This window comes from Wolinella succinogenes DSM 1740 (genome assembly GCF_000196135.1).
In the GTDB taxonomy this organism is placed as follows: Bacteria; Campylobacterota; Campylobacteria; order Campylobacterales; family Helicobacteraceae; genus Wolinella; species Wolinella succinogenes.
Map to the genome: position 1 here is coordinate 514,987 of NC_005090.1, position 226,306 is coordinate 741,292.

Here is a 226,306-nt window from a genome sequence, read left to right on the forward strand (position 1 = left end):
CCTATTTGCAAATGCAGATGGAGCTTCTGCTCTCTGATTCAAGCCTAGAGGAGTGATCGTGGATAGCGGTTTTAATTGGGACGAAACGCCCGATCTAAACATCACGCCGCTGGTGGATATTATGCTGGTGCTTTTGGCCATTTTGATGGTCACGGCACCCGTGATTGTTTATGAGGAGGAGATATCTCTTCCAAAGGGATCCAAATCTTCCAAGGCGGTGGAAGATGCCAAGATAGAGATTCGTGTGGACACTCAAAGGGTGATCTATATCAAAGAGAACACCTATAACTTTGGCAACTTCTCTGATAACTTCGTGCTCTTTTCTAACGGGTATGACAAAAAGACGCAAGTCTATATCCGCGCGGATAAAAATCTCCGATACGATGATGTGATTTTTATCCTCAAGAGCGTCAAAGAAGCGGGATTCCAGAGGGTCTCTCTGGTGACTGATGGATAAGTTCGCCCTCCATCTCTCCAGCGGGGTGATCGCCGTCTCGGCCTACCTTCTGCTCCTGATTTTTCTCGTCTTTAAATTCTCCTCTGAGAACTCCAATCCGACTCGCTACTCTTTTGCCAAAGAGACGACCTTTGAAGTCTCCTTGATGGAGGTGAAGCCTGAGATCAAGCCTGAAGTGCAGAAGCTTCCTCCCAAAGAGGAGAAGAAAGTTGAGGAGATTCCTGTGACCGAAGAGAGTGCCTCAAGGACTCCCCATGTGGGGCTTGGGGTTAATAAGCTCTTTGCTCAGGTGGATGCCAAAGTGCCCGTTAAAGAGATCAAGCCCGCGGATGTGCATGATCCCATTGCCAAAAAGAAGAAGTCTGACAAGCCCACACAAAAAGACACAATTGATGAGAGTTTGCAGAAGATTCTTTCGGATGTGAATGTTAAAAACACCATGAGTTTCAACGTTCCAGCGGGTCAGTATGATGAATTTTACGCTAAGGTTAACGAGATATTATATACCCATTGGAATCCCTTAGGCTTTAGCTACAAAGAGGAATCCAAGGTGATTATCACCATCACTGCGGCCGGAAAATTCAACTACAAAATCTCCAGAAAATCGGGCAATAGTGCTTTTGATTCGGCATTAGAAGAGTTTTTGGAGAAGATGAAAACCGTGGATTTCCCTCCTTTTCCTAGGGGGGATAAAACCAATATCGAAGTTACATTCAAGACAGAGGGACAAGTATGAGAATCCTAGTATTCCTGTGGTTAGGGCTAAGTTCGCTTTTTGCGGTGGATGCGACATTGGAGGTGGTGAAGAAGTTTGCCAATATGCCTTCAATCATCGTGGAAGATTCCTCAACAAGAGAGGTGGAGCGCGGCTTGACGTTGCGCGTCTATAAAATGCTCGTTGGAGACTTGAAGGTGAGCAGTCACTTTAATGTCCAAGAGGGTGGAGCTTCCTCTTTTGATATGGTGATGGATTATGGAGCCTATCGACAAAAAAAGGTTGATCTAGTCGCTAAAGTCAAAGCGGGGCGAGAGGGTAGCGGAATCTTGGCTGAGCTCCGACTCTATGATGTCAACAGTGGCGATTCGGTCTTTGCCAAGTCTTACACTGTCGCCAGAGAAGATCGTTATCCCTTTGTAGCGCATAAGATGGCTATTGATATCAACAACTACATCAAGGCGCCTTCGATTGACTGGATGAATCGATTCGTGGTTCTATCCAAATACACCGCCCCTTCGGAGAGCCAGATTGTGGTGGCGGACTACACTTTGACATTTCAAAATGTGATCATTAAAGATGGTCGTCTAAACATCTTCCCTAAGTGGGCTAATGAGCAACAAGACGCTATTTACTACACCAAGTATCTCACCAAGCCCACGCTCTTTAGATACAACCTCTACACAGGAGAGAGTCGAAAAATTACCGAGAGCGAGGGGATGCTAGTTGCTTCAGATGTGAGTGCGGATGGGAAAAAGCTCCTCTTGACAATGGCGCCTCACACTCAGTCTGACATTTTCCTTTTTGACACCCAAACAGGAACGAGAAAGCAGCTAACCCGCTATCCAGGAATCGATGTGAGCGCTCACTTTATCGAGGATGAGAGACGAATCATGTTTATTTCTGACCGTTTAGGGTATCCCAATGTGTTCGCTACGGGTCTTGATGGAAGCGAAACAGTAGAGCAGATGGTTTTTCATGGTCGAAATAATAATGCCGCCTCGGCTTTTGGGCAGTATATCGTCTATTCAAGTCGTGAGAGCAGCAATGAGTTTGACACCAATACATTCAACCTCTATCTAGTCTCCACCAAGAGTGATTATATTCGCCGACTCACTGCCAATGGAGTGAACCAGATGCCTCGTTTCTCTCAAGATGGAGAGACGGTCATGTATCTTAAGCATAATGGCGCCCAAAGCGCTCTTGGCGTGATTCGACTCAATTATAATAAGAGCTATCTCTTTCCTTTGCCCAGTGGGAAAATTCAATCCATGGATTGGTAGGGGAAAATTTTCATAAATATATACGATTTTTAAGGAATTTTAGCTAGTATTGCAAGACCATTTTTTAGCAAAAGGGGAGTTTAAATGAAAAAGTTTTTAGTTATCGGGTCACTAGCAGCCGTAATGCTAATGACAGGTTGTAGTCAAAAAGGTTCAGCAGTTTCTGATTCTGCTGACTCTAAAGTAAGTGGTATGACAAGCGGAAAAGACAACTTCTCCGATATGGATGCCAAGTCTGCTCTTATCCGAGAGCTTGAGTCTCAACTCAAATCTGTCTACTTTGATTTTGACAAGTTCAATATCAGAGCTGATATGCAACCCGTTGTAGATGGTGATGCCAAGGTTTTGACTTCTGCAAAAGCAAAGGGTTTGACTGTTAAAATCGAAGGTAACACCGATGAGTGGGGAACTGATGAGTATAACTATGCGCTTGGTCTTAAGCGAGCGGTAGCCGTCAGAGATGCTCTTGTAGCTAAAGGTGTAGATCAAAGCAAAACCATGCTTATTAGCTATGGTGAGAGCAAACCTGTTTGCCAAGAGAAGAGCAAAGAGTGCTGGGCTAAAAACCGACGAGTAGATTTTAAACTCCTACCCTAAGTTCCAGAACGACTTTAAAAAAGAGAGATTCAAGAGTTGAGTTTTAGAAAGAGTAGAGTTGTAGCGGTCGCGTTTCTAGCGACTCTTCCCCTGTTTGCCCAAGAGCCTTCCGCTTTTGGGGCGCCAGTCCAAGAGCAGGAGATGCGATTTGACTCGGCTCCCTCTTTCTCTTCTCAACCCCTCTCAACCCCTTCAACAAGCGTCTCCGCTCCGCGCCCTTCGGCACCTAAAAACACTGCTGAGGAGATCGCTGATATCAAAGAGAAGCTTTTTAATATTAATAGCTCTCTTAAGACTCTTCAAGAGTCACAAGAGGGATTAAAAAGCGTCTTCGAAGGCCAAACAAAGCGTATGCAAAGCCTCTCTTCGACGGGAGCCAGTGCAAACTTCGCCACCAAAGATGATTTAAACTCTTCCTTGGGTGAGATCACCAAGACCCTGAATGCTAACTTCTCTGTTTATGATGAGAACTTTAAAACCATCAAGGAGAGTATCAAGGCTCTAGGAGAGCTGATTGATAAGCTCAATAAATCCACTAAAGCCGATATTGATTCTCTCCGTACCGAGATGGATGAGGTTCGAAAAGCCGCTGGTCTGAAGCCAAAGCCAAGAGATAAAGAGGTGACCGCAGCCTCTACGGCTAGCGCGACCGCTGCTTTGGATGCCAACAAAAAGACCCCATCATCCGCCACGGCACCCCAATCCGCCCAAAGCGCTCCTGTGGCAAGTAACTTTTCCAAGCAGGACAATTTCACCGTCTATAAAGAGGCAACGGAGTTTTTGGAGCAGGGCAAATTGCCTGACGCCAAGGCACGCCTCGAATGGACGGCGAAGAATCAATACAAGCCCGCCTCTAGCAACTATCTCTTGGGGGAGATTGCCTTTAGAGAAAAGCGATACAAAGATGCTATTTATTACTACAAAGAGAGTGCGACCATGTATGACAAGGCAGATTATATGCCTCGGTTGCTTCTCAATAGCGCCAAATCTTTCACTCAAACGGGAGACAAAGAGAATTCTAAGCGATTCTTGGAATCAATCGTCTCTCTCTACCCTGATTCTTCGGAAGCCAAAGAGGCTAAAAAGCTCCTTGGCAAATAGCCTCTCGCCCCTCTTCTAAAGAATTTCGACACCTTTTCTCGTTATAATGCCCCATAGAAAAAACAAAGGAGAAACCTTGACACTTGCCAATAACCATGTGGTATCCATTGAGTATGAAGTAAGAGAGAACGGCTCGGCCGATATTATTGATAGTAACGTAGGCGGAAAGCCTCTAGAGTTTTTGCTCGGAGCGGGGCAGGTCATTCAAGGGCTAGAGAATGCTCTTTTGGGTGCTCAAGTGGGTGAAAAAAAGAGTGTGGTTGTTGCCCCTGAGGAGGCCTATGGCGTTCGTTACCCTGATTATGTTCAAGAGGTTCCTCGTGAGCAGTTTGAGGGTATTGAGCTTGTGCAGGGCATGACTCTTTTTGGGCAAGGTGAAGATGGACAAACGGTTCAGGTTATTGTTCAAGAGTTCAATGATCAAGTGGTCATCGTGGACTACAATCATCCCCTAGCAGGCAAAGCGCTTCAGTTTGAAGTGACCGTGCTAGAGGCCAGAGAGGCAACAGAAAAGGAGATTCTGCAAGGTTCTGCATGCGGCAATCATGAGCATGACCATGAATGTTGCGGCGGTAGCGGTTCTCATGGATGCGGGTGCCACTAAATTCCTAGCCCATTCTCCCTCCTCAAGAGAGTTGCTTAAATCCGCCACTCTCTTGGGTTCTCTTCAGGTGAATGTCCTCATTGAAGGAGAAGAGGGGGTGGGTAAAACCACGCTAGCCAAGGAGATTTTGCAAGACTTCGAGATTCTTGACCTCTCTAGGGTGCAAAAAAAGGAACACCAAAATCTCCATAGCAAGCCTATTCTTCTGAAAGAATTTGAATCTCTGCAGCATGATGAGACCTTTTTGTCATGGCTCAAGCGCTATGATGGTCGAATTGTGGCCACTTCCAAAACCCCTATTCATTCGGCTTTGATGGATGATATTTTTGGCGTGGTGCTTTTTGTTGCCCCTTTGCGGGAGCGAGAAGAAGATGTGGAGGTGCTCAAAGGACTTTTCATCCAGCAGGCGAAAGATTTTTTTGGACTGGATGAGAATCTCAAGGTTGACATCAAAAAAAGCCGAATTGATTTAAACAAAAATGCTAAATCTCTCAAAAAATCGATTTTTCTCCATCTTTTTCAACAACAGCTCTCCCCGCAAGAGTTTTTAAATGTTGTGGAGAATTTCCTTCTAGGGCAGCTTAGTGGCGAAGATGATTATAAAAAACTACTCTATCTTTTTGATGCCCCCATTATTAAAGCCGCGATGCACAAACAAAAAAGCCAGCTTAAAGCGGCCAAAATGTTGGGAATCAATCGAAACACCTTAAGAAAAAAAATCCATGAAGTGAAGAGGTATCTGTGAAAAAATGCGCACTGATTTTTCCCGGACAGGGGAGCCAAGCCCTTGGCATGGGACGGCTATTTTACGAAGAAAGCCTAGGCAAAGAGATGATGGAAAGAGCCAGCGAAGCCTTGGGCTTTGACATGGCTAAGCTCGTGCTTGAAGAGGCTGAGAGGCTTGACCAGACGGCCTACACACAGCCCGCGATTCTTTTAGTGAGCGCGATGGCGGAGCAGTGGGTGAAGTCCAAGCTCTCCCTGGATGTCTCTTGGGCGATGGGGCACTCTTTGGGCGAGTTTTCGGCTCTATTCTCCTCGGGAGCATTGAGCCTAGAAGATGCACTCCTTTTGGTGCACGCACGAGGAAAGTTGATGCAGCGCACCTGCGAGGGAATCGACGCAGGCATGATGGTGGTTTTGGGCTTGGAGGATGCACTCTTAGAGGGATTCTGCGAAGAGAAACGATCTAAGGGGTTTAAGGTTTGGACGGCCAACTATAATGGCGAAGGACAAATTGTCCTAGCAGGTAAGCGCTCTGATTTGGCTGAATTGGAAGCGCCATTGAAGGCTTTGGGGGCAAAACGAGCGCTTCTGCTCTCCATGTCGGTGGCTAGCCATTGTCCCCTGTTAGAGGGGATGAGGGAAGAGTTTTTGACCCACTTAGAATCAAAACTTCAAGATTCTTTTGCCTACCCTATCATCTCTAATGTGAGTGCGATGCCCTATTCTAACAAGGCTGAAGCGATTCCACTCCTTGCCTCCCAGCTCATCTCTCCTGTGCTCTACAAACAGGCAATCAAGAGGCACGAGGAAGGGGTCGATTTCTATGTGGAGTGTGGACATGGAAGCGTACTCAAAGGGCTCAATCGCCGTCTGAGTCAAAAGCCTACTTTTAGTATCGAAAATCCTGCGGGAATCAAAGAGCTAGAGCTAGCTCTTAGCAAGGAAGAAGCATGAAAATAGCGATTTTGGGAGCCATGGTCGAAGAGATCACTCCTCTCCTCTCCTTTTTTGGAAACCACCACAAGGTCTCCTACGCGGGTAACGACTACTATGAAGCGCACTACAAGGGAATAGATCTGGTGATCGCTTATAGCAAAATCGGCAAGGTCAATGCGGCGCTCACCGCGTCGGCTCTCTTGATGCATTTTGGATGCGAGAAGCTCATCTTTAGCGGGGTAGCGGGCGCGGTTTCGCCTGAGCTAAAAATTGGAGACCTTGTGATTGCCTCTTCGCTCTGCCAGCATGATGTGGATATCACGGCATTTGGGCATCCTTTTGGTTTTATTCCTGAGAGTAAACATTTTATCCCTAGTGATGAGAGGCTTAATGGGGTGGCTAAAGGGGTGGCTCAAAGCAAGGGAATCGCCCTCAAAGAGGGAATCATTGCCACGGGAGATCAATTCATTGCCGATTCGCTGAAAAAGGAGTGGATTCGTAAAACCTTCAACGCCGATGCCCTAGAGATGGAAGGGGCGAGTGTGGCGGTCGTGTGCGATACGCTTGGAGTGCCCTTTTGCGTGCTCCGCGCCATCAGCGATGCGGCGGACATGGAGGCGGGATTTAGCTTTGATGAGTTTTTGGTGAGCTCGGCCAAGGTGAGCGCTGAATTTGTGATCGGGATGCTCGATCGTTTAGCCTAAGCACAAAGGAGATGGGGATGGAGCGAATCGTTTTAGTTCGTCATGCCAAAGCGATGGACAGAGAAGCGTGGAAGCTGGATGATCTCTCTAGGCCTCTTCTCCCTAAGGGGCACAAGAAGGCCGAGGGGCTTGCAGAGCTTCTTGTTAAACGCTACCCCTCTATTGATGTGATATTCGCTTCGCCTGCAACACGCACCAAGGAGACCGCCCAAAGTATCGCGCGTGCCTTCCCTGCAGCTCCTCTTGTCTTGGCGGAGGAGATTTTGCCCGATTCGGGAATTGTTGGCTACTCTAAGCTTTTAGAGCAAGCCTCAATTAAGGGGCATAAAGAGATTGTTGTGGTTGGACATGAGCCTGATTTGAGTGAGACCGTCTCAATGCTTTGTAGTAACGGACGAATTCATCTTCATTGGAAAAAAGCAGCTTTTGTCGAGTTGGTCATGGATGGTGAAGGGATTTGGAGGATTGAGGCGATGATTCCCGCCTCATTTTTTTAGACCAATAATCATCTCCTCCTCTTTTCCCTCTTTTTTGAAGAAATCGTTGGAGAGCTTGAGTTTGAGATCTGAAGGTACGGATGCATGGCTCAATGCTACCTCCTCCTCAACGACCCCTTGAGTCACAAAGTCAAAGAGTGCCTGATCAAAGGTTTGTGTTCCATAGATACTTCTTCCTTCGGCTAAAGCCGCTGGAATCTCCGAATCTCTCCCCTCTTTAATGAGCGCTTCCACGCGAGGAGTTTTAAAAAGCATCTCCACAGCGGCGACCCTTCCGCCATTTTTGGAGCGTACCAATCTTTGAGCAACAATCGAGCTAATGACGCTGGAGAGAATCAAGCGGATTCGATGTTGTTCGTGGGGAGGAAAGACGGAGATGATGCGATTGATTGTCTCTTTGGCGTCCATCGTGTGGAGCGTGGAGAGGACGAGATGTCCCGTCTCAGCCGCATGAAGCGCCATCTCAATAGTCTCTGTGTCTCGCATCTCCCCCACAAGAATGATATCAGGGTCCTCTCGCAAAGCCCCCCTGAGGGCATCTCTGAAGCTATTGGTGTCCTGCCCCACGCTTCGTTGATTGATGATGCATTGAATATCTTTGTGCATGAATTCAATGGGGTCCTCAATGGTGATGATGTGTTTGTTTTTGGAGGAGTTGATCTCATGAATAAGACTGGCAAGCGTGGTTGATTTTCCACTTCCTGTGACGCCCGTGACTAGGACTAGGCCTCGATCCATTCCGATGATTTTGCGCAGTCCTTCGGGCAAGCCCATCTCTTTGAGTGTCTTTTGAGCACTAGGAATCGCCCGAAAGACGGCCGAAACTCCATCCATCTGAAAAAAGATATTGACCCTAAAGCGCAGGGATTCATCATAGATATAGACTAAATCCATCTCTTTTTTTTCGACAAACTCACTAAAGCGAGTCCGCAAAAGCTCTTTAGCAAAGGTGATGCCATCGCTTTTGCTAAAGATTTCATCTCCAAAAGAGACGATTTCTCCATTGATTCTAGCCCTCATGGTGGAGTTTGATTTGATATGAAGATCGCTTCCTCCAAGCTCAATGAGGCGTTTAAGCTCACGCCTCACCTTGTCTATGGTCTCAAAAGTGAGTTCGCTTACATTGACGGCGTGTTGATCCTTGGCGGCCATAAAGAATCCTTTAACGAGGGCTTTGAATAGAGAGATTATTACAAGGTAATCCTAAAAATCCGAAACATCCAACAGAACGATCCATTGGTTTGCTTATTCAGAATCGGTTCTTTGGGTGAGAGCGAGGCAGAGCTTGTTGGTGAGATCGGCACAATCAAAGCTAGTGGAAGTTAAGGTGAAGAGAGCGTTTTGGGTGCCCACAAAAGCGGTGAAGTTTTCTCCCTCTTGATTCCAGCCGCAGGTGGTGGCTTGAGTGGAGAGAGAGAGGAGTTTGGCTAGTTTGGCTTGAGGAAGAAGAGTGGGAGCATTCCCTAAGAGAAACTCTTTGGATTGCTCTAGGTTGATCGTAGATCGCACCGCGGAGATTTCTCCCCGAAGCTTGGTGATGCAGGCATCGCTCCTCCCAAGGGCAAGCTTGGGCATGGCGATGGCAGCGAGTATCCCAAGAATCACAATGACAAAGACAATCTCTATCATGGTGAAAGCGCTTGAGTGTTTCATCGATTAGTTAAACTTGATTCCGCTACTAGCTAGGTTGATTCTCTGGACAAAGTTCCCAGAGGCGGTTCCGCCAAACATACCTCGAAGAACACTGCAGCTGCCCGTAGGGATGACGGTCACTCGAACGATAGTGTCTCCTGCTGTGATCGTCGAATCGGCGGTCGCATCAGCGGCTATGGCTGTGGTGTATTCTACAGTGGCGCATGCGGTTCCTCCAGAAGTGGCGCTTGCCAGTACGCTAGTGACAGTCAGTCCTGTAGCTCCGCTCCATCGGCTGGTGTCAAGATTGACCGCTTGACCAATGCTTGTGAGGCTTCCTTGGCTCATATACATCGCAGGGATGGCTTGAGTCATGGTGCCGATATCAGATTTGATCGCAACCGCGACGGCATCATCTCGGCTCGCTGCCATTTTGGGTACGGCAATTGCCGCGAGGATTCCCAGGATAACGATAATAAAGACCAACTCGATCATCGTGAAACCGCTTCTTTTCATGATTCCTTGCTCCTTGTGTATGATTTCTCTTTTTGGTTAGAAGATGGGCTAACTAAGCAAAGATTATACCTCGTAAAACTTTAATTATTTTGTTTCTTCCTCTATATTTATAAAATTTTTATTTTTAACTCTTCGGGGCGGAAGCAGTACCTGAAAGCATCCTCTTTGGTGATAAGACGCTCTTTGTAGAGCCGCTCAATCACTTGGGTTTGGGTCTGCATTCCTGTGTTTCCTTGGCCGATCATCATCTGGGAGTGGATTTGGTGAATCTTGTTCTCTCGGATAAGGTTGCCCACTGCAGGCGAGCCAATGAGAATCTCTGGCACGCAAACTCGCCCCCCTCCAATCTTGGGAATGAGCACTTGAGAGATGACTCCCTCCAGGGTGACGGAGAGCTGGGAGCGGATTTGGGCCTGTTTCTCTCCATCAAAGACGCTGACGATTCGGTTGATGGTTTGGGGGGCGGAGTTGGTGTGGAGTGTCCCAAAGACAAGGTGCCCCGTCTCCGCTGCATTGATGGCGGCGCTAATGGTCTCAGGGTCTCGCATCTCGCCCACATAGATCACATCGGGATCTTCGCGCAAAGAGGCTTTGAGCGCGTTGGCAAAACTCTTGGTGTCCTCGCCTACGGTACGATAGGAGAAGAGCGATTGAGCGTTTTGGTGGACAAACTCCACGGGATCTTCGATGCAGAGGATGTGCTTGGCGATGGTGTGATTGATCTCGTGAAGCATTGAAGCCACCGTGGTGGTTTTGCCGCTTCCCGTGGGGCCAGTGACTAGAATAAGCCCCTTTTCACGCTTGATAAGCTCTCTGTAGATGGGGGGAGAGGAGAGGTCATCAAGGCTTGGAATCTTGGTGGGGATCACCCTGAAAGCAGCGCTAATGTTACCCAGTGAGACATAATAGTTGACACGAAATCGTCCAAATTCGGGGATAGTCACCGCAAAGTCGAGCTCTTTCTCCTCTTCAAAAACGCGTTTTTGCTCCTCCGTGAGGATGCTATAGCAGATATCTTCAGCGCTTTTTTGCGTCACGGGGGGAAGGTCGAGTTTCACTAGATGCCCATCGATTCGGATCTGAGGCTCGCTCCCCACCACGAGGTGCAGATCGGAGGCTTTGTGGGCGAGGGTGGTTTTGAGAAGGATTTTGACATCTAGATGATCCATGAGACTCCTTTGTTTGGGTTAGGGTTTAACAATGCGCCTAGAGGTGAGGGTGAGGGGGTGGCCATCCCCCAAGGGGAGAGTCACCTCGCCTTTGATATCCAGCAGGTAGATTTTCTTTTCGGCGTTGATTGCGAGAGTGGAGACTTGAAAATTATAGCCACCAGGGAGCGTCCATGATGGCCACGGATCGGGGGGTGTACCCGCTTTTTGAAGCTCGAGGATGGCCATCTCCGCGACACTCTTTTCATAGAGCTTGAGTTGAATTTGGGCGTGTTCATCCAGAGAGACGCGGGAGCTCTCGCTGGAGAATCGAAGCGAGAAGGCTAGGAGTGTGCCAATGAGCACCATCACAATGATCGCATAGATAAGACCAAATCCCCCTCTCATCGCATCACCACACTCTCTTTGCAAAATCCCTCCGCACAAAAACCTCTCCCCGCACCGCTTCCTTGGCAATTCAAGATGAGGCTCAACTGCTCGTCATTCATGCAGACCCTTAAACGCAAAAGGCTCCCTTGCCCCTCCCTCCAAAGGATGAGTGAGCGGACATGTTCGGCCATGAGGTATTCATCGTCTCCAATTTTTAGGTTGAGTTTCTGATTATCAGCAGCGCCAACGAGCTCCAAAGAGTAGGTTTCAGGTTCAATCACATAGGCTGCATCGCTGATCTCTAGGAGAATGGAATCAAGCTCTAGGTGGGTGGAGTTGGTGATGGTTTGGATAGTGGCGTGAGTGTTGGCTCGGAGAAAATAGAGCTTTTTACCCACCAGGGTCTCATTGAGCTTGGAGAGAGGGGTGGTGATGGTGGTGCCGCTAGAGTTTTCAAGATCGACATAGCCGCTAAAGAGGGGTTCATTAACCCCGCTAGTCTCATCCCCAACATATGTTCCCCAGATTGCCTCCATGGTTTTGGCGTGCCATGAGGGGAGAGTGGTGGCGGAATCAAGCTCAATCGTATCCCAAATGGCATACTCTAGGTGTCGCGCCACCTGTTCGACCACGCGGCGACTCTCTAGCTCTAAGCGGTTGAAGGCTCTTTGTAGGGCGTAGTTTTCATAGACCCTAAGGATCGCTTGACTCCCCGCGACCCCCACGATTCCAAGAATCACAATGACAAAAACCGCTTCGATGAGGGTGAAAGAGCGTCTTACCATCAGTCTATAAGCCTCTTGGTGATGGGCGTGTCGGTGCCGATATTGGTGGCGTAGTAGTGATAGTGGGCTATATCCTCTCCATTTTTGCCCATAGTGACTTGGAGGTGTTTGGTGTTGGTGGTGATATTGACGCCTGCGACAGGTGCAAGCGTTATCGAATCGACATATTCCACCTGGATACTCAAATCATACTTTTCTTCGACGGTTTCGCTGTAGGATGCAAAATTGAGGCTAGTGAGCGAGTCACCGGCGATTGCTGCGGCGCTTTGAGGGGTGGGAGCGCAGAGTCGTCGCTCTTTGTGAGAGGTAGCCACCATTCCTGGACGCTTTCTGAAGCCATCTCTATCATCATCGTTGCACTCATAGCCAGCCTCTGTCGTGTCTAGAACATAGTAGAGATTGGATGCTTCAAAGTCGTTTATGTTGGCGCTATCCCAAGGCTTGATTCGGGCGATTTGCATGAGGGCGAGGGCATGATAGTAGCCCTTGGAATCGTCTGTCCTTTGAAGGTGGGCGTGGGTTTGTTCGATGAAGAGGGGGATGGTGAGGATGGTGATTCCGATGATGACGATGGCAAAGACAAGCTCAATCATCGAAAACCCTCGACGCTTTAAAAGCCTCACTCTAAAGTCCTTTTTTATAATTTTAGCAAGTTTGGTTCGATTAGATTAATTCTCAATGTTATTGAATTATATTAAAGTTTGTTATAAACTTGTCTTTATATTTAGCGCGAGTTTTAAAAGAGGTCATGCTACAATCCTCTGCACAAGATGACTTCGACACAAAATCTACACATTACCAATACGATTCGGGGGTGGCGGTGTTCTCCAAGAAAAAAGCGACAGAGATTCTATTTTTTGATTCTAGGGGGTTGGAGTTTCTGGATCTCTCCAACCAAGCGATTCCTCAAGAGAGGGTCTCCTCTAGCACTCGCCTAGTCAGCGCCATCCCCTCCTTGTCGCTTTTGCGTGCCGTGGTGGAGCTTCCTAAGAGTACGGCCCCTGACCTCATCGAGGAATCATTGCTTGAAGCCGCCTATGAGCAGCTCGGCTTGGATGTCGAGGAGGAGTATGCGATGCAGTATCAAAGGCGTGGAATGCCTTATGATGCGGCACGATATGAGTATGATGTCTTCTTGTTGCCCCATGCGGTGATCCATGAACGCTTCGAGGGGCTAGTGGAGAGTCACTCCTACATCGACTGCCTCATCCCCTATATTTTCATCCCGCAAGTACTCTACAAACGGGGATATTTGAGTCCCAAAGGAAGCCAAGTCTTTATTCATATTGGGGATGATGATGCCTTTTTCTTGTTATTTGATGAGGGGGAGGTGATCTACTCCAAGAGCCTGGAGACGAAGATCGGGAATCTCCGTGAGCTCTTCATGGATCGCACGGGGTTGGATTTGGGACGGGAGGAGTTTGCCAAATATCTCACAGGAAGAGCTCCTGATAGCGAGAGCTATGAGGGGGCTTTGAGTTATCTCTATCAGACGCTTTTTAGTGAAATTGAAGAGACTCTTTCGTTTGCGAGACGCCTTCATCCCAATGTGCGCCCTGAGATCATCTACCTAAACACCGCGGCAAAGTTCAAGGAAGAGCTCTACTCCTATCTTGGTGAGATGCTTATGGTGCCCTGCGCACGCGCCTCTTCGATTCCTCTTGGGATGGACTACTCTAGGGATAGCATCATGGCGACGCTGGCGATTCTCTATGCTAGAACTGTTTTAGAGGGCGAGGATCTACCCAATTTCACTATTTATCGGCGTCCTGATCCTTTCTTAAAGAGAGACGGGGGAAGGGTGGTCACTCTTTTGGGAATCTCTTTGATTCTCTCTCTTGCCTATCCTTTTTACGAGGGGATAAGATGGTGGAGCCTAGATCAAGAGGTGGATTTTTCGGTGAGCCAAAGCGCGATTTTTGAGGCCAAAGCCAAAGGATATCAAGGGGAGCTCGCACGACTCAAAGAGGAGAAAGAGCGCTTAGAGAAGGCGATTAGCGAAAAGGAGGAGTCTTATAGGCTCTTTGAAACATCGCTCAAAGAGATTCACGCTTGGCAGCAAAAATATGTGGATAAGAGTCGGGTGCTGAATGACTTTTTAAAGACGAGCTTTCAAAGCGGCGTCTCTTTGGAGAATCTCCTTATTGAAGAGGATAATGGCAGCGTGCGCCTAGAGGTAAATGCGAGCGCCCAAGGACAGAGAGCCTTTTCAGGATTTTTGCGAGAGCTTGGGGAGAGCGGACGCTATTTTGAAGTGGGAACCGAAGAGATTGTGAAAGAGGAGGGGCGTCACCACTCCCTCATCAAGGCGGTGATTCGATGAAGATTTCTCTTAATCTTCAACCTCTAATGAGGCGATTTGAAGTGATTTTGAGTGCGATTGATGACTATTTTGAGCCTAAAGAGGAGAGTGAGAAGCGACTTCTTTATGTCATGCCCGCGCTCTTGCTTTTTTTGCTCTCCTATCTCTTTTTGTTCCCTGCGGCGGAATCGTGGGTGAGCGAGAAGCAATCAGAGCTGGGAAGGGTTAAGGAGTCTTTGGAAAAGAATCGACTCTTTGTGCAGGCATTGGAGCGCTCAGGAGGAGTAGAGCCTAGGCGGGCAGAGCTAGAGAAGACAAGAGAGCGCCTAGAGACTAGCGAGCTTTTGAGCAAGAGGGCGGAGGCAACTCTGGGCGAGGTCTATGCCATGAGTCAGGCGTGGTATTTTACGCTTGATTTTGCGACCAAGGAGGCCTCAGAGCTTGGGCTTGAGGTCATCGATTCCTCTTTTGGGAGTTTTGAAGGCCTTGGGGCGGGCGGGCTTGAGAAGTCATGGATGAAACTTAAAGGCAGGGGGAGCAAGAGAGCGCTCCTAGAGTATCTCTATCGATTGGAACGACAGGGGAAGTTTGTCTCTTTGGAGAGAATCCACCTAGAGCCTAAAGGGGAGAGGTTAGAATTTGAAGTGACGATTGGGAATCAAAAGGGGAGCTTATGAGGATTTTTTTTCTCCTTGGCGTTGCTTTGGCGCTCTCCTTTGGCGCTCAGCCAGACACCTTGGATCGACTTTATGGTAAAATTGTCTCTTTTGAGCGCCAAGGAATCACCCTTGAGGAGATGAGGCGTGCTCCTGACCCCTTTGCCTATAGATTTTCCCAAGAGGTGATGGAGGAGGGTGAGAGGGTAGAGACACCCAGGGTGGCGGCGATTTTTGGAGGAAAGGCTAAGATTGGCGAGAGGTGGTTGCGCCAAGGTGAATCTTATGGGGGCTGGAAGGTGCTCTTGATTGAGCGAGATCGCGTGAGATTGGAATCTCCACTGGGAGAGCGACGATACTACCCTCTTTATGAGAGCAAAGATTTGAAAGTGGAGAAGCGATGAGAAAGGGATGGATATTTTTTTGGGTTTGGATGGGCTTAGCGCTCTCGTTGCAGGCAGCTTCTTGCAAGGATCGAGTTTTCAATCTCTCCACTCAAGATAGTGGTGTGAGCGTGGAAGAGGTGGTGAAACAGCTCGCTTCAGAGTGCGCCTATAGCATCCTTTTAAAGGATGAGGAGGCGCGCGCTAGGCTCAAAGCGGATATGCCCGCTCTCAATATCCGCCAAGCCCCTTTAGAGCGTGTTTTTGACTTGGTGCTCAAAGAGAATGGACTCTATTACGAGTTTGATGGAAGCGTGCTAAAGATCAGCTACCTTGTCACCAAAACTTTCAAAATCAACTATGTAGGAATGGATCGAAGCGGAGTGAGCAATACGGAGGTTTCTATTAGTCGAGATGATGGAATCAACAGCTCTTCAAGTAGTTCATCAGCCTTAGGCTCATCTCAGGGAAGCTCAGGATCGAGTTTTCAGCGGAGCTCGGTGAGTGGAAGCAAATCAGGAATCAATATCAAGGCCGAAGATGGATTTCGATTTTGGGAGGGGATTCAGGCGGAGATTTTGGCGATTCTTAATCGTCCTGGCGATTCTTATACCCTCCCCCAAGCCAATAGCATCCTTTTAAAGGATGAGGAGGCGCGCGCTAGGCTCAAAGCGGATATGCCCGCTCTCAATATCCGCCAAGCCCCTTTAGAGCGTGTTTTTGACTTGGTGCTCAAAGAGAATGGACTCTATTACGAGTTTGATGGAAGCGTGCTAAAGATCAGCTACCTTGTCACCAAAACTTTCAAAATCAACTATGTAGGAATGGATCGAAGCGGAGTGAGCAATACGGAGGTTTCTATTAGTCGAGATGATGGAATCAACAGCTCTTCAAGTAGTTCATCAGCCTTAGGCTCATCTCAGGGAAGCTCAGGATCGAGTTTTCAGCGGAGCTCGGTGAGTGGAAGCAAATCAGGAATCAATATCAAGGCCGAAGATGGATTTCGATTTTGGGAGGGGATTCAGGCGGAGATTTTGGCGATTCTTAATCGTCCTGGCGATTCTTATACCCTCCCCCAAGCCAATAGTGAAAATAGAGAAAGTGAAATTCTCGGCGGCTCTTTGGAGAGCTCTCAAGCCCAACAGGCCCGCACCACTAAATCCGAATCGGGTGCGGTGATCGTGAATCGAGGCGCTGGATTGGTGACGGTCACAGGGACGAGTCCTCAGGTGGATCGAGTCGCTCAATATATCGAGGAGCTTCACGCCCGACTTCAAAGTCAAGTGATGATTGATGTGAGCATTTTAACCGTGCGCCATAGCAAAGGACAGACCACGGGAGTGGATTGGAATCAGCTCTACAATCTCCAAAATATCGCCATCCACACCAAGAGCACCACCACGAGCAATAGTAGTGGTAGTGGTAGCACGAGCGACACCACTAGCATCACCACAGGCCCTAGCGGGACGAGCATTCAGCAAGGGACGGCCAGCGGGGCATCTGTTTTGGGAGTGGGGAGTCATTCACAGGTGGGATATGCGGTGAATATCTTCTCCCAAGGGGTCTCTTTGACACGCGTGATTGAATTTCTCCAGAGTTATGGAGATGTCACTTCAGTCTCCAATCCTAAAGTGCTCACGCTCAACAATCAGCCTGCCATGATTAGCGTGGGCAATATCATTCGCTATCGCAAAAGCACCGTTTTTCAAACCAGCGGAAGCAACACGGGCACGAACACCAACACCGACACGGAGTATCCTTCGGTCTTTGCGGGGGTGCTTCTTGATATCACTCCTTCGGTCTTTAATGATGAAATCATGCTCAAAATCAACCCCTCCATCACGCAAACCAAAAGCACTGATGTCGAAAATGCCTCCACGGCGCTTGAGACCCCTCCCAATCTCTCCACCAACCAACTCTCTTCACTCGTGAGAATCAAAGATGGCGAAAAAATCGTCCTAGGGGGGCTAATTAGCAAGAGCAATCAAAAAAAAGAGAACAAGGTTCCTCTGCTTGGTGATGTGCCTGTGCTTGGCTACCTTTTCTCCTATAATGCGGATGTAGAGAGCACGGATGAGATGGTGATTGTTATTACTCCCCATATTATCAAAGGCTCCCAAGGCCCTTCCTTGCAAGAGCTTGGCTATAGACTTATGGGTGAGAAAGATTTTTCAGGCGAGAAAATCCCCGCCAAAGAGAAGAATCTTGAATAGATTTGAGACCCTTGAAATTCGCTGGAGGCGCTACAAAAAGCGTCTTTGGGCAAAGCGTATATTGGCCATCTCTCTAGGAGTGGCGTCTCTTTTGGCGGTGGGATATGGACTTCTCGGGCCATCCCTCACAAAGGAGGCTTCCATAGAGACCCCCTCCTCTGAAGCTTTGGTTTCCGCGCCCAAAGAGGGCGAATCGGCTGCTATAGAGGTGGCCAATGGAGCGTTTGATTCTCAAAGTTCTACGATTCTAGGGGAGAGCAACCTTAAGCCTCTCCAAGAGGAGCGTTGTTTTGTGGTGAAGGCCTCCTTGCTCAACATTCGCGAAGAGCCTAGCCTGAAGTCCAAGATTTTGAGTCGATATGTCCGTGGTGATGAGGTTTGTGCAAGACTTGTGGAGGGGAATTGGATATTTAGCGGAATTGGCTGGGTCTATAATGGCGGCGGGACACTTGTTCTGGCGGGAGAAGAGATGGAAGGCTCAGAAATCAAAGAGGAGAAGCTTTGGGATAAGCCTTCTGAAGAGGGGGCGGGACGAGGTTCTAGCCAAGGCGCCCCTGTTCGCCCTAAGCCCTTCTCGCTTCAGATCAGCTCCGCTCCCTCCACCTCCAAAGAGCGTCAAGCGTTCTACAGGGAGCGATACGAAAAAGAGCCCTCCTATGCCGCCGCCATCGAGCTAGCTCAGAGCTATTTTGAAGAGAAGGATTATGCAAGGGCATATGAGTGGGCGCTTTTGGCGAACAATCATCAAAAAAACTCCGTGCAGTCGTGGTCAATTTTTGCCAAAAGTCTCTATTTTTCAGGAAAAAAAGGTGAGGCGATGGAGGTTTTGGAGCGCTATTTGAGTTTTGATCATTCAGGAGCGCTTGGAAAGTTGCTTGAAGAGATGAAAGCGGGAAGATTGAGGGAGGAGCCATGATCAAACAGAGAATCGGCGATCGACTCATTGATGCAGGACTCATCACCAAGGAGCAATTAGAGGGCGCCCTAAAAGAGCAACAAAAACAGCAAAAGCGCAAAAAAATCGTGCGTGTGCTGGTCGATCTTGGGTTTTTAGATGAGGGGAATTTGCTGGACTTTTTTGTCGAGCAGTGCAAGATGGGGCACCTAGAGCTAGAATCAATCATCGAGGATTTTCCTGCGAGTGAAGAGGAGATTTTGCAGCAGGTCGCCAAAAAGCTAGAGATGGAGTTTGTCGATCTTGATCAGGTGGCAATCGACCCTTTGGTGGTGGAATACACCCCGTTTGCTCAGATCAAGCGTCTCTATGCCTTTCCTTTTAAAGAGAGTGAGCGAGAGATTACGGTGGTGCTCATTAACCCCTTTGATCTTAATGTCAAGGAGACCTTTCAGCGACTCATCCGCAAAAAACCCCTCAACTACGCCATCGCTCGCAAAGAGCAATTCATCGCTGCCCTCTCTCGTCTAGAGCTTAATGATGGCATCAAGGATCTCGTGGCTCGTATCAGGCGAGAGATTAAAAGCGGCGCTGGAGACACAGGGGATGATTCTTCAAGCATCACCAAGCTTATCGAGGTGGTTTTCAGCTATGCTATCTCTCAGCGCGCCAGCGATGTTCACATTGAGGCCAATGAGCTTAGTTGCGTGGTGAGAATCCGAATCGATGGAATCATGACGGAGAGCTTCCGCTTTGATAAAGACCTCTTTGCCCCCCTCGCCTCTAGGATCAAGCTCCTCTCCAACCTTGACATCGCCGAGAAGCGCAAGCCTCAAGATGGTCGATTCTCTTCGGTGTTTGAGGGGAGGGAGTATGACTTTAGGGTCTCGACCCTGCCTATCATCACAGGAGAGTCGATTGTCGCGAGGATCTTGGACAAAAGCAAGGTGCTAGTGGAGCTAGAGCAGCTTGGAATCTCGCCTCTTAATTATGAGCGCTTCAAAAAGACCATCAAAGCCCCCTATGGAATCGTCTTTGTCACTGGACCTACGGGCAGCGGGAAGACCACCACGCTCTACGCGGCGATTAACGCCATTAAAAGCGTGGCACAGAAGATCATCACGGTTGAAGACCCTGTGGAGTATCAAATGGGGCTTATTCAGCAGGTGATGGTGAATGAAAAGGCGGGCTTGACCTTTGCGGGCGCGCTAAGAAGCATCCTTAGACAGGACCCTGATATTATCATGGTGGGGGAGATACGCGACAAAGAGACACTCCAAATCGCTATCCAAGCCGCCCTCACGGGGCATCTTGTCCTCTCCACCCTCCACACCAACGATGCCATCAGCGGAATCACGCGACTGCTTGACATGGGGATTGAGAACTTCTTCATCGGCTCAGCCATTAGTGGTATTCAGGCTCAGCGCCTCGTGCGTAAGCTCTGCCCTCATTGCCGCTATGAGGTGGAGATTCCTCAAGGGTTGGTGGAGGAGCTCAAGCCCTATCTTCCTGAAGATTATCGATTTTACAAGTCACATGGGTGCAAAAAGTGCAACATGGCAGGCTACATGGGGCGCGAAGTGATCTCGGAGGTGGTGATGGCCAATGAAGAGATTAAACGCCTCATCGTCAATGGTGCCTCCAAAGATGAGCTTCTCAAAGAGGCCAAACGAGATGGCTTTGTCTCAATGTTTGAGGATGGATTGCAAAAGGCTTTGGCGGGCGTGACGAGCCTTGATGAAGTCTATCGAGTCGCTAAACTCTCATGAAGTATTTCAAAGTTACCACTCTTGCCAAGGGAAAGCGGCGTCAGGTGATCGTCTCTGCCTCATCCAAAGAGGAGGCACTAAGAAAAATGCGCGAGGAGAAGCGCGGAAAAGTCCTCACAGCCAAAGAGGTGAGCGCCCCTTTGGAGATGAAGATCAAAGAATCGGTGCTCTATTTTTGGGACTCGATTCGGGGGAAGAATCGGGTGAAGCTAGAGGATATGATTCCTGCATTTCGCCAAATGTCACTCATGCTTAACGCGGGAATCTCTATCCATGCGACCATCGAAGATTTGATCGTATTCTCAGCCAACGAGCGGCTGAAGCTCATTTTTCGCGATGTTTTATCTGGAATCAATAGCGGAAAAAGTCTGAGCGAGGCCTTTGGGGCATACCAAGAAGATCTTGGAAGCCTAAGTCTCTCGCTCATTTCGCTAGGTGAGCAGACGGGAAGTCTCTCTCATGCGCTCGCCATGCTTGCCGAGACGCTCGAAGAGATTCGAAGCAATATGGCTAAGTTCAAAAAGGCACTCCGCTATCCCACGATGGTGATTGGAGCGATGGCAATCGCCTTTGTATTGTTGATTGTGATGGTGATCCCGAAGTTTAAAGCGATTTTTGACAGCTTTAACGCCGAGCTTCCTTTGCCCACGCGATTCCTTCTTCAGACGGAGCATATCCTCTCTAATTATGGATGGATGATTTTGGCAGGGCTTATCACGGGAGTGTGGTGGATTAAACGACGCTATCGCTCTTCAGCAGCCTTCAAAAAGCGACTGGATACTTGGAGCCTAAAGATTAAATTGCTGGGCGATATTATCTTTTTGCATGCGATGAATCAATACGTCTCCACCCTCTCTCTACTGCTTAAGGCGGGAATCTCCTTGGAAGAGGCACTTGAATCAGGAAGCGGAATGACGGGCAATGAGCATTTGAGGGAGAAGTTTGAAGGGGTGAGTGATGCGATTAGGCGTGGAGTGGGTTTGACGGAAGCCTTCAGGGAGACCCATCTTTTTGAGCCAACCACTCTTCAGATGATCAATACGGGTGAGCAGAGTGGAGACTTGGATCAGATGCTAGGAGTGGCGGCCAACTACTACAAGATGCGCTATGACAATATCATTGACAATCTTTCCGCCTATATTGAGCCTATTTTAACCGCTTTTATTGCGGGCATGGTTCTGCTTTTAGCGCTTGGAATCTTCATGCCAATGTGGGATTTAGCAGGGGCAGCTAGAGGAGGGTGAGGGGAAGAGGCTTTGATCAAAAAACAAAGCCTCCAAAGAAGAGGGTCGCTATTTAGCTTGGCACTCTGGACAGAGGCCAATCATGGCCAAAGAAGCCTCTCTGATTTGATAGCCACTCTCTTTGATACAATTTTGCATAAGCTCATCGTAGGAGATGTGGAGGTCTTCGATCTTCCCGCACTTCTCACAGACAAGATGGACGTGAGGATGACGACATAGCTCATATTTTTGTTTTTGGTTAGGAACTTTGAGCTCCCGAACGATATTGGCCTCTTGCATAGAGGTGAGATTTTTATAGATCGTTGCTAGAGACATAGAGGGGTAGAGTGTTTTGATATTTTCGTAAATATCCTCAATATTAATGTGACCCGCCTTATGAATCTCCTGCAAAATCGCCATACGCTGAGGCGTGACCTTGAGATGATTCTCTTTGAGTAGTTCTTCAAAATTCATGGCTTGTTCCTTTGGAGCGATTAAGAGGAGCAAAATGCATCCATAGATTATAATCACTCGGCTCTTTTTTCGCAAGGTTAGCAGAAAAAGAAAAGATTGTCAATAATAAAAATTATCAACAAATATTGGTAGAGAAAAAATTCATGGCTTTCATTTAAGCTTTTATAGAGTTTTAAAGCTCTTTTTAGATACAATCGCAGACTTTTTAGGAATTCTTCGTGCGTTTGGCGCTATTTTTGACTATTTTTTAAGGAAGGAGTCGCTTTTTGTTTGACACGCTGACCGAATCGTTTCGAGGGGCTATCAATAAGATTCGTTTTCACGATGATGAAAAGTCTCTAAAAAAGGCTCTAGAGGAGCTTAAAAAAGCTCTACTCAAGGCCGATGTCCACTATAAAGCGGTCAAAGACCTCCTTAAAACCGTTGAAAATGAAACCAAAGCCAAAGGGATTGGTAAAGAGAGTTTTTTGAGTGCTCTGCGCCAAGGACTTTTGGAGATTCTTCAAACCAGTGGCTCCCAAGGATTTGTGTTTGCCTCAAAGCCTCCGACTGTTGTTTTGATGGCGGGACTTCAGGGAAGCGGTAAGACTACCACGACGGCCAAGCTCGCCTCTTTTTTAAAGACCAAAGGCAAAAAAGTACTGATGGCGGCTTGCGACCTCCAGCGACTAGCGGCGGTGGAGCAGCTCAAACAGTTGAGCGCTCAGATCGAGGTTGACCTCTATCATGAAGAGGAGAGTGCCAATCCCGTGCAGATCGCTAAAAACGCCCTTCATCGAGCCAATGAAGGGCTTTATGATGTTCTTTTGGTGGACACCGCGGGACGATTGGCGATTGATGAAGCGCTCATGCAAGAGCTAAAGAGCGTCAAAGAGGCAATTCATCCCCACGAGGTCTTCTATGTGGCCGATAGCTTGAGCGGACAGGATGGAGTGCGAAGTGCAGAGCGATTCCACCAAGAGATGGCGCTAAGTGGTGTGATTTTGAGTAAGTTTGATGGCGATAGTAAAGGGGGCGTGGCGCTCTCGATTGCTTATCAGATCGGGATTCCTCTGCGCTTCATCGGAAGTGGAGAGAAGATTCCTGATTTGGATCCTTTCTTGCCTGACCGAATCGTCAATCGCCTTATGGGGGCGGGTGATATCGAATCTCTTGCAGAGAAGACCTCAGCGGTGATCAGCGAGAAAGAGGCCAAAAACCTCACCAAAAAGATTAAAAAGGGTGAATTTAACTTTAATGACTTTTTGGCGCAGATGGACAATATGAAAAAGCTCGGCTCCATGCAGTCGATTCTCTCGATGTTGCCTGGTATGGGAAGCATGGCGAGCGCGCTCAAGGATGTCGATTTAGATAATTCGCGTGAAATTAAGCAGATACGGGCAATGGTAGCCTCTATGACCCCCAAAGAGAGAGAAGACCCTTCGCTTCTTAATGGAAGTCGGCGCAAAAGAATCGCTCTTGGCTCAGGGATGGAGGTGGCGGATGTGAATCGCGTCATCAAGCAGTTTGATGGAGCGGCTAAGATGGCGAAGAAGTTCTCGGGCAAGCGGGGTATGCAAGACCTCATGGGCCTTATGAATCAATCCAAAATGGGGCGCTTGGGCTAGTTTAAGCCTTAGCCTAGAGCATTGAGGTGTTTTAGGCTAAGATTTAAGCGATTAAATCTAAAAAAATTTTTAACACAACTCAATATCAGGGAGAAACAATATGGCAACCGTTATAAGATTGACAAGACTTGGACGAAAGAAGAAACCTTTTTACCGAATGGTCGTGACTGACAGCCGCAAGAGAAGAGATGGGGGCTGGGTTGAGGCGATTGGATACTATAATCCTCTAGCAGAGACTCCTGTCGTGAAGTTTGATGCAGAGCGACTCAAGTATTGGGTGAGCGTAGGCGCTAAGATGAGTGATCGCGTTGCGACGCTCACGGCTTCTAAGTAAGTTTTGATACAGGGGATCAGGGTTGGTTGAGACTTTCATCGAGGAGTACGCCAAGAAGATCGCACTAGATGCCGATAAGATTAGGGTAGTGAGAGAGGAGATGGAAGAGCATTTTTCTCAAATCACCATCTTTGCTTCCAGCCAAGATGCAGGAAGATTGATCGGCAAGGATGGGCGAATGATTGGCGCGCTTAAAACCTTGGTCTCTGGCTGTAAAGCCAAGGATGGATTCTCCTATAAAATCATCGTCAAGGCGATTGATTAATTTTGGAGAGAATCGAGGTGGCTCGTTTCGGTCGAGCCGTGGGACTTAAAGGAGAGGTCAAGCTCCATCTCTTGACTGACTTTCCCGAGACACTCAAAGGGGGCAAATCCTTCCTTTGGGAGAAGGGAACTTTGACGCTTCGGTCATTCAATCCTCACTCCAATCAGGCGCGCTTTGATGAGATTAATAGTCGCGAAGAGGCCGCTTTGCTCACCAATCATCTGCTTTACACCACCATGGAAAAAACTCTGCAGGAGTGCACCCTGGAAGAGGGCGAGCATTTTTGGTTTGAGATCGTAGGGTGTGAGGTGATGGAAGAGGGCGAGCGGCTTGGTAAGGTGGAGGGAATCGAGCGGCTTGGTGCGGTGGACTACCTCATCATTCAAACCGATCCTCTCCTTCAGAAAGCGCTTGGAATCAAGCGCTTTCTGGTGCCCTATATCGATCGATTCGTGCTTTTGGCGGATGTGAAGAATCGTCTTGTTGAGTGCAGCGGAGCCAAGGGAATCTTGGAGGCGAGCTAGTGAAATTCAGCTTTTTCACGCTCTTTCCTTCGCTTATTTCGGGTTATTTTGAGGATTCGATTCTTAAAAGAGCTAGAGATGAGGGAAGAATCGAGATTGAGTGGGTCAACTTTCGAGAGTTTAGCCAAGACCGCTTCAAAAAGGTGGATGAATATCAAATCGGCGGAGGGGCGGGTTTGGTGATTGAGCCTAGGGTCGTCACCCAAGCCATTTCGGAGCTTAAAGCAAAGAATCAAGACGCCAAAATCCTCTTCTTGCTCCCTGCTGGCAAGCCTTTCACCCATCAAGACGCGTGCCGACTGGCTCAAAAAGAGAGCCATTTAGTGCTTGTGTGCGGGCGCTATGAGGGGATTGATGAGAGGGCGATAGAGGCAAATGCTGATGAAGTTTTCTGCATGGGGGACTATATCCTAACGGGCGGAGAGATTGCAGCTTTGGCTCTGTGCGATGCGGTTTCAAGACAAATTCCCGGAGTGCTTGGAAATGAAGAATCGCTTCAAGGGGAGAGCTTTGACTCTTTTTTGCTTGAAGCGCCCGTCTTTGCAAGGAGCAAAACCCCCGAGGGTCTAAGCGCTCCTTCAGAGTATTCAAAGGGTAATCACGCTAAAATCTGCGCCTTAAAAAGACGGCTATCTTTGGCGAAAACCCAATACTATAGACCGGATCTCTACAAAAAATATAAAATTCAAGAAAGCGACAAGGGCAAAAAATGAGAAATCGATATATAGAGAGCTTTGAAAAAGCGCAAATCGCCGACAAAAACATTCCTCAGTTCAAAGCGGGTGACACTTTGCGTGTAGGCGTAAAGATCCAAGAGGGCGATAAGACAAGGGTTCAAAATTTTGAAGGTATCTGCATCTCTGTTCGTGGAACGGGCACAGGCAAGACTTTCACTATCCGAAAGATGGGCGCCAACAATGTAGGCGTAGAGAGAATCTTCCCCCTTTATAGCGATAGCCTTGAGAGCGTGACTCTTCTTCGTGTGGGTCGAGTTCGAAGAGCCAAGCTCTACTATCTACGCGATCGAAGCGGTAAATCCGCGAGAATTAAGGAGCTCAGGAAGTAACTCTTCCTTCTCCCTCTCCTCTTCTTCTAGCTTCTTAAACTCTTCACAAACGATTCGTAAATTTTCTCTAACTCTTCGCCTCGACTGTCCAACTCTTTGTGATCGCTTTTGAGTGCATGCTCCAAAAGAGCGACTCGCTTGAGCAGGTATTCAAAGAGTTGTTTGTCAATATCAGGTAGTTTGCCCATGTCGCTTGGGTCTTTGCTCCGGCCTTTATCAATCACTCTAGCGGGAATGCCCACAGCGGTTGAATCGGCGGGAACACTCCGAATCACAACGGAGTTGGCACCAATTTTGGAATGGGCTCCAATGGTAATATTGCCGAGGATTTTCGCTCCCGCACCAATCACCACTCCCTCTTCGATGGTGGGATGGCGCTTGGTGCGCTCTAGGCTCACTCCTCCTAGGCTCACCCCTTGATAAATGGTAACATCATCTCCTACGATAGCTGTCTCGCCGATGACCACGCCAATTCCATGATCGATAAAGACACGGCGCCCAATAGTGGCTCCGGGATGAATATCAATATTGGTCACAAACTGGTTGAAAGCCATAAGAATCCGCGCCACTACTCTAAAGCCTCGGCGGTGAAGAGCGTGGGCGAATCGATGGTGGACAATGGCGATGAGGCCTGGATAGTTGAAAAAGAGCTCGACTCTAGAGCGAATCGCGGGATCTTTTTCAAAAACAACGGCGAAGTCCTCTTTGATGATCGAAAAGAACTCTCTAAGGCGACTCACTTGCGCTCTCCGTTGGTGATGGTGCGGAGGTAGCCATTTTCGCTCAGCATCACATAGAGCTGACCCAGCACCTCTTTGCGCGTCTCATCATCAATAAGCTCCGAATCCTCAATTCTCTGCTTGAGGCGGCGCTCAATCTCCTTGGTGTCATAGTCTAGGTCATCAAGTACATCTAGAATCGTCTGCGCCTCCAAGAGGTTGGTGACGGAGTGAGTGCCGTCCTCTTCAAATTCTACGCTTAGCTCGGTGGGGTGAGTGAAGAGGTTGTGACGCATCCCAAGCACCTCTTGGTAGGCTCCCACGAGAAAGAATCCAAGAAAATACTCTTCTGTGGTCACATCCACATCATGCAAAAAGAGCGGCTTGTTAAGGTCAAAGCCGATCTCCCCATCGCTATCGCAGGTGATATCCCAAAGACTCGCTGAGCGTGTGGGGCGTTTGTTAAGGCGATCTAGTGGCATCACGGGGAAGCTCTGTTCCAAGCCCCAATAATCCGGGAGACTTTGGAAAAAGGAGCAATTGAGCAAGTAGCGCTCTTGGACCTGCTCTTGGATACGAATGATGTCGCTGTGATTCTTGTGTTTGAGAATCTTAATCACCTTTTTGATGATGAGGTGAACCAAAATCTCCGTGTTGCTCCGATCTTGAAGGTCGATATAGCCAAGATCAAAAAGAGTGAGGAGCGATTCCATGTGATCAAGACTATCATGCAGATATTCAATCGCATATTTCTCGTTCACTGTGTTGTAGAGCTCGTTGAGTTCTTCGATGAGCTGGGGATTCTTGTCCTTGAGGTGGAGCGCTTTCTCATCGTATTCTTGGGAGAAGAGCTCTAGCACAGGAGCCACAAGAAGTGCATGGCTAGCGGCGATGTAGCGCCCTGATTCGATATAAATGTCAGGTTCGGGCTCTTTTTTGTTTTTGGCAATCTCTTTGAGCGAGAAGACCACATCTCCTGCGAATTCATCCAATGTGTAGTTTCGGTTAGGCGAGCCTTCATGCTGGGTGTATTCGACAGCCAATCCTCCGCCAATATTGACGCTTTTGAGATTCTTTGCTCCCATCTTGCGAAGCTCAGCATAGATGTTGCCCGCCTCTCTCATCGCTTTTTTGAGCGGGGAGATATCGCTAATTTGCGAACCAATGTGAAAGTGAATCATGGTGAATTTTTCGATGAGCTTGTGCTTCTCTAGGAGGCGGATTCCCTCCAAGAGCTCCGTGGAGGTGAGGCCAAACTTGGAGTTGATTCCACCGCTTTTTGCCCAAATACCAATCCCGCTACTGTGAAGTCGGATACGCAGACCAATATTGGGGCAGGGTTTTCCCATCTCTTCGGCCACCTCAATGATTGTCTCTAGCTCATTGAGCCCCTCGATTGTCAAGGTGATCTCGTGCCCCATATTGGCGGCGATGAAACCAAGTGAGATCATCTCCTTGTCTTTAAAGCCATTGACAGTGATGGGTGAGCCTTTGTTGGTGTAGGCCATCGCGATGATGAGCTCCGCCTTGCTGCCCGCCTCAAGACCATAGCAACGATTCTGTGAAAGCTCCACAAGGGGGAGGACAAAATTGGGAAACTGATTGACCTTCAAAGGAAATACCGCTTTGAACTGCCCTTTGTAGTGGTATTGCTTGATGGAGGTTTCAAAGTGGGTGAAAATCTTATCGACCTGCTTTTTGATTAGATGGGGAAATCGGAGCAGCAGAGGCCCTCGATAGCCCTCTTCCCGAACCTTTTTGACAATATCAATGATGGCGGGCTTGGTTTTGTAGTTGATTTTGACCTGTCCGTCTTCAATAATAAAGTCATTGTCCGACCAGAAGTTTATTCCATAATCGACCATGCGTGTCCTTGAGGGGAGATGGAGTCTTAAAAAGTGCGAATTATAGCACTTTTATGTTAGCATTTATTGTATCAAATCGCCAAAAAGAGAGTGCCTAAAAGATGATCGATTTTGACAACCAAACCGACACCAATCTAGACATCACGCTTTTGGAATCCATCGCCACTTTTTTGTCTCCAAGAGAGGTGGAGTTGATTCTGCTTGATGATGAAGCGATGCGTAAGATCAACCAAGAGCATCGGGGGATAGATAAGAGCACCGATGTGCTCTCTTTCCCCCTAGAGGGGGGTGATTTTCTTCCCTTGGGTTCGATACTCCTCTCTATTGATCGAGTGAGGGCGGAAGCAGAGCTGCGGGGTCACTCGATCGAGGCGGAAGCGGCGCTCCTTTTTATTCATGGGATGCTTCATCTCTTGGGGTATGACCATGAGTATGATCAGGGCGAACAGCGTTTCAAAGAGGAGGAGCTCATCACGCGCTTTGGGTTGCCTTCTAGCTTGATTGTGAGGACAGAGGAATTGTAAAGCGATTCCACGCCTTTTGCACGATTGAATCATTACCATGGGGGAAATTTATCGCTAAGGATGGAACCCATGTTAAGAATCGGACTTCTCGCGCTCACTCTTGCGGGCGGACTCTATGCTCAAACTCCTCTTCATATGTACAAAAGCCCCTCTTGTGGTTGTTGTGGACTATGGGGAGGACACATGGAGAAAAATGGCTTCACCCTCAAAGAGACCAAGACCAACAACCTCTATGAGGTGAAAATCAAAGCCAAAGTGCCCTTGGAGCTGGCGAGTTGCCATACGGCTTTTGTGGAGGGGTATATCATCGAAGGGCATGTTCCTGCGGAGGCCGTGAAAGAACTGCTCGCCAAAAGGCCTGAGGGGATTATCGGGATTGCGGTGCCGGGGATGCCTCTAGGAAGTCCTGGAATGGAGCAGGGCGATGTGAAAGATGACTATGATGTGATCGCTTTTGATGCCAAAGGAAATCAGACTCTTTTTAAAAGTTATCGTTTTAGTCGCTAAGGCTCATTCAGGAAGACGCCAGAGAATCTCGCGCTCTCCCTGAACTTTTAAAATCTCATTGGTCTTAGAGAAGTGCCCATTCCCAAAGTATCGATTCCCTGCTAGGGGCGAGGGGTGGGCTGATTCTAAAATCGTGTGTTTTGTAGAGTCAATCAGAACCCTCTTTTCTCTAGCGAAATTCCCCCAAAGCAGAAAAACCACCCCCTTTTTCTTTCTAGAGAGAGCAGAGATGGCGGCATCGGTGAAGGTTTGCCAGCCAAACTTTTGGTGCGATCCTGCTTTGCCCTGTTCCACGCTTAGAATGGCATTGAGCATGAAGACGCCCTGTTTAGCCCAAGAGGTGAGATCGCCATGCTTGGCTGGAGGAATCCCAAGGTCTCGCTCTAACTCTTTATAGACATTGCGGAGCGAGGCGGGGAGGGCAACTCCTTTAGGCACGGAGAAGCAGAGCCCCATGGCTTGATGGGGAGCGTGATAGGGATCTTGGCCCAAGATGACCGCTTTGACCTGATCAAAAGGGGTGAGGTTAAAGGCGTTGAAAAGGAGCGGAGCGGGTGGATAGAGGATCGCCCCGCTGCTCTTGGCTTGAAGGTATGATTCTCGGATGGAATCAAAATAGGGTTTGGTAAATTCCTCTTTCAAGACCTCTTTCCATGAGGGCTCAATCTTGATTCGCTCCAAATCCGCCATAATCAAAAGGGCTATTCAATGATTTTAGGAACGATAAAGTAGTTCTCAGCGCTTTGAGGAGCGTGCTTGAGAATGAGGGCGGGAATCTCTTCGTCATTCATAGGGGTATCTTCTCTCATGGGTGTTTTCCCCTCTAGGGTCGTGAAGGTCGCCTCTAGACCCTCAACCTCTAGCGAGTTGAGGTTCTCGACGAAGTTCACGATCTCTCCAAGCTCAGCCTTGATGGATTCCTTTTTCTCTTCGGGCACCTCAATCATCGCGAGGCTCTCTAGGCGCGCTAGAAGCTTATCATCGATTTGCATCCTCTCTCCTTTATAGTTTTCTTGGGTCGGTGATTTTGCCCTTTAGGGCGCTAGCCGCAGCTACGGCGGAGTTGGCGAGATAGACCTCGGAGCTTCTAGCACCCATTCGGCCGACAAAGTTTCGGTTGGTGGTGGAGACACATCGTTCGTTGTCTCCAAGGATTCCCATGTAGCCGCCAAGGCAAGCGCCACAGGTGGGGTTGCTAATAAGCGCACCCGCTTCTAGGAGGGTGTCGATGAGTCCCTCTTGGTGGGCGTCTTTGTAAATTTGTTGGGTTCCTGGGGTGATGATGAGGCGCACATCGGGATGGACGCGCTTGCCTTTGAGGATTTGAGCGGCGATTCGAAGGTCGCTTAGGCGGCCGTTGGTGCAGCTTCCGATGAAGGCTTGATCGATTTTGAGGTCATCTTTGACCGCTTGGGAGATGCTTTTGCCATTGCTAGGGAGAAAGGGATAGGCGATCACGGGCTCTAGTTTCTCTACATCAATCTCAATCGTCTGCTCATAGAGGGCATCCGCATCCGCCTGATAGTATTTAGGTTCAGCTCGGAGGGATTTTCTTGAGGCAAGGAACTCTTTGGTGATGGAATCAGCAGCGATAATGCCATTTTTGGCTCCCGCTTCAATCGCCATATTGCAAAGAGAGAATCGATCATCCATGCTGAGCTGCTCGATGGTGTCACCTTGGAATTCTAAAGCCTTGTAGAGGGCTCCATCCACGCCGATTTGGCGGATGATCTCCAGGATGAGATCTTTGCCATAGACATGCTCTTGGAGCTTGCCTTTAAAGACCACGCGGATGCTTGGGGGTACCTTGAACCAGTTTTTTCCCGTGATCATGGCGTAGGCAAGATCGGTGCTTCCCATACCCGTGGCAAAGGCGCCAAGAGCACCGTGTGTACAGGTGTGAGAATCGGCCCCAATAATCACATCGCCAGGGAGTACCAACCCTTTTTCGGGGAGGATGGCGTGTTCGATTCCCATATCGCGCTCATCAAAATAGTGTTTTAGCTGATGCTTTTTGGCAAAATCTCGGCTGATTCGCGCTTGATTGGCGCTAGCGATATCCTTGGCGGGGATGAAGTGATCCATGACAATGCAAAATCCATCAGGATTAGCGAGCTTTGTTGCGCCGCTCTCCTCAAAAGCGCGAATAGAGAGGGGCGTGGTGATGTCGTTTCCTATGACCATATCAATAGGCGATTCGATGATTTCGCCCGCGCTCACCTGCTTATTGGTGTGCGCAGAAAAAATTTTCTCGGTGAGAGTCTGTCCCATGAGCGTCCTTGTTAGAGCCAAAATATGGCGCCAATGTTACAGAGTTCTTCGTTAAAAGTTGATAATAATCAAGAATGAGGTAAGCTAAACGCATCCAAAACCAAGCTTTTTTACAAGGAAACTATGATCATGAAGAAAATCGAAGCAGTCATCAAACCCTTCAAACTTGAAGAGGTCAAAAGCGCTCTAGTGGAGCGAGGAATTAGCGGGATGACGGTGAGCGAAGTGAAAGGTTATGGTCGCCAAAAAGGGCATACAGAGCTCTATAGAGGCGCTGAATATGTGGTGGATTTCATCCCCAAGATCAAGCTGGAGATCGTCGTGAGGGATGAGGAGGTCGAAGGAATCATCGAGGCGATTATCAAGAGCGCCAAAACGGGAAAAATTGGCGATGGAAAGATTTTTGTCACGCCCGTAGAGCGCGCGATTCGTATCCGCACCCAAGAGAGCGATGAAGAGGCGATTTGAGGCGAGGAGGATCTCCTCACCTCTAAACTCCCCCCAAGTTAGACTAAAGTAGAATCCCCCAAATCATATTCCATATCCACAACCCACACCAATAAGAGAGAATTTCACGATGAATGCACTCCTTCAAGAGCAAGACCTGCCTGTTTTAGAGTTGATGGCCAAGACCGTCCGATTCCTCGCTGCCGATATGGTTCAAGCTGCCAATAGCGGGCATCCCGGAGCCCCCATGGGATTGGCCGATGTGGTGAGCGTCCTCTCCTTTCACCTGCGCCACTCTCCTAAAAATCCCCAGTGGCTCAATCGCGATCGTCTCGTCTTTAGCGGGGGTCATGCAAGTGCGATGATCTATTCGCTCCTCCATCTTTGGGGCTATGATCTGCCCCTAGAGGAGCTCAAGCGATTTCGCCAAAAAGATTCCAAGACGCCCGGTCACCCTGAGTTTGGACATACAGCGGGTGTAGAGATCACCACGGGACCTCTAGGGCAGGGCGTGGCCAATGCAGTGGGCTTTGCAATGGCGTCTAAATATGCCGCTCACCTGCTCAATAGCGAAGAAACAACGCTCATTGATCATAAGGTCTATTGTCTTTGTGGTGATGGAGATTTGGAGGAGGGAATCAGCTATGAGGCCTGCTCTCTAGCGGGACACCACCAATTGGACAATTTGATTCTCATTTATGATTCTAACAATATCACCATTGAGGGCGAGCTCTCTTTGGCCTTTAGCGAAGATGTGAAGGGGCGATTTGAGGCGCAAGGATGGGAGGTCTTTGAGGTGTGCGGTCATGACGTTTTGGCGATTCATAAAGTGTTTAGCGAGGCCAAGCGAGCGGATAAACCTGTGCTCATCATCGCCAAGACTACGATTGCTAAAGGGTGCAAGACAATGGAGGGGTATGCTAAAACGCATGGAGCACCCCTAGGCGAGGAGGAGATTCGTGCCTCTAAGGAGAAAAACGGCTTTGACCCAAGCGAGAAGTTCTATATCCCTGAGGCGGCTCTTTTGCGTTTTAGGAATGCTCTTGAGATGGGGGAGACGATGGAGAATCTCTGGAATGAGAAACTCCAAAAGGCCCCAAAAGAGAAGAAACAACTCCTTGAGCAGCTCCTCTCCCCTGATTTCTCGGCGGTCGATTTCCCCGTTTTTGAAGAGGGCAAAAAGATCGCCACGCGAAGTAGCAATGGAGAGATTCTCAATCGCCTCTCTAGTGCTCTTCCGGGCTTTATCGGGGGGAGTGCTGATCTAGCCCCCTCTAACAACACCGACCTTAAAGGGGCGGGCAACTTCCCTATGGGGAAAAATTTCCACTTTGGAATCAGGGAGCACTCTATGGCGGCGATCACTAATGCGATTGCCAATTATGGGCTCTTTATGCCTTTTTGCGCGACCTTTTTTGTCTTTAGCGACTACATGGCGCCCTCAGTGAGGGTCGCCTCCATCATGGGTGCGAAAAATTACTTCATTTGGACGCACGATAGCATCGGCGTAGGCGAAGATGGAGCGACTCACCAGCCTATTGAGCAGCTCACCCACTTCCGTGCCATGCCTGGACTCTATCTCTTTAGACCCGCTGATGCCAATGAAAATGTCGCCTGCTGGCAGGTCGCCCTCCGCCTCAAAGCCCCTTGCGCCTTCGTCCTCTCCAGGCAGAATCTCCCCGTGCTTCCAAGGGTTGAGAGTGAGAAAGTGGCCAAGGGAGCCTACACGATTAGGGCGTGTGAAAATCCAGCGATCGTGCTTCTAGCCACGGGTAGCGAGGTCTCTCTTGCTCTGGAGACGGCGGAAGTTTTGGCCAAAGAGGGGGTGAGTGTTAATGTGGTGAGCGCCCCTTGCTTTGATCTTTTGGTCGCACAGGATAAGCGCTATCTCCGCTCCCTCTTTCCTGAAGGAGCCAAGGTGATCGCCATCGAGGCCTCTAGGGGATTGGAGTGGTATCGTTTTGCGGATGAGGTGATAGGAATGGATAGCTTTGGCGCTTCAGCCCCTGGGGATGAGCTTTTTGCACACTTTGGATTCACAGTGGAGAATCTTCTCTCCAAAGCCAAAGAGCTTTTGGGACGCTAAAAGCGTGCTAGAGAGGCCGACTCTTTATCTCTTCTCCACGGGGAGGGCGCTAGAGGGATTTTATCGAGCGCAGGATGAGGGCTTTTTGCCCTATGCGATGACCTTTGAAGGGTTTCTCTCTACGATTAGACTTTTTCCTCAAAAAAAGCGCCTCCCCTCCTCTTTGCGCCCTCTTTTTCTCTCCATTGCCGCCTCCAAGGTCGAGGTGGAACGCCTCGGATTTGAATCAAACTTCCTCTCTTTTTTGGAGAACTCCCCCTTTTTCCTCTCCTTTTTTGATGAGCTCGCCTCCGTGGGAGTCTCTTTGCCCTCGCTCGCCTCCTTTGATGTTTATGATGAGTATGGAGATCACCTTGGGGTTTTAGAGCGTCTTTTGGAGGCCTACAAGAGCGAGCTTGAAGGGTTTGGCTACATTGATGAAGCACTCTTTGAGGCAGAATTTTACGAGGAGTTTGTGCGGGGGTATGGAGAGATTCGATTCCTGGTGGAGGGTTTTTTGAGTCTCAAAGAGATGGAGCTCTTAAACCAAGTCGCCTCAATCACCCCTTTGGTGGTCACCTTGGAGATTGATGGCTACAACCTTGACTACTATCGCCGTTTGGGGATGACCAAAGAGGAGCTGGAGCGAAATTATCGCTATGAGATAGAGTGGGGGAGCCAGATGATTCTCTCTAAAAAAGCCCTCCCGCCTCTTGGAAGTGTGAATGCTTATGCTTTTGGGTCGCGGCTGGATCAAGTGGCGCTCGTGCTAGAGAGAATCCATACTTGGGTGAATGAAGGAATCGAGCCTGAGAGAATCGCCATCATCCTGCCTGATGAGCGATTCGCCGACTATCTTCGACTCTTTGATAAAGAGCGCAACTTCAACTACGCGATGGGAGAGCGTTTCAGCGATTCTTCTCTCTTTCTCTCTCTCCAAAAAGAGATCGAGCGCCTCGAATCTCTCCCGCCTCCCGCCTCTCTTTTGGAGCTCTCCCCTTTGGGATTGGAGGCGCTTAGAGCGTTTACGCTTGAGCTTGAGAGCCAAGGAGAGATCGAAGCCTCTAGATTGCTACAAGAGGGAATCACTCTTTTAGCCCCCTTGGAGAGAATCCTAGAGAATCGCCCTCCTTCAGAGATACTCCGCCTTCTGCTCAAAGAGTTTGCCACAAGAAGAATCGATGATGTGGGCGGGGGAAGAATCCGTGTCATGGGGATTTTGGAGACGAGAGGATTGAATTTTGATCGCGTGGTGGTGGTCGATTTTAATGAGGGGCTCATTCCAAAGCCCAGCGACAAAGACCTCTTTCTAAACTCCTCCATCCGCGCCAAGTGCCATCTTCCCACCCGCTTAGAACGGGAAAATCTCCAAAAGCACTACTACCTCTCCCTTCTGCGCCGCGCCAAAGAGAGCGTGTTGGCTTTTGTGAGCAACGAACAAAATGAGCCCTCTAGGATGCTTTTAGAGCTTCAAACCCCGATTTTTTCAGGCAAAGAGCTTTATGAGCGCACGCTCTTTGGGGCTCCCAGAGAACATAAGGGTTTTGTGGAGGAGATCATCGATTCGATTCCGTGGGAGAGGGAGCGCTTCTCTCACTCTAGGCTTCAGAGCTTTCTTTTGTGCAAGCGCCAATACTACTATCGCTACATCCGAGGCTACAGCCAAAGAGAAGAGGAGAATGAAAGTGCTTGGCTAGGAAAGACGGTGCATCGGTGGCTCAAAGAGAGCTTTGATCCATCCATTTCCCAAAAAAAGAGGCGTGAACATTTTCTCTCACTCCTTCAAAAGGAGCGATTCCCCAGTGCGAAACTCGCTTTTGAGGCGAGAGCCACCGCTAAAAAGATGGAGCGATTCTTTGAACGCGAAAAGGAGCGTGCTAAAGAGGGGGCCCAACCCCTTTGGCTAGAGGAGCGCGTGGAGTTTGAGGTGGAGGGGATAGATTTTGTGGGTTTTATCGATCGAGTGGATCGAGTGGGTGAGGAGTATTGGATATTAGACTACAAGCTCAAAAAAGCTCTCAAGGTTGACAAAGAGCGCGACTTAGAGAAGACGAGCGACTTTCAGTTTGCCCTCTACGCCCAAGCCCTCCGCCAAAGAGTTGGAGGGGCGGTGGCGATTCGCGCCTTTTATTATGATCTATTTAAAGGCACGCTTGAAGAGGAGGAGTATCTAGAGGAGAAGATCGCTCTGCTCCCCTTGCGCCTAGCTAGGCTAAAGGAGAAGAATCTCTCCTTTGAGCTTTGCGAAGATGCAAGAGTGTGTCGCTATTGCGCCTATGCCGCTATTTGCGACCGAGAAGATTAAGGATTCGAGAGAAAAAGAGGAGCGAGAGGGTGAGGAGCAGGAGCTTGAAGACCCACTCTGATTGAATATGCATGGAAGCAAAAGCCGAGCTCCCTGTCGCCTCTTCGCCTAATTTTTGAGCCTCAATGATATAGGGGGTGTAGTAGAGCGTGAAGAGGAAAATGCCTATTACACTAAGACCGCCAAAGAGAAGGAATGGAGGGCGTGAGGCTCCAAGTTTGAAGGCGAGAATCTCATAGGTGATAATGAAAAAAGCGGTGAAGTTGAGCAGGTAGCCAAATTTCACAAAGATTTGGGTCATAAGAATCCCTGAGTGAAACTTGGTGAGGGGAAGATCAGGGAGGTAGAACCACGCTTTAAAGATGACGGGAGCGCCAAAAACCCCTAGAGCGATAATCGCCCCGATGGTGACTCCGAGTACCCAAAGATAGAGGGTTTTAGCTAGGGGAAGGAGGAGTTTGCCTTGAAACATCTTTTTCCTTTAGGATAAACTTTCTCCCATTCTAGCCCAAAAACCATTGGAGGTAACTTTGAAAATCTTGCTCGCCCCTAGCGAATCAAAAATTTTCCCCACCCACCAAGCCTCTAGAGCGCTTGAGTTTATTTTTCAAGGAGGAGGAGCGCGAGGGCGTACTTTGGAGGCGTATGAGGAGTGGATGAGGCAGGGTAGCGAGGCGGAGATTTTGCGTCTTTGGGGGCAGAAACGCCTAGAGCTAGAGGCACTTGGTTTTTGCCAGAATCTTGCGCACTCCCCAAGGGAGAAGGCGATTAGACTCTATAATGGCGTAGCCTTTAAGGCGCTTGAGTATGAGACGCTTCCTTTGGAGGCGCAAGAGTGGGTGGATCATTCGACATTAATCTTCTCCAATCTCTTTGGAATCATCCTTGCCAAAGAAGAGATTCCCTACTATCGGCTTAAACAGGGGAGTAGCTGGGAGGGATTTGAGACTCGACGCTATCATCAGGCGTTTGAAGCGGAGCTTTTGGAGTGGCTAGGGGATGAGGTCATTGTCGATCTTCGTGCTGAGTTTTATCATGCCAGCTTTACCCCTTTAAGCCCCACCTATCGCCCCCTCTTCTACCAAAGAGGCAAAAAGGTGAGCCACTACGCCAAGCATTATCGTGGGCGCTTTTTGCGTCAGCTAGCCCTCAGGGGCGAAGAGGCGCTCTATGGGCGGAATATCCTAGAAGAAGAAGGGGTGTTACTCAAAGGAATCTCAGTGAAGCAAAACCTCCATTTGATGGAGTTTGAGCTACTTCATTGAGTTGGGTCTAAAGTTTCTTAAGATACAATCAAGCCGCAGTTTTCCAAACGCAATTCTATTTCCCTCACCAAATGGAGCGAACTCATGGTAAAAATCACTGAAAACAGCTTGCGGGACGGTCATCAATCCCTTCTAGCGACAAGAATGCGCACAGAGGATATGGTCGAAGCCGCCAAGCTTTTGGAGCAAGTTGGATTCCACAGCGTTGAGGCTTGGGGTGGGGCGACCTACGACACCTGTCTGCGCTACCTCAAAGAGGACCCTTTTGAGCGCCTTGCGACCTTCAAAGCGATCTTTCAAAAGACCCCTATTCAGATGCTCCTTCGAGGTCAAAATCTCATCGGTTATCGTCACTATGCCGATGACACCGTGAGAGAGTTCATCCGACTCTCCGCCCTTCATGGCGTGGATATCTTCCGAATCTTTGACGCGCTCAATGATATTCGTAACCTTGAGGTCTCCATTGAGGAGGTGAAAAAGCAGGGCAAACACGCTCAAGGGGCGATTAGCTACACTGTCTCCCCTGTGCACACCACAGCAGGGTTTGTTGAGTATGCCAAGGAGCTGGTGAAGCGAGGATGCGACAGCGTCTGCATTAAAGACATGGCAGGGCTCATCACGCCTATGGCGGCGTTTGAGTTGGTGAAGGCGCTCAAAGAGAGCCTCTCTGTGCCCGTGCAGTTTCACTCTCACTCGACCGCAGGTTTTGCGTTTGGTTCTCACCTCAAAGCCGTCGAGGCAGGAGCGGATATTCTTGATCTTAGCAACTCTGCCCTAGCGGAGGGGACGAGCCACCCTTGCGCCCAGTCCATGGTGGCGGCACTTGCGGGGACTCCTTATGACACCAAGCTCAATCTAGAGCCCATGGAGCAGGCGGCGGAGATTTTGAAGCGCCATCGAAGAAAATATAAGAAGTTCGAATCTGAATACAATCAGATTGACACGCGAGTTTTGGTGAGCCAGATTCCTGGAGGGATGATCTCCAATATGGCCAATCAGCTCAAAGAGCAAAACGCCCTCAACCGCATGGATGAGGTGTTGCGTGAGATTCCTAAGGTGCGAGAAGATTTTGGTTTCCCTCCTTTGGTGACCCCCTCTAGCCAGATCGTGGGCACTCAAGCGGTGCTCAATGTCCTTATGGGAGAGCGATATAAGACGATCACCACCGAGACGAGAAATCTTGTTCGTGGCCTTTATGGCAAGAGCCCCGCGCCCATTAGCGAAGCGCTCAAGGCAAAGATTCTAAGTGAGGGCGAGACACTCATTGAGACACGCCCTGCGGATAGTTTAGAGCCTGAGATGGAGAGGGCAAAAGCGGAGAGTGTGGAGTTTGCTAAAAACGAAACGGATGTGATCTCCTATGCCATTTTTGGTGCGATGGCCAAGAGCTTCCTCGTAGAGCGTAACGAGGGCAAGCTTGCGCCTGAGCCTTTGACACTCTTTGAAGATTATGGGCATGAGCCTTTGGCTAAGGAGTTCACTGTGACCGTGCATGGTGAACAGTATCAGGTTAAGATCGAAGGCAGCGGCACCAAAGAGGAGGGGCTTCGACCCTTCTTTGTGCGCGTGGATGGCGAACTCAAAGAGGTTTTTGTCGAATCCAACGAGGGTGCAGGTGGAGCGAGTGCTTCTTCTGCGAGCACTAAAAAAAGCGGTGGTCTTCCCCACGCCACTAAACAGGGGCACATCATCTCTCCGATGCCGGGCACTCTAGCCAAGATTAAAGTGAAAGTCGGAGATTTGGTGAAGGCGGGCGATACGCTAGCGGTCGTGGAGGCGATGAAAATGGAAAACGAGGTGCTCTCCACTATAGATGGCACCGTGAAGGAGATTTATGCCGAGGAGGGGACGAGCGTCTCCAATAATGTAGCGATCATGCTTATCGGCTAATTCCATGGAAGGGGTGCTTAGCGTCAGCGAGCTAAATATCCAAGTCAAATCATTGCTGGAGGCGACTTTTCTTCAAGTCGCCGTGAGGGGTGAGGTGAGCAATCTCACCTACCACACCAGCGGCCACATCTATCTCACTCTCAAAGATTCCTCCTCTTCTATCCGTGCCGTGCTTTTTAAAGGCAATGCCTCACGCCTCAAATTTCGTCTCGAAAATGGAATGGATGTGACGCTTTATGGGGGGCTTGGGGTCTATACGCCTAGGGGTGAATATCAGATCATCGCCCAAAATGCTGAGCCAACAGGCGTGGGAAGCTTGGCTTTGGCCTTTGAACAGCTCAAAAAGGAGCTTGCCGCACTTGGCTATTTTGACCCCGCGCACAAAAAACCCCTCCCCCCCTTTCCCTCCACGATCGCCCTCCTCACCTCCGCCACAGGAGCCGCCTTGCAAGATATGCTCCGTGTGGCGACTAAGCGATGGCCTTTGGTCAAAATCATAGGGTTGAACACCTTGGTGCAGGGAGAGGGAGCCAAAGAATCGATTGCTAAAAATATCGCCTACGCCGATTCTCTTGGAGTGGATGTGATTGTGGTGGGGCGCGGAGGCGGAAGCTTGGAGGATTTGTGGGCGTTTAACGAGCGAATTGTGGCCGAGGCGATCTATCACGCCAAGACCCCGATCGTCTCGGCGGTGGGGCATGAGGTGGATGTCGTCATTAGCGACTTTGTCGCTGATTTGCGCGCACCCACTCCCTCAAGTGCTATGGAGCTTATCCTCCCTGATTGCTCCGAATGGCTCATACGACTGGATGGATTCTTGGATGAGTTTCGCCGTGCCTTCAATCGAATCCTCCAAAAGAGGGAATCGGAGCTCAAATCCCTCCAAGATTCTCTAGATCGCCTCTCTTTGGCGGCGCGTCTTAAAGAGAGAGAATCAAGAATCAAAGAGCTCTGGAGTAGCCTCAATCAGGCGATGCGCCATCAACTTCGCCGCCAAGAATCACAGCTAGAGCCATGGCGTGGAAGGTTTGAGGGGGCTTGGGAGATGCTATGGCGTTTTAAAACGCAGGAGGTGGCGGGCTATATAGAGCGCTACAAGGAAGCTGATCCTCTCAAATGGTGTCACAAAGGCTACGCGCAGGTGGTTTCCCATAAAGAGGTGAAGACGCTAGAGGCGCTAGAGAGGGATGAGGTTTTTGAGCTTCTAGATGGGAAGTGGAGAGTGCAGGCTAAAGTGTTAGAGAAAGAGAAGATGGGGATTAGGGATGTTTAAAGGAGTGATGAGGATGAAGGGATTTTCGTGGGGCGTGTTGTGGCTTTTTCTTTGTGCGGGAGGCTTGGAGTTTGCGTTTGCATCGACTTTTAGCGACAAAGGGTTTTCGCTGAGCGGTGAGGTTAAATATAAAGAGTTGAAGTATTTTGACTATGTCAATCCTGAAGCACCCAAAGGAGGAGCGATCAAGCGCTATGAGATTGGAGGTTTTGACACGCTCAACGCCTTTGCGCTCAAAGGGACGCCAGCGGATGGCTTGGAGCTTCTTTATGACACGCTCACGGTGCATTCCGAGGATGAGCCTTTTAGTGAATACGGGTTGGTCGCGGAGCGAATTCAGCGCGCCAAAGACAATAGCTTTGTGATCTTTCATCTCAATAAAAACGCTCGATTCCATGATGGCAACCCTATCACTGCTTTTGATGTGGAGTTTAGCTTCAACACCCTTATAGGAACGGGAAACCCCGCCATTAAGCGCTACTATGAGGATGTCAAAGAGGTGGTGGTGGTTGATAAATACACCGTCAAATTCAACTTCTCCAACAAAGAGAATCGAGAGCTTCCTCTTATTCTTGGACAGCTAAGAATCCTCCCTAAGCACTTCTATGAGAATCGTCCCTTTGGCGAGAATCCTCTGGAGATTCCCCTAGGAAGCGGACCGTATAGGATTCTCTCTTTTGAGACGGGTAAAGAGATCGTCTATGAGCGAGTCAAAGATTATTGGGCCCAAAAGCACCCCACGCGCCTTGGCTATTTCAATTTTGATCGTGTGGCTTATGAATATTATAAGGATGAGACGGTGGCCTTGGAGGCGTTTAAGGCGGGAGCCTATGATTTTCGCCAAGAGAGCGCTGCGAAGACATGGGCGCTAGGGTATGAGGGCGAGCCGCTCAAAAAAAAGCAGATCATCAAAGAGGAGATCGCCCACTCTCTGCCTAGCGGAATGCAGGGCTATTTTTTCAACACACGCCGTGATCTCTTCAAGGATATTCGCGTTAGGGAGGCGCTCTCTTACGCGTTTGATTTTGAGTGGAGCAACAAGAATCTCTTCTTTGGGCAATACACCCGCACCAAGAGTTTTTTTGACAACTCTGAGCTGGCCTCTTTTGGCACCCCTTCACCCCAAGAGCGCGAATGGCTTACCCCTTTTAAAGAGCAGCTTCCCGAGGGAATCTTTGATCAGCCTTTCACCCTGCCCACCACCAAAGGTGATGGAAATATCCGTCCCCAGCTAAAAAGAGCTCAGCAGCTCCTCAAAGAGGCGGGCTATGAGATTAAAAATAAGAAATTGATTCACACCACCACAGGTCAACCCTTTGTCTTTGAGCTTTTGCTGCTCTCTCCAGCGATGGAGCGAGTCGCTCTCCCCTTCAAGCGAAATCTCGCCACACTGGGAATCGAGATGAAGATTCGCACCATCGACCTCACTCAATACATCAATCGACTTCGAGAGTTTGACTATGACATGATCGTGGGCGTCATCGGGCAGTCCCTCTCGCCTGGGAATGAGCAGCGCTACTACTGGCACTCCAGCTCCAAAGATGAGCGAGGAAGCAAAAACTATGCAGGAATTGACCATCCCGCTGTGGATCGCCTTGTGGAGATGGTGGTCAATGCCAAGGATCGAAGAGAACTAGTGGATTACACGCGCGCTTTGGATCGGGTCTTGCTCTGGAATCATTATGTCATTCCTCACTTTCACAATCGCACCTTCCGCGTTGCCCACTGGAATCGCTTCTCTCGTCCCAACATCTCCCCTCTGTATGGATTGGGATTTTGGACTTGGTGGGTCGATCCGCAAAAAGAGGAAGAGCTACTCAAAGCGCGTCCTGCGCTAAAGAGGCGGTGAGAGCTTGGGCGCTTATATCTTCAAGCGACTTTTGCTCATTCTCCCTACGCTCTTTGGCATCATCACACTCAACTTTTTTATCATTCAAGCAGCACCTGGAGGACCCGTGGAGCAGATGCTAGCCAAGCTAGAGCATATCCAAGGGGGAGCACAAGAGCGAATCTCCTCTAGCTCTAGCGAGGTGAGCCTGAGTGTTTCGGGGCAATATCGCGGCTCCAAGGGCTTGGATGAGAGGTTGATCAAAGAGATTGAGAAGCTCTATGGCTTTGATAAACCCCTCCATGAGCGCTATTTTCTGATGCTTAAAAACTACCTTGTCTTTGATTTGGGGGAGAGCTTCTATCGCCAAAAAAGAGTGGTGGAGCTGGTGGTGGAGCGCCTCCCTGTCTCTATTTCTCTCGGGGTTTGGAGCACGATTCTTATCTATCTCATCTCCATCCCCTTAGGAATCAAGAAAGCCGTGAGACATGGGAGCTCTTTTGATGTGGGAAGTAGCTTCATCATTGTCCTTGGGAGCGCGATTCCCGTCTTTCTCTTTGCCATCGTGCTGATTATCTTCTTGGCAGGCGGAAGCTATTTGCAGCTCTTTCCGCTTCGAGGATTGGTGAGCGAAGGGTTTGAGGGGTTGAGTCTGGGGGGTAAGATTTTGGATTATCTTTGGCATATCACTCTGCCTGTCGCCTCTTTGACGATTGGAGGGTTTGCCTCACTCACCCTCCTAACCAAAAACTCTTTTCTCGAAGAGATCAATAAGCAGTATGTCTTCACGGCGCGCGCCAAGGGGGCGAGTGAGCGAAAAATTCTTTATGGTCATGTCTTTAGAAATGCGATGCTTATCGTTGTTTCAGGTTTTCCCGCTGCTTTCATTGGGATGTTTTTTGCAGGCTCTCTTTTGGTGGAGATCGTTTTTTCACTCGATGGGTTGGGCCTTTTGGGGTATGAATCCACGCTCAATCGAGACTACCCTGTGATGTTTGGCACGCTCTATATTTTCACCCTCATTGGGCTCATCACCACGCTTATTAGTGACCTTGTCTATACGCTCATTGACCCAAGAATCGACTTTGAGAGGCGCGCATGAGAGAGATGACTAGACGCCGTTTGGAGGTTTTCAAAAGCAACAGGCGCGCCTACTATTCGGCCTATCTTCTGCTTTTCTTGGTGCTCCTCTCGCTTTTAGCGCCCCTGATTGCCAATGATAAGCCGCTTTTGGTTCGCTATGAGGGGCGATTTTACTTCCCGATTCTCAAGGCCTACAGTGAGACCACCTTTGGAGGGGATTTTGAGACACCAGCCAACTACAAAGACCCCTATGTGGAGGAGCTTATCCTTGCCAAAGAGGGGAGGGTGGTGTGGCCTTTGGTGCGCTACCGCTATGACACCATCAACTATGATCTCAAAGCCCCCGCCCCCACGCCTCCTGATGATCATAACTGGCTGGGAACGGATGATCAGGGGAGGGATGTGCTGGCGCGCCTCATCTATGGCTATAGTGTATCTTTGGCATTTGGTTTTTTGCTCACGATCCTAAGCTCTCTGGTGGGGGTCGCCGTGGGCGCGATGCAAGGCTACTACGGGGGTAAGGTTGATCTTTTGGGGCAGCGATTCATCGAGATATGGTCGGGGATGCCGATGCTCTTTTTGCTCATCATCCTCTCTAGCTTCGTGGAGGCGAGCTTCTTTTGGCTTCTTGGAATCATGCTTCTCTTCTCTTGGATGAGCTTGGTGGGAGTGGTGAGGGCAGAGTTTTTACGTGGAAGGAATCTCGAATATGTCCGCTCTGCTAAGGCGCTTGGGGTGAGTCATGGGGTGATTATGCGCCGCCATATCCTGCCCAATGCGATGGTGGCGACTCTCACCTTTTTGCCCTTTGTGATGAGCGGCTCCATTGCCACGCTCACCTCGCTTGATTTTCTAGGGTTTGGGCTCCCTAGCGGAGCCCCCTCGCTGGGTGAGCTTTTAGCGCAGGGCAAACAGAATCTCCATGCTCCTCATTTGGGGCTTTGTGCCTTTTTCTCTATCGCCTTTTTGCTCTCGATTCTTGTTTTTGTGGGCGAGGGGTTGAGGGATGCGTTTGACCCGAGGCTCTCTTTATGAATCTATTGGAAGTTAAATCACTAAAAGCCCGTTTCAAGCGGGGAGGATTTGCCCTTGAATCGGTCAATTTGACGCTCAAAAAAGGCGAGTGTGTCTCGATTGTGGGAGAGAGCGGGAGCGGGAAGTCATTCCTTGCACAGCTCATCGTGCGCCTCTTCCCCCAGGGGAGCGTGGAGGTGGAAGAGGGGGAGATTCTTTTTTTGGGGGAGAATCTCTTGGACTTTTCCCAAGAGCGCCTAGAGGGGGTTAGAGGGAGTGAAATCGGCTTTGTTTTTCAAGAGCCGCTCATCTCGCTCAACCCTCTCCATACCATTGAAAAACAGCTGGCCGAGGCGATTTTGCTTCACCGCTCGCTCTCTAGAGAGGAGCTTAAGAGAGAGATTGGCGCGCTCTATGCTTCTGTTGGGCTAGAGGCGCTAAAAGGGCGTGCGAAAATCTATCCCCATGAGCTAAGCGGCGGCCAGCGTCAGCGCGTGATGATCGCCATGGCACTAGCCAACTCTCCCAAGCTTTTGATTGCGGATGAGCCGACCACAGCGTTGGATGTGAGCGTGCAGAAGCAGATACTCGACCTCCTCTTTAGGCTCAAAGAGGAGCGGGGAGTCTCGCTCCTTCTTATTAGCCACGACCTAGGGGTGGTGCGCCACTATGCCGATAAAGTCTATGTGATGAAGGGGGGCAAAGTGGTCGAATCGGCTTCCAAAGAGGAGCTCTTCGCCCATCCCAAGCACCCCTACACCCAAGCCCTCCTCTCTTCTCTCCATCTCCCTCTTAAAGAATCCCCTCCCTCTAGGGGTGAGATTCTCTTGGAGGCGGAGAATCTGGATCTCTCTTTTGTGCTAAAGAAGGATTGGCTAGGTCGTCCCAAGGAGTATTTGAGGGCGCTCTCCTCCATCTCTTTGAGGCTTCGCGAAGGAGAGAATCTAGGAATCGTTGGAGAGAGCGGGAGCGGGAAGAGCACGCTTGCGCTTGCGCTTTGCAAGCTCCTCTCTTTTGAAGGTCGATTGAGGATGGGTCATGAAGAGATGGCCAAGATGGAAGAATCGCGCTTTCGCCCTTTTCGCTCCATGATTCAGATCGTATTCCAAGACCCTTATGGCTCTTTGAGTCCGCGCTTAAGTATAGAGGAGATTTTACGCGAGGGATTAGAGGTGCACTTTCCCGCCCAAAAGGAGAGTTTTGAGAGGCGAATCATTGAGGCGCTGGAGGGAGTAGGGCTAGAGAGCTCCTATCGCTATCGCTATCCCAATGAGCTAAGCGGCGGTCAGCGCCAGCGGGTCGCCATTGCTCGTGCTCTTATTTTGAGACCTAAAATATTGATTTTGGATGAGCCAACCAGTGCGCTGGATCGAAGCATTGAGCATCAAGTGGTCGCGCTTTTGCTTGAGCTCCAAAAACGCTACAACCTCACCTATCTCTGCATCAGCCATGATCTAAGGGTGATTGGGGCCTTGAGCGATAGGGTGGCGGTGATGAAAGGCGGTAGGCTTATCGAGGAGGGTGAAACCTCTTTGATTCTTCAATCCCCCACCCACCCCTATACTCAAGAGCTCATCGGCTCTCTCCTCTTATGAAGCGCTGGCTTTTCGCGCTACTCTTGGCGCTTGGCGGATTGAAGGCGTATGAGGCGCCACTCTCGCTATCAGCCATCCTCAAAGAGGTGCACCAAGCCGCGCTCTTCACCCTCTATGCCCCCTCTTATGGCTATCTCTACTGCTCGCTCTATGGGGCGGTTGCTCCTTTGTACACTGATAGCGATTCTCCTTGTCAGATCGATCCCAAAAAGGCAAGGGAGATGCGCTACCATGCGAGGAATTTCACCCTGAGGCAGCTTTATATGGAGCAGCAGTATCGCTTAGGTTATGTGCAGGGATTTTGCCTTCTCCAAGCGGGCGCCCATCTCTTTAATGCGACTCTTATCAAGGAGGGCTACGCGGTGGCGCAAAACAGTGAAACTAGCGGTGAGAGCGAACTTTTGCGCGGAGAGCTCTTTAGGCTCGAAGAGATCGCAAGACGCGAGCAAAAAGGATTGTGGAAAGAGTGGAAAGAGGAGATGGAGTGCCTTTCGTTGATTGCCAATTCGAGGCGGTAGGGAGTGTAGATAGTGAATTGGCTGGCTTTTTCTTGTATGGGGCGTAAGAGTAGGAAAGAGCTCTTTTGAGATGAGGAAAACCATTATTATCATCCATGAAATTTATGGAATCACTGAGAATCTTAAAAAACTATCCAAAGAGCTAGAAGCAAAAGGGTATAGAGTTGTTTTACCATCATTGTTCTTGGATAACTATAGTGGAGATAATGAAGAGTATTCCTATAAGAAATATTTTGCTGAAGTTGGATTTGATAATTCTATAGGCAAAATAGATAAAATAATTGAAAAGAATGGCGCTGATAGCATTGTCTTGATTGGGTTTAGTATTGGTGCGACACTCGCTTGGATGAAATCTAATGATCTTAGAATCAAAGGTGTTATTGGTTTCTATGGATCAAGAATTAGGAATAATCTGCTGATAAATCCTCTGATTCCTACGAAATTATACTTTTGCAATGAAGCAACTTTTGAGGTTGATACTCTTATAGAGAAATTAAGAATAAAGAATAATCTTGAGCTCACTAAAATAAAAGGTGATCATGGTTTTTATTCAAAATTATTATTTAATCACAATATGATTCAGGAAACAAATAAAATAATATTTAATGATTTGGATAAAATTTATATTAACATATAGAATTAAGACGCTTAACGCAAGATACAATCTCACAAACTATTTGAAGCGTTTGTGAAAACCTTTGACCAAGGATTACTAATGTTTTTAAACCAAATACGCCTATTGATTGCGCTTATTCTTTCTGCTAGTAATTTTCTGCTTTTTCTCTTTCCTGGTCTAATGATTGCAGAGTTTGTAGTGCAGTTTATTGAGAATCGATCGCTCTTGTTAGAGCATGGTGGGTGGGTGGTTTTTATTGCAATGATGATGATGTTGCTTTATTTGCTTCGAGATATGCTCTTTGGCACAACAGTTAAAGGTTTTACGCAAACTGCACACAAGATTGAAGCAGGTGGAGAGTTGGATTGGATTTACCAGCTTTTTGATCCAGTAAGAAGGCGGTTTGGTTTGCAGGTGAGTCTTTATTTGGAGCAAGGAGAGGAAATTAATGCTTTTGCAGTTCGTACTCTTTTTCACAAGGCTGTAGTGATATCTGAGGGGCTTCTTCGTCATCTGCAAGATAATATAGAAGAGGCTGGGCAGGCCTCTGCGCTACAAGCAATAATTGCTCATGAGCTCTCCCATCTAAAACATTGGGATTTTTTGCCTGGTCTTATTATTTATGCCAATGAGCAAGCTGCTGGTAAGCTTGAAGCAATTTTGCACATCGGTGTTGAGCTTGTCACTCGAATGGTTTTAATGATTCCTTTTTTTGGTGCTTTTATTGGAATAGGTCTTGCAGTGCTCTACCGTATTAGTCGCTTGGCGACAGGTTTTTTTGCTTCTATGGTTGTGCGACCACTTTTTACGCTCAGCGAGAATGCTATTGGTCGAAGCATTGAATATCGTTGTGACAGGGATGCCGCCAAAACAATAGGCTCAGAAGCAACAGCAAAAGCACTAAGTGTTCTTGGTGGTGAAAGCTATACTTCTATCTTTTCGACTCACCCACCAGCGTTACTGCGTGCGACCCGTGCTTACGGCGTAAAGCACAAGGGGGATAGCTGTATTGGAGGCGGCTTTATACCCGTGGTATTTGGGACTTTCTGGCTAGTATTTTTGGGCTTTTTAACTTTTGCTTCTTGGGTCTACATAAGTGATTTGACTACTTTTCAGAGCGTATCAAATACTGTTTTGTTGCAGCTTATTCCAGTATGGCAATTTTCGATTAAGCCTATAATGGTGCAGGCTATGCCATTGTTAAATTTTGCATCGTCTTTTTGGGATTTCATTTTAATAATCCATGAACAGTTGGGTGTTTGGGCGAAAAATGGAGTTTTGTGGGCGCTAGATTATAGTCGGCAATTAAATATAAGGGTTTTTCATGAGTGGCAACACTATCTGAGAATTTTTCTTTGGAGTGTATTGTGGATACTTTTAATTCATGTAATCTGGCGTATTGTTGATGGGGCAATTTTGCAGATCAAAATCCTAATGATTCGCCCAAAAATCAATAGAGTCCAGTCCACTCCTATTGATTGGGCGCTCTTTCAAGCGATTGAGCACAAAAATCCTAAAGCAGCCTACGAAGCCATTAAGGCTGGTGCTAATCTTTGTGCTACACTTTCTGATGGAAGAGATCTTGTCACCTTTGCGCAAGAGAGTAAATGCAGAAAAATGGTTCGTTTTTACAAGAGGGTTGGATTAAAACCTAAAATTTAATGCAAGCCTTCTCTCTTAATGCTACAGGAATGCTTATTCTAACGAATATAGTGTGAAACAAACTTCGCGTAGTTATCCAGTATCTCCCCTCCGCGCCTAAAGCCCAGCGCACAAGCCTCATAAGCATAAAAGACATTGGGTTGGTAAAAGAGTCCTTGGTGAAGATTGGGCTCGACAAACTCCTGATAGAGCGGAGGAAAATTCCCATACGCTCCCGCTTTTTCGCTGAGAATCTCCCCTTGCTCACTCCATATCTGCACGCTCTCGCCCTCACGACCAAAGGCGTGCTTCTTGACCTGCTTCTTGCCCTTGAGGGGCTCAAAGGAGCTCTCTAGAAGCAGAGAGTGGTTAGGGAAGAGGTCCCAAAGGATTTTGAGCATCCGCTTGGATTGAAAGAGGAGGGTGTAGGCGGGATTGAGGAAGATGGTGTTTTTATTCCGTATCATTCCCTCTATAAGTAGCGCCATCTCAGGCTCATCAATGGCGATATTTTCCCATGGAATGAGCTTGAACCAAAATTCATAATTCTGGTCGTTGAAAAAGAGCCCCGATTCTTCATCGAGCTTTGCCTCATGCACATAACTAAAGGCCGTCTCAAAGCCGCTCTCCCTAGCGATCTGCTCCAAAAGTCGCATGGTCATCTCTTCTTCAAGACTCCCCTCTATGCTGGAGAAGAGAATCTTCCATCCCTCATAGACTTCATCAAAGCGTGCGGGATCATCCCCTAGGGTGATCATTCGTTTGAAGTTCTCGCCGATGGCTTGATAGAGATTATTGAATTGGAGATGATTCTCCATGCCATTGGCCTTGAGGAGCGCCCATTGGATGATCGCCGTCTCATAGACCATCGTTGGAGTGTCGGCGTTGAATTCCAAAAGCTTAATGGGTCGCCCCTCCAGCCCTCCTGCAAAGTCAAAGCGCCCATAGATGTGCCAATGCACCTCATTTTCCCAGCTCATCTTGATGCTCTCGATGAGGTTGAAGGGAATTCCAAGCTCAAAGAAGAGGTTGTTGTCAATCACGTATTGTCCCGCTTCGACAAACATATCATAGAGCTCATTGGCGGCGCTATAGAATCCTTCCGCTTCCGCTTCGCTTAGCACGACCGCCTCGTTGGCGACATAGGAGGTTTGGTTGGGATCGGTGTGCCAAGCAAATCCGATGCTCTCTAAAAACTCATTGGAGAGCGGTTTAAGGGTCTTGATCTCCATGGTTTTAACCTCCATAGCTAGGTGAAGAGCTAGAAGAGGAAGAGGAGGAGGGAGCGGAGCTAGGCGAAGAAGAGGAGCCAAAATACCCCCCTTTGGCGCTACTTGGCGTGCTGCTTGCTCCTGTAGAGGTGCCTCTAGGGGCGGTGGCGCTACTAGAGGATTTAAAAGAGTTTTGGCTGCGCTCATAGGCTTGAGGGGATTTGTAGGTGGCGCGTTGCTGGGCTTGGTAGTTGGGGTTATTAAAGAGTTTGCTTCCAATCCAGCTTCCAAGCATCGCTCCCGCCATTGAAGCAAGAATCGTCTCTCCTAGCGAGAGGCCCATGCCTCCGGGGTTAGTGAGCTGAGAGGTGCCTTGCTCAATTTTGGCAGCCTCCTCCTTGAGGAGCTTATCCACCTCTTCTTGGGTGAGCATTCGCTCTTTGCCTGAGGGGTCTTTGAGGACGATTCGAGTGGTCTCACTGGGGTATTCTTCCAGAATCTTGTAGCCTCCTTGGGGCTGCTCTTCGATAATGACGAGCGCTCCCTGCTTCTCTTTGATCTGTGAGAGAGGCTCGCTCTTAGAAGAGGAGTTGTTATCGCACCCTTGCAGTCCTACCGCGATTAGAGCGCCCAAGCTACCGATGATGGCATAGTCAGAAATCTTTCGTAAATGTCTCATGAGTCTCCTTTTGCGAATAGGGGATTATATCCAAGGAGTCTTTTGGCTTTTTGAAAAGAGCTTTATTGATATTTCAACTATAAAATATTATTATTACTTAAAATAATTTGAAATGCAAAGGAGACCCCTATGGAAAACCTAAGCCGGCGGCGATTCTTTAAAAAAGTCGCTCTCGCTTCGACCCTCTCCCTTGCACCCCTATCTGTGCAAGCCAAAGAGGAGAAAACGAATCAAAAGAGAATCGCCTCTATCATTGATTTGACCTTGTGTGATGGGTGCGAGGGGGAGGCGATGCCTCTTTGCGTGAAGGCGTGTAGAGAGAAGAATAGATCCAGCTTCCCTGAGCCTCAAAAACCGATTATGGACTATTGGCCGCAAAAGTTTCATGAAGATTGGTCGGATAAACGCGAGCTCACTTCGCGCCTCACGCCTTACAATTGGACTTTTGTGGAGAAGCTAGAGGTCGAGGGGCAAAAAGTTTTTGTTCCTAGGCGCTGTATGCACTGTGATGATGCGCCCTGTCAAAAGCTCTGCCCCTTTGGGGTGATCGGCAAGAGCGAGCAGGGGGCAGTGAGCATCGACCCTGATTTTTGCATGGGAGGTGCAAAGTGCCGCGATGCCTGTCCATGGGGAATTCCTCAGCGTCAAGCGGGAGTAGGACTCTATATGAAGCTTGCGCCCAAGCTTGGCGGAGGCGGAGTGATGTATAAGTGCGATATGTGCAAAGATCTTCTAGCCAAAGGAGAGAAGCCCGCTTGTGAGGTGAAATGTCCCAAAGGAGCGATCATTTTTGGGGAAAAAGAGGCGATGAGAGCGGAGGCTAGGAGGCGCGCTGAGCGCATTGGAGGCCATCTCTATGGGATGGATGAAAATGGGGGAACGGCGACTTTTTATATCTCCAAAGTGCCTTTTGAGAAGATTCACGCCGCCATCCAAAGCGAGAAGGAGCTCAAAGGGGATAAGAAGCCAGGGCGACCCCATATGAAGGTCGGGCTTAAAAACCCAATGGAAAAGGGCGAAAATCTCGCACTGGCTACGCTTATGGCACCCGTGGCGGGAATCTTTGCTGCTGGAGTGGCCGTCTATAAAGGTAGAAAAGAGAGGGGAGAAGAGCAATGAAGGTGAATCGACAGAGTCTATCCAATCGTGTAGTTCATTGGCTTACCGCCCTCTCGATCTTTTGGCTGATTGTGACGGGAGTGGGGCAGATGCCCGTCTATAAGCGCTATTTTGTGACGGAGATTCCGGGATTTAGCTTTTTAGGAAACTATTTCACGACACTCAATCAGCACTACATCGCTGGAGCGATTTTGATTGCGGTGGGCTTTTATCACCTTTTCTATCATGTGATGCGAAGAGAATTTGATATTTTGCCTAGGCGAGGGGATGTGCGTGCGAGCATTGCGGTGATCAAAGCGATGCTAAAGGGTGAGCCTGAGCCCCCAAGCGAAAAGTATCTCCCTGAGCAGAGGCTGGCCTATGCGTTTATCGCCCTGACGATTCTTCTTATGGGGGTGAGTGGAATCATGAAGTCATGGAAGAATCTCACGGGCAATGAGCTGAGTGATTTTTGGCTCTATTGGGCGGCGACCCTGCACAATGCGGGGATGATGCTCTTGATCTTTGGAATCATCGCTCACCTTGCCGCCTTTTGGCTTAAGCCCAATCGCAAGCTTTTGGGGGGCATGGTGCATGGAAAGGTCGAGGCGCACTATGTGCTGGAGCGGCATGGAAAATGGAAAGAGGGAATCAAACGCGCCCAAAAGGCGCTAGAGCGAGAGGCTTAAGCGCTCTCCTCTATTTTCAGCGTGGGGGCGGAGCCTTCGATGAGGTAGCGGAGCACAGCCATGCGCACAGCCACTCCATTGGTGACCTGTTCTAGAACCTTGCACCTTGGGTCTTTGAGCATCTCATCGTCAATATCGACATTGCGATGCACAGGACCGGGGTGAAGCAGAGCGATTTTTCGATCTCCTAAGAGCTCCTTGGTGATGCAAAAATCACTCGCGTAATCTTTGAGGCTAGCATAGATGGGGTGCTCGTGGCGCTCTGTTTGTGTGCGCAGGCTCATGATCGCATCCACCTCGCCGATTACCTCTTGGAGGCGGTCATGTTGTCGCAGGTTGGTCTTGGGCATGAAGTGGGGCGGAGCGATGAGAATCACCTCCATGCCAAATCGCCCCAGAAGCTCAATGTTGCTATTGGCCACGCGTGAGTTACGAATATCGCCTACAATAGCGATCTTTTTGCCCTCCACTCTCCCTAGGCTTCGCTTTAGCGTGAGGAGGTCAAGGAGCGCTTGGGTGGGATGAGCGTGGGCTCCATCCCCTCCATTGACGATAGAGCAGCTGGTGTGTTTAGCCAAAAGATTGGGCACACCCGCGTTTTTGTGACGCACCACGATGGCACTAGGAGACATGGCGTTGAGGTTGGCGGCGGTGTCAAAAATCGTCTCTCCCTTGGTGGTAGAGCTTCTAGAGACATCCAGTCTAACCACCTCTCCTCCTAGGCGTTTCACCGCGATCTCGAAACTGCTCAATGTGCGTGTGGAGTTTTCAAAAAAGATCGTAATGACCAATCGCCCTTTGAGGTGGTTTCGATGCTTGGTGTCTAGATAACCCTCCGCCTCATCCAGCAGGCCTATCACCTCCTCTTGGCTCAAATCCCTCGTATTAATTAAATGCCGTATCAAAATCACCCCCTTGTTTTTGACTGGTTTTTACAGATCAAGCGTGGCTAGAATCTCTTCGTTGATTCTATCGAAACTCTCGACTATTTTGCCCCCATGATCTTTGATGAAGTTTTGGGCACTCTTCTTGGTCTCAAAAGGAATCAGTTCATTTCCCATGGGGCCATAGACATCGCTATGAATCACATAGATCGCTTTTTTGCCATCGAGCTTCTTTTGGGCGTAGTAATCGGTCACCTCGATGGAGAGAATCGTCTCGTTGAAATCCTTGATATAGTGGGTGGGGTGAAGAATGAACTTCATCATATCTTTCACGCCATCAAAGTAGTGGGCGTGACCCGATTCGGTGGTGATTTTGGCTGCCCATCGCGGATATTTGGCGACAAACATCCCGCAAACGGGACATTTAGCTTTGTGGGGAACTTCGATTCTCTCGTTGGCGCCAAAGCTGGCACTTTTTTGAATCTTTACATCCCAAAGATAGTAAAAGAGCGCTTCGCTCTCTCGTTGACCCAGTTTGCCACAAGCACCCCCTTTAAGAATCGCCTCTTGAAGCTTTTTGGAATCGGAGTGACTTTGCCAAGGAAACTCAGGGCAGTTTTGGAGAAAGATCTTTTCTCCCATGGGGTAGAGGCGCTTTTGTTTCACTTCATCGCTAGGAGTGGCACCTAGAAGCATAAGCGGAAGCAGGGAGAGGAGGCCAAGACGAATCGCCAAAGACATGAAAAAACTCCTTTTAGGGTAAGATATTGTGAGTGCGCTTCTCTAATCCTAGGCGATCGCTCTCTCCATAGAGAACGTCGGTGATCACTCCTTGGGGATTGATGAAAAAGGTAGTAGGAATCGCCACCACTCCATAGCGTTTGGTGATGATTCGCGCCTCATCCTCAATAATGGAGTAGGAGTAGGGGTGCGCTTCAAGAAAGCCAAGCAGGTACGATTTGGGTTCTCCTACATTGATCGCAATCACTTCAAGATTGCCCTGATGCTTTTTGTAGAGTTCTTCTAGAAGAGGCATCTCTTTGAGGCAGGAGAGGCAGGTGCTTTGCCAAAAGCGAATGATAACTCCCTTTCCCTGAAGTTTTTGGAGGTCCATGGGAGCACCTTGGAGATTGTGGGTGCTGAGGGGAGGGGGAGGGGTGCCTGGTTTGATAATGGAGTTAACATCGCAACCTGCAAGAGTCAAGAGGAGTGAAAATAGAGCGCCAGAGAGCCAAATGCGCATGGATTTCCTTAATGTTATCTTTAATTAAAATTGTACCTTGCAAGTGTTAATATGCGATTAAAACGCCCTTGTTTGGAGGGATTGAAGTTTTCTTGTGTTAGAATCCCCTACAAAAAATAGACCATCAGACCAAAGGGTGAAAAGTCATGAATATCGCGGTGATTGGCACGGGGTATGTGGGATTGGTGAGCGGGACATGTTTTGCCGAGATGGGCAATAGTGTCATCTGCGTGGATGTAGACCATCAAAAGATCGAAAAACTCAAGCAGGGAATCATCCCCATCTATGAACCAGGTTTAGAGGAGATGGTGCTAGAGAATCACAAAAAAGGCGACCTCCTTTTCACTACCTCCCTTAAAGAGGCGCTAAAGAGCGCTGAAGTTGCTTTTATTGCGGTGGGGACTCCTATGGGCGAGGATGGAAGTGCGGATTTACAGTATGTTTTGGCAGTCGCCAGAGAGATTGGCGAGGGGATGGATCGCTATTTGGTGGTGGTCGATAAATCCACCGTTCCTGTGGGGACAGCCGACTTAGTCAAAGAGACCATTTTAGCAGCACAAAAGGCGCGAGGGGTGGAGATTCCTTTTGATGTGGTGAGCAATCCAGAGTTTCTCAAAGAGGGAGATGCCATCAATGACTTCATGAAGCCTGATCGTGTGGTCGTGGGAGCGGAGAGCGCGCGGGCGATGGAGAAGATGCGAGAGCTCTACGCCCCTTTTACAAGGAGCCATGATCGATTCATTGCGATGGGGGTTAGAAGCGCTGAAATGACTAAATACGCCGCCAATGCGATGCTGGCCACCAAGATTAGTTTCATGAATGAGATCTCTAATATCTGCGAGGCAACAGGGGCGGATGTGAATGATGTGCGCGTAGGGATCGGAAGCGATAAGAGAATCGGCTATAGCTTTATCTACCCGGGGTGCGGGTATGGCGGGAGTTGTTTTCCCAAAGATGTCAAAGCCCTAGAGAAGATTGCCTTAGAACACGGAATCACCCCTCGCGTCATTGGCGCGGTCGAAGAGGTGAATCGAGAGCAAAAAAAGGTGTTGGTGCGCAAGATCACGGCACGATTTGGCGAGAATCTTCAAGGGAAGAGCTTTGGAATCTGGGGGCTTAGCTTTAAGCCAGAGACGGATGATATGCGAGAGGCAAGCTCAATCGTGCTCATCAAAGAGCTACTCGCCAGAGGCGCCACCATCAAAGCGTATGATCCCAAGGCGATGGAAGAGGCGAGGCACTTCTACCTCAAGGAGCACCCCGAGATTCTCTACACTTCCAACAAATACGATGCCCTCAATGGAGCGAGCGCGATGGTCTTGGTGACGGAGTGGAAGGAGTTTAGGAGCCCTGATTTTTATGAGATCAAGAATCGACTCCTAGAGCCCGTGATTTTTGATGGACGGAATCAATACAAAAAAGAGCGCCTAGGGGAGATGGGGATTGAGTATCACCAAATCGGCGTGGCGATTCACAGAACTTAACACAAGCAAGGAGCGGAGGGTGAAGAAATTGATCAAAGGGGCAATGGCAGGAGCAGTCGTGATGATGTTGGCGGGTTGCCAGCTCTACAATGAAGCCCTCAAGCCCGATCGTCAAGAGGAGCGCTACATCCAAGCCACGCGCAAGGGAGAGATTTTAAATGGACTCAAAACCGAGGCAGTGATTGTGGCTACACGCCTTAATGAGTTTGATCCCGAGCAATTCAAGAGCAGTGAGGGGGAGTATTTTTTCATCGACATCTATATTAGTGATGATGCTAGAGAGCCCAAAGATCGAGGCCTTAACAATCCGCTCTATAGCCTTAGGCTCTCTAATGGTAGCGAGCCCATCGAGATTAAGCGGGTGGAGCGCGAGGAGTTGCTCAAACGAAATATCACTTTTGCTAGCCGTTGGGGAGAATATTTTTTGGTGAAGTTTGAACCCCAAGAGCGCCGATATTTGGATCGAATCAAGCTAGAGCTTATGCATAAAAACCTTGGCGTCACCGTGCTTGATTATGGGTTTAGGAATATCAAAGCAGAGTAGATGAGGCTGGATGCATACCTAGCCAAAGAGTCTCTTGTTCCTAGTCGAGAGAAGGCAAGAGCGCTCATTTTGGAAGGGCAGATTCTCGTGGATGGCAAGGCGGCCTCCAAGCCTTCGATGGAGGTGATGGAGGGGGTGAGCATCGAGCTTTTGAGCCCCTCGCGTTATGTGGGAAGGGCGGCGCTGAAGCTTCAGGGTTTTTTAGAATCGCACCCTGAAATCTCCCTCAAGGGGGAGAGGGTGCTAGATATTGGTTCAAGCACAGGGGGATTTGCTCAGGTGGCGCTTCAAGCGGGTGCTTTGAGTGTCACTTGTGTGGATGTGGGACGCGATCAGTTGGCTAAAGAGCTAAGAGAGGATTCAAGAATCGCACTCTTTGAGGGAATGGATATTAGAGATTTTCAAGATGAGCCCTTTAATTGGGTGCTTTGTGATGTCTCTTTCATTTCGCTCTCCAAGGTTTTGCCCGATATTCATCGACTCTGCGCCCAAGGAGCGATCCTGCTTTTTAAGCCTCAGTTTGAAGTGGGGCGCGAGGCAAAGCGCAATCGCAAAGGGGTCGTGGTGGAGGCTGATCGTATCCATGTGCGACTTAAGGAGTTTGGCGCAGAGTGCGAGCGGTTTGGCTTTAAAGTCGATGCGTGCGAGCCTTCAAAAACCAAAGGAAAAGAGGGGAATGAAGAGTTTTTTCTCTATATTCGGCGATCCTAGCGTCACTTCAGTGGCAATAGGGAAGTTTGATGGGATGCATCTAGCCCACCAGCGACTTTTTTCTTATTTGGATGAGGGTGGGGCGATTCTCACGGTGGATGCACAGCGTGGAAATCTCACGCCTGGCGAATACAAAAGAGAGTTCACCCCCTTTCCTCTCTACTCGATTCCTTTGGGGAAGATCAAACACCTAAGCGGCGAGCGCTTTATCTATATGCTCAAAAAAGCCTTCCCCAATCTCACCAAAGTGGTGGTGGGTTATGACTTTCGCTTTGGCAAGAATCGCGCCTTTGGCGTAGAGGAGCTGAGGGGCTACTTCGCAGGCGAGGTGGTGGTCGTTCCTGAGGTGTTTCATCGCGGGCATTCAGTCCACTCTGAGGCGATTAGGGAGCTCATCGCCCAAGGCGAGATGAATCTAGCGGGCGAGCTTTTGGGGAGAGACTACTTTATTGAGGGGCGCGTGGTGCGGGGCAATGGGCTTGGCTCTAGTGCGCTTTTTGCGACGATCAACCTAGAGGTGGAGAGCTTTTTGATTCCGCTTGAGGGAGTTTATGCCACCAAAACCAAGGTCGGAGAGAGGTGCTTTGGGTCGGTCTCTTTTGTCGGGAAGCGCTTAAGCGTGGATAATCTATTCTCTATCGAGACCCATCTTTTGGGCGTCTCGCCCCATGCGATTCCTAAGACGGAGGTGGCTAGAATCTACTTCTTGGAGAGATTGCGTGAGAATCGCCGATTTGCGGAACTCTCTAGTTTGAAGGCTCAAATTAGTGAGGATATTGGTCGTGCCGAGCAGATTCACGCCAAGACGTTTATGGAGTGCATGAATCTACAGGGGGGCAGAGATGAGGGATGAGCTATTCACCGAGGAGCTCAAAAAGCAGTTTGAATTTGATGAGCGGGTGGCAGGGGTCTTTGATGATATGCTCTCTCGCTCGATTCCCTATTATGCGTTAGCGCTGGAGCTCTCAGCGGATTTTGCGCTGGCCAATCTCCCCAAGGAGGGCGGATGGGTCTATGATCTAGGCTGCTCCACGGGGAGCTTGCTTTTAGAGATCGAGCGGCGCGCGGGAGCGAAGAATCCTAGACTCATTGGAATTGATAACTCTGAAGCGATGCTATCACGCGCTAGAGCCAAGGCGCTTGGCTATGGCTCTAGGGTGGATTTTATTCAAGGTGATATTTTGGATTTTGAGTATCAAAAAAGTGAGGTGATTCTTTGCCACTACACGCTTCAATTTATCCGTCCTATCCACCGCGCCTACCTTGTTCAAAAGCTCTACGATTCTCTAAAGCCCGAAGGAATCCTGATCTTTAGTGAGAAGGTGGTGAGCGAAGATCGAGTGCTGGATCATCAGATGATTGAGCGCTACTACGCCTACAAACGAGAGCAGGGGTATAGCGAGGTGGAGATTGTCAAAAAGCGCGAGGCGCTTGAGAATGTTCTTATTCCCTACACCGCCAAAGAGAATGAGAAGATGCTCTTAGAAGCGGGTTTTGCTCATGTTGAGACCCTCTTTCGATGGGTTAATTTCGCTACTTTTATTGCCAAAAAAGGAGAAGCATGAAACCTTCTGTTATTGAGATTCTCCAAAAGCTCCTCACCTACCCCTCCATCACTCCCAAAGAGTGCGGAATCTTTGATTATGTGCGCTCGCTCCTAGAGGGCTTTGAGGCGATTGAGGTCGAACATGAGGGGGTGAAGAATCTCCTCCTCTATCGCTGTTTTGGCGAGGGGGAGCACTGGTGTTTGGCGGGGCATATTGATGTGGTGCCTCCGGGCGAGGGGTGGAGCGTGGATCCTTTTGGAGCGGAGCTTAAAGAGGGGTATCTCTATGGGCGGGGCGCTCAGGATATGAAAAGCGGCGTGGCGGCGATGATTAGCGCCCTAGCTAAAATCGACCATTTCCCCGGAACGCTCTCCTTGCTTCTCACTAGCGATGAGGAGGGAGAGGCAAAGTGGGGAACGCAATTGATGCTAGAGCACCTCAAAGAGAGAGGATTCTTACCCAAGGTGGCTATCGTTACAGAGCCCACGAGCGAAGAGCGTTTTGGTGACACCATTAAGGTGGGGCGGAGAGGGTCTATCAATGGAAAGCTGATCATCCATGGGAAGCAGGGTCATGTGGCCTATCCAAGCAAGTGTCTCAACCCCGTGGAGCTCATCGCCCCAAGGTTAGCGCAAATCGCTGGATACAATCTTGATGCTGGGGATGAGTTTTTTGAGCCAAGTAAGCTCGTCATTACCGATATTCGTGGAGGAATCGAGGCGGTGAATGTCACGCCTAGCGATCTTAAAATCCTCTTTAATGTGCGCCATTCGACTCAAACCTCGGCCAAAGAGATAGAGGACTACCTGCATCAACTCCTCCAAGGAATCCCCTATACGCTTGAGATCAAGCCAAGCTCCAAGCCTTTTTTGACCTCAAGAGAGAGTGTCGTGGTGAAGCGTGTGAGCGAGGCGGTCAAAAGGGTGATGGGAGTCGCTCCCAAGCTCTCCACGGGGGGCGGGACGAGCGATGCGCGATATTTTGCACAATTTGGAGTCGAAGTGGTGGAGTGCGGGGTGGTCAATGATCGAATCCATGCCTTGGATGAGCGTGTGGCCCTCTTGGAGGTTGAGGCGCTAGAGAGGGTGCTTTTGGAGGCGCTCGGGTAGGCCTCTCTGGCGCTTTTTGTTGATTCTTTCTTCTTTAAATCTTCTGCTTTAAGATAAAATCGTAATAATCATTATTATAATTCTCTATCCAAAGCCAGAGAGAATCCCAGCGATGACGAATTACTACGAAGAGCTGCTTTTATATGTAAGGGGTAAGGTCTCTAGCAAAGATCACGCCCAAGACATTGTCCAAGAATCCTACACGCGTGCGATTGCCATGCAGGCAAAGCAGGAGATCAATAATCAAAGAGCACTCCTTTATAAAATCGCCAAAAATCTGATCATCGACAAGTTACGAAGCAGTCGCGTGGTTTCGGAAGTGGCCTATGAAGAGACTCTTTTGGCCCCCTCAGCGCTTGAGCCTGAAGAGGCGGCTATGGAGCAAAGCCGAGAGGCTATCCTCAAGCGTGAACTCAAAAAAATGCCTCCCAAACGCCAAGAGGTATTTGTTTTGCATATTTTGGAGGGCTACAGTCGTCAAGAGGTGGCGAGGATGCTCGGAATCTCCTCGGATGCAGTGGACAAACATCTCTCTCGTGCCATTATGGAGCTCAAAGAAAAGCTCAACCCCAAGAAGGATCGCTCATGAGAATCAGAGAGAAGATTGATGAGCAGGTGACTTTTTGGGCAAGCTTGGAGCGTGAGGGGCATGATCTTGGTCGACACAAGGGGTTTGCAAGATGGCTTAGCGAGGATGAGGGTCACCAGCAAGCCTTTTTGGAAGAGAAGCGTCTTGTTGAAGAGGTGAAAGCGCTTCCTCGGGAGTTTCTTCTAGAAATCAAAAACGAGGTGAGGGGTCGGCGCGAACAGATCAAGCGTCAAAGAATCCTCATCAAGCGCTTGATTCCTTTGAGCGCCTGTATGCTTTTGGTGGGATATTTGGCTTTCTTCATGGAGATTGCTAGTTTTAAACAGCTCTATGTGGCAACCCATAAAGTCCAAAGCGATATTGCTTTGCCTGATGATTCTAGAATCTCTTTGGATGCCAAAACAAGCGCTGAAGTGCGCTATTACAAAAGCAAGAGGCTCGTGCAACTTTCAGAAGGGAAGGCGGTTTTTGATGTGCGACCCAACCCCAAGGCCCCCTTTATTATTGAGACAGAGAGGGGCGAGATTTGGGTGGTTGGCACAAAGTTTGAGGTGATCAATCACGATTCTTTTCTTCGCGTGAGCGTCTCAGAGGGAATTGTGGAAGTGAGGAGCCCCAAAGATAGGGCGACTGTTCTTAGGGTGGGGAGAGGCGAGAGTCTCTCTTTGGATGCCAAGCATCAAACATCAGAGATTCAAAAAATTGACCCCGATAAGGTGGCGTCATGGCAATATGGGCGCTATCTCTTTCATCAGGCGAGCTTGCAAGAGGTGCTAGAGGAGTTTGGCAAACATATCGATTTGAGGGTCAATATTGAAGGCTCCAAAATCGCCTCTTTGCCTATTAGCGGGAGTTTTGATGTGAATCGTTTGGATGATTTTTTGAAAGTTTTGCCTCTGGTGCATCCTGTCAGAATCATCCAAAGTGCGGGAATTATTACAATCAAGCCAAGAAGTTGATCATTTTTTGTCAGAAATTTGGTCTTTTTTCGTCTTCTTTTATAGAGAGTTATTCTCAAAATCATTCTTTAAGAAGAAGGGGAAATCAATGGGTCTGGTGAAAAAATCTTGGATTGCGCCTGGTTTGGCGATGCTTTTATCAAGCGCTCTTTATGCAGCGGGAGCCTATACGGTCACGACCTCTTCGCTAAGCGAGGCGATTGAGCAAATTTCGGAAATTTCCAAAAAGCCCTACATTGTGGACGCGCGAATTTTGGAGGGCAAAAAGGCCAATCCCATCACGGGTATAGAGAATTTGGAGAAGGCGCTTGAGCTGCTTCTTGAAGGAAGTGGGCTTGAGGCGGTCATCCAGAGTGACACGATTGTCATTCGCTCCAAAGGAGGAGAGCCTGCAATGCTCAACACTATCTCTATCGCCGAGCCACTTTTGAGTGAGAACACGGAAGAGACTCACTCCTACACCGCACCTCGAATGCGCACCGCAACCAAGCTTGGGCTCTCCATCCGAGAGACACCCCAATCAGTGACGGTTCTAACCCAGCAGAGATTAGAGGATATGGGGGTGACCTCCTATCAGGATATGCTAGGCAGTGTCGCAGGAATCTCCCTCAATCGATGGGATGAGAGGATTTATCCGACCGCTAGAGGTTTTGAGGTGGACTACTATCTAATTGATGGGATGCCCACCTACAACATCTCCGATTCGACCGCGGGTGATGTTGATCTCTCCATCTATGATCGCATAGAGGTGGTCAAAGGGGCTAATGGCTTGATGACGGGGGCGGGGAATCCAGGTGTAGGACTCAACTTCATTCGCAAGCACGCCAACTCTAAAACCTTCAAAGGGGATGTAGAGGTCTCCGCAGGCTCTTGGGATGCCTATGGCTATCTTGCTGATGTTTCGGCGCCACTTAATAAAGAGGGGACGATTCGGGGTAGGTTGATTGCCAAACATGAGGATAAAAATTCTTTCATGGATGGATACCAAAAGAGCAATGATGTAGTCTATGGCGTTGTGGATATGGATTTGACGGAGACGACCTACCTCTCCTTGGCGGGAGAGTACCAAAGGTTAGAACGAGATGGAATCCGATGGGGAGGCCTGCCCGCCTTTTATAGCGATGGCACAAGAACCAACTTTGATCGATCCAAGACCGTGAGCGAGGATTGGACCTATTGGAATAGCGAGACGAGAGCTTTTTATGCCGACTTTAAGCAATATCTCTATGAAGATATCTCGCTCAACCTCTCTTTTGTGGATCGAAAACTCTACAGCGAGACCTCTCTTCTCTATTTTGGAGGGACTGTGGATAGGGACACGGGCAATGGTCAAGGCTATGTCTATCAATATGTCAATGACGCGCTCTATCATGAACAAAACATGGATGCCTATCTCTCTATCCCCTTGGAATTATCGAGACTAGAGCATGAGATTGTGATGGGATTCACCCAGACGAGCTCCAAGCTCAAGCATAATGACTGGAGCATGAGTGTTCTTGCGTCCACTTTGGCGAGCCCAAAAATCAATCTCTACAATATCAATGTTGCCAACCCCAATCTCACCAAAAACACCTCCGCCGATCCCCATAAAACCACACAAACAGGCTTTTATCTAGCAGGAAAGTTCTCCTTGGCGGAGGATTGGAAGCTTATTGGCGGGGCGCGAGTCTCTGATTGGAAATATAAAAGTGACACAGGCGTGGGGAATCGAGAATTCACCCATGAAGTCACCCCTTATGCGGGACTCATCTATGACCTCAATGAGAATCACTCCGTCTATGTAAGCTACACGGATATCTTCAAGCCACAAGATAAGAGGGGCGCAAGCGGAGAGTATCTCGACCCCATCGTGGGCAAAAACTATGAGACGGGAATCAAGGGAGAGTATTTTGATAAGCGTCTCAATGCCTCCCTTTCGCTCTTTAAAATCGAGCAAGACAATGTAGCGGAGGAGGTTCCGGGGGTCTTTGCCCCAGGGACGACCGAAAAGGCCTATAAGGCTGCATCAGGAGTGAATAGCAAAGGAATCGAACTAGAAATTAATGGAGAAATCACCGATGATTGGAGTCTAGGATTCTCGCTGGCCAACTTTGAAGCTAAAGACGCAGAAGACAAAAAGGTCACCACCACCTCCTCTCGAACCATGGCGAATCTTTTCACCAAATACACGATAGACAAGCTTAGCCTAGGAGGCGGAGTCACCTACAGAAGCAAAATTTACGCAGGAAGCGGTGTGACTGAAGTGATCCAAGATGCCTATATGTTGGCTAATTTGATGGTCGCTTACAAATTCGACCAAAGCATGAAGCTACAGCTCAATGTCAACAACCTCTTTGATAAGAAATATTATGAAGGAATCGGCTCTGATTCGATGGTCTATGGAGCACCAAGGAATGCGACCTTGAGTTTTAGGTATAGCTTTTAAGGGAGGTGAATTTGATTGATGGAATAAAGAGATGGTTAGAGAGTGAACCCAAGGGGAACAAAATCGGGCTCTTTCGAGCACTCATGGCGATCTTTGGAGGGCTCTTGCTCGCCTATTTGGGTATGACGCTGGGGGTCTTTCTGATTCCCGGGAGTGCAGGGGAATCGATCATCGTTCCACTGCTGTTTAACACTCTGGCGTGGGCGGTGGCTTCGCTGTGGATTGTGCTAGCACCGACTCGGCTTGGGGTGTTGTGGCGCGCTTTAGGGAGCACGCTCTTTGTCTCCATCGCTCTTTTAATTCTCTTTTTTGGAGGCTTGGGATGACACAAGAGAAACGCGAGGGGCTTTTGAGGCAGAGACTCCAGCGAGTCCATGTCACGACAGGGATAGCGGTTTCACTCTTTATGTATGTGGCAGTTTTCTTTGGAATCTGGGCGATTTGGCTCCCCTATGTGCAGACATGGGAGCGACCCTCTCGCCATTTTGCAATGCCCTCGATTGAGACGATCGACTATTCAATGATGATTGATTCGGTCTTGAGCGATCCTGATTATCCCACGATTAATGGTGTGCATATTCTCTTTTCCGGACACATGAACGATCCAGCCCTGCGAATCTCCGCCCAGTTTGCCGAGACTATCGTCTTTAATCCAAGCACGGGACAACGGGTCAAAGATGAGGGCGACCAATCGCAACTCGCCTTTTTTTTGAACTCCATGCACTATGGGCGACCTTTTAAAATTTTAGGTTATTTGGTGTTTGGATTTGTAGCGGTAGCGGTGATGTTTTTGATTGTGGGAGGGTTAATGTTGGTCTATAAGGTGCGATACAAAAACCACCTCCAGAGCCTCCAGAGTCGATTCTCTAAATGGCATAGACGCCTCTTTTTGTGGCTCTTTGCTCCTTTTGTCATTGTCACTATGACGGGAGCACTCATGAATATCGGCTATCTTAGCTCGCCTCCAATGGCCTACATCGCCTCTAAAGGGGAGACACACGACATATGGCGGCTCACTATGCCCATCCTCTTTCCCTCTGAACCCATCCGTGAGCGACAAAATGATGAGGTGCCCATGCTCTCTGTGAATGATCTCATCCTTAAAACCAAGGCTGTTGCACCTGAGATAGATCTCCAGCAGATCACACTTTATAACTGGGGCGATTCAAGCGCGAGGGCAAAAATTGAAGGGTATGACCCCTACAAACCTTTTCTCAATGGAATCTCCAATAAGCCAAGCGTGACGCTAAGCGGAGTGGATGGGAATCTCATCGCCCAGCACAAAGTGATGGACAAGCACTGGTCGGGACTTTTTGTGGATAGTGTCTATTTTCTCCATTTTCTTTTCGGGGTGAATGGGCTTGCGCGCACTCTTATTGCCTCTATCATGGCGATTTCGGCGATGGCGATAGGGGCGGGAGTCTTGCTCTATTTAGAAAAGCAGGCCAAGAAATTCCCTAAAGGGGTCGCCCCCTACCACTGGATGGGCAGGGTCTCTTTGGCGGTGATGGTGGGGGTTTTCCCTGCGGTGGGGCTTTTGTTTGTTTTGCAGTGGATTCTTCCTTTTGAGATGGAGGAGCGATTTTTATGGCAAAAGGGAGCGTTCGCTCTGCTTTGGCTGGGGACGCTCACTTGGTCTTTTTATCGCCTCAATGCCTACGAGGCGGCTAAAGAGCTTTTGAAGCTAGGGGGAATCCTCTTCATGCTCGCTCCCTTTGTCCATTTTTATGGAAGCGGCTTTAGCCCTGCGGAGCTGTGGCGCTATGGGATGGGAAATATTTTGAGCGTGGATGTTGCGCTCTTTGGGCTTGGGGCGATTCTCTGGTATATAGGAGGAAAACTTCCTTTGGACAGAGAGGGTTTTCAAGCCTTTGGGGTCAAAATTTTATAAAAACAAAGGAATGGATGTGAGAAGATTAAAAATCCTAGGAGTTCTCTCTTTGCTAGTCTCTTTTTTGGAGGCGCACACCCTGATGATGAATATCGCGAACAACGGAGATGGCACGATCACAGTGGTGGGAGAGTTTAGCACGGGAGAGCTTGCGGCTGGAGCGATGGTGAGGCTTGAATCGCTCGTGAGCGGCTCAACCCTCTTTAAACAGCGCCTTGGTGTCGAAGGAGAGCTAGCGATTCCTATCCCCAAGGAGCCCTACCAAGTGGTGCTTGATGGAGGGCCGGGGCATGTCATCGTCAAAGAGGGAATCGCCCCCGCGGAGGGATTTTCGATTCAAGTGAGTGAAGCGGGCAAAAGCACAAAAAAGCTCTCCGAGGCTCAAAGCTCAACAGGAGAGTGGAGTTTGTCCACGATGATTCTCTTCTCGCTGGCGCTAATGGGCTTGACGCTCTATTTTAGTGCGAGAAATACAAAAAAGCTTTTGGAATTTAAAGGGTAAGGGGCTCCCCGCCAAAAGGCGGGAAGGGATTAGGCGAGTTGTTGGATTTTTTGGACGATAGCGGGGTCTTCGAGGGTGGAGGTGTCCTGCGTGATCTCTTCGCCTCTGGCGATAGAGCGGAGGATACGCCGCATGATCTTTCCGCTTCTAGTTTTTGGAAGTCCGGGGACAAAGAGCATCGTGTCGGCTTTAGCCAAGGGCCCGATCTCTCTTGTGATGACGGCATTAATCTCTTTGAGGAGTTGTAGCTCTTCAGCGACATTATCCTCATAGCCGGGTTTGAGCACGATGAAGGCATAAACCGATTCGCCTTTGATCTCATCCAAGCGGCTAACCACGGCTGTCTCGGCGACTCCGGGGTGCTTGGCGATAGCCGATTCGATCTCGGCGGTTCCGAGGCGGTGGCCAGAGACATTGATGACATCATCCATTCGCCCTGTGATGGTGATGTAGCCTCTCTCATCACGAATCGCCCCATCTCCAGCAAAATAGACGGGTTTGCCGTTTTTCTTACAAGTGCTAAAGTAGCTCGATTCGTAGCGCTTGGGGTCGCCCCAAATATTGCGAATCATAGAGGGCCAAGGCTTGGTGATGCAGAGGTAGCCCTGCTCACCCGCAGGCTTTGGATTCCCCTCTTCGTCAATCACCTCTGCAAAGATTCCTGGCAAAGGCAAAGTCGCACATCCGGGTTTTATAGGGGTCGCGCCGGGAAGAGGGGAGATCATATGACCCCCTGTCTCGGTCTGCCACCATGTATCTACAATGGGGCATTGCCCCCCGCCAATCTCGTTGTAGTACCAATTCCATGCATCAGGGTTGATGGGTTCGCCCACCGTGCCAAGCACTTTGAGGTTGGAGAGATTGTATTTTTTGGGCTCCTCTTTGCCCTCTTTGTGAAGGAGTCGAATCGCCGTGGGAGCAGTGTAGAACTGATTGACTCGGTAGTGTTCGATCATCTTCCACCATCGACCTGTGTCAGGGTAGATGGGCACGCCCTCATACATGACGGTGGTAGCGCCCATGGCTAGAGGGCCATAGACGATATAGGTATGACCCGTGATCCAGCCCACATCCGCGGTGCACCAATAGGTGTCATTCTCCTTCACATCAAAGACCCACTCCATGGTGGTCTGTGCCCAAAGGATGTAGCCTGCTTGGTTGTGCTGGACGCCCTTGGGCTTGCCTGTGGAGCCTGAGGTGTAGAGCAAGAAGAGAGGGTCTTCGGCGTCCATAGGCTCAGGGGGGCAGTGGGCTGATTCTAGCCCGATCATCTCGTTGTAGATGTAGTCGCGTCCAGGGACATAGTTGATCTCTTCTTTGTTGCGAATCACGATGAGCACCTTCTCGATGCTTGGGCAGGCGCCTTCGGCGAGTGCATCATCGACTACGGGCTTTAGCATATAGGGCTTGCCTCTTCTGTAGGCTCCATCAGCGGTGATGACGAGTTTTGCCTCGGCGTCAATAATTCGATCGCGCAACGCCTCAGCCGAGAATCCTCCAAAGACGACGGAGTGGATCGCTCCGATTCTCGCACAAGCAAGCATCATGAAGGCCGCTTCGGGAATCATGGGCATATAGATGACAACACGGTCGCCTTTTTTGACATTGAACTTGTTTTTGAGGAGGTTGGCGGTGCGCTTGACCTCGTAAAAGAGCTCTCGATAGGTGATGATACGAGAATCACCAAGCTCTCCTTCAAAGATGATGGCGGCTTTGTTTTTGCGAGTGTCAAGATGGCGATCGAGGCACTGAGCGCAGACATTGAGTTTGCCTCCGACAAACCATTTGTAAAAGGGAGCCTCGCTCTCGTCTAGTACCTTGGAAAAGGGCTCCATCCAGTCAATTTTCTCTTTGGCCAATTTCCCCCAGAAACCTTCAAAGTCCTCTTCCGCATCTAAGCGCAGGTCTTCATATTCACAGAGATTCTTGATACGGGCGGTCTTGGCAAACGCACGATTGGGTTTGAACAACTCCGTAGAATGGGTTTGGGTCATAGGGAGGCTCCTTTGGTATAGATTAAATTTTTTGGTTTTGGGTGAGCTTTAGATAGATGAGCGCGCTAGTGATGGCATCTCCTAGGGCGTCATGCTGGGTCAGCTCAGGAAGTTTCAAATCCCTTAAGATGGAGCGCAGACGCAAGTCTACATGCCCTTCGGGAATCAATCCTATCTTTTTGTCGTAATAGATCGCCGACACCTCGATCATCTTTTGTGGCAAAGTGATGCCAAGCAGTGGATGAATGATGCGGTTGATCAGGGCTACATCGAACTCCAAATAGTATCCGACTAGGGGACGATTTCCGAGAAAGTCTAAGAAACGGAGAGCCGCCTCCTCAGAAGTGATACCATTTGACACATCGCAAGCCCTGATATGATGGATTTTAATACTATCTATATTAATTTCGCCTTTTGGCTTTACGAATAGTTGCAGTTTTTCACTGGTGAGGATTTTGTTGTCACGAATTTTCACGGCAGCTAGGGAAATGATCTCATCTTTTTTAGGGTCAAGGCCTGTAGTCTCACAGTCAAATGCGACCAATTCGTTACTAAAATACTCATCAAAGAGGAAGCGGTAACGCTCATCCTTTAAATTTCTAAGTTGAATCCATTTTTTAAGTTTGGAGAACATCTAGCTCACCATATTGAGCTTGAAATGGTGGGTGATGAACTTCTTGAATCGTTCGGTGATCTTGAATACATCGCGCAGAAGATCACGCTCGAACTTGCCAAGCTTGCTTGGGTTGATGTAGTTGTCAGCGGGTAGATTTTTCTCATGTTTTTCGATTTGAATCTGCATTTTGATCTGAAGCAAGAACTCAAATGCCTCTCTCAGCTCAATGGCAAACTCAGCACTCAGCACCCCGCGCTCCTCCAGCTCTCTGATTCGCTCCAAAGTATTGGTGGAGGGGCAGGAGTTTTGGAGGGCTAGAGAGCGAATCCCATGAACAAGGGGGAAGATGGCCCCTTTTTTAATGTCTAGCTCTCCCTCGTGCTCCTTGCTCTCGGTGACGAAGTTAGAGAAGAAGGAGAGAGGGGTTTCAAAAAGGGTGGTCGCAAGGGCAAATCGGGCGAAAAAGACCCCTTGACCTAAGGTTTTTTGGAAGATTTTTTGACGCAAGGTGTCCAAAAGTCTGGCATCGCCCCCCACGCAAGAGGCATCAAAGAGAATCGAAAAACGCATCACGCGTTCTCCGCTTGGCTCAAAAATCCACTCCTCCAACTCCTCTAGATATTGACTCAAAGAGCGTCTCCATGGGGATTGGCTTAGCATGATTCCTCCTGGGCAAGGAGGAAATCCAAGAAAGAGCAGGGCGTCAGTGAATCGTTGCGTGAGCGATTCGAGATGATCCATTTCAAAGCCATCGCGCAGAATCAAGGCATTGTCTTGGTCGGTTCTTAGGGTCTGCTCGCCCCTTCCTTCGCTTCCAAGCACGATGAGGGCGGAGTTTTCGATCAACTCCTTGGGCATGAGAATCTCAAAGAGCCGCTTGTAGAGCTTGGCGTTTAGCTCATAAAGAAGCCTTGTGATTTCTCGAGTGCGCACTCCTTGGGCTTGGAGGGTCTTGATGAGCGTGAGGGTCTCTTTGGCCGCCCCCTCTAGCTCCTCTACGGTTTGGGCTTTTTGGATTTGGAAGTTGATGAGGTGCCCCTTGGAAGCGATGGAGCTAAGCAGATCAATTTGATCCAAGATTCCCACGATCTGCTTCTCTTTGCCTCTGGTGATGGCTAGGCGCTGGATGTTGTGTTCGATGAGGCTTAAGAGCGCCCCAAAGAGAAACTCCTCTTCATCCATCGTGATGAGTCTTGGGGTGGCGATCTTGTGGGCGGGTTCGCTAGAGGGGAGCCCTTGGAGAATCACCTTTTCACGCAAGGTGGTGTTGGTGATGATTCCATGTCCCTTCTCAAATTTCACGATGAGCGCATCGGCTTTGTGCTCGCTCATGATTTGGGCACACTCTAGGATGGAGGTCTCTGCCTCCACAATGAGAGCCTTTTGGAGTGGACACTCTTTGATTTTGGTTGCCATGAAGATGGAGATATCTTTGTCTGAACGCCGCTTTAAGAGAGCATCCATTTTCTGGGCGATATCATCGAGGTAGTAGCACTCAAAGGTGGCGTGCGTGCGGAGGAGCTGGAGAAAGGCCTCTTTTTTGATTCCAAAAAGGAGACTCTCTTCAGCGGCAATGAAGTCTAGGGCGTAGCTCCCCTCTAGAAGCGCACGCGCCTCAAAGCTATCCTTGGGGCCAAGGAGTGAGAGCCGCTCCCCCTCTTGGCTGGTTTTGACAAAGCCCTTGGCGAGAATGAAGTAGCGTTCTGGAGTTTCGCCTTTTTTGGCGATCTTCTCTCCCTCTTTGAAGTAGAAGATATCCGTTGATTGGGCAATCTCTTCTAGCTCGGACTTCTCCAAAAAAGAGAAGGGCTCAATCTGGGCTAAGAATCGTGGCGCATGTAGGGTCTCTAGCATGACTCTCCCCCAAAGGGAGAGATTTTAGTGAGAGATGGCACCTTCGGCTCCGATTCCAGTTTGTGAGCGGATAAACTGAGCCTTGTAGGCCTCCTTCTCCTCTTTGGCACTTTCGCTCTTATCGGTGATAGAGAAGAACCAAATCATAAAGAACGCCAAAGGCACGGTGAAGAAGGCGGGATAATCATAGGGGAAAATGGCCTCGGCGTGTCCCATCACTTTGACCCAAATAGAGGGGCTAAAGAGCACCATAAGAAGTGCGCTCACCAGACCGATGGAGCCGCCAATGACTGCTCCTCTTGTGGTGAGATTGCTCCAAAACATCGACATAAAGAGGACGGGGAAGTTTGCACTCGCTGCGATGGCAAACGCGAGACCGACCATGAAGGCGATATTCTGATTCTCAAAGGCGATTCCTAAGATGATGGATAGAATCCCCATCACCACGGTGGTGATCTTGGAAACTCTAATCTCGCTCTCTTCATCGGCCTTGCCCTTTTTGATGACATTAGAGTAGATGTCATGGGAGACCGCCGAGGCTCCTGCGAGCGTGAGACCTGATACGACCGCTAGGATGGTCGCAAATGCCACGGCGGAGATGAAGCCTAGGAAAAGATTCCCGCCCACAGCGTGCGAGAGGTGGATGGCGGCCATGTTGCTTCCGCCGACAATCATCCCTGCGGCATCAAGATATTCGGGATTTTTGGAGATGAGGACAATCGCTCCAAAGCCGATGATAAAGGTGAGGATATAGAAATATCCGATGAAACCAGTCGCATAAAAGACCGATTTTCTCGCCTCTTTGGCGTCTGAGACGGTGAAGAATCGCATGAGAATGTGGGGTAAACCCGCTGTTCCAAACATGAGCGCCATGCCAAGGGAGATCGCTGAGATAGGGTCGCTCACGAGTCCTCCGGGGCTCATGATTTTGAGTCCATCTTTGTGAACCTCGACGGCTTGAGAGAAGAGTCCTTCAAAGCTAAAGCCCGTGAGATAGAGCACGGAGAGTGACATGAAGGTGGCGCCTGAGAGGAGTAAAATCGCCTTGATGATCTGCACCCATGTGGTGGCGAGCATTCCGCCGAAGGTGACATAGATGATCATGAGGATTCCCACTAAAACAACAGCGAGCTCATAGGAGAGACCAAAGAGGAGCTGGATGAGTTTGCCCGCCCCAACCATCTGTGCGATGAGGTAGAAAATGACCACACTGAGCGAGCCAATCGCTGAGAGTGTGCGGATGGGGAGCTGCTTGAGTCGATAGGAGGCCACATCAGCGAAAGTGAATTTGCCTAGATTGCGGAGCTGTTCGGCGATGAGGAAGAGGATGATAGGCCACCCCACAAGGAATCCAATGGAGTAGATGAGTCCATCAAAGCCCTTCATATAGACTAGCCCTGAGATTCCAAGGAAACTTGCCGCTGACATATAATCGCCCGCAATGGCAAGACCATTTTGAAAGCCTGTGATTCCTCCGCCAGCGGTATAGAAATCTTTGGCGCTTTTGGTGCGTTTAGCCGACCAGTAGGTGATGCCAAGCGTGGCGGCCACAAAGAGGAGAAACATCAGAATCGCGGAGTAGTTGATCGCGCTCTTTTGCACCTCGCCCTCAATCGTTCCTGCAGCGCTAAGAAAGGAGAGTGAACCTAGGAAAATAATCAGAGACAAAGCTCTCCTCATGCATGACTCCTTGCGTCTTCTTTGATGGCTTTGGTGAGATCGTCAAATTCGGTGTTGGCTCTTTTGACATAGATGCCTGTCACGATGAAGGCAAAGAAGATGATTCCAAGCCCCACAGGAATCCCAAGCGTCATCACGCCCTCTCCAAGAGGCATCCCCAAAAAGGCGGGCGCGAAAGCGATGAGCAAAATAAAGCCATAATAGACGATGAGAGTGAGCATGGAGAGTCGCCATGCCAAAGCAGAACGCCTAGAGACCAAATCCTTAAAATGAGGATTGGAGAGAATCTTCTCTTGGAGGTTGTGTTCCATCGGTTTCTCCTTGTGTGCTTAATATCCTAAAGCGTAACCCCTTTAGTCTTGTTAAGTGTAAGGTAGAAACATAGCAAAAGCGTAGCAAAATGAGAATCGGAAGTTTTTCGAGCGCACTCGCTCAAAAGTGTTTCAATTAGTAGCGCCCCTCCTCCCTTTTAGGGGAGGCGCAGGCGGGGGTTAGCGGGGGATTCTGACTCTCTCCACGAGCTCTTGAATCTCTTTGGAGGGTTCAGGGGTGATTTTGGCAACCAACATGGCCACAGCGACATTGATGAGAGCCCCGATGGTTCCAAACCCTTGGGGGGAGATTCCAAAGATCCACCCTTGGGGAGTGTCGGGCAAAAGGTTGGTTCCGGGAATAAAGAAGAAACCTTTATAGACAAAGATATATAAAATGGTGATGAGCAATCCTGCGAGCATTCCAGCGATCGCTCCTTGTTTGTTCATCTTTTTGTAGAAGATTCCCATCATAAGCACAGGAAAGAGGCTAGATGCGGCCAAGCCAAAGGCAAGTGCGACCGTCTGGGCGGCAAATCCCGGAGGATTTAATCCCAAGTAGCCCGCTAGCAAGATGGCAAAGCTCATCGCGATTCGACCCGCAAGAAGCTCGTTTTTCTCGCTGATATTTTTCGCGATGATTCCCTTAAGGAGATCATGGGAGATGGAAGAGGAGATCACCAAAAGAAGTCCTGCGGCGGTGGAGAGAGCCGCAGCGATGCCTCCAGCAGCGACAAGGGCAATCACCCAATTAGGGAGCTTGGCGATCTCAGGATTGGCCAAAACCATGATATCGTTATTGACGGTGAGCTCATTTCCTTTCCATCCATAACCCTCGGCTGTGGGGGTGAAGGCTTTGTTTTTGTCATTATAAAATTGAATCTTTCCATCGCCATTTTTGTCGTTAAACTTTAAAAGCCCCGTGCTCTCCCAGTTTTTCATCCACTGAGGGCGGCTCTCGTGTTCGAGCGTCTGATTCTCTTTGATCTCTTTTCCTGTGTGGACGGTCTTGACTAGGTTATACATCGCCATCGCTCCAACGGCGGGGGCGGTGGTGTAGAGAATCGCGATAAAGATGAGCGCCCAGCCTGCGGATCGTCTAGCGTCTTTGACTCTTGGCACAGTGAAGAATCGCACGATGACATGGGGCAATCCCGCGGTGCCTATCATGAGTGCCATGGTGAGCAAAAAGATGTTTAGGGTTCCAAAGCTAGCATTGGTGGTGTATTCGGCGAACCCTAGATCAACCACAAGCTCGTTAAGCTTGGTTAGCATATAGGTTCCACTGCCATCACTCAAAGTCGCCCCCAAGCCAATCTGAGGAAAAAACCAGCCCGTGAGCTGTAAGGAGATGAAGATGGCTGGAACGGTGTAGGCGAAGATGAGCACCACATATTGGGCAATTTGGGTGTAGGTGATCCCCTTCATGCCGCCTAGAACGGTGTAGCTAAAGACCACCGTCATTCCCACGACCATTCCCCAAAAGAGGTCAAGTTCTAGGAATCGAGAGAAGGCCACCGCCACGCCTGTCATCTGTCCGACAATATAGGTGAGCGAGATCACCAAAAGAGAGATGACTGCGACAATTCTTGCAGCGGGAGAGTAGAATCGATCCCCGATAAAATCAGGAACGGTGAATTTGCCAAACTTCCTCAAATAGGGCGCCAAAAGAAGCGCTAGAAGGACATATCCGCCCGTCCAGCCCATAAGATAGGCCGATCCGCCATAGCCCATGAAGGCAATCAGACCCGCCATAGAGATGAAGGAGGCTGCGCTCATCCAATCTGCAGCCGTGGCCATCCCGTTGGCGATAGGGTGGATTCCCTTGCCCGCTACATAAAACTCACTCGCGCTCCCTGCCTTAGACCATATCGCAATAGCGAAATAGAGGGCAAAAGAGGCTCCGACCACGAACCATATCGTTGTTTGTAGTTCCATTCTCTCCTCCTCTATCTTTCGTGAACATCAAATTCAATGTCGATTCGATTCATCTTCCATGTGTAAAAGAAGATGATGGCAATAAAGGCGTAGATCGAGCCTTGTTGGGCAAACCAGAATCCAAGCGGATATCCCCCTAAATGGAGATGGTTTAAAAGATCGACCAGTAAAATCCCAAAGCCAAAAGAGACAACAAACCAAATCACAAGGCAAGTGATAAGGAGTCTGATGTTGGCTTGCCAATAGGCTTTCATTTTCTCACTTGGCTCCATGGCCACTCCTTGCAGTTAGATTCTGTAACAGCCTCATGGTATAAAGGAAGCGTAGCAGTATCGTAGCGATGAGAAAAAAATAGAGGACAAGGGAGATTTCCGACTCTATTAGTTACTTTTAGTAACAAAATTATGGAATCTATAGAGTTTGAAGTTTTATATTGAGATGGATTGGCTGATTATAGGGAGACTATCGTGTAGAAAAGTATCAAATAGAGAGCGAGAGAAGCTCCTCTTTGTAGCGTTGTTGCATCTCCTCTCTCATCTCCTCATACCATGAAGGGGAGGAGAGGGGTGATCTAGTGGGCAGAGCGATAAAGCGTGCCTTGCCACCTCCCACACTAAGCTTGGCTAGGTCAAAGATAGAGCGCGTTCCCACCACCACGATGGGCTGGATGGGAAGATGGAACTTTTCAGCGAGCACCTTAGCACCACTTTTAAAAGGTAAAAAACGCTCGCCCCCTTTGCTTCTTGTCCCCTCGGGGAAGATCGCAAGGACTCGATTCTTCTCTAGGCGCTCTTTAGTCTCTTTGAGAAGAAAAAGTAGTCCCTTTTTGTCCTCTCTATTGATGAGAATCATCCGCGGGGCTTTGAGGGCATGACCATAAAGCGGGGTTTTCCCAAGCTCTTTTTTGGCGATCCAACAGAGGTCTTTGGGGTGAATCGCCTCCATGAAAATCACATCAAGGAAGCTTTGGTGGTTGAGCATGATCATTTTAGCGCTTGGGTCAAGCTCTCCTACGAGATCCACCCTAAGCCCAAGGAATCGGACAAAGAGCTTGGCGCAAGCTTGACGTATGGCGCGCCCCTTGGCGGGACGGAGGTAGAGGAGAGCAATCATAAAGGGAATCACCAAAAGGATGAAGGCAAATGCGAGCAACCCTCTAATTTTTTTCAACCTCTTCCTTTCTCACCCAACCGATCTTCTCATCTTCAGAGATGATTTTAAAGTAGCCGTTGTGTTCACTGAGGATTTCGATTTTGAGTCGAGACTCAGGACGCAAAATCACCGTGGAGTTGTAAGTGGGAAGAATCCTTACTTCGGCTTCGGGCTTGAGGTAGCCCTCGTCTTTAGCGGAGAGGGAGTAGATCCCATAGCCTAGCAGGGCAAAGGCGATGAGCAAGAAGAGAATATGGCGACGATAGAGGTAGAGCCCCGCAAAAAGAAGAATCCCCATACCCAAAAGGGAGAGCTCAAAAATGCGCAGATTGTTTTTAGGCTTGATGTCGCTTTGGGTGCTCACCTTCTCATCCACAGCAATGTTGGGAAGGGAGAGGCGGCGGTATTGATAGTCGCTAGAGGCAAAATAGTCAAATTCAATGCTCTCCTCGCTCTTGGGCAAAATCACATAATAGATCATGGAGGAGAGTTGGGGGGAGAAGCTGGAGCTCTCCACTCCCTGTTTTTTGTAATAAGGAAGTGAGAAGTCCTCTAAATTGGAGTTTTCAGCTTCAATTCGAAAGACGGCGAGGTTGTTTTCGTTGTCATAGCTAGTGATTTTATAGTCGGTGATTCTCAGCTCTTTGGCGATGACTTTGGAGAAGAGGGCGTTACGGTCAAGCACGATAGCCTTGCCGCTCCGACCTTCGGATTCGTCGCTATCAGTGTAGCCATTCACCTCGGCACTCACCCGAATTTTAGGGATAGTGAAGCTCTGGGCTTGGATTTTGAAATAGAAGGTGTTGCTAAAAGAACCATCCGCCTCTTTTTTCCAAGGAGAGTTGGGGTTGAGCACGCCCACGCTCCCGTCTCCACCAAGGAAGTCCGTTTTGAGGGATTGGAGGTTTGCAAGCACCAAAAGGCGGTAGGTGGCATGGACAATCTCACGCTGGTAGAGGGTGCGCGTGGGGAAGTCCATCATATTAAGATAGACGCTTTTGGGGCGTTGAAACACCAAGGGAGGTTCGCTGGGCTCAACTTCTTCGCTTTTGGGCGTAGAGGGACTCTCACTAGGGGAGAGTGCTGAGGGGGATTGAGTGGGAAAAAGCATGGGCTCTTCCGCCCATCCTATCACTCCCACAAGGAGTGATAGGGCAAAAAAGAGTGGTTTTAGCAAGCCAAGCCTCGAAGCATCCTAGCTCCATCCACGCTTCCAAGGAGGGGCTCCATGGCGCGCTCAGGATGAGGCATGAGTCCAAAGACGCTTTTCTCTTTGTTGCAAACTCCTGCAATGGATTCGATGGAGCCATTGGGGTTTTCGCCTTGGTAGGTGAGGAGAATCTGATCATTCTCTTTGAGCTCTTCTAATCCCTTCGCATCAATAAAGTAATTTCCATCGGCGTGCGCGATAGGGATATTGAGCGTCTCACTCACTGCGTATTCTCGAAGGAAGGGGTTGTTGTTCGAGACTACGGCAAGTTTTTGGAATTTGGAGACAAAGTGAAGATTTTCATTTCGTCTAAGAGCGCCGGGCAAGAGACCTGATTCCACAAGAATTTGGAAGCCATTGCAGATTCCAAGCACCTTGCCTCCCTCTTTGGCGTAGCGAATGACGGCTTGCATGATGGGAGAGAATCGAGCGATTGCCCCGCTTCTTAGGTAATCCCCATAGCTAAAGCCACCAGGAATCACCACGAGGTGCGTCCCTTTGGGGAGCTCCTTTTCTTGGTGCCAGACTAGGTGAGATTCCACGCCAAGGAGCTTGAAGCTGTGAAGCATATCAAATTCGCAGTTGGTTCCAGGGAATCGAAGAACGGCGATGCTCATGGAAGAAGCTCGATTTGGTAGTTTTCAATGACGGTGTTGGCTAGGAGTGTCTCGCACATTTGCGTGACCGACTCTTTGGCTTTAATCGCGTCACTCTCAGCGAGTTTGAGGGTGATGATTTTGCCTACAACGGTCTCTTGAATACCCTCAAAGCCAAGCACCTCAAGGGCGTGGCCGATGGCTTTGGCTTGGGGGTCGAGGACTCCGGGTTTGAGCGAAACGGTGATTTTGGCAGTCATGGGATTCCTTGGGGGATTAGTTTAGGATTCGTCTTAGGACTTCTTCATACGCCATCTTGACATTTCCAAGATCTTGCCTGAAGCGGTCTTTATCTAGCTTTTCATTGGTCTTTTTGTCCCAAAATCGGCAGCTATCAGGGCTGATCTCATCGGCTAGCAAGATGTTGCCTTCGATATCTTTTCCAAATTCGAGTTTGAAATCGACGAGGTTAAGTCCCTTGCTATCAAAAAAGGAGCGAAGAATCTCGTTGATCTCTCTAGCGGTCTCTTTGAGGAATTCAAGCTCCTCTTGGCTGTTGACGCACTTGAGCAAAATTGCGTGTTCATCGTTCATGATAGGGTCACCAAGGGCGTCATCTTTATAGTAGAACTCCACGAGGCTAAAAGGGAGGACGCTTCCTTCTTTGATTCCAAGGCGTTTACTGAGAGAGCCCGTAGCAATATTTCGAGTCACCACCTCAATAGGGATGATGCTGACACGCTTGCATAGCATATTTTTTTCATCAAGCTGTTTGATGAAATGTGTTTTGATTCCCTCAGCCTCTAGCAGCTTGAAGATCTCGGTGCTAATTTGGCAGTTGAGTGCCCCCTTTCCTGCTTCGTTTCCTTTTTTCTCGGCGTTAAAGGCGGTGAGGTCATCTTTGAACTCAGCGACCACCTGATCAGGGTGAGAGGTATTGTAGAGTTTCTTGCCTTTTCCTTCGTAAATCATTGACGCTTTTTCCATGTTCGTTTTGGCTCCTTGTGAGGGGGTTATTTTTTGGCGGGATTGATGATGCTCCATGTTTTGAGGGCATCCATGGCGCTTTTGAGCTGAATATCATTCCAGAGATTCTCTTCGCTGATGACACTTTTGTTGTCCTCATCGCTTTTGACCTCTTTCTTGACCTCTTTCTTGTCGCCAATCTTTTCTAGTTCATTCTCCAGGTGTTGTTTGAGCTCTGATTCTTTGATACTGAAATCATCCTTTTTCTCTCGAGGGGCGACACCTGGGTGGACGATGAGATCAGGGGTGATTCCAAGGGCTTGGATCGTGCGTCCACTGGGGAGGTAGTATCGAGCGATGGTGAGCCGCAACCCTTCGTTTTTATCCAAGGGGAGCACCACCTGAACGCTTCCTTTTCCAAAGGTGTTTTCGCCGACTAGAATCGCTCGCTTATGATCTTGCAGGGCGCCCGCGACAATCTCGCTTGCACTTGCACTTCCATTGTTGATGAGCACGGCTAGGGGAATCTGCGCAAAGGGGCTATTTTTGCTTGCCTTAAACTCTGCGTCTTCGCTAGAGATTCGACCTTTTTGGGAGACGATCACCCCTTCGTTGATGAAAAGGTCGGTGAGCTCAACCGCTTGGTTAAGAAGCCCGCCGGGGTTGTTTCTGAGGTCAAGCACCACGCCCTTAGCCCAAGAGGCTTTCTTGAGCTCCTCGGCGACTCGCTTGCCTACTTTTTTGTCAAAAGAGGTGACGCGAACATAGAGCATTTCGCTATTCTCGATTCGCTTAGCATAGACAGATTCCACTTTGATCACATCTCGGATGATATCCACAACAAAGGGTTTGGGCTCATTTTTGCGCACAATGGTGAGCTTCACCTTCGTCTTGGGTTTGCCCCGCATGAGATTGATGGCGTCATCAATGGTCATGTTGAGGGTGCTCTTGTCGTCAATCTTTAGGATAATATCCCCGCTTTTAAGACCTGCCTTATCTCCTGGCGTGTCCTCGATGGGGGAGATGATGGTGAGCGCCCCATCCTTCATGCTAATAGTGATTCCAACACCGCCAAATTCTCCATCGGTCTGGACTTTGAGCTCCTCATATTTCTTCTCGTTTAGATAGGAGGAGTGAGCGTCTAGATTGGAGAGAAGGCCATCGATTGCCTTGTTGATGATCTCATTGATGGTCACCTCATCGACATAATAGTTTTCAACGGTTCCAATCACCTTGCGGAGCTTGTTGTAAGCCTCAAGCCTCGATTGGCTCTCGCTGGGGCTTTGGGCGAAGCTAGAAGAGAAGAGAAGGGAGAGGGATAAAACGGTGGCGCCAAATCCGGTCAATGCGTATTTAGTCTTGCTCATTTCCTGCCTATGTTTTTGAATTTTTTGAAGCGTTTGGGCATCGCTTGAAAGGACGAAAATTTTGGGTGTAATGCTACCTAGTTTTGACTGAAACGGGGATAATAGGAAGCCTTTTAACCATTAGCCATAGAGCATGACTAAACTTGACAATGATTGACTAAAGATATATAATGCCGATAGTTACAAATTTGAACCCAAGGAGAGCTTTATGAATGCGTTTGAAAAAATGACTCATCAACTCCGAGAGACCTTAGAGCAGGCGCTCTCGCTCGCTCTGCACGCTAAAAATCCTGAGGTGGACTTGCCCCATATGGCGTGGGCATTGCTCATCAACTCCACCTCGATTCTTAATCAGGCCCTCAACAAGATGGGAGTGGACAAAAGCGCCCTAGAGCTGGAGGCTAAATCGCTAGTGGATCGACTCCCTCAGAGCTCTTCGCTCACCAAGGAGAACATCAAAATTTCCAAGCGGCTCGCCGATTCTTTGACTCAAGCCGAGGCGCTTGGAGTGAAGGGGGGCGATAAGTTTATTGCGGTGGACACTTGGCTTTTGGCTAACCTCAAAGAAGAGCCGCTTAAATCACTATTCTCCAAATATTTGGATGTGAATGAGCTCAAAAAGAATCTAGAATCGATTCGCGGAGGAGCCAAAATTGAGAGCGCAACGGATGATGAGAATCTAGAGAGCCTCGCAAAGTATGGAATCGACCTCACCCAAAAAGCACTAGAAAACAAGCTTGATCCCGTGATTGGGCGAGATGAAGAGATTTCGCGCATGATGCAAATCCTCATCCGAAAGACCAAAAACAATCCCATTCTCCTAGGAGAGCCAGGCGTTGGAAAGACCGCCGTGGTGGAAGGATTGGCGCAGAGAATCATAGCCAAAGAGGTTCCCCTCTCTCTTCAAAACAAGCGCGTCGTGGCTTTGGATATGAGTGCGCTCATCGCGGGAGCGAAGTATCGTGGCGAATTTGAGGATCGACTCAAAAAAGTGGTGGAAGAGGTCAAAAAGGCGGGAAATGTGATTCTCTTTATTGATGAGATTCACACCATCGTGGGAGCGGGAGCGAGCGAAGGGAGTATGGACGCGGCCAACATTTTAAAGCCTGCCCTAGCTAGAGGCGAGCTTCACACCATCGGGGCGACAACGCTCAAGGAGTATCGCAAATATTTTGAGAAGGATGCCGCACTCCAGCGCCGATTCCAGCCTATTTTTTTAAATGAGCCAACCATCAACGAGGCGCTTCAGATTTTGCGCGGAATCAAAGAGCGCCTTGAGGCTCACCATAATGTCACCATCTATGATAGCGCTCTTGTGGCCGCCGCCAAGCTCTCTAGCCGATACATCACCGATCGCTATCTTCCCGATAAAGCGATTGACCTCATTGATGAAGCCGCGGCGGAGCTGAAGATGCAAATCGAATCAGAGCCCACGGAGCTTAGCCTCATCAAGCGCCAAATCCAGCGCCTTGAGGTGGAGAAAGAGGCGCTTCTCATGGAGAAAGAGAGCACCCATAGCGAGGCAAGAATCAAGGAGATTCAAGCCGAGTTGGAGAATGCTAAAGAGCGTCAGCGCACGCTGTTGGCTCAATTTGAAAACGAAAAAGCGGTTTTTAACGAGATCGCTTCCATCAAGGCGAAAGCCGATGAGCTAAGGCGAGAATCAGAGCTTGCCAAGCGCTCAGGGGACTACAACAAAGCCGCCGAGATTGATTATGGCAAAATCCCTGAATTGGAGAATCGAGAAAAAGAGCTCAACACCCAATGGAATCGAATGCAAGAGAGCGGAACCCTGCTCAAAAATGCCGTAAGCGAAGAGAGTATCGCAGGGATTGTGAGTCGATGGACACAAATTCCTGTGAAAAAGATGCTCCAAGGCGAGAAAGAGAAGGTCTTGGGCGTGGAAGAGGAGCTTCGCAAGGATGTTGTAGGGCAGGACGAGGCACTCCATGCGATTGCTAGGGCGATCAAGCGCAACAAAGCGGGGCTATCTGAGAATAACCGACCCATCGGGAGCTTTCTCTTTCTAGGTCCCACGGGCGTGGGCAAGACGCAGAGTGCGAAAACCTTGGCCAAATTCCTCTTTGATTCGGATAAGAATCTGGTGAGAATCGATATGAGTGAGTATATGGAGAAGCACGCCGCAAGCCGACTTGTTGGAGCACCGCCTGGATATGTGGGTTATGAAGAGGGCGGGCAGCTCACCGAGGCGATTCGCCGTAAGCCCTATAGCGTGGTGCTCTTTGATGAGATCGAAAAAGCACATCCCGATGTCTTTAATATTCTTCTTCAGGTGCTTGATGATGGGCGCTTGACAGACAACAAAGGGGTGACGGTCGATTTTAGGAACACCATTATCATCCTCACCTCCAATATCGCTAGCGATAAGATCATGGAAAATAGCGACAAAGAGAGGCGTGAAAGCGCGGTGAAGGCAGAGCTCAAGCGCTACTTTAAGCCAGAGTTTCTCAATCGCCTTGATGATATTATCATCTTCAATCCTTTAGGGCTGGCGCAGATTGTTGAGATTGTAGAGATCATGTTTGAAGGAATCAGAGAGAAACTCAAAGAGCGACAGATCACGCTAGAGCTCACCCAAAGTGCTAAAGAGCAGATTGCCGAAGTCGGCTTTGATCCTGTTTATGGGGCTAGACCCCTAAAGCGAGCGCTCTATGAGGAGGTGGAGGATCGGCTTGCGGAGCTGATTTTAGAGGATAAAATCTCTGAGGGAAGCCATGTGGTTTTTGATGCGCAAGGGGGCAAAATCATAGCGCGCATTTGACGCGCTTCCCGCCTTTGGCTAGAATCCTCTTTGAAATTTTTGATGAAAAAGGAGGAGCGTGGATGTTTGGAATACGAATGATACTCCTCTCTCTTCTTGCTCTTCCTCTCTTGGGTGATTCTTTAAAGCTTGAATCGCGCTACTCCTTCAAACAATCCACCCTCTACTCTCACGACTTCTTTCCTAGCGTGCCGACCTTTCCTGTGCTTGAAATTTCGCGTGATTTGAGTCTTTATAAAGTGCGAAGCAGTGAGATTGTCAAAGAGTTTGAAAAGCATGGAATCAAGGTCGAGGCCAAAACCCCCATTATTGAATTTGTGAAAAGCTCCAGTGGAAACTTTAGTGAGCTAGAAGAGCGCGTGGGAGAGCTTTTTGTCAAGGAACACTCCAAGAATCAGATTCTTGTGAGGGGCGTGCAGGTCTCCCCAACCACCTCCGTGGAGTTAGGGGGATGGCGGCTTTTAGAGATTGATTTTGATTCTAAGCTGCTCAAGCGCAGCACAGGAACTTTTAGCGCCTATTTTAGCGATGCGGCAGGGAATAAAAGAAAAAGCTTCTTTCGTTATGAAATTGATGCGACCCTAGAGGCCATTTTCACCAAAGAGACCCTTAAAGGAGGCGATGTTCTTGATAGCGGAAGCGTGGAGATCAAGCGCATTCCTTTTGAACGAATCACTTCAGAATGGATGCGCAAAGATCAAGTGGGAAAAGTTTCGGTAAAATCCTACACTTCTCCCGAGACACTTTTAACTCAAGATCGAATCATCCCCAAGATTGTGGTGCGAAGGGGCGATGTGATTCGCGTTCGCATCCAAGAGGGTGCGGTGAGTTTGGAGTTTTCTGCCACAGCTCAGCAAGAGGGCGCGGTGGGCAGTAAGATTCGGGTGCGGAATGAAAAAAATAAAAAGAGTTATGACGTGAAGATTATCGACCCTATGACGGCCATCATTGAATGAAAAAGCTTACGGTTGCCCTAAGCGGTGCAAGTGGAATCGAGCTGGGCTGGAAGCTCATCGAGGCCATCCCTAAAGAGATTGAGCTCTTTGTGGTGGCCACAGAGGGGGCTTTTGTAGTGGCCCAAAGAGAAGGGGTGAGGCGCGACTTTAGGGCGCTAGAGGATAGCGACATTGGGGCGTGTATTGCCTCAGGTTCCTTTGGATGCGATGCGATGGCGATTGTGCCTTGTAGTCTGAACACACTCGCCAAGATTGCCCATGGAATCGCCGACAATCTCACTACAAGAGCGGCAAGCGTGATGCTCAAAGAGCAAAAGCGCCTGCTCCTTGCCCCCAGAGAGATGCCCTTTGGCGCGATCATGCTGGAAAATATGCTCAAGCTCTCGCGCCTTGGCGTGATGATCTCTCCGCCTGTGGCAGGCTATTATGCAGGGATTGAGACGCTAGAGATGATGGAAGATTTTTGGGTGGGCAAGTGGCTTGATGGCCTAGGAATCGCCCACGAACTCTACCAAAGGTGGAAATAATGCACAAAACCGCAATTTATCCCGGCACATTCGACCCTCTCACTAATGGACACATGGATATTATCCGCCGAGCGAGCATGATTTTTGATACGCTTATTGTGGCCGTGGCCAAGTCTGCCACGAAAGAGCCGATGTTCCCCTTGAGTGAGCGTGAAGAGATGCTGAGGCTTGCAACCAGGGAGTGCCCTAGTGTGCGCGTGGAATCGTTTGACACGCTACTGGCTGATTTTGCCCAAGAGCGTGGAGCGTGCATCCTTGTGCGGGGACTTAGAGCGGTGAGCGACTTTGAGTATGAGCTTCAGATGGGATACGCCAACGCCTCGCTCAATCCAGCCCTAGAGACGATCTATCTCATGCCAAGCCTCCAAAATGCCTTCATCAGCTCCTCGGTGATTCGCTCCATTCTTCTCCATAAAGGGAAAATCTCCCATCTGGTGCCCCCTGTGGTGTGTGAATATATTCAAAAGAGGCGCTCATGTATGTAGCCATTGAGGGAGTGGATACCTGCGGTAAAAGCACTCAAATCGCCCTATTAAAGAGGCGATTCCCTGGGGCGATTTTCACCAAGGAGCCTGGAGGCACTGCCCTTGGAATGAAACTTCGAGAGCTTTTGCTAGGAGGAGAGGCAAAAAGCGCCAAAGCGGAGCTCCTCCTCTTTTTGGCGGATCGGGCTGAGCATATGGAGCTTGTCATCAAACCCGCTTTAGATAAGCTCCTCTTCTCTGACCGCAGTCTCATCTCTGGGATGGCCTATGCGAAGGGGTGGGATGAACTTTGGCTTAAAAGCCTCAATCTCTTTGCGACCGAGGGAATCGTGCCCGATAAAGTGGTGATTTTGGAGCTCACCGCCAAGGAGCTCTCCTATCGCCTCTCCCAAAAGAGCCACGATTCCATCGAATCAAGGGGGGTGGAGTATCTTTTAGAGCTTCAAGAGCGAATTAAACAGATGACCGCTCTTTTAGGTATTCCCTCCCTCACGCTCTCTGCCTCCCTTTCGCCTGAGGAGATTCATGGGAGGATTGTCTCTGGATTTGTCCTAAAGGGATAGGGAGATGAAGTGCCTTCTGTGCGGAAAATGGTCATGGAAGGTGCTCTGCCCTTCTTGCCTAGAGTGGCTCAAGATCACCCCGCAAAAGCGTGACTTGGGCGGATTGGTCGTCTATAGCTTTTATGATTTTGATGAGGTGCGAGAGTGCCTCCATAGCAAATACGCACCCATAGGCAGCAAGGTGATGGCTCTTTTGGCTCAAAAAGCGGCACTCTATTTGGCTAGCCATAGAGAACTTAAGGGGCTTGGGCTCTCTGGGGTGGCGCTTGATGATGAGCCCAAAGAGGGCTACTCGCATACCGCTATTATTGCTCGCGCTTTCAAAATGGCAGGAATTGTGCCCGTCATCGGCGCACTTAGGGCGACCCACTCGGTGAAATACGCAGGGAAGAGTCTGGAGTTTCGCCATCAAAACCCTAGGGGATTTTGTTTTGATGGCTCGAAGAAGATAGAATCAGCGGTGCTGATTGATGATTTGGTGACAACAGGAAGCACCATGCTGGAGGCCAAAAAGGTCTTGGAGAGAGAGGGCGTTGAGGTGGCTTTTGGGCTGAGTCTTAGCGATGCGCGCGGCTTGGTGGAGAGTTAGAAAATCATTGATAGACAGAGGGAGAGAGCGATGTTGTGCGTGTTTGATTGTGAGACGATTCCTGATGTGGAGCTCCTTCGACTCCAGATGGGCTTAGAAGGAAGTGATTTAGAGGTTTGCGAGAAGGCGTTTAAGATCCAAGAGGAGAAGAGCGGAAGCTCCTTTTTGCCCTATCCCTTCCATAAAATCGTGAGCATCGCTGCGGTGATTGCGGATGATTACGGGCGTTTTATCAAGGTCGGAGGCTTTGCCCAAGAGGGAAGCGAAAAAGAGATTCTGGGAGCCTTTTTGGATTATCTTAACGCCAAACAGCCCAAACTCGTGAGTTTTAATGGACGAGGATTCGATCTGCCGATGCTTCTTCTGCGAGCGATGAAATACAATCTTAGTGCTTATGCCTATTTTGAGAGCGATAATCCTGCGCTCAACAAAAACAAATGGGAGAACTATCGTCAGCGCTACAGCGAGCGATTCCATGTGGATCTCTACGACACGCTTGGGCATTATGGGGCGGGGCGCTCCATGCGACTGGATTTAGTCTGTGCGATGAGCGGTTTGCCAGGGAAGTTTGATGTGCATGGAGATGAGGTTTATCGCCTCTATTTTGAGGGAAAGCGCGGGGAGATTGATGAGTATTGCCAAAGCGATGTGCTCAACACCTATTGGCTCTATTTGAAGTATGAGCTTTTAGCAGGGAATCTTACGCTAGAAGATTATTATGCGACCTTGGCGGAGTTTATGCATAAGATTCCCCAAGGGAGAAGTTACAGCGAAATTTTTCTACAATACGCCCAAAAAGAGATTGACGCCAAAGAATCGTGAAGGAGTCTTATGCTTTCTAAAGAGATTATGCAGTTTAACGACCTTCGTTACGAGATACGGGCGTACGCCTGCTATCTTTTTAATCGCAACATCAAAAACCAGCTCCCCCATATTGAGCTTAGCAAGGTGATCGAGGGGCTGCACAAGATTCAAGGAGAGATCGGGGTCACTGATGCGCTCTATGTGCTCAATGCCAATGGAGAGCAGGTGATTGACGCCATCTCCAACGATCCTGATATCCATGGAGGCAAAGGCTCCAACCTCAATGATCGCGCCTACTTTTATCGCGCGGTCAAGGAGAAAAAATGCATCCTTACCGACCCCTATCCAACCCAAAACTCAGGTGAGCTAGTCGTCACTGCCGCCTATCCGCTCTACAACCAAGAGGGTGAGCTCTGTTATGTCGTCTGTATGGATATGAGAATCGAGCAAGCCCTTCTTTTATCGCGCCCTACGCCGCTCTCTAGAATGTTTGGGGGTTTTAGCCAGAGCGTCTATTTTTTGCTCTCGGTGATGCTAATGGCGGTGGCCTTTTTGCTCTTTATCAAGGGAATCTTGAGTATGTATCACGCGGTGCTTCACTTCAACAACCTTGATATTAAAGAGGTCTTTGAGGCGACGATTCTTCTCACGCTCGCTTTAGCCATCTTTGATCTGGTTAAGGCGATTTTTGAAGAGGAGGTTTTGGGGCGCAGCAAAGGAGATGCCTCCAAGGCCGTGCACCATACAATGATTCGATTCCTTGGCTCCATCATCATTGCGATCTCGATTGAGGCGCTGATGCTGGTCTTTAAGTTCACCATTATTGAGCCCGATAAGATCATCTACGCCGTTTATCTCATCGGAGGGGTGACGATGCTTTTAGTGGGACTTTCGGTCTATATTCGTTTCGCCTACGCCGCGGGAGAAAAATAGAAATGGTCGGAATTGTCAATTACAACATTGGGAATCTTGCCAGTGTTTTAAACGCTCTTGTGAAAGTGGGAGCCAAGGCGCAGATCGAAAAAGAACCTTCGCGCCTCTTGGAGTATGATCGGCTGATTTTGCCGGGTGTGGGGGCATTTGGCGATGCGATGGAGCATCTTGTTCAAAGCGGTATGAAAGAGGCAGTGCTGGAGTTTGCCAAGAGCGGTAAACCCCTCCTTGGAATCTGCCTTGGAATGCAACTCCTTTTTGAGAAGAGCTATGAGTTTGGCGAGCACGCGGGACTAGGGCTTTTAGAGGGAGAGATTATCCCTTTTGATAAAACGCGTATGGGAGAGGGGTATAAAATCCCTCAAATGGGATGGAATCGCTTCTATGCTAAAAAGAAAAGTCCGCTTTTAAAGGGCTTGGAGGAGGGGTTTTATCTCTACTATGTGCATAGTTTTCATGCGGTGGCCAAGAGGGAGGAGGATGTGCTGGGAGAGAGCGTTTATGGCTATCCTTTTGTGAGCGCCATAGAGCGCGATAATGTGGCAGGCTTCCAGCCTCACCCCGAAAAGAGCCATGATGTGGGGCTTAGGATATTGAAGAATTTTTGTGAAATTGGGTAAGAAGGAGAGAGATTGGAGATTATTCCCGCGATTGATTTAAAAGAGGGGCAGGCGGTGCGGCTCACCAAAGGCTTGATGGAGAGTGCGAAGATTTATAGCGATGAGCCTTGGCGCTTGGCGAAAAGTTTTGAAGAACTAGGGGCGAAGTGGCTACATATTGTAGATCTAAACGGAGCGTTTGCGGGTGAACCAAAAAATCTGGAATCAATTCGTAAGATTCGAGAATCTTGCAATCTGAAAATCGAATTAGGCGGGGGGATTCGCGATGAAGCGACGATTAAGAGATATGTGGAGCTGGGGGTGGATCGAATCATCCTTGGTTCGGTGGCGATGAAAAACCCCGAGTTTGTCAAAGAGATGGCGAGTCGCTACAAAATTGCCGTGGGAATCGATGCCAAAGAGGGATATGTTGCAGCCGAAGGATGGGCGGAGACGGGCAAAGTTAAAGCCACGGAGTTAGCCGCTCTTTTTCGTGAAGTTCCCTTGGATGCGATTATCTGCACCGATATCTCCAAAGATGGCACTTTGGAGGGAATCAATAGGGAGTTCACGCAAGCCATCGCCGAGGCGTCAGGTCACTACACGATCGCAAGCGGCGGACTTGCATCAGAAGAGGAGATTCCTCTTTTGGCACAAGCCAAAGGGGTGGATGGTGTCATTGTAGGTAAAGCCTTTTATGAAGGAAGGATTGACTTAGGTACGCTTTATAAGAGACTCTCGGGGTGTCTGAATTAATGAAAATTTTGATAAAATGGCAAATCCACGCGTGCGCGCTGGAATTTTGTGTTATGATTTGACCAAGGAACGACAAACGGGCTAGGCCCCTTGAAAGACAAGGAACCATTTCAAAAGGAGCGCAATTGAAACTGCTGGTAGTTGATGACAGCTCTACTATGAGAAGAATTATAAAGAACACACTATCACGCCTCGGTTATAACGATGTTTTAGAGGGCGAAAATGGCGTGGAGGGATGGGATCAGATGGACGCTAACGCGGATATCAAAGTCCTCATCACCGACTGGAATATGCCAGAGATGAACGGTCTAGAGCTTGTTAAAAAAGTTCGAGCCGATAAGCGTTTCGTCGATATTCCCATTATTATGGTCACGACTGAAGGGGGCAAAGCCGAAGTCATCACTGCTCTTAAAGCGGGCGTGAACAACTATATTGTTAAGCCTTTCACTCCCCAGGTCCTCAAGGATAAGCTTGAGGCAGTTTTAGGAATCAACGAGGCCTGATGGGGGAGTTCTACCACGAATTAACACTCTCTCCCAGCTCCTATTTAGAGCTCTTCTCCGACTTTCTCCTTGAGGCTACAGGAGAGGGAATCGAAGAGGAGGGAAATTCAATCATTGTTCGAAGCGATCAAGACCTCTCTTGGTTGATTGAAGCTTTGCAAGAGTTTTGCCAAACCCTCTCAGCGCGTGTGTCAGAGGAGGTGAATTTCTCCCACTCATTGACTTGGAAGCGCAATGAGGATTGGATTGAACGCTATCGACAATCCATCCAGCCCATTGAGTGCGCCCCCTTTTATGTTCGTCCCTCGTGGCATCCTCCTAAGCCCGACTTGATTGATCTTCTGATTGATCCAGCGTTGGCATTTGGCTCGGGACATCATGGCACCACAAACGGTTGCCTTGCGTGTTTGGGAGCACTTGAGCTGGAGGGTAAAAGAGTGCTAGATGTGGGTTGTGGGAGCGGAATCTTGGCCATTGCTAGCGCTAAAAAAGGGGCAATCGTGGAGATGTGCGACACCGACGAGCTCGCCGTAGGCGAAGCGCTCAAAAACGCCTCCCTCAATCAAGTTATCGCCTCTAAAGTATGGATCGGCTCTGTTGGTGATGCAGAAGGTGAATATGATCTCATTATCGCCAATATTTTAGCCGCGATCCTCATTATGCTTTCGCCTTGGCTCAAAGAGAGGCTTAAACCTGGGGCGCGATTGATTCTCTCAGGGATTCTTGGGCCTTATAAAGAGGATGTTTTACGGAAATTTGGTGGTTTCACCCTTGAAAAAGAGCTCCTTTGTGAGGAGTGGGTGACGCTTCAACTACGCAAGAACTAATTTGACCAAGGAACTTTTCTATGGCCTCCAATCAACCTAATAATAATAAAAATCAACCCGACAAGAACCCGAACTTCTTTAATCAAAATCCTTTGATGCTTTTTGCCATCTTCTCTATCGTGGCGATTCTCCTCTTTAAATCCCTCTCTCCTGAGGGAGAGGGAGGCGAGGGGCTTGGAGGGAAGCTCGGTGGAAGCACCATCAATAAAAGTGTGAACTACTTTGAACTCAAGAAATTGATCGAAAATAAAGAGGTCAATTTTGTCGCCATTGGACAGGGAGTGATCAAGGCGGTTTCGGATAAAAATGGCGTTAAGACTATCTACAATGTGAAACGCGTCACACCCGATGACACTTTGATTCCTTTATTAGATAAGCATGAGGTCGAGTATAGCGGCTACACGGAGGGCAATTGGTTCACTGATATGCTCTTTGGCTGGATTCTCCCTGTCTTTATATTCTTCGCCCTATGGATGTTCCTCGCCTCTAGGATGCAGAAAAACATGGGTGGAGGAATCCTTGGCATGGGCAGTTCCAAAAAACTTGTGAACTCCGAGAAGCCCAAGGTGAAATTTGATGACATGGCGGGTAATGATGAAGCCAAGGATGAGGTGGTGGAGATCGTGGATTTTCTCAAAAATCCCGACCGATATCTCAACCTTGGAGCCAAAATTCCCAAAGGAGTGCTTTTGGTGGGCCCTCCTGGAACCGGAAAGACGCTTTTGGCTAAGGCCGTTGCAGGCGAGGCGAGCGTGCCTTTCTTCTCAGTGAGCGGAAGCAGCTTTATTGAGATGTTTGTGGGCGTAGGAGCCAGTCGAGTGAGAGATCTTTTTGAGACTGCCAAAAAAGAGTCTCCCTCTATCATTTTTATTGATGAGATTGATGCGATCGGTAAGAGCCGTGCTGCGGGTGGAATGATCAGCGGGAATGACGAGAGAGAGCAGACGCTTAATCAGCTTCTGGCTGAAATGGATGGTTTTAGCTCTGATTCTTCGCCTGTGATTGTATTGGCTGCGACCAACCGACCTGAAGTGCTTGATCCTGCGCTGCTTCGACCTGGACGATTTGATCGACAGGTTTTGGTCGATAAGCCCGATTACAATGGGCGAGTAGAGATTTTGAAAGTGCATATTCAGAGCATCAAAATTGCTCGAGACGTGGATCTCTATGAGATTGCGCGCCTCACAGCGGGGCTAGCGGGGGCGGATTTGGCCAATATCGTCAATGAAGCGGCGCTCTTGGCGGGGCGAGCCAACAAAAAAGAGGTTCAGCAGAGTGACTTCAGAGAGGCGGTTGAGCGAGGAATCGCAGGACTAGAGAAGAAGTCCCGCCGAATCTCCCCCAAAGAGAAAAGAATTGTTGCCTATCATGAGAGTGGACACGCTCTCCTAGCAGAGATTACCAAAGGGGCGAAACGCGTCAGCAAGGTCTCCATCATCCCTCGCGGGCTAGCAGCCCTTGGCTATACGCTCAATACGCCTGAAGAGAATAAATACCTCATGCAAAAGCATGAGCTCATCGCTGAAGTGGATGTGCTTCTTGGTGGAAGGGCGGCTGAAGAGGTCTTTATTGGAGAGATATCTACAGGCGCAAGCAACGACCTAGAGCGAGCCACGGATATCATCAAGGCAATGGTGAGCTATTATGGGATGACGGATGTGGTTGGACTGATGGTGCTAGAGAAGCAGAAAAATGTCTTTCTTGGCGGTGGCATGGGCTCCTCTAGAGAGTTTAGCGACAAGACCGCTCAAGAGGTGGATGCGTTTGTGAAGGCCTCTTTGAGTGAGCGCTATGAAGCGGTCAAAAAGAGCTTGGAGTCCTACAAAGGGGCGATCGAGACAACGGTCAAGGAGCTTTTTGACAAAGAGACGATTGATGGAGTGAGGGTGAGAGAGATCATCCGAAGCTTCGAAGAGGAAAACGGTATGGAGACGCGACTGGTTCCTCTAGAGAGCGAGCTTGATTAAATCCAACATAAAAAGGAGGCTTCCATGAAGCAGACCACGACACAGATCATCGCCAAAGAGGGATGGATTTGGCTGGGGGTGTTTGGATTCTTGACCCTCTTTTTCTTGGCCTTGGAATGGAACTTTGCGGCGTTTCTCTTTTTGGTGCTTTTAGGTTCAAGCCTGCTTAGCTACTATAATCCCGAGCGAATCCCTGATGAAACAGGAGAGAATCTGCTGCTAGCCCCTGTGGATGGGGTGGTGAAGAAGATTGAGAAGCGCGATGATGCTTGCGTGGTGACGATTCATTCGCCTCTTTGCATGGTGGGAATTCTTCGTATGCCCTTAGAGGGGCTCATCACGCTTAATGAGACGAGAGAGGGATTGCGACCTCTAAGGATCGAGAAGAGTGTTCGCGAAGGAATTTATGCTCGCGGAGAGCTAGGGGTGCAGTCGCGATGGGGCGCTCTGTTGATGCGATTTTCCCCCGTGCTTTTTGAGGAGAATCTCTATCTCTACCCCAAGCCCGATTCTAAAATAACTCAAGGCGCACGCGTGGGCTTTTTCAAGCATGGGCACTTAGAGATGGTTTTGCCCTCTAGTGTGAGCCTTAAGGTGTGTGAGGGCGATACGATCAAGGGAGGCGAGACGCTTCTAGGAAGCTTTCCTTTATGAAAATCAACCCCCTCTATATCTTGCCCAATCTCTTTACGGGTGCGAGCGTTTATCTAGGAATTCTGAGCATGGCCTATGCCTTTAAAGGGCGTTTTGAGTTGGCATGTTGGCTAATTATGTTGGCGATGATTTTTGATGGATTGGATGGGAGGGTGGCAAGACTCACGGGCACCACCAGCAAATTTGGAATCGAGTTTGATTCTTTGGCGGATGTGGTGGCCTTTGGAGTGGCTCCAGCGATGGTTCTCTACTTTTATTTGGGGCAATATTTTGGCAAATTTGGAATCATGGTCTCAGGACTTTATGTGGTCTTTGGCGCCATCCGCTTAGCGCGTTTTAATGTCTCCACTTCCAATGCTGAACCCAATGTTTTTATCGGGCTTCCGATTCCATCGGCTGCGGTTTTTGTGGTTTCGTGGATTTTGATGCAGATCAACTACTCTATGTTTGATCGCTTTGGCTATGTGATTTTGGCGATGACCCTTGGCGTAGCGATTTTGATGGTGAGCAATGTCCGATATCCGAGTTTTAAAAAGATGGACAAAAGCGAGGTCAATTTCAAGAAAGCGATCGTGCTTTTAATGATGCTTTTGGCACTTGTCTATCTCTATCCCATGGAAGGAATCACGATTCTCATCACCTCTTATATCCTTTTTGGATTGGGACGGGCGCTCTATTTTTTCTTTAAATTCAAAATTCGCCATCATGGGGATGGCACTGCTTCATAGACGATTAAGTTTTGTGAAAGTATCATGAGGGGCTTGATTTATCAAAATTTAAAGGAGCAGCCATGACCTCTGTAGTCTCGTCTTGTGACAACCCTGCCTATATCGATAACACTTTTAATATCAAAATCGAACTTTCCCTGCTCCCCCTGCTGCTGCTTAGCCTCTAATTTTTACCCTTTTTTATAACTTTTTTCTAATCCAAAAAACCCAACCAAAGGAATAACCATGTCCGCTGAAATGATTAAAATATTTGACACTACCCTAAGAGATGGGGAGCAGAGCCCCGGAGCTTCGATGAACACCGAGGAGAAGATTCGAATCGCCAAGCAGTTGGAGCGCCTAGGCGTGGATGTGATTGAAGCAGGTTTTGCTGCGGCAAGCCCTGGGGATTTTGATGCAATCTCCAAAATCGCCTCAGCCGTGAGCGAAAGCACCATCTGCTCGTTGGCTAGAGCCGTTGAAAAGGATATCAAAGCCGCCGCTGATTCTTTGGCGCCTGCTAAGCTTAAGCGAATCCATACCTTCATCGCGACAAGTCCCATTCATATGGAATATAAGCTTCGTATGACTCCAAGCGAAGTGATCAAAAGGGCAGTGGAGGCGATTGCCTATGCCAAAAGTTTCATGGAGGATGTAGAGTTTAGCTGCGAAGATGCAGGGCGAAGTGATGTAGGATTTTTGAAGGAGATTCTAGCGGCAGTCATTGAGGCAGGAGCAGGAACGCTCAATATTCCCGATACAGTAGGGTATCGACTTCCTCATGAGATGGGGGCTATCATCAAAGAGTTGCATGAATTTGTGGGGAATCGAGCGATTCTCTCCGTGCATTGCCACAATGACTTGGGTCTAGCGGTGGCCAACTCTCTCTATTGCATTCAAAGTGGAGCTAGGCAAGTGGAGTGCACGGTCAATGGTTTGGGTGAGCGAGCAGGAAATGCGGCGCTAGAGGAGATCGTCATGGCGATTAAGACTCGCAGAGATATCTTTGGGGGGCTTGATACAAGAATCAACACCAAAGAGATATACGCAAGCAGTCAATTGGTCGCCAATATCACGGGAATCAGACCCCAGCCCAACAAGGCCATTGTGGGCAAAAATGCTTTTGCACACGAGAGCGGAATCCATCAAGATGGCGTGCTCAAGCACAAAGAGACCTATGAGATCATGCACGCTAGCGATATTGGGCTAGGCGAGCAAGAGAGTATTGTGCTTGGGAAACACTCAGGACGTCACGCCTTTAAAGACAAGATCAAGGCGCTTGGTTTTGAGGTGAGCTATGAAGAACTTAACGCCGCTTTTGATCGGTTTAAGGCGCTCTGCGATCAAAAAAAAGAGATTTATGATGAGGACATTCGAGCGATTCTTGCGGAAGAGACCTCGCATATTCCCAAGGTTTATGAGCTTGTGGGAATCCAGCTTAGCGATTGCTCGATGGGCCGACCCTATGCAGCCATCACTCTTAAAAAAGAAGGGAGTGAAGAGATTGTGGACGCCGCGATTGGAAATGGTAGTGTGGATGCCCTCTTTAAGACCATCGATCGAATCAGTCAGATCAAAGGAGAGCTCAAGGATTACAAAGTGGAAGCGGTCACGCAAGGAAAAGATGCCTTGGCGAAGGTGGTGGTGAAGGTCGAGTTTGAGGAGAATAAACCTGCTATTATTGGTCATGGTCTTCATATTGACACGATGCTAGCGACAGCGAAGGCCTACGTGGGCGCGCTCAATAGCTACTTGTCGATGAGGGAGCTTATGGGTAAGAAGAAGTGCGAAGAGGAGAGAATCTAATAGACGGGAAAACTCCCGTCTATTTTAAAGAGGAGGGCAAGGGGATTATTCGCCCTTGCAAGCACCACCCTCGCATTTGATGGTCGCGTCTAGATAGAAGACTTTATCTTTTAGTAGACCTGCGCCTGAAATCTCAAGCCAAGCCTCAAGTGATCGTGTTCCTGTGGCGCATGTGAGGATGATGTACTGGTCTTTGGGAAGCAGAGCGACAAACTCTTGAGCGCTTTTGCCTTTTTTCTCAATATTGATAGAGCCAGCAAATTTTCCTTTGGCGTGATCAGCAGGCCCTCGGATATCTACAATCGTGACATTCTCAGGCTTTTTGCCAAGAATGGAGTTAAACCACGCTGTATCAACCGTTCCCTCATCCTCTCCAAGGACGATGGGACCCATGTTTTTGGGAGCTTCTTTGGCAGCCGCTGGTTTAGGGGCAGGAGCTGCAGCAGCGCCTCCAGTCATGGGATAGCCTGCTTTTTTCCACTCAGGAGTTCCGCCAGAGTAGGTCATGAAATTTTTATAGCCCATGGCAACCATGTGACCCGCTACAGAGTGGGAAAGCTCGCACTCATAACCACCGCAGAATACGACCACCTTGGTATTGGGATCCATAGGGAGTCGTCCCCATAGCTCTTTGAATTTACCATCAGAGACACCAATGGAACCGGGAATGGTTGATTCTCGGAATTTTCCTAGGGGTCTTGCATCAATGAAGAGGGCCTCATCTTTATCAAAGAGAGCTTTGGCCGTTTTGGCGCCGATATCTGTGTAGAAGTGTTTTTTCCACTCAGGGATACCTTGGGTGTAGACTTTGACATTCTTATATCCCATGCCAATGAGTTCAACGGCTAGGTCAGGGCTCTTTTCGCATGCTACACCGCTGCAATAAGTGATAATCTCTACATCTTTAGGCTTATCTTTCAAGACTTTAAGATACTCATCCTTCATATTGGCAGGAATAGGATGGGGCATAGGGTAAGAGGAGGGGATTCGTCCCTCTTGGTAGCGAACCTCAGGTCTAGCATCAAGGATGATAGCTTTACCAGAACCGATGCGGCCATCGCCGATTCTTTTAAGCACATAATCGTAATCCACCACTTGCAACTTGTTTTGCTTAATGATCTTTTCAACTTCACCAGCCCCCGCGCCACTTGAAGCAAGAAGCGAAGAAGAGACAAACCCCGCTACACTGAGCGATAAAAGAACTTTTTTCAGCATTGAACCCTCCAGTAGTTTAGTATGGAAATAGATTATATAAGATAAAAAAAAGTAATGGCTTAAATTATGAGTGTTACCTGTTTTTATTAAATTTGAAATAAGTCATAACGATATATTATACCTTTCTTTCGAAAAAGAAATAGAAAGCAAGGAGAGTACATTTTGAAAAGTAGTCGAACAAAAGTGTCGCTAATTTTAGCCTCACTGTTGACGTCTGGGGTGGTGTATGCAGCCGATGCACAAGTCGATCTAGCCAAAGAGATTGAAGCATTAAAAGCCGAGTTAAACGAGCTTAAGGCGACGGTCAAAAACTCTAATTTTGATGGAATGCAGAGGGAGCTGAGCGCGATTAAGAAGGCAACCTATGGGGACAATTTGAAGTTTAGTGCTGACTATCGATATACGATTGATAGCATTGAATACAAGCACATCAGTGGAAAGAAATCCAAGAATGACGACTTCATGAGCAATCGCTTGATTCTGGGGATGAAGTATGCGCCCACGGACGATCTATCCTTCATTGGTGAGCTCTCTTATAATAAAGCTTTTGGCGACACAGACAACCACGCCCAAAGCAACACTCAGCCTGGCTATGCAAATTTTGACTGGGTGACCAATGAAAACGCGACGGACAACACGGTCAAAGTCAAGCAAGCCTATTTCCTCTACAAAAACGATAATGATACGATTCCCTACACAGCGAGCGTGGGTCGAAGGCCTTCAGTCAACGGATATCCTTTGAATTTACGAGAAAATGACCAGGCCGCTTCTCCTAATAGCCATTTGATCAATGTGGAGTTTGATGGGGCGAGCTTCAAGTTTGACCTTGATAAGATCACTGACATTTCGGGAATGTATTTCAAAATCTGTCTAGGGCGAGGGCTCACCAACGCCAAGCAACGATTCTCGATGGACGGAACCGACTACGCCCAAAACAATCGAGAGGATAGCAAACATGTCGATATGTATGGCTTTGTCTTTGTTCCCTATGATGATGGTCAGTACCATGTGCTCACCAACTTTGCTTGGGCGAAGGATATGATTGGGTATGACCAAGCGGGAATGAATGCCTACCAAGGGGCTTATATGGCATGGATGATGGCTCCAACCAGCAGCAATTACTATGACATGATCTACAAAACTCCTCAATTCAAATCCGTAGGGGACTGGAATGGAGGAGCGATCACGCTAGGAGCGGATGGAATCGGCGAGGATTGGGGCGATTTCATGGATGAGACCAAGGCTTTTGTGAGCTGGGCTTTCACCAAAACCAAACCCCAAAATGGCTACACCATGCTAGGTTCGACTGAGAGTCAAACGGGTCATTCCTGGTATGCGGGTATTCAAGTCCCTGCACTGGTCACAGAAAAGGGAAGAATCGGAGTGGAGTGGAACAAGGGTAGCAAATATTGGAGACCTGTCACCTATGGCGAAGATACGGTGATTGGCTCTAAGCTAGCCGCTAGAGGAACCGCATGGGAGGTCTATTACATTCAGCCACTTATTGGCAAAGACACTCTGACTATGGATCTTCGATTCACTCAGATCAAATATGATTACACGGGAAGTAACGCATTTTTTGGATATGAAGGAATGCCTCTCTCTATAGATGAAGCTAAAGCCGCCTATGCTGCGGGTATGGGATCAGACGTGGTCGAGAAAGCCTCTGATATTCGAGTCGCCTTCCGCTATCGATATTAAAGATTTTTTGTGTTGGGTAAACCTAGAGACGCCTTTTTAGGCGCTCTGGGTGAAGCTACCATAACTCATAAGGCGATCAAATCGCTTCTGCAGATAGTGCTCCTCTCCTCTGATCTCTTCAAGACTCTTAAGGAAGTAGTTCACAAGGCTCTTGGCCGCCCCCTCTTTATCTCGATGGGCTCCAATCTCTGGCTCTTCAATGATATCATCGATGAGATTGGCTTTTTTGAGCTCATCAGGAGTGATCTTCATCGCTTTGGTTGCACTTTCAATCTTGCTTGGATCATTCCATAGAATCGCTGCGCAACCCTCAGGCGAGATGACACTAAAGACAGAGTAGCGCATCATCGCCAAGCGATCCGCCACGCCAATGGCAAGCGCCCCTCCGCTTCCCCCCTCGCCAATCACCACGGAGACTGTGGGGATTTTTAGCTGACTAAACTCTTGAAGATTCTTTGCAATCGCCTCGCTTTGACCTCGCTCCTCTGCGCCAATTCCCGGATAGGCTCCAGGAGTGTCAATGAGCATTAAGAGGGGAATCTCAAATCGTTCAGCGAGCTTGGCGATTCGCAGGGCTTTGCGATAGCCTTCGGGATTGGGCATCCCAAAGTTTCGAGCCAGTTTGTTTTTGGTGCCACGACCCTTCTCCTCGCCAATCACGATCACCTTCTCGCCTTCAATGTATCCTAGAAAGGCAACAATGGCACCATCATCGCTAAAGTGGCGATCCCCGTGAATCTCATAAGCGTCTTTGAGGATAAGCTTGATGTAGTCCATCGCATAGGGGCGATCAGGGTGGCGTGCAAGCTGAAGCTTTTGGTAGTCCGAGAGGTTGGAGTAGACCCGCTCCACCTCTTTTTTTAACTCTCTCTCCAAGATCTCCTTGGCGTGGCTATCGCCTTTAACGATAGAGGACTCAATCTCATCCTGAATATTCTTGATTTTTTGTTCGAAATCTAGATACGTTGCCAAAATAGACCTTCTTTACAAGATTAGAGTTTTTTAAAGATAACGACTCCGTTGGTTCCACCAAAGCCAAAGGAGTTGCTCATGACCGTGGTGGGTTTGGCCTCTCTAGCGGTGTTGGGGATGTAATCTAGATCGCAATCAGGATCGGGGGTCTCGTAGTTGATAGTGGGGGGCAAAATTCCCTCTTGCATAGACATAAGGGAGATGACTGCCTCAATCGCGCCCGCTGCACCAAGGCAGTGACCCGTTTGACCTTTGGTAGAGCTCACGGGGGGAACGGCCTCTTTGGAACCAAAAGCACTTTTGAGAGCCATTGTCTCATACATATCGTTGTATTTGGTGCTGGTGCCATGAGCGTTGACATAATCAATGGAGGTGTTTGCCATCCTGAGGGCGGCCCTCATCGCTCTTAGCGCGCCTTCACCCTCGGGAGCGGGGGTGGTGATGTGGTTGGCATCGCCGCTTTCACCAAATCCGATGAGCTCGCCATAGATAGTGGCTCCACGCTTTTTGGCCGCTTCATACTCTTCGAGCACTAAGGAGGCGGCTCCTTCGCCCATGACAAAACCATTGCGATTTGCATCAAAAGGCCTAGAGGCTTTAAGCGGCTCATCGTTGAGGTCGCTTAGCGCTTTCATAGCGGCAAAGCCACCGATCCCTACAGCACAAATAGCCGCTTCGGAGGCAACCACGAGCATTCGATCGGCACCATCAAGCATGATGGTTTTGGCCGCTTCGATGATGGCGTGAGTTCCTGCGGCGCAAGCTGTGACGCTTGAGAGGTTGGGGCCTTTGACGCCATAATCAATCGAGACAAACCCCCCTAGCATATTCACCAAGGAAGAGGGAATGAAGAAAGGAGAGATTCTCTTGGGGCCGCGTTCGGCGTTGATGACAGAGTTTTTTTCGATGTTTTGAAGCCCACCGATTCCTGAAGCAGAGCTAATCCCAAATCGATCGCCATCAATCTCAGGGAGAAGGCGGTGATCACTCCCTAAAAGACCCGAATCGTGCATTGCTTCATTGGCAGCTTTGATGCCAAGTTGAATGAATCGATCGGCTTTTTTGACCTCCTTGGGATCCATGACAAGACTGGGGTCAAAATCGGTGATTTCCGCGGCGATTTTCACGGGAAAATCTTCCACGTCAAAGCAAGAGATTCTTTTAATTCCGCACTTTCCTTCAACGATAGCCTTAAAAGAATCTCCTCTGTTGTTGCCTAGTGCATTGATCATTCCGATGCCTGTCACGACGACTCTACGCACATAATCTCCTTGGTTTTGTTTGGCTTTGAAGTTTTCAGAGCAGAGATGATTCTGCCCTGAAGGATAGAATGGGAGCAGGGGTTACTTGTTGGTTTCGATGTATCGAACCACATCGCCCACGGTAGCGATTTTTTCGGCTTCCTCATCAGGAATCTCGATATTAAACTTCTCTTCGAGAGCCATGACAAGCTCAACCACATCCAAAGAGTCAGCCCCCAAATCTTCAACAAACTTGGATTCTTCCTTCACCTCTTCGGGGTTGACATTGAGCTGTTCGACCACGACTTCTTTAATATCATCAAAAATAGCCATAATTATTTCTCCTTTGAATTCATTGAGCAATTGCGCCATTGTAACCAAAAATTTCTTAAAACGTATTCACCAAAGAGGCAAAAAAGCTACATATAAAGACCGCCATTAACCTTGAGAATCTCGCCAGTGATGTAGCTGGAGTAGTCGCTCAAAAGATAGGCAACGGCATGAGCGATCTCTTTAGAATCGCCAAAACGCCCTAGAGGAATATTTTTGATGTAGGCCTCTTTGACCTCCTCTTTGAGCCCATGCGTCATATCCGTTTGGATGAATCCTGGGGTGACGCAGTTGAATCGGACATTTCTAGGAGCGCCCTCAAAGGCAAAGGATTTGGTCATGGCGATCATGCCTCCTTTGCTGGCTGAGTAGTTGGTCTGCCCTGCATTTCCCCTCTCTCCAACGATAGAGGAGATATTAACCACGCTTCCAAAGCGTTGCTTGCTCATGCTCTTAAGGGCTTCGCGGCTTCCGATAAAAGCCGAAGTGAGGTTGGCCTCAATCACGGAGCGAAACTCTTCGGTCTTCATTCGAATGGCGAGTTTGTCGTTGGTGATTCCTGCGTTGTTGACGAGGTAAGCGAGCTCTCCATCAGCATCAATGATGGTCTTAATTCCACTGATGAAAGCCTCTTCATCGGTGGCATCAAAAGAGATAACTGCCGCTTGCCCCCCCTTGGCCTCAATCTCTGCTTTGAGCTCATCGGCTAGGGAGCTTTGGCTTCGGTAATTGATCCAGACTTTGAGGCCCATTTCGGCCAAAACTCGTGCAATATCGGCTCCGATTCCTCGGCTAGAGCCCGTGATGAGGACATTTTTTCCGCTGAATTTCATAAAACAGAATCCTTATTTATAAATTTTAAGGTGAGGTCTCATCTTGAAACAGAGAGAAGTTGAAGGGTAAATTTTATCTTAAAGGAGCTTTTGGAAGATTAAGGAGAGGAGTGATCCTCGACCCATCTAGGGCTTGAGGATCACATCTGTATTTATAGTCTGGATTCGTATCGGCGTAGCATATAAAGTCTTTTGAGCATCTTTTTGCGCGCGTTGATCTTCTGCTTTTTTCGCTTCTCGGTCATCGGCTCGAAAAATCTTCTAGCGCGGCACTCCGTCACGATCAGGTTTCGGTCGGCCTGCTTTTTGAATTTTCGATAAGCTTCTTCAAAAGACTCTTGCTCTCTAGCTTTGACTCCTGGCATCTATAAATCACCACCTTTTCTTTTTTGAATATATTTTTGGAGAAGCGCGGATTATATCCAAGAATCACTAAACTCCAACTGAGACAAAAAGTAAAAGAATATTTTAACGAACAAATGAAGAAATGTTTGATTTTTTTCGTCAAAAGTAGTATAGTTTCCGCCAACTTTCCTTAAATAATTTTTCTTATCCAATAAATTCAACTATAAGTGTGGATTTTGATGCCAAAAAGCGACTTCAAGAAGAGAGTCTTCGTCCTCTATCGCACCGCCTCCTTCTATGAGCCCCTCAGCGTGCAAGAATCAGAAAACACTCGATACGCCAAGGAGGGGGGATATTTCATCGATTCGATATTCACCTGCTTTTCCACTCCCTCCAAAACCCTCTCCCATCGCGCCTCTTTACTTGAATATATTGAAAAGCTTCCGCTTAAAAGCCCTGTGATTGCCTATGACCTCTGGGTGCTGAGCGAGCGAGTGGGTGAGGTGATTCATCTTTTAAAGTGCCTCTTTGCTAGGGAGGCGCGACTCTATCTGACGCGCCCCAAGCTTTGGCTCTCCAAAGAGAGCGAGGCAAGCGTGGTGATTGAGCTGCTCAATTCCATGCGAGAGACCAATATCGCCGCAGATAAAAAAGGACGCTGCGGGAGACCTCAGGGGAGTGTCTCGCTCTCTAAGTATGATCCATTAAGAATCGAGATCATTCGTTTGCTGCAATCCAAGGTGACGCTGAGTGAGATCGCTAGGAAGCTAGGAATCAGCCGAAGCTCACTAGGGGATTATGTCAAATCTCGCAAACTCAAAGAGATTGCCATTTCTCTAGAGCCCAACCAACCAATCTAAAAGGAGAGAATATGAGTCAAAGTTCATGTGAAGAAACCTCTTGCAGTGGGACTCCCTACTACAAGAAGCGCTATTGGGTTTTCGCCCTCATCACGCTCGTAGCGATGGGATTGCCCTTTATACAAATCGATGGGAATCAGCTCTTTTTGCTCTCATTTGATAAAAAGCAGCTGCACCTGCTTGGAGTCGCTTTTGATATGCAAGAGCTCTACTTGATGCCCTTTTTGTTGATGCTGCTTTTCCTTGGAATCTTTTTTGTTACCACCTTGGCAGGACGCGTATGGTGTGGTTGGGGCTGTCCTCAAACCATCTTTCGAGTGATCTATCGAGATGTTATTGAGACGAAACTTCTAGGGCTTCGCAAGAGAATCGACAATAAACAGCAAGAGCCTGATATGAGTTTGCCCATTAATAAACTCAAAAAAGGGGCGGCGCTTCTCATCTGGATCGGAATCTCTGTGGTTGCGGCCTCCAACTTCTTGTGGTATTTTATCCCCCCTGCGGACTTTTTTACTTATCTCTCTAATCCCGCTGAACACACGATTTTGATCACTTTTTTGGCGGTATTGGTGGCGGTCATGGTCTTTGACATCATCTTTATTAAAGAGAATTTCTGTGTCTATATGTGCCCCTATAGCCGTGTGCAGTCGGTGCTCTACGATAATGACACCATCATGACGGTTTATGACTATGAGCGTGGCGGAAAAGTGTTTGACCCCAAGGGAATCAAACTTTGGAAGAAGCCCGAAACTCCTAACGCGGAGTGCACAGGGTGCGAGCTTTGCGTGAAGGTCTGCCCCACGCACATTGATATTCGTAAAGGGATGCAGCTAGAGTGCATCAACTGTTTGGAGTGTGCAGATGCTTGCACCAAAGTGATGGGCAAACTTGGCAAAGAGAGCCTCATTGGCTGGACCTCGCCTCAGGCAGTAGAGACGCGAGAGAAGGTGCGCTATTTCCGATTCCGAACCATTGCCTACATGGTCGCTCTTGTCATCGTGATGGGCGCTTTGGTGGTGATGAGCGGCAAGAAAGAACATATGCTGCTTAACATTAACCGAACAACTGAACTGTATAGTATTAAAGAACAGGGGATGGTCGAAAACTCTTATGTTTTCCTCTTCCAAAACACTGACAAAGTGGCGCATGACTACTATTTTGAGATTTTGGATAATCCTAAAATCAAAATCAAACGCCCTGAAGAGCCCTTTACCCTAGAACCCGGTAAAAAGGTGAAGAAAGTGGTAGTGCTTTATACCGAAGAGCGACTCTCTGAGGATGGGCGCAAAGACACGCCCGTGCCGATCAAAATCCATGCCTATGCGCTGGATAAAAAAGAGGAGATCAGCGTCTTTAGAGATAGCGTGTTTGTCTATCCTCGAATCGATCTCATCCATTAAGGGAATTTATGGACCACACTTCTGTTCAGTCTGAGAGTCGAATCGCCCATTTCCCCATCATGTTCTTTGCAGTCGTGATGGGCTTTGGGGGGATTTCTGTCGCCTATTTTAAAGCACATGAGATTTTGGGGATTCCTCTTTTGGTTTTTGAGGGACTAAGAGCGCTCACTTCGCTCCTGTTTTTGGTAGTTTTCTCTCTATATGCCATGAAGTTTTTAACCCATCGGGCGGGAGCAAAAAAAGAGTTTTCTCACCCCATCCGTATCAATTTTTTTGCCGCCTTCTCCATCGCGCTATTGCTTTTAGCGATTCTTTGGAGGGGCGTTCCTTCTCTTGGGGGTTCCCTTTTTTGGTTAGGGGCGGGGGTGCATACCTTTTTGACCTTTTACACGGTGAGCTTTTGGATCAACAACAACTTTGAGATCACGCACAGCAATCCCGCGTGGTTTATCCCTATTGTGGGGAATCTCATTGTGCCCGTGGCGGGGGATGGGATGGCGAGCGCTACCTTTTTGGGCTACTATTTTGCCATTGGGATCTTTTTTTGGGTGGTGCTTTTCACGGTGGTCTTTTATCGTATTATCTTCCACAACCAGCTTCCTCAAAAATTCATGCCCACCCTTTTTATCTTTATTGCACCCCCTGCGGTTGGGTTTTTGGCTTATCTTAAAGTGGGAGGGGGCTTTGATCTTTTTGCGCAGTTTCTGCTCAACCTTGCTCTCTTTTTTGCCTTTTTGCTGCTTTTTATGTATAAGAACTTTATGAAACTTCAGTTTTTTATCTCTTGGTGGGCGTTCACCTTTCCCATGGCCGCGCTCACCATCGCCCTTTTGGTTGCTTATGAGAAAAGCCATGAGGCGGTCTATTTGCACCTTGGCGAGCTCTTTTTACTCTTTGCCACCCTCTTGGTGGCGGGAGTGAGCGTGAAGACGCTCCGTCATATTTACAAGAGAGAGATTTGTGTCATTGAGGAGTAGGAGGGATTGGCGTGTGGGTTAGGAGAGAGTGGCGAATCTTGCTTCGTGTTTTGGGGCTGCTTGGCTTTTTGGTGCTTTTAGCCTCTCTTCACGCCTTTGTCACCCAAGATTCTTTAGCAGGAGAATCGCGGCTCAAAGGGGGGGTAGGTTCTGAGCTGTTTCCCAAAGGGAGCGCCTTTGCTTCAGACGCGCTTCACACACGATTTTTTCCCTATGCCGACAGGATGGGCGGGCATGCCACCTATCCTGCCTCGCTCGACCCTTTTTTTAGCTCCTTTGTCTACTCCCCTTTTGCCCTTCCTAATCCCGCTTCTAAGGTCTATCCGTGAGTTTTAATCCTTCGCTTATCGCCCTCTCTATCGCCTCTTTGAGGCGGAGGGCGCTTAAGAATCTTTCGCTTTTAATCGCCCTGGTGATCGTGATTTTCACGGCCTCTTCGATTCTTTTCACCGCCGATTCTATCCAAAGAGTCAACAAGGAGCAGATTGGACGACTGCCTGATATCACGATGCAACGCATGGTGGGCGGGAGGCTAGAGACGATAGAAGAGGGTCGCGTGGATGAGCTTTTGGAGATTGAGGGAGTGGAATGGGCGATTGGGCGCATTTGGGGTTACTACTTTTTTCCTCACGCAGGACTTCAAAATGGAGGGGCGAATTTCACTCTTCTTGGAATCGATCCTTATTATGGAAGCGAGGAGAATCACCGCTTGCCCGAAGAGTTTTTAGAGATTTTGCCCCAAGAATCAGGGGTGATGCATGTGGGACTTGGGGTGAAGCGTGCGATGGAGAAGAGCTTCTCGCCCTCTAGTCTCGCCTTTGTTTCTCCGGGGGGAGAGCTTTGGCGCCTCAAGCTTGGCCTTGTTTTGGAGGAGGTGGGGCTTTATGATTTTATCCTTCTTCCCAAAGAGGAGGCGCGTGCTATTTTGGGTATGGAGGAGGGAAGGGTCACTGATATTGTGCTAAAAGTCTCCAATCCTAAAGAGGTCGCTACGATTGCCAGCAAATTGATAGAACGCTACCCCGATAGTAAGATTCTCACCAAAGAGCAGATCACACTTGCCTATGAGTCGCTCATTGGCTATAAAAGTGGGCTCTTTTTGGCGCTTTTTATCACGGTTTTTTTGGCGATAGGTATTGTGATTTATGAGAAGGCGAGCGGAATAAGTGAGGAGGAGAGGAGAGAGATTTCACTCCAAAAGGCGATTGGCTGGAGCGTGGGAGAGGTGATGACGCTGAAATTTTTAGAGCATGGATGGCTGATTCTCCTGGCGCTCTTTTTAGGGCTTTTAGGAGCCTACTTTTTTGTCTATGGGCTGGGTTCTCCCTATCTCAGTCAGATATTTATCAGCTCTTCTGATTTAGCGCTCCCTTTCTCCCCAAGGCTTGGCGCGGGATTTTTTGAGATTCTCACCTATGGGCTTTTTGGGGCATTTCTCTATCTAAGCGCTGTGATGATTCCCGTTTGGCGTAGTGCTATGAGCGATGCGGGTGAGGTGATACGATGATTCTTCTAGATAGGGTGAGCAAGCGATTCTTGGATCGGAGTGGAGAGCGCGGGATTTTTGAGCTCTCCTTGGAGATCAAAGAGGGAGAGAGCTGCTTGCTTAGAGGGCCAAGCGGCAGCGGAAAAAGCACGCTTTTATCGCTCATCAGCGGAATTGCCCGTCCTAGTAATGGCGAGGTAAGCATCCAAGGTAAGCACCTCTCGCTCATGAGTGATCATTTTGCCACGCGATTTCGGTTGCTCCATATTGGGTTTATTTTCCAGAAATTTCACCTGATTCCCGATATGAGCGCCTTTGAGAATGTGGCTTTGGCTCTTGTGCCCCTTAATCTCTCTTCTAGAGAGCTTGATCGCAGGGTCTTTGGAATCTTGGAGCGATTCTTAATGAAAGAGAAGGCCTTTAGCCTCGCTAAAGATCTCTCTGGGGGTGAGCAGCAACGCGTGGCGATTGCTAGGGCGCTGGTGAATGAGCCCATGATTCTTTTAGCGGATGAGCCCACTGCCAATTTGGATCCAAGCCTTAAAAAAGAGTTTTTGAGATTGCTTGGAGAGCTCAAGGGAGAGGGGAGGACACTCCTGGTGGCCTCGCATGATAGGGAGCTTTTAGAGGGGGGCTTTTTTGATCGTCAGATTGAGCTTTTAGAGGGGAGGCTGGTTTGATTCTAAGTGGTGGCTCAATCGCCTATTTGGCGGTGGAGAGCGTGAGTATGGGGCTGGCTCTTTTGGCGGGCTATGGGGCTTGGAAGATTACTAGGGGGTATGAGGCTTATCGCTTTGATGCAAAACAATATCGACTCTTTGCCCTAGGAGAGCTCTCCTCTTCGATTATTCGCTTTATCTTGGGGGTGAAGTGGATACTCTTTTTCTACTATGCTTATCTGCTTGATTCTTTTGCGCCTCAGCTTATTGGAGCCATGTGTGCTACGGGGGTGGTCAATGCCCTTTGGGAGGGATGGTGGCTCTATGGATGGAAGCTTTTGACTCTCCTTTTGGCCACTTTGTGGTTGGTGATGCATCAAGATGATCGCCAAAGAGAGGATCAGCCCTACTTTAGGCTTAAATTCCTCTTCTATCTCGCGGTGCTAGGGGCTTTGGCGGTGGAGTATCTATGGAGCGTGGTGGCTCTTTGGGGGTTGGAGCCTCAGCGTATGGTGAGCTGCTGCTCTAGCACTTTTAGCGCGGGGAGCGCGGGGGCTTTGGGCGAAGGGATGATGAGTGAGCGGAGCCTTTATGCTTTTTTGGGGCTTTTTGGAGTGATGGGTGGGGCTTATGGGGTGGGTTGGGTCAGGCTCTTGGTTTGGCCAATCTTCTTTTTTTTGCCTAGCGCCCTTTGGGCGATCATCTACTTTTTTTCTCCCTATATCTATGCAATTCCTACGCACACTTGCCCTTTTTGTTTAATCCAGTTCGAGTATTACGGAATAGGCTATCTGCTCTATCTTCTCCTTTTTGCGGGGAGCTTTTTGGGTGTGGCTTCAGCCTTTAGGAGTCTCTATGCCAAAGAGATGGATCCAAAACCTCTCATGAGAATCTCCATGGGGCTTCAACTTCTCCTCTTGATGGTGCTTTGGGGGTATGTTCTGGGTTATTTTTGGATTAATGGGGCGTGGCTGAAGTAGCAAATCACCTTAAGACCCCCTTTGTGACCCTCTTGCAAAAAAATAGTAGCTTGATGGAGATCGAGGATACGCTTCACGATCGCTAGCCCCAAACCGCTTCCCTCATTCGAATGGCTTTGGACACGATAGAAACGTTTAAAAACCTTAGGATACTCCTTTGTAGGGATTCCTTTACCCTCATCTTCAATCTCTAGACAAATTTGTTGGGGTAGATTTTGTAATGAGATTCGAATGGAAGCGTTGAAAGGGGAGTGAATGATGGCATTTTCAATGAGATTTTTGATGGCAATTTGAAGTAAAAAAAGGTTGCCATAGAGAGTAATGGGGGTGATTTGCTCAGTCTTAAGAGAGATTGACTTTTCTTGAAGGCGATTTTTAAGGAGCAAAAGACTCTCGAATATGATCTCGTCAAGGTAGATATCTTGAGATTCCATGACAAAGTCGCTCCGATCTGTTTGAGAGAGGAGTAGAAGATTTTCAATGATTTTTTGAATAAGATCGATGCGTTTTAGATTTCTCTCCCAGAAGGCTTCTTTTTGAGGGGAGGGATTTTTGGAGTGAGCCGCCATTTCTAGCTCGATTCTTAGAGAGCTTAGGGGAGTTTTGATCTCATGTGAGACGTCAGAGCTAAACTCAGAAAGTCTGTTAAAGGCCTCCTGTAGTCTCTCTAAAAGGGCATTGAAAGCATTGGTTAGCTCCTCGACCTCAAGACTGTTGTGTTGCTGAGGGCGAAGACGCCAAGAGGGTCGTTTGGGGTCTAGTGTGCTTATCTCCTCAAGCAGGGAGTGTAAAGGAGAGAATGATCGATCGATGAGCCAGCCGCTTGCAAGGATGAGCAAAAAGAGAGTGGCGGGAAGCAAAAGAGCTAACCCATAGTAGAGGCTTTCTAAAAGCGTGCCACCTTGTTGTTTGGTGGTGCTCACTTGAACCACTATTAAGAAATCTTCTTTTTCCTCAAGGAGCAAAAAGGCATGAAAAAACTTCTCATCTTCTCCAAAAACAACTCCTCCTTGAAAGAACGTTTCAAATCTCTCCAAGGGGGGCAAATAAGAAGGAGTGATCTCCCCGCTCTGTTTAAGAATCTCTTTTTCGAGCCCTTTTTTATTAATTTTGAGAATTTGGATATAAAGAGGAGGGAAGTCAAACTCCTCCTCCTCATCCAAAGAGAGACGCGAATAGTCTGAGTGGAGCTTGTGATAATCCTCTTTGATCTCCAAGACCACCACCTTAAGAAAGGCCTCGGTTTCATTTCTAAAATTCTCTTTGACAAGCAGGTAGAGTCCTGCCCCAAGAAGAATTAACATGAGAAGATGAATAAGGGAGTGGGCAATCCAGAGTTTGGATTTAAGGCTAAAGAGCTTGGGCATCAAAGGTATCCAAATCGATAACCGATTCCTCGAAGAGTGTGAATTAACTTAACGGAATGATCTTTGTCGATTTTGTTCCTAAGGCGGTAAATATAGACGCTTATAACATTGCTCAGGGTTTGTTCTTCAAAATCTAGTAAAGCCTCTTTGATAATCTCTTCGGAGAGAGTCGCGTCTTGATTAAGAGCAAGAAATTCCAAGAGGCGATACTCTTTGGGGGTCAAGAGAATGAGCTTGCCTCCGCGGGTTACCTTTTTAGTGCGTTGGTCTATTTCTAAATCGGCAATCTTTAATGCCAGAGGATTTTCTGGAGTTATTGGATTGCGTAGCCTGGCTCGAATTCTTGCCATGAGTTCAGCCAGTGAGAAGGGCTTGGCCAAATAGTCATCTGCGCCACTATCCAAGCCAAAGACACGATCCATAATCGTGTCTTTGGCTGTGAGTATAATCAGAGGGATTCCCTCTCCACGTGCTCGGAGTTTTTGGCAAAAGGTGATCCCATTGCCATCGGGAAGCATTAAGTCAAGAAGAATAAGATCGTAGCGAAAATGGGTTAAGAGATGAGAAGCATCCGCTAGACATGGGGCAATATCAATGGTGTAGAGTTCTTTTTGTAGAGCTTTTTTGAGAACCAAGGAGAGGTCCAAATCGTCTTCAACGAGCAAAATCTTCACCCTAAATGCCTCCATAGAATGGACGCCCAAATCCCTAGGGTTAAAACGATAGTCAATAGGACAATAGCGCTTCCCACGTCTTTGGCGATTCCTGCTTGGGGGTGATATTGGGGTGAGATCATATCAACCACCCTCTCAATGGAACTGTTAATTGCTTCAGCAATGAGAATTTGCCAAAGGGATCCAGCTAGAATTAAACGGCTCCAAAAATCTAACTCTAGATAACCAAGAAGTGCTATTCCAAAGCAGACCACTCCCGCTTCTATTCGAAAAGAGACTTCGCTTTTCCATAAATTTAAAAGCCCTTTTAAGGCGTATCCCGAATTTTTAAAAAGATGATAAGAGGGCTTCACGTTCTAATCCTTTGGCAGGAAAAAGTCAAGATCAGGATTATAGACAGTTGTGGCGACATTGGCAAGGTGAAGTAGGCTTGAGAAGAGGTAGTCGTGACTTAATTGATCGTTTTGTCGACTTTTGAGTGCCTGTTTATAAGAGTCTAGATCTTTTCCTATCCACGCCAGCGCCCCTACGCGTTTCTGCTCATCAGGAGCTATAGTATAAGGGAGTCCATGGAGATAAATCCCATTCTCTCCAAGCGATTCTCCATGGTCAGAGACATAGATGAGCGCCACTTGATAACGATCTTGATAATTCTTGAGCCACTCAATGGAGCGAGAGAGAAGAAAGTCTGTATAGAGGATCGTATTATCGTAAACATTAATCAATTCTTCTTGAGAACATTTTTGGAGTTCACTTGTATTGCAGGCAGGAGTGAAGTGAGCAAAAGCGGAGGGATAGCGCTTATAATAAGTGGGGCCATGACTTCCTTCTTGGTGGAGGACGATGAAGGTATCTTGGTATTTTTTTTCAAGCTTTTGGTCAAGCCCTTCTAGAAGTTTCTCATCAAATACTTCTCCGCTATAGTTGAGCGTGTCAGCAATTCGATTGCAAACCCCTTTGCAAAAACCTGAGTTATTGCCATGCCAAATAATTCGTACACCCGCTCGCTGCAACACATCTAAGAGATTTTCTCGATAGCGACTCTTTTTATCGGAGTATTGACTTTGGGTGAGATCAGAAAAGAGACAGGGAAGCGAGATGGCAGTGGCAGTTCCACAAGAGTAGAACTGCGGGAGAAAAAGCACTTCTTGTTTAGCTAGGAGGGGATTGGTTTCTCTCAGGTAACCCCCCAATGAAAAATTTGCTGCTCTAGCCGTTTCGCCAACTATAAAGAGAACCAGTCGTTTTTTCTCTTCGTGGCTAGCCATATGAGCATCCATGCCTATGGCTTGTATGGTCTGAGGGGTTGGGAGCTGGTGCTGTAGGGCGAAATACTTGAGTGTGGAGTAAAGAGGATAGGTGGGATTGGTGTAGAGACGAAAATCACTATGATTTCGAAAAAAAGAGAAGTAGCTTTTGCCCAATGTTGTGATGACAAGAAGTAGAAAGAAAATAATTCCTATAAGCCACTTAAGGCGAAAAAACAAGGCTTCGCTCCAACTCTCTTTTTTGAGACGAATCGACCAAAGTAGCGCCAAGGGGAATACTACCCAAACGAAGAGATGTAGAAGAAGGTCAGTATTGATAAGTTCTAGAGCTTCACCTCGATCGGTTTGCATTACATTTTGAACCATTTCATGGCTAATGACAGTTCCATAGCGATTCATGAAATAAGAGCTCAATGCGGCTATTCCAATGGCAATACTCAAGAAAGGTTTGAGGGTGAATCTAGAAGAGAAGGGGAGCAAGATCAAAAAAAGAAGAGAGGCGTGTACTAGGGGGAGGGAAGTAAAAAAAAGAGGATTCATGCCCTCCTTTGCAAAAGCAAAGAGGTGTGAATAGAGGCGAGTGTTGGCTAAAGCGACAAATAAGAGAGTGGAGAGAATGAGCAGTTTTCCTGAGCTAAGCGAGGGGCGAAGGAGCATGAAAAAATCCTTTTGGACATAGTTTGGGGAGATTTTAGAAAAGAGAAATGTTAGAGTGATGAATGAAAAATGAACATTTGTTCATCTTGATTTAGTGGAGTTTGTTTAAGATTTTTAAAGGATTCTTCGTATAGAATTCCGCCTCTGACGCACTTAAGGGCTCATTGGAACTATTACATTGTCTTTTAAGGTTTCAGTCGGTACAATCACACTTCTTTTTCATGCGGGAATGGCGAAATTGGCAGACGCACCAGACTTAGGATCTGGCGCCTCACGGCGTGGAGGTTCAAGTCCTCTTTCCCGCACCACCGAGCTTCTTAGCCTTCTATATTGAAAATATCCAAACGCTTTCTATCCGCTAAATCTATACCACCAAACCATTCACTTCTCTTGATTTTTTATCCTATTTCTCTAGGTCTATTGCTTTATCTCACCCTTTAGAATCGGGACAGATTCAAAAAGAATCATGCTTTTAGTGCTGCTTATCAGCGTTTGGAAGGTCGGCTCAAGAAGTTGAAGCGCCAGATGGGCTGGCCAGCACAAAGAAATCAAGAAGTAGAGTCGTTTCACTTTTTCACTTTTTAATCTATTCTTTGATTATCTTTTTAGAATCGACTCTTATTTTTATACTAGGCATGTTAATCTTTTTTTAGAATCTAAACACCCTAGGAAACCCTATGAAGCTGACGATATCTCGCAAGATCACTCTTGCTACGGCACTCTTTGTTTTGATCTCAACTCTATTTTATGTCTTCTTTATCTACCACACACAAAAAGAGACTTTTCTTGAGGAGACACGATTTAAGTTGCGTCTTGGCGCTGAGGCGGCGAATGCGATTTTGCAGCAAGATTTTGTCGATCGCTACACGAAAGAGAATCCTCCTAGTGAATTAGAGCATGAGGCATGGGTGAGGCGACTCAGCCAGTATGCCAATGAGAGCGGATTCTCCTATGTTTATCTTATGGTCAAAGAGGGGGAGGAGATTCGCACTCAAATCTCTAGCGCGACCCCTGAAGAGCTTGAGCAAAAAGAGTGGGATGAGTTCTATAAACTCTATGAGGCGAGCGACAAAGTACGGGCTGGATTCAAAGAAGAAGGAAGTTTTTATGAGGAAACAGAGGATTCTTATGGGAATTTTCTCTCTTATCTAGTGGTCAAAAAGAGCCCCCAGGGAAAACGCTACATGGTGGGATGTGATATTCAGGTGGATATGGTTGAAGCGGCTTTGCGTTCGATTCTTTTCAAAGCGCTTGGGATGGGGGTGATGATCGTAGCGGTTGCGATGATCGCAGCGATGCTGGCGGGGAAGATGATCGCGAAAAACTTTGAGCGAATCAGCCAGTTCATCAATGAGATCACTCGAGAAAAGAATCTCGCCTCTTCAATCAAGATCGATTCCACGGATGAGGCAAATCAGATTGCCCAAGACATCAATCACCTGCTTCTCTCCATGACAGAGACTTTGAGGCAGAGCCAAGAGTTTCTCTCTCGAAGTAGCGAAAAGGCCACCCATCTCAATCAGGCTTCGGGCGAGATTGTGGTTTATGCCAAAGAGGAGCTCGAATCGGCCACTGCCTCTTCTTTGGCCATGAAGTATGTGGATGGATTGGCGCAAAGGTCGATTCGCTCCATGGAGGGGGTCGTGGGAGAGTTCACGATGGCCAACGAGAAACTATCCCAAAGCGAAGATTCCATCGCGAGTCTTGCTGAGCAGAGTGCCCAAGGGGCGGAGAGAGAACGCGAGCTGGCTAAAAGCCTTGATCAGCTCTCTAGCGAAATTTCACGAACGGTGGGGTTGCTCTCAGCCATCGGAGATATTGCTGATCAGACCAATCTTCTAGCGCTCAATGCCGCGATTGAGGCGGCTAGGGCAGGCGAACATGGGAGAGGCTTTGCAGTCGTAGCGGATGAGGTGAGAAAGCTCGCCGAACACACACAAAAAACACTAGGCGAGATCAATAGCACCATCCAAAGTGTCACAGGTGCAATCACTCACCAAAGTGCCTTGACGACCAAAAGCGCTCAAGAGATTCTCAGGCTTTCGCAAGCGGCGAGTGAGGTGAGGCGGGTCGTCTCCGAATCGTCTGAGGCGATGAGAGGAGCGGGTAGGCAGATGGAGGCCTACAAAGGAGAATCGCAACAGATCACACTAAGCATGGCGGAGGCTTTGGAGCATTCGACTCAAATCTCTCAAAAGGCTCAAGAGACCACCACTCACGCACAGAGAATCGCCTCAGGGCTTGAAGAACTGACGCAGATTAATCACCAAACGATCGAGAGCTTTAGGCGATTTAAGATTTGACTTTGGCTTTTATCCTGCCACAAGGAAAGTATTACTAACATACTATTCATCACACAAATAAGAACAAGGAGATGGGGTATGAATTGGAAAGCCAAGGTAGCGGTATGGGCGATGCTCGGGAGTGTTCCTCTTTGGGCGCATTTTCAAATGGTGATTCCCTCTAGTGACATTCTTGAGGAGGGCAAGGGCAAACTTGGAGTGGAGGTGATGTTTGCTCATCCCTTTGAACAGAGCTACATGGAGATGAAAAAGCCTCAGGCTTTTGGCTATGTTCTAGAGGGCAAAAAGCACTCCCTATTAGAGAAACTCGCTCCTAAGAGCTTCGAAGGCAAAGGGGGCTTTAGTACAGAGCTTGAGATCAAAGAGGCAGGAACCTACCGATTCTACGTGGAGCCTATGCCCTATTTTGAGCCTGCGGAAAAGAAGTTTATCAAGCACCTCACGCAGGTCACCGTGGATGCCTTTGGGGCGGATGAGGGATGGGATAAACCTCTTGGGATGAAGGCAGAGATTGTTCCTTTGGCTCGCCCCTATGGTCTTTATGCGGGAAATCTGTTCCAAGGGCAGGTGCTCTTTAAAGGCAAACCTGTGGCAGGAGCCGAGGTCGAGGTGGAGCTCTATAACACCAAAGGCTACAAAGCCCCTAGCGAATCACACATCACTCAAGTGGTCAAGGCAGACAAAAACGGAATCTTCACCTATGCGATGCCTGTAGCGGGATGGTGGGGATTTAGTGCGCTTTTAGAAGATGATGTCAAGCTTAAGCATAGCGACGGCAAAGAGTATCCCGTGGAGCTTGGAGCGGTTATCTGGGTGAAAGCCTACGAGCTAAAATAGTGCATATCTCCGAAGGTGTCCTCAGCGCCCCCTTACTAGTGGGGGGCTGGGCGCTTAGCGCCCCTTTTGTGGTTTACGCTCTCAAAACGCTTGAAGCCCAAAAGATTCCTCTAGTGGCTTCTATGTCGGCCCTCTTTTTTGTCGGCTCCTTTATTCATATCCCCTTTGGCGTGACCAATATTCATCTGGTGCTCAGCGGAATCATTGGTGCAATGATTGGACTAGAGGCTTTTTTGGCGCTTTTGGTGGCGCTCTTTTTGCAGGCGATTCTCTTTGGCTATGGAGGCTTGGGGGTTCTTGGGGTGAATCTCTCCATTATGGCGCTTCCCGCTCTTTTGGCTAGAACTATTTTTCTCTACACTAGGCTCTATACAAGGCGAAGCTTGGGCTATTTTTTAGTTGGGTTTACTTCGATTCTCCTCTCTTCGATTCTTCTCTCCTTGGTGCTTTATATCGAGGGTGAAGGGTTTAAAAGTGCGGCTTTGGCAGTGTTTGCTCTCAATATTCCTTTAATGGGCATAGAGGGGTTCATCACCTACTTGGCCCTCTCCTTTTTGGAGCGCTACCGCCCCACACTTTTAGAGAGGATGGCGCGATGAGGGTTGCCCTTTGGTTTTTGCTTTTGGGCGTCTCTTTGGCGTGGGGGCATCGGCTCAATGTGCTGGTGGAAGAGGAGGGCGCGGAGCTGGTGGTTTGGGCCTATTTCAAAAAAGATTCGCCTTGTATGGAGTGTCAAGTGGTGCTCAAGAATGCCCAAGGCATGATTGAGCGTGAGCTTCTCACGGACGCTTTGGGCTATGCGCGGCTCACTCCTCTCTCTAGCGGAGCGCTAGAGTTGATCGTCAATGGAGGGGCGGGACATCAAAAGAGCGTCACCTTTAGCTATGCTCCCCCTCCCCAAGAAGCCCAAGAGCGCGAAGGGGTTTTGGGCGCGCCTTTGGTGCTAGTGCGACCCGAGGCGGAGGTCTCTTTGGGGGGAATCGCCCAGGGGATGGCTCTTTTGCTTCTCTTTTTTGGGGCGCTTTGGTGGGTTTATCGGGGGAGGCGGTGAACTCCTCTTCCCTGCGACTTCTCGCTCTTTTTTTCTACGCCCTTTCTTTGGCGCCTAGGGAGAGTTTTTATCTTTGGGATGGGTTGCCTTTGGTGTTAGCCCTAGCGGGGATGAGGTCTGGATGGTGGAGGCTTGGAGTGCGCTGGCTCAAGCTCAATCTCTTTTTGGCGCTTTTGGCACTCTCGCTCTTTTTGGCCAATGAGGGGATGGAGAAAATTCTTGTCATGCTCTTTCGTAGTAATCTTATTCTCCTCTTCACGCTTGCTCTTTTTGGAGAGAGGGATCGCTTTGAGGCGGTGCGGGCGATGGCGGAGTTGAGATTCCCTGCTAAGCTGGTCTCTCTTACCTTCTTCTGTGTGCGCTTTGTGGAGAGCTTCATTGTGGAGATTGCAGGGTGGAGAGAGAGGCTTAGGGCGCGAGGGGTGAGACTAGGGAGCAATCAAGCGACCTATAAAGGGTTTGGCTATCTGCTAGGAAGCCTGCTCTCTAAAGCGTTTGAGGAGAGTGACAACCTCGTGCTCACGCTGCGTGCACGGGGCTATCAAGGGGAAATTTTGCTCTCTTCCTCCTCCTTGGCCTCCTTTTTGGATAAGATTCTACTCCTATCTTCGATGGTGATTTGGATGGCGGGGTGGACTCTTTTATGTTGGTCTCTTTAGAACGGATTGCTTTTTCTCTTCCTGATTCTCCTCCTCTTTTTCAAAACCTCTCCCTAGGAATCGCCCCCAAGGATCGCTTGGCGATTCTAGGGAATAATGGGAGTGGTAAAAGCACCCTATTAAAAATCCTTGCAGGATTACTAGAGCCTACAGCAGGGCAAAGAGGCTCCAAAGAGGGGCTAAAAATCGGCTATCTTTTTCAAGATTCCAAAGATCAATTCATCGCCCCCACGGTGCTAGAGGATGTCGCTTTTTCGCTTTTTGCCCAAGGGGAGAGTCGTAATGGGGCGCTAGAGAGAGCCAAAGTGGAGCTAGAGAGGCTAGGGATTGGCTCTTTAGCGGAGCGTTCGCTCTACCACCTCTCGGGTGGAGAGAGGCGATTGGTCGCGCTAGCAGGAGTGTTGGCGGGGGATTATGATTTGTGGCTTTTGGATGAGCCGACCAATGAGATGGATGAAGTGCATCAAGCGAGAGTCGAAGAGATTCTTGCGACAAGCCTCGCGCCTTGGGTCATCATCACTCATGACTTATCACTCCCTCGCTCTCTTGGCGCCTCTATCTATCGCTTAGAGGGTGGAATCTTGCACAAGGAGGAATCGTGAGTGAATTTTGGCAAGGATGGTGGCTCATCGGGGCGATTCACCTCCTTGCAGCCGCTTCGCCAGGCCCCGATTTTCTCTTTGCCACGCGCCACACGTTGCGCTATGGGAGAGGGAGTGGCCTATGGTGTTCGTTTGGAATCACGCTGGGACTCTCTGTCCATCTTCTCTACTCCCTCTTGGGATTGGCCGCGTTGATTGCGGCTTCAGAAGGAATCATGAGCGCGATTCGCTATTTAGGGGGCGGCTATTTGATCTATTTGGGAATCAAAGGCGTGAGGGCGCGCTCGGTGAACTTTGAGCATGGCGTGGCGGAGAGTGCAAGCAAGCCCAAGCCGTGGAAGAGTGTCGCGCTTGGCTTTGGCTGCAACCTCTTTAACCCCAAAGCCCCTCTCTACTTCCTTTCGCTCTTTACCGTGGTGCTTTCTCCTTGCATGCCTCTTTCGTGGTGGCTAGGGTATGGAGTCTGGATCATGGGGCTACAAATGGGATGGTTTTCGCTTCTTGTTTATGGAATTTCGCACACGAAAGTGCGGAGGATGCTGGGACGCTTTGGGGGTTGGATCGAGCGACTTCTAGGGGGAGCGATGATTTTTTTGGGTCTAAAATTATGGGTAAGCCGTTGAAACTTTTTTAGGAGTATAATGCCCTTTTAGAGAAGTAGTTTCAAAAAGAAAGAGAGCATTAGAGATGAGAAGTTTTTGGGGCGAATTTGTGCCCAAGAGTTGGATTGTATGGAAAGAGGGCTACCCTAGAGCCCATTTTATGCCTGACCTCTTTGCAGGTCTCACAGTGGCGATTGTGGCACTCCCTTTGGCGATGGCTTTTGCGATTGCCAGTGGTGTAGAGCCTCAGCGAGGACTCTACACGGCGATTGTGGCGGGGATTCTTGTCTCGCTTTTTGGCGGGAGTCGAGTGCAAATTGGAGGACCCACAGGAGCCTTTGTCGTCATCATCTATGATATTGTGATGAGGCATGGCTATGAAGGGTTGGCGCTAGCAACGCTCATGGCGGGATTTTTTTTGATTCTTATGGGCTTTTTTCGCTTTGGGGCGATCATCAAATATATTCCCTATCCCGTCATCACTGGGTTCACTTCAGGGATTGCGCTCATCATCTTCACTTCGCAAATCAAGGATTTTTTGGGATTGCCCCTAGGGGTGTTGCCGAGTGATTTCTTGCAGAAATGGGCGCTTTATGCCAAAGAGATAGGCAATGTGAGCCTAGAGAGTTTGGCTGTAGGAGGGGTCTCTATCCTTCTTATCATCGGATGCAAGCGTTTTGCTCCGAAGATTCCAGGACCTATCGTGGCGGTGATTTTTGGGGCAGTGGCGGTGCAAATGCTCCATCTTCCTATCGAGACCATCGAATCGCGCTTTGGGATGATTCCCTCGACCTTGCCCACGCCAAGCCTCCCTGCATGGAGTTTTGAGCAGGCCAAGGCGCTTGTGCCTGATGCACTCACCATCGCGCTTCTTGCGGCTATTGAATCGCTTCTTTGTGCGGTGGTGGCGGATGGAATGACGGGCTATCGCCACCGCTCTAACACCGAGCTGATTGGTCAAGGAATCGCCAATCTCGGCTCGGTCTTTTTTGGCGGGATTCCCGCTACAGGGGCGATCGCTAGGACGGCCACAAGCATTAAATCAGGAGCGAAGAGCCCGCTAGCGGGAATTTTGCATGGAATCTTTGTCTGGCTTTTTATGTTTTTCTTAGCGAGCTTGATTGTGAAGATTCCTCTAGCGACTCTAGCGGGGATTTTGATCGTGGTGGCGTGGAATATGAGCGAGATAGAGCACTTTAGAGGATTGCTAAAGGCTCCTAGAAGTGATGTGGCGGTGCTTTTGTCCACCTTTTTATTGACGGTGCTCGTGGATTTGACGGTGGCGGTGCAGGTGGGCGTGGTGCTGGCGGCAATTCTTTTCATCAAGCGAATCTCTGAGGTCACCGAAATTAAAGAGCGCCGCTTGGATGAGGAGTGGAGCGGAGATGGATTAGAGGGGATGGATGACCCTGATGCCACCTCCAAAAAGGTCGTTCCTTTGGGCGTGGAGATCTATGAGATTAATGGCCCTTTCTTTTTTGGGGTCGCCGATAGGCTCAAAGGAGTGCTGGATGTGATTGAGGAGACGCCCAAGGTTTTTATCCTGCGGATGCGCCGTGTGCCCGTGATTGACGCAACAGGAATGCACGCTCTTTGGGAGTTTCAAGAGAGCTGTGAAAAGCGCGGGACGATCCTTCTTCTCTCAGGCGTGAGCGATAGGCTCTATGGGGCACTCAATCGCTTTGGCTTTATTGAGGCGCTGGGTGAAGAACGAGTCTTTGACCATATCGACAAGGCGCTAGCCTATGCGAAGCTTCTAGTAGAGACGGCGGAGGAGCGAGGGAGAGAATCCTAGGGCAAATTTTATATTGAATTTTAAAGTGAAGAAAGGAAGCCTGTGAAGAAGCTGGAGATAAAATCTAAAAATATAGAAAAAGGAAAAGAAGGTGAGGAAAGTTTTAAAGAATGGCTTGAATCTTGCAAGTTAAGTTACCTGTATGTTAATCAAAACAAAGAGACTTTTGCATCAATGTTTGGTCGCGGAGAAGATCAGGCGGTAAAAAGACCAGACTTTTTAGTTCTTTTTGAGGGGACTGGGTTGATTGCGGTTGATGTGAAAAATTATTCTGATTTTGATCACAATAACAAAAAAGGTTATTTAATTGATAACAACAGAGAGACCAAACTGGTTTTGTGTTTTGAAAGGCTTTTTCGAATACCAGTTTGGTATGTATATTTGGATAATAAAAATGACAGTCAAACATGGTTATGGATAAGTGCACTAAAGGTTATAGAAGCAGGAGAGCCCATCAAGAAGAAAGGCATAGAAGATAAGTCATTTATAAGCGAGAGCTGCTTTTCAAAAGTTTCAAAAGGCGATGATCTCGGTAAGTTATGGACTGAAAGATTTAGCGCTTATAGGGCAATAAAAGATGCAGAATATTGATTTTTTTTGAAGCAGCAAAGCTTGGCTTTTTGTCAAATTTCTAGTAGAGACGGCGGAGGAGCGAGGGAGAGAATCCTAGGGTAAAGAGGAGCATGATGAGGCGATTTTGGAGCGCTTGGCGGAGGATTCCGCGCTCCTCGTAGCGCCTAGGGCTAGTCAAAACTCTCTCCTTGAGAATCGCGATTTTTCCTCTAGCTCTTAGTTTTTGCACCAAAAGCACATCCTCTAAAAATCCTTCCAAAGGGAATCCCCCGACACTCCAAAAATCTTCTTGGCGCACAAAAAGTCCCTGATCTCCATAGGGGATGCCAGAAAAACGGGTGCGAAGGTTGGCCAGGGAGGCTAGAATCGCCAAAGTAAGCCTTGGCGAATCAAATCCCAAGGAGAAGCTGCCCGCGATATAGCCCCTCTGAAGGGTCTCTTGGATGAGATGGGGAGTGGCTTTAGGAAGAAGGGTGTCGGCGTGGAGAAAGAGGAGAAACTCTCCTTGGGCTATCCTAGCACCCGCATTCATCTGGGAGGCGCGACCCTGGGGGGCGCTTAGGGTTTTGAGGGGAAGCGTGGAATCAAGCAAGGGCAGAGTGGCCTCTCTGGGGGAATCGACAAGGATGATCTCTAGCCTATCTCCGACCCAAGGGGCGTAGGCTCGGAGATGATCGTTGATGGAGGCCGATTCTTGATGGGTAGGAATGATGAGCGAAATCATAGTGAGCGTATGATAGACTCACTTTCCTTTTAAAAGAGCACACCAAAGGAGCGGGATGAGAGAAGAATCGATAGGGCGGATCGCCAAAGATTTCCTAGGGCATGAAGGCTTCCAACTCACGGAGTGGGGCGGGGGAAATCTCAACTACCTCTATAGGGTGGATAGCACCAAGGAGAGCTATATCCTTAAATACGCTCCCCCCTATATTCGATGCTTAGGAGAGGGCTACCCGCTCTCTAGTGAGCGCCTTAGATATGAAATTTTGGGGCTTAAGGCGGCTAATGAGACGATTCCAGAGTTTGCACCCAAGCTTTTTTATGTGGCCAAAGAGGGGGTTGTGATGGAGTATCTGGAGGGATTTAAGCTTTTGCGACAAGCCTTCATCCAAGGAGAGAAGATTCCCCATTTAGCGGAGCATTTAGCGGAGATGCTAGCGCGATTTTTGGTGAAAAACTCCTTTTGGGCGCTTAATGAAGGAGAGCGAAAGAAGCTTTTAGAACAAAGTGAAAATTCCCTCATGAGGCGCTTGAGCGAGGATTATATCTTCACCTTTCCTTTCATGGAGCACCCCACCAACCAAAAAAACCCCACCAGCGCCCCAAGCGTGCGTGAAATCCATCAAGATAAGGAGTGGCTAGGCGCGATTCTTTGGCTGAAGAGTCGTTTTAGCACAGCCAAAGAGGGGCTTTTGCATGGAGATTTGCACACAGGCTCGCTGATGATTAAGGGGGAGCAGATCAAAATGATCGATTTTGAGTTCTCTTTTGTCGGGCCTTTGAGCTTTGATTTGGGGGCGATTCTGGCCAATTGGCTTATTGCCTACAGGACGCACAAGGAGAGAGGCGAGGTTGGGGGCTATAGTCAATGGCTAAGAGAAGAGATGGAGGAGTTTATCGAGCGCTTCAAGGAGCAATTTGAATTTTGGGCGGGCGAGCATGGAGCGCCACAAATAGGCATCAAAGGCTATCTAGAGGCATTGCTTATAGAGGCATGGGGTATGGCAGGAGTGAAGATTGCAAGAAGAATCTTAGGGGCCGCAGGAGTAGAGGATATCACCTCTTTGGAATCTCCGCTCAAAGAGGAGGTGGAGCGGCGGCTTTTGGTGCTCTCTAGGGAGATGACTCTTCGGGCAGCTTTGGGTATAATCCCCATACAAAAGGGTGGGCGCGAGGCCTACTCGTGGCTATTTTAATCCAAGGAGCCAAGAGAGATGGTGGTCAATCGAGGAAAGATAGAGAGTATGCTCATCCCCAAAATCCAAGAGGAGTTTTTGAAGGGGTTTGAGGCATTGCATGAGCTGGGAGCCTGCGTGGCCATGTTTGGTGGGGCACGCTTTGGCGAAGGAAGCCCCTACTATGAGCAAGCCAGAGAGATGGGACGAAGATTTGCCCAGATGGGCTATGGTGTGATCACGGGCGGGGGTCCGGGAATCATGGAAGCGGCCAATCGAGGAGCCAAAGAGGCGGGAGGTGTTTCGGTGGGGCTCAATATCAAGCTTCCCCACGAGCAGCACCCCAATCCCTATATCGATGTGAGCCTAGAGTTTAACTACTTTTTTGTGCGCAAATTGATGTTCGTGAAATATTCCCATGCTTTTCTTATCTTTCCTGGGGGCTTTGGGACGCTAGATGAGATGTTTGAGGTGCTCACTTTGGTGCAGACGGGCAAAAGCACTCCCCTTCCTCTTGTCCTCTATGGGAGTGATTACTGGCGAGGATTGGAGAGCTGGCTCAAAGAGACGCTTCTTGCCCAAGGGGCAATCGCTCCAAACGATTGCGACTTTTGGGCGATGGTCGATTCGATGGAAGAGGTGTGTGAAGTCTTTAAGCGTTTTGATCTCTTTCCAAAGACGGATGAGATCAAGCAGATTTGTGGCTGTCTAGACCTTTAAAATCGCTTGGCCCGATCGCCCAGTCCATAGCCGACATTGGTGATCATGGTGATGGAATCTTCGGGCAGCTTTTTGCGTAGCCTCTTGATGAGGGCGCGGATGTTGTTAAGATTCGATTCTTTCCCTTCCCAGACATACTCCTCCAACTCTTCATAGCTGACGATTCGCTTCAAATCTCTAGCAAAGAGCTTCAAAAAAGCCACCTCTTTAGGGGTAAGAGGAATCTCCTCCTGCTCTTTAAAGAGGCGTGAACAATCAAAGTAGAATCGATGCGATTCTCCAAAGTCGATTCCTTGACTCTGCACGAGACAGAATCGTTTCACTTTTTGGACGAGCTCATAGATATAAAAGGGCTTTTTGAGATAGTCATCACACCCCAAGCGATAGGCGCTTTGAATCTTCTCTAGGTCGTGATTGGCGCTGATGATGAGCGTGGGGATTTGGCGATGATGGAGGCGGATGCACTCAAGAACGCTAAGGCCATCCAGTGAGGGGACATTGATATCTAGGATAAAGCAGTCATAACCCTGATGAAGCACCTCTAGGCATGCCTCGCCATCGCTGTAGAGATCCACTTTATAGCCCTCATCGCGCAGGGCTTCAGCCATGAGATTGCTCAGCCGTTCGTTGTCTTCAAGAATGAGTATTTTCATCATGCAGTTCTATCCTGAAACAGGCTCCTTCCTCAGTGTTAGAGACATTGATCTTGCCTCCCATTTTATCCTCAATGATCACTTTGGCCATATAGAGGCCAATTCCATGACCGCCGCTTTTAGTGGTGAAGTATATATCAAAAATGTGATTGATCGCCTCAAGGCTCACCCCACCCGCATTGTCGCTCACACTGATCTCTAGACGACCATTGAGGCGTTTGATGGAGAGAGTGATTTTCCCTTTTTTGATTCTCTTTCTGGCTTTGGCTTCTAAAATCGCATCTTTGGCGTTATTGATGAGGTTAAGCAGGGTCTGCATGAACTCATTGGGATAGCCTGTGGCGATGAAAGGGCGAGGAGAATCTTGAATATCTAGCTTCAGGTCAATGTAGTTGTATCGAATGTTGTGGCGGCAGAGCTCTAGGAGCTTTTGAGACACACTGACTACATTAAAAGAGCATTTTTGTTTGGAGGGGCGAACAAACTCTTGAAAATCGTTGAGCGTGTCACTCATGTAGGTCACTTGGGTCATGGTCTCTTTGGTGTACTCCTCAAGAATCGCAGGAGCGAGAGAGCCTTTGCGGCTTTTATAAACAAGCTCTTGGACAATGGTGGATATTTCGACCAGAGGGCTTTTCCATTGGTGGGCGATAGAGGAGAATATTTCACCAATTTCAGCCAGCTTGCTCTGCTGTATCTGAAACTGCCTTTGGCGCTCTAGCTCCTCTTTGATACGCCGCTCTTTGGTCATATCAAAGAGGATGGTCACTACACCCGCCACTTTTTCGCTTTTGTCGTGATATTCGGAGGCTTGAACCAAGAAGCTGAGCGTCTCGCCTTCGTGGTTTTTAAAGTCAATATCATATTGCTCGCCTTCCCCTTGGAGTACTTTAGTGAGAAGACCCTCGAGCACGGGTGTATGTAAATCCCCGCAGATATCATAGACGCTCCTTCCTACTAGGCGATCTTTAGAGATTCCCAAAAGGCGGGTGAATTGAGCATTGCAATCGATTAAGAATCCTCTAGAATCACGCCAAAAGATGGGATTTTCGACGGAGCGCAGCAGAAGGTCGTTGAACTCGATCTTCTCATGCAAAAGCTCTTCGGCATTCATTCGCTTGATGAGATTCCAAAAGAGCATAAAGGCAAAAACAAGTACAAAGGGAAAAAATACAAAGACGTAATTAATGAGATCTCGATGTCGATCAAAAAAGTCCAAAGGGCGGTTAATTACTTCAAAACGAGAGAAAAACTCTGTTGTTTTCATAGGGGAGAGATCAATCTCCTTAAGCCTTGGATAAGAGAGTTGATAGAGATATTCATCGAAGGTCTTAAAATAGGGCGCACTCACTTCGTTGGAGAGAATTTTGAGTGCCAAGTCTCCTGTGGCTTCACCAAGGCGCTCGATGGGAACGAGCTTCCCCCCTAAAGCTCCTTTGTCGATAAAAAGAGTATCGGTCACAAAGACAGGAGTTTTTAGCTGGCCAATCATTTCAGCGATCTCTTTGTTTTGATAGAGTCTTCCAAGTTTGTCTTGATAAAAGCGGACAAAGAGGATGGCGCGAGAAGGGTTGTAATGAGAGAAAGTTTCTAAAATCTCCTCTCTCGTGGAGGAGCGAATATAGTTGATCTCTAGATGGGGGCTGAACTCCGCGATCGCCTCACGAATAAAACCCTCGCTATCGTCACCATTTTTGCTGATGTCATTGATGATATAGAGCTCTTTGAGGTTGGGAAAGAGCTTGGTGGCAATTTGGATATTTTCAGGGATAGCGCGCCGCTCTAAAAGGCCAAAAACCTTATCCGAAAGCCCCAATCTCTCTAGTCTGGCTGCATCAAAACGTTCCAATCCCGTAAAGAGCACCAGCTCATCTTTGAACATATCCTCGTAATGCTCTGTGACAAACTCAAAAGCAAAGTTGTCCACAGCAATGATAAGATCATACTTTCGCCCTTTAAACTGAAGGCGGTAGAGCTGACTTAAGCTTTCAAAATATTCATTAGAGTGGATTCGCTTGGAATCCATGTAGAGCACGCTGGTTTCGATTTTGCTTTTATCAGCAAAGCTTTTCTCAATTCCTTTGATGACATCACCGCTCCATTGGAATCCGCGATGATAAGAGTTGATGACAAGAATCTGAAGCTTGGATTCGCCAAAAAGGGGAAGAAGGAAGAGGAGAAGTCCCAGCCAAATTTTCACGACCAACCTTTGAGTGAGTTTGTCGGAGTATTTTAGCCAAAAAAGAGCGGATGGTGGCTGCTAAAACCATCCGCTCTTGAACTTATAAGAAAGGGGAAAATGGAAAATTCTCTCAAAAATAGAACGCCTCAAAGAGTCACCGACTTCAAGGGCTTTAGAGAGGGAATCTTGTTCTGCGGCAGCCCTAGGATTGAAAGAGACGGAGTGAAGATCCTAAGCAGTGCCGCAGAAAGAGAATCCCTGTGAAGAGATTCCCTTTCTTGGATTAATAGGTGGAGAAGATCTTTTGGATCGCCTCTCTATCACTAGTTTTGGTGAGGGCTAACATAAGAAGCACTCTGGCTTTTTGAGGGTTGAGACTCTCTGTAGCCACAAAACCAAGTTTCTTATCATCCACTTCAGCCTCTTGGGTGGTGGAACCACTGCCCACTCTAGAGCTTCGAGCGACGACTACGCCTGATTTGGCTGCTTTTTCAAGAGCATTTTGAGTCAAAGGGAAAGGGTTCCCATTGCCCATGCCTGCATGGATGATTCCTTTGGCTCCTGCCTGAAGGGCTGCATTGACTAAAACATCAGTATCATCGGGGTGAGCGTAAAGAATATCGACTCTGGGGAGTTCTTCGATTTTGCTAATATCAAACTCACTTGCAAGGGTGTGAGGTCGAACGGATTGAGTGAAATACTCGACTTTGCCATAATAGACTGTGCCGATTTTACCTGTGTTGGGCGAAGCAAATGCATTGACTGCGGTGGTGTTGAGCTTGGTCGCTTCTCTGGCGGCGTGAATCTCATCGTTCATCACAATCACCACTCCTTTGTTAGTAGAGGCTTTGTTGATCGCTACATTCACGGCGTTATAGAGATTCATGGGGCCATCAGCACTCATGGAAGAGCCTGAGCGCATGGCGCCTACAAGGACGACAGGTTTTTGGCTTTTCACCGTGAGGTTGAGGAAGAAAGCGGTCTCTTCCATGGTGTCAGTTCCATGGGTGATGATCACGGCTTCGGTCTCTTTTTGGGCGAGGAGCTCATTGACACGCTTGGCTAGTTTAAGCCACACCTTACCCGTCATCTCTTGGGAGCCAATGCTTGAGATCTGTTCACCCTTGATGGTGGCTAGGTCGTTGATGGCAGGGACGGCTGCAAGAAGCTTATCAACGGTGACTGCTCCAGCAGAGTAGCTACTCTTGACGCTAGATTCCCCCGAACCAGCGATGGTGCCTCCTGTGGCTAGGATAGTCACTTGGGGTTTAGCCATCAAAACAGAGGCGCTCATGAGTGCCAAAACAGCGGTTTTTTTCCATGCATTCATTCTAATCTCCTTGTGTCAAGTTAAAATCACAACAGCCCAAGGAGAGTCTTGGGCTGCAACAGCGAATTAGAGTAAGATGGGAGCGACGATGAAGCCAAGGGCTACAGAGATGCCAATGGCAAGGACGCCAGGAACAATGAAGGGGTGGTTGAAAACAAATTTCCCGATTCGAGTTGAACCTGTATCATCCATCTGAACCGCCGCTAGAAGTGTAGGATAAGTAGGAAGAACAAAAAGGGCGCTAACGGCAGCAAATGAGGCGATGAGCGTCACTGGATCCACGCTAAGAGCGATGGCTGCGGGGATGAGCGCCTTGGCAGTTGCAGCTTGAGAGTAGAGCAGCATGCTGGCGAAAAAGAGTGTGATGGCTAGCATCCAAGGGTGACCCTCAAGAATTCCGCCTGCAAAGCCTTTGATGTCATTAATGTGGTTGCTCACGAAAGTATCGCCCAGCCAAGCCACCCCAAGAACGCAGATGCACGCTGTCATACCCGACTTGAAAGTCGAGGCGTTGAGCACGGCATCGGTGTCGATCTTGGCAAACATCGCGATAAGAGTGGCGGTGGTGAGCATGAACATCATGATCGCCGAATCTCTACCCACGATAGGGTTTTGAATGAGGCCAACGTTTTTGCTGATAGCCGTAGCATAGAAGACCACCGCGAGGATTCCAACAAGGAATATAAGCACGGAGAGTTTAGCGCCAGGCTTAGCAACGTATTGGGTTTGACCTCGAAGTTTGACCATTCCTTTGGCGACACGCTCTTGATAGACAGGGTCTTTAGAGAGGTCGGTGTTAAAGAGGTTGCAGATAAAGGCGGTGATCATGCACCCAATAAAAGTGGTAGGGATACAAATCGCCAAGAGTTGCAAATAACCTACACCAAGAGGCTCAAGCGCTCCACTCATGAAGACCACGGCCGCGGAGACAGGAGAGGCGGTGATGGCAATTTGAGAGGCGACCACGGCAATACTCAAGGGCACAGAGGGTTTCACGCCCTGTTCTTTAGCCACCTTGGCAATCACGGGAAGGGTTGAGAAGGCGGTGTGTCCCGTTCCTGCAAGGAGTGTCATAAAGTAGGTGACCACGGGAGCCAAGAAGGTGATATGCTTGGGCTGGCTTCTTAGAAGCTTTTCGGCCAAATGGACGAGATAGTCCAAGCCTCCAGCCACTTGCATGGCGGCAATGGCAGCAATAACGGACATGATGATAAGGATAACATCAATGGGGATGCTCCCAGGCTTGAGTCCAAGCCCAAGGCACAAAACGATCATTCCTAATCCGCCTGCATAACCAATGGCAATGCCACCAAGGCGGACGCCAAGGAAAATGGCGGCCAAAACAACGAGAATCTCGAAGACTAACATACTCTATCCTTCTTATTTTTTTGTTAGAGTGACGACTTTGGGCTTGATCATGTTTTCGGGTCGAATAATCTCTTCTAGCTCTTCTTTGCTAAGAAGTTTGCGCTCTAGGACGATATCGTGGACGGACTTGCCTGACTCTAGCGCCTCTTTGGCCACTGAAGTGGAGTTCTCATATCCGATGTAGGGGTTGAGCGCTGTGACGAGTCCGATGCTCTTAAGGACATAGTCGCGGCAGTTGTCAGCGTTGGCGGTGATTCCATTCACGCATTTTTCAGCCAAAGTTTCAAAAGCTCTTCTCATCATGTTGATAGAGCTAAAGAGGCTAAAGGCGATGACGGGCTCAAAAACGTTGAGCTGAAGCTGACCCCCTTCAGAGGCAATAGTTACAGTCATGTCGGCGCCAATAACGTGGTAGCAGACCTGATTGACCACTTCGGGAATCACAGGATTAACCTTTCCAGGCATAATGGAGCTACCAGGCTGCATAGGGGGAAGATTGATCTCGCTAAGTCCCGCTCTTGGGCCTGAGCTAAGGAGTCTTAGATCGTTGCAGATTTTGGAGACTTTGGTGGAGACACGCTTAAGAACACCAGAGATTTGGACATAAGCCCCTGTGTCTTGAGTCGCCTCAACAAGATCGCTGGCGGTGATAAAGGGTCGGCCTGTGACCTCTTGAAGTTTTTTCTCTACAAGCGTAGCGTAGTCAGGGTGAGAGTTGATTCCTGTTCCAATCGCGGTTGCCCCAAGGTTCATCTCTCGAACAAGGTTTCTAGCCTCTAGCACGCGATCGATATCTTCGGTCATCATGACGGCGTAGGTTTTAAACTCTTGACCTAGGGTCATGGGCACAGCGTCTTGGAGCTGGGTTCGACCCATCTTGATGATATCTTTGAATTCCTCGGCCTTTTTGGCAAAAGAGTCTCTTAGGATTCCCATGGAGACGGTGAGCTCGATGAGTTTTTCATACAGGGCAACGCGGAATGCCGTAGGATAGGCATCATTAGTAGATTGTGAGAGGTTGACGTGGTTGTTGGGGTGGCAATGTTTATATTCACCCTTTTTATGTCCCATGAGCTCAAGTGCGACGTTGGCGATCACTTCATTGGCGTTCATGTTGGTGGAAGTTCCAGCGCCTCCTTGGATGGCATCCACGACGAATTGGTCGTGATATTTTCCAGCGATGATGAGATCGCACGCTTCGCAGATGGCGTTTTTGATCTTCTCATCCAAGAGCCCAAGCTCAAAGTTGGCGAGTGCAGCGGCTTTTTTGACTTTAGCGAGTGAAGCAATGAAAGTGGGCATGCTTGAGAGTAGGACGCCTGAGATGTGGAAGTTCTCTTTCGCTCTAGCAGTTTGAACTCCATAATAGCAGTCGTTACTTAGCTCTAAGTCCCCAATAAGATCGTGTTCTATTCGTGTAGATGCCATAACATCCCCCTCTGAAAGTATTTTAGGTTTAGGCGAGGAGGGGCTAAACCCTTTCGCCTAATCGAGGAGGAGTATAGGGGGCGGTTATGACAAAAAAATGACTTTTAGCGTCGTTTGAAGGAGAGAAGCTCTGATTTGATTTTGTGATACATATACTCTTTAGAGTGAAGATCAAGAGATAGAATTTCGCCTAGGATCTCTTTGAAATCATTTTCTCCAATTACACGCTCTTTAGCGCACTCTTGGGTGGTGTCTAGGAAGACCTCGCCAATCCCATTGCTGAGGTAGTTAAGGTTGATTCCCTCTTGGTTGGCAATCTCAATCATCGACTTGGTGAGATTATCATCTCTTTTGAACTTAATCACCGCTTGTTCGGACATGCCGTACTTTTGAGCGATCACCTTGTTTTCAAACTTTCCATACTTTTTCTCGATCGCTGTTTTAAAGCGCTGACCGATAGTCTCTTTCATGTTTCTTCCTTTCTAGATGTGATAATTTATTTGTGTGTGGCAACCTGTGACATTAATGCAATTATATAACAAAAATAGCTTTTAAAAAAGTAAATTTTGAAAAATAATTGTAAATATTTTTTGAATAGGGGGAGTTTTTGAGAGAAGGTATCGTAGAATCTCTCCTGTTTTCCGATGTTTAAAGGAGATGATCAATGTTTGAAATTTCTCACGCCACCCCTGGCGATTCCAAAGAGGCGGTAGGGCTACTCAGGGAAGCCATGGGGGAGATTGCCATGACTTTGACTCAAGAGAGCGATGAGGAGAGGATTTTGTCAGCTTTAGAGGAGTATTTCAAAAATCCCAGCACCCGAATAGGTTATCCTAGGGTGTGGCTCTATAGAGAGAAAGATGAGATTTTGGGCGCGATCAATCTCTATCTTGGAGACGAGGCAAAGAGGCTGGATGAGGCGATTTTAGAATCGATTCGGAATCGAGGTAAACATCTTGAAGCCCTAGAGGTTGAATGCGAGGAGGGGGATTTATATATCGATTCTATCGCAGTTTCACCCAAAGCTAGGGGCCGAGGGATTGCCAAAAAATTGATCGAACACGCCTATGGTGAAGCTAGGCGCCTAGGGGCAAGTCAACTCTCTTTGGTGGTGGATTGTGATAAAATCGAGGTCAAAGAATACTACGCGAGGCTTGGCTTTGTCACAGAGGGTGAGAAGTGGTTAGGCGGACACCTCTACTATCGTATGAAAAAGCCGCTTGTTTGAGGGCAAAGGAGAGAAGATTGCACTTTTTGATTCAAGGAATCCTCTATCTAGGGATAGGAATCTCTCTAGCGGGATGCCTCTATCCCAACAAATGTGGGGTTTCGACCTATCTTTATGATGACAAAGAGGCCTACTATGACTCCCAAGGAACCTATAGAGAGAAGTGTCCTCCCAATAATGTCATGAATTATCGTGATTTGGGGGTCAAAGGTGCAGAGTGAAATCGTCGCTTCGCTCATTTTGGAGCGTGAAGAGGCGTGGCTTTCTCGTCGAGATATTGCCCCTTTAAGGGAACGATTGAAACACCTCCCTCAATTAGAGGGCGTGAGCGTGGGGCTAGAGGGTGAGGCGGTGAGCCTTTTTTGGGGTGAGATTAAAGAGGAGGAGAGGCAAGAGATCTATGAGTGCGCTAAAGCTCTGGTGCCTTGGCGCAAAGGACCTTTTTGGGTGGGAGACTTTTTGATTGATAGCGAGTGGGTCAGCGCCAAAAAATATGCCCTCCTGGAGCCTCATTTTGATCTTTGCAACAAGGATGTAGCCGATATTGGGTGCAATAATGGCTACTATATGTTCAGGATGTGGGGGCAAAAGCCCAAAAGCCTCACGGGCTTTGATCCCTCACCCCTTTGTCGCACGCAGTTTGATTTCATCAATCACTTCATCCAAGCACCCATTCGCTTTGAGCTTTTGGGGGTGGAACATTTAGAAGGGTATGGCAAGCTCTTTGATGTGATTTTTTGTTTGGGCGTGCTTTATCATCGAAGCGATCCCATTCAGACGCTCAAAAGTCTCTACAAAGGGCTAGCCAAAGGGGGAGAGCTCCTCTTGGATACGCTCATGATCGAAGGAGAGGAGGAGGTGGCGCTCACGCCCAAGGATCGCTACGCCAAGATGTCCAATGTCTATTTTATCCCCACTTTTAAGGCGCTTAGCCATTGGCTCCATCGCGCGGGATTTGAGAGAGTGGAGAAGCTAGAGATTGCCAAGACGGGATTGGATGAGCAGAGGAAAACAGAGTGGATCAACTCTCAAAGTCTCGAAGACTTTCTTGATCCTTGCTCGCATGATCGCACCATTGAGGGCTATCCAGCCCCTAGACGAATCTACGTCAAAGCCTACAAAGGAGCCTAAAATTCATGGACACACTCAATAGCCCTGAAGAGATTGATCTCCCAAAAACTCAAGAGGAGTTTGTTCCCCAGCGAGTCTACACAGATGCTGACCCTGCCTTTGGAGAGCTCAAGGAGCTTGGCAAGGGGGTGGCAAAAGTGTGGCTTGTAACAACCAAGGCTATGGCTTCAGATAGTATGGGGCTGGTGCACGCGGGCTTTATCTTCTCCTCGGCCAACTTCAGCGCCATGTGCGCCATCAATGACCCTAATGCGATTCTTATTGGGGCTGATTCGAAATTTCTTGCACCCATTGAGGTGGGAAATGAGATTGAGTTTCGTGCTAGGGCACTCCAAAATGACACAAAGAAGCGGGAAGTGAAGGTGGAGGGGTATGTGCTTGATATTAAGGTCTTTGATGCGATGTTTTATGTGGCGATGTTTGATCACCACATCTTTAAACTTCGCATCACAGAGAGGAAAAAGCCCTCTTAAAGAGAGCGGTTCTTCTCTTTTTTAAGGCCAGCAAGGAACTCTTCGAGGTTGAATTTCTTTCGATGATTCTCTGTGAAGAGGTGAATCATAATATCTCCCAAATCCGTTACAATCCAGTTGTCGCTCTCTTCGGTGGCATAAAAGGTCTCACCTTTAGGCTTGAGCTCGGTTTTGAGGGTGTCTAGCAGTGAGGCGGCGTGTTTGTCCGCTAGTGCGGTGGCAATCACCACATAATCGACCAAATAGTCGCTGCCGCTTAGGTCGAAAAGCTCGATGTTCTCGGCCTTTTTACTATCTAGAATCTCGACGATCTCTTGGGCTCTCTCTTTTCTCAATAAACTCTCCTTGTGATTTTTCATGAATGACAAAACCTCCCCTTTGATCGATTCGGGTATCGAATCTTCCTCATCTTTTGTCCGAATCTTGGTGGAGCTAGAGGGGTTGTTGAGCTCGATGACGCGGAAATTTGGGGGGATGGCTCTCTCTTCTCTTGTAATTATAACGAACTCTACCTGCTTTTTCAGCTCCTCAATTGAGTGCCACTTTGGAAGGTCGGGCAGTTGGTCGCTTCCTATAATGAGGTAGAGGTTTTGGGGGGTGTAGTGCTCTTTGAGGTGGCGAATCGTTTCAATAGTTGGCGTAGGACAACCCTTTTGGATCTCAAAATCAATCACCGCCACCTCGGGGTGATGCTTGGTGAGGCGCCGCATCCATTCAAGACGCAAAGAGGCGGGAAAGAGCGTTCCTTTTTTAAAAGGATTGATAAAGGCGGGCACCACAAAGAGGCGCTCGATTGGGAGCTCTTTGAGGGCTTTTTCAATGATGGCGAGGTGACCTACATGGGGAGGGTCAAACGACCCTCCAAAAACAGCAATATTCAAAGGATGGGCTTAGAAGCTGGAGGCTCGAGTGAGTTTGGAGAATTTGACCCCTTTGAGTCCACCGATGGATAGGGCGATCTCCTCGATCTCTTTGGGGATTCCTTTGAGGATGATGGTCTCTAGGCAGTTGTGGTGATTGATGTGGACATGGGTGTTGCAGAGGATATGGATATGGCTGTTGTGCTGAATATCGATCATCTTTTGGTTGAGCTCTCGCTGGTGGTGGTCATAGACGATTGTGAGCACCCCTACGGCCTCCTCATCTCCCCCCCTCCCACTTCTCTTCGACCATCTTCTCTCGGATGAGGTCTCTTACAAGCTCAGAGCGAGAAGAGTACCCTTGGCTCACGATTTTGTTATCAAGCTCGGCGAGAAGGTTTTCAGGGAGCGAGACGGAGAATCGAATGATATTGTCCATGGATGGTATCCTTTGTGGAGGAATTTGGGTTTTTGTTCTAGGGTGATTCTATCCAAAAGAGGAGGAGAGGTGTCAAGGGGAGGGGTGAAAGTTAATCACCTCCTTAGAAAGGCTCGTGTAGAATCTAAACCTTTATCCAAAAAGGAGAGCAATGGGCGTAGAGTGGGCGGTGGCGTGGATAGCGGGGCTTCTATTTGGCTCTTTTTTAAATGTGGCGATTGTCCGCATCCCCGAGGATAGAAGTGTCTGCTTTCCCGCCTCGCACTGTCCGCACTGCCAAAAGCCCTTGCGATTTTGGCACAACATCCCCCTTCTTTCCTACCTCTTTTTGGGGGGGCGTTGTGCCTTTTGTCAAGCCAAAATCTCCCCTCTCTATCCTCTTGTTGAGCTTCTTTCGGCGTTTTTGGGATTGGCGGTAGTGATGAGGGAGGGCTTTGTTTGGCCGGCGCTGGCTTTAGGGGTGAGCTTTGGCCTTCTTTTGGCTCTCTCAGTGATTGACATCAAGACTCAAAAAGTCCCCGATTCTCTCAATTTCATCGCTCTTTTGGCCGCGCTTGCTTATGGGGCTTCTCTTGAGAGCTTAGAGGCGGCATTCATCATCGCAGGAGCGCTCACGCTCCTGCGCTTTGGGCTCTCTTGGATTCTCCATCAAGAAGCCATGGGCGAGGGGGATATTATCTTGGCTGCGACTATGGGGGCGATTTTGGGGGTGAAGCTCGCCTTGGTGGCGGTATTTGTGGCGGCGCTACTGGCATTGCCTGTGATGCTTCTTCTCTCCAAAAAAGATTCTAAAATCGCCTTTATTCCCTTTCTCTCCTTGGGGCTTTGGATCGTCTATGGGGGGCAGGATTGGATTTTGAGCTATTTGGAGTCGTGGTATGGGTAATCTCAAAAAATATCTCTTTGGGAGCTTTGCTCAGCTCTTTTTTCCTATTTTTGCAGTGCTCTTTTTTATCTCTTCGGTGATTCTTTTCATCAAGATTGCGGGGGTGACTTTCGTAGTGAAGATGAGTTTTGGAGAGCTTTTTGAGCTCTATCTCTACTCTTTGCCCACCATGATCTTCTTCACGATCCCTGTCACCTTCTTTAGCGCCTCCGTGATTTCACTAGCTAAGCTCTCTCAAGAGTATGAGCTTCCTGTGCTCTTTTCGCTAGGGATTGATCCGCTTAGATTCTCTAGACTCTTTTTTCCTCTCTCGCTTTTGGTCTCACTCTTCTTGTTGCTTGTCTCTTTGGCGCTGGTACCTCTCTCCAATGAGGCCTATGATCGATTCTTGGATCATAAAAAAAGTAGCGTCAATATCAACCTAAAACCCGCTGAATTTGGACAAAAGCTCGGAAATTGGCTCGTCTATGTGGGGGATATGGATGAGGGGGAGAAACGCTACAAAGAGGTGGTGATGTTCTCCTCGAATGATCTTGGACGAGAGAGCTTTATTTTGGCCAAAGAGGCGTTGGTGGAGAGCATGGAGGGAAATTTGGAACTCAAGCTCTTTAGGGGGAGTGCCTATTTTAAAGAAGAGCTTCACATCAAAAGGGTTGATTACGCCCAGATGCTCATCCGCGATTCGGCATTTAAAGAAGGAGGGGCTAGTCTAGGGATTATGGGCTACTGGAAGCAGGCCTTAGGCGGGGAGAAGGGGAGCGACAAGGTGCGCCGCAAGCTCTCCTCCTCCATCCTCATTTCGCTTTTTCCGCTTGCGAGCCTCTTTTTCATCCCTCTTTTGGGGATCATGCATCCTCGATTCCAGAAAAACTACTCCTATTTTTATGTCATTATCGCCACGGGAATCTTCTATGGTCTTGTCCATATTGCCTCTAACCATCTCCCTCTAGCGGGTATTTTTTTGATTCCGCTGATTTGGCTGGGGGTGGGCTATGGGCTCTATAGACGCTTCATCGCGCCCTATTTTTAGCCCTATGCCCACGCTGCTTGCGTTCTTGGAATATGACGGGAGTGCTTTTTTTGGCTCTCAAATACAAAAAGAGGAACCTAGCGTGGCGTTAGCCTTGCAGAGGGGTCTAAAGAGCATGGGAATCGCCTCTAAAGTGCGTTTTAGCGGTCGAACCGACAGGGGGGTGCACGCCACTAGGCAGGCGGTGAGCTTTGAGGTGCCCTATAAGAAGAGCGATTGGGGTTACTTCAAAGAGGAGCTCAACAAGAAGCTCTTCCCTTATTTGCGAGTGCGCCGACTCTATCCTATAAGAGAGGGGCTTGACCCTAGATTCGAGGCAAAGAGTCGAGCCTATCGATACCTTCTCTCTGAGGAGCCTTTGAGTGCTTTTGCTTCTCGATATGTCACCCACGCGCACCTAGGCGATGAGCGTAAGATTCAAGAGGCGATGAAGCTTTTGGTGGGGTGGCACGATTTTGCGCTTTTTAAAAAGAGCGGCAGCCAAGAGAAGAGCACCCTAAGAGAGATGAGGCGTTGCTGGCTCTATCGCTATCGATCCTACTGGGTTTTCTATTTTGAGGCCAATGGATTTTTGAGGCTTCAGATTCGTCTTTTGGTGGGCGCGCTTTTAAAGGTGGGAAGAGGAGAGATGAGTCTAGAGGAGTTTAAAGAACAGCTAGAGGCCAAGAGACGCTTCTTTTGCGAGGGGGCTCCACCCTATGGACTCTATCTTTGCAAAGTGAGCTTTGAATCATCGATTTGGGAGGTGAGAGATCGAAACCATTGATTTTTATACGATTTTAACGATCGCTTTTTTGGGTAGTTTTGGGCATTGTGTGGGGATGTGCGGAGGAATCGTGCTCGCCTACTCGAGTGCCAAACTTGACCCTCTGACTCCTTGGCTCAAACAGGGATTCTCTCACGCCCTCTATGGAGCAGGAAGGGTCACCTCCTATATGCTTATCGGAGCTTTTTCGGGAGCTTTGGGGGCGGTGGTGGCCGCCACTCCTTTGCAAAGAGGGATTCTTTTTGTGCTCACGGGGATTTTGATGACGCTCTTTGGACTCTCCATTGCGGGTCGTCCTAATTGGCTTGCTTCGATTGAATACTCCGTCTCGGGCACGAAATGGTTCAAAGAGCTTTTTGGAAGGCTCATTCGCAGCTCCTCTCTTGGAAGCTTCTATCTTCTTGGGGTGCTTAATGGATTTCTTCCGTGCGGGTTTGTCTACTTTTTTGCGATCACGGCTGCCTCCACTGCTTCGCTCTTTTATGGGGCGGTGGTGATGGGGATTTTTGGGCTCGCCACCATTCCGGCCCTCTTTTTGGTTGGCTCTTTGGTGGGGCTTATTAAGAGTAGCTCATGGCGCACGCTATTCATGAAATTTTCAGCTTTGCTTGTTTTTCTCTTTGGAATCTACACTGCGATCAAGGGTTACTATCTCATTGTCGATCCTAGCGGGATTAATACTCCTGCGCTTTTTGGGTGTACCGTATGCTAAAAAAAGCCCTTTTTTTGGATCGTGATGGAGTGCTCAATATCGACACGGGTTATCTTTATGAGCCCAAGGATTGGCGTTTTATGCCGGGAATCTTTGAAGTTCTGCGATGGTTTAAAGAGCGCGATTTTTTACTTCTTTTGGTGACTAATCAATCAGGAATCCATCGAGGCTACTACACGATGAGCGACTTTATTGAGGTTTCGCTTTTTATGCAGAGAGAGCTAAAGAGGGAGCTTGGCTTTGGGCTAGATCAAATCTATTTTTGTCCACACACTCCCAAGGAGGAGTGCTCTTGTCGCAAGCCTCTCTCAGGGATGATTTTGCAGGGAATCAAAGAGTTTGATTTGAGCGCTTCTGATTCTTGGCTTTTGGGCGACAAGTCTAGCGATATTAAAGCAGCCAAAGGCGCTGGTATCGGGCATAGCGTGCTTTTAAGCGCTCTAGAAGAGGAAGGAGAAAAGCCCACTTTTAGGGTCGATTCGTTATCTTGCCTGAGCCAAATTCTCCAAAACCATTCGTAGGTTATTTCTAAAAATCCATCCAAGCAAGGAGCCAAGATGCAATACATTGATGATAGCTTAGAGAATAAAACCATTTTAATCACAGGCGGTGCAGGCTTTGTCGGGAGCAATCTCGCCTTCTATTTCCAAAAACACCACCCTAAAGCTAGGGTGATCGTCTTTGATAGCTTTCGGAGTGGCGAGATGTTCCCTGAGGGGAATCTTAAAAGTTTAGGACACTTCAAGAATCTCCTAGGATTCACGGGTGAGGTGATCGCGGGTGACATCAATTCACCGCAAGACCTCAAGCGCCTTGAGGCCTATCCTCTGGACTATGTTTTTCATGAGGCAGCGATCTCAGACACCACCGTGATGAATCAGGAGCTCATGATTCGGAGCAACACCAACGCCTTTAAAGACCTCCTCGATCTTTGCGTCAAGAAGGGAGCAAGCCTCATCTACGCCTCTAGCGCAGGGACTTATGGCAACACCAAAGCCCCTAATAGCGTGGGGGCCAATGAGGTTCCTGAGAATGTCTATGGGTTTAGCAAGCTCATGATGGATAATCTCGCCTACACCTACATGAGAGAGTATCCAAACCTACAAATCGTAGGACTTCGATACTTCAATGTCTATGGCGAGCGGGAGTTTCACAAGGGTAAGACCGCCTCAATGATTCTTCAATTAGGACTTCAGGCGCTAGAGCACCAAAGGGTGCGACTCTTTAAATTTGGTGAGCAGAAGCGGGATTTTGTCTATATCAAAGATGTAGTGCAGGCCAATGTTAAAGCCATGAAGAGCCAAAAGAGCGGAGTTTATAATGTGGGCTATGGCAAGGCGCGCACCTATAATGATATCGTTGAGGCATTGCGTGTGGAACTTGGAGCGTTTGAGGTGGAGTATATCGACAACCCCTATCGATTCTTCCAAAATCACACCGAGGCCAACATCGCCCCCACCAAGCAATTCCTTGGCTATGAGCCGCGATTCTCTTTGGAGGCGGGCGTGAAGAGCTACGTGGACGAGATCAAAAGAATCCACGAGGAGAATAAGAAGTGATTCTCTCCTCCTCTTTGAGACCGACGATCTTGGTGGTCGGCGATTTGATGATTGATCACTACATTTGGGGCGAGTGCGAGCGTATCTCGCCCGAGGCGCCAGTGCAGGTGATTGATGTGAAGCGCGAAACCAAAACCTTGGGGGGCGCTTGCAATGTGATGAGTAACCTCATCGCCCTAGAGGCTTCCGTGCTCTCTTGCGGAGTGGTGGGCGAGGATTTGGCGGGCAGAGAGCTGCTTGGCTTCTTGCAAGAGCTTGGAATGGAGAGCAAGGGAATCATCACGCAAAAGGGGAGACCCACCACCCAAAAGAGCCGAATCATTGCCTCGAATCAACAAGTGGTGAGGGTCGATTGGGAGAATAAAAGCCCCATTAGCGAAGAGTCAGAAGAGGCGATGATCGCCTACATTCGCTCTAAGCTCTCTTTGTGCGATGCGGTGATTCTCTCTGATTATGGTAAAGGCGTGCTCACTCCTAGAGTTTGTCAAACCATTATCCAGATGGCCAAGACGCTCCAAAAGCGCGTGCTTGTTGACCCCAAGGGGCGAGACTACTCCAAGTACCGTGGCGCCTCACTCCTCACCCCCAACAAAAAAGAGGCCAAAGAGGCTACAGGGATTGAGATCAACGATGAAGCAAGCCTCAAAAAGGCGCTTGAGTGCCTTAAGAAAGAGTGTGAGCTTGAGTTCTCCGTCATCACGCTGAGTGAAGATGGGATTGGAATCTTTGATCAAGCCCTAGAGCGCATCCCCACCATCGCCCAAGAGGTCTATGATGTCACAGGAGCGGGTGATACGGTGATCGCCTCTTTGGCGTATGGCTTGAGCTTGGGATACCCCCTTAGGGAGTGTGCCCTCTTTGCCAATGCGGCGGCGGCGGTAGTGGTCGGGAAGATTGGAAGTGCTACGGCGACTCATGGAGAGATCGCTGAATACCTCCACTCAAGCCACCAAGGAGAGAGCCAAGAGCGAATCTTAAGTCGTGATTCCATTCAGAAAATAGCCAAGCAGTGGCGCTCTCGTGGGCGCAAAATCGTCTTCACCAATGGCTGCTTTGATATTCTCCATGCGGGTCATGTTCAATATCTCCAAAAGGCCAAAGCGTGCGGAGATTGCCTCATTGTGGGACTCAATAGCGATGCCTCGGTCAGACGCCTCAAAGGAGAGTTAAGACCCATCAATTCCCAAGAGGATCGGGCTTTGGTCCTCTCTGGGCTTGAGGCGGTGGACTATGTGGTTGTTTTTGATGAAGAGACCCCCTATGAGCTTATCCGTGCCATAGAGCCTGATGTTTTAGTGAAGGGGGGCGATTACGAAGGGAAAGAGGTCGTGGGAAGCGATCTGGTCAAAGAGGTGAAGCTCATCGAGTTTTTAGAGGGCCGAAGCACCAGCGCGGTCGTGAAAAAAATCCAAGGATCCTAGTCATGCAAGATTTCATCCAAAAAGAGCTTGAAGCGCATATTCTAACCACCCAAGAGACGATGAAGCGACTCGCTCCGCTAGTGGAAGAGGTGGCTTCTTTGATGGTGGATTGCCTAAAATCAGGCCACAAGATTCTTCTCTTTGGAAACGGAGGGAGCGCGGCGGATGCTCAACACATCGCCGCTGAGCTCACGGGACGATATAAAAAAGAGCGGCGCGGACTTCCTGCTATAGCGCTCACCACGGATACTTCAGCGCTCACGGCCATAGGCAATGATTATGGCTATGATCGGGTCTTTTCACGCCAAGTGGAAGCTCTAGCGCATAAAGGCGATCTTTTGGTGGGAATCTCCACCAGCGGCAACTCACCCAATGTTCTGCTTGCCCTAGAGGAGGGGAGGCGAATCGGTTGCGTGTGCGTGGGACTAAGCGGACGCGAGGGGGGAAGGATGAATGAACTTTGTGATATCAACCTTGTGATTCCAAGTCACGATACCCCACGAATTCAAGAGATGCATATCACTTTGGCGCACATTCTTTGCCATCTTGTTGAGGAGAGGGCGATCGCCTAGGGGATGTTTTTCCAGCAGAGTCTTAGAGAGCTTCGCGAAGAGAGGGAGGAGAATCTCACCGATTCGCTTTTGGAGCGATTGCAAAAAGGGGGGATTGAGCTCTCATGGCTAGATTGGTTGCTTGGAGAGCGATCGATTTTCATCTGGCTCCCCAAAGGAGAGCTTTGGAGCGTTTTGGTGCATGAAGCGATATTAAACGACTCAACTTTTCACCGCCAAGGGGCTCCCTGTTATCACTTCACCCCTTGCGAAGAGATCAAAAGAGTGGCCAGTGATATAGAGCTCTCTAGGCGCTACTTAGCCAGCCTCCCTGGCGAGAATCGATTCGATTTTAAAACCATCTCCGGACGCTCGGAATTGCGCTTTTTTCGGGATAAACCCCTTGAGCCTTGCCCACTCTGTCTTGAAGCTTATAGAGGAGGAGGGGGAGGGCAAAAGCCATTGGATTTTAATGAAGTTCATGGTAAAAATCTAAGGAAATTCTATGGAAAAGAGCGAGAGAGGGAGTGGAATCGCCTCGCCTCAGAGTTAATCAAAATCCGCCACCACACTTGCGATATTTGCCAAAAAAGTCACCCCAAAGAATCTCTACACGTTCATTGGCGAGAAGATGGAAGAGTTGAGATAGTGTGTAAAAACTGCGAAAGAAGGATATAAATGGTCGAGCATATTTTCAAGCGAGATGGGCATGCTGAGAAGTTTCAGCCCTACAAGATCGAAGATGCTATCAAGAAGGCGTTTGAGAGTGTCAATGTCCGATATGATGATCGAATCTACACCAATGTGATTTTGGCGATTGAGAGCGAGAATCTCAATAGCGTTGAGTGCATTCAAGATCGCATTGAGCTAGAGTTTTTCAAGGCGGGCTATTTTGCCGTCATGAAGTCCTTCATGAACTATCGATTCCTCCATAAGATGCAACGAGAACACATCTATGGGCTCAGCGAGGATACCACTTATGTCAATTCGACCCAAAGCGTGGAGGAGTATATCAACAAAGAGGATTGGCGAATCAATGCCAACGCTAACACAGGCTACTCCAATGCGGGATTGGTGAATAACCTCGCGGGCAAACTCATCGCCAACTATTGGCTTGATAAGGTCTATAGTAAAGAGGAGGGGTATGCGCACCGAAATGGCGATGTACATATCCACGATCTTGACTGCCTTACGGGTTATTGCGCGGGATGGAGTCTGCGCTCGCTCTTAAACGAAGGATTTAATGGGGTGAGGGGGCGAGTCGAATCGCGTGCGCCAAAGCACCTCAGAGAAGCACTCGGACAGATGGCCAACTTCCTTGGAATCTTGCAGAGTGAGTGGGCGGGGGCGCAGGCGTTTAGCTCCTTTGACACCTATTTGGCTCCCTATGTTTTCCGTGATCAATTGGAATTTAAAGAGATCAAAAAGGCGATCAAGAGCTTCGTCTATAATCTCAATGTTCCTGCTCGATGGGGGCAATCGCCTTTTACCAATGTCACTATCGACTGGACGGTTCCAGCGGATTTGAAGGATCAGATTCCCACTCGTAATGATCGTCATCTCTTTGAGGATATTCAAGAGGACGCTCTTTTGGTGCAAGAGGCACAAAAGCGAGGGGCAAGCTCACTCCTCTCTATGACCTACAAATATTTTCAAGCCGAGATGAATCTGATCAATAGAGCCTTCTATGAGGTGATGACCGAGGGGGATAAGACAGGTCAACCCTTCACCTTCCCTATCCCTACGGTCAATATCACTGAAGATTTTGATTGGCATGGGGAGAACACCGACCTTCTCTTTGAAAACACTGCCAAGATTGGGAGTAGCTATTTTCAAAACTTTATTGGCAGTCAATACATTCGCAATGAGAAAGGGGAGCTAGTCGAGAATCCCGAGGCCTACAAGCCCAATGCAGTGAGAAGTATGTGCTGCCGCTTGCAACTAGACCTAAGAGAGCTTCTTAAAAGGGGCGGGGGTCTCTTTGGAAGTGCAGAGATGACGGGAAGTATCGGCGTGGTCACCCTCAATATGGCGCGTCTTGGATATCGATTCAGAGGGGACAGGGAGGGGCTGATGGCGGAGCTCACTAAGCTGATGGATCTTTCTAAAAGCACGCTAGAGAAGAAGCGCCAAGCGGTTACTGAGCTTTTCCATCGAGGACTCTACCCCTATACTAAGCGTTATCTGCCCGGATTCAACAATCACTTCTCCACCATCGGTGTGAATGGAATCAACGAGATGATTCGAAACTTCACCAACGATCAAGACAATATTTCCAGCCCTAGTGGCATGGCTTTTGCTACGGAGATATTGGAGTTTATGAGGGAGAGAATCCGAAGTTACCAAGAGGAGACGGGGAATCTCTATAACCTCGAGGCCACTCCAGCGGAGGGCACTACCTATCGTTTTGCCAAGGAAGACAAGAAGCGCTATCCTCAAATCATTCAAGCGGGGATGGAGGAGAATGTCTATTACACCAATAGCTCTCAGCTCCCTGCCAACTTTACGGATGATCCTTTTGAAGCGCTCACCTTGCAGGATGAGCTGCAGTGCAAGTACACGGGCGGAACCGTGCTTCACCTCTACATGAGGGAGAAGATCTCTTCGGCTGAAGCGTGCAGGAAGCTGGTCAAGACGGTGATCACCAGCTATAAACTGCCCTATATTACCATCACCCCCGTCTTTAGCGTCTGCCCTAAGCATGGCTATTTGAGGGGCGAGCATGAGTATTGCCCCCTATGTGATGAGGAGGCTTTGCTAGAGATTGAGCAGAGCCAGTGTTGCTAAGAGAAGTTTCAAGCCATTTAGACTAATATCCACCAAAGACCAAGAAAGGATCAAGAGATGACCGTTACCATGAACAGAAGTAAGTCCGAAGTGATTATCCCCGAAGAGAAGCGCACCAAGTGCATGGTTTACACCCGTGTAATGGGCTATCACCGACCTGTTGAGAGTTTCAATACAGGTAAAAAGGGGGAGCACAAAGAGCGACTCTTCTTTGAAGAATCCAAATGCCCTCTCCGCTCTTAACCTTGGCTGAATGACCCCCACCCCTCTTCACTCTATCACTCCCTTTAGCATGCTGGATTTTCCCAGCATGCTCTCATGTATCCTCTGGTTTAGCGGATGCAATCTTGCCTGCTCCTACTGCTACAACCCCGAATTCTTAAAAGAATCGGGCAAAATTGACCTAGAAGGTTTGCTAAGCTTTTTGCGCTCTAGAGTCGGGCTTTTAGAGGGGGTGGTCTTCTCTGGAGGGGAGGCAACTCTCTTTGCGGGGCTTCCTTTGTGGATGGAGGAGGTGAGGTCGTTAGGCTTTAAGATCAAGCTTGACACCAATGGCACCAACCCTGCCATGCTCAAAGAGCTTCTCCAAAAAGGCTATTTGGACTATGTGGCGATGGATTTTAAGGGCAAGGAAGAGCGCTTTGGGATGATCACGGGAAGGGAGTTTTATGGGAGATTTTTGGAGAGTCTAGAGATTCTTCTCTCTAGCTCGATTCCTTTTGAGATTCGCACCACGGTGCACTCTTACTTGCTCCAAGAGGAAGATATTGCGGAGATGGCCGCTCTGCTTAAAGAGCGAGGCTATAAGGGAGCCTTTTACCTGCAGCACTTTGTGGGGGAAAAAGAGACGCTCAAACCCCTGCCTGAATCAAGAAGATTGAAATTAGATGAAGAGGCGATAGAAACTAAAATTATTTGGAGGTGAAAAATGGCAATTGTTGGAAGCTTGGATCGATTTGAGGGTTTGTGCAAAAAGACGCAAGCGTTACAGTGCGTGTGGGATTACATGAAAAGTGCCATGCAAGAAGGAAATGAAGCGCGAGAGCGTATCACAAAACTTCCGCTCAAATCTCCGCAAAAGCTTGATCTAGGGAATGGGATTTTTGTGATTGAGCAGGCATACATGACCAAGCCTTATGAAGAAGCTTTTTTTGAGAGCCATCAGAAGTATATAGATTTTCAATTGGTTTTAGCGGGGAAAGAGATATTTGCTACGGGTGAAAAGGGTGATTTCGCCCTAGTTGAACCCTATAATGAGGCAAAAGATCTGATCGTCTATTCTCCGCTTGAAAAAGAGTGCTCCTCGCTGGTGCTGCACCAAGGATTTTTGGCGATTCTCTTTCCTTATGATGTCCATGCGGGCTCTTTGAAAGTTGGAAAAGAGAGCGAAAGAGTCAGCAAAAGTGTCATTAAGGTTCCCGTGGAGCTTGTGAAACACTCGCTGTGATGCATTGGCAAGAGCGGCTCAATCTCTATGGAAAAGAGGGGATTCCCTGCTTTTTCCTTATTGATTACGCCAAGCACTCTCCTTGCGTCTATCCCCTAGAATCGTTACCTTCAGAGATTCGATTCGCCTTTGGAACGCCTTTGGTTTCACTCCATCAAAGCGCGCGCCCTCTCCCTTTGGAGTGGAAAAAGGAGGCGATTCCTTTTGAGGTGTATCACTCCAAGGTGAGAGCGCTTCAAGAGGAGATTGCTCAAGGGAATTGCTATCTAGCCAACCTCACCCAACCCACGCGCTTTTTGACCCAAGCCTCTTTGGGCGAGATTTACGAGGCAGCCTCCGCTCCTTTTAAACTACTCTATGAGGGAAAGTTTGTCTGTTTTTCGCCCGAGCCTTTTTTGGAGATCCAAGGAGAGAGGGCGCGCACTTTTCCGATGAAAGGCACGATCTTGAATGCTCCTGGAGCCAAAGAGTCTCTTCTTGGCAACCCAAAGGAGTTGGCCGAGCATGTGATGGTGGTCGATCTCTTAAGGAATGATATGGGAAGTTGGGCGCAGGAGGTGAGAGTCGATTCCTTTCGGGAGTTTTCGCTCATTCGCACTTTGCGCGGAGAGATATGGCAGACGAGCTCTATTGTGAGCGCTAGAGCCCCTAGATGGAGAGAGAGGCTGGGCGATATTTTGGATAGGATGACACCCGCAGGCTCAATCACAGGCACGCCAAAACGCCGCTGCTGTGAGATACTAGAACATCTTGAGGAGTATGAGAGAGGCTGTTTCACGGGAGTGGCGGGAGTCTTTGATGGGGAATCGCTTCGGAGCTTTGTCCTTATTCGCTATATCGAATCAAGCCCCACGGGAGAGCTCTTCTATAAAAGCGGCGGAGGAATCACGATCGATAGCGATCCTTTCAAAGAGTATGAAGAGATGCTGGAGAAGGTCTATGTTCCGATTTTTTGAGACACTTTGCCTTTGGGAGGGCGAGGTGAGATATCTAGAGTATCACTCTCAAAGGATCCAAAGAACCCTAGGGGGAAAAGAGTCGTTCAGGGGATTGGAACTCCATCTCCAAGCGATGAATCTACCCAAGACGGGTTGGTGGAAGATCAAGCTTCTCTATGATGGGTGCGGCTTTGGTGAGGCGATTCTCACCCCTTATGAGCCTAGGATGATTCAGAGTTTTAGGCTGGTGAGAAGCGATATTGACTACTCCTCTAAATTCACCGATCGCTCCGCCCTTGAGGCACTTTTGGCGCAAAGGGGCGAGGCAGATGAGGTCATCATCCTCAAAGGAGAGGAGATCACGGATACGAGCTTCTCTAATCTCGCCCTCTGGGATGGAGAGGTTTGGCTCACGCCTCAAAATCCGCTTCTAGCAGGGACGGCGAGGGCAAGGCTCATCGATGAGGGGGTGATTAAGGAGGCGAGGTTGGGGGAGCGAGAGCTAAGAGAAGCCCGCGCTCTAGCGCTCTTAAACGCTATGATGGGGATGAGAATCTTGGAGAAGTTTGAGATTCTCTAGATAAAGTACATATTCCCTCGCTGAATCATCTCCTCATAACGCAAGAGGTCTTTGAGGCTGAGTGAGAAAATTTGGCGCACCTTGCTTCCTGCATCTTCCCAAAAGAGTTTTAGCGCTTCAATATCCGTGCGACACTCAATCGCGCACAATCCTCCCTCCAGTGCCTCCAAAATGTCATAAACGATGATCTGTTCAGGAGGCATGGCTAGGGCATAGCCCCCTTTGGGGCCGCGAATGCTTTTGAGGAATCCTGCTTTTTTCAAATTAGCAAGAATCTGCTCCAGGTAGTTTTGCGGGATGTTGGTGTTTTGCGAAATTTCGCTGATCTGGATGGAGGGCTTGTGGAGGTTGAGCGTGAGATAGTAGAGCGCCCCTAATCCGTAGATTCCCTTAGTAGATATTCCGGTCATGTCGTCCTCGTTTGGTCAAAGGTTTCATCCAAAAATAGTGTATGATTATAACTATTTATAATTAATTTATCTCCTCTATTTTGCCAAAGAAAGGGTTTTATATGGCTTGGGCGTTGAGAGTAGGGTGTGTTGGGATTCTTCTAGCGGGAGCTCTTTGGGGAAAAGAGGGCTTGGAGCGTCTAGTTTATATGGTGGATAGGAGCGATTCCCTCTCTCTGCTTCAAGAGCGCATCGATTCCATAGAGGTGGTGGCCCCTCAAGTATTCTCCTTTACGCTTGAGGGGACAGTGTATGGAGAGGTTGATCCTCGAATCATTGCTTTGGCCAAAGAGCGGGGTAAAAAGCTCATGCCCTTGGTGATGAATGAAAACTTTGAAAAAGAGAAGATCAAAGCCTTTCTAGCCAACCCCAAAGCCCAAGAGCGACTCATTGGTTCGCTGATTAAAATCGCCCTCAAAGAGGGGTTTGGTGGCTGGCAATTGGATTTTGAACATCTAGGAATCACTAGCAAAGAGGCTTACACGCAGTTGGTGCGGCAACTTTACGCTAGGCTCAAAGAGCACCATCTCTCCCTCTCTATTGCCGTGGTGCCCCCTAGGGGTGAAGAGCCAAAAAACGCCTATGGGGCAAAAGTTTTTGAGGATTGGGTCTCCCCCTATGACCTCAAAGCCTTGGCCGAACATAGTGACTTTTTGACGCTCATGGCCTATGATCAGCACACGGGCGGGAGCACACCCGGCCCTATCGCCTCTAGGGCATGGGTGGAGGGAATCATCCAAGAAGCTCTCATTTGGGTGCCCAAAGAGAAGCTCTCCCTTGGAATCCCCCTCTACTCAAGGCTTTGGCATGCAGGAATCAAAGAGGAGAAGATGCGAGGGGTCGCCAAGTCGCTCACTTTTGCAGGGGCGATGGATTGGCTGGAGCGCCAAGGGGCAGAGACCCTATGGTTGGAGCGTGATGGCGTGAAGTGGGCTATGGGAGAGAGGGGAGGAGTGAAAGAGTATCTCTTTATGGAGGAGGCGCGCTCTTTGGCGCTCAAAGTAGAACTTGCCAAACGCTATGGCTTAAGGGGGATTTCGCTTTGGCGATTGGGTCAAGAGGATCCTCGTATTTGGGATGAACTCTAAGAGGATTTTTGGATGAAAAAGAGCCTCACCTTTCCTCTCTCGCTGCTTTTGGTTGAAGATGAGAAGATGAGTCAAGAGATGCTGGCTCGGCTTTTGGAGCCAAGGGTTTCGAGGCTTTGGATTGCCTCCAATGGCAAAGAGGCGTTAGAACTCTACCAAGAGAACACTCCTGATGTGGTGCTGACTGATTTGGTGATGCCAGAGATGGATGGGATGGAGTTGATTGAGAGGATCAAGGGGCTCAATCCTGAAGCCACCGTGGTGATCTCGACCGCCTTTTATGAGCTTGGATTCTTGATGAGGGCGATTGAGCTAGGAGTGTTTGGGTATCTCACCAAGCCCCTCTCTTTTCAAGGGCTAGAGGAGACGCTCCGCAAATGTCATAGGCGCGTGGAGCTTCTTAGAGCCCATGAGGAGCTAGAGGTGAAGAATCACCACCTAAAGATCGCTTATGATCAGTTGCGAGAGGCCAAGGAGCAGGAGAAAGAGCTTTTTATCTACAAAGAGCGCTACCACCAATCTCATCAAGAAGAGGCCTTTAAAAAGCAGATCAAGCTCATGAGAAGCGATCTCTCTAATAGCTATGAATCGGGGATTTTTTTCAATCTTTTTTATGAACCGCTGGATATTTTGAGCGGGGATGCCTATGGAAGCGTGCGTCTAGGAGAGGGGCGATGCCTCTTTTATGCTATTGATGCGATGGGCAAGGGACTCTCTGCCTCGCTCGCTTCAATCCAGTCAGTCTCTTTTTTAAACTATCAGCTTCGCCCCTCTAAGGCATTGGATGAGTTTGATTTTGAGGCTTACATCCAGGCTTTTTTGAGTTTTATTCGGACGCAACTGCTTAACAATGAGCTCCTCTCTGCCTCCTTTATTTTAATGGAAGAGAAGGGGGAGAAGATTCGCTATGCGCTCTTTGGGATGCCACCCCTTTGGGTGATGGATGAGAGGGGCAAGGTGCGAGAGCTGGTGAGCAACAACCCCCCCCATCTCTCCGCTCTATGAGACGCTCAAGCTCTCTGCTTGTCGCGTGAGAGGTTTTTGCAAGATGATGTTTTGCAGCGATGGAATCTATGAAGGGCGTTTGATGGAAGGAGGAATCTATGGGGCTTCTCATCTGGCCGAAGATTTTGCCCGTTCCTCTAGTCTAAGAGAGATGATCCAACTCTATAAGAGTCGCGTGCCTCGCCAAGAGGATGATCTAACGATGATCTATTGTCAAAAGATCACGGAAACTCTTAAGGAAGAGGAGAGGGATGAGATCCCTAGCACCCCCGAAGGAATCGAGAGGGGGGTGGAAAAATTTTATAAATATCTTATGAATTTTAACTTTACACCCCCTGAGATGGAGTCACTCAAAAGTGCTTTTTTTGAAGTTTTGATCAATGCCATAGAGCACGGACATATGGGAATTAGCTATGCAGATAAGGTGAGATTGAAGCGCCAAAGAGGATATGATTCATTTTTAAACAAAAAATTTCAAGAAGTTGAGATTGCCAATAAAAAAATTATGGTATATTATTCCCAAGTCAAAATCTCCCGCGCCTCTTGGTTGCTTTGGTGTATTGAGGATGAGGGAGAGGGCTTTGAGGTCAACGAGGTCTTCAAGTCCATTCGCCTGGCGCTTGGCAAGGAGTATTGCGGCAGAGGGCTTTTGATGGCTAAAGAGCTAAGCGATGGTCTCTATTACAACGAAAAAGGGAATCGAGCCTATCTGCTAAAGCGCCTCAAATGAGAGCGAATCACCCCAAAGAAGGATGAGAGAGTATGGAAGTGTCGATCAATCGCGGCAGCGAGTCGCTAGAGGTTGAGGTGAGAGGAGGGATTGATTCCTTTCAAGAGATTAGTGAGCTAAAGAATCGGCTCCATACCCACGCAAGAATTCACCCTGAGATTCCGATGGAGATATATTTTTTGGATGCTTATGTGATTCCATCCTCCGTCATTGGGACGATTCCGGAGCTTATCGAGATTGAGAAGATCGAAGTGAGGGTTAAAGTGGCCAAAGAGGAGCTCTATGAGACCCTGCAAAAGTTGATGCTTCAAGAGATTCTCCACCTTCAAAAGTCCACTTCCTCAAGGAACTTTACATGAAAAGACCCGCGCCCACTCAGGTGGAAAAGAGTTTTAAAGAGGATGAGATCATCGTCTCTAAAACCGACACCAAAGGAATCATTACCTATGGGAATCAGATATTCATCGAGCTCTCAGGGTATGCCGAGAAAGAGCTTTTGGGCAAGCCTCATAGCATTATTCGCCATCCTGACATGCCAAGAATCGTCTTCAAACTTCTTTGGGATACACTCTCTGAGCACAAAGAGATTTTTGCCTATGTGAAGAATCTCTCCAAGGATGGCGCCTACTACTGGGTGCTTGCTAATGTTACCCCCTCTTTTGATGCCTTGGGCAAAGTGATCGGTTATCACTCTGTGAGGCGCAAGCCCTCCAAAGAGGCGTTAGCCGCAATTGAGCCTATCTACAAGCTTCTCTTGGGGGCAGAAAAAGAGGGTGGCATGGAGGCGAGCCAAAAGGTCATGGAAGAGTTTCTCCTTAGTAAAGGAATGAGCTATGAAGAATTCATCCTCTCTCTGTAACCCCCAAGTCGCACTGCTTGGAGCGACCCTAAGCGTAGTGGTGTTGCCCTTCCTCTCGCTTTGGGCGCCCCTTTGGGCGACTCTCCTTTTGGCGCTCTTGGCCTCTCTTTTTTTGGGAATCTTGTGGCTCTCCTTTTGGCGCCTCAAAGAGGGGATCAAAGAGATGCACGAGGTGTGTGATCAGCTCTCTTGTGGCAACTTTGAGGTGCGCCTCACCCAAATTGAGGACGATGGATTTTTGGGCAAAATGGCGTGGAAAGTGAATGACCTCACCGACCAACTCGAAGCCTTTTGTCGTGAGATTGCCACGGGTGTGGAGTATGCTAGCGCCAGTCGATTCTATCGTCGGGCGCTTAGCAAAGGCCTCAAGGGAGCGTTTGCTAGCAATATTGATCAGATCAATCGCGTGGTTGATGAGATGGAAAAGACCGCTGAGACGAATAAGAAAAATGCGCTTGTGAGTTCCATTTCTAAGCTTAGCTCCAATGCGCTGGAGAAGAATCTTCTCACGATGCAAAGCGATTTGAGTCAGAGCGTGGAGTTGGTGCGAGAAATTTGCACGGATGCGGGAGAGATATCCAAAGGTTCAACAAGCGGAAGTGCGAGCATTGAGACGATTAATGTCGATTTTGATGCGCTCAGCCACATGGTGAGCAATACGGATCGATCGATTGAGGGCTTTGCAAGGAGAATCTCTCAGATCACTTCAATTGTCGATCTGATCAAAGATGTGACCGATCAGACCAATCTGCTCGCGCTTAATGCTGCGATCGAAGCCGCTAGGGCGGGCGAGCATGGGCGAGGATTCGCCGTGGTGGCTGAAGAGGTGAGAAAGCTAGCCGAGAAGACCCAAGGAGCCACGAGTGACATTATTGCCATGATTAAAACAGTGGGCGAAGAGATGGAGCTCATCAAGCGTGATTCTCGAAATATCAAAAACGTCTCGGAGAAATCGATTGCTCAAGTGCGATCTTTTGCGGAAATCTTCAAAGAGATTGACTCCAAAGCCCACACCCTTCTTCATAGCCTCGGATTTATTGATACACAGGTGATGATGACACTCTCCAAAATCGAGCACATCATCTACAAATATATCACCTATGGAGCGGTCATGCAGGGTGGGGTGAGCAAGCACATCCCCGGGGCGAGCGAGTGTAAACTTGGCATGAGCTTAGATACGAAAAGCCAGAGGGCGTGGGCACGACACGAAGTGGGTCCGCTTCAAAAGGCACACGAGAGTCTGCACCAAAACATCCTCCTCACTCTTGAGACACTCCAAGAAGGAGAGTATCTCAAGCACATTGATCGAATCTATGAGATGTATCTAGAGATCGAGATCGCCTCCGATCGCCTCTTTGAGGAGATGGACGCGATTTTGATTAGAGGCTAGGAGAACCATCCCTTGATCTTTTCAAAGACCCCCTCAAAGCCTTTTTCATGAGGGGTGCCCTCCACGCCAAAAGATCGGCTCAGCTTCTCTAGAAGTTCTCGTTGCTCATCATTGATCTTGGCTGGATAGACAATCTTCACTTGGGCGATCAGATTCCCTTTTTTGGCAGAGTGGACATCTTTCACCCCTTCATTTTTGAAGACAAATTGCTCTTTGTCCTTGGTGTTGGGCGGGATTTTGAGCTCAAGTTCACCCCGCAAGGAGGGGATTTTGAGCGTGGTGCCCAGAGGGACGGTCGAGAAGAAGAGGGGGACATGCAGATAGATGTCATTTCCATGGCGCATGAAGTGCTCATCCTCTTCCACTCTGACCACTAGATAGAGATCACCTCGCTCTCCGTTTTTGCCCACATGACCTTTGCGACTCACGCGGATTCGATTATCGGTGTCAACCCCTTCAGGGATGGAGACTTCAAGATTCTCCTCTTTGTTCTCGTGACCCTTGCCGTTGCATTTGGGGCACTTCTCTTTGATTCGTTCGCCGCTTCCACCGCACTTGGGACAAGTTTGGGCAAAAGTCATGAAGCCTTGACGGATGAAGACCTGTCCGCGCCCGCCGCAATCAGGGCAGGTTTCGATTTTGCCTTCTTTGGCGCCTGTGCCTTTGCAGTCGGGGCAGGCATCTTTATAGCGAATCTTGATCTCTTTTTTGCACCCAAAGATCGCCTCTTTGAAGCTTAAATCAAGCTCCATGGCGAGGTCGAGGTTATACTTGGGGCCAGAGCGTTTGCGAGAGGAGCTGGAGAATCCCCCTCCAAAGACTGAATCAAAAATAGAGCCAAGATCATCAAAGACATCCTCAAAGCCTCGCCCTGAGAAGCCACTGTATCCTTGGCTCTCTAAGCCCTGTTTGCCATAGCGATCATAGAGCTGGCGTTTGCCCTCATCGCTTAGAACCTGATAAGCCTCATTGACACGCTTGAACATCTCTTCGGCTTCACTGCTTCCCTCGTTGCGGTCGGGGTGATATTTCATCGCCATTTTGCGGTAGGCTTTTTTGATCTCCTCCCCGCTTGCACTGCGTTCAATCTCTAATATCTCATAATAATCAAACTCTTCCAAGACGAAGACTCCTTTGGCGTAGTAAAGAGGCGAAAACGCCTTTTAGAGGTGGTTTTTAGGGGCGAATTGTAGCAGAAGAAAATTTATCGTCTGTTAAAAGATTCTAGGTTATATTCCGCCTTATGAAAAAGGGAATGGAATCATTTTTTACACTAGTGGAATCGCTAGAAAAGCTCCCCTCTGTAGGGCGTAAATCGGCGCTTCGTCTGGGCTATTTTTTGGCTATTGAGGAGAAGTTCTCCGCGCTTAAGCTCGCGCACGCCATTGAAGAGGCGGTGGTGAAGATCAAGCGTTGTGAGCGTTGTGGAGCGCTGAGTGAGCATGAGCTTTGCGAGATTTGTAGCGATGAGACGCGGCTTAATGGACAACTCTGTATTGTCACTCACCCCAAAGACATCTTCATCCTTGAAGAATCAAAGCACTTCGAGGGGCGCTATTTCGTGATCGATTCTCTGGAGGATTGCGATTTCACTCTGCTTCGATCACTCATCGTCTCTCTTAAAATCACCGAGGTCATCTTTGCCTTCTCCCCCTCACTCTCTAATGATTCGATCATTTTTTATGTTGAGGATAAACTTCAGGATTTGGGGGTCTCTTTCTCTAAGATCGCCCAAGGAGTTCCTACAGGGGTGAGCTTGGAGAATATTGATCAACTCTCGCTAACTAGAGCATTTGACTCAAGAATCAAGCTCTAGAATCGGCCTTAGAATCGTTAAGATGATTTAAGAGTTGTTCGTGTAAGATAAACCCCGTCAAAACCGACAACAGCGAAGAAAAAGACAAACAGAAAGGAAGAAGCGTCCATGAAAAAGATCGCTCTTGGAATGATTTTCGCCGCCGCTAGCCTTATGGCAGCTGATGGTGCAACCCTCTACAAAAAATGCGTGGCCTGCCACGGCGTCAAGGCGGAAAAGCCTGCTCTAGGAAAGAGCGAAGTGATCGCTGGCTGGGACAAGGCCAAACTTGTTGAAGAGCTTAAAGCCTATAAAGCAGGAACGCTCAATAGAAACGGTATGGGCGCGATGATGAAAGGTCAAATGGCCTCTTTCAGTGATGCGGACATTGAAGCGGTCTCTGAATACATCTCCACGCTCAAGTAACTCTCCTCCTCTAAAAGCCATAGCGGGCGCTTAAGCGCCCTCTGGGTGAAGCCTAATCTCTTTTTATCCTTTTTTGCACTACGATAACCCCTTGTAAAATATCCCTCTTTTGGAAAGATCATGGCAGAGCTACGCATCAACTCTCAGGCTTTTTTTCACAATCTTAAACTCTTGGCGAATCATGTCGGCTCCAAAGAAAAAGTCGCCGTGGTGCTCAAAGACAATGCCTATGGACACGGGCTTTTGGAGATGGCGCTTCTGTGCAAGGAGGCGGGAATCGCAAGCGCGTTTGTGAAAAATGAGGCCGAAGCGATAAGAATCGCCCCCTATTTTGAGAGTGTGACGGCGCTCTATGGAGATGTGGAGTCAAAGAGCCCCGCGAATGTTTGGGTTGCGCTTCACTCTTTGGAGCAGATTCGAAGAATCCCTAAGGGTCGCAGCGTGGAGCTGAAAGTGGATACAGGGATGAATCGCAATGGAATCATGGAAGAGGAGCTCTTTGTAGCGCTTGAAGCCATTCGTGCTCAAGGGCTGATTCTTTGTGGGGTGATGGCGCATAATGGCTATGGGGATGAGCTGGGGAGCGAGTTTTTCTCTCAGCAGAGGCGTTTTGAGGGGGTGAGGGCAAGAGTGGAGGAGTATGCTAGGGAGCATGGCTTGCCTCGACCTCGATTCCATGCGCTCAGCTCCTCGGGGGCTTTGCGAAGTCGGAATATTCAAGATGATCTAGTGCGCTTTGGAATCGCCATCTATGGCTATCTCTGTGCGCATCCTTTGGTGGTGAGCGAGATAGGGCTTAGGCCTGTGCTCTCCCTTTGGGCGAGACGAATCACCACCAAATCCCTTCCCAAGGGGGCGAGAATCGGCTATGGGGGCAAGAGCGAGCTGGAGGAGGAGGCGAAGAAGGTCTCGACCTATGATGTGGGATATGGAGATGGATTCTATCGACTCAATGAACACCACAAACTTCTCACCGCCCAAGGAGAGCGGATTTTGCCTAGGGTTTCGATGGATTGTCTAAGTGTGGTGGGCGAGCGCGAGGAGGTCTGTTTGATGGAGGATGCGAGCGAGCTGGCTAGGCTCTTTGATACGATTCCCTATGAGGTGCTCACGAGATTTTCACCCTTTTTGAAGCGTGTGGTGATTTAGGATGTTGTTGGCCCCCAAGGGAGCGACTGATTTGAGAACAACGGTCGTGATTGGGGATGTGCATGGCTGCTTTTTCACCCTAAAGAGGCTTTTAAAGAAGATTCCACAAGAGGCAGAGATCATCTTAGCCGGAGATTTGTGTGACCGAGGAAACTACACCAAAGAGGTCATTGAGTGGGTAATCCAAGGGGAGCATACGGCGATTCTTGGGAATCATGAGAGCTATATGCTAGAGCACATCCAAGCTGCGCTCAAAGGGAAGCCCAATCGCTGGGTCGATGAGGAGTGTATCGGGGGACGAGAGACGATGAGCTCCTACAAGGGCGCTTGGAGCACTCTAGAGAGGCATCTGCGCTGGATGAGAGAGAATCCGCTCTATCTTTGGAGGGAACCCTATTTCATCACGCACGCCTTCGCACTTCCCTACTTCAAGCGCAGGGATATTCCAGAGAAGCGCCATGCTTTTTTGGTCAATCGCGTGAGGGATACCAAGGAGTGGGGGCATGACTTTGAAGAGGGTTATGAGGCGTATGAGCTCATCAATATCTTTGGGCATGAAGTCTCCAAAGAGGTGAGGGTGGGCAAGAACTTCTATGGAATTGATACAGGATGTGTTTATGGCAACAAGCTGAGTGCCATTGAGCTTGGGAGCATGAAGCTCTACGAGGAATTAACCCATCCCTTGGATATCTCCAGCACAAGCGCCCCTCTTGTCGCAGAGCATCTCACCAAAATATCCCAAACGCCCGTTCATTGGAGATTAGAAGAGGAGGCTCTTCTTTTTGAGATAGGGCTATCACCAAAGAGGCTTGAGGGAATCCTAAAGAGGCTCAAGAGGAAGAATCCAGAGCTTCTAGAAGGGTTTGAGCTCCAAATTCAAGAGAATCCAGCTTCTCCCTCGCTCTCCCGCCTTCTTCTCACTCTTTAAGCCGCCCAATCCAATAGACAAAACCTCCTAGTGCAAAGATGGCAAGCAGGGTTGAATAGGAGGGAATCATCCCTTTAAAGAGCCAATCAAGAATCACGATGAAGCCTGGCGTGAGATAGGTGTAGGAGAGAATCTCCACAGGGCTTAGGAATCTGGCTGTGATCTGAGTGATGAAGAAGGTCACGCAGGTGCTAAAAAAAGCAAGATAAGCGATCCATCCCCAAAGGGCAGGGCGGATGGAGAGGGGCGAGAGGGTGAATATCTGGGGTAGGGCGAAAAGGGTGAGGATGAGCGTAGAGGCAAGGAGTGTCCAAAAGGTGAAGTTTTTGACCCCTTCACCGCGATAGAGTCTCTTGGAGAGGGGGATGTAGGCGGCCATCGTGAGGCAACCCCCGATAAAAACCCCATCCCCTGCGCTAAGCTCAAAGCTCTTTAGCAGCTCCCATGAACCTCGGAAAATCACCCAAAGCACAAGCAAAAGAGCGATGGACATAAGGGTAAAGCGGCGTACAGAGGTCTTTTGACCAAGAATCACCCAGGTGAGCGCGGCACTCAAAAAAGGCACGGTGGTGTAGAGAGCACCCGTGTTAAGGGAAGAGGTATGTTTGAGTGCCTCAAACATCGCTATAAAGTAGAGGCTATAGGCTCCCCCCACCAAAAAGTAGCGCCCCCAATCACGAAGCGAAGGGAGTTTGGGGGGAGATTGGCGAAAGAAGAGCAGAGGAGAGAAGAGCAGGGTCGCTAGCGCAAAGCGCACCCAAGTGAGCCAAAGGGAATCGACCTCTTGAGTGATGATCGCGCCGATGGGAAAAGAGGAGGCGATGATGAGAGTGTAGAGCAAGATGAGACCATGGTAGGGGGCGTGAGACATTTGGGTCCTTGTTTGGGTATCCGCCTATCAAAGAGAGGAATCAGCGGAGATAGATTTGGAGGGCTTCCCTGAAGGAGATGTCGGGAATTCTAATCTCTTCGGGCTGAAGAATCCCCTCGTCAAAGTGGAGGTGGCAGGCTTGGCAGTTGGATCGGGTTTTAATCGCAGGGTGTTCAAAGAGCTTGGGGGGAATCTTGGCGTGAAGCTCGCGGATGAATGAGATTCTAGAGAGGCGATATTTTTGGCTTTGGAGATTGGATCGGGTGATGGCGTGGGGAAAATAGCTGGGGTGATGCTCTGAGGAGTGGGCAAGAAGATAGGTTTGGATGATCTCAGGGTGCTTGACGTACTCTTTAGCGTCTTTGCCAAAGTGGCCTTTGAGATCTTGCATGATGATTTTCCAGGAGCTAGAGGGGAGCCACTGGGGTGGGTAGAGGGTGTGGCAACTGGAGCATTCCCTTCTGAATTCCACAGGATAAAGGTCATGAAGCGCAAGAAACTCTCGATAGGAGCGATCATTGGCGGCATAAAAGGCAATCGTCAAGGAGAGGAGAATCGCCCCGATTCCAAAGAGAGATTGCAGAATCGAGGGGTGCAAATCTTTGCCTTCGTAAGGCTTGTAGCCATGAACCATAGAATCGATAATGCGGGTGCGGTGATAAAAGTGCTCAATGAGTGTCCCGATGATATGAATAAGCGAGGCGATTAGGATCGCTAGGGCGATGAGCTGGTGGGCTTTTTTGAGGAAATCACCCCAAAAATAGAGAATCTTTCCCAAGAAATCAAGCGGCCCACGCTCATACATTGCACCCAGTAGCAGAAGCCCTGTGAGCGTTACCGCTACGCCTCCAAGGATGATGAAAATCATCACCCAGCTAGCAGCAGGATTGTGTCCGATGTAGGAGCGCTTGTCTCTAAAGAGGTGGAGGAAGTAGTAGCGCAAGTCGCGCCAGCTAAAGTCAAAGTGAGAGAAGCGCTCGTAGGTCGTCCCAAAGAATCCATAGAGGATGCGTGCGATGAGCAGGACAAAAACAAGAGAGCCAAAAAATAGATGAAGGGAGAAAAGGGGTTTGAAGAATCCGCTAAAGAGTGCGCCAAAAATCGATAGGGCAATAAGGAGGTGGGTCACCCTCACAAAGGGTGACCAGACATAGATTCGAGGCAAAGGTTCTCCTCGCCCCAAGACTATTTTTTGGCTTTAGGGTTGAAATTCTCAAAGATGAATTCAGCCATAGCGGGAATGCTGTACTTCATCCCCTTTTCTTGAATCTTTTTGAGGTTGTGCTCCATGATGTCATGCTGGCTTCCGCCCACGCCATATTTGTCTGATTCTAGGTTGTAAAGCTCCATCTCTAGCTCGGTTCGGCTAAGATCATTGAGCGCGGGACCCTTTTTTTCAGGGTTGCCCTCGGCATTGGCTCCATGACACTGAGAGCACATCTGTTGATAGACCTCTTTGCTGCTATATTTATACTGTTCTTCCTTAGCAGCGTAGGCACAAGCCACGGTGAAAATCCCAAGCGAAAGGACGATCAAAGCTTTTTTCATCTCTTTTAACCTCTCTTTAATAGATAAATTACTCTTATACTAACAGCTCCAAAATAAAAATCAACTGATAAACTTAAAAACTTTTGTAAAAAATATTCTAAATGTAACATTTTTGGTTGGAGTAAATTTCAAAAGGAGGTGGGGCCATCCAAGGAGGGAAGGGGATGGCCCCGGAAGAGGCTTATCGACCTAGGTCAAAAAGCTTATTGGCAAGATAGTAGAGACTAAAGCAGATCGCAAATCCACCCAGTCCAATGGCAATCTCCGCAAAGGAGGGGAAGTAAGCCACGAATGAAGGGGGCAATTGATACTCATTGAGCTTAAGCGTCTGCATAGGGAACACTTGCGTGTCATGGGCGAGGTTGTATCGCATTGTAAAGATACCCACCATGCCAATGACAGAGGCATAAGAGATAGCCGCTAGATTCTTGCCCTTAGTGAATACAATCGTGAGCAAGGGGACGAGCATACCTAAAATCACCTCTCCAATGATAAAGCTAGGGCTTTGGAGAATGTGAATGGAAGTGTTGGCACGCTCAGGAACTCCTCCATAAAGCGAAGTAAGGAATCTCCAGATTTCAAAAAAGAGCAAGATAGCCAAAAGGATAGTGAGAACCTTGGCGAGTCGCTCTAGCATCAATTTGACATCGGGCACTTGGCTAAAGTCAAATTTGTAGCGATGTCCATAGAGGATAAAAAGAATATATGCACCCGTGATCATCGCTGAAAGAATGAAATAGATAGGGAAAAAGACGCCATTGGAGATGGGCCTAGCCACAAGGAAGCCAAAGACCGCTCCAAGGTTACTGTGGGCGGCAATACCGACTACAAGCCCCGCTGCACCGAAGATTTTAGACCACTTGTGGTCATCCCTCAAAAGAAAGATAAACTCAAAGATGATCGCTACCAAGTAGGCACCATAAAGAGTCCCCATCCACCAAATCGCGGAGGTGAAATTGGGAGTGAGAACGTTATAGATGACCATGGTAACGGGGTGGCCAACCTCAAAGACGATCACTGCAAATCCCGACAGAATCGTGACGATCGCTCCAAGGATAGCTCTTTTAGAAATCACCTCAAACTCCTTGATTCCAAAGACATGGCCAAAAGAGGAGATGATACAAAGTCCCGTACTGGAGACAACAAAAAAGACATACATCGCGATCAATAGACCCCAAGGGTGCTGGCGATGGACATTGTAGGCGCTGTGGCTCTCGGTAAAAAAGAGGTAGAGCCCCGCTGCAAAGATGGCAAAAAGCCCCGCGATAAGAACCGCCAAGAAGATATTCATCGGATTCTTCTCAAAGCTCAACAGTGATCCCAGCGAAAAATCTTCGCGGATAGGGATGATGGATTTAATAAAGTTCATGATTCTCTCCTCTTGGCTATACTAGATAAAAGAGCTTAGGCTTGGTGCCCAAATGTGGCTTGATCGTCCAATGCTCACGCTCTCGGAGGAGCTTAGAGATTTCACTATGGGGATCGTCCAAGTCGCCAAAGACTCTGACTTTGGTGGGGCAAGTGGCTTGACAAGCGGTCGTAGTCTCTCCTCGTGCCAATCGTGTCTCTGAACAGAAGTTGCACTTTTGAACGATATGAGCCCTAGGATCAACATATCTTGCATCGTAGGGGCAAGCTGTCATGCAGTAGGTGCACATGATGCACTTCTTGGGATCAACCGAAACAAAGCCGCGCTCATCATAATAGGTTGCATTGGTAGGGCAGACCTCTTGGCAGGGAGCATTTTCGCAATGTTGGCATTGGCTTGGGATGAAACGCATTTGAGAAAAGTTAAGTAAAGGATATTCACCCTCTGTCTCTTTCACTCCCACCCAAATTCGATAATACTCATCGCCCAAGGGGACATTGTTCTCTTCTTTGCAGGCGGTTTCGCACGCCTTGCAGTTGATACAGTTTTTATAGTCTAAGGCCATCGCGTATCTTGCCATCTCACACCTTCCTTATCTCTACGAGTGTCTCATGGGCTGCAGCAGCTCCAAAGACAGGCTCGATATGTTCTTCAATGATCATACTGTCGTGTCCCCCGTTTTGGTAGGCGCGGCTCATCGCCTTGGATTGGACGCCAAAGCCGTGGACGAAAAAGACCGTATCAGGGGCAATTTTCTCGGTAGGATAGGCCTTGATTCGAGTTTTACCTGCTTTGGAGCTTATTTCAAGAAGGTCACCAAATTTAATTCCTCGCTCTTTGGCAACGCGCTTGTTGATCCAGATGAAGTTTTCGCTCATGGTGTCAAGCAGTAGCGCATTGTTGGCCGTAGAGGATTGGGTGAACTGGGCGTGCCGTCCTGTAACAAATCGGAACTGACCTGCGGGAGTCTTGGGAAGATATTCCTCTCTCCATGTAGGCATCGTGTCAATCCCCTTGGAGGCTAGACTTGGAATCACGCACTCCACTTTTTTGGAAGGGGTGTTGAATTGCCCATTGCGCATAGAGTAGGCTTTTTTGGATTCGGGATAGTAGACATACTCGTTGGCGCTTACTTGTTTGAACTGCTCATTGATACCTGGATAAAAGACTCCATGTTTAAGGAGCATTTCGTGGGCTCCAGCATATTTGGCTACGGCGTGCTCATTCATCTCCTCTTCGGAGTGAGCGTAACCCTGAGAAATATCCCATCCCTCCATTTCATCCTCAAAAACCTCTTCAATAGCGAGCTTCTTGAGCTCTTCTTCGCCCTTATTGGGATTAGAAGAGGCTAGCTCGGAGGCTTTTTCTTCGATCATCTCCTGAAGGTCTTCGTCATGCTTGAGGCTGTTTTCAAAGAGGGGTCGAGAGAGTTTTGCGGTGAGTTCCCGCAAGATTTGGAGCACAGGCTTGGTCTCATAAAGAGGCTCAATGACCTTATTTCGCTGAGCAATGGCAGGTTCGATTCCTCCAAAGCTCTTCACGGGATCGGTGCGCTCTAGGTAGGTGCACTCAGGCAAAATCACATCACTCATGATCGCGGTGTCGCTGGGCATGGTGTCGATAGTGACGACTAGATCCATGTTTTTGAACATCTGAGCGGTTTTAGCAGTATTGGGCACACAATGCATAGGATTTTGCTTGTAGATGAACATTCCTCGGATGGGGTAGGGGGTCTCTTTGGCGGCCACCATATCCCTCCATGCAACCCAAGAACCTGTTCCGCCGACGATCGCAGCTTTGTTTTGTTCGATTCGTGATTTAGCATTGGCATACATGGGCGCAGGGATGGAGTGCTCATCAATAGGAAGGGTCTTTCCGTAGCAGATTCCTCCCTTTACATCCACGCCGCCCCCAAGAGCGGTGAAGATGGCCATGGCACGGCGGAGTTGGAAGTCATTTTTTGCCCAAGTGGTTCTTCTTCCGGGATAGTAGATGGCTTGAGGGGCGCAAGCCATGAAATCCCTAGCCACTTTCCTGATATCAGAAGCGGAGATTCCCGTGATAGGCTCAGCCCACTCAGGGGTATAGTTCTGCTGGAGAATGTGGGCTTTGTACTCTTCAAAGCCATTGAATTTCTCTTCAACAAACTTTTTATTATAAATCTCTTCACTAAGGACAACATGGGTGAGCGCAAGAACAAAAGCGAGGTCGGTGCCCGCTTTGATGGGGAGCCACAAATCAGCCTTATGGGCCGTGTGGGAGTAGCGAGGGTCGATGACGACCAATTGACAGCCTCGCCCCAAGGTGCGTTTAAAGAGATCCATTGTGTCGGGGGTGACGATCGCTTCGGCTCGGTTAGCCCCTGCCATAATGACATACTTGGCGTTGGCAAGGTCGGGGTTGCCATAGGTTCCGATAGTGAGCGTGTAGCCACTTACAGTGCTTTGCAAACAGACGGAAGAGTGGTTGAGCCAGTTGCTAGAGCCAAAAACCTTATTGAACTCTTTGAAGTGGTGCTCGCCCATTCCCTCGCCAGCACAAAAACCGATGGCTGAGCGATTGTCTTGCTCCTCATCCATGATTTTGACGAGCTTTTCTTGGATATAAGTGTAGGCCTCATCCCAAGTGACGCGCTTGAACTTTCCATCTCCTCGCTCACCTGCTCGAATCAAAGGGTATTTGAGTCGATCTTCGTCATAAAGAGCTTTGATTCCGGCGTTTCCGCGAGCACAGAGCATATTTCTTGATTTTGGGAAGAGAGGGTTTGGATCCAATTTGATCACTTTGCCATCCTTGACTCTAGCGATGGCGGCGCACTTATTAACGCACATCTCGCAAAGTGTCGCGACCGAACGCTCTCCTTTTTCCTGACTCTCTGTTTTATTGCCCGAAGAGCCACCCACAGCCAAAGCACCCGATGAGGCTCCGACGATAGTAAGGGCGACGCTTCCCTGCAGAAACCTTCTGCGTGAAATTTCGATTTCCACTTTCCCCTCCGTTTATAAGTTTGACTACTAGCTTAAAAATTGGATATCTCAACTTAAGGTATAAGCTAAGATAATGTTTATTGTCTCAAAAAAATATTTAATGGTGATGAAGAAAAGAAAACTATTTTATTTTTTCAGAAAAAAACAAGGTCGATAATTAGCGGATTTGAAGGGGTTTGAGATAGAATCCTATTATGAAAAGAGTACTCCTGTCCTTATATCTATTTTCGGTCTTTTTGTGGGCTTGTAGTGGGGATTGCCTCTCCTGTCACCCAACTCTTAATCTAGAGAGTGATGTGCGCCATAAGAGCATGGCGACCTGTATCACCTGCCACAGTGCCGAATCGCTCTCCCAGAGTAATATGGGAGCGGCGTGCGGGCAGGATTGTTTTGCTTGTCATGAGGCGGGGAAGATCACTCAAAGTGGCATCAAAGAACACGGGGTGATTAATGAGTGTATCGCATGCCATAGCACCCTAAACAAAGGCCTTCCCACCATGAATTGGCAGGAGAATCTAGGGATTCAAAAGCCTTTTATGATTCCATAAAGTCGCGCTTGACCACCTCTAAGCCTGCCTCTTTTAGGAGGGCGACGGCTTGACCAAAACTTCCATCATGAAGCCTAAAGAGAAAGATTCCTCGGCTTCCCTCCATCACCAAATAGGTGTAGAATATGTCGATTCCAGCATTGCTGAGGAGCCGCACGATTTGATGGAAGCTCCCCACGGTGTCTTCGACTCGGACGCCTAACATTTTGTTGATCTTGGCGGGAATCCCTCGAGCTTCAAGGACAACTTTGGCTTTGGGGGCATCGCTCACGATAAGGCGCAGGATTCCAAAGTCCTTAGAATCGCTTAGCGTGATGGAGTGGATAGAGAGATGACTATGGCTTAGTATCTCTGTGACGCTGGCGAGCTCACCCTTTTGATTCTCAATAAAGACGGAGAGTTGTTCAATCGCGTAGTTTTCCATAGAGAGATTCCTTTAGATTTTTCGCTTATCCACAACACGGACGGCCTTACCCATGCTTCTCTCGATACTTCGAGGTTCCACGAGCTTAACATCGGCATTAATGTAGAGGTGGTTGAGGAGCTCTTTTTCCAGCTGGCGCTTGAGCCGCTCCATCTCTCCGACGCTATCGGTCATGATGTTTTCATCCACTTCGATGTGAATCTCCAGTCTATCAAGATACCCTTTTTTATCGGCGATGATTTGGTAGTTGAGCGTCAATCCTTCGGCTTGAGCGATGACATGTTCCACCTGAGAGGGGAAGATGTTCACGCCATTGACGATAAGCATATCATCCGCTCTTCCTGTGATGCTCTCCATGCGAACCAGTGTCCTACCGCAACGACAAGGTTCGATTCTAAGACGCGTGAGATCCCCTGTGCGGTAGCGAATAATGGGGAGTGCCTGCTTGGTAATGCTCGTGAGTACCAGCTCACCTAATTCACCATAGGGGAGCACTTCACCATTTTTGGGATCGATGATTTCGGGATAGAAGTGATCTTCGTTGAGGTGGAGGCCATTGCGCTGTTCGCAGCTGCAAGAGACACCAGGGCCAATGAGCTCACTCAATCCATAGATTTCATGATAGGCGATTCCCCATGTGTCGGCGACTGCCCTTTGAAGTCCTTCGCTAGAGGGTTCAGCACCAAAAATTCCTGCTTTGAGATGAAAATCTTTGCGCGGATCAAACCCTTCGCTTTTGGCAACCTCGGCTAGGTGCATCGCAAAAGAGGGGGTGCAGGTGAGCGCGGTGGCTTTGAAATCTCGAAGCAGCATGATTTGACGGTTGGTGAAACCTCCGCTAGCGGGAATGATGGTCGCTCCGACCCTTTGGGCACCATCATGAAATCCCAGCCCTCCCGTGAAGAGTCCGTAGCCATAGGCATTGTGAACGACATCTTTGGCAGTGACTCCAGCCAGTGTGAAGGTGCGTGCCATCACCTCACCCCAAACCTCCATGTCATGCTTGGTGTAGCCTACGACTGTAGGCTTGCCCGTGGTGCCGCTGGAGCTATGGATTCGCACCACCTCATCCATGCTCACGCTAAAGAGCCCAAAGGGGTAGTTGTTGCGAAGATCTTGCTTTTTGGTGAAGGGGAGGCGCGCGATATCTTGGAGGGTTTGAATCGAATCGGGCGTGATTCCTATCTCATCAAACTTGGCACGATAGAAAGGCACAAGCTCATAGACACGGCGGAGCGTCTCTTGGAGACGGCTTAGCTGAAGGGCTTGGATCTTTTCGCGCGGGTAGGCCTCGACATCATTCCAGACCATCTCTAACTCCTTGGCGCGCAGGCGCGACCCAGCTCAAAGACTTGGATGTTAGACTCAGCGACCTTGGGATTGATCATCTCTAGCCCTTTTTTGAGGGTCTCCTCATCAAAAGGAAATCCCGATTGCATCGAGGCGACACCCACCATGAAAGCATTGAGCGCCTGAGCAGGGAATCGCCCCTCTTTAGCGAGTGAAAAGGCATCCACCTTAATCGCTTCGCACCCTTCTAATCTAGGTAGCGAATCGTCGGCATTGACGATAAGCTTGCCCCCTTTTTTGAGATACTGGAGGGTTCGCAATCCTTCATTTTGTTCTAAGGCGATGATCATATCGGCTTGATTCTCTTCGATCACAGGAGTGTAGAAATCCCCCACCTTGATGAAGCAGCTCACGCTTCCGCCGCGTTGGCTCATTCCATGATTTTCGGTACCAAGATACTTTTCGCCTTTGATTCCTGCGCAGAGGCTGAGGAGTTTGACGATAAAGACCGCGCCCTGTCCGCCAAATCCTGAAGTGACGATTTGATATTTCATGCTTTGGCTCCTTTGGAAATAAGGGTGAAGGCATCGGTGGGGCAGAGTCCATCCAGACAGGCACCACACCCTGCGCACAAGAAGGGATCGACCTCGACTTTGCCATCCTCTCCATAGCTCATGGAGGGGCACTTGTACTCGGTGAGGCAGTGGTCGCACGCGACACATTTATCTTTATCGACCGTGGCAAACTCTTTGGGGAGGTGAAGCTTAGCGCGCTCTTTGTCCAGCACACAGAATTGTCTTACCACCACTACAATAGGCTTGTCACTCTCTTCGTATCGGGCTTTGACCTGCTTGAAGAAATTCACGCTCTCCTTGAGTTTGGGGGTGTAGCGATACTCTATCGCTTCCGCTCCGCACCCTTGGACGATTTTGAGGATATCCACATCAGGGCTCCCCTCAGGAGTGCTTTGGCGACCCGTCATGGCGACGACGGAATTATCAAGCACCACGAGAACGAATCGATGTTTTTGATAGACGGCGTTGATGAGTGGAGGGATTCCTCCATGCACAAAAGTCGAATCTCCAATCGTTGCCACGATCGCTTTGTCGGGGTTGGCAAGGCTAAGGCCGCTAGCCACCGAGATAGAGCCTCCCATGCAGAGCACAGTGTCAATCGCTCCTTGATTGAGTCCCAGGGTGTAGCAGCCAATGTCTGAAGGGAAGAGCGATTTTTTCTTTTTAAAAACCTTGGTGATCGCATAGAACATATCGCGATGAGGACAGCCGGGGCAGAGATTGGGGGGGCGCTTGGGGAGCTCTTTTTCGTAGCGAGTGCCCACATAGGGGTTGCTCCCTTGGGTGATTCCTAATTTGGCCAAAGTGTCTAGAAGATGCTTTTTGCCAAGCTCATCAATCTCGCTCACCTCATGCGTGAGCTTGCCATGAAGATTGGGGGCGTTGAGCTGCTCCTCCATACAGGGGTAGGATTCTTCAAAGACAATGACGCGCTCATATCCCTCAAAAAGCTCTTCAAGGCGTGTGCTTGGGAGAGGATAGGGGAGGTGGATTTTGAGCACATCCGCCTCAAGATTCTGCTCTTCCACCGCCTCTTTGGCATAGACATAGGCTACGCCTGAGGCAAGAATCAGGGTGGGCTTTTGGGTGAGCTTGGAGACAAGAGGCTCAATAAACTCTTTCCAGTTATAGGCTTTGAGCGACTCGATTCGCTCTAGCATCTCGATTCCTTGGCGCAATCTCCCCTCTCTAGGGACGGCCGCCCATCGCTTGATATCACGTTCAAAGCTTGACTCTTTTTTCTCACGTTCAAAGCTTGGCTCATCAATCTCGCAAATCTCGCGACTATGAGAGACGCGCATGGTGCTTCTTAGCATCACGGGGGTCTCGAAAAACTCGCTTAGCTCAAGTCCCTTTTTGACCATTGTGTAGGCCTCTTGCGGAGTGCTTGGATCAAGCACCGGGATGCGAGCGAATTTGGCAAAGCTTCGAGAATCTTGCTCGGTTTGAGAGGAGTGAAACCCCGGGTCATCGGCGCATACAAGCAAAAAGCCGCCTTTATTGCCGATATAAGCGGCACTCATGAGTGCATCAGAGGCCACATTAAGCCCCACTTGCTTCATGGTCGCACAGGCGCGCCTGCCAGACATTGAGGCGGCATAAGCGACCTCAAAGCCCACTTTCTCATTAGTTGCCCATTCGGCGTAGGCTTGGAGTCCTAAGGAATCGCGGATTTTTTGGAAGCTGGCGAGAATCTCGCTTGAGGGGGTGCCAGGATAGCCTGAGGTGAACTCCACCCCGCTGTTGATGAGTCCCCAAGCGATGGCGTCATTACCCATAAGAATCTTCTGCATGAAACAACCCTTCCTAGTGTTGATATAAGCGAGCATTATGGCTAAGCTTGAATAAATTTTGGATGATGGGAGCGCTAGGGGAGGGATTCCCCTAGAAAAAGGTTACAAAAAGGAAAGGAGGGAGTAGAGAAGGGGCATGATTCCTAGGCTAGCCCCCACGCCAAAAGCGACTGTAGAGACGGCTAGAGAAGTGTTGAGTTGGGCTTTCATCACCATCGCACTGGCTAGAACCATGGGGGGCATGGCCGATTGAAGAATCGCAATATGGGCGCTCTCATCCATAGGAATCCCAAGTGCTAGGATAATGAGAGTGGCACAGAGGGGTGAGAGAATCATCTTGCCGCTTAAAACAACCAAAGTGGGCTTCCATTCGGTTCTAATGGAGCTAAAGACCATCTGGAGTCCGATAGCAAAGAGTGCCACGGGGGTGACGGTCGAGCCAAACATTTTGAGGGTGCTAAAGATGAATTCAGGAATGGGCACGCTTTTGAGCAAAAAGGCTGCAACTAGAGCAATCACTGGAGGGAATCGGACGATTTTTGAGGCGCTTTGGATCACGCTCGCCTTCTCTTTGCTTGCAAGGGCAAGAATGAAAGGCCCAAGAAGCGCTACGGGGATAGCGGTAGCGAATTGGTCATAAAAGATTCCCTCTCTTAGCGCCTCTTCCCCCAAGAATCCCTCCAGCACTGGAATCCCTAACAAGAGAGTGTTCCCAAAGCTTGCCATCATGACCATGGTGACTAAAGTGGGACGAGAGAACTTAAGCCACCACCCCACAAGAGTTACGACTGCTACGCCTATAGCGGTGCCAATCATCCCGATAAAGACAAGATAAAGAAGCGTTAAGCTCATTTCAAGATGGTAGATTTTTTCAAAAATAAGAGCAGGGATAGCAAAGTAGATGACAAAATCAATCAGAGTGAGGGCCTGTTTTTGCTCAATAATTTTCAATCGTTTGGCAATGTAGCCTGAAAGAATGAAAGAGATGATGCTAAAAAGGGAGGCAAACATGGCGTTCCTCCTAGGGACTAGGGTAAAAATTGGGCGGATTGTAGTCCTGCTAGCCTTTTATTTAGGTTATGATTTCTTTTATCAAAGCTAATAAAGGTCCAATCGATGACAACCCAAGAGATTCATTTTCTCAAACATATCAAGGCTGAGCTCATTGATTATAGTGAGGGCTTTGCGGTGCTGGCGTTTGATATTGAGGATTTGCACAAGCAGCATTTGGGGATGGTGCATGGGGGCGCGATCGCTACATTGGCGGATAATGCGGGATGGTATGCGGTGCGCTCCCTCCTCTCTAGCGAGCAGAGCAGTGTGACCATTGAGCTTAAGGTCAACTTCTTAAAACCCGTTGCAGGAGAGATGCTAAGGGCAGAGGCAAGGGTAGTCAATCGGACAAAGCGGACGGCTTTTACGGTGATTGAGCTCTTTTGTAAGGATCTTTTGGTGGCCTACGCGACGGCAACCTTTGCCATCAATGAGGAGCGTAAGCTCACCCAAAGCGTTCACTCCGAGTAGGAGGGGAGGGGGATGAGGCGAGGCTTTTGCCAGTAGAGGTAATAGAGCAGATAAAAAAGCGCCCCCACGAAGAAAAATCCCGTTCCAAGAAGAAGCCAGCCCACACTAAAGGGCTTGTGAGAGGCAAAGAGCCGCCCCTCTTGGCGCAGGAGTGAGAATCGGCTTTTGTCCAAAAAAGCCTGCAAAGTGGCCTCGTAGGTTTTGGAGCTAGAGGCGTGCTGGAGTATCTTCTGGGCGCTCTCTTGGAGGATTTGGTCATTTTTTTTGGCCAAGGCCAGCTCAAAGCGATAGAAGAGCACTCCAAGAATGAGCGCGATGAGAAGTAGCACGAGGAACATTCTTGGCTCCTTTGTGGAATCGTTCTCTTGTTGGAAATCTCTTTTTTGTAGAAGGATGAAGTATAGCCAAATTTTAAGCCGAGCTTTCCTAGACTGCTCTTTTTTAATCCCAAGGGTGCTTCTAAGAATCTTCTTCTCAAAGTGCTAGAGATACCCTCTGGGCAACCTAATATTCTAAAAGGCGATTCTCTATGATGCACAAACCCTACCTCAAGAGCTTTCCCAATAAAGAGGGATATTTTGGCAAATATGGCGGCGCTTACTTGCCTCCTTTGCTCATTGAACACTTCAAAGAGATTGGAGAGGCCTACCTCAAAATCTCCCAGAGTTTTGATTTTATCCAAGAGCTAAAAAGTATCCGCAAGCACTACCAAGGGCGACCCACACCCCTCTATTACGCGCGGAGATTGAGTCAAAAAGCAGGAGGCGCAGCGATCTATCTTAAGCGTGAAGACCTCAATCACACGGGGGCACATAAGCTCAATCATTGTATGGCGGAGGCTCTATTGGCTAAGCATCTAGGCAAAAAGAAGCTGATTGCTGAGACAGGCGCAGGGCAGCATGGCGTAGCGCTTGCGACTGCCGCAGCCTACTTTGGCATGGAGTGCGAGATTCACATGGGAGAGGTGGACATTGCCAAGGAACACCCCAATGTGATTCGCATGAAGATGCTAGGGGCAAAGGTGGTGCCCGTGAGTTTTGGCGAAAGGACACTCAAGGAGGCGGTGGATAGCGCTTTTGAGGCCTATCTCAAAGACCCTGCGAATGCGATCTATGCGATTGGCTCGGTGGTGGGACCTCACCCCTTCCCTAAAATGGTTCGTGACTTCCAAAGTGTTGTGGGCGCAGAGGCGAAAGAGCAGTTTTTGGAGATGACGGGCGAGCTCCCCGATCATATCGTGGCGTGCGTGGGAGGCGGAAGCAATGCGATGGGAATCTTTAGCGCCTTTATTGATGATCCCGTGGAACTATGGGGAGTGGAGCCTCTAGGTAAAGGAAAAAGCCTAGGCGAGCACGCCGCGAGTCTTAGCTATGGCAAAGAGGGGGTGATGCATGGATTTAACTCCATTATGCTTCAAAACGAGGATGGCTCTCCCGCCTCAGTTCACTCCGTGGCGAGTGGACTTGACTACCCCTCGGTGGGGCCAGAGCACGCCTATTTGCATGAGATTGGCAGGACGCACTCCGTGGGCGTGAGCGATGAAGAGGCGATCAAGAACTTCTTTGCCCTCTCACGCCTAGAGGGAATCATTCCCGCCATTGAGAGTGCCCATGCGATCGCCTATGGCATGAAGCTCGCCAAAGAGCGCTTGGGTGAGAAGATTCTCATCAATCTCAGTGGTCGTGGGGATAAGGATATTGATTATGTTTCAGAGACATTTGGTTTTGGAGGCGAGGAATGAATGATTTTGAAAAGGCGATGAATTTTCGCCATGCGTGCAAGCTTTTTGATGAGAGCCAAAAGATTCCCAGAGAATCGATGGATTGGATCATGGAGATGGGAGCTCTCTCTCCCTCCTCTTTTGGGCTAGAGCCTTGGCGTTTTTTGGTGATCGAGGATCAGAGCATTAAAGCCGCCCTCCGCCCTGCGTGCTGGGATCAGCCCCAGGTGACCACCTGCTCCCATTTTGTAGTGCTTCTATCTAAAAAGCCGAAATTCTTTGAAGCAGGAAGCGAATACCTCAAGCGCTCATTTTTGCGCCGAACTCAAGGAGATGAGGAGAAGTTAGCCAAGATTTTGGCCGTCTTTGACAATTTCCAAAAAAACGAGCTCAAACCTGACTTGGAGAACTGGGCAAAGATGCAAGTCTATCTAGCCAGTGCCAATATGATGAGTGCAGCAGCCTTTATTGGAATTGATTCTTGTCCGATTGAGGGGTTTGTTTATGATGAGCTAGAGAAGGCTCTTGCCAAAGAGGTGGCACTCTTTAAGCCTGAGGATTATGGGATTGCCTACTGCATCGCCTTTGGTTATCGCGCCCATCCACAGGGAGAGAGATACCGATGGGTAAAAGAAGAGGTGATCACTTACGTGTAGGGGAGGGCTTGGGAGGGTTCACCCTCTCCTTTTCAATCACCTCATCAAAGATGGCTTGAGCGCTCTTCCATCGATTCTCTTTAGAGTTGAGCATCACTAAAAGCAGGTCTTTTTCACCTTTTTTGGCGCGTGCAATGAGGCAAGGACCAGCCTTGGAAGTGTAGCCCGTCTTGATTCCAATGGTGTATTTATGGGTGCGCAGGAGTTTGTTGTGCGTCCATGAGGTGTAGATTTTGTTTTTGTTGTTGATGGGCGAGAAGGTGTGCTTGTTCATCTTCACGATTTCATTGAAACTTTTGTTTTTGATGGCATATTCCGCTAGGAGCATCAAATCATGGGCCGTGGAGAGATGATCACCAATATCAAATCCAGCGGCATTGGTGAAGTTTGTCTCTTTCATTCCTAGCGCTTTGGCCTTCTTGTTCATCATTTTGACGAAATTCTCACTGCTTCCTCCGACAAAAATTCCAATTCCCGTCGCCGAATCGTTGGCTGATTGGATGAGGGCAGACTTCACCAGATCTCTCAAATAGAACTTCTCCCCCACCTTAAAGCCCGCCTTGCTAGGCTCCACCAAAGTCATTTCAGGCGTGATCGTCACCACTTCATTCATTTTGCCACTCTCAATGGCTAAAATCGCCGTCATGATTTTAGTGAGACTGGCGGGTCGAACCTCTTTGTGCGTCTCTTTGGCGTAGAGGATCTTTTTATTGGAGAGGTCTTTGATGATGAGCGATTCGATTTGGTTTTCAAATTTTTCAACGACGGGGGCTAGGTTGGCTAAAAGTAGAGTCGCGCTCAAAGAGAGGGCGACTAAGAGCTTGGGAAGAAAGTGCATGAGAGGTGACCTTTGCAGCTAGAATCAAGAGAGAATTCTAACCGCAAAGATATTAAAGAAAGAAAAATTTAGGCTAAACTTTTTTCGCCTTGAGTATATTTTTCCACCACGGCGGCGCAGAGAGCGTCTCCTGTGATGTTGACTGCGGTGCGAGTCATATCAAAAATACGATCTAGTGCGTAGAGAATAGGGAGCCCTTCGATGGGGATTCCTGCAGACATCAGGACCGCTACAACTAAAAGCGTGGGCCCAGGAACTCCTGCTTGGCCGATAGAGCCAATGGTAGAGGTAAGGATGATCGCTCCATAGTGCGCCCATGTGAGCTCGATTCCGTAGAATTGGGCAAAAAAGACCGCTGTGAGAGCGTAGTAGATGGCGTTACCATTCATGTTGATGGTGGCGCCAAGGGGCACGATGAAGGAGGCGAGGCTCTTGTTGATTTTGAATTTGTTCTCCACGGCATCCATGGTGACAGGCACGGTGGCCATGGAAGAGGCGGTCGAGAAAGCAACAATTTGCGCGCTTTTGATACCGCCAAAGAACTCTTTGAGTGAGAGGTTGGTGAAGAATTGCACGACAAGGCCGTAGATTCCCCAGTTAAAGAGCGCTAGGGCAAAGAGATAGACCACCACTAGCTTCATGATGAGCACAAGGGTTTCAAAGCCATAGGTGCCAATCGATTCGGCCATGAGGGCAAAAACCCCAATAGGAGCGATAAGCATCACTTTATTAATCATCCAAATCATCGCCTCTGTAAGAGCGTTTAGACCAGCGATGAGTGGCGAGCGTTTACTCTCTTCAAGCATGGAGATTCCAAAGCCCAAGAAGATGCAGAAGAAGAGAATCTGGAGGATGTTCCCCTCGACCATCGCCTTGATGGGGTTGGTGGGAATCATTCCAAGGATAATGTCAAAGAAAGCAGGAGTTCCACCCCTGTCGGCGTATTCATTGGAAAACATCGAAGAGAGTGAGCTTAGGTTGACACCGACACCAGGTTTAAAAAGCTCTCCAAAGAGCAGGGCGATACTGACGGCGAGAATCGTCATAATCATGAAGAAAAAGAGGGTGAGGCCTCCAACTTTTCCAGCGCTAGAAGTAGCGCCAACGCCTGCTGATCCGCCAATGACTGAAAAGACGATGAGCGGAACGACGAGCATTTTAATAAGAGAGATGAACATCGCGCCAAGCGGCTCAAAAACCGCTGCGCCCTCGCCCATCATTACGCCCGTGAGCACGCCAAGAATCATAGCGACTAGGATATAGAAGCCAAGACTCTTGGAGAGATTGTTGAGTAGAGACATATGCAGCCTTTCTTTGGGTGAAGTTTTCATTCAAAAAGGACGATTGTAATCAAAAAAACCCCTGATGCGTCTAAATAAAAGAGTTTAATTTTTAAGCAATACAACTTATAATTGGCTCATGCCTCCTCCAAGAAGAGGTCAAACCCGCTTATTTAAAGGATTTTTCTATGATTACCGTCATCAACACCGGCGGAACGTTCAATAAGATTTATGACAAGGTCAAGGGCGAATTGGTGATCTATCCCAACTGCGATGTGATCGAAGAGGTGATTGCCAAGAGCTTCTATAATAATATCGATTTGAGGGTGACGGGGCTCATCTATAAAGATAGTCTCTATATGAACGATGAAGATCGTGCCGAGCTTTTGAAGAAGTTAGAACTAGTCCAGACTAGGGATGTGGTCGTGGTGCATGGCACCGATACGATGGATGTGAGTGCGGAGTATATCAGGACTCACGCCCCTCATATTGCCGCCAGCAAGAGAATTATCTTCACGGGTGCCATGAAGCCCTACACGATTGAGCCCGCCGAAGCGACCTCTAACCTCACGCTAGCGATAGGCTTTTTGCTCTATGCGGAGCCAAAGAGTGGAATCTATGTGGCGATGAATGGAGTGCTAGGAGAGGCGGAAAAGATCGTGAAAGACCGCACTTCAGGGAAATTTATCTTCGCCTGAAGCGTTGCAGGTGCGAGGGGCGATAGAGATTGATGAGATAGATCGCTAGGATCGCCAAACTCCCACCAATGAGCGTCTCGTGAGTGGGGGTCTCGCCTAGAAATAGCCAGCTAAGAAGCAGGGCATTCACGGGCACCATCAGCCCAAAGGTGCTTGCCTTAGAGGCTCCCACAATAGAGATTGCCTGATAGTAGATGGTCGTCCCAAAGGCTGTCGAGAGGCATGAAACAAAGAGCAGATTCCCCCAAAACCACCCATCAAAACTTCCTATTTCCATCATATTTGTGTTCCAAAGGAAGAGAGGCGCATAGGTGATGACACTAAAGAGTGTGGTGTAGAAGTTGATCGCTACAGGGTGCACTTCATGACGAATCTTCTGCGTGGCAAGTGTGAGGCTCGCCCAAGAGAGCGCGCTAGCAACAAAAAAGAGATTCCCTCCACCCAAAAGATCTCCGTAGTGAGAGAGATTGAGCAAAAAAAGTCCTGAGATGAGTCCTAAAACCAGACCTGAAACCTCATGTTTTTCCAAGGGGTTGGAGTAGAGCCAATAGGAGAGCAAGTAGGCAAAAACAGGAATCAGCGTGGTTCAAGCACTCCTCCTGCTCCTGCAAAACCAAAACGCAAGCCCGTGAAGAAGAGAATAGAATAGAGTGAATTGAAAAACGAGGCAAGCAGAAGGTATTTCAGGGATGAGGGGGTGAGGCGAAGAGGGACCTTTAAAGCAAAGACAATAGGCACAAAGGTGAGCAAGGCGAAGAAAAAGCGCCAAAAAGTGATCACCTCGGTGGAGGTGTATTGGGTGAGAATTTTGGAAGAGGGCCAAGAGCCGCCCCAAAAAATCATACCCACAAAGAGCAAAATAGCAAAAAGCTGTTTTTCATTGAATCTTTTCATAAGAGGGCTTAAGAGTTAGGATTTAAGGCGGCGGCGATAGAAAAAAAGCGCCAAAAAGAGCAGGGCAAAAAAGAGAATCTCATAGCCTAGAGAGGCGAGGTCTGGGGGCATTAAGGGTTCCTTCGATTCTTTGATGGAATGATATATAATCGTTCCAAAGAAGAGGATTAAGAATCTTTAGGATGAGGGTAGGAGAAAGAGAGATGGGTGCTTGGGTTAAAGCCATCGTGATAGCGTGGATCATCACCTTGGGGGGTATAGGGGTCATCTATTGGCTCAATCCCTCGCTTTTTGTGCGAATCTTTATGCCTCCAAGCGATGCGATGATTTTAGAGCTTGGTGCGCGTCTCACTTCACCCTCCATCGCCCCTTCGCTGGAGATTCTCAAGGTGAGCTATGTAGGGAGTCAAGAGCGCGATTACGCCACGATGCTCTCCTATACCGTGGGGAAGAAACGCTGCATCTTAATGATGGGCATGAAACACCAGAAAGGGCGATGGAGAGGAGAGAGGAGTCGTGTGGATGAGTGCTTTTTCCTCTATGAAATATAAATAATTAAAAAGTAAAAAATAGTTTTAACATCTTTTAAGGCAGAAAGGTTAGAATTACCGAAAAGTAAATAAATAGTTAACCTTTATGGAGATTTTCCATAACGCTTGAACAAGGTCTGGTTCAGACCAGCTAAAGGAGATCAAACCCAATGCCAAGCTACCACCTAAGCCTTAACCCCGCCACTCAAGCCTTCCTTGAAGAGGCCAAAGAGGAGATACAAAAGCAAAATCTTTTTTCTTTTCATTCTTCCGCCCAGACCCTCGTCTCCAACGAAAAAGAGACCGCCCCTCTTTTTGCCCCCGAAATCAACTGGTATCTCAAGAACTCTCTTGATTCCAAAGAGGAGAAGCTAAAGACTCTCTCCCTCCTTTATGAGGCAAGAGCCATCAAATTTGATCATGCCCTCCACCAAGACTATGAAGAGAGTGTCTCTCCCTCTCTTCTTATCATTGGAGAGAGTCAAAGCGCCAAAGAGTTTGCCTCTAAAGCTTTAGAATCCTCCTTTGAGGTGGAGATTCTCCCCTATGAGAGTATTGAGAGTATTGAGGGGAAACTAGGAGCCTTTGTAGCCAACCTCACGGATGGAAGCTCTAGAGAGTTTGCCCAAGGAGTCCTCTTTAGGGAGGATGAGTTTGCCTCTAAGTATATGGGGATTGAGAAAGTCTCTGACTTTGAAGATGCCAAAGAGCTTTTAGAGAAACTCCAAAGTCGTCTAGGAATCTATCGCTACAAGACCACCATCACCTATAATCCTGAGATCTGCCAATATCATCATCGCCGAGAGAAGTCCTGTAGTAAGTGCGCCACCCTCTGTCCTACCTTTGGGGTGGTGAATGATGATTCCAAGATGGAGCTCCTCTTCTCCCAACTAGATTGTGTTGGCTGTGGAGGCTGTATCTCCGCCTGTCCCACGGGAGCCATCGATTACGCTCCCTATCCCAAGGAGGCTCTCTATGAGATTGCCCGACTCTACAATGAGACGACGATCTTAATGATCCCTGAGCCCTTCCTCAAAGATCTAGAGGAGGTCACTCTCCCTAAAGGAATCACTCCTTTGATTATTGATCGAGAGAAGTTCCCCTCTGAGATGCATCTTCTCACTCTATTGCAAGAGAGCGGAAGCTCACTTCTCTTCTACTCCCCCATCATCTCTCGCCCCACCAAAGAGGCTAACGAGATGCTCAATCAAATCTATCTCAAGGCCTATGGTGAGCCAGCCCTCTATCTTGCTCAAGATATTCCCACTCTCCTAGAGGCACTCCCTAAGGCTCACAAGATAGAGAAGAGCCTCTATCGCTACACGCCTAAGCCCAACGAGTTAAGACGCAAGACCTTTGGAGAGAGGCTTCGCTATATCATCAAGGAGCAAGAGTTAGGTCAAGTCCCTAGTGGAGATTTCATCCGCTATGGAGAGATTAAAGTGGATCAAGAGAAGTGCACCCTCTGCCTCTCTTGCGTGGGAGCTTGCAATGTCAATGCCCTCACCGCCAACTCCAATGAGTTCACCCTAGATTTTAACGCCTCTTTGTGCACCACCTGTGGCTACTGTCTTCCTAGCTGTCCTGAGAATGCCATCACACTAGAGCTAAGCGGCATCACTTTGGCTCCCTCTTGGTTTGAGTCCAAGGTGATGGCTAGAGATGAGATGTTTAAATGCATTGAGTGTGGCAAGCCCTTTGCCACCAAGAAATCGGTGGAGAAGATCAAGAATCTCATGTCACCCCTCTTTGTGGGTAACGCCTTCAAGTTAAAGACGCTGGAGTGCTGTCCTGATTGCAAGGTGAAGGTGATGGTAGGCTTTAGCAGTGAAGCCGATTCCAAGAGAGAGACTATTTTAGAGGAGGTGGAGTGATGGATCACGCCAATATCAATAAAGCGCGGGAGATTTACTACAGCCTCCTTGGAATCTTCTTGACCTACGGACGGTTGGAGGCTCAGAAAGAGAAGGCGATTGAGATTTTAGAGAAGATTGCCGCTTTTCCTATGACGGAAGAGATCGTGCAGGATGCAAAGGCGCTAGCTAGCGAGCTTGGAGAGCGAGGCGCTTTGGCGATTGAAGAGGAGTTTGATGCGGTTTTCATCAATAATCTCGACGCTAAGGCGATCAATCTAACCGCCTCTTTTTATGCCGAGGGGCAGGAGCGAGGCGAGAAGCTTCTCTTGACCAAGGAGATCATCACCTGCACGCCCAAGCGCAAAGACGAATCGTTTGTTGAAACCGAGGATAATCTAGGATTCCTTTGCACCTTTCTTGGTTATTTGGTGAGTGATTTTGAGGAGAAAAAGCACTTAGAGCTCGCCAAGCGACTCTTTGCCGAAGTGGTCAACGGGTATGTTGATTATGTGGTGATTGAGATTTTGAAACATCCAAATGCTCGATTCTATCGTCATATCGCCAGAATCTTGGAGAGTTTTGCTGAATTTGAGCGACTCTACCTAGAGATTCCCGCTCCCAAAAAGGAGGAGTTCAAAGACATCTCCGAGGCGCTTCGCCAAGAGATGCTCGGAAAGAGCAAAAAGCGAGTCAAGCGCGATCTTGAAAATAGTGGCGGGAGCTGCGACATCGGCTCTTGAGAGGTTTGAGGTCTCATGCCAAAGGCCTTGTTTAAAGAGGGTTTTGGCATGGGACTTCATCCATGAACATCTTAAAAGAAGGAGGATACCTATGAGCCAAGTGGAAAACTCTCGACGAGAGTTTCTCAAAAGCGCTACCAAGACGACCGTAGTGGCGGCGGCTGTAGGCGTAAGCATGGCGGGTTGTATGGGCGGAAGAACCGTTACAGACAACTTGACTAGAGGAAAATCAAACAAGCAAGAGACTCTCTATCAAAAAACCGCTACTTGGGACATGTATTACAAGAGTTGCTAAAAACAACCAACCATCTTAAAAAGGAGATACGATGAGTGAGAATATCGTTCAAACACTCTCTCCGCTCAAAGTGGGTCGAAGAAGCTTCCTGAAAATGGCAGCTTTGGCAGGCGCAATGGGCGCGAGTAGTGCGGTAGCTTCTGAAGGCGTGGTGCGAAGCGCTACGACTCAAGAGCTCAAAGAGGCGCATCCAGGTGCTAAGAAAATAAAAACCATCTGTACGGCTTGCTCTGTAGGCTGTGGAATCGTCGCTGAAGTGAAAAATGATGTGTGGGTGCGCCAAGAGGTTGCCCAAGATCACCCTATCAGCCTTGGCGGGCACTGCTCTAAGGGTGCGGGCATGATTGATGTGCTTCGAAGCCCCAAGCGTGTCAAATACCCCATGAAAAAAGAGAATGGCAAGTGGAAACGCATCAGCTGGGATCAAGCGATGGATGAGATTTCCGCAAAGATGCTTCAGCTAAGAACAGACTTTGGCCCCGATGCGGTTCAATTTTTTGGTTCAGCTAAAGTTTCAACCGAGCAAGCGTACTACATCCGAAAGTTTGCTGCTTTCTGGGGAACCAACAACGTAGATCACCAAGCTAGAGTTTGACACAGCTCCACAGTCGCCGGTGTGGCGAATACTTTTGGTTATGGAGCTATGACCAACCATTTGGCCGATATTCAAAAGTCCAAAGCAATCATTATTTTTGGTGCCAACCCTGCGGTGAATCACCCTGTAGGATTCCAGCACTTCCTCAAAGCTAAAGAGATCAATGGTTCTAAGCTCATCGTCGTTGAGCCTCGATTCACTCGAACCGCCGCTAAAGCTGATATGTTTGCCCAGATTCGACCTGGAACCGACATCCCCTTTATGTATGGAATGATCAACCTGATCCTCAAAAATGGATGGGAAGATAAGAAATTCGTCGCTGAGAGAACTTTCGGTTTTGAAGAGATCGCCAAAGAGGCGGCTAAGTACACCCCTGAAGTGGTCGAAGATATCACAGGCGTCCCTGCACAGCAGCTCATCGATATAACACGAGTTTATGCCCAAACCAAACCTGGAACGCTCATTTGGGCGATGGGTCTCACTCAGCACACGATTGGAACCAGCAATACACGACTAGCCCCGATTCTTCAGCTCATTCTTGGAAATATGGGTAAACCAGGCGGTGGTACCAACATCCTTCGAGGCCATGATAATGTTCAGGGCGCGAGTGATATGGGATGCTTGGCTGAAAACCTCCCTGGCTATTTCCCTAACGCTGAACCGAGCTTCAAGCACTGGGCGAATGTCTGGCAGGTCGATTTTGAGTGGCTCAAGGCTCGATTCGCTCCTGATATGATGTTCAAAAATGGATTCTCCCTTTCTCGATGGTGGCAAGGGGTTCTTGAAGAAGAGACGATTCATAACGGTCCTGCAGGCAAGCTTCGTGCGATGGTCTGTATGGGGAATGGTCTAATCTCTGTCGCCCAGACTGAGAAGGTGAAGCAAGCACTTGATAAGCTAGAGCTTTTCGTCATGATCGATATCTTCCCTCATGATGCGATCGCCTATACCGATCGAAAAGATGGAGTCTATCTGCTTCCTGCGGCTAGCCAGTATGAGACTAGTGGAACCGTCACGGCGACCAATCGATCAGGTCAATGGCGATACCAAGTGGTCAATCCTATCTATGAGAGCAAAGCCGATCAAGATATTCTCTTTGCTTTTGCGAAGAAGTTTGGCTTCTACAACGAATATGTAAGAGCCTTGGGCGATGGCAAAGGAAACTTTGTATGGCCTGAAGATGCCACGCGAGAGATCGCTAAAGGGGTGAAAACCATCGGACTTAGCGGCTGGCTTCCTGAGAGATTGAAGGCTCACACGGATAACTGGCATATGTTTGATGAGCTGACCTTGGAGGGCAAAGGGCCTATGAAGGGCGAATACTATGGTCTTCCTTGGCCTTGCTGGAGCGATAAACACCCTGGAACCCCTAACCTCTATGACAACTCTCTCCCTGTAATGAAGGGCGGTATGGGCTTTAGGAATAACTTCGGTCTCAAGCAAGAGCTCAATGGAGTGGAGTATGATATGCTCGCCTCCGAAGGCAGTGTTCCTCCTGGAGGCACCCAAAAAGGGGGTTATCCTGCTATCACCGCCGCCAATATTGAAGCTCTAGCGGGAATCACCCTCACTGAAGAGGAGAAGGCCAAAGTGGCAGGTAAAGCTTGGCACACCGACCTCTCCATGATTCTAGTCAACAAAGCGCTTGAAGCGGGTCTCTGCCCCTACGGTAATGCACGGGCTAGGATGTTTGTCAAAGAGTGGGCGGATCAGATTCCTCGCCACCGAGAGCCTCTCCATAGCCCAAGAACGGATATGGTGGCTAAATACCCAAGCTTCAAAGACAAGCCCAACCACTTTAGGGTTGACACGAAGTATGAGAGCATCCAGATGCAAAAAGATTGGGCGAAAGAGTTCCCTCTCAACCTTATCACGGGTCGATTGGTCACTCACAACGGTCAAGGAATCGAATCGAGAATCTCTCCCGCTCTAAGCGAGATCTATCCTGAGATGTTTATCGAGATTCACCCTGATCGAGCGCTCAAGCTTGGAATCAAAGATGGCGACATGGTCTGGGTTCACTCACCTGAGGGCACCAAAGGCTACATGAAAGCCAAATATAGCTACAGCATCAAAGAAGATTGTGTATTCGCTCCTTTCCACTGGGCGGGTATCCATCAAGGCAAGGATTTGAGCAAGAATTATCCCGAGGGCTTGGTTCCCTATAGCGTGGGTGAAAGCATCAACACTGTCACCAACTACGGCTATGACATCGTGACTCAGATTCCTGAAACTAAAGGCGGCCTCTGCCGCATCGAAAAAGCGTAGGGGGTGAAGCATGGAAAGTCAAGCTAGAGTCAAGTTCTATTGTGATGAGGCTAGATGTATTGATTGTCATGGGTGTGATGTGGCTTGTAAAGAGGCCCATCACCTTCCTGTGGGAGTCAACCGAAGAAGAGTGGTGACCCTCAATGAAGGTCTTGTAGGCAAAGAGAAATCCCTCTCTATTGCCTGCATGCACTGCTCTGATGCCCCTTGTGCTCAGGTCTGCCCAGTGGACTGCTTCTATGTTCGAGCCGATGGGATTGTATTGCATGACAAAGAGAAGTGCATTGGATGCGGTTACTGCCTCTATGCCTGCCCCTTTGGTGCTCCTCAATTCCCCAAGAGTGGAATCTTTGGTTCAAGAGGACCTATGGATAAGTGCACCTTCTGTGCTGGAGGTCCTGAAGAGACTCACAGCGAGAAGGAGTATAAGCTCTATGGACAGAATCGTATCGCTGAGGGCAAAGTCCCTGTATGTGCAGCGATGTGCTCCACCAAGGCACTCCTAGCAGGAGATTCTGATAGCATCTCGCTCATCATTCGTGAGAGAGTGCTCAAGCGAGGCAGTGGAACAGCCAGTGTTCCTTACACCTGGTCACAAGCCTACAAGGATTAAGAATGAAAAAGCCTCTATTGCCCCTCCTCTCCCTTCTGGGAGCCTTGGGGGCACAAGCTTCTGAGAATCTCAAGGAGCCCTTGGATTTCAGCTACAACACCCAAATCTATGGAAAGCCCATGATTGAGGCAATCCCCACTTGGGGAAGTGGAGGGATTCTAGGTCTTGGAGAGATTGGAGGAATAGGAGGATTAGGAGAGCTCTTCACCTTCTTGCAAAGTGGTTACTTTGCTCTTATCTTCCTAGCGATCATCATCGCTATCCCTTTGGTCTTCCTAGGTCACTATATGGTGATTGGACCCAAGCGATTCTCTCATGAGGGGAAGAAGATCAAGGTCTTTAACACCTTCAACATCATGGTGCACTGGATTGCAGGGATTCCCTTTGTGCTTCTTTGCATCACAGGACTTCTGATGGTCTTTGGAGATGCCCTAGGGGGTGGAGCTTTTATTCGATTCGCTAGAGATGTGCATGGATTAGCCACGATCATCTTTGCGATCTTTGGTCCCCTCATGTTCATCATGTGGGTGAAGCACGCTCTCTTTAAGATGTATGACATCGACTGGATGCTCATTCTTGGAGGGTATCTAAGCAAGGTGAAGAGACCTATTCCTGCAGGCAAATTCAATGCGGGTCAGAAGATGTGGTTCTGGGTCTGCACGATGGGAGGATTCTTCATGGTCTATAGTGGCTATGTGATGTTCTTCCAAGAGGGCAATATTGAGACCCTAAGACTCATGGCGATCTTGCACAATGTAGTGGGGTTTGCTGTGGTGGCTCTCCTTATGACTCACATCTATATGGCAGCCTTTGCGATTGAGGGTGCATTGCACTCCATCCTAGATGGTCATATGGGTGAAGAGGAGGTAGCGATTCTTCATAGTTTCTACTATAAAGAGTTGCAGGCGGAGGGGAAAGTTTAACCTTCCTTTCTCCTGTTTGTCTTTTTTGTCGGTGATGCGGCGCGACTTCGCGCCGTGTTAAATGATCTGCTTAATCCAATCCATTTTTTTCTCTTCGCTCAAAAACGAGGCCTTGAAGCTATTGATGGCTAAGGCTTTTAGCTCCTCTTTGCTTGCGTTTAAATGCTCACTGAGTGCCTCATAGTTTTCGTTAAGATAACCTCCAAAATAGGCAGGGTCATCTGAGTTGACCGTGACTAAAACACCCTTGCGGAGCAGTCTTAAGATGTTATGCTCAGAGAGATTCTTGACGGCTTGAAGCTTGACATTGGAGAGGGGGCAGACCGTGAGGGGTGTCTGTTTTTGGATGAGCCACTCCACTAGATTCTCGTCCTCTTCGCAACGAATCCCATGATCGATTCGCTCCACTTGAAGCTTGTGGATTGCCTCCCAAATATAGGAGCTATCTCCCTCTTCCCCTGCGTGTGCGACTATTTTATAACCAGCTTTTCTGCACTCCAAAAAGAGGCGTTCAAACTTGGAGGGCGGATGTCCCACTTCGCTAGAATCAAGCCCCACGCCTAAAATTTTTTCTCTAAAGGGGAGCGAGGATTTCAAGATTTCAAAACCCTCTGATTCGCTTAGATGGCGCAAAAAACACATGATGAGAAAAGAGCTGATTCCTAGCTCTTTTTCGCCCTTTTCAAGGGCTTTGGTGATACCCTCTATCACGGTTTCAAAACTCACTCCTCGTGAAGTGTGGGTTTGGGGATCGAAAAATATCTCTGTGTGGCAGATGTTTTGAGCCTTGCATCGAAGCAAATAAGCCCATGCTAGATCAAAAAAGTCTGATTCGGTGAGAAGCACCTTCGCTCCTGCATAGTAGATATCAAGAAAGGATTGAAGCGAGGTGAAGCTGTAGGCTTTTCTCACTTCCTCGACACTTTTATAGGGGAGAGGGATGCGATTCTTTTGCGCTAGCTCAAACATAAGCTCAGGCTCCAAAGAGCCTTCGATATGGAGGTGGAGTTCGGCTTTGGGAAGTTTGGCGATGAGCTCTTTTAGGGTTGGCATTGGGGAGTCTCTTTTTGGTGGATTATAGCAGAGTTTGGGGAGAGATTCACTCTCCCTTGGCTAGCAAAGCAGCGCCAATGGCGCCATTGAGTTGAGGATAGGGGTGGGTGTGTAGGCTCGCGCCTAGCTCCTCCTCAAGCATGGTTTTAAGGAGTGAGTTGAGGGCGCCACCGCCACTAAAGACGACCAGGCCCCTCGTGTCAAATCGTTTCGCCATGTTGGCCAGCCTTGTGGCAATAGAGCGATGCACTCCTGCGCCAATATTGAAGGGAGTCTCATTTTTGGCGATGAGGGAGATGAGCTCTGATTCGGCAAAAATGGCGCACATGGAAGAGATTTCGATGGATTTATCGTAGTGGGCGCACGCCTCTCCAAACTCCTCTAGGCTCATCCCTAGTCTAGCGGCGGCGATTTCTAGGAATTTCCCCGTGCCTGCGGCGCACTTGTCGTTCATACGAAAATCAACAAACTGCCCCTCGCGAAGCTCAATCACCTTGCTATCTTGTCCCCCTAGATCAATCACAAGGCTTGCTTCGGGGAAGAAGTGGCTTGCCCCTTTGGCGTGGGCTTGGATTTCGCTCACGCTAGGGCAGGAGAGGGCCTCTTTGAGACTGTCGCGCCCATAGCCAGTCGCTAGAATCTTTGTCACGACTCGCCCTTTTAAAAACTCCTCCACACGCTCGCTTTGGCGCACTTGGGTGTGCAGCGTGTGAGTCTCTGCTAGCACGCCATCAGCGCTGAAAGCAGCGAGTTTGGTGTAGGTCGAGCCGATATCCACTCCCCAAAACATTCTCTACGCGCCCCTCTTGAGACGAATCGATTCGATAAAGGCTTCCACTCGAGTTTTGATCTGTCCCGCATCTTCAGGAGAGTAGTCTGATTCGATAGCTAGAAAGGGGATCCCCTCTTTTTTCATCGCTTCGGCCACGAGGTGCGATTCGACATTGTAGGTGTGGCAGAAAGAGAGAGTGTAATAGATGACTCCATCGGTTTGGCGCTCTTTGTGCATCTTGACGATCTTTTCGATTCGGGCTTCATTGGGGGTGAAACAGGCGCAGTCGATATTTTTGTAGCGCTCCATCATGCGGGCGGTGAGCTCTTCGTTGGTGGTGACGCCCTCAAGATTGACATCATCCTTGAAGTAGCGATGGCCGATGCATGATTCTTCGTTCACGATGGCTCCGCCGCTACTCTCAACAATCTGATGGAGTTTCCAGTTGGGTGCGGCAAAAGGGGTGCCAAGAATCATGAGTCGTGTGGTCTCTTTTTCAAAGACGCTCTTTTGGGCGTTGATTCGCTCCTCAAGCTCATCACAAAGGGTGTTGAGTGCTTCGGTGAAGCGCACGGGCTCATCAATAAAGCTGAGCTGCATCACCAAAAGGCTATCCAGCCCGCTAATGGGCATGATATCACCATGCATTCCACGCAGAGCATCAAGTCTTCGGAGAGCCTTTCGCTTGGCATTGATGATCTCTACGCCTTTTTTGTGCTCTTCAAAACTGAGTTTACGCCCGACCACCTCTTCGATGTGCTCCTGAAACTCCTCCACCTCTTCGCGCCAGAGTCTCATGCTCTTTTCATCTTTCTTTTGGGGGATGTGCATGACGTGCACGGGGTGGTGTTTGGCGAGAATCTCCCAAGTTTTTTTCTTTGCCTCGCAGGTGGTTTCGCCATAGATGAAGTCGCTGCTTTGGGTGTAGCCGCAAACGCGAAGGAGTTTGAAACCATGGGCGGATTTGATGAGGGGGCAGATGTTGCGGGGGAGCTCTTTTTCTGCCTCAGGAATGGAGGCTGGAGAACCACTACACAAGCCATAACAGGCGCCCCCAGCGGCGGTCACACTCTCTTCAGGCACAAAAATACAGAAGGTTCCCACAAGAGGCTTGCCTTCGCTCTTTAGCTTGTCTAGCTCGGCGATTCGACCTGTTTGGAGATTGCCCCAGAGATCATCAAAATAGCCCATCGCTTTGGGGCGATCTGCTTGGGTCAAAAAGAGATCAGCGTGACGCTTTTGAGCAGCCCCAAGGGCACCTTCGAGCTTGGCGGCATCGATGTTGAGCTTCTCCCATAGGGGATAGTAGGCTTCGTATTGGCTCATGAAAGATTCCTTTATCGTTGAGTTGAGTGGAGGTAGAAAGTTTGCCCAAACACTACACGATAGAGGTGCGTATAAAACAGAGAAGGAAGAAGCGAAAAGGCCATGTAGCTCCCAAGCCTTGGGACTCTCTTAGGTATAAACTTTCTTGATAACCATTGTAGGAGAAAAAGATTTAAATTTTCTTTTACCATTTAGATTAGCCAATCATTACTTATCACCTATCTCACATTAAATCTTATACGGTCCAAGCAAACCCATAGAGAACGCAAGAGTGGAAAGACTCAACGGAAGTATGTGACGAGGATTGTTGGATTGTCATATTTTTACCTCTCTCATGAAGCATTGGATAATTTAAGCCCTATCCAATTCCTCAAAAGGCATAATCAAAAGTAGATTTTATCAGCTTAGTGTTGGTTTGGATAATGGGGATGAGAATAGATGTACCCCTCCCCAATTTTTAGACCAAGGTCAAGCTGATAATTTCTTGTCCTGATTATGCTTTTGTAAATATTTGATAGGGCTTAAATTTTCCAATGCCTCATGTGGTCTGTGATGATTATAGTCATATTTCCACTCTTTAACTTTTTCCCTCACTTCACTGAGTGATCCAAACACATAGCAGTTGAGCAATTCTCTTCTAAAGCTACCATTAAATCTTTCAACTCTAGCATTCTCGATAGGTTTTCCGGGTCTGATAAAATCTAGTGTGATATTGTGCTTATTACACCATAATTCAAGCTGTGTAGAGATAAACTCTGGACCATTATCAACACGGATGGTATTTGGATACCCTCTATATTCACAAACACGCTCTAGCACTCTGATTACTCTATGCGCAGGGAGTGATGTATCTATCTCTACATCTAAAAATTCTCTGTTGTACTCATCAATGATATTTAGTAGGCGATAGCGTTTGCCATACCAAAGAGTATCAGACATAAAATCCATAGACCAAACATCATTGATACACTCCAACTCTTGCAGTGGTGTCTGCACACGTTCTGGCAGGCAGTGCTTTGTTTTAGGGCGCATATTAAGTCCTAAAGACTTGTATACTGCCACCATTTGTCAAGACAACTTTTTGAGAATTCATCTTCCAGCCTCTAGCCTTTAATTTAAGCAACGTTTTTCAACCCTTCTAGATAAACATTCATGGGCTTTTGATAATTTAGTGCTGAATGAAATCTATTGTGATTGTAAAAATTGATATATCTTGAAACCTTAAATCTGAGATCTGAAATAGAGCTATACTCATTGATATAGATTTCATCATATTTTAAAGTCCTAAAAAATCTCTCAATGGCAATATTATCAATGGATCTGCCTTTACCGTTCATAGAGATTTGAATGTTGTGTTTCTTGAGAAGTTCTGTATGTTCATGGCTGGTATATTGGCTACCTTGGTCGGAGTTGAATATTACAGGAATGTCATATTTTTCAATGGCTTCTTTTAAAACATCTGTTACAAGAGATGTATCCATAGTTGTTGATATTTTCCATGAGAGTATCGTTTTACTGTGCCAATCAATAATGGCGCACAAATACACGAAACCACCCTTGATTGGGATATAGGTAATATCTCCACTCCAAACCTGATTGGCTCTGTTAATTTCAAGCTCTCGTAGTAGATATGGATAGATTTTATGTTTATAGTTTTTAATGGATGTGTGTCGTTTCTTTTTTGGAAAGATTGCCTGTATCCCCATAGTGTTCATTAGCTTATTGACTTTATTTACACCAATTGAAAATCCATCTTCCAAAAGCTGCCTATGCATAAACCGATAGCCATAGGTTGAGGATATATCAGTATATATCTCATCTATCCTTTTCATGATTTTTAAATCATTGTCTGATATGGGTTTAGGTTCATAATAAAGGGTTGAGCGATTTAAATCTATTATTTCACATTGTCTTGCCATGGAGAGATTCTTTAGCTTGGGTGTGACAAGATCTTTTTTATTTGATAAGCCCAAGCTCTTTAGCTTTCCCACTGCCCAATCCCTCTCTATGGTTGTTTTTCCTAATTTCTTTGCTAGAGCATCATTCTCTGTTTTTAGCTCTTCTATCTCATCTTTATAGGCTTTAGTAGCCGAACCTACATCAAATACTAGTGATGCATTCTCTAAAAACTGCTTTTTCCAATCAATGAGACTTTTTGGTGTAATCTCATATTTACTGGCAATCTGTGCTACAGTCTCTTCGCCACCTAGTAATTCTAAGACAACTCTAGTTTTAAATTCTGCACTATAGCTTTTTCTTTTTCTACTCATTTTTTCCTCTCCTAAATCTTTAGAAAATTCTACCATTTAGGAAGATAAACCTTTCAATTTATTGTCTTGAATTTTAGTGGCAGTATAATACTCGTTTATGATTCCAATCATATCCTGCATTACGAATTCGAAGATAGAGCTTTTTAAAACCATTACGGATGTGCTTAGTAGCAAAGTGATTGAGCGCATCAATCACCTCTCTATCCTCTTTTGGTGTAGCTTGATAATAAAAACTGCTACGATTTAGTCCAACTATTTTACATGCCTGACGAAGAGAAAGCTCATGTTCTTTATGAAGATGCTCTACAGCTTCTCGTTTACCGTCAGGCGTTAGAGCTTTTTTTCTAAAAGATCCTTTAGTGCGTGATTTTCAAGTGCCATATCTGCAAACATCTTTTTAAGCTTAGCGTTCTCATTCTCTAGCTCTTTGAGACGTTTTATGTCCGAGACGCTCATACCTCCATACTTACTTTTCTACACATAAAAGGTTTGATTACTAACACCATGTTTACGACACACATCAGAAACTCTCATCCCAGCTTCTACTTCATTTAAAATGCCCACAATTTGGCTCTCTGTAAATCTACTCTTCTTCATTCCTAACTCCTGCAATTATTTTAGCAGAAGTTATCAACTCATATTCGGTCTAGTTTTTGGGGAGGGGTACAACACCACATCAAAGAGGCTTATGAGCAGAGTGGGCGTATTTATGGATATCGAACTGTTACAAAAAATCTTGTGACATCAGGTATTTTAATCAGTAAAAAGCGCGTTGCAAGATTGACGGGTGAGGACCAAAATGTGGCTTCGCAGAATTAGGTTGTGTCTACAAATGCGGGGTCATTCCACACGTTTTTGGCTACAATTCTAGCCATGCACCAAGACGCTCAAACATCTCTTCTTTTGTGGTACCAAGCTAATGGGAGGCATCACCTCCCTTGGCGCCATCCCCTGCACCCCTATGAAATCTTAATTAGCGAGATGATGCTCCAGCAGACGCAAGTCAATACGGTTTTAGAGCGATTCTACTATCCTTTTTTGGAGCGATTCCCGACGCTTGAGAGTATCGCTAGGGCAGAAGAATCGGAGATTCTTTTGGCTTGGCGAGGGCTTGGCTACTACTCTAGAGCAAGAAATCTTCACGCCTTAGCCAAAACCTGCCAGCAGGGACTTCCAAGAAGCGTGAGTGAGCTTGAGGGATTGCCTGGCATTGGCGCTTATACGGCTAGAGCGATCGCCTGTTTTGGTTTTAGAGAGAGTGTGGCCATCCTCGATGGCAACATCAAGCGAATCCTCAGTCGATTCTTTGCTCTTTTGGGGGTGGGCGAGAGAGAGCTATGGAGGAGGGCGGAAGAGTTTTTAAATCCACTCGCCGCCTTTGATCACAATCAAGCGCTCCTTGATGTGGGCGCGCTCCTGTGTAAGCCCAAGAATCCGCTTTGCCAAGAGTGCCCTCTCTCTCCCTGGTGCAAGGGCAAAGAGGATCCCCTGCGATACACCCCTTCTAAGACGAGGCGCTATGAGGAGCTGGAGCTCTTTTATGGAATCTGTATCCAAGAGGGGAGGGTGGCGATGGTGCAGAGTCAAGAGAGGCTTTACAAGGGACTTTGGGGATTTGTGCCGCTTCTAGGGGCGCCTTTAGACTCTTCTAGTCTTGGAATGATTAAGCATGGCTACACCAAATACAAAATCACTGCCCACCTCTATGAGATACGCTCCCTCCCCGGGGATAGTAAGCCCTCTTGGATTCCCCTAGGAGAGCTTGAGCATCTCCCCCTCTCTATTCTCGCACACAAACTTTGGAGCTGCTTTTTGGAACGCTCTAGCCTAAAGTAAAAGATCGCGCGCCCGCCAAAGCCTATTTCATAGACAAAAGAGAGCTCAAAAAAGATTGACTTTTGGATAAAATCCCTTTTTAAGCAAAATCATTTAGGAGTCTCTCTTTTGAGTATGAGTAGATTTTCAAGAATCGGGTTTATTCTCGCAGCGGCGGGGAGCGCTATCGGACTAGGAAATGTCTGGAAGTTTCCCTATATGACGGGGCAAAATGGGGGCGGAGCTTTTGTGGCGATCTTTTTGCTTTCGGTGGTTTTTATCGGATTGACCGTCTTTTTGGCAGAGATGATTCTAGGGAGAACAAGTGAGAAGAATCCTGTCTCCACCTACGAATCGCTCGCACCCCACGGGGGGAGATATTGGAAATACGCGGGCTTTATGATTTTAAGCGGCGTGCTCATTCTCTCTTTTTACTCCGTGGTGGTTGGATGGCTCATCCACTATATTTTTGTCTCTCTTAGCGGACTGCCCTCAAGCGTGAGCGAAGCACAAGGGGTTTTTGGCGAGCTGGTCTCTGAGTCGATTTTCACGCAGGTTTTTTTCCATTTCTTGGTCATTGGCTATTGTGGTTACATTCTCACTCAAGGGGTGAAACAGGGAATTGAGAAGATTAATATGATTCTTATGCCGCTTCTCTTTTTGATCTTTATTGCTCTCCTTTTTTATGCGCTTAGCATGGATAGTTTTGGAAAATCTTTGGCTTTTATGTTCACGCCCCACTGGGAGAAGATCAACGCCAATGTGGTGCTCATGTCCGTAGGACAGGCCTTTTTCACGCTCTCTTTAGGCGTAGGAACGATCATGACCTACTCGGCTTCACTTCCGAAAAAAGGAAATTTTGTCTCCTCTGCTCTCTATGTCGCTTTTCTTGATACGCTTTTGGCGGTGGTGGCGGGCTTGGTGATCTTCACCTTTCTTTTTGAGTTTGGAAGCGACCCTAGCGGGGGACCAGGGCTAGTCTTTATCTCTCTGCCCGTGATTTTTGCGCAGATGGGGCTTGTGGGACAGCTCATCTCACTCCTCTTTTTTATTGCCCTCCTTTTTGCGGGAATCACCTCGGCGATCTCTTTGGCTGAGCCTCTGCTTGGCTATCTTATTGAGAGACGCTCTTGGAAGCGCTCTAAAGCGGTCTGGGCAGTGATGGGTGTGAGTTATGCGCTAGGAGTTTTGGCGATCCTTGGAGGCTCTAAGGCGTATGGCGAGAGTCTGAAATGGGGCGGAAAGAGCATCTTTGATTGGCTTGACTTTGGCAGTTCAGCCTTGCTCATGCCTTTGGCTGGAGTGGCGCTTTGTATTTTTGTGGGGTTTGTGTTGGATAAGAATCGAGTCTATGGGATGTTTGGCGGATATATGCCACCCTTTTTCTTCAAAATCTGGCTTTTTTGTGTGCGTTTTGTCGCGCCTGTGGCTATTTTTATTATCCTCATTCAAGGTCTTAGGGGCTAAACCCCTGCGACCTGATGTTTAAGTTTGTATTTTTGGGAGAGATAGACCCCAAAATAGAAAATCGTTCCTAAAGCGAAAGAGCCTCCCTCTCCAAAAGGCAGAGTCAAAAATTCCCCCATCTGTTCGGGCAAAAGAGTCAAAGGAATCACGGGCAATAAAAGCGCGCGCTCCAAAAGATTGAGGCGTGTGAGGAAATAGCCCTGCACCACTGAGGCAAAGGCAAAAAGACCCGCACACGCCATCGTAAAGATGAGTCCAATCTCAAAAGGATTGGTGATCCAGACCCAGCCATTAGGGTCGCTTGGGTTGGCGGGATTGACCGATTCGATGAGGAGCAGATCGGTGTTGAAAAAGAAGATAAAGGGCAAAATCGCCACCCTCATGTCATACAAGAATCCTTGCACGCCTGTTCTTACAGGGTCTGATTTGGCAATGCCTGCCGCAGCATAGGCGGCGATTCCCACGGGAGGCGTGTCATCGGCAAGGATTCCGAAGTAAAAGACAAAGAGGTGAGCCGCAATCGCTGGGATCAAAAATCCATTATCATGCGCTAGCATCAAAATCACGGGTGCGGTGAGCGAGGCGACGACGATGTAGTTGGCCGTCGTAGGGAGACCCATGCCAAGGATGAGCGACATAAGCGCGGTGAGGGCTAGGACGATGAAGATATTTCCGCCTGAGAGCGTCTCCACAATCTCAGCCAAAACCTGCCCGATTCCCGTGAGCGTCACCGAACCGACAATGATTCCTGCGGTGGCGGTGGCGAGGGCGATGGGAATCATGTTTTTCGCTCCTGTGACCATCCCCCAGAAAATCTCTTCAAATCCGATCAAAAAATCCCGTCTCTCTAAGGGTTCTTGGCGCATGAGCTTCTGGATAGGGCGTTGGGTCGCCATGATGAGCAAAAGCAGCATGATGGCGTTAAACGCAGCGGACATCACCGATTCGTTAAGCACAAGAAGCGTGTAGAGCAAAAAGAAGATGGGAACAAGATAGTGGACCCCAGAGAGAAAGGTTGCAAGCTTAGGGGGGAGCTCCTCTTTAGAGAGCCCTTTGAGCCCAAGTTTGCACGATTCTAAGTGAATGATATAAAAGAGCCCAAAATAGGTCGCAAAGGCAGGAATGGCTGCGGCAAACATGATGTGCGTGTAGTTCATCCCCAAAAACTCGGCGATGATAAAAGCAGCGGCTCCCATGATAGGAGGCATGAGCTGGCCATTCACGCTGGCAGCCACCTCGATAGCAGCGGCCTTTTCGCCTGTCATTCCACTATTTTTCATAAGAGGAATAGTGAAAGTCCCTGTGGTTACAACATTGGCAACGGAAGAGCCTGAAACAACCCCTGTTAGGCCGCTAGCCACGACTGAAGCCTTGGCAGGCCCTCCGCGATATCGACCAAGGAGTGCGTAGGAGAGGTTGATAAAATACTCGCCTGCGCCCGCCTTCTCTAGTAGTGAGCCAAAGAGCACAAAGAGGTAGATAAAGCTAGCGCTCACGCCTAGGGGGACGCCAAAGATTCCCTCAGTAGTGAGAAACATATGACCAGCAAGCTTCTCGATGCTCGCCCCTTTGTGGGCAATGAGGTCGGGCATATAAGGACCAAAGAAGTCATAGATCAAAAAGCAGGAGGCGACGATTCCTAAAGCCAATCCAAGGACGCGGCGACTCGCTTCAAGCAGAATCACCATTGTCAAAAGGGCGATGATGATATCGCGCTCCAAATAGGCTCCAGGGCGCTGGGAGAGCCCATAGAAATCAAGGAAGATATAGAGTGCACCCAAGGAGCCAGCCACCGCCAAGATCACGTCATAGAAGGGGATTTTGCTCTTGTGGGAATCGTGAAAGTGGATAGGATAGAGCAAGAAAGCGAGCATGAGCGCCAATCCTAAGTGGATGGAGCGCGTCATAGTGGAGTTGGTTGGGAAAAAGGCAACATAGAGTTGAAAGATCGACCAGCCAAGCGCCAAGAGAGCAATCCCCCAAAAGAGGAGGGGGCGCTCATGAAGGCGACGCTGGCCTTCTAGCTCTTCGATATGGTCACTAGTGACATGATAGGCTTTTTGTGAAATAAAACTCATCTAGCCAGCCCTACTTTAAAAGACCGACTTTTTTGTAATAGGCCTCAGCCGCAGGATGCAAAGGGGCGCTCAAGCCTTCAAGGAGAGACTCTTTGGTGACGGATTTGTAGGCGGGGTGAAGATTTTTGAACTCATCGAAGTTGTCCAAAATTGCTTTCACGATCGCCTCAACCATCTTGTCGCTTGCTTTAGAGCTTCCCACTAGAACGGCTTTGACTCCTAGGCTATGAACATCTCGATCCACTCCGGGGTAGCTACCTTGGGGGATGATTCCCTTGGCGTAGTAGGGGTATTTTTGGAGGATGGCGTCCACCTTCTCTCCTTTGATATCTACAATATCAACGGGGAGGGAGTTAGCCGCATCGGTGATGTTGGCTGTGGGGTGGCCGACCATATAGAAATAGCCATCAATCTTCTTATCTTTAAGCGCCATAGGGCACTCAGGAGCGGTGAGCACCCCTGCTTGGGCTAGGTCGCTCTTTTTGATTCCAAAGGCATCAAAGACGATCAAGCCAGTGGCTTCATTGCCGCTGCCGGGATTGCCCACATTGATCTTTTTGCCTTTGACATCCTCTAGCTTGGCGATTCCAGAGGCCTTGGAGACCACAAGTGCAAGGAGCTCTGGATAGATTGCCATGACGCTTCTTAGCTCTTTATTGGGTTTGCCTTCAAACTTGTCTAGACCATTATAGGCGTTGTAGACTACATCGCTTTGCACGGTTCCAAAGTCGAGCTCGCCGCTCATGATGCTGTTGACATTATAAACAGAGCCACCCGTGGATTCGACACTGCACCTTAGATTGTTGGTTTTGCGCTCTTTGTTCACCAGGCGGCAGATAGCGCCTCCTGTGGGATAATAAGTTCCCGTGACTCCCCCTGTGCCGATGGTGAAGAACTCTGCGGCTTGGAGGCTGGAGGTGACAAGGAGAGCGGACAGACCTAGAAGACTGAGAGATTTTTTCATGGAAACTCCTTTTTGGGTGATTTGAAGTGTGTTGGAAATATTGTAGCCAAAAAGTGCCTAAGAAAAGTGCTCAAAAGTTGAGCAGAAGGGGCGAAGTAAGCTTGAGCTTAGCTCGATTTAGAATGAGGATATTTTTTATCATTTAACATAAAAATAATATTCAAAATATTCATTAACGGATAAATAACATTGATGAATATAATTTCATTTGTGATAAAAAATAAACAGAGAAAGGATGGGTCATGGATATGGTTGGGCAATTCCCACTATTTTATTTTCCAGAATATGGCAGCGCCTGGATGATGGGGGTGACGGGGACGATACATATGTTAGCGTCACACACCTCCGTAGGAGCGGCGATGCTGTTCGCTTTTTTGGCGTACAAAGCATATAAAGAGGATCGAAGCGATCTCTATCCGTATATGAAAAAATATGGAATGTTTTTGTTGATTTTCTCTTATGTGATTGGCTCTATCACTGGGCCTGGAATATGGTACACCGCGACTGCTGCAAGCCCTAGGGGGATTAGCGCGCTGATTCATAACTTTGTCTGGGTTTGGGCGACAGAGTGGGTCTTTTTCGTCTATGAGGTTATCGGGGTGTTTGCATTGGTCTATTTCATGGACAAGATCGATCGCAAAACCCACCTCAAACTCACCTTCTCTTTCGCGATTGCTTCGGTGGGCACGCTAGCGCTCATCATCGGAATCATTAGCTTCATGATGTGGCCTGGAACGGAGGCGTTTTATGCGACAGGAAGCGCGAGTGACGCCTTTTTTGGGGTGAATACCTTCCCTCATATGTTCTTAAGAATCGGCTTTATGATCATGATGTCAGGGGTGATTGGGATGCTCATCTCTAGCGCGATGAAAAGGGAGAATCCTGAGCTCTCAGACGAACTCACCAAAACCATGGGCTATGTGAGCATGATAGGCGGTTTTGTCACGCTATTTTTCTTTATGTGGTATATGGGAACGCTCCCTGAAAATGCCTACGCGGTCTTTGCTTTCCAAAAAGATCAAATCATTCTCAATCGCCTCTACCTCACTGCGCTCTTTTCGCTCTACTTTATTTTGGCGATTCTGAAACCTCGATTCATCTCTGTACCTCTGGCGAGTGCGATGATTTTCGTGATTCTCATCGGGGGGCTTTGGCAAGGAGAAAAGTTGCGAGAGAGCATGAGAAAGCCCTATGTAGCAGGGCAATATATCTATTCCAATCAGCTCATTAGCCGTGATGTGGAGGGCAAGGGAATCAAGAATGAATTGCCTCTTATCGCCGAAAAAGGGCTCCTTGTGGCGACTCCATGGATTCCTGAACACCTAAAAAATCTCACAGAGGGCAATCAGCTCGAAGCGGGTGAGCTTTTGGTGAAAATGTCTTGCTCTCACTGCCACTCACTGGAAAAAACAGGGGTTTATCGACCTCTTCAAGCCAGACTCCAAGGAATGCCTAAAGAGGGAATCAAGGCGATTATTGATTCGATAGGAGAGGGTGCCTTCTTGTATATGCCAAAGTTGGCGTTACCTGAAGATGAAAAAGAGGCGATGGCCGCGTGGCTAGCCGCACAAAACTACTAAGGAGAAGATATGGACGCATCTGTTTTGCTGGCTCTAAGAGACCCTGCGGGAGTCCCTTTTTATCCTGTGGTGTTTCAGGCTCTCTATATTTTGACGTGGGCGCTGCACATCGCCTTTGTTCTGCTTGCTTTGGGAAGTTTGGCGCTTTCACTCTATGGCTCAACACGGCAAAAAGGCGATGAGAATTGGAGAATTTTGACGCCCCATCTCATCCAAACGGGTAAAATCAGTGTTTCGATTCTGATTGTTTTGGGGGTTGCTCCGCTGCTTTTCACGCAGGTGATCTATGATCCTAACTGGTATGTCGCCAACACGCTATCAGGAATGTGGGTCTTCACCTTTGTCTATGCACTCGTGGTGGGATACTCGGTCTATTATTGGTACAGTTACGCCAACAAAGCCCAAAAAGGTGGCGGGACTCTTATTGGGGCAGCTTCTTTCTTGATTCTTGTTTTTTGTGGGATTTTGATGCACAACTTCGCACTCACTTCGATCATGCCCCAGGATTGGATGAGTATGTATGCGCCTAATGGCAAAGTCGATACAAGTGGTTGGGTGTTCAATATGGATGTGATTCGACTCGCTTTCATGGTGAGTCTAGCGCTGCCTGTGATCGGAATCTTTTTACAAAACTACGCCCAATTTGTGAGCACAAGGAGTGACTTCTCTAAAGCCTATGTAGAATTCACCCAAACTCTTGGCACGAGATTGGCAGTAGCGGGTCTTTTGCTTAGTGCGGTGCTCTTTTTGCTCTGGATGTGGAGCGTGGATTATCTTTTCAGCCCCCTTTCTATTGCTATTGTGGTGGGCGTTTTGGGGCTTTTGGCTTTGAGCGCCAAAAATAGCAACAGCTACCTTACGACAGGCGTGCTGGTGGTGGTCGCTCTTTTGATTTCAGGAATGCGAGAGCTGATTCGCTTTGATCTTATGGTGGGGCTTGGCTATAACATCTATGACTATCCCGTGAATCTAGAGATTCCTTCCATCGTGATGTTCTTGCTCACTTTCTTGATCATGGGCGGAGTCGGAGTGGCTTTCTTGCTCACGATGGCGTGGAAAGTAGGAAAGAATCAGGGCGTGTTTGACGCCAGCCAAGATGTCGTGGTGAGCAAGCTCGCCAACTACACCTTGGGAATCATGACCGCGTGGATGGTGATCTATTTTGCGTGGGGCATGGGAGTGCTGTTTAAAAACGTGCTTTAATCAAATGCTGCAGAGGACTCCTTTGGAGCTCCTCTCCCTCTTTTCTTAAGCTTTTCCGCAGTTATTCATATATAAAATTTCGTATATGTTTATATGAGAAAAGAGCGGGAGGGTTTTGGAATGGATGAGCTGCTCAAGATCGGCTTTGCCACAAGCGATGAGACGCGTCTTAGGATTTTAGCCTTTTTGGTGCGAGAGGGAGAGTGTTGTGTCTGTGAGCTAGAGGCCTCCTTGGGGATTTTTCAATCAAGAATCTCAAGGCATCTCAAGATTCTTAAAGAGGCGGGATTTTTAGAGGTGAAACGCGAGGGGAAGTGGGCCTATTACGCCCTCGCTTCTCAAGCTCCCTTACAAGCGCTTTTCATCGAGCAGATATCCAAGCTCTCCCTTCCTCTTCCCCCTAAGATCTCTGCGTGTGAGATCAAAGGAGAAGAATCGTGAGTCTAGCTTTAGCGATTTTTATTTTGACCATTGTGCTTGTTATCTGGCAGCCTAGGGGTATTGGCTTTGGCACCGTGGCGGTGATGGGAGCGATCGTGTCGCTTTTGCTTGGGACGGTGAGCCTAGGGGATGCGCTTGAGGTGACGGGAATTGTTTGGGATGCAACCTTGGCCTTTATTGGAATCATTATCCTCTCTTTGGTGCTTGATCAGATTGGATTCTTTGAGTGGAGCGCGCTCCATATGGCTCGACTCTCCAGAGGTAATGGGAATTTGATGTTTGTCTATATGCTGGTTTTAGGAGCCCTAGTCTCGGCTTTTTTTGCCAATGATGGTGCCGCGCTCATCCTCACCCCGATTCTTCTAGCGCAGATGCACTATCTCCGTGCCTCTTCCAAGGCCACTCTCGCCTTTTTGCTGGCGGGGGGCTTTATCGCTGATAGTGCGAGCAACCCTTTGGTGATCTCTAATCTCACTAATATTGTCACAGCGGGCTATTTTGGGATTGGATTTTTAGAGTATGCTAGGGTGATGTTTTTCCCCAATCTTCTCTCCATCCTCGCTTCTATTGCGGTGCTTTGGCTCTTTTTTAGGCGAGCGATTCCTGCTTATGTGGAGATAGAATCGCTTCCCAAACCAAGCAGTGCCATCAAGAGCCCTGTGATGTTTAAGCTTAGCTGGTATTTTCTCGCGCTTCTTTTGGTGGGCTATTTTATCGGGGATATCTATCATCTTCCCGTCTCGCTTTTTGCCCTAGGCGGAGCACTCCTCTTTTTGCTTTTGGCGACTCTCTATAGGGCGACTGATCCCCTCTTGGTTTTAAAGAGCGCCCCCTGGCAGGTGGTCTGGTTTAGTATCGGGCTTTATATTGTGGTCTTTGGGCTTAAAAATGCGGGACTCACCGATGAGATTGGCAAGATTTTGTCATGGCTTCACACCCAGGGAGAGGCTGCATCTATTGTGGGAACGGGCTTTTTGGCGGCCTTTTTGAGTAGTGTGATGAACAATATGCCCACCATCATGGTGATGGATATCGCCATTGATCATATGGGCGAGAGTTCGTTGGCCTATGCGAATATTCTAGGCTGCAACTTGGGGCCCAAAATGACTCCTATTGGCTCTTTGGCGACTCTTCTTTGGCTCCATGTGTTGGCGCAAAAAGGGGTCAGGGTGACTTGGGGGGCTTATATGAAGGTGGGGCTAATCATCACGCCTCCCGTGCTTTTTGTGGCGCTTTTGGGGCTACTGTAGAGTTGAATTGAAAAAAGGAATGAGGGATGAAAAAAGTATTGATTCTATGCACGGGCAACTCTTGCCGAAGCATTCTCGCTGAAGCGCTCATTAACGCTCGCTATGAGGGGAAGATCAAAGCCTATAGCGCGGGAGTGCGCGCCAATGGCAAGGTCAATCCAAACGCCAAGCAGCTTCTTTGCCAGAGGGGAATCTGGAGGGAGGAGTATCACAGCAAGACGCTAGAGAGCGTGATGGGGGAGGAGTTTGATTTGGTGGTGAGCGTGTGCGATCACGCCAAAGAGAGCTGCCCTCTCTTTCCTGTGCCCATAGAGAGGCTCCATCAAAGCTTCCCTGATCCTGATGGAAGGCCAATGGAGGTGTTTGAGAGAGTCTATGAATCGATAGAGCGGGAGCTGTTGCCCAAAATCGCCGCAAAGTTGGGGGTCTAGCGTGTGGTTAGAGCTAGTGGATGGATGGTTTGAAGGGCTGGATCGAAGCAATCCTCTCATTGAGGCGGCGCATTTTTTTATCTATGACACAGGCAAAATTTTTGCCCTGCTCTTGGGGGTGGTCTTTTTGGTTTCACTCCTTAGGAGCTACTTTCCTATAGAGAGGGTGCGAGACTATTTGGCGAATAAAAGTCCGCTATTAGGGCATATCATGGCGGCAATTTTTGGCTTTGTGACCCCTTTTTGCAGTTGTAGTGCCATTCCCCTTTTTATTGGATTCTTGCAGGCGCGTATTCCCTTGGGCGTGGTCTTTAGTTATCTCATCTCGGCACCCATGAACAATGAGATCGCTTTTGTGTTGATTTTAGGGCTTTTTGGCTGGAAAGTGGCGCTGCTTTATACGGGACTTGGGATTCTTGTGGCGGTGGTGGCAGGAATTATTCTTGGGAGAATGAGGTTGGAGAAAGAGATTCTCATCGAAGTGAAACCCGCCTCCAGTGCTTTTGAGGTAGAGATTCCCAAGCTTTTGGAGCGCATCAAAGAGGCGTGGAATCACACCCTAGAGCTCTTTAAAAAGATTGCTCCTTTTGTGTTGGTTGGAATTGGTCTTGGGGCGTTTATTCATGGGTATGTGCCTAGCGAGTTTGTGCTTAAGTGGGCGGGAGGCGATTCTTGGTACGCGGTGCCTTTGGCGGTGCTTATTGGTGCACCGATGTACAACAACGCCGTTTCAATCATTCCACTGGTAGAGGTTTTGATTAACAAAGGGATGCTCTTTGGCACAGCCCTTAGCTTTATGATGGCCACGAGCACCTTTTCTTTGCCTGAAGGAATCATGCTCAAACGCCTTATGAGCTGGAAGCTCTTGGCGCTTTTTTATGGAATCACCGCCCTTGGAATCATCATTAATGGCTATCTCTTTAATTTTATTTTGCACTAAAAGGAGTTCATCATGAAAATCGAAATTCTAGGCACAGGGTGCACCAAATGCAAAGCCCTTTTTGAGGCGACCAAAGAGGCGGTAGCCCAAAGTGGCAAGTTCGCACAGATTGAGAAGGTGGAGGATATCCAAAAGATCATGGGCTATGGAGTGATGAGCACGCCCGCGCTAGTGGTGGATGGTGTGGTGAAGCTTAGTGGCAAAGTGCCCAGCGTGGATGAGTTAAAGAGGGTGCTCTTAGAGGGGAAGGAGTAGGGTGGAGGAGCTGGTTTTAAGCTGGCTTGAAAGTGGAGGCTTTTGGCTTTATGCGGGGGCTTTTGGTGCGGGGGCGATCACTTCGCTTGCCCCCTGTTCGATTGTGAGCGTTCCGCTCTTGGTGGGAAGTGCGTTGGGATTGAGCGCAAAGATGAATGAGAAGAGCCGATTCTTGTTCAGTCTAATCTTTTCGCTCCTTTTTGCAAGTGGAGTGGCGACGAGCTTTTTCCTGCTAGCACTTTTAGTGGCTAAGGCGGGATTTCTCTTTTCTATTGCTCCTTTGTGGGCTTATGGCGGTGCAGGAGTGCTGGCGATGCTTTTAGGGGTTTATGCGATGGGATGGCTGCCCGAAATGACTCATAGGGGGGCTTGGTTTGAGCCTCTTTTGAGATGGAGATGGATTGGAGTTTTTGGGATGGGGGTGATTTTTGGACTGGTGAGCACTCCTTGTGCCTCTGCCCCTTTGGTGGCCATTATTGCTTTGGCATCAGCCCTAGAAGGACGCGAGGGGTATGTGGCGGTGCTCCTCTTTGCTTTGGGACACTCTTTGCTTCTTTTAATGGCAGGGGTTTGGGTCAGTTTTGCCCAAAAAATCGCTTCAAGCTCTTTTTGGGGAGGATTTTCTACGCTTTTGAGGAAGATATTAGCATGGATGATGTTGGTGGTGGCAGGCTATTTCTTCTACCAAGGATGGTTACAGCTGTGATCAAAATAGAGAGAAGAGAATGAATCAGGATAGGTGTTCGTGCTGTGATGGGGGTTTGCCCAAGGAGGGTTTCTCTGAATCTCAGACTAGGAGTCTCAAGGGGGATGATTTAGTCTGCTATTGCGAGGGAGTAACCTATCAAGAGATCATCGAGGCTATCAAGCAAGGGGCAACAAATGTTCGCGAGGTGGCTCAGGCAACAGGGGCGTGCAAAAGTGCAGGGAGATGCGGAGAGCTCAACCCTAAAGGGCGCTGTTGTGCGATTGATATTTTGGAGATTCTTCAAGAGAGCGAGGGATAGATGAGGGGGATGCTAAGAGGAATAGGGAGTGTGCTTTTGGTAGGGCTTTTGCTAGGATGTGGGAATCAAAAAGAGGCGATTCCCATATCCTCGCCCTATGCTAAAGCGATGGCCTTAAGGGGGCAGGGGCAAAGCTTGATGCTTGAAGTAGGGGCAAGCTCCTGCTATGCCTGTATCGAGATGAAGCAGCTGATCGATAAGCTCCACCAAGAGAATCCCAGCCATCAAATTTTTGTGATTAATCTCAATGAAGAGCGTGAAGTAGCCAAGATTCTTAAGATTCAAGTGATTCCGACTCAAATCGTCTATGACGCTTCAGGGGAAGAAGTTTGGCGTCATGTGGGAGGATTGGGCGAATTGGAGTTGCGTGAGTTGGTGCAAAAGTATGGAATCTAATAAAGGAGAGATAAAATGAGGGGATGGAAGAGTCTCTTTGGTGTGGTTGTGATGACTCTTGGTTTACAGGCGCAGACGCTGGAGCTTGGCTCTTATTTAGAGCGCTTTGATTACAAAGAGCGTGAAGAGATGAAGATTAAGTTAGCGGAGGCGCTTGCTCTTTATGAAGCGGGAGAGGCGGAGATTTTGGATATTCGTTTTCAGGAAGAGTGGGAGGTTTGGCGCTTGGGATTTGGTAAACACATCCCCCTTCCTGAGCTCCCTGGGCGCTTGGGAGAGCTGGATAAAAAACGACTGATTATTACGATTTGTCCCCACTATGATCGAGCTCTTATGGCGCGCCTCTATTTGGTGACTCAGGGGTTTAAGGCGCGATATTTAAGCGACGGAATGTTAGGGATGGTGGGCTATCTTCGAGGAGCTAATGCCAAAGAGTTTTTGGAAGAGATCAAGAGATGAAGATGTAATGGTAAAGTTACCGAGATGGCGTATTATAGGGGATCGAAAGAGAAAAAGTTTTCAAAAAAGGAACTCCCATGAGCCATGCTCACAAGACTAAAGTCCTCTTTGTCTGTATTCATAATAGTGCCCGTAGCCAGATGGCTGAAGCCTTTTTGCGCGCCCTAGGGGGAGAGGAGTTTGAGGCGGAGAGCGCAGGCTTTGAGCCGGGGATTCTTAACCCTCTAGCGGTGAGCACGATGCAAGAGGTTGGGATTGATATTAGCCATCATACCCCCCAGAGTGTTTTTGAGCTTTTCAAGCAGGGCAAACGCTACAACTATGTGATCACGGTGTGTGATGAGAGCAGTGCGGAGCGATGCCCTCTCTTTCCGGGAGCGGTAGAGAGAATCCATTGGAGTTTCAAAGATCCCTCCTCGCTCACAGGAAGCGAAGAAGAGAAAAGGAGTGTAGTCGCCCTCATTCGAGAGGAGATTAAGAGTGCTGTAGCTGGATTTATCGCGACTCATCGCGCTAGGTCGTGAACTGATTGAGCTTAGCGTTAAGCGCGGTCGATTTTTCACGAAGGCTTGTGATTTCTCCACAGACAGATTGAAGCTCTTTGAGATTGTGGTCCACGAGGTTTTTGATGCTCGCCACCTCTTTGAGAATCTGATCTGTTCCTGCGTCCACTCGTTCCGAGTTTTGCGCGGCCATCTTCGAGCTCTCTATTGTGTGGGACATGAGGGATTCGGTCTCTTGGATGGTCTGCTGAATCGAAGCGGCGATGGAAATGAGTGCAGTGATGCTTTGGGCGTTCTTATCCATCGTAGCGCTGGAATCTTTAACGCCTTGGTTGATGGTGTTGAGGGTTACTGAAATATCGGAGAGACTACTTTGGGTTCTCTCGGCTAGCTTTCTCACCTCATCCGCCACCACGGCAAATCCTCTTCCATGCTCCCCCGCTCTTGCGGCTTCTATGGCGGCATTGAGCGCTAGAAGGTTGGTTTGATCGGCGATATCTCCGATGATGCGCAAAATCTCTTTGGCATTATCGGCTTGCTTGGCAAGATCACTAAGCGATTGAGCAAGGTCGAGCTGTTCTTTGGCTCGGGTTTGGATGGTTTCATTCATCGAATCAATTCGATTTTTTACCTCTTCAAGCTGATTTTCCGTCTCTTGGTGTTGAGTTAAGGTGTGGACTGATTCTTCTTTGGTGGCCGAAGAGATGGCTTTGATCTCTTTGGCATCATTGATCATTTGCTCTAGGCTTCGATTCTCATTTTCGATGGCAACAGAGACCTTGGCATTGCGCCGCACCACCTCGCCAATGACTGTGAGATTTTGCACTGAGACCTGTTTAGAATCGGAGATAATTTCATGGGCTTTGTGGATGAATTTATTGATGGAGCGAGTAGCCTTGGCTAGTTCATCATCCCCTCGAACGGGTATTTGAAGGGTCAAATCTCCCTCTCCACTGGCTAATCCCTCTAGAGAATCGGTCGTTTTGGCCAAGTCGGCGGTGATCTTAAAGACCATCCCAATGATTCCCGCAAAAAGGAGCGTGAAAAGCAGGGAAGCTAGAGTCATGAAAGCTTGTATTGAACTTTGGGTGTTCTCCATGCTTTGATTAATAAGGGTTTCGATATGGGCTAGTTTGCCATCGATCTTGGCTTGGGAGGCGTTGATCTGAGAGAGGCGCTGGTTGGCCTCCTCTTTGCGTTGCTCTAAAAAGAGTGAGCTAATGGAGACCAAAGAGGCATAGTATTTAGTGTACTCCTCGTGGAGGAGAGCGCTTACCTCCCTCTCTTTATAGCTCATACGATCGATTCCATCAAAGATGGCCAGCGAAGTGAGAGAGGCTTGAATAAAATAGGATTCTTCATTCATCAAGATTCCCGTTTTGATCTCGGAGGCGACTTGATAAACGGAAACTTTTATGTCATGGAGGGTGTTTTTGATTCCAATTTGATCATAAATCTTAAAGAAGATCATCCAGTAGATGGAGGCAAAAACGACAAAATTGATCAGTCCGACAATAAAATAGGGAAAAAGTAGCTTAAATTTAAGACTTTTAAGCATCATTTATCCTTTGTAATGGGCAAAAATCCAAAAGATTGGACGATCTTTTGCCCTTCTTGGCTGAGGATGAAATCAATAAAAGGGGCGATTTCTGGGTTTTCGGCATTTTTATGATAGGCAAGATTGAGACCTCGAACAATAGGATATTTCTCGCTTTGAATGCTCTCTTTGGTGGGAACGATTCCATCTAGAGAGAGAATCTTAATAGGGGAGCCCGCCTTAATGGAGAGATCGGCTGTGCCTGAGGAGACATAGCCAATGGCGGACTTCATGCCTGCGGTGAGTGTGATGGATTCGAGATTGGAGCCAATATCAAAGCGCTCTTTAGCGATGGAGTTTTCGAGTTTGGCATTGGGGCGATTGGGGTGGGTGAGCTTAGAGTAGCCCTCAAAGAGCTCTAGAGTACTTCGTCCAATCTCTTTGTTTATCAGCATGATCTTCCCCCCTTCGCTCCATCCAAGCTCTCGCCACTCCCTGATCTTGCCGCTATAGATATCGGCGACCTGCTTTTGGGTGAGGGCGGTCAGGGGGTTGTGTTGATTGACGATGATGGCCAGAGCGTCAAAGCCAATGGTCACCTTGATGAGTGACTGCTCCTCTTTAGCGCTGAGGCTACGAGAAGCCATGCCAATGTCGTTGAGGTGTTCAATCGAATCTTTCATTCCTTTTCCGCTTCCGCCGGCGCTAATGTTGAAGGCGACAGAGTGATTTTTGGCGTATTCTGAGGCGGATTTTTCGATAATAGGCTGAATCGTGCTTGCCCCTGTGATTTTAAGGGAGGCTGCTCCCAAAAAAAGGGGTATTAAATAGGGAATAAGCCAAATAGGACTCTTTTTCATGGTCTTGGGTGACTCCTTTTGAAGGTTTGCTGCTCCTAGTATATAGCAATATAACGAAATATATCAATATATCTAATAATTATTTTAAGCTAGGAGGGCGAGCCGTGCAGAACTACACAAAAAAACGGGGAGAGGGAAGGAGGAAAATTATGCAATCACGCACTCGCCCAGAGCTCGCAACCATGGGGGATGATTGCGAGTGAATGATTTTATCAAAATATATTGATATATAACTATAAAAAGTAAATTAATTTTTGATTTGTTGTGCAACAAACAATGGATTAATTAAGATTGAATAGAGAGTGATAAAATATTTCTTTAACAAAATATCAAGAAGTGTTGATATATCGTTACCGAGATTGATTCAATTACACTCATAAGGAGGGGCTTTAGTCGGGTCAAAATTTCGGGCATTTAGTTATCAGTTTGTACTGCACATCAAAAATCCAAATCAAGGAGTGAAACACATGGACGGTCATGTTTTGTGGGATTATCGGGTTGCTATCGACCTATTTTTAGGAGGTGTTGGAGTAGCAGCATTTATTTTGTCAGCGCTCCTCTTTTTCTTGGATAAAGAGGCTAACAAGCCTGTGTATAAGGGAGGGTTTGTTCTTGCACCTCTGTTTGTCTCGCTGGGATTGATATTCTTGTTGCTTGAGATTGGACGCCCCTTTAATGCGGTGCGAACCCTCATCAATATCAATCCTGCTTCGATTATGTCTTTGGGGGTCTTTTTGCAAGCCATTTTTGTAGCGATTGCCTTTTATGTTGCCTACCTCATGGTGAAATGCGATGAGAGCTGTTCCTGTCAGGGAGAATCGTGCGAAGGGCCTAAATTCTTGATTCTTGCGGGAGGGTTTTTGGCGCTTCTTACAGGACTCTATCATGGAATGCTTCTTTATGGAACAGGTAGAGAGGCGTGGAATGGGGCCCTTCCTCTGCTCTTTTTGGCAAGCTCCATCGCTTCAGGTTTTGCGCTCACCTATCTCGTGGCGACTCTAAGGGGTGGCGGAGAGGCTCCTCTGTGGGTTTTATCTGCGATTTCCGTGGCACTTGTGGGGGTTTTATCTGCGGCGTTTGGATGGGTCTATGGACTTGGAGCCCTAGGGGTTGAATCAAAGGCCTCACTAGACTATCTCCACGCTCATTATGGAATCCACTTCTATCTGGTTGCTCTTGTGATCGGATCTCTTGTACCTTTGGTTCTCTTTGTCAAGTCGATTCTTTCCAAAGAGGGGTTGGCGAAAAATATTGCGTTAGCGAGCACTATTATGATTTTGGTGGGCTCTTTTGTGCTTAAGTATGTCGTGGTTTATGTCGGTCAGATCGAATATCTGGCAAGTCACTAAGGAGGGTTGTGATGGAGATCAATAGAAGAGACTTTTTAAAGGCAACAGCACTCACTGCTGGAGCCGTGGGAATTGCTCAGATTCCAGAGATTGAGGCAAACACGCAGGTTTCAGGCGAAGTGGGGAAATGGGTCGCTAGCACCTGTCAAGGATGCACTAGTTGGTGCTCTATTCAGGGCTATGTTGTGGATGGGAGGCTGGTTAAGGTTCGAGGGAATCCTAATGCCAAAGGCAATCATGGAAAGATTTGCCCCCGACCCCATTTGGCGATCCAACAGGTCTATGACCCTGATAGAGTGAAGACGCCACTTAAGAGAACCAATCCTAAAAAAGGAAAAGGAATCGACCCTCAGTTTGTCCCCATTAGCTGGGATGAGGCAATCGATACCATTGCAGATAAGATTATGGCGTTGATTAAATCAGGAGAATCTCACAAGTTTGCCCTTTTTAGGGGCCGATACACGCATATGAATGAGATTCTCTATAACACCTTTCCTAAGCTTATCGGAAGCCCCAATAATATTTCCCATAGTTCCATCTGCGCTGAAGCGGAGAAGTTTGGACGGTACTATACAGAGGCGCTTTGGGATTATGCAGACTTTGACCTTGATAACACTCGTTATGTTCTTGGGTGGGGGGCGGATCCTCTGGCATCAAATCGTCAAGTTCCCCATTTTATTAATATTTGGGGCAAGGTGAGGGATCAGGCAAGAATCGCCATCATTGATCCAAGGCTCTCAGCCACGGCGGCTAAGGCAGACCACTGGTTGCCCATTATTCCCGGCGAAGATAGCGCATTGGCAGTGGCGATGGCCCATGTGATTCTTGCAGGCGGTGCGTGGAATAAGGGTTATGTGGGTGATTTTGTAGATGGTCACAACTACTTCAAGCCAGGTGAGTTAGTGCCTGAGAGCATCGAAGTGGAAGGAAAGATCATTCCTGTAGAATTTAAAGAGAAGCACACCTATGGAGTGGTCAAGTGGTGGAATCTTGAGCTCTTTGATAAGACACCCGAATGGGCTGAACCTATCACGGGGATTCCCGCTAAGCAGATTCGACAGGTGGCCTTGGAGTTTGCTGCGGCGGGAAGCAGAGCTATCTCTTGGGTTAGCCCTGGAGCTTGTATGCAGATTCGCGGAAGCTATGCTTCAATGGCGGCTCATGCGCTCAATGGTTTGGTAGGCTCTTGCGATAGCGTGGGCGGAATCTTGCAAGGAACTTCGGTGCCAAGCGGCAAGACCCCTGATATCAAACCCTATCTCTCTGAAGAGATCGCTAGCGCACTCAAGCAAAAAAAGATCGATCAGCGAGGAACCCCTAAATTCCCAGCGCTCAATAAAAAGACAGGGGGTGGGGTCGTTACCGCTAACGTAGCTAACGCCATCTTGGATGAGAAACCTTATGATTTAAAGATGGCGATTGGCTATTGGAATAACTTTGTCTTCTCGATTAATGGCACTCACTTGTGGGAAAAAGCGATGGAGAAACTTCCTTTCTATGCTCACATTACCACTCACATGGCAGAGATGACCATGTATGCTGATATCGTTCTGCCTGCAAAAATGCATATGTTTGAGCGCTACGGATTCTCTAAAAATAAACAGAATCTCCATGGTTACCTTAGCATTCATCAGCCTATGGTTAAGCCCTTAGGTGAAGCCAAAACCGATGAGACGGAGATTGTTTTCATGATCGCTCAGGCGCTGGCTAAAAAAGGGCATGACGCTCCCTTGAGATATTATCAGGAGAATTTCAAAGATCCTGAAACAGGAAAGATTCCCTCCACGCCCGAAGAGTTCGATCTTTTTTCTGTGAAGTATTTCACCCAGCCCATTTGGGACGGTAGCAGCAATGACAAGGGCGATTCTATTAATAGTTGGAAAGAGCTTTTAGAGAAGGGAGTCTGGAGCACCAAGCGCTACAGTATTGGCAAGAAGATTGACAATTTCAAAACCGAAACCAAAAAATTTGAGTTTTATAGCGAAACGCTCAAAAAAGTTTTAGAGGAGCATGTCGAGAAGAATAAGCTCTCTTCGATTGATGAGGCGATTGAAGCTTCTAATAATACCGCTAGGGGTGAGCGTGTCTTTGTGCCGCACTATGAGCCAAGCGTAAGATATGGCGATCCCAAAATCTATCCCCTCATTTTTGCGGAGCATCGCTCAAGACTCAATCGAGAAGGAAGAAGCCAAAATGCTCCTTGGTATTACGAGCACAAAGATGTGGATCCGGGTGATGAGATTGAGAAGGATGTGGCCAAGATTAATCCCGAAACAGCTAAACAGTTTGGAATCAAGACAGGTGATAGGATTCGTATCGTAGGCACTCAAGCCTCCATTGAGACCGAGGTGAAGCTCTGGGAGGGAATCAGACCTGGAATCGTCGTCAAATGCTATGGTCAAGGTCACTGGGCGTATGGAAGTGTGGCGAGCGAAAAGTTTGGAAGCAAGCCAAGAGGGACAAACAACAACGATATCCATATTCATGAATATGATCGCCTCAGTGGCTCAACCGCTCGGCATGGCGGCACAGCTCGTGTAAAAATTGAAAAGATTTAAGGGAGGGGTTTGAGTGATGGCAAAAAATTATGCAATGGTCATAGACCTGAATCGATGCGTTGGATGTGGCGCCTGCGACTTGGCTTGTAAAAGCGAAAACAATACACCCGTGGGAATCCATTGGTCAAATCACGTGGTGGAGACCACAGGGGTTTTCCCTAATGTAGGCTTTACTTATAGACCCACTCTTTGTAATCACTGCGATGATGCTCCTTGTGTGAGGGCTTGTCCAACGGGAGCGATGTATAAAGATAAAGAGAGTGGCATGACGCTCCACAATGCTGATAAGTGCATTGGGTGCAAGAGCTGTATGTTGGCAGACCCCTATCACGTCATCTACTACAACTCCAAACAACCTCACTATAAGTGGACGACTACTAAGCCTACGGTAATGGGGATGTTTTCACCCAAGGAGATGGCGGATAAGTCAGGTGCTCCCTACCCATACTTTAACGTGGAGCGAGGTAAAACCTATGAGGCATTACGTTTTAAAGGCTTGGTGGAGAAGTGCAGTTTTTGTGATCATCGAGTCAAGGCAGGCCTCATGCCGCATTGCGTGGTCTCTTGTCCGGGAGATGCAAGAATCTTTGGCGATCTGAATGATCCCAAAAGTTCTGTGAGTCAGCTTTTGGCTCAATATCCTGCAGAGACGCTTCTTCCTCACAAAGGAACCAAAGCGAAAGTGTTCTATATCCGAAGTTATGCGAGGGCTTAACCCCCGCATAACTCATTCAAGATAGAGCATTGATTTGGTAATCAAATAGATATAAATATATTATAATATCGCATTTTTTAAGTCGAAGTCTCTATTCATTGCGTTAGCAGCGACTCTAAAGGCGATACAAAATATGGAAAAAACCAAAATTCAACCCAAAGACTATCTTCGAGCGATCTCTGCGCTCAATGATGAAACCCGAGTGCTTATCCTTCGATTCCTTCAAGAGTATGGTGAGAGTTGTGTTTGTGACCTTGAGCTCTCTTTGGGAATGCTTCAATCTAGGCTCTCTAGACACCTCAAGATTCTCATGGAAGCGGGCTACCTTGAAAAAGAGCGTAAAGGGGTCTGGTCACACTACTATATCGCGCCTCAGGATTGGTTTAGGGAGAAGGCTCTGGAGAATATCAAAATGGTGGATGTCAAGATTCCTCCCCAGCAAAAGGCTTGTCCTTCATAACTCCTCCTCCCCCTCTTCGATAGAATTGTAATGATCACTACATTTTGATATAATCCTTCCGTTTTTAATGATTCTCTACTTTTGTTTTGGAAGGATTCGGTTGTGAAAAAGAGCGAACTCACCCCAAGGGCTATGGCGCGATATGACAAAATATTGGATGCCGCGTGCGAGGTTTTCTTGGAGCAGGGGTTTGAAAAAGCCAGTGTCAATGAGATCGTAAAGCGTGCAGGAGGATCCTTGGCGACGCTTTACAAGCTTTTTGGCAACAAGGAGAATCTCTTTGAGGCGATTTTGGAGCGAAAATCTGAAGCGATTTTTGCCGAGCTCGAAGAGGAGGCCAAAGCCAGCGAGGAGCAAGATCTTGAGAGCTTTTTATGGCGCTTTGGAATGAAATTTTTTGATATGCTCGCCAAGTGTGATTCGGTGGCGATGGTTCGAATCTTGATGGCGGAGGGGAGTCGCAATGAAGGCAAGCTCGGGAAGATTTTCTATCGGCATGGGCCGGGAAAATCGGAGGCGATTTTGGAGCGATTCCTCCGCAAGGAGCACATAAAGGGCAAGATAGCTATCGAGGATATTGCCTTGGCGGCGGCGAGATTCATCTTTTTGGTCAAAGAGCCTTTTCACTTTCGCTCGATTGCGCTGGGTCATCCTATGAATTTGAGTCTTGAAGAGCGCCAAAGAGTCGTAGGAGAGGCAATTCATATCTTTTTGTATGGAATCACAAAACGTTCTAATTGACTTTAAGGGGTAAAAAGGAATAAAATCCCGACTCTTAAAGTGTAGCGTACGTTACATTACAAATATCTCTGGAAGAAAAATTTTGATTTTTTCAAGAGTCTTTTAAACGAGGAGAAACACCGATGGTAAGAAATACGATACTAGCACTTAGCTTGGTTTGGTTAGTAGGGTGCGGGGCGAATGAGCAAAAGCCTGCCCAAGGCGGTGGAATGCCTCCTTCTCACGTGGATGTGGTGAGTGTGAAAAAAGGGGCTACAGCGATTCCGCTGGAGTATCCTGCGAAAATTAAAAGCATCCAGCAGGTTGAGGTGCGCGCTAAAGTGAGCGGAACCTTGCTAAAGAAACATTATACCGAGGGGGCACTCGTCAAAGAGGGGGACCTGCTCTTTAAGATTGACCCCGCGAAATTTCAAGCGGCTTTCAATGAGGCAAGCGCTCAGTTGGGCGTGCGCGAGGCAACGCTTAAGCAGAGTGAGCGTGAGTGGAATCGAATCAAGCGACTTTTTGATGAGAAGGCCGTGAGTGAGAAAGAGCGTGATGATGCGTTAGCCGCCTATGAGATGGCATTGGCGAATGTGGCAAGTGCTAAGGCAACGCTAGAAAATGCCCGAATCGATCTAGGTTACACCTCTATTACGGCTCCCATTAGCGGGGTGGCAGGGATGAAGGCCAAAGATGTGGGTGCTTATGTCAATAGCTCTAGCACGGATAGCGTGGTGACCACCATCACGCAGCTTGATCCTATTCATGTGGAGTTTGCGATTCCTGATCTTGAGCGCCTCAAGCAAGCCTACTCGCTTCGCGAAGGAACATGGAAAGAGGCCGCTCAAGGGGCGCTTAAAGCGACTGTCCTCTCCAAAGAGGGAGTGGTCTATTCCGATAAAGGAAGGGTTGATTTCACCGATAGCGTGATTGATGAGACCACAGGAAGCGTCAAAGCGCGAGCCATTTTTAGCAATAGCGATCGCATCCTTCTTCCAGGGCAATTTGTCCGTGTTCGAATTGAGGGCTTGATGCGCGAAAATAGCGCTATCATCCCCCAAGAAGCGGTGATGCAAGGAGCACAAGGAGCGTTTGTTTATGTGGTGAAAGAGGATAAGGTGGCGATGAAACCCATCGTGATTGAGCAAGCCACCTCCAAAGGTTTTATTGTGAGCGAAGGGCTAGATGAGAATGATCTTGTGATCGTGAGCAACCTCAAAAAGATTCGTCCTGGCGCTCCTGTGCAAGTCGATAGGAGAGATTAATGTTTTCTAAATTTTTTATCGAGCGACCCATTTTTGCCTCGGTGATCTCTATCATCATCGTTTTGGCGGGGTTGGTTTCGATTGAGACGCTTCCGATTGAGGAGTATCCAGAGGTGGTGCCTCCTCAGGTGCAAGTCGCGGCGAACTATCCGGGGGCGAGCGCAGACACGCTAGCTCAGACCGTGGGAGCTCCTTTGGAGCAAGAGATTAATGGCGTGGATAATATGATCTACATCTCTTCTGTCGCCACCTCCACGGGTGAGATGAATCTCAATGTCTATTTTGAGATTGGAACCGATCCTGATCAAGCGACCATTGATGTCAATAACCGCGTTCAGGCGGCGCTCAGCAAATTGCCCGAAGAAGTGCAAAGGCAAGGGGTCACCGCCAGGAAGAAATCCTCAAGTATTGTGGAGGTTCTCTCCATCTACTCTCCCGATTCTTCTCAAACCCCCCTTTATATCTCCAACTACGCCCTCATTAACGTCGTGGATGACTTGAAGCGGGTTAAAGGAGTCGGGGATATTGTCCTTTTTGGAGGGAAAGATTACTCGATTCGAGTTTGGCTTAAACCTGATCGACTCGCTAAGCACTCGCTTACACCCAATGATGTGATCGCGGCGATCAAAGAGCAAAACTCTCAGTTTGCTACGGGGCAATTTGGACAAGAGCCCATCGCGAACAAGCCAATGTTTACCTATACAGTCACCACCAAAGGGCGCATGGTGGATGCGGAGGAGTTTGGGAATATCATTTTAAGAGCGGACAAGAGTGGAGCGACTCTTCGCCTCAAAGAGGTGGCAACCGTGGAGCTTGGAGCCAAATCCTACACTTTTGATGCGACGATGGATGGAAAGCCTGCCGTGCCTATTGGGGTCTTTCTCCAGCCTGGAGCAAACGCTCTAGAGACAGTGGGACTTGTGAACGCGGAGATGGATCGCTTGGCGGAGAAGTTCCCTTCAGGGATGAGCTACGCGATTCCTTACAATACGACCAAGTTTGTTCAGATCTCTATCCAAGAGGTGATCAAGACCTTTATTGAGGCGATGGCACTAGTGGCGCTCATCGTCTATCTCTTTTTGCAAAACCTAAGGACGACCATCATCCCGCTTTTGGCGGTGCCTGTTTCGATTATCGGGACTTTTGCGGGGATGTATGCGCTAGGATTCTCTATCAACCTTCTCACGCTTTTTGGTCTGATTCTAGCCATTGGAATTGTTGTGGATGATGCGATCATCGTTATTGAGAATGTGGAGAGAATCCATCGCACCGAGGGCTTGCCTATCAAAGAGGCGACCATCAAAGCGATGCAAGAGGTCACCTCTCCTGTTATCTCCATCGTGCTGGTGCTTGCGGCGGTCTTTATCCCCGTCTCATTCATGGGGGGATTCACGGGGCAGATGTATAAACAGTTCGCCATGACCATTGTGGTCTCGGTCACTATTTCGGGCTTTGTGGCTTTGACGCTCACGCCAGCCCTTTGCACTGTCTTTTTAAAAGAGCACGATTCGGAGCCTTTTTGGTTTGTGCGAAAGTTCAATGAGTTTTTTGACTTCTCCACGAGAATCTTTACCCAAGGGGTGAGGCTGGTGCTTAAATATGTAGCGATCAGTCTTTTGCTCGTGGTTGGAATCATCTATGTAGCCTTTGACCTTTTCTCTAGGGTGCCAAGCTCACTAGTGCCCACGGAGGATAAGGGGGTGCTCTTCATCCTTAGCTACCTCCCTTCTGCCTCAGCGCTCCACCGCACGGTGGATGTTCGAGACACGATTTCTGGTGCTTTAGGGCAGAATCCCAATGTTTCGCACGTGATTGCTTTTGCGGGGATGGACTTGATCTCCTTTGCAAGGAAGTCTGACGCGGGTGTGGCCTTTGTGGAACTTACGGATTGGGACCAAAGAAAAAATCCCGCGCAACATTCACAAAATCTTGCCTCGCAGTTCACGGGGATGTTCTATCCTAATAAAGAGGCTTTCATCCTGGCGGTCAATCCTCCTCCCATTATGGGTCTAAGCGTGACGGGCGGCTTTGAGATGTATGTGCAGGATCGAACAGGTATGGGCTATGGAGAGCTCAATAAATACGTGAATCAGATTGTCGCTAAGGCCAATCAACGCCCTGAGCTTGTGATGGTGAGAAGCACGCTGGATATGAATGTCCCACAATATAGTGTCGTGTTGGATCGAGAAAAGGCCAAGTCGCTTGGTATCGGAGTCTCTGAGGTCTTTAGCGCGATGCAAGCGACCTTTGGTTCGGTCTATGTCAATGATTTCAACCTCTATGGACGAACCTATCAGGTCAATATCCAATCTGAAGGGGATTATCGAGCGGGTCCTGAGAAGCTCTCTGAGGTCTTTGTTCGCTCTTCTAGTGGGCAGATGATTCCTCTAAGCTCGTTGCTCACTTTTGAGCGAACCCTTGGAGCGGATGTGGTGGATCGTTTCAACCTCTTCCCCGCGGCTAAGGTTTTGGGTGAACCCAAGCCTGGATACACCTCAGGGGATGCGCTAAGGGCGATTGAAGAGGTGACTAAAGAGGTGTTGCCTGAGGGCTACACGATCGCTTGGTCAGGCTCCTCCTATCAAGAAAAAGAGATGGGCGGCACGGGAATGCAAGCGTTTATCTTTGCGCTTATTTTTGTCTTCTTGATTCTAGCGGCTCAGTATGAGCGTTGGCTCATGCCTTTGGCGGTCATTACAGCGGTTCCCTTCGCCGTTTTTGGAGCGATTAGTGCGACTTGGTTACGAGGACTTAGCAATGATGTCTATTTCCAGATTGGTCTGGTGATGCTCATTGGCCTCTCAGCTAAGAATGCGATTTTGATCGTAGAGTTTGCGATGCAGAAACGAGAAGAGGGACTCTCTATCGTTGAGGCGAGCTTAGAGGCGGCAAGATTGCGCTTTAGGCCTATTGTCATGACCTCGCTAGCCTTCACGATTGGGGTGATTCCGTTGGCCATCAGCAGTGGAGCGGGAGCGGCAAGCCGCCATGCCATTGGCACGGGGGTGATTGGAGGAATGGTGGCGGCAACCACGATTGCCATCTTCTTTGTTCCGCTCTTTTACACCCTTTTAGAGAGACTCAATGAGCGTTTTAGGGGCTCAAAGAAAGGAGGAGTGACTCATGGCGCGTAATGTAGCAGTGATATTGGCGGGAGCTCTGCTTTTAGCGGGGTGCTCCATGTCCCCCAAACTAGAGCTTAAGCCCGTAGAGATTCCTTTGGCACTCGCTAAAGAGGCCAAGACAATGGAAGTGATCAATGTGGAGTGGTGGCGTGAGTTTAAAGACCCTCTCCTAGAAGAGCTCATCAAAGAGGCCTTGGTGCACAATAGCGATCTGAGGGTGGCGGCAACCAATGTCTCTTTGGCTAGAGCGACTCTTGGGGGTGCGAGAGCGGATCTCTATCCATCGCTTGATGCGGAAGGTTCCGCGGGTCGTAAAAAAACCAGCGATGAGAGCTATCCCGTAGGGACAAGAGCAACCTATAACAACTTCTCTCTCAGTGGTGTGCTAAGCTATGAGATTGATCTTTGGGGGCGGCTACGAGATTCTAAACGCTCGGCCGAAGCGCTTTTGCTAGCCAATGAAGCCAATCAAGAGACCATCGCCTTGGCCGTTGCCTCAAGCGTGGCGGAGGGATATTTTAATCTCATCACCCTAAGAGAGGGAATCCAAATCCTCAAAGAGACGGTCGATTCTTATCAAAAGAGCTACGATTATCGGCTCAAACAACATGGTTTGGGTGCCATTAGTGAGATCGTTATGGAGCAGAGCAGGGTGGAGCTAGAGAGCGCCAAAGCCAATCTCTATCTCTATGAGCGACAAGAATCAGAGGCTGCCACGGCGCTGTCGATTCTTTTAGGGCGAACCCCTAAAGAGATTTTTGAGAAAAGCTTCTCTCTTGCTTCCGTGCTTCCTGCGCTGCCTGAAGTGCCCGCGGGGCTTCCCTCGGAGATTTTGACGCATCGATCGGACATTAAAGTGGCCGAAGAGAAACTCAAAGCGGCCAACTACTCTATTGGGGTGGCTAGGGCTGCCTACTTCCCAACCCTCTCGCTCTCAGGTGTTTTGGGCTATCAAAGTGCCGAGCTTGATCGCTTGATGCGCCCCTCAGGCGAGATGTGGAGTCTTGGAGGGAATCTGGGTGCGCCACTCCTTAATTTTGGTCGCACCAGCGCCAAAGTGGAGAGCGCCAAAGCCCAAAAAGAGAGTGCGGAGATTGAGTATGAGGCAACAATTCGACAGGCGTTTGGCGAGGTTAAAGACGCTCTTGTAAAGAGGGAGGTGGCAAACAAGCGTCTGCTTTCACTTCAAAGTCAAACCACCTCACAAAATCGCGTCCTAGAGATTGCGCAAAAGCGTTTTGATGAGGGCCATTTCAGTCATCTTGATCTGCTGGATGCCCAGCGTGGCTACCTAAACGCTAGACTAGCCCTAAATAGTGCCAAGCTAGAGACTGCCACCTCCGTGGTGACACTCTATAAAGCGCTTGGAGGAGGGTGGAGGATCACCCAAGAAGAGACTAAATAGTCTCTTCCCCCCCCCCTCTTTCCCTAAAGTCGATACAAACAATCATCTCCTCCCTCTCTTTTCCCACTCTTTTGGCGTAGGTTCGGCAGATATTGCCTGAGGCGAGCGAAATATAGCGTTTGGTTAGATGAGCCTTCTCTAGAGCAGTTTTCGTGAGGTAAAAGTACTCTTTGAGCGAGTGGTCGCTCTCTGGCTGGGCGGGCTCAAAAAAGGAGCGCGTCTCTTGGAGCATGATTGTCTCGCCTATTTGGCGACCCCTCATATCAAGAAAATAGATCGCCTCAAGCCTTAAAGAGAGCCAAGGGGAAGCAAGAAGTCTCTCTTTCCACGATTCTGCGGGGGTGTGATGGATGAGATTCTCGATATGAGAGATGATCTCTTCAGCCTTGTAAAAGAGCTCCGTGCGCCTTTGAAGCTTAGTGCGAATCGAAGCCTCCAGCGCCTCACCCACGCGCTCAATTTTGTCATGAAGCTCAGAAAGCGCACACGATTCTTGGGAGGGTGTGGCGAAGTAGAATCCTTGAAAAAGTGAAATTCCCCTCTTTAGACACCCCAGCGCCTCCTCTTTACTCTCCACTCCTTCGGCTAGCACGAGTGCGCCAATATTGTTTCCCATGTTGGCGATAGCACGGATGATCTGCTGATGGAAGTAGTTTTTATCCACATCTCGAATGAGGGATTTGTCGATCTTGATGAGGTCGGGGCGAACCAAGGCGATGCGATCAAAACTCGAATTCCCCGCACCAAAGTCATCAAGGGCGATATTAAAACCTAGATTTTTGAAGTGAAGACAGAAAGCCTCCAAGTGCTCACTCTTTTCTATGGCATCCTCTTTGACCTCAAGGACGATATTTTTGGGCGGGATTCCCGCCTCGCTTAGCCACTTGGCAAACTGATAGCGCTCTAGGGGAATCTCATCGATGAGGCGGGATTCAAAGTTGAGAAAGAGCAGGAGGTGGGGGTTTTGATGAAAGCGAGGCAGGAAGCGCTCAATCGCCTTTTGGCGTGCCCTAGCATCAAGATCCAAATCGACCCCCTCCTCTTTGGCGCGCCCAAAGAGCTCCAGGGGAGGGATGATGGAGCCATCTAGCGCTAGGCCTCGAGAGAGGGCTTCTAGTCCAAAAATTTTTTTGCCCGAGATGGAGAGAATCGGTTGAAAGAGAGTCAAGAGGCGGTCTTCTTCGATGAGTGAACGGATAGAGTCTCTCAAAGGGCTCTCCTTCTGTTTTGGTCAAAATTGTAACATGAGCTCATTGAAAATGTACCCTTTGGTCTGCTCAAAAATGGAGCAACTTTAATATATTTTAAAATGAAATTATGAAATTATACGAATTCATTCAATACTTTTAAGAAGGAGTCTTATGTTTTTTAAGGTGATGCGAGGGAGTATGGCGGCGGCCTTTTCTCTACTTTTTCTAGCGGGTTGTGCGACAACAGAACTTCAAACCAAGGTGAAGATGACTCAGAGTGTATTTGTGGACCCTGTAGCGAAAGATAAACGACTGATTTTTGTTTCAATGAGAAATACTAGTGGACAAAATATCAATCTTGAATCCAAGATTATCTCCAATCTTCAAGCTAGAGGCTACACCATCGTGGACGATCCTGAGGCGGCAACCTACATCTTGATGGCCAATGTCCTTTATTGTGATAGAAAACGAGAGGACAACACCACAGGAGGCGCAGCCGCTGGAGCTGTTACGGGCGGAGCGATCGCAGGATACAACAGTCGAAGTGGTTCGGTTGGCTCCACGCTTGGAGGCGCAGTCGCTGGAGCCCTTGTTGGCGGAATCCTTGGAAAGCTAACAGAGGATACGATCTATCAGATGCAAGTGGATGTGATGATCAAGCAAAAGGCTAAAGGCGCGGTTCTTGCGACCAATGCTAGCAAAGCAGGGCAGGCAAGCGTGAGGGATGGGCAGAGTGCAGGCTTTACGAATAGCTTTGGTGGAGCGATCCGCGATACTGAGGGAGGCGCAAAGGTTGCCGACAATCGCACCAACTACTCCTCTCAGCAGTATGAGAGCGAATATATCGAGAAGCAGACCATGCTCTTTGCTGAGGCGACTAAGATGGGCTTGACGCTTGAAGAGGCGATTCCCACGCTTGAGCACCAGATGGCCAACCAGATCTCTGGAATCTTTTAAATCTCTAGAATCGATTGAACGATGGAGCCCACATGAAGCTCCATCGTATCAAGCAGGGGCAGGGGAGAGGAAGCTCCTTCTAGAAGGAGTGGGATCTCGGTGCACCCAAGAATCACTGCCTCAGCCCCACGCTCTTTGAGCCCATGAATGATTTGAATGAAATCCCTTCTTGAATCCTCTGTGAAAATATTATTCACCAGCTCCCTATAGATGCACTCATGCACAAGATTTCTCTCCTCTTTGGCAGGTGTGATCACCTCAAGGTCGAAACGCTCTTGGAGCCTTGAGGCGTAAAAATCTTTTTCCATGGTGAAGAGTGTCCCTAAAAGTGCTAATTTTTTGTAACCCTTGAGACTCGATTCTTCTCCTACGCTATCGGCGATGTGTACCAATGGAATCGAAAGAGCACCCTCAAGCGCTGGAGCGAGTAGGTGCATGGTGTTAGAGGCAATGGCCAATCCTTGGCAGCCAAGTCTCTCTAGTTCTAGCGCAGCTTGGAGTAGCTTCTCCTCCAGTATAGTCCAAGAGCCGCTTGCTTGAGCTTGAGCGATGGGTTCAAAGTCAAAGCTGTGAATCCATAAAGGTGCGCTGTGATGTTTGCCCAAAGTGGCGTGGACTTGGCGGTTGATTTTGAGATAGTATTCAGCGGTGGAGGGGTAGGCAAGACCCCCTAATAGACCAAAAGTTTTCATGGAATCCTCTCAATAGTTTGATTCCTATTCTACCCCACTTTAAAGAAAATCTACAGGGGAGATAAAAATTTTTTAGTGTAGAATGGGTGCTATATTGAGTGTCGCAAGGAATGAGGATGCAAGCTCTATCCGTCAATCATCTCAAAAGCGTCTATGCCAAACTCATGGGAGCACTCTTTGTGAGTCTGCTTCTTCTGGCTGCGGGCTACTTTTTTCTCTACCAACATCAGCAGAAGAATCTAGAGAAGATCGCCCAAAATCAGACTTTGGAGTTCACCAAGAGCTTCAAAGAGTTTCTCTATTTTAGGGCGCTGCCCCTAGAGGGCTACCTCCAATCTGCAGCCTTTTTTGAGGATACTAAGGGGCGGGTTGAGGCAATGTGGGATGTGTGGATGCGTGCGAGCATGGGGATGAAGGGGGTCGGATATGATGCGGTGCTGCTGCTTGATAGGACGCGCTTACCGATTGCTTCCCTTTCTCTTATAGAGGGAGCAGGGGAGAAAGAGCTCTTGGCCATTATCCCTGTGGAATCGCTCTCTTTAGAGTATCCTATCTTCGTGCGCTCCTTTGTCAAGCTTCAGGGTAAAGAATCAAAAGAGAGGCTGATTGAGCTCTTCTCCTCGCCAATTCGTTCTTCTTTGGTGGGCGAGATTCAGGGCTATTTGGTCGCATTTAAACTTTGGAATGGTACGGAGATTTCGAGCCTCGATCGGTTAAGCAGCCACCAAATCCACTTGCTCTTAGAGGGAGATGATTCTAGGGGATATGATCTTTTTTATCCCTTGCAAGATTTTTATGGCAGGGAGGTCGCTCGTGTGGGCGTGGTGCTAGACAAGAGTCTAGCGCTAACGATTGATCGAATCTTTTCATTTCAGATTGCCTTTGTGAGCTCGGCGGGGCTGTTGGCCTCTTTGGGAATCTTGGCACTCCTCTTTGTTTTGGTTTTGCGCCCTTTGCGCCAACTTTCCAAGGTTTTGCAAGAAAAGGATAAAGCCACGCTCAAAGAGCTACTCTATAAAGAGGATGAGTTTGGAGAGATCTCTCGGGTGGTGCAGCGATTTTTCAAGCAGAACGCTATTTTGGAGCAGTACAAAGGGGCGATTGATGCAAGCTTTATTGTCTCTAAGGGTGATCTGCTAGGGAACATCACTTATGCTAATGATCAATTTTGTCAAGTGAGCGGATACAAGAGAGAGGAGCTTTTGGGGAGGAATCATAACATTGTCCGCCACCCCGATAATACACGAGAGTTTTTTGCTGCCCTTTGGAAACGCATCAGTAGCGGCAGAATATGGAGTGGGGTGATCAAGAATCGCAACAAGCGCGGTGGAGACTATTATGTGAGGGCAGTGATTGTGCCCCTTATGAATGACGAGGGGGAGATTGAAGAGTATCTCTCTATCCGCACCGATATCACAGAGCTCTACGAGCAGATGCAGATGATCATCAAACAGACGACCGATCTGCTCACGGGTCTGCCTAATAAGCAGCAGCTTTTGCACGATCTGGAGAACCCTCTCTCTCATTGCCTGCTCTTTGTCAATATCAATCGATTCCGTGGCGTGAACGATTCTTTTGGGCATGAGGCGGGGGATTCGCTTTTGGTGGAGTTTGCCAATCGATTGGGGGCGCTTTTGCCTATGGGGGCGACGCTCTATCGTTTGGGGGGAGATGAGTTTGCCATTTTGCTGGAGGAGGGCGAAGGAGAGGTTGAGAGACTCTCTAGGGATATTTTTGCCACTCTTGAAGAGACCCCTTTTATAGTGGTGGGAACAGAAATCATCCTCTCGGCTCGAATCTCTTCGGCTTGTGGTGTTGAGCTGCTCTACCAAAAGTGTGACATGGCAATGAACTACGCCAAAATCAACAACCTCTCTTTCGTTGATTTTGATCGCAATGGACAGATCAGGGAGGAGCTGGAGCGTTCCAAAATGATCACTCGAATGATTCAAGAGGCGATTCGATCGGATTTTATTCAGGCTTATGGGCAGAAGATTGTGAGCGTTAAAGAGCCAAATCTCTACAAAATCGAAACCCTCATGAGGATTGTTGATGGGTCGGGCAAAATCACTTCGCCTTTTATCTTTTTGGAGCAGGCGAAAAACTCTAGACTCTATTCGCGCCTCACGCGCATCATGATCAAAAAGGTTTTTGAGAGCTTTAAAGGGAATGCGCTGGAGTTCTCGATCAATCTCACCTTTGAAGATATTTTAGATCATGAGACAACTCGATTTATTCTTGATTCTATTCAGTCGATGGGGCTCCAAAATCGCGTCACCATTGAGCTAGTGGAGAGTGAAGAGATTGGAGCGAGTCCAGAGATGGAGCTGTTCATCAAAGAGGCCAAAGCATTGGGATGCAAAATCTCTATTGATGACTTTGGAAGTGGTTACTCCAATTTTGATTACATCCTGAAAATCGGCGCCGATTTCATCAAGATTGATGGTTCGCTCATCAAAAACATTGACACCGACAAAAACTCCTATATCACGGTCAAGACGATCATCGCTTTGGCTAAAGAGCTTGGGATTGGCGTGGTGGCAGAGTATATTCACTCCAAAGAGGTGATGGAGGTGGTGGTGGAGCTTGGGGTGGATTATCTGCAAGGGTATCATTTGCACGAACCTCAAAAGCTTGACGCGCTTTTGGCTTGACAGGAGGGCTCAAAAACCGTTATGCTTTCCTTAAAGTTTATTAAAAAGATTAATATTATTAACTAAGAATATTTTCTTAAAAAAGAGGAATTTTTAGGGATCCAAGGGGAAAGCAGGTGCAAGAAAGAAGAGTGGATGTGGTTTTGGTTGGCGGAGGTATCATGAGTGCAACTCTGGGGGTGTTGCTTAAAGAGTTAGAGCCTTCGTGGTCAATGATGCTTCTAGAGCGCCTTGAGGGGGTTGCCTTGGAGAGCACAGGGGCTTGGAATAATGCGGGCACAGGTCATCAGGCGCTTTGCGAGCTCAACTACACACCTATGCGTTCCAATGGCGAGATTGACATTCAAAAGGCGATCAAAATCAACGAATCTTTTGAAATCTCCAAACAGTTTTGGGCTTATCATGTCCAAAAAAAGCATCTCAAGGAGCCAGAGAGCTTCATCCATCCTGTTCCTCATATGAGTTTTGTGAGGGGGAAGGATGTGGCCTATCTTCAAGCACGCCATAAGGCGCTCTCTCTCCACCCCCTCTTTTGTGGGATGAAATATTCAGAGAGCATGGACGAGATAGAGCGGTGGGTGCCTCTTATCGCAGAGGGCAGGAAGAGAGAAGAGAGGGTGGCGGCCACCTGTATTGATTGGGGAACGGATGTCAATTTTGGCTCGCTCACGGAGCAATTTAGCGACTACTTGGCTAAACAAGAGGGATTTGTGCTTAAAACTCATCATGAAGTGGTGGATATCAAGCGAAGCCAAGAGGGGCACTGGAGAGTCAAGTCGCTGGATAAAAAATCAGGCGAATTTACCGAAGTGGAGGCGCGATTTGTCTTTATTGGGGCGGGCGGAGCAGCTCTTCCCCTGCTCTATAAGAGTGGGATTCCTGAGGCTAGAGGGTATGGTGGATTTCCTGTGAGCGGACAGTGGCTGGTCTGCTCCAATCCTGAGCCTATTGAGATTCATCGAGCCAAAGTCTATGGCAAGGCCGCTGTTGGAGCTCCTCCGATGTCTGTGCCTCATCTGGATACAAGAGTGATTGATGGAGAGAAGAAGCTCCTCTTTGGACCCTTTGCGGGTTTTTCAACCAATTTTTTAAAGCAGGGGAGCTATCTTGACTTTTTTCTCTCGTTCAATTCTGGGAACTTCAAAACCATGATTGAGGCGGGGCTAGATAATATTCCTCTCACTCAATACCTCATCAATCAGGTGATGTTGAGTCTCAAGGGGCGCATAGAGGTGCTCAAGGAGTATATGCCAAAGGCAGAGTTTGGAGATTGGGAGCTCAAGATCGCTGGACAACGAGTCCAAATCATCAAGCCTGATGCCAAGAATCGAGGCTCATTGCAGTTTGGTACCGAAGTGGTAGCCTCAAATGATGGGAGTCTGGCCGCCCTTTTAGGCGCTTCTCCGGGTGCTTCAACGGCGGTTGAAGCAATGCTTGGAGTGCTTGAGAAGTGTTTTAAAAAAGAGCTAGAGACCCCCTTGTGGAAAGAGAAGCTTCAAGAGATGATTCCCTCCTATGGACACCCTTTATCGGATGATTTGGGGCGACTCAATGAGAATCGCCGCTACACCTCAGGACTGTTGCATCTCCCCTTCACTCCCGTGCAGTGATTTTCGCCCTTCTGGGGTGAAATGAGCTTTGCACTCTTGACATTTAAACTAGTAATGATTACTATTATAAATCTTTTGAGCCAAGACGTTATATTGCCCACTGTCGCAAGGAGGAATCTATGGGAGAGACAAGAGGAGTTCTAGAAACGATTCGTTATCGAGCTATCATTGAGGGGATGAAAAATCCAGAGAGGGCGAGAGCGATGGTCCAAATGAGGGCTTTTCAAGAGCTCTCTATGCAGGAAGCCTTTTCTAAGTATGTCTTTGAGCGCATCAAAACTCGAAATTCCTCTAGACTCATCACTTTTCATGGACGCTACATTCTAATCCACGGGGCGAATCTTGAAGATTCTCTGTTTGTCTATCCCCTATGGAAGTCGGTGAATGAGCCCCTTGAACAGCTCTCCTCAGAGATTCGCGCGGCAGTGGGCGATATTGCCAAGGGCGAAAAGAGCAACATCTACATCACTTACCCCAAGACGAGGCATCTAGCCAAGCACATCACTATCAAAAGCACCGCTTTAGAGAAGATGAAGAAAAGCTATTGCCTAAAGCTTGTTCCCTATGCATGCGACTTGGGGAGACTACTTAATATGAACAAAGGAGAAGCGAGACAATGAATAAGACAGCGATTTT

General features: G+C 48.4%; 233 protein-coding genes, 1 tRNA gene and 4 pseudogenes (2 of these 238 running past the window's edge). 157 read left to right on the top strand and 81 right to left on the bottom strand.

Annotated elements, in window-relative coordinates:
* From WS_RS02550 to WS_RS02600, 11 genes are all read left to right on the top strand, one after another.
* On the top strand, positions 1-56 hold the 3' end of the coding sequence (locus tag WS_RS02550; protein ID WP_011138455.1) for a MotA/TolQ/ExbB proton channel family protein. 529 nt of this gene lie to the left of the window's left edge; 56 of the gene's 585 nt are visible here — the last part of the coding sequence; the start codon falls outside the window, past its left edge; it ends in the stop codon at positions 54-56.
* A gap of 2 nt (positions 57-58) precedes the next feature.
* Positions 59-457 carry a biopolymer transporter ExbD gene (locus WS_RS02555; RefSeq protein WP_011138456.1) on the top strand — a complete coding sequence of 133 codons (399 nt, stop codon included), beginning with the start codon at positions 59-61 and terminating at the stop codon, positions 455-457.
* Complete coding sequence (locus WS_RS02560) at positions 450-1,193, top strand: energy transducer TonB (RefSeq protein WP_011138457.1); 744 nt, start codon at positions 450-452, stop codon at positions 1,191-1,193. The genes WS_RS02555 and WS_RS02560 overlap by 8 nt, the downstream gene beginning before the upstream one ends.
* On the top strand, positions 1,190-2,455 hold the full coding sequence (gene tolB / locus WS_RS02565; protein ID WP_011138458.1) for a Tol-Pal system protein TolB: 1,266 nt from the start codon (positions 1,190-1,192) through the stop codon (positions 2,453-2,455). The genes WS_RS02560 and tolB overlap by 4 nt, the downstream gene beginning before the upstream one ends.
* Before the next feature lie 84 nt (positions 2,456-2,539).
* Positions 2,540-3,052, top strand: a complete 513-nt coding sequence (locus tag WS_RS02570) for an OmpA family protein (protein ID WP_011138459.1) — start codon at positions 2,540-2,542, stop codon at positions 3,050-3,052.
* Between the two features lie 36 nt (positions 3,053-3,088).
* Entirely contained in the window at positions 3,089-4,153 is a 1,065-nt protein-coding gene (locus WS_RS02575; RefSeq protein ID WP_049770625.1) for a tetratricopeptide repeat protein, read from the top strand.
* 46 nt (positions 4,154-4,199) lie between these two features.
* Positions 4,200-4,757: an FKBP-type peptidyl-prolyl cis-trans isomerase gene (locus tag WS_RS02580; RefSeq protein ID WP_049770626.1), complete on the top strand. Its 558-nt coding sequence runs from the start codon at positions 4,200-4,202 to the stop codon at positions 4,755-4,757.
* Positions 4,711-5,502, top strand: coding sequence for a helix-turn-helix domain-containing protein (locus tag WS_RS02585; RefSeq protein ID WP_158305195.1), 792 nt, complete (start codon positions 4,711-4,713; stop codon positions 5,500-5,502). The genes WS_RS02580 and WS_RS02585 overlap by 47 nt, the downstream gene beginning before the upstream one ends.
* A complete protein-coding gene (gene fabD / locus WS_RS02590; RefSeq protein ID WP_011138463.1) occupies positions 5,499-6,437 on the top strand; it encodes an ACP S-malonyltransferase in 939 nt (312 codons plus the stop codon). Before WS_RS02585 ends, fabD begins: the two co-directional genes overlap by 4 nt.
* On the top strand, positions 6,434-7,123 hold the full coding sequence (locus tag WS_RS02595) for a 5'-methylthioadenosine/adenosylhomocysteine nucleosidase (RefSeq protein ID WP_011138464.1): 690 nt from the start codon (positions 6,434-6,436) through the stop codon (positions 7,121-7,123). The genes fabD and WS_RS02595 overlap by 4 nt, the downstream gene beginning before the upstream one ends.
* Positions 7,124-7,140: 17 nt before the next feature.
* Complete coding sequence (locus tag WS_RS02600) at positions 7,141-7,620, top strand: SixA phosphatase family protein (protein WP_041571708.1); 480 nt, start codon at positions 7,141-7,143, stop codon at positions 7,618-7,620.
* Here the strand turns inward: WS_RS02600 and WS_RS02605 are convergent.
* The 7 genes from WS_RS02605 to WS_RS02635 all read right to left on the bottom strand — a co-directional run bounded on the left by WS_RS02605 (position 7,609) and on the right by WS_RS02635 (position 12,714).
* Entirely contained in the window at positions 7,609-8,772 is a 1,164-nt protein-coding gene (locus WS_RS02605; RefSeq protein ID WP_011138466.1) for a type IV pilus twitching motility protein PilT, read from the bottom strand. The two genes, WS_RS02600 and WS_RS02605, sit on opposite strands and share 12 nt — an antisense overlap.
* Before the next feature lie 93 nt (positions 8,773-8,865).
* Positions 8,866-9,249, bottom strand: a complete 384-nt coding sequence (locus WS_RS10545; RefSeq protein ID WP_232501938.1) for a type II secretion system protein — start codon at positions 9,247-9,249, stop codon at positions 8,866-8,868.
* Between the two features lie 27 nt (positions 9,250-9,276).
* Complete coding sequence (locus WS_RS10550; protein WP_011138468.1) at positions 9,277-9,768, bottom strand: type II secretion system protein; 492 nt, start codon at positions 9,766-9,768, stop codon at positions 9,277-9,279.
* Between the two features lie 107 nt (positions 9,769-9,875).
* Entirely contained in the window at positions 9,876-10,937 is a 1,062-nt protein-coding gene (locus WS_RS02620) for a type IV pilus twitching motility protein PilT (RefSeq protein ID WP_011138469.1), read from the bottom strand.
* 18 nt (positions 10,938-10,955) lie between these two features.
* Positions 10,956-11,324 carry a type II secretion system protein gene (locus WS_RS02625; protein WP_011138470.1) on the bottom strand — a complete coding sequence of 123 codons (369 nt, stop codon included), beginning with the start codon at positions 11,322-11,324 and terminating at the stop codon, positions 10,956-10,958.
* Positions 11,321-12,091, bottom strand: coding sequence for a type II secretion system protein (locus tag WS_RS02630; protein ID WP_011138471.1), 771 nt, complete (start codon positions 12,089-12,091; stop codon positions 11,321-11,323). The genes WS_RS02625 and WS_RS02630 overlap by 4 nt, the downstream gene beginning before the upstream one ends.
* The gene (locus WS_RS02635) at positions 12,091-12,714 is read right to left on the bottom strand and encodes a type II secretion system protein (protein WP_011138472.1); all 624 of its coding nucleotides are present in this window, start codon (positions 12,712-12,714) and stop codon (positions 12,091-12,093) included. Before WS_RS02635 ends, WS_RS02630 begins: the two co-directional genes overlap by 1 nt.
* 125 nt (positions 12,715-12,839) lie before the next feature.
* Here WS_RS02635 and WS_RS02640 point away from each other — a divergent pair, with 125 nt between their 5' ends.
* From WS_RS02640 to WS_RS02670, 7 genes are read left to right on the top strand one after another with little or no spacing between them, the layout of a single operon-like run.
* Positions 12,840-14,414 carry a hypothetical protein gene (locus tag WS_RS02640; protein ID WP_041571709.1) on the top strand — a complete coding sequence of 525 codons (1,575 nt, stop codon included), beginning with the start codon at positions 12,840-12,842 and terminating at the stop codon, positions 14,412-14,414.
* A complete protein-coding gene (locus WS_RS02645; RefSeq protein WP_011138474.1) occupies positions 14,411-15,070 on the top strand; it encodes a hypothetical protein in 660 nt (219 codons plus the stop codon). The genes WS_RS02640 and WS_RS02645 overlap by 4 nt, the downstream gene beginning before the upstream one ends.
* Positions 15,067-15,453, top strand: coding sequence for a hypothetical protein (locus WS_RS02650; RefSeq protein WP_011138475.1), 387 nt, complete (start codon positions 15,067-15,069; stop codon positions 15,451-15,453). The genes WS_RS02645 and WS_RS02650 overlap by 4 nt, the downstream gene beginning before the upstream one ends.
* Positions 15,450-17,645: a pilus (MSHA type) biogenesis protein MshL gene (mshL, locus tag WS_RS02655; RefSeq protein ID WP_011138476.1), complete on the top strand. Its 2,196-nt coding sequence runs from the start codon at positions 15,450-15,452 to the stop codon at positions 17,643-17,645. The genes WS_RS02650 and mshL overlap by 4 nt, the downstream gene beginning before the upstream one ends.
* The gene (locus tag WS_RS02660; protein ID WP_011138477.1) at positions 17,638-18,561 is read left to right on the top strand and encodes a CDC27 family protein; all 924 of its coding nucleotides are present in this window, start codon (positions 17,638-17,640) and stop codon (positions 18,559-18,561) included. The genes mshL and WS_RS02660 overlap by 8 nt, the downstream gene beginning before the upstream one ends.
* Positions 18,558-20,309 (top strand): GspE/PulE family protein, encoded by a 1,752-nt coding sequence (locus WS_RS02665; RefSeq protein WP_011138478.1) that lies wholly within the window; start codon positions 18,558-18,560, stop codon positions 20,307-20,309. The genes WS_RS02660 and WS_RS02665 overlap by 4 nt, the downstream gene beginning before the upstream one ends.
* Positions 20,306-21,553: a type II secretion system F family protein gene (locus WS_RS02670; RefSeq protein ID WP_011138479.1), complete on the top strand. Its 1,248-nt coding sequence runs from the start codon at positions 20,306-20,308 to the stop codon at positions 21,551-21,553. Before WS_RS02665 ends, WS_RS02670 begins: the two co-directional genes overlap by 4 nt.
* A 48-nt stretch (positions 21,554-21,601) precedes the next feature.
* Here the strand turns inward: WS_RS02670 and WS_RS02675 are convergent, their stop codons facing one another.
* Positions 21,602-22,006, bottom strand: a complete 405-nt coding sequence (locus tag WS_RS02675) for a Fur family transcriptional regulator (RefSeq protein ID WP_011138480.1) — start codon at positions 22,004-22,006, stop codon at positions 21,602-21,604.
* A gap of 266 nt (positions 22,007-22,272) precedes the next feature.
* Here WS_RS02675 and ffh point away from each other — a divergent pair, with 266 nt between their 5' ends.
* From ffh to rplS, 6 genes are all read left to right on the top strand, one after another.
* Complete coding sequence (gene ffh / locus WS_RS02680) at positions 22,273-23,613, top strand: signal recognition particle protein (protein ID WP_011138481.1); 1,341 nt, start codon at positions 22,273-22,275, stop codon at positions 23,611-23,613.
* A gap of 100 nt (positions 23,614-23,713) precedes the next feature.
* On the top strand, positions 23,714-23,947 hold the full coding sequence (gene rpsP, locus WS_RS02685) for a 30S ribosomal protein S16 (protein ID WP_011138482.1): 234 nt from the start codon (positions 23,714-23,716) through the stop codon (positions 23,945-23,947).
* 22 nt (positions 23,948-23,969) lie between these two features.
* The gene (locus WS_RS02690; RefSeq protein WP_011138483.1) at positions 23,970-24,212 is read left to right on the top strand and encodes a KH domain-containing protein; all 243 of its coding nucleotides are present in this window, start codon (positions 23,970-23,972) and stop codon (positions 24,210-24,212) included.
* 2 nt (positions 24,213-24,214) lie between these two features.
* Complete coding sequence (rimM, locus tag WS_RS02695) at positions 24,215-24,736, top strand: ribosome maturation factor RimM (protein ID WP_041571710.1); 522 nt, start codon at positions 24,215-24,217, stop codon at positions 24,734-24,736.
* Entirely contained in the window at positions 24,736-25,449 is a 714-nt protein-coding gene (trmD, locus tag WS_RS02700; RefSeq protein WP_011138485.1) for a tRNA (guanosine(37)-N1)-methyltransferase TrmD, read from the top strand. Before rimM ends, trmD begins: the two co-directional genes overlap by 1 nt.
* Positions 25,446-25,802 carry a 50S ribosomal protein L19 gene (gene rplS, locus WS_RS02705; RefSeq protein WP_011138486.1) on the top strand — a complete coding sequence of 119 codons (357 nt, stop codon included), beginning with the start codon at positions 25,446-25,448 and terminating at the stop codon, positions 25,800-25,802. Before trmD ends, rplS begins: the two co-directional genes overlap by 4 nt.
* A 26-nt stretch (positions 25,803-25,828) precedes the next feature.
* Here the strand turns inward: rplS and cysE are convergent, their stop codons facing one another.
* Together cysE and speA are read right to left on the bottom strand one after the other, a co-directional pair.
* Positions 25,829-26,542 carry a serine O-acetyltransferase gene (gene cysE / locus WS_RS02710; protein WP_011138487.1) on the bottom strand — a complete coding sequence of 238 codons (714 nt, stop codon included), beginning with the start codon at positions 26,540-26,542 and terminating at the stop codon, positions 25,829-25,831.
* Complete coding sequence (gene speA, locus WS_RS02715) at positions 26,539-28,386, bottom strand: arginine decarboxylase (RefSeq protein WP_011138488.1); 1,848 nt, start codon at positions 28,384-28,386, stop codon at positions 26,539-26,541. The genes cysE and speA overlap by 4 nt, the downstream gene beginning before the upstream one ends.
* A gap of 101 nt (positions 28,387-28,487) precedes the next feature.
* Here speA and ybeY point away from each other — a divergent pair, with 101 nt between their 5' ends.
* The gene (gene ybeY, locus WS_RS02720; RefSeq protein ID WP_011138489.1) at positions 28,488-28,910 is read left to right on the top strand and encodes an rRNA maturation RNase YbeY; all 423 of its coding nucleotides are present in this window, start codon (positions 28,488-28,490) and stop codon (positions 28,908-28,910) included.
* A gap of 69 nt (positions 28,911-28,979) precedes the next feature.
* Positions 28,980-29,417, top strand: coding sequence for a DUF411 domain-containing protein (locus WS_RS02725; RefSeq protein WP_011138490.1), 438 nt, complete (start codon positions 28,980-28,982; stop codon positions 29,415-29,417).
* A gap of 3 nt (positions 29,418-29,420) precedes the next feature.
* Here the strand turns inward: WS_RS02725 and ung are convergent, their stop codons facing one another.
* From ung to leuC, 3 genes are read right to left on the bottom strand one after another with little or no spacing between them, the layout of a single operon-like run.
* Positions 29,421-30,107, bottom strand: a complete 687-nt coding sequence (gene ung, locus WS_RS02730; protein WP_041571712.1) for a uracil-DNA glycosylase — start codon at positions 30,105-30,107, stop codon at positions 29,421-29,423.
* Positions 30,108-30,118: 11 nt separating this feature from the next.
* Positions 30,119-30,409 (bottom strand): Asp-tRNA(Asn)/Glu-tRNA(Gln) amidotransferase subunit GatC, encoded by a 291-nt coding sequence (gatC, locus tag WS_RS02735; protein WP_011138492.1) that lies wholly within the window; start codon positions 30,407-30,409, stop codon positions 30,119-30,121.
* Between the two features lie 10 nt (positions 30,410-30,419).
* Complete coding sequence (gene leuC / locus WS_RS02740) at positions 30,420-31,688, bottom strand: 3-isopropylmalate dehydratase large subunit (RefSeq protein ID WP_011138493.1); 1,269 nt, start codon at positions 31,686-31,688, stop codon at positions 30,420-30,422.
* Positions 31,689-31,817: 129 nt separating this feature from the next.
* Between leuC and WS_RS02745 the strand changes: the two genes are divergently transcribed.
* The 3 genes from WS_RS02745 (at position 31,818) to WS_RS02755 (ending at position 36,505) form a co-directional block, all read left to right on the top strand.
* Positions 31,818-32,156 carry a P-II family nitrogen regulator gene (locus WS_RS02745; protein ID WP_011138494.1) on the top strand — a complete coding sequence of 113 codons (339 nt, stop codon included), beginning with the start codon at positions 31,818-31,820 and terminating at the stop codon, positions 32,154-32,156.
* 109 nt (positions 32,157-32,265) lie between these two features.
* Entirely contained in the window at positions 32,266-34,221 is a 1,956-nt protein-coding gene (gene tkt / locus WS_RS02750) for a transketolase (RefSeq protein WP_011138495.1), read from the top strand.
* Positions 34,127-36,505, top strand: a complete 2,379-nt coding sequence (locus WS_RS02755; protein ID WP_129545356.1) for a PD-(D/E)XK nuclease family protein — start codon at positions 34,127-34,129, stop codon at positions 36,503-36,505. The genes tkt and WS_RS02755 overlap by 95 nt, the downstream gene beginning before the upstream one ends.
* Here WS_RS02755 and WS_RS02760 read toward each other — a convergent pair.
* Complete coding sequence (locus WS_RS02760; RefSeq protein ID WP_011138497.1) at positions 36,483-36,977, bottom strand: DUF4149 domain-containing protein; 495 nt, start codon at positions 36,975-36,977, stop codon at positions 36,483-36,485. The two genes, WS_RS02755 and WS_RS02760, sit on opposite strands and share 23 nt — an antisense overlap.
* Before the next feature lie 58 nt (positions 36,978-37,035).
* Here WS_RS02760 and WS_RS02765 point away from each other — a divergent pair, with 58 nt between their 5' ends.
* The 10 genes from WS_RS02765 to WS_RS02810 all read left to right on the top strand — a co-directional run bounded on the left by WS_RS02765 (position 37,036) and on the right by WS_RS02810 (position 49,249).
* On the top strand, positions 37,036-37,770 hold the full coding sequence (locus WS_RS02765) for a YaaA family protein (RefSeq protein WP_049770630.1): 735 nt from the start codon (positions 37,036-37,038) through the stop codon (positions 37,768-37,770).
* 84 nt (positions 37,771-37,854) lie between these two features.
* Positions 37,855-39,660 (top strand): sodium-extruding oxaloacetate decarboxylase subunit alpha, encoded by a 1,806-nt coding sequence (oadA, locus tag WS_RS02770; protein ID WP_011138499.1) that lies wholly within the window; start codon positions 37,855-37,857, stop codon positions 39,658-39,660.
* A gap of 4 nt (positions 39,661-39,664) precedes the next feature.
* Entirely contained in the window at positions 39,665-40,933 is a 1,269-nt protein-coding gene (xseA, locus tag WS_RS02775; RefSeq protein WP_011138500.1) for an exodeoxyribonuclease VII large subunit, read from the top strand.
* 13 nt (positions 40,934-40,946) lie between these two features.
* Positions 40,947-42,782 carry an extracellular solute-binding protein gene (locus WS_RS02780; protein WP_129545357.1) on the top strand — a complete coding sequence of 612 codons (1,836 nt, stop codon included), beginning with the start codon at positions 40,947-40,949 and terminating at the stop codon, positions 42,780-42,782.
* 4 nt (positions 42,783-42,786) lie between these two features.
* Positions 42,787-43,863 carry a microcin C ABC transporter permease YejB gene (locus WS_RS02785; protein ID WP_011138502.1) on the top strand — a complete coding sequence of 359 codons (1,077 nt, stop codon included), beginning with the start codon at positions 42,787-42,789 and terminating at the stop codon, positions 43,861-43,863.
* Positions 43,860-44,879: an ABC transporter permease gene (locus tag WS_RS02790; protein WP_011138503.1), complete on the top strand. Its 1,020-nt coding sequence runs from the start codon at positions 43,860-43,862 to the stop codon at positions 44,877-44,879. The genes WS_RS02785 and WS_RS02790 overlap by 4 nt, the downstream gene beginning before the upstream one ends.
* The gene (locus tag WS_RS02795) at positions 44,876-46,453 is read left to right on the top strand and encodes an ABC transporter ATP-binding protein (RefSeq protein ID WP_011138504.1); all 1,578 of its coding nucleotides are present in this window, start codon (positions 44,876-44,878) and stop codon (positions 46,451-46,453) included. Before WS_RS02790 ends, WS_RS02795 begins: the two co-directional genes overlap by 4 nt.
* Positions 46,450-46,971, top strand: a complete 522-nt coding sequence (locus WS_RS02800) for a thermonuclease family protein (RefSeq protein WP_011138505.1) — start codon at positions 46,450-46,452, stop codon at positions 46,969-46,971. Before WS_RS02795 ends, WS_RS02800 begins: the two co-directional genes overlap by 4 nt.
* Positions 46,972-47,041: 70 nt before the next feature.
* On the top strand, positions 47,042-47,608 hold the full coding sequence (locus WS_RS02805) for a dienelactone hydrolase family protein (protein ID WP_011138506.1): 567 nt from the start codon (positions 47,042-47,044) through the stop codon (positions 47,606-47,608).
* A gap of 78 nt (positions 47,609-47,686) precedes the next feature.
* Complete coding sequence (locus WS_RS02810; RefSeq protein WP_041571714.1) at positions 47,687-49,249, top strand: M48 family metallopeptidase; 1,563 nt, start codon at positions 47,687-47,689, stop codon at positions 49,247-49,249.
* A 38-nt stretch (positions 49,250-49,287) separates the two neighbouring features.
* On the opposite strand, the gene WS_RS02815 is transcribed toward WS_RS02810, so the two are convergent.
* Together WS_RS02815 and WS_RS02820 are read right to left on the bottom strand one after the other, a co-directional pair.
* Positions 49,288-50,460: a glutathionylspermidine synthase family protein gene (locus WS_RS02815; protein ID WP_011138508.1), complete on the bottom strand. Its 1,173-nt coding sequence runs from the start codon at positions 50,458-50,460 to the stop codon at positions 49,288-49,290.
* 4 nt (positions 50,461-50,464) lie between these two features.
* Positions 50,465-51,118: a UPF0323 family lipoprotein gene (locus tag WS_RS02820; RefSeq protein WP_011138509.1), complete on the bottom strand. Its 654-nt coding sequence runs from the start codon at positions 51,116-51,118 to the stop codon at positions 50,465-50,467.
* Positions 51,119-51,247: 129 nt separating this feature from the next.
* On the opposite strand from WS_RS02820, the gene WS_RS02825 reads away from it, so the two are divergent.
* Complete coding sequence (locus tag WS_RS02825) at positions 51,248-52,237, top strand: 4Fe-4S dicluster domain-containing protein (RefSeq protein ID WP_011138510.1); 990 nt, start codon at positions 51,248-51,250, stop codon at positions 52,235-52,237.
* Complete coding sequence (locus WS_RS02830; protein WP_011138511.1) at positions 52,234-52,905, top strand: formate dehydrogenase subunit gamma; 672 nt, start codon at positions 52,234-52,236, stop codon at positions 52,903-52,905. The genes WS_RS02825 and WS_RS02830 overlap by 4 nt, the downstream gene beginning before the upstream one ends.
* Here WS_RS02830 and WS_RS02835 read toward each other — a convergent pair.
* The 3 genes from WS_RS02835 to WS_RS02845 are packed head-to-tail and all read right to left on the bottom strand — an operon-like array spanning position 52,902 to position 55,032.
* Complete coding sequence (locus tag WS_RS02835; protein ID WP_041571715.1) at positions 52,902-53,810, bottom strand: aspartate carbamoyltransferase catalytic subunit; 909 nt, start codon at positions 53,808-53,810, stop codon at positions 52,902-52,904. The genes WS_RS02830 and WS_RS02835 overlap by 4 nt on opposite strands.
* 27 nt (positions 53,811-53,837) lie before the next feature.
* Complete coding sequence (locus WS_RS02840; RefSeq protein WP_011138513.1) at positions 53,838-54,530, bottom strand: nitrous oxide reductase accessory protein NosL; 693 nt, start codon at positions 54,528-54,530, stop codon at positions 53,838-53,840.
* 13 nt (positions 54,531-54,543) lie between these two features.
* A complete protein-coding gene (locus WS_RS02845; RefSeq protein WP_011138514.1) occupies positions 54,544-55,032 on the bottom strand; it encodes a TlpA disulfide reductase family protein in 489 nt (162 codons plus the stop codon).
* A gap of 146 nt (positions 55,033-55,178) precedes the next feature.
* Between WS_RS02845 and WS_RS02850 the strand changes: the two genes are divergently transcribed.
* The 12 genes from WS_RS02850 (at position 55,179) to WS_RS02905 (ending at position 66,793) form a co-directional block, all read left to right on the top strand.
* Positions 55,179-56,516: a UDP-glucose dehydrogenase family protein gene (locus WS_RS02850; RefSeq protein ID WP_011138515.1), complete on the top strand. Its 1,338-nt coding sequence runs from the start codon at positions 55,179-55,181 to the stop codon at positions 56,514-56,516.
* A gap of 19 nt (positions 56,517-56,535) precedes the next feature.
* Positions 56,536-57,060 carry a hypothetical protein gene (locus tag WS_RS02855; RefSeq protein ID WP_041571716.1) on the top strand — a complete coding sequence of 175 codons (525 nt, stop codon included), beginning with the start codon at positions 56,536-56,538 and terminating at the stop codon, positions 57,058-57,060.
* Complete coding sequence (tlyA, locus tag WS_RS02860; RefSeq protein ID WP_011138517.1) at positions 57,061-57,771, top strand: 23S rRNA (cytidine-2'-O)-methyltransferase TlyA; 711 nt, start codon at positions 57,061-57,063, stop codon at positions 57,769-57,771.
* Positions 57,737-58,624: a bifunctional riboflavin kinase/FAD synthetase gene (locus WS_RS02865; protein ID WP_011138518.1), complete on the top strand. Its 888-nt coding sequence runs from the start codon at positions 57,737-57,739 to the stop codon at positions 58,622-58,624. Before tlyA ends, WS_RS02865 begins: the two co-directional genes overlap by 35 nt.
* Positions 58,614-59,336 (top strand): carboxy-S-adenosyl-L-methionine synthase CmoA, encoded by a 723-nt coding sequence (cmoA, locus tag WS_RS02870; RefSeq protein WP_011138519.1) that lies wholly within the window; start codon positions 58,614-58,616, stop codon positions 59,334-59,336. Before WS_RS02865 ends, cmoA begins: the two co-directional genes overlap by 11 nt.
* Positions 59,333-60,427, top strand: a complete 1,095-nt coding sequence (gene dapE, locus WS_RS02875; protein WP_011138520.1) for a succinyl-diaminopimelate desuccinylase — start codon at positions 59,333-59,335, stop codon at positions 60,425-60,427. The genes cmoA and dapE overlap by 4 nt, the downstream gene beginning before the upstream one ends.
* A gap of 112 nt (positions 60,428-60,539) precedes the next feature.
* The gene (locus WS_RS02880) at positions 60,540-61,016 is read left to right on the top strand and encodes an RNA polymerase sigma factor (protein WP_011138521.1); all 477 of its coding nucleotides are present in this window, start codon (positions 60,540-60,542) and stop codon (positions 61,014-61,016) included.
* Positions 61,013-61,975, top strand: coding sequence for a FecR family protein (locus WS_RS02885; RefSeq protein WP_011138522.1), 963 nt, complete (start codon positions 61,013-61,015; stop codon positions 61,973-61,975). The genes WS_RS02880 and WS_RS02885 overlap by 4 nt, the downstream gene beginning before the upstream one ends.
* 88 nt (positions 61,976-62,063) lie before the next feature.
* Positions 62,064-64,400 (top strand): TonB-dependent siderophore receptor, encoded by a 2,337-nt coding sequence (locus WS_RS02890; protein ID WP_011138523.1) that lies wholly within the window; start codon positions 62,064-62,066, stop codon positions 64,398-64,400.
* A gap of 5 nt (positions 64,401-64,405) precedes the next feature.
* Positions 64,406-64,726: a hypothetical protein gene (locus WS_RS02895; protein WP_011138524.1), complete on the top strand. Its 321-nt coding sequence runs from the start codon at positions 64,406-64,408 to the stop codon at positions 64,724-64,726.
* Positions 64,723-66,291, top strand: a complete 1,569-nt coding sequence (locus tag WS_RS02900) for a PepSY-associated TM helix domain-containing protein (RefSeq protein WP_011138525.1) — start codon at positions 64,723-64,725, stop codon at positions 66,289-66,291. The genes WS_RS02895 and WS_RS02900 overlap by 4 nt, the downstream gene beginning before the upstream one ends.
* A gap of 10 nt (positions 66,292-66,301) precedes the next feature.
* A complete protein-coding gene (locus WS_RS02905) occupies positions 66,302-66,793 on the top strand; it encodes a hypothetical protein (protein WP_049770699.1) in 492 nt (163 codons plus the stop codon).
* A 29-nt stretch (positions 66,794-66,822) separates the two neighbouring features.
* On the opposite strand, the gene acs is transcribed toward WS_RS02905, so the two are convergent.
* The 13 genes from acs to WS_RS02970 form a co-directional block, all read right to left on the bottom strand.
* Positions 66,823-68,787: an acetate--CoA ligase gene (gene acs / locus WS_RS02910; RefSeq protein ID WP_011138527.1), complete on the bottom strand. Its 1,965-nt coding sequence runs from the start codon at positions 68,785-68,787 to the stop codon at positions 66,823-66,825.
* Between the two features lie 22 nt (positions 68,788-68,809).
* A complete protein-coding gene (locus tag WS_RS10900; protein WP_011138528.1) occupies positions 68,810-69,421 on the bottom strand; it encodes a 3'-5' exonuclease in 612 nt (203 codons plus the stop codon).
* On the bottom strand, positions 69,422-71,257 hold the full coding sequence (locus tag WS_RS02920) for a putative nucleotidyltransferase substrate binding domain-containing protein (protein ID WP_011138529.1): 1,836 nt from the start codon (positions 71,255-71,257) through the stop codon (positions 69,422-69,424). It lies immediately after the preceding gene.
* A gap of 24 nt (positions 71,258-71,281) precedes the next feature.
* Positions 71,282-72,937, bottom strand: a complete 1,656-nt coding sequence (locus WS_RS02925) for a cation acetate symporter (protein ID WP_011138530.1) — start codon at positions 72,935-72,937, stop codon at positions 71,282-71,284.
* Positions 72,934-73,248 (bottom strand): DUF485 domain-containing protein, encoded by a 315-nt coding sequence (locus WS_RS02930; protein ID WP_011138531.1) that lies wholly within the window; start codon positions 73,246-73,248, stop codon positions 72,934-72,936. The genes WS_RS02925 and WS_RS02930 overlap by 4 nt, the downstream gene beginning before the upstream one ends.
* A 180-nt stretch (positions 73,249-73,428) precedes the next feature.
* Positions 73,429-75,186, bottom strand: a complete 1,758-nt coding sequence (locus WS_RS02935) for a sodium:solute symporter family protein (protein ID WP_011138532.1) — start codon at positions 75,184-75,186, stop codon at positions 73,429-73,431.
* An 11-nt stretch (positions 75,187-75,197) separates the two neighbouring features.
* Positions 75,198-75,458: a DUF4212 domain-containing protein gene (locus WS_RS02940; RefSeq protein WP_197718504.1), complete on the bottom strand. Its 261-nt coding sequence runs from the start codon at positions 75,456-75,458 to the stop codon at positions 75,198-75,200.
* Between the two features lie 208 nt (positions 75,459-75,666).
* Complete coding sequence (locus WS_RS02945) at positions 75,667-76,356, bottom strand: lysophospholipid acyltransferase family protein (RefSeq protein WP_011138534.1); 690 nt, start codon at positions 76,354-76,356, stop codon at positions 75,667-75,669.
* Positions 76,343-77,515 (bottom strand): hypothetical protein, encoded by a 1,173-nt coding sequence (locus WS_RS02950; protein ID WP_011138535.1) that lies wholly within the window; start codon positions 77,513-77,515, stop codon positions 76,343-76,345. Before WS_RS02950 ends, WS_RS02945 begins: the two co-directional genes overlap by 14 nt.
* Entirely contained in the window at positions 77,509-78,165 is a 657-nt protein-coding gene (purQ, locus tag WS_RS02955) for a phosphoribosylformylglycinamidine synthase subunit PurQ (protein WP_011138536.1), read from the bottom strand. Before purQ ends, WS_RS02950 begins: the two co-directional genes overlap by 7 nt.
* The gene (gene purS, locus WS_RS02960) at positions 78,162-78,404 is read right to left on the bottom strand and encodes a phosphoribosylformylglycinamidine synthase subunit PurS (protein ID WP_011138537.1); all 243 of its coding nucleotides are present in this window, start codon (positions 78,402-78,404) and stop codon (positions 78,162-78,164) included. Before purS ends, purQ begins: the two co-directional genes overlap by 4 nt.
* Before the next feature lie 16 nt (positions 78,405-78,420).
* Positions 78,421-79,131 (bottom strand): phosphoribosylaminoimidazolesuccinocarboxamide synthase, encoded by a 711-nt coding sequence (gene purC, locus WS_RS02965; protein ID WP_011138538.1) that lies wholly within the window; start codon positions 79,129-79,131, stop codon positions 78,421-78,423.
* 26 nt (positions 79,132-79,157) lie between these two features.
* A complete protein-coding gene (locus WS_RS02970; protein WP_011138539.1) occupies positions 79,158-80,477 on the bottom strand; it encodes a S41 family peptidase in 1,320 nt (439 codons plus the stop codon).
* Positions 80,478-80,685: 208 nt separating this feature from the next.
* On the opposite strand from WS_RS02970, the gene WS_RS02975 reads away from it, so the two are divergent.
* The 16 genes from WS_RS02975 to WS_RS03050 all read left to right on the top strand — a co-directional run bounded on the left by WS_RS02975 (position 80,686) and on the right by WS_RS03050 (position 95,935).
* The gene (locus tag WS_RS02975; protein WP_011138540.1) at positions 80,686-83,259 is read left to right on the top strand and encodes an ATP-dependent Clp protease ATP-binding subunit; all 2,574 of its coding nucleotides are present in this window, start codon (positions 80,686-80,688) and stop codon (positions 83,257-83,259) included.
* A gap of 62 nt (positions 83,260-83,321) precedes the next feature.
* Complete coding sequence (gene flgA, locus WS_RS02980) at positions 83,322-84,215, top strand: flagellar basal body P-ring formation chaperone FlgA (RefSeq protein WP_269470908.1); 894 nt, start codon at positions 83,322-83,324, stop codon at positions 84,213-84,215.
* The gene (locus WS_RS02985; protein WP_011138542.1) at positions 84,212-84,742 is read left to right on the top strand and encodes a UbiX family flavin prenyltransferase; all 531 of its coding nucleotides are present in this window, start codon (positions 84,212-84,214) and stop codon (positions 84,740-84,742) included. The genes flgA and WS_RS02985 overlap by 4 nt, the downstream gene beginning before the upstream one ends.
* Entirely contained in the window at positions 84,742-85,227 is a 486-nt protein-coding gene (coaD, locus tag WS_RS02990; protein WP_011138543.1) for a pantetheine-phosphate adenylyltransferase, read from the top strand. Before WS_RS02985 ends, coaD begins: the two co-directional genes overlap by 1 nt.
* A complete protein-coding gene (tmk, locus tag WS_RS02995; protein WP_011138544.1) occupies positions 85,218-85,790 on the top strand; it encodes a dTMP kinase in 573 nt (190 codons plus the stop codon). Before coaD ends, tmk begins: the two co-directional genes overlap by 10 nt.
* Before the next feature lie 4 nt (positions 85,791-85,794).
* Positions 85,795-86,379 carry a ComF family protein gene (locus WS_RS03000; protein WP_011138545.1) on the top strand — a complete coding sequence of 195 codons (585 nt, stop codon included), beginning with the start codon at positions 85,795-85,797 and terminating at the stop codon, positions 86,377-86,379.
* A 30-nt stretch (positions 86,380-86,409) separates the two neighbouring features.
* On the top strand, positions 86,410-87,201 hold the full coding sequence (locus WS_RS03005) for a 3'-5' exonuclease (RefSeq protein ID WP_011138546.1): 792 nt from the start codon (positions 86,410-86,412) through the stop codon (positions 87,199-87,201).
* 9 nt (positions 87,202-87,210) lie between these two features.
* Complete coding sequence (locus WS_RS03010; protein ID WP_011138547.1) at positions 87,211-88,116, top strand: PDC sensor domain-containing protein; 906 nt, start codon at positions 87,211-87,213, stop codon at positions 88,114-88,116.
* A gap of 2 nt (positions 88,117-88,118) precedes the next feature.
* Positions 88,119-88,736 (top strand): imidazole glycerol phosphate synthase subunit HisH, encoded by a 618-nt coding sequence (hisH, locus tag WS_RS03015; RefSeq protein WP_011138548.1) that lies wholly within the window; start codon positions 88,119-88,121, stop codon positions 88,734-88,736.
* A 12-nt stretch (positions 88,737-88,748) separates the two neighbouring features.
* A complete protein-coding gene (hisA, locus tag WS_RS03020) occupies positions 88,749-89,471 on the top strand; it encodes a 1-(5-phosphoribosyl)-5-[(5-phosphoribosylamino)methylideneamino]imidazole-4-carboxamide isomerase (protein ID WP_011138549.1) in 723 nt (240 codons plus the stop codon).
* Positions 89,472-89,596: 125 nt separating this feature from the next.
* The gene (locus WS_RS03025; RefSeq protein WP_011138550.1) at positions 89,597-89,974 is read left to right on the top strand and encodes a chemotaxis response regulator CheY; all 378 of its coding nucleotides are present in this window, start codon (positions 89,597-89,599) and stop codon (positions 89,972-89,974) included.
* Positions 89,974-90,801, top strand: a complete 828-nt coding sequence (locus WS_RS03030; protein WP_011138551.1) for a 50S ribosomal protein L11 methyltransferase — start codon at positions 89,974-89,976, stop codon at positions 90,799-90,801. The genes WS_RS03025 and WS_RS03030 overlap by 1 nt, the downstream gene beginning before the upstream one ends.
* 20 nt (positions 90,802-90,821) lie before the next feature.
* A complete protein-coding gene (gene ftsH, locus WS_RS03035) occupies positions 90,822-92,768 on the top strand; it encodes an ATP-dependent zinc metalloprotease FtsH (protein ID WP_011138552.1) in 1,947 nt (648 codons plus the stop codon).
* 24 nt (positions 92,769-92,792) lie between these two features.
* Positions 92,793-93,422 (top strand): phosphatidylserine decarboxylase, encoded by a 630-nt coding sequence (locus WS_RS03040; RefSeq protein WP_011138553.1) that lies wholly within the window; start codon positions 92,793-92,795, stop codon positions 93,420-93,422.
* The gene (pssA, locus tag WS_RS03045; protein WP_011138554.1) at positions 93,419-94,150 is read left to right on the top strand and encodes a CDP-diacylglycerol--serine O-phosphatidyltransferase; all 732 of its coding nucleotides are present in this window, start codon (positions 93,419-93,421) and stop codon (positions 94,148-94,150) included. Before WS_RS03040 ends, pssA begins: the two co-directional genes overlap by 4 nt.
* 225 nt (positions 94,151-94,375) lie before the next feature.
* Entirely contained in the window at positions 94,376-95,935 is a 1,560-nt protein-coding gene (locus WS_RS03050; RefSeq protein ID WP_011138555.1) for a 2-isopropylmalate synthase, read from the top strand.
* 45 nt (positions 95,936-95,980) lie between these two features.
* Here the strand turns inward: WS_RS03050 and WS_RS03055 are convergent, their stop codons facing one another.
* Complete coding sequence (locus tag WS_RS03055; protein ID WP_011138557.1) at positions 95,981-97,150, bottom strand: rhodanese-like domain-containing protein; 1,170 nt, start codon at positions 97,148-97,150, stop codon at positions 95,981-95,983.
* A gap of 162 nt (positions 97,151-97,312) precedes the next feature.
* Here WS_RS03055 and WS_RS03060 point away from each other — a divergent pair, with 162 nt between their 5' ends.
* A complete protein-coding gene (locus WS_RS03060; protein ID WP_011138558.1) occupies positions 97,313-98,851 on the top strand; it encodes a DUF3373 domain-containing protein in 1,539 nt (512 codons plus the stop codon).
* 36 nt (positions 98,852-98,887) lie between these two features.
* Here the strand turns inward: WS_RS03060 and accA are convergent, their stop codons facing one another.
* The 5 genes from accA to rpsU form a co-directional block, all read right to left on the bottom strand.
* Positions 98,888-99,823, bottom strand: a complete 936-nt coding sequence (gene accA / locus WS_RS03065) for an acetyl-CoA carboxylase carboxyl transferase subunit alpha (RefSeq protein WP_011138559.1) — start codon at positions 99,821-99,823, stop codon at positions 98,888-98,890.
* 20 nt (positions 99,824-99,843) lie between these two features.
* Positions 99,844-101,085 carry a beta-ketoacyl-ACP synthase II gene (locus WS_RS03070; protein ID WP_011138560.1) on the bottom strand — a complete coding sequence of 414 codons (1,242 nt, stop codon included), beginning with the start codon at positions 101,083-101,085 and terminating at the stop codon, positions 99,844-99,846.
* Positions 101,086-101,166: 81 nt separating this feature from the next.
* Positions 101,167-101,397 (bottom strand): acyl carrier protein, encoded by a 231-nt coding sequence (gene acpP, locus WS_RS03075; protein WP_011138561.1) that lies wholly within the window; start codon positions 101,395-101,397, stop codon positions 101,167-101,169.
* Positions 101,398-101,483: 86 nt separating this feature from the next.
* Positions 101,484-102,227, bottom strand: coding sequence for a 3-oxoacyl-ACP reductase FabG (fabG, locus tag WS_RS03080; protein WP_011138562.1), 744 nt, complete (start codon positions 102,225-102,227; stop codon positions 101,484-101,486).
* Between the two features lie 152 nt (positions 102,228-102,379).
* Positions 102,380-102,592 (bottom strand): 30S ribosomal protein S21, encoded by a 213-nt coding sequence (rpsU, locus tag WS_RS03085; protein WP_011138563.1) that lies wholly within the window; start codon positions 102,590-102,592, stop codon positions 102,380-102,382.
* A gap of 219 nt (positions 102,593-102,811) precedes the next feature.
* On the opposite strand from rpsU, the gene WS_RS03090 reads away from it, so the two are divergent.
* The 7 genes from WS_RS03090 to WS_RS03120 are packed head-to-tail and all read left to right on the top strand — an operon-like array spanning position 102,812 to position 108,934.
* Complete coding sequence (locus WS_RS03090; RefSeq protein ID WP_041571717.1) at positions 102,812-103,432, top strand: helix-turn-helix domain-containing protein; 621 nt, start codon at positions 102,812-102,814, stop codon at positions 103,430-103,432.
* Between the two features lie 11 nt (positions 103,433-103,443).
* Positions 103,444-104,832 carry a cytochrome c oxidase accessory protein CcoG gene (gene ccoG / locus WS_RS03095; protein WP_011138565.1) on the top strand — a complete coding sequence of 463 codons (1,389 nt, stop codon included), beginning with the start codon at positions 103,444-103,446 and terminating at the stop codon, positions 104,830-104,832.
* A gap of 8 nt (positions 104,833-104,840) precedes the next feature.
* Complete coding sequence (locus tag WS_RS03100) at positions 104,841-105,809, top strand: SLAC1 anion channel family protein (protein ID WP_011138566.1); 969 nt, start codon at positions 104,841-104,843, stop codon at positions 105,807-105,809.
* 11 nt (positions 105,810-105,820) lie between these two features.
* A complete protein-coding gene (locus WS_RS03105; protein WP_011138567.1) occupies positions 105,821-106,138 on the top strand; it encodes a hypothetical protein in 318 nt (105 codons plus the stop codon).
* Positions 106,135-107,316, top strand: coding sequence for an ABC transporter permease (locus tag WS_RS03110; protein ID WP_011138568.1), 1,182 nt, complete (start codon positions 106,135-106,137; stop codon positions 107,314-107,316). Before WS_RS03105 ends, WS_RS03110 begins: the two co-directional genes overlap by 4 nt.
* The gene (locus WS_RS03115; protein WP_011138569.1) at positions 107,313-107,975 is read left to right on the top strand and encodes an ABC transporter ATP-binding protein; all 663 of its coding nucleotides are present in this window, start codon (positions 107,313-107,315) and stop codon (positions 107,973-107,975) included. Before WS_RS03110 ends, WS_RS03115 begins: the two co-directional genes overlap by 4 nt.
* Positions 107,972-108,934, top strand: a complete 963-nt coding sequence (locus tag WS_RS03120; protein WP_011138570.1) for a hypothetical protein — start codon at positions 107,972-107,974, stop codon at positions 108,932-108,934. Before WS_RS03115 ends, WS_RS03120 begins: the two co-directional genes overlap by 4 nt.
* Here WS_RS03120 and WS_RS03125 read toward each other — a convergent pair.
* The 4 genes from WS_RS03125 to WS_RS03140 are packed head-to-tail and all read right to left on the bottom strand — an operon-like array spanning position 108,901 to position 112,900.
* On the bottom strand, positions 108,901-110,301 hold the full coding sequence (locus WS_RS03125; RefSeq protein WP_041571718.1) for a sensor histidine kinase: 1,401 nt from the start codon (positions 110,299-110,301) through the stop codon (positions 108,901-108,903). The two genes, WS_RS03120 and WS_RS03125, sit on opposite strands and share 34 nt — an antisense overlap.
* Positions 110,301-110,975, bottom strand: a complete 675-nt coding sequence (locus WS_RS03130) for a response regulator transcription factor (RefSeq protein ID WP_011138572.1) — start codon at positions 110,973-110,975, stop codon at positions 110,301-110,303. Before WS_RS03130 ends, WS_RS03125 begins: the two co-directional genes overlap by 1 nt.
* A complete protein-coding gene (locus tag WS_RS03135) occupies positions 110,972-111,328 on the bottom strand; it encodes a diacylglycerol kinase (RefSeq protein ID WP_011138573.1) in 357 nt (118 codons plus the stop codon). Before WS_RS03135 ends, WS_RS03130 begins: the two co-directional genes overlap by 4 nt.
* A gap of 3 nt (positions 111,329-111,331) precedes the next feature.
* Complete coding sequence (locus WS_RS03140) at positions 111,332-112,900, bottom strand: phosphoethanolamine transferase (protein WP_011138574.1); 1,569 nt, start codon at positions 112,898-112,900, stop codon at positions 111,332-111,334.
* Between the two features lie 223 nt (positions 112,901-113,123).
* Here WS_RS03140 and WS_RS03145 point away from each other — a divergent pair.
* The 10 genes from WS_RS03145 (at position 113,124) to WS_RS03190 (ending at position 121,340) form a co-directional block, all read left to right on the top strand.
* Positions 113,124-113,208 (top strand) — tRNA-Leu (locus tag WS_RS03145).
* A 369-nt stretch (positions 113,209-113,577) separates the two neighbouring features.
* Entirely contained in the window at positions 113,578-115,203 is a 1,626-nt protein-coding gene (locus WS_RS03150) for a methyl-accepting chemotaxis protein (protein ID WP_011138575.1), read from the top strand.
* Positions 115,204-115,281: 78 nt separating this feature from the next.
* Complete coding sequence (locus WS_RS03155; protein WP_011138576.1) at positions 115,282-116,040, top strand: DUF4198 domain-containing protein; 759 nt, start codon at positions 115,282-115,284, stop codon at positions 116,038-116,040.
* Positions 116,040-116,639, top strand: a complete 600-nt coding sequence (gene cbiM, locus WS_RS03160) for a cobalt transporter CbiM (protein WP_011138577.1) — start codon at positions 116,040-116,042, stop codon at positions 116,637-116,639. The genes WS_RS03155 and cbiM overlap by 1 nt, the downstream gene beginning before the upstream one ends.
* Positions 116,636-117,091, top strand: coding sequence for a hypothetical protein (locus tag WS_RS03165; RefSeq protein ID WP_011138578.1), 456 nt, complete (start codon positions 116,636-116,638; stop codon positions 117,089-117,091). Before cbiM ends, WS_RS03165 begins: the two co-directional genes overlap by 4 nt.
* Complete coding sequence (locus tag WS_RS03170) at positions 117,088-117,750, top strand: CbiQ family ECF transporter T component (protein WP_011138579.1); 663 nt, start codon at positions 117,088-117,090, stop codon at positions 117,748-117,750. Before WS_RS03165 ends, WS_RS03170 begins: the two co-directional genes overlap by 4 nt.
* Positions 117,723-118,352, top strand: a complete 630-nt coding sequence (locus tag WS_RS03175; RefSeq protein ID WP_148227222.1) for an ABC transporter ATP-binding protein — start codon at positions 117,723-117,725, stop codon at positions 118,350-118,352. Before WS_RS03170 ends, WS_RS03175 begins: the two co-directional genes overlap by 28 nt.
* A complete protein-coding gene (locus WS_RS03180) occupies positions 118,349-118,975 on the top strand; it encodes a LysE family translocator (protein ID WP_011138581.1) in 627 nt (208 codons plus the stop codon). Before WS_RS03175 ends, WS_RS03180 begins: the two co-directional genes overlap by 4 nt.
* Positions 118,976-119,039: 64 nt before the next feature.
* Complete coding sequence (locus WS_RS03185) at positions 119,040-120,749, top strand: SulP family inorganic anion transporter (RefSeq protein WP_011138582.1); 1,710 nt, start codon at positions 119,040-119,042, stop codon at positions 120,747-120,749.
* A 42-nt stretch (positions 120,750-120,791) separates the two neighbouring features.
* Positions 120,792-121,340, top strand: coding sequence for an NERD domain-containing protein (locus WS_RS03190; RefSeq protein ID WP_011138583.1), 549 nt, complete (start codon positions 120,792-120,794; stop codon positions 121,338-121,340).
* A gap of 40 nt (positions 121,341-121,380) precedes the next feature.
* On the opposite strand, the gene WS_RS03195 is transcribed toward WS_RS03190, so the two are convergent.
* The gene (locus WS_RS03195) at positions 121,381-122,046 is read right to left on the bottom strand and encodes a TIGR04283 family arsenosugar biosynthesis glycosyltransferase (RefSeq protein WP_011138584.1); all 666 of its coding nucleotides are present in this window, start codon (positions 122,044-122,046) and stop codon (positions 121,381-121,383) included.
* A 55-nt stretch (positions 122,047-122,101) separates the two neighbouring features.
* Here WS_RS03195 and mtnK point away from each other — a divergent pair, with 55 nt between their 5' ends.
* Together mtnK and WS_RS03205 are read left to right on the top strand one after the other, a co-directional pair.
* Positions 122,102-123,238, top strand: a complete 1,137-nt coding sequence (gene mtnK, locus WS_RS03200; RefSeq protein WP_011138585.1) for an S-methyl-5-thioribose kinase — start codon at positions 122,102-122,104, stop codon at positions 123,236-123,238.
* Between the two features lie 18 nt (positions 123,239-123,256).
* Positions 123,257-123,937: an LOG family protein gene (locus WS_RS03205; RefSeq protein ID WP_049770637.1), complete on the top strand. Its 681-nt coding sequence runs from the start codon at positions 123,257-123,259 to the stop codon at positions 123,935-123,937.
* Here the strand turns inward: WS_RS03205 and WS_RS03210 are convergent.
* The 6 genes from WS_RS03210 to WS_RS03240 form a co-directional block, all read right to left on the bottom strand.
* Positions 123,934-124,593 carry a response regulator transcription factor gene (locus WS_RS03210; RefSeq protein WP_011138587.1) on the bottom strand — a complete coding sequence of 220 codons (660 nt, stop codon included), beginning with the start codon at positions 124,591-124,593 and terminating at the stop codon, positions 123,934-123,936. The genes WS_RS03205 and WS_RS03210 overlap by 4 nt on opposite strands.
* A complete protein-coding gene (locus WS_RS10555) occupies positions 124,571-126,790 on the bottom strand; it encodes a sensor histidine kinase (protein ID WP_011138588.1) in 2,220 nt (739 codons plus the stop codon). Before WS_RS10555 ends, WS_RS03210 begins: the two co-directional genes overlap by 23 nt.
* 265 nt (positions 126,791-127,055) lie before the next feature.
* On the bottom strand, positions 127,056-128,102 hold the full coding sequence (locus WS_RS03225; RefSeq protein ID WP_011138590.1) for a type II asparaginase: 1,047 nt from the start codon (positions 128,100-128,102) through the stop codon (positions 127,056-127,058).
* Between the two features lie 66 nt (positions 128,103-128,168).
* A complete protein-coding gene (locus tag WS_RS03230; RefSeq protein ID WP_011138591.1) occupies positions 128,169-129,470 on the bottom strand; it encodes an anaerobic C4-dicarboxylate transporter in 1,302 nt (433 codons plus the stop codon).
* Between the two features lie 12 nt (positions 129,471-129,482).
* Positions 129,483-130,898, bottom strand: a complete 1,416-nt coding sequence (gene aspA, locus WS_RS03235) for an aspartate ammonia-lyase (protein WP_011138592.1) — start codon at positions 130,896-130,898, stop codon at positions 129,483-129,485.
* Between the two features lie 104 nt (positions 130,899-131,002).
* Positions 131,003-131,368, bottom strand: a complete 366-nt coding sequence (locus WS_RS03240) for a hypothetical protein (RefSeq protein ID WP_011138593.1) — start codon at positions 131,366-131,368, stop codon at positions 131,003-131,005.
* A 194-nt stretch (positions 131,369-131,562) separates the two neighbouring features.
* Between WS_RS03240 and WS_RS03245 the strand changes: the two genes are divergently transcribed.
* From WS_RS03245 to WS_RS03260, 4 genes are read left to right on the top strand one after another with little or no spacing between them, the layout of a single operon-like run.
* Complete coding sequence (locus WS_RS03245; protein WP_011138594.1) at positions 131,563-132,126, top strand: GNAT family N-acetyltransferase; 564 nt, start codon at positions 131,563-131,565, stop codon at positions 132,124-132,126.
* 17 nt (positions 132,127-132,143) lie between these two features.
* Positions 132,144-132,347 (top strand): hypothetical protein, encoded by a 204-nt coding sequence (locus tag WS_RS03250; protein WP_232013701.1) that lies wholly within the window; start codon positions 132,144-132,146, stop codon positions 132,345-132,347.
* 16 nt (positions 132,348-132,363) lie between these two features.
* Complete coding sequence (gene cmoB / locus WS_RS03255) at positions 132,364-133,257, top strand: tRNA 5-methoxyuridine(34)/uridine 5-oxyacetic acid(34) synthase CmoB (RefSeq protein ID WP_081454408.1); 894 nt, start codon at positions 132,364-132,366, stop codon at positions 133,255-133,257.
* A 5-nt stretch (positions 133,258-133,262) separates the two neighbouring features.
* On the top strand, positions 133,263-133,730 hold the full coding sequence (locus WS_RS03260) for a PaaI family thioesterase (protein ID WP_011138597.1): 468 nt from the start codon (positions 133,263-133,265) through the stop codon (positions 133,728-133,730).
* On the opposite strand, the gene nadD is transcribed toward WS_RS03260, so the two are convergent.
* Positions 133,727-134,611, bottom strand: coding sequence for a nicotinate (nicotinamide) nucleotide adenylyltransferase (nadD, locus tag WS_RS03265; protein WP_041571720.1), 885 nt, complete (start codon positions 134,609-134,611; stop codon positions 133,727-133,729). The two genes, WS_RS03260 and nadD, sit on opposite strands and share 4 nt — an antisense overlap.
* 9 nt (positions 134,612-134,620) lie before the next feature.
* Positions 134,621-135,029, bottom strand: a pseudogene (nikR, locus tag WS_RS03270) (nickel-responsive transcriptional regulator NikR).
* 151 nt (positions 135,030-135,180) lie between these two features.
* On the opposite strand from nikR, the gene WS_RS03275 reads away from it, so the two are divergent.
* From WS_RS03275 to WS_RS03345, 14 genes and pseudogenes are all read left to right on the top strand, one after another.
* A complete protein-coding gene (locus WS_RS03275) occupies positions 135,181-135,915 on the top strand; it encodes a prepilin peptidase (RefSeq protein ID WP_041571721.1) in 735 nt (244 codons plus the stop codon).
* Positions 135,908-136,945, top strand: coding sequence for an LptF/LptG family permease (locus tag WS_RS03280; protein WP_011138603.1), 1,038 nt, complete (start codon positions 135,908-135,910; stop codon positions 136,943-136,945). The genes WS_RS03275 and WS_RS03280 overlap by 8 nt, the downstream gene beginning before the upstream one ends.
* 4 nt (positions 136,946-136,949) lie before the next feature.
* Positions 136,950-137,711 carry a tRNA pseudouridine(38-40) synthase TruA gene (gene truA, locus WS_RS03285; protein WP_041572025.1) on the top strand — a complete coding sequence of 254 codons (762 nt, stop codon included), beginning with the start codon at positions 136,950-136,952 and terminating at the stop codon, positions 137,709-137,711.
* Between the two features lie 10 nt (positions 137,712-137,721).
* The gene (locus tag WS_RS03290) at positions 137,722-138,423 is read left to right on the top strand and encodes a sulfite exporter TauE/SafE family protein (protein ID WP_269470913.1); all 702 of its coding nucleotides are present in this window, start codon (positions 137,722-137,724) and stop codon (positions 138,421-138,423) included.
* Positions 138,417-138,944, top strand: a complete 528-nt coding sequence (locus tag WS_RS03295) for a D-glycero-alpha-D-manno-heptose-1,7-bisphosphate 7-phosphatase (protein ID WP_011138606.1) — start codon at positions 138,417-138,419, stop codon at positions 138,942-138,944. The genes WS_RS03290 and WS_RS03295 overlap by 7 nt, the downstream gene beginning before the upstream one ends.
* A gap of 36 nt (positions 138,945-138,980) precedes the next feature.
* Positions 138,981-139,982, top strand: coding sequence for an ADP-glyceromanno-heptose 6-epimerase (rfaD, locus tag WS_RS03300; RefSeq protein ID WP_011138607.1), 1,002 nt, complete (start codon positions 138,981-138,983; stop codon positions 139,980-139,982).
* Entirely contained in the window at positions 139,979-141,403 is a 1,425-nt protein-coding gene (rfaE1, locus tag WS_RS03305) for a D-glycero-beta-D-manno-heptose-7-phosphate kinase (RefSeq protein WP_011138608.1), read from the top strand. The genes rfaD and rfaE1 overlap by 4 nt, the downstream gene beginning before the upstream one ends.
* Positions 141,404-141,405: 2 nt before the next feature.
* Positions 141,406-141,975: a D-sedoheptulose 7-phosphate isomerase gene (gmhA, locus tag WS_RS03310; protein WP_011138609.1), complete on the top strand. Its 570-nt coding sequence runs from the start codon at positions 141,406-141,408 to the stop codon at positions 141,973-141,975.
* 3 nt (positions 141,976-141,978) lie between these two features.
* Positions 141,979-142,632 (top strand): hypothetical protein, encoded by a 654-nt coding sequence (locus tag WS_RS03315; RefSeq protein ID WP_011138610.1) that lies wholly within the window; start codon positions 141,979-141,981, stop codon positions 142,630-142,632.
* Positions 142,633-144,966: pseudogene (locus WS_RS03320) on the top strand (ribonucleoside triphosphate reductase); the annotation flags it as partial. It lies immediately after the preceding gene.
* 28 nt (positions 144,967-144,994) lie between these two features.
* Positions 144,995-145,666, top strand: coding sequence for an anaerobic ribonucleoside-triphosphate reductase activating protein (locus tag WS_RS03330; RefSeq protein WP_011138613.1), 672 nt, complete (start codon positions 144,995-144,997; stop codon positions 145,664-145,666).
* Between the two features lie 3 nt (positions 145,667-145,669).
* Positions 145,670-146,188 (top strand): NanQ anomerase/TabA/YiaL family protein, encoded by a 519-nt coding sequence (locus WS_RS03335; RefSeq protein WP_011138614.1) that lies wholly within the window; start codon positions 145,670-145,672, stop codon positions 146,186-146,188.
* Positions 146,188-147,144 carry an aminodeoxychorismate synthase component I gene (locus tag WS_RS03340; RefSeq protein ID WP_041571722.1) on the top strand — a complete coding sequence of 319 codons (957 nt, stop codon included), beginning with the start codon at positions 146,188-146,190 and terminating at the stop codon, positions 147,142-147,144. Before WS_RS03335 ends, WS_RS03340 begins: the two co-directional genes overlap by 1 nt.
* A 25-nt stretch (positions 147,145-147,169) precedes the next feature.
* The gene (locus WS_RS03345; RefSeq protein ID WP_158305197.1) at positions 147,170-147,706 is read left to right on the top strand and encodes an aminotransferase class IV; all 537 of its coding nucleotides are present in this window, start codon (positions 147,170-147,172) and stop codon (positions 147,704-147,706) included.
* Here WS_RS03345 and WS_RS03350 read toward each other — a convergent pair.
* A complete protein-coding gene (locus WS_RS03350) occupies positions 147,703-148,116 on the bottom strand; it encodes an Rrf2 family transcriptional regulator (RefSeq protein ID WP_011138617.1) in 414 nt (137 codons plus the stop codon). The two genes, WS_RS03345 and WS_RS03350, sit on opposite strands and share 4 nt — an antisense overlap.
* A 101-nt stretch (positions 148,117-148,217) precedes the next feature.
* On the opposite strand from WS_RS03350, the gene WS_RS03355 reads away from it, so the two are divergent.
* The 6 genes from WS_RS03355 to WS_RS03380 are packed head-to-tail and all read left to right on the top strand — an operon-like array spanning position 148,218 to position 153,227.
* The gene (locus tag WS_RS03355) at positions 148,218-149,243 is read left to right on the top strand and encodes a glycosyl hydrolase family 18 protein (protein ID WP_011138618.1); all 1,026 of its coding nucleotides are present in this window, start codon (positions 148,218-148,220) and stop codon (positions 149,241-149,243) included.
* Positions 149,244-149,255: 12 nt separating this feature from the next.
* Positions 149,256-150,248 carry a response regulator gene (locus WS_RS03360; RefSeq protein WP_011138619.1) on the top strand — a complete coding sequence of 331 codons (993 nt, stop codon included), beginning with the start codon at positions 149,256-149,258 and terminating at the stop codon, positions 150,246-150,248.
* Between the two features lie 43 nt (positions 150,249-150,291).
* Entirely contained in the window at positions 150,292-150,978 is a 687-nt protein-coding gene (locus WS_RS03365; RefSeq protein ID WP_041571723.1) for an ATP-binding protein, read from the top strand.
* A gap of 32 nt (positions 150,979-151,010) precedes the next feature.
* Positions 151,011-151,337, top strand: coding sequence for a hypothetical protein (locus tag WS_RS03370; RefSeq protein ID WP_011138621.1), 327 nt, complete (start codon positions 151,011-151,013; stop codon positions 151,335-151,337).
* On the top strand, positions 151,334-151,837 hold the full coding sequence (locus WS_RS03375; protein WP_011138622.1) for a PAS domain-containing protein: 504 nt from the start codon (positions 151,334-151,336) through the stop codon (positions 151,835-151,837). The genes WS_RS03370 and WS_RS03375 overlap by 4 nt, the downstream gene beginning before the upstream one ends.
* On the top strand, positions 151,812-153,227 hold the full coding sequence (locus WS_RS03380; RefSeq protein WP_011138623.1) for a methyl-accepting chemotaxis protein: 1,416 nt from the start codon (positions 151,812-151,814) through the stop codon (positions 153,225-153,227). The genes WS_RS03375 and WS_RS03380 overlap by 26 nt, the downstream gene beginning before the upstream one ends.
* Here the strand turns inward: WS_RS03380 and dnaJ are convergent.
* Entirely contained in the window at positions 153,224-154,348 is a 1,125-nt protein-coding gene (gene dnaJ, locus WS_RS03385) for a molecular chaperone DnaJ (protein ID WP_011138624.1), read from the bottom strand. The genes WS_RS03380 and dnaJ overlap by 4 nt on opposite strands.
* A 122-nt stretch (positions 154,349-154,470) precedes the next feature.
* Here dnaJ and recR point away from each other — a divergent pair, with 122 nt between their 5' ends.
* From recR to WS_RS10560, 4 genes are all read left to right on the top strand, one after another.
* Positions 154,471-155,043 carry a recombination mediator RecR gene (recR, locus tag WS_RS03390; protein WP_011138625.1) on the top strand — a complete coding sequence of 191 codons (573 nt, stop codon included), beginning with the start codon at positions 154,471-154,473 and terminating at the stop codon, positions 155,041-155,043.
* Between the two features lie 108 nt (positions 155,044-155,151).
* Positions 155,152-155,448 carry a c-type cytochrome gene (locus WS_RS03395; RefSeq protein ID WP_011138626.1) on the top strand — a complete coding sequence of 99 codons (297 nt, stop codon included), beginning with the start codon at positions 155,152-155,154 and terminating at the stop codon, positions 155,446-155,448.
* Between the two features lie 120 nt (positions 155,449-155,568).
* Entirely contained in the window at positions 155,569-156,597 is a 1,029-nt protein-coding gene (locus WS_RS03400; protein ID WP_011138627.1) for an alanine racemase, read from the top strand.
* Positions 156,598-156,628: 31 nt separating this feature from the next.
* Complete coding sequence (locus tag WS_RS10560) at positions 156,629-157,525, top strand: metallophosphoesterase (RefSeq protein WP_011138628.1); 897 nt, start codon at positions 156,629-156,631, stop codon at positions 157,523-157,525.
* On the opposite strand, the gene WS_RS03410 is transcribed toward WS_RS10560, so the two are convergent.
* The 6 genes from WS_RS03410 to WS_RS03435 form a co-directional block, all read right to left on the bottom strand.
* Positions 157,515-158,396 (bottom strand): DMT family transporter, encoded by an 882-nt coding sequence (locus tag WS_RS03410; RefSeq protein ID WP_011138629.1) that lies wholly within the window; start codon positions 158,394-158,396, stop codon positions 157,515-157,517. The two genes, WS_RS10560 and WS_RS03410, sit on opposite strands and share 11 nt — an antisense overlap.
* Positions 158,397-158,436: 40 nt before the next feature.
* Positions 158,437-159,561 carry a cytochrome b/b6 domain-containing protein gene (locus WS_RS03415; RefSeq protein WP_041571724.1) on the bottom strand — a complete coding sequence of 375 codons (1,125 nt, stop codon included), beginning with the start codon at positions 159,559-159,561 and terminating at the stop codon, positions 158,437-158,439.
* 20 nt (positions 159,562-159,581) lie between these two features.
* On the bottom strand, positions 159,582-159,944 hold the full coding sequence (locus WS_RS03420; RefSeq protein ID WP_011138631.1) for a c-type cytochrome: 363 nt from the start codon (positions 159,942-159,944) through the stop codon (positions 159,582-159,584).
* Positions 159,945-160,125: 181 nt separating this feature from the next.
* Positions 160,126-161,313: an NrfD/PsrC family molybdoenzyme membrane anchor subunit gene (gene nrfD, locus WS_RS03425; RefSeq protein ID WP_011138632.1), complete on the bottom strand. Its 1,188-nt coding sequence runs from the start codon at positions 161,311-161,313 to the stop codon at positions 160,126-160,128.
* 16 nt (positions 161,314-161,329) lie between these two features.
* Positions 161,330-161,893, bottom strand: a complete 564-nt coding sequence (locus WS_RS03430) for a 4Fe-4S dicluster domain-containing protein (protein ID WP_011138633.1) — start codon at positions 161,891-161,893, stop codon at positions 161,330-161,332.
* A gap of 1 nt (position 161,894) precedes the next feature.
* The gene (locus WS_RS03435; protein WP_011138634.1) at positions 161,895-164,300 is read right to left on the bottom strand and encodes a molybdopterin-dependent oxidoreductase; all 2,406 of its coding nucleotides are present in this window, start codon (positions 164,298-164,300) and stop codon (positions 161,895-161,897) included.
* Between the two features lie 194 nt (positions 164,301-164,494).
* On the opposite strand from WS_RS03435, the gene WS_RS03440 reads away from it, so the two are divergent.
* On the top strand, positions 164,495-164,848 hold the full coding sequence (locus WS_RS03440) for a hypothetical protein (RefSeq protein ID WP_011138635.1): 354 nt from the start codon (positions 164,495-164,497) through the stop codon (positions 164,846-164,848).
* Here WS_RS03440 and WS_RS03445 read toward each other — a convergent pair.
* The 5 genes from WS_RS03445 to WS_RS03465 form a co-directional block, all read right to left on the bottom strand.
* Positions 164,835-165,272, bottom strand: a complete 438-nt coding sequence (locus WS_RS03445) for a hypothetical protein (protein WP_011138636.1) — start codon at positions 165,270-165,272, stop codon at positions 164,835-164,837. The genes WS_RS03440 and WS_RS03445 overlap by 14 nt on opposite strands.
* Positions 165,273-165,284: 12 nt before the next feature.
* Positions 165,285-166,583, bottom strand: coding sequence for a phenylacetate--CoA ligase family protein (locus tag WS_RS03450; protein WP_011138637.1), 1,299 nt, complete (start codon positions 166,581-166,583; stop codon positions 165,285-165,287).
* A gap of 2 nt (positions 166,584-166,585) precedes the next feature.
* Positions 166,586-167,116, bottom strand: a complete 531-nt coding sequence (locus WS_RS03455; protein WP_011138638.1) for a 2-oxoacid:acceptor oxidoreductase family protein — start codon at positions 167,114-167,116, stop codon at positions 166,586-166,588.
* Complete coding sequence (locus tag WS_RS03460) at positions 167,113-168,930, bottom strand: thiamine pyrophosphate-dependent enzyme (RefSeq protein WP_041571725.1); 1,818 nt, start codon at positions 168,928-168,930, stop codon at positions 167,113-167,115. The genes WS_RS03455 and WS_RS03460 overlap by 4 nt, the downstream gene beginning before the upstream one ends.
* A gap of 102 nt (positions 168,931-169,032) precedes the next feature.
* On the bottom strand, positions 169,033-169,941 hold the full coding sequence (locus WS_RS03465; protein WP_011138640.1) for an AEC family transporter: 909 nt from the start codon (positions 169,939-169,941) through the stop codon (positions 169,033-169,035).
* A gap of 105 nt (positions 169,942-170,046) precedes the next feature.
* Between WS_RS03465 and WS_RS03470 the strand changes: the two genes are divergently transcribed.
* Positions 170,047-170,454 (top strand): PaaI family thioesterase, encoded by a 408-nt coding sequence (locus WS_RS03470; protein WP_011138641.1) that lies wholly within the window; start codon positions 170,047-170,049, stop codon positions 170,452-170,454.
* Here WS_RS03470 and WS_RS03475 read toward each other — a convergent pair.
* Positions 170,442-170,792, bottom strand: a complete 351-nt coding sequence (locus tag WS_RS03475) for a hypothetical protein (protein ID WP_041571726.1) — start codon at positions 170,790-170,792, stop codon at positions 170,442-170,444. The two genes, WS_RS03470 and WS_RS03475, sit on opposite strands and share 13 nt — an antisense overlap.
* Before the next feature lie 194 nt (positions 170,793-170,986).
* Here WS_RS03475 and trpB point away from each other — a divergent pair, with 194 nt between their 5' ends.
* On the top strand, positions 170,987-172,195 hold the full coding sequence (gene trpB, locus WS_RS03480; protein WP_041572031.1) for a tryptophan synthase subunit beta: 1,209 nt from the start codon (positions 170,987-170,989) through the stop codon (positions 172,193-172,195).
* The gene (locus WS_RS03485; RefSeq protein ID WP_011138643.1) at positions 172,192-172,830 is read left to right on the top strand and encodes an NAD(P)H-dependent oxidoreductase; all 639 of its coding nucleotides are present in this window, start codon (positions 172,192-172,194) and stop codon (positions 172,828-172,830) included. The genes trpB and WS_RS03485 overlap by 4 nt, the downstream gene beginning before the upstream one ends.
* Here WS_RS03485 and WS_RS03490 read toward each other — a convergent pair.
* Together WS_RS03490 and WS_RS03495 are read right to left on the bottom strand one after the other, a co-directional pair.
* Entirely contained in the window at positions 172,817-173,668 is an 852-nt protein-coding gene (locus WS_RS03490) for a D-alanyl-D-alanine carboxypeptidase family protein (protein ID WP_011138644.1), read from the bottom strand. The two genes, WS_RS03485 and WS_RS03490, sit on opposite strands and share 14 nt — an antisense overlap.
* Before the next feature lie 68 nt (positions 173,669-173,736).
* A complete protein-coding gene (locus WS_RS03495) occupies positions 173,737-174,969 on the bottom strand; it encodes a dicarboxylate/amino acid:cation symporter (protein WP_011138645.1) in 1,233 nt (410 codons plus the stop codon).
* Positions 174,970-175,136: 167 nt separating this feature from the next.
* Between WS_RS03495 and WS_RS03500 the strand changes: the two genes are divergently transcribed.
* Positions 175,137-175,646, top strand: coding sequence for an asparaginase domain-containing protein (locus tag WS_RS03500; protein WP_011138646.1), 510 nt, complete (start codon positions 175,137-175,139; stop codon positions 175,644-175,646).
* On the opposite strand, the gene WS_RS11110 is transcribed toward WS_RS03500, so the two are convergent.
* Together WS_RS11110 and WS_RS11115 are read right to left on the bottom strand one after the other, a co-directional pair.
* The gene (locus WS_RS11110) at positions 175,633-176,175 is read right to left on the bottom strand and encodes a DMT family transporter (protein WP_232501939.1); all 543 of its coding nucleotides are present in this window, start codon (positions 176,173-176,175) and stop codon (positions 175,633-175,635) included. The two genes, WS_RS03500 and WS_RS11110, sit on opposite strands and share 14 nt — an antisense overlap.
* A 47-nt stretch (positions 176,176-176,222) precedes the next feature.
* Complete coding sequence (locus WS_RS11115; protein ID WP_011138648.1) at positions 176,223-176,540, bottom strand: DMT family transporter; 318 nt, start codon at positions 176,538-176,540, stop codon at positions 176,223-176,225.
* Positions 176,541-176,743: 203 nt separating this feature from the next.
* On the opposite strand from WS_RS11115, the gene WS_RS03510 reads away from it, so the two are divergent.
* The 7 genes from WS_RS03510 (at position 176,744) to WS_RS03545 (ending at position 184,360) form a co-directional block, all read left to right on the top strand.
* Positions 176,744-177,091: a hypothetical protein gene (locus tag WS_RS03510; protein WP_041571727.1), complete on the top strand. Its 348-nt coding sequence runs from the start codon at positions 176,744-176,746 to the stop codon at positions 177,089-177,091.
* Between the two features lie 149 nt (positions 177,092-177,240).
* On the top strand, positions 177,241-178,944 hold the full coding sequence (locus WS_RS03515) for a 4Fe-4S binding protein (protein WP_011138650.1): 1,704 nt from the start codon (positions 177,241-177,243) through the stop codon (positions 178,942-178,944).
* Complete coding sequence (locus tag WS_RS03520; RefSeq protein ID WP_011138651.1) at positions 178,944-179,666, top strand: TorD/DmsD family molecular chaperone; 723 nt, start codon at positions 178,944-178,946, stop codon at positions 179,664-179,666. Before WS_RS03515 ends, WS_RS03520 begins: the two co-directional genes overlap by 1 nt.
* Before the next feature lie 91 nt (positions 179,667-179,757).
* Entirely contained in the window at positions 179,758-179,961 is a 204-nt protein-coding gene (locus WS_RS03525) for a hypothetical protein (protein WP_011138652.1), read from the top strand.
* Positions 179,962-179,992: 31 nt separating this feature from the next.
* Complete coding sequence (locus WS_RS03535; protein WP_011138653.1) at positions 179,993-182,824, top strand: molybdopterin-dependent oxidoreductase; 2,832 nt, start codon at positions 179,993-179,995, stop codon at positions 182,822-182,824.
* Positions 182,825-182,834: 10 nt separating this feature from the next.
* Positions 182,835-183,437: a formate dehydrogenase FDH3 subunit beta gene (fdh3B, locus tag WS_RS03540; protein WP_011138001.1), complete on the top strand. Its 603-nt coding sequence runs from the start codon at positions 182,835-182,837 to the stop codon at positions 183,435-183,437.
* Between the two features lie 2 nt (positions 183,438-183,439).
* On the top strand, positions 183,440-184,360 hold the full coding sequence (locus WS_RS03545) for a formate dehydrogenase subunit gamma (protein WP_011138000.1): 921 nt from the start codon (positions 183,440-183,442) through the stop codon (positions 184,358-184,360).
* Positions 184,361-184,417: 57 nt separating this feature from the next.
* Here the strand turns inward: WS_RS03545 and WS_RS03550 are convergent, their stop codons facing one another.
* The 6 genes and pseudogenes from WS_RS03550 to WS_RS10905 all read right to left on the bottom strand — a co-directional run.
* Complete coding sequence (locus WS_RS03550; protein ID WP_011138654.1) at positions 184,418-185,413, bottom strand: adenosine deaminase; 996 nt, start codon at positions 185,411-185,413, stop codon at positions 184,418-184,420.
* A 46-nt stretch (positions 185,414-185,459) separates the two neighbouring features.
* Positions 185,460-186,203 carry an acyl-CoA dehydratase activase gene (locus WS_RS03555; RefSeq protein WP_011138655.1) on the bottom strand — a complete coding sequence of 248 codons (744 nt, stop codon included), beginning with the start codon at positions 186,201-186,203 and terminating at the stop codon, positions 185,460-185,462.
* A gap of 3 nt (positions 186,204-186,206) precedes the next feature.
* The gene (locus WS_RS03560) at positions 186,207-187,511 is read right to left on the bottom strand and encodes a double-cubane-cluster-containing anaerobic reductase (RefSeq protein WP_011138656.1); all 1,305 of its coding nucleotides are present in this window, start codon (positions 187,509-187,511) and stop codon (positions 186,207-186,209) included.
* A gap of 468 nt (positions 187,512-187,979) precedes the next feature.
* Positions 187,980-188,567, bottom strand: a pseudogene (locus WS_RS03565) (IS3-like element ISWsu1 family transposase); the annotation flags it as partial.
* Positions 188,568-188,626: 59 nt separating this feature from the next.
* Entirely contained in the window at positions 188,627-189,817 is a 1,191-nt protein-coding gene (locus WS_RS03570; RefSeq protein ID WP_011138235.1) for an IS3-like element IS1302 family transposase, read from the bottom strand.
* A gap of 52 nt (positions 189,818-189,869) precedes the next feature.
* A pseudogene (locus tag WS_RS10905) lies at positions 189,870-190,378 on the bottom strand (IS3-like element ISWsu1 family transposase); the annotation flags it as partial.
* Between the two features lie 78 nt (positions 190,379-190,456).
* Here WS_RS10905 and WS_RS11285 point away from each other — a divergent pair.
* The 3 genes from WS_RS11285 to WS_RS03585 all read left to right on the top strand — a co-directional run bounded on the left by WS_RS11285 (position 190,457) and on the right by WS_RS03585 (position 193,063).
* Positions 190,457-190,600 carry an IS3 family transposase gene (locus WS_RS11285; protein WP_408646045.1) on the top strand — a complete coding sequence of 48 codons (144 nt, stop codon included), beginning with the start codon at positions 190,457-190,459 and terminating at the stop codon, positions 190,598-190,600.
* Positions 190,601-190,654: 54 nt separating this feature from the next.
* Positions 190,655-191,617 carry an A/G-specific adenine glycosylase gene (locus tag WS_RS03580; RefSeq protein WP_011138658.1) on the top strand — a complete coding sequence of 321 codons (963 nt, stop codon included), beginning with the start codon at positions 190,655-190,657 and terminating at the stop codon, positions 191,615-191,617.
* Between the two features lie 114 nt (positions 191,618-191,731).
* On the top strand, positions 191,732-193,063 hold the full coding sequence (locus WS_RS03585) for a sodium-dependent transporter (protein WP_011138659.1): 1,332 nt from the start codon (positions 191,732-191,734) through the stop codon (positions 193,061-193,063).
* Here the strand turns inward: WS_RS03585 and WS_RS03590 are convergent.
* Both WS_RS03590 and WS_RS03595 read right to left on the bottom strand, forming a co-directional pair.
* Positions 193,060-195,141: a TRAP transporter permease gene (locus WS_RS03590; protein WP_011138660.1), complete on the bottom strand. Its 2,082-nt coding sequence runs from the start codon at positions 195,139-195,141 to the stop codon at positions 193,060-193,062. The two genes, WS_RS03585 and WS_RS03590, sit on opposite strands and share 4 nt — an antisense overlap.
* A 10-nt stretch (positions 195,142-195,151) precedes the next feature.
* Positions 195,152-196,105 (bottom strand): TAXI family TRAP transporter solute-binding subunit, encoded by a 954-nt coding sequence (locus WS_RS03595; RefSeq protein ID WP_011138661.1) that lies wholly within the window; start codon positions 196,103-196,105, stop codon positions 195,152-195,154.
* Positions 196,106-196,464: 359 nt separating this feature from the next.
* On the opposite strand from WS_RS03595, the gene WS_RS03600 reads away from it, so the two are divergent.
* The 12 genes from WS_RS03600 (at position 196,465) to WS_RS03655 (ending at position 204,591) form a co-directional block, all read left to right on the top strand.
* A complete protein-coding gene (locus tag WS_RS03600; protein WP_232013703.1) occupies positions 196,465-197,685 on the top strand; it encodes a c-type cytochrome in 1,221 nt (406 codons plus the stop codon).
* A 9-nt stretch (positions 197,686-197,694) separates the two neighbouring features.
* Complete coding sequence (locus WS_RS03605) at positions 197,695-198,888, top strand: hypothetical protein (protein ID WP_011138663.1); 1,194 nt, start codon at positions 197,695-197,697, stop codon at positions 198,886-198,888.
* A gap of 120 nt (positions 198,889-199,008) precedes the next feature.
* The gene (locus tag WS_RS03610; RefSeq protein ID WP_041571730.1) at positions 199,009-199,329 is read left to right on the top strand and encodes an ArsR/SmtB family transcription factor; all 321 of its coding nucleotides are present in this window, start codon (positions 199,009-199,011) and stop codon (positions 199,327-199,329) included.
* Complete coding sequence (locus WS_RS03615) at positions 199,326-200,579, top strand: arsenic transporter (RefSeq protein ID WP_011138665.1); 1,254 nt, start codon at positions 199,326-199,328, stop codon at positions 200,577-200,579. The genes WS_RS03610 and WS_RS03615 overlap by 4 nt, the downstream gene beginning before the upstream one ends.
* A gap of 26 nt (positions 200,580-200,605) precedes the next feature.
* The gene (locus WS_RS03620; RefSeq protein WP_011138666.1) at positions 200,606-201,010 is read left to right on the top strand and encodes an arsenate reductase ArsC; all 405 of its coding nucleotides are present in this window, start codon (positions 200,606-200,608) and stop codon (positions 201,008-201,010) included.
* 1 nt (position 201,011) lies between these two features.
* Positions 201,012-201,950 carry a permease gene (locus tag WS_RS03625; RefSeq protein ID WP_041571731.1) on the top strand — a complete coding sequence of 313 codons (939 nt, stop codon included), beginning with the start codon at positions 201,012-201,014 and terminating at the stop codon, positions 201,948-201,950.
* A 12-nt stretch (positions 201,951-201,962) separates the two neighbouring features.
* Positions 201,963-202,205 carry a thioredoxin family protein gene (locus tag WS_RS03630; RefSeq protein WP_011138668.1) on the top strand — a complete coding sequence of 81 codons (243 nt, stop codon included), beginning with the start codon at positions 201,963-201,965 and terminating at the stop codon, positions 202,203-202,205.
* A gap of 1 nt (position 202,206) precedes the next feature.
* Positions 202,207-202,911 carry a cytochrome c biogenesis CcdA family protein gene (locus WS_RS03635; RefSeq protein WP_011138669.1) on the top strand — a complete coding sequence of 235 codons (705 nt, stop codon included), beginning with the start codon at positions 202,207-202,209 and terminating at the stop codon, positions 202,909-202,911.
* 19 nt (positions 202,912-202,930) lie between these two features.
* Positions 202,931-203,212, top strand: coding sequence for a (2Fe-2S)-binding protein (locus tag WS_RS03640; RefSeq protein ID WP_011138670.1), 282 nt, complete (start codon positions 202,931-202,933; stop codon positions 203,210-203,212).
* Entirely contained in the window at positions 203,213-203,608 is a 396-nt protein-coding gene (locus tag WS_RS03645; RefSeq protein WP_011138671.1) for a thioredoxin family protein, read from the top strand.
* Positions 203,609-203,623: 15 nt separating this feature from the next.
* The gene (locus WS_RS03650; RefSeq protein WP_011138672.1) at positions 203,624-204,067 is read left to right on the top strand and encodes a rhodanese-like domain-containing protein; all 444 of its coding nucleotides are present in this window, start codon (positions 203,624-203,626) and stop codon (positions 204,065-204,067) included.
* Positions 204,068-204,144: 77 nt separating this feature from the next.
* Positions 204,145-204,591, top strand: coding sequence for an arsenate reductase ArsC (locus WS_RS03655; RefSeq protein ID WP_011138673.1), 447 nt, complete (start codon positions 204,145-204,147; stop codon positions 204,589-204,591).
* Here WS_RS03655 and WS_RS03660 read toward each other — a convergent pair.
* Positions 204,581-206,128, bottom strand: a complete 1,548-nt coding sequence (locus WS_RS03660; protein WP_041571732.1) for a methyl-accepting chemotaxis protein — start codon at positions 206,126-206,128, stop codon at positions 204,581-204,583. The genes WS_RS03655 and WS_RS03660 overlap by 11 nt on opposite strands.
* Positions 206,128-206,967 carry a phosphate ABC transporter substrate-binding protein gene (locus WS_RS03665; protein ID WP_011138675.1) on the bottom strand — a complete coding sequence of 280 codons (840 nt, stop codon included), beginning with the start codon at positions 206,965-206,967 and terminating at the stop codon, positions 206,128-206,130. The genes WS_RS03660 and WS_RS03665 overlap by 1 nt, the downstream gene beginning before the upstream one ends.
* Positions 206,968-207,434: 467 nt before the next feature.
* On the opposite strand from WS_RS03665, the gene nrfD (WS_RS10565) reads away from it, so the two are divergent.
* From nrfD (WS_RS10565) to WS_RS03705, 8 genes are all read left to right on the top strand, one after another.
* Positions 207,435-208,316: an NrfD/PsrC family molybdoenzyme membrane anchor subunit gene (nrfD, locus tag WS_RS10565; RefSeq protein WP_011138676.1), complete on the top strand. Its 882-nt coding sequence runs from the start codon at positions 207,435-207,437 to the stop codon at positions 208,314-208,316.
* An 11-nt stretch (positions 208,317-208,327) separates the two neighbouring features.
* Positions 208,328-210,874, top strand: coding sequence for a molybdopterin-dependent oxidoreductase (locus tag WS_RS03675; protein ID WP_011138677.1), 2,547 nt, complete (start codon positions 208,328-208,330; stop codon positions 210,872-210,874).
* A gap of 16 nt (positions 210,875-210,890) precedes the next feature.
* Positions 210,891-211,589, top strand: a complete 699-nt coding sequence (locus WS_RS03680; protein ID WP_011138678.1) for a 4Fe-4S dicluster domain-containing protein — start codon at positions 210,891-210,893, stop codon at positions 211,587-211,589.
* Positions 211,590-211,722: 133 nt separating this feature from the next.
* Complete coding sequence (locus WS_RS03685) at positions 211,723-212,049, top strand: ArsR/SmtB family transcription factor (RefSeq protein ID WP_011138679.1); 327 nt, start codon at positions 211,723-211,725, stop codon at positions 212,047-212,049.
* Between the two features lie 102 nt (positions 212,050-212,151).
* Positions 212,152-212,790, top strand: coding sequence for a TetR/AcrR family transcriptional regulator (locus WS_RS03690; protein WP_011138680.1), 639 nt, complete (start codon positions 212,152-212,154; stop codon positions 212,788-212,790).
* A 209-nt stretch (positions 212,791-212,999) separates the two neighbouring features.
* Positions 213,000-214,037, top strand: a complete 1,038-nt coding sequence (locus tag WS_RS03695) for an efflux RND transporter periplasmic adaptor subunit (protein WP_049770641.1) — start codon at positions 213,000-213,002, stop codon at positions 214,035-214,037.
* Positions 214,037-217,171 (top strand): efflux RND transporter permease subunit, encoded by a 3,135-nt coding sequence (locus WS_RS03700; RefSeq protein WP_041571733.1) that lies wholly within the window; start codon positions 214,037-214,039, stop codon positions 217,169-217,171. The genes WS_RS03695 and WS_RS03700 overlap by 1 nt, the downstream gene beginning before the upstream one ends.
* The gene (locus WS_RS03705) at positions 217,161-218,567 is read left to right on the top strand and encodes an efflux transporter outer membrane subunit (RefSeq protein ID WP_011138683.1); all 1,407 of its coding nucleotides are present in this window, start codon (positions 217,161-217,163) and stop codon (positions 218,565-218,567) included. The genes WS_RS03700 and WS_RS03705 overlap by 11 nt, the downstream gene beginning before the upstream one ends.
* Here WS_RS03705 and WS_RS03710 read toward each other — a convergent pair.
* Positions 218,560-219,777 (bottom strand): EAL domain-containing protein, encoded by a 1,218-nt coding sequence (locus WS_RS03710; protein WP_011138684.1) that lies wholly within the window; start codon positions 219,775-219,777, stop codon positions 218,560-218,562. The genes WS_RS03705 and WS_RS03710 overlap by 8 nt on opposite strands.
* 151 nt (positions 219,778-219,928) lie before the next feature.
* On the opposite strand from WS_RS03710, the gene WS_RS03715 reads away from it, so the two are divergent.
* Positions 219,929-220,714 (top strand): complement resistance protein TraT, encoded by a 786-nt coding sequence (locus tag WS_RS03715; protein ID WP_011138685.1) that lies wholly within the window; start codon positions 219,929-219,931, stop codon positions 220,712-220,714.
* On the opposite strand, the gene WS_RS03720 is transcribed toward WS_RS03715, so the two are convergent.
* Positions 220,711-221,406, bottom strand: coding sequence for an aspartate/glutamate racemase family protein (locus tag WS_RS03720; protein ID WP_011138686.1), 696 nt, complete (start codon positions 221,404-221,406; stop codon positions 220,711-220,713). The genes WS_RS03715 and WS_RS03720 overlap by 4 nt on opposite strands.
* A gap of 116 nt (positions 221,407-221,522) precedes the next feature.
* On the opposite strand from WS_RS03720, the gene WS_RS10570 reads away from it, so the two are divergent.
* The 4 genes from WS_RS10570 to WS_RS03740 form a co-directional block, all read left to right on the top strand.
* Complete coding sequence (locus tag WS_RS10570; RefSeq protein WP_011138687.1) at positions 221,523-224,060, top strand: GGDEF domain-containing phosphodiesterase; 2,538 nt, start codon at positions 221,523-221,525, stop codon at positions 224,058-224,060.
* Between the two features lie 116 nt (positions 224,061-224,176).
* Complete coding sequence (gene mqo / locus WS_RS03730; RefSeq protein WP_011138688.1) at positions 224,177-225,670, top strand: malate dehydrogenase (quinone); 1,494 nt, start codon at positions 224,177-224,179, stop codon at positions 225,668-225,670.
* Between the two features lie 119 nt (positions 225,671-225,789).
* The gene (locus WS_RS03735; protein WP_011138689.1) at positions 225,790-226,290 is read left to right on the top strand and encodes a hypothetical protein; all 501 of its coding nucleotides are present in this window, start codon (positions 225,790-225,792) and stop codon (positions 226,288-226,290) included.
* Positions 226,287-226,306: the 5' end (the start) of a flavodoxin gene (locus tag WS_RS03740; protein WP_011138690.1), read on the top strand. 496 nt of this gene lie beyond the right edge of the window; only the first 20 of its 516 coding nucleotides appear in the window; the start codon lies at positions 226,287-226,289; the stop codon falls past the right edge of the window. The genes WS_RS03735 and WS_RS03740 overlap by 4 nt, the downstream gene beginning before the upstream one ends.

Bases quoted from the DNA above. Each gene is read 5' to 3' on its own strand.
- gatC (WP_011138492.1), bottom strand. From the start codon at position 30,409: ATGCAAATCGATGATAAGCTTCTAGCGCGCCTAGAGAGCCTCGCGATG.
- WS_RS03115 (WP_011138569.1), top strand. From the start codon at position 107,313: ATGATTCTTCTAGATAGGGTGAGCAAGCGATTCTTGGATCGGAGTGGA.
- WS_RS03620 (WP_011138666.1), top strand. From the start codon at position 200,606: ATGAAAAAAGTATTGATTCTATGCACGGGCAACTCTTGCCGAAGCATT.
- WS_RS03735 (WP_011138689.1), top strand. From the start codon at position 225,790: ATGGGAGAGACAAGAGGAGTTCTAGAAACGATTCGTTATCGAGCTATC.
- WS_RS03355 (WP_011138618.1), top strand. From the start codon at position 148,218: ATGGCTTGGGCGTTGAGAGTAGGGTGTGTTGGGATTCTTCTAGCGGGA.
- WS_RS02885 (WP_011138522.1), top strand. From the start codon at position 61,013: ATGAGAATCAGAGAGAAGATTGATGAGCAGGTGACTTTTTGGGCAAGC.
- WS_RS03695 (WP_049770641.1), top strand. From the start codon at position 213,000: ATGCCTCCTTCTCACGTGGATGTGGTGAGTGTGAAAAAAGGGGCTACA.
- WS_RS10900 (WP_011138528.1), bottom strand. From the start codon at position 69,421: ATGTTCTCCAAACTTAAAAAATGGATTCAACTTAGAAATTTAAAGGAT.
- WS_RS03555 (WP_011138655.1), bottom strand. From the start codon at position 186,203: ATGTTTTGGGGAGTGGATATCGGCTCGACCTACACCAAACTCGCTGCT.
- WS_RS02625 (WP_011138470.1), bottom strand. From the start codon at position 11,324: ATGAGAGGGGGATTTGGTCTTATCTATGCGATCATTGTGATGGTGCTC.
- WS_RS02825 (WP_011138510.1), top strand. From the start codon at position 51,248: ATGGAAAACCTAAGCCGGCGGCGATTCTTTAAAAAAGTCGCTCTCGCT.
- tmk (WP_011138544.1), top strand. From the start codon at position 85,218: ATGTATGTAGCCATTGAGGGAGTGGATACCTGCGGTAAAAGCACTCAA.
- WS_RS02975 (WP_011138540.1), top strand. From the start codon at position 80,686: ATGAATGCGTTTGAAAAAATGACTCATCAACTCCGAGAGACCTTAGAG.
- WS_RS03595 (WP_011138661.1), bottom strand. From the start codon at position 196,105: ATGAAAAAATCTCTCAGTCTTCTAGGTCTGTCCGCTCTCCTTGTCACC.
- WS_RS03560 (WP_011138656.1), bottom strand. From the start codon at position 187,511: ATGAGCCAATACGAAGCCTACTATCCCCTATGGGAGAAGCTCAACATC.
- WS_RS02620 (WP_011138469.1), bottom strand. From the start codon at position 10,937: ATGGATCATCTAGATGTCAAAATCCTTCTCAAAACCACCCTCGCCCAC.
- WS_RS03150 (WP_011138575.1), top strand. From the start codon at position 113,578: ATGAAGCTGACGATATCTCGCAAGATCACTCTTGCTACGGCACTCTTT.
- WS_RS10570 (WP_011138687.1), top strand. From the start codon at position 221,523: ATGCAAGCTCTATCCGTCAATCATCTCAAAAGCGTCTATGCCAAACTC.
- ccoG (WP_011138565.1), top strand. From the start codon at position 103,444: ATGAGTCAAAGTTCATGTGAAGAAACCTCTTGCAGTGGGACTCCCTAC.
- WS_RS02815 (WP_011138508.1), bottom strand. From the start codon at position 50,460: ATGGAGATCAAGACCCTTAAACCGCTCTCCAATGAGTTTTTAGAGAGC.
- coaD (WP_011138543.1), top strand. From the start codon at position 84,742: ATGCACAAAACCGCAATTTATCCCGGCACATTCGACCCTCTCACTAAT.
- ybeY (WP_011138489.1), top strand. From the start codon at position 28,488: ATGATCGATTTTGACAACCAAACCGACACCAATCTAGACATCACGCTT.
- WS_RS03510 (WP_041571727.1), top strand. From the start codon at position 176,744: ATGGGTGCTTGGGTTAAAGCCATCGTGATAGCGTGGATCATCACCTTG.
- WS_RS03000 (WP_011138545.1), top strand. From the start codon at position 85,795: ATGAAGTGCCTTCTGTGCGGAAAATGGTCATGGAAGGTGCTCTGCCCT.
- WS_RS03315 (WP_011138610.1), top strand. From the start codon at position 141,979: ATGTTTTTCCAGCAGAGTCTTAGAGAGCTTCGCGAAGAGAGGGAGGAG.
- WS_RS03600 (WP_232013703.1), top strand. From the start codon at position 196,465: ATGCTGTTCGCTTTTTTGGCGTACAAAGCATATAAAGAGGATCGAAGC.
- WS_RS03470 (WP_011138641.1), top strand. From the start codon at position 170,047: ATGACAACCCAAGAGATTCATTTTCTCAAACATATCAAGGCTGAGCTC.
- WS_RS03500 (WP_011138646.1), top strand. From the start codon at position 175,137: ATGATTACCGTCATCAACACCGGCGGAACGTTCAATAAGATTTATGAC.
- mtnK (WP_011138585.1), top strand. From the start codon at position 122,102: ATGAGAGAAGAATCGATAGGGCGGATCGCCAAAGATTTCCTAGGGCAT.
- WS_RS03260 (WP_011138597.1), top strand. From the start codon at position 133,263: ATGGACACACTCAATAGCCCTGAAGAGATTGATCTCCCAAAAACTCAA.
- WS_RS02810 (WP_041571714.1), top strand. From the start codon at position 47,687: ATGTTTTTAAACCAAATACGCCTATTGATTGCGCTTATTCTTTCTGCT.
- WS_RS03165 (WP_011138578.1), top strand. From the start codon at position 116,636: ATGAGGGTTGCCCTTTGGTTTTTGCTTTTGGGCGTCTCTTTGGCGTGG.
- WS_RS03005 (WP_011138546.1), top strand. From the start codon at position 86,410: ATGTTGTGCGTGTTTGATTGTGAGACGATTCCTGATGTGGAGCTCCTT.
- WS_RS03275 (WP_041571721.1), top strand. From the start codon at position 135,181: ATGGGCGTAGAGTGGGCGGTGGCGTGGATAGCGGGGCTTCTATTTGGC.
- WS_RS03520 (WP_011138651.1), top strand. From the start codon at position 178,944: ATGGATCACGCCAATATCAATAAAGCGCGGGAGATTTACTACAGCCTC.
- WS_RS03665 (WP_011138675.1), bottom strand. From the start codon at position 206,967: ATGAAAAAGAGTCCTATTTGGCTTATTCCCTATTTAATACCCCTTTTT.
- WS_RS03225 (WP_011138590.1), bottom strand. From the start codon at position 128,102: ATGAATGCATGGAAAAAAACCGCTGTTTTGGCACTCATGAGCGCCTCT.
- WS_RS02940 (WP_197718504.1), bottom strand. From the start codon at position 75,458: ATGGAGCCAAGTGAGAAAATGAAAGCCTATTGGCAAGCCAACATCAGA.
- WS_RS03440 (WP_011138635.1), top strand. From the start codon at position 164,495: ATGAAAAGAGTACTCCTGTCCTTATATCTATTTTCGGTCTTTTTGTGG.
- ftsH (WP_011138552.1), top strand. From the start codon at position 90,822: ATGGCCTCCAATCAACCTAATAATAATAAAAATCAACCCGACAAGAAC.
- WS_RS02800 (WP_011138505.1), top strand. From the start codon at position 46,450: ATGAAGCGCTGGCTTTTCGCGCTACTCTTGGCGCTTGGCGGATTGAAG.
- WS_RS03420 (WP_011138631.1), bottom strand. From the start codon at position 159,944: ATGAAAAAAGCTTTGATCGTCCTTTCGCTTGGGATTTTCACCGTGGCT.
- WS_RS03585 (WP_011138659.1), top strand. From the start codon at position 191,732: ATGAGTAGATTTTCAAGAATCGGGTTTATTCTCGCAGCGGCGGGGAGC.
- WS_RS03450 (WP_011138637.1), bottom strand. From the start codon at position 166,583: ATGGTCTGGAATGATGTCGAGGCCTACCCGCGCGAAAAGATCCAAGCC.
- WS_RS03430 (WP_011138633.1), bottom strand. From the start codon at position 161,893: ATGGCAAGATACGCGATGGCCTTAGACTATAAAAACTGTATCAACTGC.
- fdh3B (WP_011138001.1), top strand. From the start codon at position 182,835: ATGGAAAGTCAAGCTAGAGTCAAGTTCTATTGTGATGAGGCTAGATGT.
- WS_RS03715 (WP_011138685.1), top strand. From the start codon at position 219,929: ATGTTTTTTAAGGTGATGCGAGGGAGTATGGCGGCGGCCTTTTCTCTA.
- WS_RS10550 (WP_011138468.1), bottom strand. From the start codon at position 9,768: ATGAAAAGAAGCGGTTTCACGATGATCGAGTTGGTCTTTATTATCGTT.
- WS_RS02725 (WP_011138490.1), top strand. From the start codon at position 28,980: ATGTTAAGAATCGGACTTCTCGCGCTCACTCTTGCGGGCGGACTCTAT.
- WS_RS03515 (WP_011138650.1), top strand. From the start codon at position 177,241: ATGCCAAGCTACCACCTAAGCCTTAACCCCGCCACTCAAGCCTTCCTT.
- WS_RS03330 (WP_011138613.1), top strand. From the start codon at position 144,995: ATGACCCCCACCCCTCTTCACTCTATCACTCCCTTTAGCATGCTGGAT.
- aspA (WP_011138592.1), bottom strand. From the start codon at position 130,898: ATGGCATCTACACGAATAGAACACGATCTTATTGGGGACTTAGAGCTA.
- WS_RS03455 (WP_011138638.1), bottom strand. From the start codon at position 167,116: ATGAAATATCAAATCGTCACTTCAGGATTTGGCGGACAGGGCGCGGTC.
- WS_RS03335 (WP_011138614.1), top strand. From the start codon at position 145,670: ATGGCAATTGTTGGAAGCTTGGATCGATTTGAGGGTTTGTGCAAAAAG.
- WS_RS03375 (WP_011138622.1), top strand. From the start codon at position 151,334: ATGAAAAGACCCGCGCCCACTCAGGTGGAAAAGAGTTTTAAAGAGGAT.
- WS_RS03645 (WP_011138671.1), top strand. From the start codon at position 203,213: ATGAGGGGGATGCTAAGAGGAATAGGGAGTGTGCTTTTGGTAGGGCTT.
- fabG (WP_011138562.1), bottom strand. From the start codon at position 102,227: ATGAAATTCAGCGGAAAAAATGTCCTCATCACGGGCTCTAGCCGAGGA.
- WS_RS02665 (WP_011138478.1), top strand. From the start codon at position 18,558: ATGATCAAACAGAGAATCGGCGATCGACTCATTGATGCAGGACTCATC.
- trpB (WP_041572031.1), top strand. From the start codon at position 170,987: ATGCACAAACCCTACCTCAAGAGCTTTCCCAATAAAGAGGGATATTTT.
- WS_RS02760 (WP_011138497.1), bottom strand. From the start codon at position 36,977: ATGTTTCAAGGCAAACTCCTCCTTCCCCTAGCTAAAACCCTCTATCTT.
- WS_RS03640 (WP_011138670.1), top strand. From the start codon at position 202,931: ATGAATCAGGATAGGTGTTCGTGCTGTGATGGGGGTTTGCCCAAGGAG.
- WS_RS02780 (WP_129545357.1), top strand. From the start codon at position 40,947: ATGAAGGGATTTTCGTGGGGCGTGTTGTGGCTTTTTCTTTGTGCGGGA.
- oadA (WP_011138499.1), top strand. From the start codon at position 37,855: ATGGTAAAAATCACTGAAAACAGCTTGCGGGACGGTCATCAATCCCTT.
- WS_RS02890 (WP_011138523.1), top strand. From the start codon at position 62,064: ATGGGTCTGGTGAAAAAATCTTGGATTGCGCCTGGTTTGGCGATGCTT.
- WS_RS03605 (WP_011138663.1), top strand. From the start codon at position 197,695: ATGGACGCATCTGTTTTGCTGGCTCTAAGAGACCCTGCGGGAGTCCCT.
- WS_RS03475 (WP_041571726.1), bottom strand. From the start codon at position 170,792: ATGTTCCTCGTGCTACTTCTCATCGCGCTCATTCTTGGAGTGCTCTTC.
- WS_RS02670 (WP_011138479.1), top strand. From the start codon at position 20,306: ATGAAGTATTTCAAAGTTACCACTCTTGCCAAGGGAAAGCGGCGTCAG.
- WS_RS03465 (WP_011138640.1), bottom strand. From the start codon at position 169,941: ATGTTTGCCTCCCTTTTTAGCATCATCTCTTTCATTCTTTCAGGCTAC.
- dapE (WP_011138520.1), top strand. From the start codon at position 59,333: ATGAAACCTTCTGTTATTGAGATTCTCCAAAAGCTCCTCACCTACCCC.
- hisH (WP_011138548.1), top strand. From the start codon at position 88,119: ATGGTCGGAATTGTCAATTACAACATTGGGAATCTTGCCAGTGTTTTA.
- xseA (WP_011138500.1), top strand. From the start codon at position 39,665: ATGGAAGGGGTGCTTAGCGTCAGCGAGCTAAATATCCAAGTCAAATCA.
- WS_RS03295 (WP_011138606.1), top strand. From the start codon at position 138,417: ATGCTAAAAAAAGCCCTTTTTTTGGATCGTGATGGAGTGCTCAATATC.
- WS_RS03140 (WP_011138574.1), bottom strand. From the start codon at position 112,900: ATGCTCCTTCGCCCCTCGCTTAGCTCAGGAAAACTGCTCATTCTCTCC.
- WS_RS02880 (WP_011138521.1), top strand. From the start codon at position 60,540: ATGACGAATTACTACGAAGAGCTGCTTTTATATGTAAGGGGTAAGGTC.
- WS_RS03705 (WP_011138683.1), top strand. From the start codon at position 217,161: ATGGCGCGTAATGTAGCAGTGATATTGGCGGGAGCTCTGCTTTTAGCG.
- WS_RS03100 (WP_011138566.1), top strand. From the start codon at position 104,841: ATGGACCACACTTCTGTTCAGTCTGAGAGTCGAATCGCCCATTTCCCC.
- WS_RS02795 (WP_011138504.1), top strand. From the start codon at position 44,876: ATGAATCTATTGGAAGTTAAATCACTAAAAGCCCGTTTCAAGCGGGGA.
- WS_RS03055 (WP_011138557.1), bottom strand. From the start codon at position 97,150: ATGCTGAAAAAAGTTCTTTTATCGCTCAGTGTAGCGGGGTTTGTCTCT.
- WS_RS03490 (WP_011138644.1), bottom strand. From the start codon at position 173,668: ATGCACTTTCTTCCCAAGCTCTTAGTCGCCCTCTCTTTGAGCGCGACT.
- WS_RS03205 (WP_049770637.1), top strand. From the start codon at position 123,257: ATGGTGGTCAATCGAGGAAAGATAGAGAGTATGCTCATCCCCAAAATC.
- WS_RS03460 (WP_041571725.1), bottom strand. From the start codon at position 168,930: ATGCAGAAGATTCTTATGGGTAATGACGCCATCGCTTGGGGACTCATC.
- WS_RS03495 (WP_011138645.1), bottom strand. From the start codon at position 174,969: ATGTCTCTACTCAACAATCTCTCCAAGAGTCTTGGCTTCTATATCCTA.
- WS_RS03240 (WP_011138593.1), bottom strand. From the start codon at position 131,368: ATGAAAGAGACTATCGGTCAGCGCTTTAAAACAGCGATCGAGAAAAAG.
- WS_RS03525 (WP_011138652.1), top strand. From the start codon at position 179,758: ATGAGCCAAGTGGAAAACTCTCGACGAGAGTTTCTCAAAAGCGCTACC.
- WS_RS02560 (WP_011138457.1), top strand. From the start codon at position 450: ATGGATAAGTTCGCCCTCCATCTCTCCAGCGGGGTGATCGCCGTCTCG.
- WS_RS03700 (WP_041571733.1), top strand. From the start codon at position 214,037: ATGTTTTCTAAATTTTTTATCGAGCGACCCATTTTTGCCTCGGTGATC.
- rplS (WP_011138486.1), top strand. From the start codon at position 25,446: ATGAGAAATCGATATATAGAGAGCTTTGAAAAAGCGCAAATCGCCGAC.
- WS_RS03185 (WP_011138582.1), top strand. From the start codon at position 119,040: ATGAGAAGTTTTTGGGGCGAATTTGTGCCCAAGAGTTGGATTGTATGG.
- flgA (WP_269470908.1), top strand. From the start codon at position 83,322: ATGTTTGGAATACGAATGATACTCCTCTCTCTTCTTGCTCTTCCTCTC.
- purC (WP_011138538.1), bottom strand. From the start codon at position 79,131: ATGGAAAAAGCGTCAATGATTTACGAAGGAAAAGGCAAGAAACTCTAC.
- WS_RS02630 (WP_011138471.1), bottom strand. From the start codon at position 12,091: ATGGTAAGACGCTCTTTCACCCTCATCGAAGCGGTTTTTGTCATTGTG.
- WS_RS03410 (WP_011138629.1), bottom strand. From the start codon at position 158,396: ATGTCTCACGCCCCCTACCATGGTCTCATCTTGCTCTACACTCTCATC.
- WS_RS02790 (WP_011138503.1), top strand. From the start codon at position 43,860: ATGAGAGAGATGACTAGACGCCGTTTGGAGGTTTTCAAAAGCAACAGG.
- WS_RS02600 (WP_041571708.1), top strand. From the start codon at position 7,141: ATGGAGCGAATCGTTTTAGTTCGTCATGCCAAAGCGATGGACAGAGAA.
- recR (WP_011138625.1), top strand. From the start codon at position 154,471: ATGAAAAAGGGAATGGAATCATTTTTTACACTAGTGGAATCGCTAGAA.
- WS_RS02900 (WP_011138525.1), top strand. From the start codon at position 64,723: ATGACACAAGAGAAACGCGAGGGGCTTTTGAGGCAGAGACTCCAGCGA.
- WS_RS03545 (WP_011138000.1), top strand. From the start codon at position 183,440: ATGAAAAAGCCTCTATTGCCCCTCCTCTCCCTTCTGGGAGCCTTGGGG.
- tkt (WP_011138495.1), top strand. From the start codon at position 32,266: ATGAATGCACTCCTTCAAGAGCAAGACCTGCCTGTTTTAGAGTTGATG.
- WS_RS03195 (WP_011138584.1), bottom strand. From the start codon at position 122,046: ATGATTTCGCTCATCATTCCTACCCATCAAGAATCGGCCTCCATCAAC.
- WS_RS02935 (WP_011138532.1), bottom strand. From the start codon at position 75,186: ATGGAACTACAAACAACGATATGGTTCGTGGTCGGAGCCTCTTTTGCC.
- WS_RS03360 (WP_011138619.1), top strand. From the start codon at position 149,256: ATGAAAAAGAGCCTCACCTTTCCTCTCTCGCTGCTTTTGGTTGAAGAT.
- WS_RS03010 (WP_011138547.1), top strand. From the start codon at position 87,211: ATGCTTTCTAAAGAGATTATGCAGTTTAACGACCTTCGTTACGAGATA.
- WS_RS02930 (WP_011138531.1), bottom strand. From the start codon at position 73,248: ATGGAACACAACCTCCAAGAGAAGATTCTCTCCAATCCTCATTTTAAG.
- WS_RS02920 (WP_011138529.1), bottom strand. From the start codon at position 71,257: ATGCTAGAGACCCTACATGCGCCACGATTCTTAGCCCAGATTGAGCCC.
- WS_RS03610 (WP_041571730.1), top strand. From the start codon at position 199,009: ATGGATGAGCTGCTCAAGATCGGCTTTGCCACAAGCGATGAGACGCGT.
- leuC (WP_011138493.1), bottom strand. From the start codon at position 31,688: ATGGGACAGACTCTCACCGAGAAAATTTTTTCTGCGCACACCAATAAG.
- tolB (WP_011138458.1), top strand. From the start codon at position 1,190: ATGAGAATCCTAGTATTCCTGTGGTTAGGGCTAAGTTCGCTTTTTGCG.
- WS_RS03485 (WP_011138643.1), top strand. From the start codon at position 172,192: ATGAATGATTTTGAAAAGGCGATGAATTTTCGCCATGCGTGCAAGCTT.
- WS_RS03245 (WP_011138594.1), top strand. From the start codon at position 131,563: ATGTTTGAAATTTCTCACGCCACCCCTGGCGATTCCAAAGAGGCGGTA.
- WS_RS03680 (WP_011138678.1), top strand. From the start codon at position 210,891: ATGGCAAAAAATTATGCAATGGTCATAGACCTGAATCGATGCGTTGGA.
- WS_RS03630 (WP_011138668.1), top strand. From the start codon at position 201,963: ATGAAAATCGAAATTCTAGGCACAGGGTGCACCAAATGCAAAGCCCTT.
- WS_RS03650 (WP_011138672.1), top strand. From the start codon at position 203,624: ATGAGGGGATGGAAGAGTCTCTTTGGTGTGGTTGTGATGACTCTTGGT.
- purS (WP_011138537.1), bottom strand. From the start codon at position 78,404: ATGACTGCCAAAATCACCGTTTCGCTCAAACCCGGAGTCCTCGACCCC.
- ung (WP_041571712.1), bottom strand. From the start codon at position 30,107: ATGGCGGATTTGGAGCGAATCAAGATTGAGCCCTCATGGAAAGAGGTC.
- WS_RS03655 (WP_011138673.1), top strand. From the start codon at position 204,145: ATGAGCCATGCTCACAAGACTAAAGTCCTCTTTGTCTGTATTCATAAT.
- WS_RS02830 (WP_011138511.1), top strand. From the start codon at position 52,234: ATGAAGGTGAATCGACAGAGTCTATCCAATCGTGTAGTTCATTGGCTT.
- WS_RS03660 (WP_041571732.1), bottom strand. From the start codon at position 206,128: ATGCTTAAAAGTCTTAAATTTAAGCTACTTTTTCCCTATTTTATTGTC.
- acpP (WP_011138561.1), bottom strand. From the start codon at position 101,397: ATGGCTATTTTTGATGATATTAAAGAAGTCGTGGTCGAACAGCTCAAT.
- WS_RS03400 (WP_011138627.1), top strand. From the start codon at position 155,569: ATGGCAGAGCTACGCATCAACTCTCAGGCTTTTTTTCACAATCTTAAA.
- WS_RS02820 (WP_011138509.1), bottom strand. From the start codon at position 51,118: ATGAGACATTTACGAAAGATTTCTGACTATGCCATCATCGGTAGCTTG.
- cmoA (WP_011138519.1), top strand. From the start codon at position 58,614: ATGAGGGATGAGCTATTCACCGAGGAGCTCAAAAAGCAGTTTGAATTT.
- nrfD (WP_011138632.1), bottom strand. From the start codon at position 161,313: ATGAACTTTATTAAATCCATCATCCCTATCCGCGAAGATTTTTCGCTG.
- WS_RS02865 (WP_011138518.1), top strand. From the start codon at position 57,737: ATGAAGAGTTTTTTCTCTATATTCGGCGATCCTAGCGTCACTTCAGTG.
- WS_RS03030 (WP_011138551.1), top strand. From the start codon at position 89,974: ATGGGGGAGTTCTACCACGAATTAACACTCTCTCCCAGCTCCTATTTA.
- tlyA (WP_011138517.1), top strand. From the start codon at position 57,061: ATGAGGCTGGATGCATACCTAGCCAAAGAGTCTCTTGTTCCTAGTCGA.
- WS_RS02970 (WP_011138539.1), bottom strand. From the start codon at position 80,477: ATGAGCAAGACTAAATACGCATTGACCGGATTTGGCGCCACCGTTTTA.
- WS_RS03125 (WP_041571718.1), bottom strand. From the start codon at position 110,301: ATGCCCAAGCTCTTTAGCCTTAAATCCAAACTCTGGATTGCCCACTCC.
- WS_RS03210 (WP_011138587.1), bottom strand. From the start codon at position 124,593: ATGATGAAAATACTCATTCTTGAAGACAACGAACGGCTGAGCAATCTC.
- WS_RS02850 (WP_011138515.1), top strand. From the start codon at position 55,179: ATGAATATCGCGGTGATTGGCACGGGGTATGTGGGATTGGTGAGCGGG.
- WS_RS03050 (WP_011138555.1), top strand. From the start codon at position 94,376: ATGTCCGCTGAAATGATTAAAATATTTGACACTACCCTAAGAGATGGG.
- WS_RS03685 (WP_011138679.1), top strand. From the start codon at position 211,723: ATGGAAAAAACCAAAATTCAACCCAAAGACTATCTTCGAGCGATCTCT.
- WS_RS03370 (WP_011138621.1), top strand. From the start codon at position 151,011: ATGGAAGTGTCGATCAATCGCGGCAGCGAGTCGCTAGAGGTTGAGGTG.
- WS_RS02580 (WP_049770626.1), top strand. From the start codon at position 4,200: ATGCCCCATAGAAAAAACAAAGGAGAAACCTTGACACTTGCCAATAAC.
- WS_RS03090 (WP_041571717.1), top strand. From the start codon at position 102,812: ATGCCAAAAAGCGACTTCAAGAAGAGAGTCTTCGTCCTCTATCGCACC.
- WS_RS02640 (WP_041571709.1), top strand. From the start codon at position 12,840: ATGCTACAATCCTCTGCACAAGATGACTTCGACACAAAATCTACACAT.
- WS_RS02925 (WP_011138530.1), bottom strand. From the start codon at position 72,937: ATGAGGAGAGCTTTGTCTCTGATTATTTTCCTAGGTTCACTCTCCTTT.
- WS_RS03230 (WP_011138591.1), bottom strand. From the start codon at position 129,470: ATGTTAGTCTTCGAGATTCTCGTTGTTTTGGCCGCCATTTTCCTTGGC.
- WS_RS02595 (WP_011138464.1), top strand. From the start codon at position 6,434: ATGAAAATAGCGATTTTGGGAGCCATGGTCGAAGAGATCACTCCTCTC.
- WS_RS02570 (WP_011138459.1), top strand. From the start codon at position 2,540: ATGAAAAAGTTTTTAGTTATCGGGTCACTAGCAGCCGTAATGCTAATG.
- WS_RS02905 (WP_049770699.1), top strand. From the start codon at position 66,302: ATGGATGTGAGAAGATTAAAAATCCTAGGAGTTCTCTCTTTGCTAGTC.
- truA (WP_041572025.1), top strand. From the start codon at position 136,950: ATGCCCACGCTGCTTGCGTTCTTGGAATATGACGGGAGTGCTTTTTTT.
- WS_RS02675 (WP_011138480.1), bottom strand. From the start codon at position 22,006: ATGAATTTTGAAGAACTACTCAAAGAGAATCATCTCAAGGTCACGCCT.
- WS_RS03590 (WP_011138660.1), bottom strand. From the start codon at position 195,141: ATGAGTTTTATTTCACAAAAAGCCTATCATGTCACTAGTGACCATATC.
- WS_RS02985 (WP_011138542.1), top strand. From the start codon at position 84,212: ATGAAAAAGCTTACGGTTGCCCTAAGCGGTGCAAGTGGAATCGAGCTG.
- WS_RS03280 (WP_011138603.1), top strand. From the start codon at position 135,908: ATGGGTAATCTCAAAAAATATCTCTTTGGGAGCTTTGCTCAGCTCTTT.
- WS_RS03155 (WP_011138576.1), top strand. From the start codon at position 115,282: ATGAATTGGAAAGCCAAGGTAGCGGTATGGGCGATGCTCGGGAGTGTT.
- WS_RS02605 (WP_011138466.1), bottom strand. From the start codon at position 8,772: ATGGCCGCCAAGGATCAACACGCCGTCAATGTAAGCGAACTCACTTTT.
- WS_RS02650 (WP_011138475.1), top strand. From the start codon at position 15,067: ATGAGGATTTTTTTTCTCCTTGGCGTTGCTTTGGCGCTCTCCTTTGGC.
- WS_RS02805 (WP_011138506.1), top strand. From the start codon at position 47,042: ATGAGGAAAACCATTATTATCATCCATGAAATTTATGGAATCACTGAG.
- WS_RS03675 (WP_011138677.1), top strand. From the start codon at position 208,328: ATGGAGATCAATAGAAGAGACTTTTTAAAGGCAACAGCACTCACTGCT.
- WS_RS02845 (WP_011138514.1), bottom strand. From the start codon at position 55,032: ATGCGCATTTGGCTCTCTGGCGCTCTATTTTCACTCCTCTTGACTCTT.
- rpsP (WP_011138482.1), top strand. From the start codon at position 23,714: ATGGCAACCGTTATAAGATTGACAAGACTTGGACGAAAGAAGAAACCT.
- WS_RS03340 (WP_041571722.1), top strand. From the start codon at position 146,188: ATGCATTGGCAAGAGCGGCTCAATCTCTATGGAAAAGAGGGGATTCCC.
- gmhA (WP_011138609.1), top strand. From the start codon at position 141,406: ATGCAAGATTTCATCCAAAAAGAGCTTGAAGCGCATATTCTAACCACC.
- WS_RS03380 (WP_011138623.1), top strand. From the start codon at position 151,812: ATGAAGAATTCATCCTCTCTCTGTAACCCCCAAGTCGCACTGCTTGGA.
- rpsU (WP_011138563.1), bottom strand. From the start codon at position 102,592: ATGCCAGGAGTCAAAGCTAGAGAGCAAGAGTCTTTTGAAGAAGCTTAT.
- WS_RS11115 (WP_011138648.1), bottom strand. From the start codon at position 176,540: ATGAAAAGATTCAATGAAAAACAGCTTTTTGCTATTTTGCTCTTTGTG.
- WS_RS03445 (WP_011138636.1), bottom strand. From the start codon at position 165,272: ATGGAAAACTACGCGATTGAACAACTCTCCGTCTTTATTGAGAATCAA.
- acs (WP_011138527.1), bottom strand. From the start codon at position 68,787: ATGACCCAAACCCATTCTACGGAGTTGTTCAAACCCAATCGTGCGTTT.
- speA (WP_011138488.1), bottom strand. From the start codon at position 28,386: ATGGTCGATTATGGAATAAACTTCTGGTCGGACAATGACTTTATTATT.
- WS_RS03040 (WP_011138553.1), top strand. From the start codon at position 92,793: ATGAAGCAGACCACGACACAGATCATCGCCAAAGAGGGATGGATTTGG.
- WS_RS03395 (WP_011138626.1), top strand. From the start codon at position 155,152: ATGAAAAAGATCGCTCTTGGAATGATTTTCGCCGCCGCTAGCCTTATG.
- WS_RS03580 (WP_011138658.1), top strand. From the start codon at position 190,655: ATGCACCAAGACGCTCAAACATCTCTTCTTTTGTGGTACCAAGCTAAT.
- WS_RS03365 (WP_041571723.1), top strand. From the start codon at position 150,292: ATGATGTTTTGCAGCGATGGAATCTATGAAGGGCGTTTGATGGAAGGA.
- WS_RS03350 (WP_011138617.1), bottom strand. From the start codon at position 148,116: ATGACCGGAATATCTACTAAGGGAATCTACGGATTAGGGGCGCTCTAC.
- WS_RS02840 (WP_011138513.1), bottom strand. From the start codon at position 54,530: ATGTCTTTGGCGATTCGTCTTGGCCTCCTCTCCCTGCTTCCGCTTATG.
- WS_RS02745 (WP_011138494.1), top strand. From the start codon at position 31,818: ATGAAGAAAATCGAAGCAGTCATCAAACCCTTCAAACTTGAAGAGGTC.
- purQ (WP_011138536.1), bottom strand. From the start codon at position 78,165: ATGAGCATCGCCGTTCTTCGATTCCCTGGAACCAACTGCGAATTTGAT.
- rfaD (WP_011138607.1), top strand. From the start codon at position 138,981: ATGCAATACATTGATGATAGCTTAGAGAATAAAACCATTTTAATCACA.
- WS_RS02585 (WP_158305195.1), top strand. From the start codon at position 4,711: ATGAATGTTGCGGCGGTAGCGGTTCTCATGGATGCGGGTGCCACTAAA.
- WS_RS03720 (WP_011138686.1), bottom strand. From the start codon at position 221,406: ATGAAAACTTTTGGTCTATTAGGGGGTCTTGCCTACCCCTCCACCGCT.
- WS_RS10545 (WP_232501938.1), bottom strand. From the start codon at position 9,249: ATGATAGAGATTGTCTTTGTCATTGTGATTCTTGGGATACTCGCTGCC.
- pssA (WP_011138554.1), top strand. From the start codon at position 93,419: ATGAAAATCAACCCCCTCTATATCTTGCCCAATCTCTTTACGGGTGCG.
- WS_RS03550 (WP_011138654.1), bottom strand. From the start codon at position 185,413: ATGCCAACCCTAAAAGAGCTCATCGCCAAACTTCCCAAAGCCGAACTC.
- mshL (WP_011138476.1), top strand. From the start codon at position 15,450: ATGAGAAAGGGATGGATATTTTTTTGGGTTTGGATGGGCTTAGCGCTC.
- nrfD (WP_011138676.1), top strand. From the start codon at position 207,435: ATGGACGGTCATGTTTTGTGGGATTATCGGGTTGCTATCGACCTATTT.
- WS_RS02645 (WP_011138474.1), top strand. From the start codon at position 14,411: ATGAAGATTTCTCTTAATCTTCAACCTCTAATGAGGCGATTTGAAGTG.
- WS_RS03570 (WP_011138235.1), bottom strand. From the start codon at position 189,817: ATGGTAGAATTTTCTAAAGATTTAGGAGAGGAAAAAATGAGTAGAAAA.